Origin of the sequence: Streptomyces sp. R302, assembly GCF_012927245.1 — a bacterium.
Classification (GTDB): domain Bacteria; phylum Actinomycetota; class Actinomycetes; order Streptomycetales; family Streptomycetaceae; genus Streptomyces.
This window is the reverse complement of sequence record NZ_JABBGE010000002.1, coordinates 284,242-514,927: the sequence shown is the minus strand read 5'-3', so window position 1 is coordinate 514,927 and position 230,686 is coordinate 284,242. Positions and strand designations below refer to the sequence as shown.

The window sequence follows — 230,686 nt, the reverse complement described above, 5'->3', positions numbered from 1 at the left end:
GATGTTCTCCCGGATCACCGAGGCGCACACCAAGCGGATGGCCGCGCTCGGCCTCGCGGCCTGAGCCCCTATTCGTACGACGGCCGCGTGGCCCGGGACCTGGACGGGTCCCGGGCCACGCGGCCGTTCGTCGTTCGGTACGCGCGGTCCGTACGCGCTCGGTACGCGCGCTCGCTCGGTCCGCGCGGTCCGTACGTGCGCTCAGTACACGGCGGGGGATGATCGGCGCAGCCGGCGGGCGGCCGGGCGCACCAGGAGCGAGAGCAGCACCGCCGCCACGGCGACGGCCCCGACGAGGGTGGCGAGGAAGTGACCGGGGCCCAGCGCCCCGTGGGTGACGAGCGCCCCGAAGACGGCGCCGAGCGCACCGGTGAGGAGGACGGTCCTCCGGGCGGGGAGGCGGTCGGGCAGGCGGTGCGCGGCGGCCCAGGCCAGGGCGAGTCCGAGCAGCGCGGAACCGAGGGCTTCCAGGAACACGGTGGATCACCTCGCGGAGGGTGCGGGGCGGGCGGTGCGGTCAAGCCCCCTTTACCCCGGGCCACCGGAACGCAATCCTCCCTCCGCCCTGGTGGGACGGCCCGTACACGCGCCGGACAGGGCCGGAACCCGGAGCCGGACCGCCTCCGGGACGAGGCCTCGGGGTCATCCGGACGGGCGTACGCGGATACCGGCGCGGGCCGAACGCGAGGAGGCCCGGAAGGACGGATGTCCCTCCGGGCCTCCTCGCCGCCTTCAGCGGCGAGAGCCGGGGCTCAGAGCGTGCCGAAGCCCACGCGGCGCACCGCGGCCTCGCCCAGCTCGACGTACGCGATCTTGTCCGACGGGACGAGGACCCGGCGGCCCTTCTCGTCCTCGAGGCTGAGCAGCGGCACCTTGCCGGACAGCGCGTCGGCGACGGCGCGCTCCACGTCCTCGGCGGGCTGCCCGCTCTCCAGAACGATCTCCCGGGGTGCGTACTGCACGCCGATCTTGACCTCCACGGCTATGTCCCTCCGAACGGTCAGCCATGCGCGATGAACCCGCGCCGTACGCTGCACACATTAGCCCGGTGAGGGGACGAGCACGGCTCGGTGGCGGCACGCCAGGAGCGAACAGCCACCGGGAACAAAGAGACGGTCAGTGGCCCTCGGCGCTCAGCTGGCCCTCCACGGCGTGCAGCGGGAAGCCCGCGATGCCGCGCCAGGCGAGCGAGGTGAGCAGGGAGACCGCCGTGTCGCGGGGGATCGGGGACTCGCTGGACAGCCAGTAGCGGGCCACGACCTGCGAGACGCCGCCGAGGCCCACCGCGAGCAGCATCGACTCGTCCGTGGACAGGCCGGTGTCCTCGGCGATGACCTCGGAGATCGCCTCGGCGCACTGCAGGCTCACCCGGTCGACCCGCTCGCGCACGGCCGGCTCGTTGGTGAGGTCGGACTCGAAGACGAGCCGGAAGGCGCCGCCCTCGTCCTCGACGTAGGCGAAGTAGGCGTCCATGGTGGCCGCGACGCGGAGCTTGTTGTCCGAGGTGGAGGCGAGGGCCGTGCGGACGGACTGGAGCAGGGCCTCGCAGTGCTGGTCGAGCAGGGCCAGGTAGAGCTCCAGCTTCCCGGGGAAGTGCTGGTAGAGCACCGGCTTGCTGACCCCGGCCCGCTCGGCGATGTCGTCCATGGCCGCCGAGTGGTAGCCCTGGGCGACGAAGACCTCCTGGGCCGCACCGAGCAGTTGGTTCCGCCGGGCACGGCGCGGCAGCCGCGTACCGCGAGGGCGTGCTGCCTCTGTCTGCTCGATGGCGCTCACGCGGCCTCCCAAGAATTCGATCCAGTGCGCTGTCGCGCCGCGCGGCCATCGTACTTTTGGGTAACCCGGGTGTGCGCGGTGCGGACGCAGAATTTCACGGACCGGACGCCTGGGTCGACAGGCGATTCAAGATTAAACCGAACAAATCAGCGGTAGTCGTCGGCGGATTGTCGTGCGCGGATTGCCGGTCGCCGGTTTCGACGTCAGCGGTAGTCGTCCTCGTCCAGCGTGACGACGCGCGCCTGTTCCGAGGCGTCGCCCTCGTCGGCCGCCTCGTGGGTGATGTCGCCGAGCGGCTCGTCCTCGTCGGAGCGCAGGTCGGTGTGCTGTTCGGCGGCGTCGGCCTCCGGGACTTCCTCGTCGAGCACGGTGTCCTCCTCCTCGGGGAACGTGTCCGGCTCGGACGGATCGACAGTCATGGGCTTCCTTCCCGTCCTCCGCGGATGACCCTCACCTCCGAGCGTAGGAGCAGCGGCGGCCGCCCGCACCGTGGAGGCGGCCGCCGGGGGATCGGAGCGGGGCGCCACGCGGCCCTGTGACCGCACCCACACCCGGGTGCGCGTGATCGTCTCGTAATATTGCGGCCATGTCCTCGACCGAGCTGCCGGAAACCCGGACCGCCGACACCGCTCCGGCGTCGTCGCCTCCGCGCGCCGTCCGGGTCGCCGACGGCGAGGAGCTCCGCTCCGTCGCGCTCCCCGGACTCACCCTCACCGTGCGCTCCCGGCCCGGCGTCCGCGCCGGCCTGCCGCCCGCCCTGTACGTGCACGGCCTCGGCGGTTCCTCGCAGAACTGGTCCGCCCTGATGCCGCTGCTCGCCGACCTCGTCGACGGCGAGGCCGTCGACCTGCCCGGCTTCGGGGACTCCCCGCCGCCCGACGACGGCAACTACTCGGTCACCGGCCACGCGCGGGCCGTCATCCGGCTGCTCGACGCCTCCGGGCGCGGCCCGGTCCACCTCTTCGGCAACTCGATGGGCGGCGCCGTCGCCACCCGCGTCGCCGCCGTCCGGCCCGACCTGGTCAGGACCCTGACCCTCGTCTCGCCGGCCCTGCCCGAACTGCGCGCCCAGCGCACCGCCTGGCCGACGGTGATGCTCGCCGTCCCCGGCGTCGCCGGGCTCTTCGCCCGCCTCTCCCGCGACTGGACCGCCGAGCAGCGCGTCCGCGGCGTCCTCTCGCTCTGTTACGGGGACCCCGGCAAGGTCACGGAGGAGGGCTTCCGGCACGCCGTCGAGGAGATGGAGCGCCGGCTCGAACTCCCTTATTTCTGGGACGCGATGGCCAGATCCTCGCGTGGGATCGTCGACGCCTATACGCTCGGCGGCCAGCACGGCCTGTGGCGTCAGGCGGAGCGGGTCCTCGCGCCCACCCTCCTGATCTACGGCGGCCGTGACCGGCTCGTCTCGTACCGGATGGCCCGCAGGGCCGCCGCGGCCTTCCGTGGCTCGCGGCTGCTGAGCCTGCCCGACGCCGGACACGTGGCGATGATGGAGTCCCCCGAGACGGTCGCCGCGGCCGCGCGGGAACTGATCGCGGACCACGACGCGCGGCACGACGGGAGCTGAACCCGGGGTGGGACGACATAGTCGCAAGGGGCCCGCGCCCACGGCGGCCGACACGGGGCGCGCTCCGGTGGCGGACACGGGGCGTACCCCGGTGGCGGACACCGGGCCCGCGCCCGCGGCGGACACCGGCGCGGGCGCCGGTACGGGCCGCCGTCGCAGGGCCGCCGACGGCACGGACCAGTACGCCCCGTCCCACGGCACCACCCGCACCCACGGCCCCTTCCACGGCCAGGGCGCACCCGCCCAGGGAACTCCGGCCCACGGGACCCCCGGGCGGGGCGCGCCCGCGCAGGGCGCGCCGGGGTACGGCGCTCCCGCGCGCGGCGCCTCCGGTCAGGGCGCTCCGGGGTACGGCACCTCTGGGCGCGACGCTTCCACGCAGGGCACTCCCGCGCACGAGGCCCCCGGGCGCGGCGCCTCCGCGTACGGGACTCCGGCGCAGGGGACTCCGGCGTACGGCGCTCCGGGGCGGGGCGCTGCCGCACAGGGTTCTCAGGGGTACGGCGCTTCCGCGTACGGGACTCCGGCACACGGGACTCCGGCACACGGGACTCCGGCGTATGGCGCGCCCGCGCAGGGCGCGCCCGCGCGCGGCGCTGCCGCACAGGGTGCTCCCGCACAGGGCGCTTCCGCGCACGGGACTCCGGCACACGGGACTCCCGCGCACGGCACTCCCGCACAGGGCGCTTCCGCGCACGGGACTCCCGCACACGGGACTCCGGTGTACGGCGCGCCCGCGCAGGGTGTCGCCGCGCAGGGTGGGCTCGCGCACGGTGCCCCGGGGCGCGGGGCGTCGGCGCACGGAACCGCGATGCGGGGGGCTGCCGGGCAGGCGGCCCTGGCGTACGGGGACGCCGCGCCGGGTACGCCCGCGTACGGGGGCGGGCATGGGGCTTCGGAGACGCCCGCTCATGGGATTCCGGTTCGTGGCGGGCATCCCGCGGACGAGGAGGGTGGGCGGCCGGGGCCTGAGCGGTACGGGCCTGTCACCGGTGCCGTGCCGGTGGTTCCCGGGCCCCGGCGGGCGGCTGCGGTGCCGCCGGTCGAGAGCGACGCGGAGCCTGTGGCCGGGCGGGGCGGGAAGGGGTGGGCGTTCACCGGGATCGCCGCCGCGGCCGTCACCACCTGCCTCGCCATCGTCGTCGCCGGGCAGGTCGCCGACGGTGAGGACGACGCGCCGGCCGTGCGCGCCGCGGAGACGCCTGCCGAGCGGGCCTCGGACGGTTCCGCCTCGCGCTCCGACGAGCGCGTCGCGCCGTCGAGCCCGGCGCCCGCCAAGACGCAGCCGGCGCCCACGTACGAGCAGTTGATGGCGCGTCAGTTCACGATCGACCCCAAGCTCAGCGGCTCCGGCGAGTTCGAGGCCGTGGCCGGGCTCGACAAGGCGCCGGGCCCGGGGCGGAAGTACCGCTACCGGGTGGACGTCGAGAAGGGGCTCGGGCTCGACGGCAAGCTCTTCGCGCGGGCCGTCCAGCAGACGCTCAACGACAAGCGCAGCTGGGCCGGCCAGGGCGCCATGGCCTTCGAGCGGATCTCCAGCGGCGAACCCGACTTCGTCATCACCCTCGCCAGCCCCGGCACCACCGGCACGTGGTGCGCCAAGTCGGGACTCGACACCACCATCGACAACGTCTCCTGCGACTCCGCCTCCACCGAGCGCGTGATGATCAACGCCTTCCGCTGGGCGCAGGGTTCGGAGACCTTCGGCCCGAAGGCGATGTACGCGTACCGGCAGATGCTGATCAACCACGAGGTCGGACACCGGCTCGGACACAATCACTCGTCGTGCCGGACACCCGGCGCGCCGGCCCCCGTGATGCAGCAGCAGACGAAGTCCCTGGATCTCGACGGAATCAGCTGCAAGCCCAACCCCTGGGTGTACCCGGGGAGTTGATCCCGCCGTTCGATGATCGCGGCCGGGGGCGTATTCATCGCCTCCGGCCGTCGCCGTTCCGTCTTTCCGGCATTCTCGCGCGCGCCCCCGGAATTCGACTTTCCCGTCCGGTTTCCCGCCGGGAGGCGTACTCCGGACGAACGCCACCGGGCCGGGAAAGTCACGCGCATTCACCCCTTCCGGTGGTGCGGCGGACAACCGTCCGTCGCACCACCGGTCGCTGCGCTTACGTTCATCCCGCTGCGGGATTCCCGGCCCGGGAATCCCAGTCGACGACGACCGGGGGTGTGGACACGTGCGGATCGGACTGCTCACGGAGGGTGGCGTACCGTGCGCCACCGGTGACACCGGGGCCTGGTGGCAGCGGCTCGTCCGCGGCCTCGCCCCCCACGACTTCGACCTGTACGCCGTCGGCGGCCCCCTCCCCGCCACCCCGCTGCCCCCCAACACCCGGCCCGTCCCCGCCACCGGCGAAGGCGCCCCCGCCGCCGCCCCGCCCGAGCGCGCGGGCCGCCGCGCCTACGGCCGCCGGGACCGCCGCCGCTTCGCCGAGGGCTTCCACGCCCTCGCCACCGGCCTCACCGCCGAGTCCACCCCCGGCACCGGGGCGGACGAGCCCGCGCGGGCCTTCGCCGACGGCCTCGGCGCCCTCGCCGACCTCGCCCGCGACAGCGGCGGACTGCCCGGCGCGCTCCGCTCCGACGAGGCCGTCCGCCTCCTGGAGGCCGCCTGCCGCGCCCCCGGCGCCCGCCGCGCCGCCGCCGCGGCCGGACTCCGCGACCACCTCGCCTTCGCCGACCACCTGGAGCGGGCCCTGCGCCCCCTCTCCCTCGGCTGGTACGACGAGACCGCCCTCGGCGCCGCCGACCTCTGCCACGCCACCGCCGGCGGGTCCGTCGCCCTCCCCGGGCTCCTGGCCAAACGCTTCTTCGGCACCCCGCTCCTCGTCACCGAGTACGGCGTCGGCCTGCGCTCCCACTACCTCGACGCGGGCACCGCCGACCGCTCCACCGCCCTGCGCACCCTGCTCGCCGCCCTCCACGGCCGCCTCGCCGGGGAGACGTACCGCGAGGCCGCCCTCCTCACCCCCGGCAACGCCCACGCCCGCCGCTGGCAGGAGCGCCTCGGCGCCGACCGGGACCGGGTCCGCACCGTGCACCCCGGCATGCCCGCCGAGCGCTTCGCCGAGGTCGGCGAGGACGAGGGGAGCGGCGAGCCCGGCACCCTCGTCTGGATCGGGCGGGTCGAGCCCGCCAAGGACCTCGTCGCCCTCCTGCACGCCTTCGCCGACCTCCGCGCCCACCGGCCCGACACCCGGCTGCGGATCGTCTCCGTCCCCGCCGAGCAGGGCGAGGCCGACCATTGCGCCTACCTCGCGCAGTGCGCCGCGCTCGCCGCGCAGCTCTTCCCCGACGAGGCGGCCGGCGCCCACGCCGTCGGCGAGAACCCCGTCTCCTTCGAGGAGCTCGGCGGCCCCGAGGCGCCCACCCTGGAGGACGTCTACGCCTCCGCCGCCGTCGTCGTCCTCTCCAGCACCGTCGAGGGCTTCCCCGCGAGCCTCGTCGAGGCCATGTTCTGCGCCCGCGCCACCGTCTCCACCGACGTCGGCGCTGTCGTCGAGATCATCGGCGGCACCGGGCTCGTCGTGCCCCCGCGCAACCCCCGGGCGCTCGCCGACGCCTGCCTCGCGCTGCTGCGCGACCCCGACCGCCGGCACCGGCTCGGCGCCGCCGCCCGCGCCCGCGCGCTCGAACTCTTCACCGTCGACCAGAACCTCGCCGCGTTCCGCGGCATCTACCTGGAACTCCTCTCCCACGCGCCGGTACGCCACCGCGCCGGGTCCGACGTGCCCTTCGCCCACCCCGCCGAGGCCCACCTCCCCGGCAGTTGGGCGCCGAAGGCCGTCTCCGCGGGCACAGGAGCCCCCGATGCCTGAAGGAGGCACCCCCATGCGCGGCCCCGCCGCCCCGACGAGCCCCGGAGCCTGGGACGCCCGCTCCGAGGCCCTCCTCGGCGCCCCCGCGGTGGATGCGGAACCCACGCCCTCCGGCATAGCCCCGGGGCCCGCCGGCCCGCTCCCCACCCTCGACCTCCACGCGGACCCCACCCCCCTCCCCGGTGGGGAGACCGCGCTCGACGACCTCCTCTCCGCCTTCGGCCCGCCCCGCCCGACCCCGCACGCGCGCGTGCCCGAGGAAGAGGCGGAGGCCGAACCGGACGCCGCGCCCGAGGCCGAGGCCGCGCCCGAGGCCGCACCCGACGCCGACGCCGACGCCGACGCCGACGCCGACGCCGACGCCGACGCCGAGGCCGCACCCGACGCCGAGGCCGAAGACGCCGCCGCCGAGGTCGACGCGGCGGAGGACGCGCCCGCGCCCGTTCCCGACCCCGGGGCCACCCCCGTACCCGAGGCCGCTCCCGCCCCGGGAGGCGCCGTCGCGCCCGGGCCCGGAGCCGCCTGGGGGGAGCCGCCCGCACCCGCGCCCGCCGCCGCGCCCGCCCCCGCCGCCAAGGCGCGCCGCGGTGGCGATCCCGTCAAGGTGCTCGTGCACCGGCACCGGGAGCTGTGCGAGCGGGCCGTCGACCCGCTGGAGGTCGCCGCCGGACTCGAAGCGCAGGGGTTCACCGACCGGACCGCCGCCCGCTACCGGCACCGGGACGTCTTCTCGCTCGCCGAGGAGCTGTACGCGCGCGTGCCGCGCGCCCACCGCGAGGCCGCGCCCGACGAGGAGCCCGACGCGCCCCGCGCACCCTGGGCGCTCGCCGCGTGCGCGCCCGGCGCCGCCGCCGCGCTGCTCGTGCCCGCGCTGCTCCACCTCGACGGGGCCGCCCGGCTCGTCACCGGGACCGCCGCCGCGCTCGGGCTCGCCGCCGCGCTCGTCCTCGCCGTCCGGCGCGGACCCCTGCACGCGCCCGCCGCCGCGCCCGCCGCCCGGCTGTGGACGCTCTGGCTGCTCGCCTACGCCGTCGCCGGCGACGGGCTCCTGGAGGAGGTGCTCCGCGGCGGACCCGACGGCGCCTGGCGCATCGCCCCCGCGCCGCTCCTCGGGCTCGCGCTCGCCGTCGCCCCCGCCGCCTGGTGCGCCCACCTCTTCGCGGGCCGGGCCCGGCGGCACATCGCCGACAGCCGGGGCCTCGCCGACTTCGCCGCCGCCACGCGCGCGTGGCTGCTGGCCGCCGTGCTCCTGCACCTCGCCGCCCTCACCGCCCTGCTCGCGCTCACCGGCCTCACCGCCGGGGCGCTCGCCCTCGGCGCCCTGCTCCTGACCGCCCGGCTGCTCGCCGTCCACGGACACGCCGAGACCGCCGCCGCCGCACTCGCCGCCGCCTGCGCCGCCGAAGCCCTCGGCCTCGCGAGCGTGCTGGCCGCCCGGCTCCCGCTCCCCGGCTTCGACGCGCTCGCCGTCCCCGTACGGACCGCCGTCGACGCCTGGGGCGCCGGCGCCCTCCCCGCGCTCGTCTGCGGCGCCGCCGCGCTCGGCCTGCTGGCCCACGCGACCGGCGCCCTCACCCGGGCCTCCGCCCACACCGCCCCCTGACCCGTCGCACCCGCGGAGCCGACGCCGCGGGCGCCCGGCCCGACTCACCACCCGCAAGGAGAAACCAGACCATGACCCCTCACTCCCCAGCACCGGCCGGTCGGCACGAAGGGGCCGCACGATGAGGGTGCTACTGCTCGGAGCCAACGGCTTCATCGGCCGCTTCGTCGCCGACCGGCTGCTCGCCGACCCGGCGGTCCACCTCACCGCCCTCGGCCGCGGCGACGACGCCGACGTCCGCTTCGACCTCGCCACCGGCAGCCCCGGCGCCCTCACCCGCTTCCTGGACGCCGTCCACCCCGGCGTGGTCGTCAACTGCGCCGGCGCCACCCGAGGCGGCGCCCGCGACCTCACCCGGCACAACACCGTCGCCGTCGCCACCGTCTGCGAGGCCCTGCGCCGCAGCGGCTGCGGCGCCCGGCTCGTCCAGGTCGGCTGCGCCTCCGAGTACGGGCCCAGCCAGCCCGGCTCCTCCACCGCCGAGGACGCCGTGCCGCGCCCGGGAGGCCCGTACGGCGTCTCCAAGCTCGCCGCCACCGAACTCGTCCTCGGCTCCGGCCTCGACGCCGTCGTCCTGCGGGTCTTCTCGCCCGTCGGCCCCGGCACCCCGGCCGGCTCCCCGCTCGGCCGGCTCGCCGAGGCCATGCGCCGCGCCATGCAGGCCGGCGACGGCGAGCTCAAGCTCAGCGGACTCGGCGTGCAGCGGGACTTCGTGGACGTCCGGGACGTGGCCCGCGCCGTGCACGCCGCCTCCCTCTCCGCCGCCCAGGGCGTCGTCAACATCGGTACCGGCCGGGCCGTCCGGCTCCGGGACGCCGCCGCCGTCCTCGCCCGGGTCGCCGGCTACGCGGGCAACCTCCACGAGGTCGACGCCCCGCACGGCATCCCGCAGCGGCCCGTCATCGGCGCCCCGCGCACCGAGGCGACCATCGCCGAACAGCTGGCCGCCGCCCCCTTCCCGTACCCCGACGGCTGCGGCCCCTGGCAGCAGGCCGACGTCCGCACCGCCCGCGACCGGCTCGGCTGGCGCCCCCGCATCAACCTGGAGGAGTCGCTCGCCGACATCTGGATGGAGGCGGCGTGTCGCATCTGACGCGCACCGGCACCGCGGCCGGCACCGTCCGGACGCTCGGCATCGGCGCCCCCGGCTACGCCCACCCGCTGCTCGCCCCCGTCGAATGGGCCGAACTGACCCGCCCCGGCACGCCCGTGCACTGGGCGGTGCTCAACGTCGCCGACGGCCCCGGCACCCGCCCCGACCCGCACTGCCTGGAGACCGCCGGACGGCTGCGGCACGCGCGCGTGAGGGTGCTCGGGCACCTGGACCTGGCACACGGCTCGCGCCCCTTCGGGGAGCTGGTCTCGCAGGCCCAGCGCCACCTCGACTGGTACCGCGTCGGCGGCTTCTATCTGGACCGCTGTCCCACGGACCGGACGGACCTGCCCGGAGTGAGGAGGGTCACCTCGACCCTCTCGGCGCTCCTCGGCGGCGACGCCCACCTCGTCCTCGGCCAGGGCGGCCACCCGCACCCCGGCTACGCGGAGGCGGCGGACCAGCTGGTCACCTTCTCCGGGTCCTGGACGGACTACCGCTGGTCGCAGGTGGCCGAGTGGACCGCGGACCACCCGGAGGGGAAGTTCGCCCACTTCGTCCACGGGGTGCCGCGCACCCACCTCGACGAGGCGCTGCGGATCGCCCGCTGGCAGGGCGCCGGCACGATCTTCTTCACCGACCGCGTCGCCGTCCCGGGACAAAGCGCACCATTTCACTCGCTGCCCGGCTACTGGGACGAAATCGTCTCGCGTATCGGACCGGGTGTCTCGGAATGAGGAGGGGCGTGGCAGTGTTACGGGGAGAACAACCGTACTGACATACCGACCAACGGAGTCCCCGTGTCGCTGCCACCCCTGGTCGAGCCGGCTGCCGAGCTCACCGTAGACGAGGTCCGCAGGTACTCCCGCCACCTGATCATCCCCGACGTGGGGATGGACGGGCAGAAGCGGCTGAAGAACGCCAAGGTGCTGGCCGTCGGCGCCGGCGGCCTCGGCTCGCCGGCCCTCATGTACCTGGCCGCGGCCGGTGTCGGAACGCTCGGCATCGTGGAGTTCGACGAGGTCGACGAGTCGAACCTCCAGCGCCAGATCATCCACAGCCAGGCCGACATCGGCCGCTCCAAGGCGGAGTCGGCGCGCGACAGCGTGCTCGGCATCAACCCGTACGTGAATGTGGTCCTGCACGAGGAGCGGCTCGAAGCCGACAACGTGATGGACATCTTCAGCCAGTACGACCTGATCGTCGACGGCACCGACAACTTCGCCACCCGCTACCTGGTGAACGACGCCTGCGTGCTGCTGAACAAGCCGTACGTCTGGGGCTCGATCTACCGCTTCGACGGCCAGGCGTCCGTCTTCTGGTCCGAGCACGGTCCCTGCTACCGCTGCCTCTACCCGGAGCCCCCGCCGCCGGGCATGGTCCCCTCCTGCGCCGAGGGCGGCGTCCTGGGCGTGCTCTGCGCGTCCATCGGCTCCATCCAGGTCAACGAGGCCATCAAGCTCCTCGCCGGCATCGGCGAGCCGCTGGTCGGCCGCCTGATGATCTACGACGCCCTGGAGATGCAGTACCGCCAGGTGAAGGTCCGCAAGGACCCGAACTGCGCGGTCTGCGGCGAGAAGCCGACCGTCACCGAGCTCATCGACTACGAGGCCTTCTGCGGCGTCGTGTCCGAGGAGGCCCAGGAGGCGGCGCTCGGCTCGACGATCACTCCGAAGCAGCTCAAGGAGTGGATCGACGAGGGCGAGAACATCGACATCATCGACGTCCGCGAGCCGAACGAGTACGAGATCGTCTCGATCCCCGGCGCCCGCCTGATTCCGAAGAACGAGTTCCTGATGGGCAGCGCCCTCCAGGACCTCCCGCAGGACAGGAAGATCGTCCTGCACTGCAAGACGGGTGTCCGCAGTGCGGAGGTCCTCGCCGTGCTCAAGTCCGCGGGCTTCGCGGACGCCGTGCACGTCGGCGGCGGCGTGATCGGCTGGGTCCACCAGATCGAGCCCGAGAAGCCCGTCTACTGAGGACGGCGTAGAGGACGGCGTATCAGTCGGTACGACGAGAGGCCCCGGACCGCGTGTCGGTCCGGGGCCTCTCGCGCGCCCGCACTAGCCGCAGGTCGTGCCGAACGCGGGCACCTTCCCGTCCAGCAGGTACGCGTCGACCGTCCGCGTCACGCACGGCGAGGTGCCGTACGCGCCGTGCCCCTCGCCCTTGTTGGTGACCAGGATCCCGACGCCCTCGCCCAGTTCCTCCGCCATCCGCTCCGCGCCCTCGTACGGGGTCGCCGGGTCGCCCGTCGTGCCCACCACGAGCACCGGGTCCGCGCCCGGGGCGGACGCCGCCGGCGTCCTCGCCTCGCCCTTCACCGGCCAGCCGGCGCACCAGCCGGCCGTGTCCCAGGCGAGGAAGGCGCCGAAGACGGGGGAGAGCCGGCGGAACTCCGGCAGCAGCGCCTTCGCCCGGGCGGCCGTCGGACGCTCGCTGGAGTCGGCGCAGGAGATCGCCCGCTGGGAGTGCGACCCGGTGGCGTAACGTCCCTGCTCGTCCCGGTCGTTGTAGGCGTCCGCGAGCCGCAGCAGCCCGCCGCCGTCACCGGCCTCGGCCGCCCCCAGGGCTTCGGTGAGCAGCGGCCAGCTGGACTCCGCGTAGAGGGTGACCGCGATGCCGGTGGTCGCGAGGCCCTCGGTGAGCAGCCGGTCGCCGACCTTGAGGGGCCGCCGGTCGAGCGCGGCGAGCAGGGTGGTGATCCGCGCGGTGCCGGCCTCGGGGGTCTGTCCGGTGGACTTCAGGTAGTTGTCGAGGGCCCGCTGGAAGCCGACGGTCTGGTGCCGGGCGTGGCCCGCGGCGTCGGCGGTCGGGTCGACCACCGCGTCCAGGACCAGCCGGCCGACCTTGCGGGGGAAGAGGTGGGCGTAGGTGCCGCCGAGCTGGGTGCCGTACGAGATGCCGAAGTAGTGCAGCTTCTCGTCGCCGAGGGCCTGCCGGATCAGGTCCAGGTCGCGGGCGGTGGCCGAGGTGGTGGTGTACGGGATGACCGTGCCGGAGCGGCGGGCGCAGCCGGCGCCGAAGGCGGCGGCGTCCTTCAGGTAGGCGGCCTCCTCGGCGGGCGTGTCCGGGGTGGAGTCGACGGTGGCCTCGGCGGCGGCCTGCTCGGCGTCGTCGCGGCAGACGACCCCGGAGCTGCGGCCCACCCCGCGCGGGTCGAAGCCCACCAGGTCGTACCGCTCGCCCAGGGAGGCGTACTCCCCGGACAGCTGCGGCAGCATCTCGACCCCGGAGGCGCCGGGTCCGCCGAAGTTGAAGAGCAGCGACCCGATCCGCTTCTTCCGGTCGGTCGCCTCCTTGCGGATCAGCGCGACGCCGAGGGTGGCCCCGGCCGGCTTCGCGTGGTCCAGCGGGACCCGCGCGGTGGCGCAGCGCCACTCGGCGCCGGCGCCGTCGCAGGGCTTCCAGTCGAGGCCCCGGGAGGCGGGGGAGGAGGCGGGTCCGGCGTCGGAGGTGGGCGCGGGCGTGCTCGTACAGCCGGCGAGCAGGAGTCCGCCGACGGCGAGGGCCGTCAGACGCCTGCGCAGGGACCGCGTGGACAAGGAGGACCCCCCGGGGTTCGGGCCGAGACTGGCCGCAATCCTAGGGGCCCGGTCGTGGCTACTTGCAGACGGTGCCCGAGGCGGGGACCTTGCCGTCGAGGAGGTAGCCGTCGACCGCCTTCTTCACGCAGGCGCTGCCGCCGTTGTACGCGCCGTGCCCCTCGCCCTCGTACGTCAGCTCCACGCCGACGCCCTTGCCGAGGGCCTGGACCATGGCGCGGGCGCCCTCGTACGGGGTCGCGGGGTCGCCGGTGTTCCCGACCACCAGGATCGGCGCGGAGCCGGGCGCGGACACGTCCGGGTGCTCCCAGGTGCCCGGCACCGGCCACTGCGAGCAGCCGGAGAGGGCCCAGCCCATGAAATCGCCGAAGACGGGGGAGGCCTCGCGGAACTGCGGGAGGCGCTCCTTGGCCTGGCCGAGGGTGTAGCGCTCCTTGAAGTCGACGCAGTTGATGGCGGCGTTGGCGGCCTGGATGTTGCTGTAACTGCCGTTCTCGCCGCGGCCGTTCATCGAGTCGGAGAGGGCGAGGAGGAGGGCGCCGTCGCCGCCGTCCGCGGCCTCCAGGCCCTGCTCCAGATAGGGCCAGAACTCCTTCGAGTACAGCGACTGGGCGATGCCGTTGGTGGCCTGGGTCTGCGTCAGCTTCCGGCTGCCGATGCCGGCGATCGGCTTCTTGTCGAGCGCGGTGAGGAGATCGGTGACGCCCTCCTCGACCTCGGCGACCGTCGAGCCCGGCAGGGCGCAGTCGTCGCCCCGGTCGACGCAGTCCTGCGCGAAGTTGTCCAGCGCCAGCTGGAAGCCCTTCGCCTGGCCGAGGGCGCCCTCCTCGACGCCCGCGTCCGGGTCCACGACCGCGTCGAAGACGGCCCGGCCGACGCGCTCGGGGAAGAGGTGGGCGTAGACGCCGCCGAGCTCCGTGCCGTACGAGATGCCGAAGTAGTGCAGCTGGTCGTCGCCGAGGACCTGGCGCAGGAGGTCCATGTCGCGGGCCGCGCTCTCCGTGCCGACGTGCGGGAGGACCGGGCCGGCGTCGGCCTCGCAGCCGGCGGCGTACTTCTTCTGCGCGTCGGACAGGGTCCGCTCCTCGGCCTGGTCGTCCGGGGTGAAGTCGAGGGCGTAGTACGCGTCCAGTTCCTTGTCCGTGGCGCACTCCACGGGCTCGCTGCGGCCGACGCCGCGCGGGTCGAAGGAGACCAGGTCGTAGCGGGAGCGGAGGGACTCGTAGTCGTTCGCGAAGCCCGGCAGGCCGGTGACGCCGGAGCCGCCGGGTCCGCCGAAGTTGAAGACGAGGGAGCCGATGCGGCGGGCGTTGTCCCTGGCCCGCGCGCGGATCAGGGCCAGCTCGATCGTCTCGCCCTCCGGCTGGGACCAGTCCAGCGGGGTGCGCAGGAAGGCGCACTCCCAGGGGGTGCCGCCGGGCAGCGGGGACGGGGCCTGGCCGCCGCCCTCCGCCGGGGACGGCGGCGGGCAGGTGTCCCATTCGAGCTGCTGGCCCGTGAGGGAGGAGAGGCCGCCGGTGTCGGTGGGGCGGGCCGGGGTGGCCTCGTCGCCGTCGTCCGAGCAGCCGGTCAGGCAGAGGAGGGTGGTGGCGGTGAGGAGGGCGGCGGCGCGCCGGGCGGCGGAGATCGGCATGCTCCCATGCTCCGGTGCGGGGCCCGGCCGCGCCCGTGACGCACCCCCAAGCGGGTGTCACCGGGCGGGTTCCGCCGGATCGCGCCGCGAGCCCGGCACGATCCGGCGGAGGCGGCCCGGGGCCCGTCCGGCGGATCACGGCCGGGGCCGCGCCCCTGATCCGCCGGACAGGCCCCGGTTCACGGCGGCGCGGTGCCGAGGGCCTCGCCCCCGCGCTCGCCTGCCTGCTGTACTTCGCCGGCGCCGGCGCCGTCGAGGTCGGCTGCTCGCTGCTGCTCCTGGGCTTCCTCGTCGGCTTCCTCGCCGGTTTCCTCGTCGGCCTCCACGGCTGACGGTGTGCGGTCAGAGCGCTTCCCGCTTCGTCAGCCAGTTGAAGCAGAGCCAGCCCGGCAGGACCGGCAGCCACAGGGTCAGCAGACGGTAGAGGAGGACCGCCGGGGTGGCGACCTCGATGGTCAGGCCCACCGCGACCAGACCGCCGATGAGCGCGCCCTCGACCGCGCCGACACCGCCGGGCGTCGGGGCCGCCGAGCCGATCGCGTTGCCCGCGAGGAAGACCACGGCCACGCTCGCGTAGCTGATCGACGCGCTGCCGTGCCCGAAGGCGCGGATCGAGGCGTCCAGACAGAAGACGAAGGTGCCGGTGATCAGCAGCATCCCGCCGATGCCCGTCGCCAGCTTCAGCGGCCGCTGGAGCACGTCCAGCATGCGCGGCACCACGCCAGCGAAGAGCGAGCGCAGCCGGGTCGAGACGAACTTCCGCATGAACGGGATCGCCGTCACCACCAGGACGAGCACCGCGACCGTCAGCAGACCCGCGATGACCGTCCTCGACGGGCTGAACGACTGCGACTTCTCGGTGCCCGTCAGATAGCCGAAGGAGAGCAGCAGCAGGATGTGCGCCCCGAGCCCGAAGAGCTGCGAGGCGCCGACGCTCGCCACCGCGAGCCCCGGGCGCACGCCCGCGCGCTGCAGGAAGCGGGTGTTGAGGGCGACACCGCCGACCGCCGCCGGGGCGACGATCTTCACGAACGAGCCGGCGATCTGCGCCACCACCGTCCGCCAGAAGCCGACCCGCTCCGGCACGAAACCGAGCAGGCTCATCGCCGCCGCCACATAGCTGAGCGCGGAGAAGACCACGGCCGCCGCCACCCACCGCCAGTCCGCCTCGCTGATCGTGGACAGCGGCGTCCGGCTGATCTGCGACAGCAGGAAGTACGCGCCCACCGCGCCCGCGATCAGCGAGATCAGCGTCCGCGGCTTGATCCGCTCGAGGCGGACCGGCTCCACCGGCGCCTGCGGCCGGATCAGCAGCACCTGCCGGCGGATCTGGGCGAGCAGGTCCTCCTCGCGGGCCTCGTCCAGGGCGTCGTCGAGCGCCCGCTTCTCCGCCTTCTTGTCCGCCCGCTTCTCGGCCTTCTCGGCCTTGGGGTCGGCGCCCGGCGCCGGCAGCCCCGCGTGGGCGGTCGTCTTCGCCCGCTCCCGCTCCCTCTTCGCCTCCTCGGAGGCGGCCAGGACCGCGTCCCGCTCCCGCTGCGAGCGCTCCCGCGCCAGCTTCCGCAGGGTCGCGCGGGTCGAGCGGCTCAGCGCGATCGGCTGCAGCAGCGGCAGACAGTCCGCCACCGCGTCCGGACCGAGCACCTGCACGGCCGCCGCCACCGTCCGCTCCGCCCCGACCCGAAGCCCCAGGGTCGTCAGGAACTGGGCGATGTCCATCCGCAGCACCAGATCGCCGGCCGCGATCTCGCCGCCGCGCAGATCCGTCAGGAACACCCGGCCGGAACGATCCACCAGGATCGCGTCCCCCGACAGCCTGCGGTGCGCGATCCGGCGCGACTGCAGCGCCTTCACCTGCCGCCAGGCGCTGCGCACCAGCTCGTCGGTGATCTCGTCGTCGTCCAGCGAGTCCAGGCTCCGCCCGCCGATGTGCTCGTACACGAGCATCACCGCGTCCGGGCCCAGCTCGGAGGTGGCGATCAGCTTCGGCGCGTTCGCGCCCGCCGCGATCGCCGCGTACGCGAGGAGCGCCTCCTGCTCCAGGGCCTGCCGGAGGGAGACGATCGAACGGCGGGTGGTCATCGTCCGCAGGGTGATCCGCCGCCACAGCCGGTAGAAGAAGCCGTGCGCCTGCTGCTCCCGGTCGACGACCGTGACGTCCAGCGGCGGCCCGGCCTCCAGGGTCACCAGGTACCGGCGGCCCCGGTCCCCGCTCTCCGCGGTCTCCGGCACCTCCTCCGCGCGCAGCGCCGTCACCGGCCGGAAGCCGACCCGGCGCAGGCCCGCGAGGAGGGTCTGGCCGGTCGGCCTGACGTTCGGCGAGCCGACCGCGTACAGGGTGCCGTAGGCCACCGTCCAGCCGATGAGGACGGTGAGGATGATCGAGAAGGCGGTGGTGTAGCCGGCCACGAGCATGGTGAAGGCGTCGAGCAGCAGCACCGCCCAGAGCGAGAACCGCCAGCGCGGTCTTCGGGCCATCCCGACGGCCGTCATGTACGCGATGACCGGCGCGAGGTAGTTGTGCACCGGGTCGGTCAGCCCGCCGCCGCCCGCCGGCTGGGTCAGCGCGTCCTGGATGGTGTCCGGCGCGGCCTTCGCCACCCACAGGTCGATCGCCAGGGTGACGCCGTGCGCGAGCACCGCGGCGAGCACGCCGTCCGCGATCCGCAGCCCGTCCCGTTTCACCAGCCGTTCGATGGCGAACGCCACCGGCAGGACGAGGATCGCGATCGACGACACCAGACCGGCGATCCTGACGAAGACGTCGGAGGCGCCGACCGCCCCCTTGTTGATGTCCTGCTCCAGGCCGGACGTGGTGCCGTGGGCGAAGGCGGCGATGGCGAGGACGACGGCGATGGCGAGCGTCCCGGCGAGCAGGCGCATCAGGTCGGAGGGCCGGTGGACACGCGCGGCGAGCAGTGGCTCGTCGCCGGAGACCCGCTCGGGCATGTCGGGCCGAGCCTCACCTGGAGGCTGTGTGTCCTGACCCATCACCATGTCCGTCTCTGCGTGTACTGCTGCTTGCGTCTGTCGCTGTCGATCGCGAAGTCGATCTCTTGTCACCGGTCACCGCCCGGACGATGGTGGCACGAAGAGCAGCCCGGGGGAGGCATCAGGGCCATGTCGGTGGGGTGAGGCAGGATGGGGCGGTGAGGCTGGAGGGACCCGTGGGACGGACCGGAGCGAGCGGAGCGGAAGACTCCGGAGCGGCGGGCGAGCTGCCCCCGTACGCGGAGGCGGTGCTCGACGTCGCCGACCGCATCCCGCCGGGGCGGGTGATGACCTACGGCGACGTCGCCGAATGGCTCGGTGAGGGCGGCCCCCGCCAGGTGGGCCGCGTGATGGCCCTCTACGGCGGCTCCGCCCCTTGGTGGCGCGTCGTCCGCGCGGACGGCACCCTGCTCCCCGGGCACGAGCTGCGGGCCCTCGGCCACTACCGCGACGAGGGCACCCCGCTGCGCGAGCGCGGCCCGGCCGCCGGGGACCACGTACCGAGGATCGACATGCGCCGGGCCCGGTGGGACGGCACCGAAGCGGAATGACCCGCGCCGCGAGCGGCGCGGGGAACGGTGCCACGCGCGCGTGCGGGATCTCACACCCGCGAGTACCTCCCTGGTGGCGCCGGGAACCCGGGCCGTCCGGTCCTGGAGACCGGGGCCCGCGACCGCCCGGGATCGCGTAACGTCGACGGGCACGCCGCCCGCGGCGACCGGTTCGACCGATCCGACGGCTTCCACCGATCCGACGGATCCGGCGGACCGGGCCGGGGTGTGGACAGGTGTACGAGACCCGGCACGCGCGCGTACGCGAGCCCGGCTCCGGACCCCTCCCCGCACCTCCGCCGTCACCGGCACCGCCCGCACCACATCACCACCGACCAGGACCGGCCCACCACGTGAGTTCCTCCTCCACCACCCGGCCGACGCCGCCGCACCGGGGACAGCCGTACCCGGGCGCGGGCAGGCAGCGGACCCCCGGCGCGTACCGGCTGGTGCGCTCGGCGCCGGCCCCGGTGGATCCCCCTCAGCTGGACGCAGCCCAGCGGGCGGTGGTTGAGCACGACCGGGGACCGCTCCTCGTCCTCGCCGGACCCGGCACCGGGAAGACGACGACGCTGGTGGAGGCCGTCGCGACCCGCATGGAACGCGGCACCGACCCCGAGCGGATCCTCGTCCTCACCTTCAGCCGCAAGGCCGCCGTCGAACTCCGCGACCGCATGGCCACCCGGCTCGGCGGCCGCCGCCCGCCCCAGGCCACCACCTTCCACTCGTACTGCTACGCCCTCATCCGCGCCCACCAGGACGCCGAACTCTTCGCCGAACCCCTCCGGCTCCTCTCGGGACCCGAGCAGGACCTCGCCGTCCGCGAACTCCTCGCCGGCCAGATCGACCTCGAACGGACCGGGACCGGCGGCGTCCGCTGGCCCGACGAACTCCGCGCCTGCCTCACCACCCGAGGCTTCGCCGACGAGGTCCGCGCCGTCCTCGCCCGCTCCCGCGAACTCGGCCTCGGCCCCGACGCCCTGCGCCGCTTCGCCGAACGCGTCGGCCGCCCCGACTGGAAGGCCGCCGCCGGCTTCCTCGCCGAGTACCTCGACGTCCTCGACCTCCAGGGCGTCCTCGACTACACCGAGCTCGTCCACCGGGCCGTCCTCCTCGCCGAACGGATCACCCTCCCCGCGTACGACGCCGTCTACGTCGACGAGTACCAGGACACCGACCCCGCCCAGGTCCGGCTCCTCACCGCGCTCACCGGCGGCGGCCGCAACACCGTCGTCGCCTTCGGCGACCCCGACCAGTCCATCTACGCCTTCCGCGGCGCCGACGTGAACGGCATCCTCGACTTCCCCGCCGCCTTCGGCGGAGCCCCCGTCCGCGTCCTCGGCACCTCCCGCCGGGCCGGCGCCGGCCTCCTCGCCGCCACCCGCCAGCTCACCCGGCGCATGCCGCTGACCCGGCTGCCCGCGGCCGCCGTCCGCGCCCACCGCGAGCTGTCGCCGGTACGCGACGGAGGCCGGGCCGAGGCGTACACGTACCCCACCGCCTCCGCCGAGTCCGAGAACATCGCCGACCTGCTGCGCCGCGCCCACCTGGAGGACGGCGTCCCCTGGCACGACATGGCCGTCCTCACCCGCGCCGCCGCCCCCCTCACCTCTCTCCGCCGAGCCCTCACCTCAGCCGGAATCCCCGTGGAAACGGACACGGCCGATACCCCGCTGCGCCACGAACCGGCGGTGGCACCGCTGCTGCTGGCGCTGAGGGCGGTAGCGACCCAGGTTGTGGGCAGGCGTTCCGCTGGGGGTCCCCCCTGGACGAAGTCCTTGGGGGAGGAACGGGTGGGCACAACCGACCACGGCGCCGAACCGGCCCCCGAGCCCGAACCCGCACCGGCGTCCGAACCCGAGCCCTGGCTCCCGGTCGAGACGGCGCTCGAACTCCTGGCCTCACCACTGGGCGGCGTCGACCCCGCAGACCTGCGGAGACTGGGCCGCGCCCTCAGAGAAGAGCACCGCGCCGCAGGCGACCGCCTCCCGCCCCCCTCCGACGTCCTCCTCACCCGCGCCCTCGCCGAACCCGAGCGCCTCGCCGCCCACGATCCCGCCCACACCCGAGGCGCGCTCCGCCTCGGCCGCCTCCTCCAGGAGGCCCGTACCCTCCTCGCCGGCGGCGGCACCGCCGAGGAGGTCCTCTGGCTGCTCTGGAACGGCACCCCCTGGCCCGCCCGGCTGGAGCGCGCCGCCCTCCGCGGCGGCCCGGCCGGCCGCAACGCCGACCGCGACCTCGACGCCGTCTGCGCCCTCTTCGAGACCGCCGCCCGCGCCGAGGAACGGCTCGGCGGCCGCGGCGTCCTCAACTTCCTGGAGGAGCTCGACGCCCAGGACATCGCCGCCGACACCCTGACCCGCCGCCACACCCGCCCGGACGCCGTCCGGCTGATGACCGCCCACCGCTCCAAGGGCCTGGAGTGGGGCCTCGTCGTCGTCGCCGGCGTCCAGGAGGGCCTCTGGCCCGACCTGCGCCGCCGCGGCTCCCTCCTCGAAGCCGACCGCATCGGGCGGGACGGCCTCGCCGAACCCCTCACCGCGGGCGCCCTCCTCGCCGAGGAGCGCCGCCTCTTCTACGTGGCCGCCACCCGCGCCCGCGAACGGCTCGTCGTCACCGCCGTGAAGGCCCCGGCCGAGGACGGCGACCAGCCCTCCCGCTTCCTCGCCGAGCTGGGCACCGAGCCGAAGGAGGTGCCCGGCCGCCCGCGCCGCCCGCTCGCCGTCTCCGCGCTCGTCGCCGAGCTGCGCGCCACCACCGTCGACCCGGAGGCCTCGCCCGCGCTCCGCGACGCCGCCGCCCGCCGCCTCGCCACCCTCGCCGCCCTCAGCGACGAGGAGGGGCAGCCGATGGTCCCGGCCGCCCACCCGGACCGCTGGTGGGGGCTGTACGAGCCCACCCGCGGCGAGGTGCCGCTGCGCGACCGGGACCGGCCCGTCGCGCTCTCCCCGAGCGCCCTGGAGAACCTCGCCGCCACCTGCTCCCTCCAGTGGTTCCTGGGCCGCGAGGTGAAGGCTGCCGAACCCGCCTCCGCGGCGCAGGGCTTCGGCAACGTCGTCCACGTCCTCGCCGACGAGGTCGCCTCCGGCCGCACCCCCGCCGACCTCGACGTCCTCATGGCCCGCCTCGACACCGTGTGGGACGCCCTCGCCTTCGATGCCCCCTGGAAGTCCGCGCAGGAGAAGGAGCACGCGCGCGTGGCGCTCGAACGCTTCCTGCGCTGGCACGTGATGGACCGCGGCGGCCGCACCCCCGCCGCCTCCGAGCACGGCTTCGACGTCACCCTGGACGCGGGCGCGTACCAGGTCCGCATCCGCGGCTCCATGGACCGCGTCGAGACGGACGCGGAGGGCCGGGCGTACGTCGTCGACTTCAAGACCGGCAAGTCCGCGCCCACCCGGGACGAGGTCGCCCACCACCCGCAGCTCGCCGTCTACCAGCTCGCCGTCCGCGAGGGCGCCCTGGACGACGTCCTCGACGGCCGCCGCCCCGAACCCGGCGGCGCCGAACTCGTCCAGCTGCGCCAGGCCGCCCCCAAGAAGGAGGGGGGCGACGCCCTGCCCAAGGTGCAGGCCCAGCGGCCGCCGGACGGCGAGTGGGTCGGCGAACTGCTCGCCACCGCCGCGGGCAGGGTCCTCGACGAGCGCTTCACCCCGACCGCCGGACAGCACTGCGCGAACTGCTCCTTCCGCGCCGCCTGCAGCGCCCGACCGGAAGGCCGCCAGGTCGTCGACTGAGCGGCAGTGACCGGAGTCACATTTCCGTCCGTGCATCCTTTGGCGACCCCGGCTTGTCTCTGTGTGGGCGGCACCCCATAAGGTCGCCGTCAAGAAAAGCTGTGAATCTTCGCTTTCGAACACGCCGAAAGCACCACCAAGCACGCTGAGGAGTACGCGCATGAGGGCCAACCGGAAGCTCTGGGCCACCGCGGCGATCTGTCTTTCCGTCGTCGCCGGTGTCACCGGCTGCGGCAAGGGCGACGACAAGGCCGCCGACCCCTTCGCGGGCCTCTCCGCCGACGACATCGCCAAGAAGGCCGTCGAGACGACCAAGGCCGCCACCTCCGTCCACATGAAGGGCGAGGGCAAGGACGACGGCAAGGACATGAAGCTCGACTTCTCCGTCGACGACAAGGGCACCTGCCAGGGCTCCATGTCCATGGCCGAGGGCGGCAAGGCCGAGGTCATGCGCACCGGCGGCTTCACCTACATGAAGGGCGACGACGCCTTCTACAAGGGCACCGCCGGCGAGGACGGCTCCTCGGCCGAGGAGGCCGGCGCCATCGCCACCCTCCTCAACGGCCGCTGGATGAAGCTCCCCGCCAAGGACGCCGACTCCAACGACCTGGGCGAGTTCTGCGACCTGAAGACGATCTTCGCCGACATGGACAAGGAGACCGAGACCACCGGTCTCACCCGCGAGGCCGACGCCGACGTCGACGGCACCGCCACCGTCGTCCTCAAGAGCAAGGCCGACAAGAAGGGCGAGACCACCACGCTGTACGTGGCCAAGGACTCCGCCAAGCCGTACATCCTCCGCTCCGTCACCGCCGGCGGCGACGAGCCCGGCACGGTCACCCTCAGCGACTACGACAAGCCGCTGAACGTCACCGCCCCGCCGGCCGACCAGGTCATGGACATGGAGGCGCTGATGAAGGCCGGCGCCGGCAGCTGACCCTCCGGCACCGAGTAGCGGCCACGCGCGCGTGGGGCGACCCTGGTGACAGGGTCCGGGGGGACGAGGAGGCTCGTATGCGGTCCCAGTCCGGCCACCGGAAGCTCCGCGCCGCGGCCGTCGTGTGCGCCGTCGCCGCCGTCGCGGTCCCCGCGCCGGCGGCGGCCTTGGCGGCGACGGCCCCAGGGGCCCCCGCCCCGGCCGCCGCGGCCCCGACCCCCGATCCCTTCGACGGGCTCACGCCCGCCGAGATCGCCGACCGGGCCGTCGACGCCACCCGCTCCGCCGACTCCCTGCGCATGACCGGACAGGTCGTGTCCGAAGAACAGGACCTCGACGTCGACTTCTCCGTCGACGACCAGGGCTCCTGCCAGGGCCGCATCGGCGTCGACGAGGGCGACGCCGAACTCCGCCGGCTCGACGGCGTCACCTACATGAAGGGCGACGAGGCCTTCTGGCGGATCTCCATGACCGCCCAGGGAGTCCCCGAGAACCAGATCGCCCCGGTCATCGAACTCGTCAAGGGCCGCTGGCTCAAGATCGCCCCCGGCCAGGCCGGCAGCGCCGACCTCGGCGAGATCTGCGACCTCGACTCGCTCCTCGACGACCTCGGCAAGGACCGGGACGGCCGCTCCGGCCTCACCCGCGGCCCCGACCGCGAGATCGACGGCACCCCCGTCGCGACCCTCGTGGAGAAGGAGTCCGGCGAGACCACCACGGTCTCCGTCGCCCAGGAGGGCAAGCCGTACATCCGCCAGGTCGTCAGGACCGGCGGCGACGAACCCGGCTCGATGACCCTCTCCGAGTTCGACCGCCCGGTGAAGGTCACCGCCCCGCCCGCCGACGAGACCGTCGACCTCTCCCGCCTCGACCCCGGCACCGCCGCCTGACGCTGCGCAGAGAATCCGCAGGTGGGAGCCGTACCGGACGGGAATGTCCGAGCGCCCGGTTAGCCTCTTCAAGGTGACCGCACGCATCACCGACCCCGAGCAGCTCAACGAGCTCCTCGGCATTCCCTTCACCCCGGAGCAGACGGCCTGCATCACCGCGCCGCCCGCCCCGCAGGTCATCGTGGCCGGAGCCGGCTCCGGCAAGACCACGGTGATGGCGGCCCGGGTCGTGTGGCTGGTCGGCACCGGGCAGGTCGCCCCCGAGCAGGTCCTCGGCCTCACCTTCACCAACAAGGCCGCCGGCGAACTCGCCGAGCGCGTCCGCACCGCGCTCGTCCGCGCCGGCGTCACCGACCCCGACCCGGTCGACCCCGACAACCCTCCCGGCGAGCCCCGCATCTCCACGTACCACGCCTTCGCCGGGCAGCTCCTCACCGACCACGGCCTGCGCATCGGCCTCGAACCGACCTCCCGGCTCCTCGCCGACGCCACCCGCTACCAGCTCGCCGCGCGCGTGCTCCGCGAGGCCCCCGGCCCGTACCCCGCGCTCACCAAGTCCTTCCCGACCCTCGTCGAGAACCTCCTCGCGCTCGACGCCGAACTGGCCGAGCACCTCGTCGAGCCCGCCGAGCTCCTCGCGTACGACACCGAGCTCCTCACCGCCCTCGCCGAGGCCAGGCTCACCAACGACGACCTGCGCAAGCTCCCCGAGACGGCCACCGCCCGCCGCGAGCTCACCGGACTCGTCACCCGCTACCGGGCCGCCAAGCGCTCCCGCGACCTCCTCGACTTCGGCGACCAGATCGCCCTCTCCGCGCGCCTCGCCACCACCCGCCCCGAGGTCGGCGCGATCCTCCGCGACGAGTACCGGGTCGTCCTCCTCGACGAGTACCAGGACACCTCCGTCGCCCAGCGGCTCCTCCTCTCCGGCCTCTTCGGCCAGGGCACCGGCCACCCCGTCACCGCCGTCGGCGACCCCTGCCAGGCCATCTACGGCTGGCGCGGCGCCTCCGTCGCCAACCTCGACGACTTCCCCGACCACTTCCCGCACGCCGACGGCACCCCCGCGCACCGCCAGTCCCTCTCCGAGAACCGGCGCAGCGGCGGCCGCCTCCTCGACCTCGCCAACGGCCTCGCGACCCCGCTGCGCGCGATGCACGCGGGCGTGGAGGCGCTGCGCCCCGCGCCCGGCGCCGAGGCCGACGGCACCGTCCGCATCGCCCTCCTCCCCACCCACACGGAGGAGCTCGACTGGCTCGCCGACTCCCTCGCCCATCTCGTCCGCACCGGCCGCGAGCCCGGCTCCATGGCCGTCCTGTGCCGCACCGCCGGCGACTTCCCCGCCATCCAGGCGGCGCTCGTCGCCCGCGGCGTCCCCGTCGAGGTCGTCGGGCTCTCCGGCCTCCTCCACCTCCCCGAGGTCGCCGACCTCGTCGCCGTCTGCGAGGTCCTCCAGGACCCCGGGGCCAACGCCTCCCTGGTCCGTCTCCTCACCGGCCCCCGCTGGCGCATCGGCCCCCGCGACCTCGCCCTCCTCGGCCGCCGCGCCCGCCTCCTCGTCCACCACGGCGGCACGGACCCCGACCCGGGGCAGCGGCTCGCCGCCGCCGTCGAGGGCGTCGACCCCGCCGAGGTGACCTCCCTCGCCGACGCCCTCGACACCTTCCTCGACTCCGGCGGCCACCCCGGCGACGGCCTGCCGTTCTCCGCCGAGGCCCGGGTCCGCTTCGCGCACCTCGCCGCCGAGCTGCGCTCCCTGCGCGCCTCCCTCGCCGACCCCCTGATGGACGTCCTCCACCGGGTCCTGAACGTCACCGGCCTGGAGGTCGAACTCTCCGCCTCCCCGCACGCCCTCGCCGCCCGCCGCCGCGAGACCCTCGGCAACTTCCTGGACGTCGCCGCCGGCTTCGCCTCCCTCGACGGCGAGGCCAGCCTCCTCGCCTTCCTCGGCTTCCTGCGCACCGCCGTCCAGTTCGAGAAGGGCCTCGACAACGCCCTGCCGGGCGGCGAGAACACCGTGAAGGTCCTCACCGCCCACAAGTCGAAGGGCCTGGAGTGGGACGTCGTCGCCGTCCCCGGCCTGGTCGCCGGCCAGTTCCCGTCCGCACGCGCGCGTGAGTCCTGGACCTCCCAGCCCCAGGTCCTCCCGCACGCCCTGCGCGGCGACGCGGCGACCCTCCCGGACCTCGACACCTGGGACGCCGCCGCCATGAAGTCCTTCAAGGCCGCGATGACGGACCACCAGCACACCGAGGAACTCCGCCTCGGCTACGTCACCTTCACCCGCCCCCGCACCCTCCTCCTCGCCTCCGCCCACTGGTGGGGCCCCTCCCAGAAGAAGCCCCGGGGCCCCTCCGCCTTCATACAGGCCCTGTACGACCACTGCGAGCAGGGCCACGGCGACATCGAGGCATGGGCGGAAGCCCCGGAGAAGGACGAGGAGAACCCCCTCCTGGCGGAGGCCACCGGCGACCTCCCCTGGCCCCTCCCGCTCGACGAGGAGGCCCTGGCCCGGCGCAGGCGGGCGGCGGAGCACGTCAGGGCCGCCCTCCGGGCGCTTCCCTCGCAGGACGGCCGCGTCACCCGGCCGAGCCCCGCCCCGGCCCTCCCGGACCGGCCCGCCGAGGGCCTCTGGCTCCCCGGCGACCTCGCGGAGGAGCCCCCGTACGAGCCCGGGGGCGCCGCGTACGACGAGCCCCCGTCCGACGAGCCCTCGTACGACGAGCCTCCGTACGAGCCGGAGGAGGCTCCGTACGACGAGCCCCCGGGCACCCCGGCCCCGCACGGCGAGCCCGGGCACCGCGCCGTCCCGGCCGACGCGATCCCGCACCCCCGGGAGCACGGGCTCACTCCGGAGGAGGCCCGCACCATCGCCTCCTGGGACAAGGACCTCACCGCCCTCACCGCGGAGCTGCACCGCACGCGCGCCACCACCCGGGACGTCCTCCTCCCCGCCTACCTCTCCGCCTCCCAGGTGATCCGCCTCGCCGAGGATCCGGACGCCTTCGCCCGGGAGCTGGCCAGGCCCATGCCCCAGCGCCCGCAGCCCGCGGCCCGCCGCGGCACCCGCTTCCACGCGTGGGTGGAGTCCCGCTTCGAGGAGCTGCCGCTGCCCTTCCTCGCCCCGGACGAGCTCCCCGGCGGCGAGGACTTCGCGGGCGAGCCGGAGATCGCCGACGAGCGGGACCTGGAGGAGCTCAAGGAGGCCTTCGCGCGCACCCCGTACGCGCACCGCACCCCGTACCGCGTGGAGGTCCCCGTCCACCTCACGCTGGCGGGCCGGGTGGTCCGGGGCCGGATCGACGCCGTCTACCGGGACCCGGACTCGGGGGCGTACGAGATCGTCGACTGGAAGACCAGTCACCACCGCACCGCCGACCCCCTCCAGCTGGCGCTGTACCGGCTCGCCTGGGCCGAGCAGCACGGCCTGGACCCGGAGGAGGTGGCCGCCGCCTTCGTCTACGTACGGACGGGCGAGGTGGCCCGGCCGGCCCGGCTGCCCGGGCGGGCCGACCTGGAGGCGATCCTGCTGGGCGGGGCACCCTCCGGCGCCGGATAGGCTCGTGGCCATGAGCGAGACCCCGGACAGCGCCGTCCACCCCGTACGTGCCTACATCGAGCGGCACCGCGCCGCCTTCCTCGGCGACCTCGCCGAGTGGCTGCGGATCCCGTCCGTGTCGGCGCAGCCGGAGCACGCCGGGGACGTGCGGCACAGCGCAGACTGGCTGGCCCGCGCCCTGAAGGACACGGGGTTCGCCACGGTCGAGGTGTGGGAGACGGACGGGGCCCCGGCGGTGTTCGCCGAGTGGCCGTCCGCCGACCCGGACGCGCCGACGGTCCTGGTCTACGGCCACCACGACGTGCAGCCCGCGGCCCGCGAGGACGGCTGGGACACCGACCCCTTCGAGCCGACGGTCGTCGACGGGCGGATGTACGCGCGCGGGGCGTCCGACGACAAGGGCCAGGTGTTCTTCCACACGCTCGGCGTCCGCGCCCACCTCGCCGCCACCGGCCGCACGACGCCCGCCGTGAACCTGAAGCTGCTCGTCGAGGGCGAGGAGGAGTCCGGCTCGCCGCACTTCCGGGCGCTCGTCGAGGCGTACGCGGACCGGCTCGTCGCCGACGCCGTGATCGTCTCCGACACCGGCATGTGGTCCGAGACCACGCCCACCGTCTGCACGGGCATGCGCGGGGTCGCCGACTGCGAGATCGACCTGTACGGCCCCGGCCAGGACATCCACTCCGGTTCCTTCGGCGGCGCCGTACCCAATCCGGCGACCGTCGCCGGCCGGATCGTCGCCGCCCTCCACGACGCCGGCGAGCGGGTCGCGATCCCCGGCTTCTACGACGGGGTGGCCGAGCTCACCGAGGCCGAGCGGCGGCTCGTCGCCGAGCTGCCCTTCGACGAGGCCGCGTGGCTGCGCACCGCCAGGTCGGGCGCCACCCTCGGCGAGGCCGGGTACTCGACCCTGGAGCGCGTCTGGGCCCGCCCGACGGCGGAGGTCAACGGCATCGGCGGCGGCTACCAGGGTCCCGGCGGCAAGACGATCGTGCCCGCCTCCGCCCACCTCAAGCTGTCCTTCCGGCTGGTCGCCGGGCAGGACCCGGACCGCATCGAGACGCTGGTACGGGAGTGGCTGGCCGGACTCGTGCCCGCCGGGATCCGGTACGACATCGCCTTCGGCGCCCCGACCCGCCCCTGCCTCACCCCGCTCGGCCACCCGGCCCTGACGGCGGTGGTCGGGGCGATGAGCAGGGCCTTCGACGGGGCCACCGTCCGCTACACGCGCGAGGGCGGCTCGGGACCGGCCGCCGACCTCCAGGACGTCCTGGACGCGCCCGTGCTCTTCCTGGGCATCTCGGTCCCGTCCGACGGCTGGCACGCGCCGAACGAGAAGGTCGAGCTCGACCTCCTCATGAAGGGCGTCGAGGCGACCGCGTACCTGTGGGGCGACCTCCCGGCCGCGCTGCGGGCCGGCGGGCGCCGGGACGCGGAGGCCGGAGCCGTAATGACCGACACCGAACCGGGGGAGTAGGAAACACCTGTGGACACCCTGAGCAACGCGTTCGCGGACCACCCGATCTCGCTCACCGCCCCGAGCGGGATCGACCGCGCCGCCCACCACCGCCTCGACGAGGCGTGGCTGGCGGCCGCCTGGAGCCACCCGACCACCCGTGTCTTCGTGGTCTCCGGCGGGCAGGTGCTGATCGACGACCGGCCCGACGGCACCACCGAGCTGGTGATGACCCCGGCGTTCGAGGCGCCGATGACGGAGACGCACCGCTACTTCCTCGGCACCGACGCCGACGGGGTGTCCTACTTCGCGCTCCAGAAGGACTCGCTGCCCGGCCGCATGGACCAGTCGGCGCGCCCGGCGGGCCTGCGCGAGGCCGGTCTGCTGCTGTCGCCGCGCGACGCGGGCCTGATGACGCACGCGGTGGCCCTGGAGAACTGGCAGCGCCTGCACCGCTTCTGCTCCCGCTGCGGCGACCGCACGGTGATCGCGGCCGCGGGGCACATCCGCCGCTGTCCGACCTGCGGCGCCGAGCACTACCCGCGGACCGACCCGGCCGTGATCATGCTGGTCACCGACGACCAGGACCGGGCGCTCCTCGGCCGCCAGGTGCACTGGCCGGAGGGCCGCTTCTCCACGCTCGCCGGTTTCGTCGAGCCGGGCGAGGCGATCGAGGCGGCGGTGGTCCGGGAGGTCTTCGAGGAGGCCGGCGTCACCGTCGGCGAGGTCTCCTACGTGGCCAGCCAGCCGTGGCCGTTCCCGTCCAGCCTGATGCTCGGCTTCTTCGCCCGCGCCACCTCCCCGGAGATCGAGGTCGACGGCGAGGAGATCCACGAGGCCCGCTGGTTCTCCCGCGAGGACCTGGAGGCCGGCTTCGCCTCGGGCGAGGTCCTCCCGCCGTACGGCATCTCGATCGCCTCCCGCCTCATCGAGCTCTGGTACGGCAAGCCCCTGCCGAAGCCCGGCGACGTCGTCTAGGACGCGCGAAGGGCCCCCGTTCCCTCGGAACGGGGGCCCTTCGCGCGTCCGCGGAGGCGTGCCTCAGACGGCCAGCGCCTGCTTGACCTGGGCCAGGGACGGGTTCGTCATGACCGCCTCGGCGCCGGAGGGGGCGACGACCAGGACCGTCGGGACGGTCTGGTTGCCGCCGTTGGCCTGCTCGACGAAGGCGGCCGAGGCGGGGTCCTGCTCGATGTTGATCTCGTTGTACGCGATGCCCTCGCGGTCCAGCTGGCTCTTCAGCCGGCGGCAGTAGCCGCACCACTCGGTGCTGTACATCGTCACGGTGCCCTGCATGGCCAGGCGCTCCTCTGGGGTCGGGGATCGGGGGTCGGTGCCGAAGGAAGAACGTACGCCACCGGCCCGGCCATTCCCGCCCGCCGGGTGAGCTGTGCCGCTTCCCGCACACCCGGTCGGGACGATCATGCGACGGTACGACCGCACGGCCGGGCCTGTGGACGACGCGCCGCACCGGCCCGCCCGACCTGGCAGCATGGCGGAGTGACAGCAGCAACGCACTCCCCTCTCTTCCCGGCCGTCCCGGAGACCGCCGACGCGGTGCTCGACGGGCTCGACCCGGAGCAGCGCGAGGTCGCCCTGGCCCTGCACGGCCCGGTCTGTGTCCTCGCCGGCGCCGGCACGGGCAAGACGCGGGCGATCACCCACCGGATCGCCTACGGGGTGCGGGCGGGCGTGCTGCCGCCCGCGAGCGTGCTCGCCGTCACCTTCACCAACCGCGCCGCGGGCGAGATGCGCGGCCGGCTCCGCCAGCTCGGCGCGGGCGGGGTGCAGGCCCGCACCTTCCACTCGGCGGCCCTCCGGCAGCTCCAGTTCTTCTGGCCGAAAGCGATCGGTGGCCCGCTGCCCCGGCTCGTCGAGCGGAAGGTCCAGCTCGTCGCCGAGGCCGCGGCCCGCTGCCGGGTCCGGCTCGACCGCAGCGAGCTGCGGGACGTCACCGCGGAGATCGAGTGGGCCAAGGTCACCCAGACCGTGCCCGCCGACTACCCGGCGGCCGTCGCCCGCGCCCGCCGCGACGCCCCGCGCGACCCGGCCGAGATCGGCCAGCTCTACGCGATGTACGAGCAGCTCAAGGGCGAGCGCTCGGTGATCGACTTCGAGGACGTGCTGCTGCTCACCGTCGGCATCCTCCAGGACCGCCACGACATCGCCGAGCAGATCCGGAGCCAGTACCAGCACTTCGTCGTCGACGAGTACCAGGACGTCTCCCCGCTCCAGCAGCGCCTCCTGGAGCTGTGGCTGGGGGAGCGGGACAGCCTCTGCGTGGTCGGCGACGCCAGCCAGACCATCTACTCCTTCACCGGCGCCACCCCCGACCACCTGCTGGACTTCCGCGTCCGCCACCCGCGCGCGACCGTGGTCAAGCTGGTCCGCGACTACCGCTCCACCCCCCAGGTCGTCCACCTCGCCAACGGCCTGCTCAACCAGGCCCGCGGCCGGGCCGCCGACCACCGCCTGGAGCTGATCTCGCAGCGCGAGGCAGGCCCCGAGCCGGTCTACGCCGAGTACGGCGACGAGCCCGCCGAGGCCGAGGGCACCGCCCGCCGGGTCCGCGACCTGATCGCCGCCGGCGTCCCCGCCGGCGAGATCGCCGTCCTCTACCGGATCAACGCCCAGTCGGAGGTCTACGAGCAGGCCCTCGCCGACGCCGGCGTCCCCTACCAGCTGCGCGGTGCCGAGCGCTTCTTCGAGCGCCAGGAGGTACGGGAGGCGGGCGCGGCCCTGCGCGGCGCGGCCCGCTTCGGGGCGAACGACTCGCTCCTCGACGGCGCCGACGACCTCCCCGCCCAGGTGCGAGCGGTGCTTTCCGGCCAAGGCTGGTCCAGCGAACCGCCGGCCGGCTCCGGCGCCGTCCGCGACCGCTGGGAGTCGCTCGCCGCGCTCGCCCGCCTCGCCGACGACTTCGCCGCCGCCCGCCCCGGCGCCACCCTCTCCGACCTCGTCGCCGAGCTCGACGAGCGGGCCGCCGCCCAGCACGCCCCCACCGTCCAGGGCGTCACCCTCGCCTCGCTGCACGCCGCCAAGGGCCTGGAGTGGGACGCCGTCTTCCTCGTCGGCCTCACCGACGGCATGCTGCCGATCACCTACGCCAGGACGGACGAGCAGGTCGAGGAGGAGCGCCGGCTCTTGTACGTGGGCGTCACCCGCGCCCGCGTCCACCTGACGCTCTCCTGGGCGCTCTCCCGCTCCCCGGGCGGCCGTGCCTCCCGCGTCCCCAGCCGCTTCCTCAAGGGCCTGCGCCCCGGCTCCGGCAGCCGGGCCGCCGGGTACGGCGCGGCCGGCGGCGTCGAGCGGGGCGGCACCGGCGGCCCGGCCGGCGCGGGCGCCCGCCGCCGCCCGCGCGGCCCCGTCCGCTGCCGGGTCTGCGGCACCACCCTCACCGAGGCCGGCGCCATGAAACTCCTCCGCTGCGAGGACTGCCCCTCGGACATGGACGAGGGCCTGTACGAGCGGCTGCACGCCTGGCGCGGCGAGCGGGCCCGGGAGCTCGGCCAGCCCGCCTATTGCGTCTTCACCGACAAGACGCTCATGGCGATCGCCGAGCGCGTCCCCTCCTCCGGCGGCGAGCTCGCCATGATCGCCGGGGTCGGCACCCGCAAGCTGGACCGCTTCGGAGCCGATGTCCTCGCCATCTGCGCAGGTGAAGAGGGTGTGACGCAGCCGACGGACGACTGATCGAAACTCATGGGAAAAATAGTTTGCGCCCGCCCCGTCAAGCCCCATAGGTTCTTAACCACGCAACAGCGGCTTCATATGAGGCCCTGTCTCGTGCTGTACTTGTCCAAATGAACATCGAGAGCCCGGCTCACCCCCGAGCTCTCCGAGACGCCGAGAGGAGGCGATTCCAGTGATCAGCAACATCAAGAGCACCACCGTCATCAACGACACCGTCGTCAGCACCGCCAAAATGACCGATCGCTCGGTCGTCTCCGCCTGCTCGCTCGGCCTCTCCGCCTTCGCGTTCCTTGGCAGCGGTCTGCCCGTCACCGGTCTGTCCGGTCGCGGCATGGCCGCCATCGAGCGCGACGAGCGACCGACCAAGGCACGGGTGGCTGAAGAGACCAAGGCCGGATTCACGGCCTATGGCTTCGCGGCGGCCGGTGCCGGCAAGCAGCAGACGACGACGCAGCACCACACGATGTGGGCCTTCCGTGGGCTCGAACCCTGGAGTGATCCAGCCTGACCCGATCAGGCCGGCGCCTTCAGGGCCGCGGAACCCCACCCGGGATCCGCGGCCCTTCTGTTTGTCCCCGAACGGGGGCGACGGAGCGAAGGGGCCTCGGGACAACCAACCCGGTACCAGCCGAAGACCCGGCCGACCGGCCGGAAACGACCAGACGAGGAAAGACACCCGTGCAACTCGAAGCGCACGCCCCGTCCGTACCGCCTTCCGAAACGATCCCCCCGTCCGGCCTCACGGAGGACCACGCCTTGACCCCCCTGACATCGCTCACCGCGCTCGACGACGCCATCGAGAACCTCGGCGTCCCGGTTCCCTGCCGGGCCTACGACCCGGAGGTCTTCTTCGCCGAGTCCCCGGCCGACGTCGAGTACGCCAAGTCCCTCTGCAAGACCTGCCCGCTGGTCGCGGCCTGCCTCGCCGGCGCCAAGGAGCGCCGTGAGCCCTGGGGTGTCTGGGGCGGCGAGCTCTTCGTCCAGGGCGTGGTCGTCGCCCGCAAGCGGCCCCGTGGCCGTCCGCGCAAGAACCCGGTCGCGGCATGACCGCCCTGACCTGGGAGGCAGTACCCCACAAGGCCCCCAGGCGCACCGGAACGATCGACCACCCCCTCACGCACGATCCCCAGAAGCAGGCCCCGATGACCACGTCCGCCTTCGAGCCCAGCCGCTCCGCTACCCCCGACTTCTCCACCGCCGGCGCCCCCGCGTCGCGTCAGAACAGGACCCGTGACATGCAACTCATCCCAGAAGCCCTGGCCCGTGCCCATATGCGCGAGCGCCGGCGTGAGGCCGACGCGGAACGTCAGGCCATGCGCCTGATCGCCGCCCGGCGCATGCAGCGCCGCGCCGAGCGCGTCTCGCTGCGCGCCCGCCGCGCCCTCGCCATGGCCGTCATGAACTGAGCGCCCCACCAGGCGTCCCCGCGGGGGCCGGTCCGAACGGACCGGCCCCCGCGGTGCGTTGCACCGCCGCGGCCGCCCCGCCGGGCTATCGTCACGAGATGAACGAGCCCCGCGCCGCGGAGGAGCCCGTGGCCTGCGCACGCTGCGGCAGGACCGCCGACACCCTCCCGATCACCTGGACCTGCTCCGTCGAGAACGGCCGCCGCCAGTACTTCTGCGAGGAGTGCGCCCGCGCCAACATCCGTTCGATCGAGGGCCGCCTCGACTCCTCCTGGTGGTGAGCCGCCCGGCCCGCTAGGACGCCGGCTCGAAACCCGGCAGCCAGGCGGTCAGCTCGTCCCGCAGCCGCACCGTCGCGTTCAGCTGGCAGAGCACCCCGATCGTCGACAGCGTCACCCGGTGGATCAGCAGATACGAGGGCGGCAGGTTCAACTGCCGCCCCAGCTGGTGCGCGGGGGAGCGGGGGTCGGCGATCCGGGCCGCCTGCGTCCGCATCCAGCCCCGGGTGAAGACGAACGACTCCGCCTCCGCCGGTTCGATGATCGGCAGCAGGTACTCCAGTACCTCCTCCGGATCCAGCGCCACCGACTCCTTCACGAAGCCCTCCGACCGCAGCAGCGCGTACACCGGCTCGGCCTCGCCGGCCAGCGTCATCCGCAGACAGGTCCCGATCATCTCCGGCAGCCCGCCCGGCAGCCGGTCCACCGTGCCGAAGTCCAGCACCCCGAGCCGCCACCCGGCAGGATCGTCCGCCCCGTCCTCGCCGTCGGGTGGCAGCAGCCGGAAGTTCCCCGGATGCGGATCGGCGTGCAGCAGCCCGGTCCGCGCCGGACCCGAGAAGAGGAACCGGGCGAGCAGCTGCCCCGCCCGGTCCCGCTGCTCCTGACCACCCTCCGCGATCACCTCCGCGAGCGGGATCCCGTCCATCCACTCGGTCACAAGGACCTGCTCCGCCTGGTGCACCACCCCGGGCACCACCACGTCCGGATCGTCCGCGAAGACCTCGGCGTGCTCCCGCTGCGCCCGCGCCTCCAGGGCGTAGTCCAGCTCCTCCGACACCCGCTCGCGCAACTCCGCGATGAGCGGCTTCACCTCGGTCCCCGGCACCAGCGGCCCGAGCAGCCGGGCGAACCGCCCCAGCTGCGCCAGGTCCGAGAGCAGCGCCTCCCCGGCCCCCGGGTACTGCACCTTGACCGCGACCTCGCGGCCGTCGTGCCAGACCGCCCGGTGCACCTGCCCGATCGACGCGGCCGCCGCCGGCTTGTCCTCGAACTCCAGGAACAGCTCCCGCCATCCGTCCCCGAGCCGCTCCTCCAGCACCCCGTGCACGGTCTTCACCGGCATCGGCGGCGCCGCCTCCTGAAGCTTCGTCAGCGCCGCCCGGTAGGGCCCGGCGATCTCCTCCGGCAGCGCCGACTCGAAGACCGACAGCGCCTGGCCGAACTTCATGGCCCCGCCCTTGAGTTCGCCGAGCACCTTGAACAGCTGATCCGCCGTCCGCTCCTGCAGCTCCCGGGCCACGAACTCCGCCGACTTGCCCCCGATCCGCTTGCCCAGGCCCCACGTCGCCCGGCCCGCGAAGCCCAGTGGCAACGCGGCCAACTTGGCGGTCCGGGTGACCGCCTTCCGGGGAAGATCAGACATGCGCCCCTCCAATTCCCAGACTGCCGTGCCGCGCAGGGATGTGCTCCGCCATTGTGGACCCAGCCTCCCCGGCGCCCGAGGCGCCCACCCCCACCCTGCCCCGGGCGGCCCCACAGGGACAGGCCGGATGCGGCACCAGTCGCTCGGACCGCCACCCCAGCGACGGCATGGCCGCCTCCCACCGGGTCCCGGTGCTCGCCGGCAACTCCCCGTCCAGGAAGGCGAGGGCGTGCCCCGCGGCCAGCCCCGCCACCGCCGTCGCCAGCGCCACGTCACAGGCCGGCAGCGGATGCGGCGCCCCCGAACGCCACTGCGCGAGCAGCCGCGGCCACGCCGGGTCCCGGTCCGTCGCCTCCTCCTGGAGGCACCGGGCGCACGCCGTCCCGCCCGGCAGCACCAGTGGCCCCACCACCCCGGTCGCCTCCAGCACCCCCGCGTACAGATGGGGCACCCCGGCCGCCATCCACGGCTCCGCCGGCACCGGGTCCGGCACCCGCACCCCGAGCCCGTCCCGGTCCGTCACCACCACGAGTGACACCGCGGCCCGGCCGTCCCCGTCACCCGGCGCGGCCCGCCGGCCCGTCCGCCGCACCGCCACCGGACCGCGCGACCACCGCCCGACGAGCCGTCGCGCCGCCGCCACCCGCCGCTCGCCGACCGCCTCGGCGGGCAGCCCGCCCGGCGCCGTCTCCCACGGCTCGACCCGGCCGCCGTCCACCACCTCCACCCCGCCCACGCCGGCCGCCGCGAGCAGCGCCGCCACCATCGACCCCACCCGGCCGGCACCCCGCACCCGCACCCGCCGCTCCCGCCGGGCCGCGAGCGTCCCCAGCGCCCGCTCCGGCTCCGGGCACACCACCGACAGCGCGGCCAGATCCGCCCGCAGCGGATCGAGCGCCGTGTCCACCGCCCCGGCGGCCGGCCCCGCCCGCCCCGGCCGCCCGGCGGCGGCCTCCACCAGCAGCCCCACCGCCGAGAGCCGCCCGAGCAGCGCGTCGAGCCGCCCCTCCGGCAGCCCGAGCGCCGCCGCCTCCGCCCGCAGCAGCGCCGTCCCGCGCGTCCCGTCCATCAGCCCGAGCAGCCGGCCCGTCGCCGCGTCCACCGGATCCAGCACCACCGCGTGCGCCGGCGCCACCCCGTACTGCACACACGTCAGACTCCGCCACGCCCGGCGCAGTGCCGGCTTCACCATCGGATGCATCCCCGCCCCCGTCCTCCGCCGTTTCCCTTCGCGTTCCTCCGTGATCAGAGTGCCCGCCGGCGGCGGACCGCGCCGAAAGTTGTCCACAGGCCCACTTGAAAGTCATATGAGTCATACGGAGGGGTGTCCGTCGGGCCCGCCCGGTACCGTCGAGGGCGTGTCAGTCGAGATCCGCAGGAGCGCCCGCCGCACCCGTTCCGTCTCCGCCTACCGCGAGGGGGACCGCACGATCGTCCTCATCCCGGCCCGGATGTCGGAGGCCGAGGAGCGCCGCTGGGTCGGCGTGATGCTGGAGAAGCTCGACGCCAAGGACCGGGACAAGGAGCGCCGCGCCACCCGCGGCGACACCGAGCTCGCCGAGCGGGCGGCCCGGCTCTCCGAGCGCTACCTCGACGGCAGGGCCAGGCCCGGCTCGGTCCGCTGGGTCACCAACCAGAACAGCCGCTGGGGCTCCTGCACCCCCGCCGAGGGCACCATCCGGCTCTCCCACCGGCTCCAGCCGATGCCCGAGTACGTCGTCGACTACGTCCTCCTGCACGAGCTCGCCCACCTCCTCGTCCCCGGCCACGGCCCCGACTTCTGGCGGCTCCTGGAGGCCTACCCCCGCACCGAGCGGGCCCGCGGGTACCTCGAAGGAGTGGTCGCCGCGGACCGCCTCCCGAAGCTGCCGGACGCGGAGCCCGCGTCCTGAGGCCCTTTTTCCCGATTCGGTACCGGATCGGACCTGCCCTGTCTCAATGTCGTCCCCAGCGGTTAGCCTGGCGCGAGTCATTCGCCATCGGGATGGGGGACGGTCGTTACGCATGGCCAGGGAATTCCAACGCGGCCACAAGGCCAAGATCAGTGATCTGACCGCGGGCACCGATCTGTACGTGGGCGTGCAGATCTCCGCTCCCGGGCTCACCTTCGACATCAGCTGCTTCGGCCTCGACGCCGAGGAGCGGCTGTCGGACGACCGGTACTTCGTCTTCTTCAACCAGCCGAAGTCGCCCGAGGAGTCCATCCAGCAGCTCGGGGCGCAGGCCGGTGACACCGAGTCCTTCCGGGTCACCCTCGACCGGATCCCCCCGCAGATCCACAAGCTCGCCTTCACCGCCACCATCGACGGCGACGGCCAGATGTCGCAGGTCGGCCCCGGCTGGATCCGGATCGTGGCCGGCGGCGAGGAGGTCGCCCGGTACGCGTTCACCGGCGCGGAGTTCTCCACCGAGCGCGCGGTCATGCTCGGCGACTTCTACCTGAAGGACGTGTGGCGCTTCGCCGCCGTCGGCCAGGGCTTCGACGGCGGCCTGGAAGCGCTGCTGCGGAACTTCGGCGGAGAGGTCATGGAGGAGGAGTCGGCCGCCCAGCCGCAGGCCGCCCCCCAGCAGGCCGCCCCCGGCTTCGCCGCCCCCGCCCAGGCCGCGACCCCGCCCGCCTTCGGCGCCCCCGCGGCCCCGGCACCGGCTCCGGCCCCGGCACCGGCTCCGGCCCCCGCGCCCGCCCCGGCCCCCGCGCCCGCCCCGGCCTTCGGCGCCCCGCAGCCCGGCTACGGCGCGCAGCCGCCCACGCCGCCGCCGGCCCCGCAGCCGGTGCACACCCAGCCCACGATGGTCGCGCCGCTCGCTCCCGCGCCCGTGCCGCCGCCCCCGACCCCGGCCCCGGCCGCCGGCCCGTACGGCCAGCAGCCGCCGCAGGCCCCCTACGGGCAGGTCCCCGGCCAGACCCCGCCGCACGGCGCCCCCTACGGGCAGCCGCCCCAGGCGCCGTACGGCCAGCAGCCCGGCTACGGCCAGCCCGCCCCGTACGGCCAGCAGCCCGGCATGCCGCCGGGCATGCCGCCCCAGGGCATGCCGCCGGGCATGCCGCAGGGCGCGCCCGCGGCCGGCGCCGGGCTCGCCGCCGCGCTCGCCCCGTTCAAGGAGACCGCCACCGGCGCCCGCTGGACCCCGCAGAACCAGCAGCTCATGCGGGTCGACCTCGGCATGGGCGGCACCCCCGTCCTCGCCCGTCAGGGCTCCATGGTCATGTACCAGGGCAAGGTCGACTTCTCCTACAAGGGCGCCGGCTTCGCGGGCCGGATCGTGGGCAACGCCACCGGCCAGGAGATGCAGCTGATGCGCTGCACCGGCCGCGGCCAGGTCTTCCTCGCCGAGAACGGTTCGTACCTGCACCCGATCGAGCTCCAGGGCGACGCCATCTGCGTCTCCGCGGAGAACGTGCTCGCCTTCGACGAGTCGCTCCAGTACGAGGTCCGCCGCATCGAGGGCCACGGAATCCCCGGCGGCGCCCTGTTCACCATGCAGTTCCAGGGCACCGGCACCGTGATCGTCAAGACCCACGGCGTCCCCGTGGTGCTGCCCGTCACCCCGACGACCTTCGCGGACTGCAACGCGGTCGTCGCCTGGTCGGCCGCCTCGCAGGTCATCCTCTCCAGCCAGGTCCGGCTCCGGCGCAACGCCTACCCCGGCCACAGCGGGGAGACCGTGAACCTCCAGTTCCGGGGCGCCCCCGGCAACTTCATCGTCGTCCAGCCGTACGAGGTCTGAGGGAGCCCGACACCATGAACCAGCAGCTCGCGGGCTATGCCCCGACCCCCATCGCGGCGCGCATGGAGAACCACGGCAGCGCCATGCTCAAGGTCGCCATGACCACCGGCCAGGACCTCTACGCCCGGGCCGGCTCGATGGTCGCCTACGAGGGCTTCATCCAGTACGAGCCCAACCCGCCCGCCGTCCGCCAGATCGCCAGGGAGTGGGCCACCGGCGAGGGCACCCCGCTCATGAAGTGCACCGGCGACGGCCTGCTCTACCTCGCCGACTACGGCGCCGACGTCGTCGTGATCAACCTCCAGAACGACGCGCTCTCCGTCAACGGCTCCAACCTCCTCGCCTTCGACGCCCACCTCCAGTGGGGCGTCGAGCGGGTCAAGGGCCTCGCCAAGTTCGCCGGCCAGGGCCTGTTCAACGTGGGCATCTCCGGCACCGGCTGGGTCGCGCTCACCTCGCGCGGCACCCCGATCGTCGTCGACTGCGGCCGCGGCGAGGACGAGACGTACGTCGACCCCGACGCGCTCGTCGCCTGGTCGCCGACGCTCAAGGTCAAGGGCAAGCGCAGCTTCAAGGCGTCCTCCCTCATCGGGCGGGGCAGCGGCGAGGCATACCAGATGGCCTTCTCGGGCCAGGGCATCGTCGTCGTACAGCCCAGCGAGGACAGCAGCGACCGGCTTCGGGTCCGGGGCTGAGGGGGAGCGAGAACACATCATGCAGAGCCCGCTTTTCAACCACGCCGAGCAGCAGAGCCAGGAGCGGTACGTCATCCAGAACCCGCAGCTGCTGCGGGTCAGCCTCACCGGCCACGACGACGTCCTCGCGCGCAAGGGCGCCATGGTCGCCTACCAGGGGCTCGTCGACTTCGACGGCGAGTACCAGACCGGCAGCCAGCGCCAGGCCCGCGCCCGCACCGGCGAGGGCCTCGACCTGATGCGCTGCTCCGGGCAGGGCACGGTCTACTTCGCCAACCTGGCGCAGTACATCCACGTCGTCGAGGTCGAGCAGGAGGGCCTCACCGTCGACAGCGCCTACGTGCTGGCGCTCGACACCAGCCTGCACACCGAGGTCATCGCCGTCGACAGCCAGTACGGCGTCTCCGGCACCGGCAAGTACCAGCTCAACATCACCGGCCGCGGCAAGGTCGCCCTCATGACCTCCGGCCAGCCGCTGATGCTCCAGGTCACCCCGGACAAGTACGTGAGCGCCGACGCGGACGCGATCGTCGCCTGGTCCACCTCGCTGCGGGTCCAGATGCAGGCGCAGACGCACAACAGCAGCGTCCGCAGCCGCCGCGGCAACACCGGCGAGGGCTGGGAGCTCAGCTTCCTCGGCCAGGGCTTCGCCCTCGTCCAGCCCAGCGAGGTCATGCCCCCGCAGAACGCCGCCATCGGACAGGGCGTCGCCGCCCAGTTCGGCGTCGGCCAGCACGGCGCCCACGGCCAGAACCAGAACAACGCCTGGAACTGAGCCCACGGACGGCGGTACGGCGAAGGGCCCCCGGGAGACCGGGGGCCCTTCGCCGTGCCGCGCCGTGCCGCCGGCTCACCTCACAGGCGGGCCAGCGTCGCCTCCGTCAGCCGCACCACCGAGGTGTCCGCCACCGCGGCCACCTCGTCGTACGCGAACCACTTCAGGTCCAGCGACTCCTCGCTGATCTGCGCCACCGCCTCGGCCGGGGCCAGCGCCGCGTACTGCACGTCGAGGTGCCAGTTGCAGGGCGCCGGGATCGGATGCCGGTCGAGCCGCACCGGACCGCCCGGCACCAGCGTCAGACCCGAGATCCCCGACTCCTCGGAGGCCTCGCGCAGCGCCACCGCCTCGACCGTCGGATCGCCCTCCTCGCAGTGGCCGCCCATCTGGAGCCACATGCCCAGCTTCTTGTGCAGGGTCAGCAGCACCCGCCCGCGCGAGGGGTCGATCACCAGCGCGCTGCCGGTGAGGTGACCGGCCGAGCAGGGCTTGTACATGCCGTCCGGATGCGCCGCCAGGTGCTCCAGGTAGAGCTCGCGCAGCTCCGGCTGGCCCTCGTACCCCTTGAGGACGAGGACCGCGTCGTCGTGCAGCGTCACTTCGCGTCGTCCCCGTCCTCGGGCGCGTCGCCCTTGGCCGCCTCGCCGAGCAGCTTGTCCAGCTCGGAGAAGTCCAGGTGCTCGCGGTGGACGAAGCCGTCCGGGTCGTCGAGGTCGGTCGCCGTCGGCAGCATGTCGGGGTGCTCCCACAGCCCGTCGCGGCCGTCGACACCGCGCGCGTCGGTGAGCGAGGCCCACAGCCGGGAGGCGTCTCGCAGCCGGCGCGGCCGCAGCTCCAGACCGATCAGGGTGGCGAAGGTCTGCTCGGCGGGACCACCGGTGGCCCGGCGCCGGCGCAGCGTCTCGCGGAGCGCGTCCGCCGAGGTCAGCCGGGACTTGGCGGCCTCGTGGACCACCGCGTCCACCCAGCCCTCGACCAGCGCGAGCGCCGTCTCCAGACGGGCCAGGGCCGCCTTCTGCTCGGGCGTGTCCTGCGGCTGGAACATGCCGGACTGGAGCGCCTCCTGGAGCTGCTCCGGGTGGGTCGGGTCGAGCTGGGAGACGGCCTCCTCCAGCTTCGAGGTGTCGACCTTGATGCCGCGCGCGTACGACTCGACCGCGCCGAAGAGGTGCGCCCGCAGCCACGGCACGTGCGCGAAGAGCCGCTGGTGGGCGGCCTCGCGCAGGGCCAGGTAGAGCCGCACCTCGTCGGAGGGCACGCTCAGGTCCTTGCCGAAGGACGCCACGTTCAGCGGGAGCAGCGCGGCCCGGCCGGCCGGGCCGAGCGGCAGGCCGACGTCGGTCGAGCCGACGACCTCGCCCGCGAGCGCGCCGATGGCCTGCCCGATCTGCTGGCCGAACATGGCGCCGCCCATCGACCGCATCATGCCGATCAGCGGGCCCGCCATGGCCTGCATCTCCTGCGGCAGCACGTCGCCCATGGCGTTGCCGACGCGCTCGGCGACCGGGTCCACCAGCTCCTTCCACGCCGGGAGGGTCGCCTCGACCCACTCGGCGCGGCTCCACGCCACCGCCGTGTTCGCCCCGGAGGGCAGCGAGGTGACCTGGTCCAGCCACAGGTCGGCGAGGCGGACCGCCTCCTCGACCGCGGACTTCTCGGCCGGGCCCACGCTGGCGTCCTTGACGCCGTCGGCGGTGCCCTGGGCGACCACCTGGCGGGCGATCTGCTTGGCCATGTCCCAGTTCACGGGACCGCCCTCGTAGCTCAGCATCTGGCCGAGCTGCTGGAAGGCCGCGCCCAGGTCCGTCGGGTTCATCGACCCGAACATCGCGGCGAACGGATTGTCCGCGCCGCCCTGGCCGCCCATGCCGGGGAGGCCGCCGAATCCGAACGGGTTCGCCCCGAACGGATTGCCGCCGCCCTGGCCGCCGGACCCCTGGCCACCTCCGGCGGGGTCCTTCTTCTTGCCTTCGTCGCCGTCCTCCGGCTCCTCCGGCGGAAGGCCGAATCCGAATGGGGTGTCACTCACAGGTTTCCTCGGCTCCTAGGGCCACCGGCTCCGCGCCGGCGGCGACTGCCCGCTGCACAACACCAGCGTAGACATCCGGGTCGGATATGGGCTCAAGTCTCCGCCGGGCCGTGCCCTGCGGCAGGATGGACGCCACCTGGTACGTACGCGTCATCCCCGTACGTACTGAAGACAACCACTGGAGTCGGTCGGTGAGTTCCCCAGATCCGCAGGTTCGCGGAGCGCGAAACACCTCAACCAGGTCCGCCGCGCGCGGTCCCGTCGTCGCGGTCACCGGCGCCGCCACCGGCGTCGGCGCCCTCCTGACCAGGCGTCTCGCCGATTCGGAGGAGGTCCGTCGGGTCATCGCCGTCGACGAGCGGCGCGGCGAGGTGCCCGAGGCGACCTGGCACGTCCTCGACGTGCGGGATCCGGCCATCGCGGAGAAGCTGCGCGGCGCCGACGTCGTCGTGCACCTCGCCGTCGATCTCGACCTGGAGACCGACCCGGCCGCCCGGTCGGCGTACAACGTGCGCGGCACCCAGACGGTCCTCACGGCCGCGGCCGCGGCCGGCGTCCACCGGGTCGTCCTGTGCACCTCGACCATGGTCTACGGCGCGCTCCCCGACAACGACATCCCGCTCTCCGAGGACGCCGAGCTGCGGGCCACCGCCGAGGCCACCGGCGTCGGCGACCTCCTGGAGATCGAACGGCTCGGCCGCCGCGGCTCCCGCGCCCACCCCGGCCTCAACGTGACCGTGGTCCGCCCGGCCGTCCTCGTCGGCGGTACGGACACGGCGCTGACCCGCTACTTCGAGTCGCCCCGGCTGCTCGTCGTCGCCGGCTCCCGCCCCACCTGGCAGTTCTGCCACGTGGAGGACCTGGTCAGCGCCCTGGAGTACGCGGCCCTGGAGAAGGTCGACGGCGAGTTCGCGGTCGGCTGCGAGGGCTGGCTGGAGCAGGAGGAGGTCGAGGAGCTGTCGGGGATCCGCCGCATGGAGCTGCCCTCGGCGGTCGCCCTGGGCGCCGCGGCCCGGCTGCACCGGATCGGCCTCACCCCCTCCCCGGCCGGCGACCTCGCCTACACCATGCACCCCTGGGTGGTGAGCGTCGGCAGGCTCCACGACGCGGGCTGGCGCCCCAAGTGGACCAACGAGGAGGTCCTCGCGGCGCTCCTGGAGGAGGTCCAGGGCCGGCACACGGTCGCGGGCCGCCGGCTCGGCCGCAAGGACGCCACGGCGGCGGGCGCGGCGGGCGCCACGGTGGCCCTCCTGGGCACCGCGGCCCTGGTGCGGCAGATGAGGAAGCGGCGCGGCCTGTAGGACCCTCCTACGGAGGGTCCCGGTCCACCGGTCGAAAACGCTATTCCGGGATGTCGGAGGCGTGCGGCACCATGGACGGCATGACGACCACGCACGACCACCCCGGTGAGCAGGCCGCGGACGACCCGATCAAGCTGCTCGCGATCCGCGACACCCCGCTCTCGGTCGACGAGGTCTTCCGGGCCGTCGGGGACGACGCGGCGGGCGGCACGACCCTCTTCGTCGGCACCGTCCGCAACCACGACGGCGGCGCCGACGTGGACGCGCTGGGCTACTCCTGCCACCCGAGCGCCGAGGCCGAGCTGCGCCGGGTCGCCGAGAAGGTCGTGGCGAACCACCCGGTCCGCGCCCTGGCGGCGGTCCACCGTGTGGGTGACCTCAAGGTCGGCGACCTGGCGGTCGTCGTCGCCGTCTCCTGCCCCCACCGCGGCGATGCCTTCGAGGCCTGCCGCAAGCTGATCGACGACCTCAAGCACGAGGTCCCGATCTGGAAGCACCAGACGTTCTCCGACGGCACCGAAGAATGGGTCGGGGCCTGCTGAGCTCTCGCCCCGAGGGTGGGGGTCCCCCCGGACGAAGTCTGGGGGAGGGTGGGGGCCTGCTGAGCTCTCGCCCGGAATCGTGCAAGCAGGCGCGCCGACACGGTGTAGCCGAACGCCCGATTTGCGTAACCGACCCCCAGGCCCGAGCGTTGGTGGCACAGATGAATAATCTGCTGATCAACTCACTGGGGATGGGAGGTCGGGATGGCAGTGCTGGCCTGGTTGCTGATTCCGCTTTTCGCAGTCGTCGGCGCGGCGATATGGGGAAGCTGGGTCCAGAGGAACAAGACGATAGGTGACGTGGCCGAACTCGCCGGCTACGCCCGCTTCAGGGACGCCATGGAGCGTTCCCACCCCACCGCACCCGATTCCGCGCCGTTCCGGCCCGTGGCCGAGCCGGCCCCCGCGGAGTCCTGACCGGCCCCTGACGGAGGCCGGGCGGCGTCCCGTACGGACCGCCCCACGGGTGCGCGCACAGGCGAGTCCCGTACTGTCGTTCCATGCCACGCCGCACCGCGACGATGCTCGCCTCCACCCTGGTCCTGATCTGCCTGCTGATCGCCGGCGTCCTGATCCCGGTGCCGTACTCGGAGATGAGCCCCGGTCCCACGGTCAACACGCTCGGCGAGGCGCGCGGCGAGCCGGTCCTCCAGATCTCCGGTCGCAAGACGTACCCGACCGACGGCCACCTCAACATGACCACGGTCAGGGTCACCAGCGCGGACTACAAGATGAACGCCGTCGAGGCGGTCTACGGCTGGCTGACCCACGACAACGTGGTGGTGCCGCACGACACCCTCTACCCGGACGGGAAGACGGAGGAGGAGTCGAGCCAGGAGAACGCGGAGGAGTTCTCCCAGTCGCAGGAGAGCGCCAAGGTCGCGGCCCTCGACGAGCTCGGCATCCCCTTCACCACGAGCGTCGTCGTCGCCTCCGTGGTGAAGGACTCCCCGGCGGAGGGCACCCTCCACGCCGGTGACGTGATCAAGGCCGTCGACGGCGTGGAGGTCATGAGGCCGGCGGACGTCGCCGCGCAGGTGACCAAGCGGAAGCCTGGCCAGAAGGTCGAGTTCACGATCGTCCCGGCCAAGGAGGCGGCCGCCGCCGAGAAGGCGCACGAGGAGGCCACCGTCACCCGGAAGGTGTCCCTCACCACCGCGAAGTCCGAGGAGGGCGACCGGGCGATCGTCGGCATCCAGGCCGGCACCGACCACGTCTTCCCGTTCACCATCGACATCAAGCTGGCCGACGTCGGCGGCCCCAGCGCGGGCCTGATGTTCGCGCTCGGCATCGTCGACAAGCTGACCCCGGAGAGCCTCACCGGCGGGAAGTTCGTCGCGGGCACCGGCACCATCGACGACGACGGCAAGGTCGGCCCGATCGGCGGCATCCAGATGAAGCTGGTCGGCGCGCGGAACGCGGGCGCCGAGTACTTCCTCACCCCCGCCGCCAACTGCGCCACCGCGGCCGGCGACACGCCCGAGGGGCTCACCCTCATCAAGGTCGACACCATCGACGACGCCACGAAGTCGCTGGAGAAGCTCCGCAAGGGCGACACGGCGGGCCTCCCGAGCTGCGCGAAGAGCTGAACCGGTACGGGGCCCCGCGCGGGGCCCCCTACCCGTACCGCTCAGCTCTCGAAGGTCGCCGCGAGCGCGTCGGCGAGCCCCGGCACCAGGTCCGGGCCGGTCAGCACCTCGGTCGGCGAGTCCTTCTCGCGCAGCCGGATCGCCGCCTCCCGGGCGCCGGTCCGCAGCACGGCCACCGTCATCCGGACCTCCTGGCGGTCCGGGTGCCCGGCCACCCACTTGTTCAGCTTGGCGCCGCTCAGGTCCTTGGGGACCTGGGCCTCCGCCGACGGCGGCAGCATCAGCCGCTCCACGGTCAGGGCGCAGCCGGCGACCCCGTCCGGCCAGGCGATGGTGCCGAGGAACTCGTCGAGCGGCTTGCCCTTGGGGATCTCCTCCTGCTCGATGGGGGTGTAGGCGGTCGCGTCCTCGCCGAGCTTCAGCGAGGGCGCCTGGGCGCGCAGCCGGGCGGTGTCGACCAGGGCGAAGAGGCGGGCGGGCCGGTCCCAGCCGAGGCCGGAGGCGTACTCGTCGATCTCGAGCACCGCACGGGTGAGGGGACTGGAGGCCATCGGCGGGCCCGAGGGGGAAAGGTTGGACATGACCAATATCCTGCCTCCTCTTCCCCCGGAGACGGGAACTAGGTAAAGCGTCGGTAAGTTGCACCAGTGGGCCCTACGATCGCGGGGCCCGCTTTCCGACGCATCAACACCGAGGGGCGCACGTTGGCTTTCCAGATGCCGGACCGTGGCGGCAGCCCGTCCGGGCCAAGGATCAGAGTCGGCCGGCCGTCCCGGCGGGCCCGCACCCTGCTGATGACACTGGGCGTACTGGCCGTCCTTGCCATGGCGTTCGTGATGTTCGCCGGGTTCTGGACGGACTGGCTCTGGTACCGCTCGGTCCAGTACTCGTCCGTGTTCACCACCACCCTGTGGACCAAGATCGGCCTGTTCGCGGTCTTCGGCCTGCTGATGGGCCTCGCCGTCGGCTTCAACATCTGGCTGGCGTACCGGCTCCGTCCTCCGCTGAGCGCGATGTCGCTGGAGCAGCAGAGCCTCGACCGGTACCGGATGGGCGTCGCCCCCTTCAAGAAGTGGGTGCTGCTCGCGATCACCGCCCTGGTGGGGCTGATCGCCGGCGCCTCCGCCTCCGGCCAGTGGCGCACCTGGCTCATGTGGGTCAACGGCGTGGACTTCGGCGAGAAGGACGTCCAGTTCGGCAAGGACGTCTCCTTCTACGCCTTCGACCTGCCGTGGTTCCGCTTCCTGCTGGCCTTCGGCTTCGCCGCGGTGGTGCTCTCGCTGATCGCCTCGGCGATCACCCACTACCTGTACGGCGGGCTGCGGGTCACCAGCCCCGGTGCCCGCGCGACCGCCGCCGCCACCGGCCACCTCTCGGTGCTGCTCGGCGTCTTCGTGGCGCTGAAGGCTGTGGCGTACTGGCTCGACCGGTACGGCCTGGCGGTGAAGTCCAGCGACTTCAAGGCCACCGGCAACTGGACGGGCCTCCGGTACGTCGACGCCAACGCCTACCTGCCGGCGAAGACCATCCTGTTCTGCATCGCCGTCATCTGCGCCGTGCTCTTCTTCGCCACCCTGTGGCGCCGCACCTGGCAGCTGCCGGTCATCGGCTTCGGCCTGATGGTGCTCTCCGCCGTCCTCATCGGCGGCCTGTACCCGGCGATCGTGCAGAAGTTCCAGGTCCAGCCGAACGAGCAGGCCAAGGAAGCCCCGTACATCCAGAACAACATCGACGCGACCCGCAAGGCGTACGCGATCGACGACACCAAGCTGGAGAACTACTCGGGCAAGTCGACGGTGAAGGCCAAGGACAAGCTGCGCACGGACGCCGACACGGCGGCCGCCTACCGCCTCCTCGACCCGAACATCGTCTCGCCGACCTTCCAGCAGCTGGAGCAGAAGCGGAAGTACTACCAGTTCCCGACGACGCTCGACGTGGACCACTACCAGGGCCAGGACGTCGTCATCGGTCTGCGCGAGCTGAACATCCGCGGCATCCCGAAGCGGAACTGGATCAACGACCACTTCACCTACACCCACGGCTACGGCGCCATCATGGCCCGCGGCACCCAGACCGACGCCAACGGCTCCCCGGTCTTCACCGAGTCGGGCCTGCCGACCACCGGTGAGCTCGGGAAGTACCAGCAGAAGATCTACTACGGCGAGAAGACCGACCAGTACTCGATCGTGGGCGGCCCCCAGAAGGAGCTGGACTACGAGGAGAACGGCGAGAAGATCACCAGCTACGAGGGCGACAGCGGCGTCAGCCTGGAGAACGCCTTCAACCGCGCGGCCTACGCGGTGGCCTTCAGCGAGCCGCAGATCCTCTACTCCGGGGCCATCGGCGACGGCTCGCGGATCCTGTACAACCGCACGCCCAAGCAGCGCGTCGAGGCCGTCGCCCCCTGGCTGACCATCGACGGCGACGCCTACCCGGCGGTCGTCGACGGGAAGATCCAGTGGATCGTCGACGCGTACACGACCACCAACGGCTACCCGTACGCCTCGCGGACCACGCTCGGCGACACCACCGCCGACTCGCTGACCGTCGGCAACCAGCAGCGCGCGGTCGTCGCCCAGCAGAACCAGGTCAACTACATCCGCAACTCGGTGAAGGCCACCGTCGACGCCTACGACGGCTCGGTCACCCTCTACCAGTGGGACACCGAGGACCCGGTCCTGAAGACCTGGATGAAGGCCTTCCCCGGCACGGTGAAGCCCAAGTCCGAGGTCAAGGGCGACCTCCTGGAGCACCTGCGCTACCCGCAGGACATGTTCAAGGTCCAGCGCGAGCTGCTCACCCGGTACCACGTCACCGACCCGGCCCAGTTCTACAGCGGCTCGGACGCCTGGCAGGTGCCGAACGACCCGACCAACAAGGACAACGTGGCGGTGCCGCCGTACTACCTGAGCATGAAGATGCCCGGGGACGACGCCCAGCGCTTCTCGCTGACCACGACGTTCACCCCCAACGGGCGGCCCAACCTGGGCGGCTTCATGGCGGTCGACGCCGACGCCACCAGCAAGGAGTACGGCCGGCTGAGGCTGCTCCGGGTCACCGAGGACGTGCCGGGGCCGGCGCAGGTGCAGAGCAAGCTCAACGGTCTGCCCGACGTGGCCACCTTCGTCCGCGACATGAAGGGCGCCGACTCGGACATCCAGTACGGCAACCTGCTCACCGTGCCGCTCGACGGCGGGTTCCTGTACGTGGAGCCGGTCTACGCCCAGGGGCGGAACGCGCTCTACCCGCTCCTGAAGAAGGTCGCGGTGTCGTACGTGGACGCCGACCAGCCGGGCGGCGACACCACCAAGGACACCACGGTGTTCCAGAACAACCTCACGGACGCGCTCAACGCGGTCTTCGGGGTGGAGGGCACGACCCCGCCGACGACCCCGCCGACGACGCCGCCGGACACCGAGCAGCCGCCGGCCACCCCGCAGCCGCCGGCCTCGGCGGACGCGGCGCTGAAGCAGGCCATCGCCGACGCCCAGAAGGCGTACGACGAGGGCGAGGCGGCGCTGGCGAAGCAGGACTGGGCGGCCTACGGCAAGGCCCAGGAGGACCTCCAGACCGCGCTGCAGAAGGCCGCCGAGGCCGGCGCGAAGCTCCAGCCGTCCGGTACGGGCGGTGCCGAGAAGCCGGCCGAGGGCAGCTGACCTGCAAGGCTGCACCCCGCGTCGTGATAGTGTTACTTCACCGACGCGGGGTGGAGCAGCTCGGTAGCTCGCTGGGCTCATAACCCAGAGGTCGCAGGTTCAAATCCTGTCCCCGCTACTGACACGAGGGCTCGGATCCATAAGGATCCGGGCCCTCGTCGCGTGTCGGGGTGACGGAGGGCCCCGAAGAGCGGTACGGAAGGGGCGAGTTGAGGCGTGACGTGTTTGACTTGTCTCTCTGTGGGCATGTCGACAAAACGCTGAGGTGACCTCACGGGCTGCGGTATACCGGGTGTGCGCGGGTTGCGGGTGGTGCGACGATGGTATTTATGGGGGACAGGGCAACTCTGTTGGAGACAGGGCGGTTTGTGCAGCGGCACGCCAGAAATGCCGCGGACGAGATCATCGAGGCCGTGCCGGCCGTCGATGCGCTCGTCGACACCACCTCCCGAGCCGGGGCCGTCCCGGACGCCGGACCGGACACCGAGGCCGAGACCGAGGCCGAGACCGAGGGCCGGCACCGCAGGGCCGCCGAGCGCGGTGACACCGACGCCATGAGCGCCCTCGGCGCCCTCCTGCTCCGCCGCGGCGACCTCGACGGCGCCGAGCCCTTCCTGCGCGGCGCCACCGCCGACGGCGACCGGGCCGCCGCCAACAACCTCGGCGTCCTCCTCCACCAGCGCGGCTACCCCGACGAGGCCGCCGGCTGGTGGCGGGTCGCCGCCGTCGCCGGCTCCGCGCCGGCCGCGCACGCCCTGGGCCGCCACCACCGCGAGCGCGGCGACGAGCCCGCCGCCGAGTACTGGCTCCGCCAGGCCGCCGAACAGGGCCACGCCCTGGGCGCCTACGCCCTCGCCGAGCTCCTGGAGCACCGCAGCGACGTCGGCGCCGAGCGCTGGCTGCGCGCCGCCGCCGAGCAGGGCCACCGCGAGGCCGCGTACCGCCTCGCCCTCGCCCTGGAGCGGCGCGCCACCGAGACCCTCCGCGGCCCGCACACGTACGGCCCCACCGACGCGGGCCCCGCGCGCCGCCCGTACGACACGGCCGGCCGCCTGCGCGCGGCCGACCCCGCGCCCACCGGCGACGACCGGCCGTCCGCCCCCGTCCCCGTCCCGGCCCGGACCGGCGGGACCGGCGAGAACGGCGGCGCCGGGCCGCTCGGCGAGGCCGAGCAGTGGTTCCGGCAGGCGGCCGCCCGGGGACACCGGCGGGCCGCGCTGCACCTCGGAGCCATCCTGGAACAGCGCGGCGAGCTGAAGGAGGCCGGCCGCTGGTACCTCAGCTCCGCCAAGGAGGGCGAGGCCAAGGCCGCCTGCGCCCTCGGCTTCCTGCTGCGCGACGCCGGCGACGAGGAGTCCGCCGCCGTCTGGTGGCTGCGCGCCGCCCAGGACGGCGACGGCAACGCCGCCAACGCCCTCGGAGCCCTGCACGCCGCCCGCGGCGAGCAGCAGACCGCCGAGCGCTGGTACCGCGCCGCCATGGACGCCGGGGACGTCAACGGCGCCTACAACCTCGGCCTGCTCTGCGCCGCCCAGGACCGCCTCCCGCAGGCCGAGCAGTGGTACCGCCGCGCCGCCTACGCCGGCCACCGCGAGGCCGCCAACGCGCTCGCCGTGCTTCTCCTCCAGGCCGGGGACGCGGGCGGCGCCGAGCCGTGGTTCTCCAAGGCCGCCGAGGCCGGCTCCGTGGACGCCGCCTTCAACCTCGGCATCATCCACGCCGGCCGCGACGAGGACCGCTCCGCGCTCGCCTGGTACGAGCGGGCCGCCGCCGCCGGGCACACCGAGGCCGCCCTCCAGGTCGGCATCGCCGCCCTGCGCGACGGCGACGAGCGGACCGCCGAGCGCCATCTGCGCTGCGCGGCGGGCGGTGGCAGCGCCGAGGCCGCCTTCCGGCTCGCCACCCTCCTCGACGCCCGCCGCCCCGAGCCCGGTCCGGTGGTCCTCGGCGCGCCCGTGGACCAGAAGACCGAGTGCGAGGAGTGGTACGAGCGGGCCGCCCAGCAGGGCCACCGGCGCGCCCAGGTCCGGGTCGGCATGCTCGCCGCCGGCCGGGGCGACCTCACCGGGGCCGCCCGCTGGTACCGGGAGGCCGCCGAGGCCGGCAGCCGCAACGGCGCCTTCAACCTCGGACTGCTCCTCGCCCGCGAGGGCAGCGAGCGCGAGGCCGCCCTCTGGTGGACCCGGGCCGCCCGGGCCGGGCACGGCCGCGCCGCGCTCCGCCTCGCGCTGCTCGCCGCCCGCCGGGGCGAGCTGTCCGAGGGCCGCAAGTGGTGCGCCCGCGCCGTGGAGCTCGGTCCGGCCGAGGTCGCCGAGCGGGCGGCGCGGCTCAGCGAGGCGCTGCACCAGGAGCTCACGGCCTAGAAGCGATTTGCTCCTGTCACGGGAGTCCCGTAAGGTGGTGTTCACCGACGCGGGGTGGAGCAGCTCGGTAGCTCGCTGGGCTCATAACCCAGAGGTCGCAGGTTCAAATCCTGTCCCCGCTACTCAGTAGCCCGAAGGCCCGGATCGTATGCGTACGATCCGGGCCTTCGGCGTTTCCGCGGGCGGATGCGCGTACGCGAAGAAGGGGCGCCCCGAGTGGGGCGCCCCTTCTTCGGCGGACGGGCTAGGCCGCCGCGCAGTTCGGGCAGAGGCCGCGGTAGGTGACCTCGACGTTCGAGATCGTGAAGCCGAAGCGCTCCGCGTCCGGCAGGTCCTTCAGCGGGTCGCCCGCCGGGTGGACGTCCCGGATCGCGCCGCAGCCGGCGCAGACCAGGTGCTGGTGCGGCCGGTGGGCGTTGGGGTCGTACCGCTTGGCACGGCCGTCGGTGGCGACCTCGATGACCTCACCGAGCGTCACCATCTCGCCCAGCGTGTTGTAGACGGTGGCACGGGAGATCTCGGGCAGGCGCCCGACGGCGCGGGCGTGCACCTCGTCGGCGGTGAGATGCACGTGGTCGCCGTCGAGGACCTCGGCGACGACACGGCGCTGCGCGGTCATCCGCCAGCCGCGTCCGCGCAGTCGTTCCAACAGGTCGCTCATGAAGGTCAGGGTAACAGCGGGGGGAATTTCAGTCGGCCACGCTGTGGGCCGGCAGCCAGCAGCGGATGATGTCGCGGACCGAGACCATGCCCACCGGTCCCAGGTCGTCGAGGACCACGAGGTGGCGGAAGCCGCCTCGGGTCATCGCCTCGGCCGCCTCCTGGAGGGTCCAGCCGGGGGCGGCGAAGACCACCTCGTGGGTGGTGTGGGAGCCGGCCGGCTCCCGGTCGGGGTCCTCGCCCCGGCCGAGCGAGTTGAGGATGTCGCGCTCGGTCAGGATGCCGAGCCCGGCGTCGCCGTCGAGGACGACGGCCGCGCCGACCCGGCGGGCCGACATCAGCCGGGCGGCCTGCCGGAGTGTGTGGGCGGGTCCGATGGTGAGGACCACCGTGCTCATGGCGTCACGGACGAGCATGGATGGAGCCACCTCCTCGGCGAACCGCCCCTCAGGACGGTTCACAAATGCACAAGTGGGGGCTCCAGAGTTGCACCGGGAGAGGGGTCCGGCAAGGGGGCGCGCAAGGCGTCCCCCGGGGCGGACGGAGGCGCGTTCAGACGCCGGGCGTCCCCGCAGACCCCAGCCGGCCCAGCAGCTCCTCGTGCAGCAGACCGTTGGAGGCCGCCGCGTTCCCGCTGTGCGGGCCGGGCGTGCCGTCCAGGCCGGTGTACGAGCCGCCGGCCTCCTGCACCACGATCGCCACCGCCGCCATGTCCCACAGCGACAGCTCCGGCTCCGCGCACAGGTCCACCGTGCCCTCGGCCACCATCATGTACGGCCAGAAGTCGCCGTAGGCCCGGGTCCGCCAGCACGCGCGCGTGAGGTCCAGGAAGGCGTCCAGCCTCCCGCGCTCCTCCCAGCCGCTCAGCGAGGAGTACGCGAACGAGGCGTCGGCCAGCGAGGCCACCTGCGACACCCCGATCCGGGTCCCCGACTCCGGGCCGGTGCCCGTGAAGGCGCCCAGGCCCTTCGCCGCCCACCAGCGGCGGCCGAGCGCGGGCGCCGACACCACGCCGACCACCGGCTCGAAGCCGGACTCGCCCTCCTCCATCAGCGCGATCAGGGTCGCCCAGACCGGCACCCCGCGCACGTAGTTCTTGGTGCCGTCGATCGGGTCGATCACCCAGCGGCGCGGGCCGGTGCCCTCGACGCCGTACTCCTCGCCCAGGATCGCGTCCCCGGGCCGCTCCTTCTGCAGCCCGGCGCGGATCAGCTCCTCCGCGGCCCGGTCCGCCTCGCTCACCGGGGTCATGTCGGGCTTCGTCTCGACCTTGAGGTCGAGGGCCCGGAAGCGGGCCGTGGTGGCCGCGTCGGCGGCATCCGCGAGGGCATGGGCAAGACGCAGGTCATCGTGGTAATCGGCCATGTCCGGCACTCTAGCGCCGCCCGGACGCCGCCCGTCGGACCGTCTCGCACGGCCGTGCGGGCCCTCCGGTCCCTTGACAGCGCCGGTACCGCCTGCCGACGCTGAGGGGCCACCGTCCCGGCCCGGAGGCGCCCATGCCGACCGCCCGCGAGGCCCTCCTCGACGCCGCTCTCGCCGCCCTGGCCCGGCACCCCTGGTCCGCCGTCCGGATGGCCGACCTCGCCGTCGCCGCCCGGGTCTCCCGGCAGACCCTCTACAACGAGTTCGGCAGCAAGGAGGGGCTGGCCCGCGCCCTCGTCCGGCACGAGGCCGACGCCTACCTCGACGGCGTACGCCGCCTCCTCGCGGCCCCGGAGCCGCCCCCGCGGGCCCTCGCGGCCGTCGCCGAGTGGACCGTCGCCCGGGCAGGAGACCGGCCGATACTGCGCGCTCTGCTCACCGGCGCCTGGACCGAGGGCCTGCCCCGGCCCCGTCCGGCCCGCCCGGGAGCGCGCCCCGCCCCCGTACCGGCGCAGCGCAGGGCCGACGCCGGGCCGCCGGCGCCGGGGGAACTGCTCGCCACGACGGCGCTGTGCGCGGGGGAGCGGTGGGCGGCCGGCTGCGAGCTGGCCCTGCGGCTCGCCGTCAGCCATGTGGTGGCCCCGGCGCTGCCTCCGGAGGGTCAGTGCGCGGAGCCGGACAGCTGGAGGCCGATGACCCCGGCGATGACCAGCGTGATCGAGACGATCTTGAGCGTGGAGACCACGTCGCCGAGGAAGACCATGCCGTAGATCGCGGTGCCGGCCGCCCCGATCCCCGTCCACACCGCGTACGCGGGTCCCACGTCGAGCTTGCGCAGGGCGAGGGTCAGCAGTCCGAAGCTGCCGAGGGCGAAGCAGGCGAAGGCGATCGTCGGCCAGAGCCGGGTGAATCCGTGGGAGAGCTTCAGGCAGACCGCGAACCCCGTCTCCAGGATCCCTGCGACCACCACCAGCAGCCACGCCATCGTTCCCGCCTCCCGCCCGGTCGGATTCCTCGCACTTGTGCGGTTATGTCCATACCGGCATGGGGGCGGGCGTAAACACCGGCGGGGAGCGGTCAGTCGCCCTCGCGGCGCTCCCGGGTGGCGAGCAGCCGCCGCAGCGAGAAGAGCCGCGCCGGATCCGCGTGCCCCTCCGCCACCCAGGCGTCCAGGGCGCACTCCGGCTCGTCGTGGCTGCACGCGCGCGGGCACTCCTCCGTACCGGGCTCCAGGTCGGGGAAGGCGTGGATGACCCGGGCCGGATCGACGTGGTGCAGGCCGAAGGAGCGCACGCCCGGGGTGTCGATGACCCAGCCCTCGGCGGCGTCCAGGGGCAGCGCGAGCGCCGAGGTGGTGGTGTGCCGGCCGCGACCGGTCACCGCGTTCACGTGCCCGGTCATCCGGCGCTTGTCGAGCGGCACCAGCGCGTTCACCAGCGTCGTCTTGCCGACGCCGGAGTGGCCGACGAAGGCGGTGACCCGCCCGCCCAGGTGCTCGCGCACCCGGTCCGCGGCGCCGCCGTCGTACAGCTCCTCGCGGTTCACCACCACGTGCGGGATGTCCAGGTCGCCGTAGAGCTCAAGCAGCTTCTCCGGGGGCGCCAGGTCCGACTTCGTCATCACCAGGAAGGGTTCGAGACCGCCGTCGTACGCCGCCACCAGGCAGCGGTCGATCAGCCGGGGGCGCGGCTCGGGGTCGGCGAGCGCGGTGACGATGGCGAGCTGGTCGGCGTTGGCGACGACCACCCGCTCGTACGGGTCGTCGTCGTCGGCCGTGCGGCGCAGCACCGAGTCACGCGCCCCGATCCGCACGATCCGGGCCAGGGTGTCCTTCTCGCCGGTCAGGTCGCCCACCAGGGAGACCCGGTCGCCGACGACCGCCGCCTTGCGGCCCAGCTCGCGGGCCTTCATCGCCATCACGGTCCGGTCCTCGACCAGACAGGTCAGCCGGCCCCGGTCCACGGTGAGCACCATGCCCTCGACGGCGTCCTCGTGCTTGGGACGGATGGAGGTCCGCGGCCGGGTGCCCTTGCGGTTGGGCCGCTGGCGGATGTCGTCCTCGTCGGTGTGCTTGCCGTAGCGCCGCATCGTTCAGGCTCCGAGCATTTCGGTCCACATCCCCGGGAAGTCCGGCAAGGTCTTGGCCGTCGTCGCCACGTCCTCGATCTCCACGCCCTTCACGGCGAGGCCGATGATCGCGCCCGCGGTCGCCATCCGGTGGTCGTGGTACGTGTGGAAGACGCCGCCGTGGAGCGGGCGCGGGCGGATGTGGAGGCCGTCCTCGGTCTCCGTGACGTCGCCGCCGAGGCCGTTGATCTCCCGGGTGAGCGCCGCGAGCCGGTCGGTCTCGTGGAGCCGCAGGTGCGCCACCCCGCGCAGGGTCGAAGGGGAGTCCGCGAGGGCGGCGACGGCCGCGATGCCGGGGGTCAGCTCGCCGACCTCGCCCAGGTCCACGTCGATGCCGTGGAGCCGGCCCGTGCCGGTGAAGGAGAGCCCCGCACTTGTGAGCTCGCAGGCGCCGCCCATCTCGGTGAAGATCCGGCGCAGCTGGTCGCCGGGCTGGGTGGTGCGGGCCGGCCAGTCGGGGACGGTCACCCGGCCGCCGGTGATCAGCGCCGCCGCCAGGAACGGCTGCGCGTTCGACAGGTCCGGCTCGATGACCAGGTCACGGCCGCGCAGCGCCGACGGGGCCACCCGCCACACGTCCGGGGCGCCGCCGTGCTCCGGCTCGTCGACCTGCGCGCCCACCGCGCGGAGCATGTCGACCGTCATCCGGATGTGCGGCATCGACGGCAGCCGGCCGCCGACGTGCCGGACCTCGACGCCCTGGTTGAAGCGGGCGCCGGAGAGCAGCAGCGCGCTGACGAACTGGGACGACGAGGAGGCGTCGATCTCCACGACCCCGCCCTCCAGGCCACCGGTGCCGTGCACGGTCATCGGGAGGGCGCCGCGGCCCTCGTCGTCGAGCCGGGCGCCGAGCGCGCGCAGCGCGTCGATCACCCCGTGCAGCGGGCGCTCGTGGGAGCGGGGGTCGCCGTCGAAGCGGACCGGGCCGTCGGCGAGCGCGGCGACCGGCGGCAGGAAGCGCATGACCGTGCCCGCGTTGCCGACGTCGACCGTCGCGGGGCCGCGCAGCGGGGCGGGGATGATCCGCCAGGCCTCGCCGGAGCCGTCCGGGCCCACCCCTTCGTCGATCTTCACGCCCAGGGTGCGCAGCCCCTCGGCCATCAGGAGGGTGTCGCGGGAGCGCAGCGGGCGGCGCACCCAGCCGGGCTCGGCGGCGAGCGCGGCGAGCACCAGGGCGCGGTTGGTGACCGACTTCGAGCCGGGCACGGTCACGGTCGCGTCGACGGGGCCGCTCGCATAGGGGGCGGGCCACAGGTCCTGGGCTGCGGAGTGCGACGAATCGGGGTGTGCGGGGGAAGCTGCGGTCATGCCCTCACTGTACGGGGGTGTCAGAGACCGAGAAGCCAAGTGGCGCCGCCGATCAGGCAGCTGAGGGACACCACGTGGAAGAAGGCCAGCCACACCCCGGCGGGCACATGGGTGAGCCGCGAGAGCTGGTCCGGGTCCGAGGTGGCGGCCCCGCCGCGCCGGCGCGTGGAGTGGAGCTCGAAGGACGGCCGCACCCCGCCCAGGAGCAGGAACCACACCACCGCGTACGCGAAGGCGGCCTGCACCTCCGGCGCCGCCAGCCAGGACACCAGGACGAAGAGCCCGCCGGTGAGGACGACGGTGAGGATCCCGTACGCGTTGCGGACCATGACCAGCACCGCGAGGAGCAGGCCGGTCGCCGCCCACAGCAGCACGGCGACCAGGCCCGCGCCGAGCAGCGCCGCCCCGCCGAGGCCGAGCAGCGGGGCCGCCGGGTAGCCGGCCGCCAGGGTGAGGACGACGCCGAGGCCGGTCGGGCGGCCCCGGGTGACGGTGAGGCCGCTGGTGTCCGAGTGCAGCCGGATCGCCTGCAGCCGGCGGCGGCAGGCGAGCGCGACCAGGGCGTGGCCGCCCTCGTGGGCGATGGTGATCGCGTTCCGCGCGAGCAGCCAGACCCGGCGGGGCACGGTGACGGCGAGCGCGGCGACACCGGTGGCGATCACCAGCCACTCGGGCGGGGCGGCCTGCGGGCTGAAGAGGTCCATCCTTCGGTCCGCTCCTCTCGGGCTCGGGGATCGTGGCAGTGTGGCACGCATGTGCGGACGATTTGCGGCCGGCCGGCGCCCCGAGGATCTCGTCGAGACCTTCGGGATCGAGAAGTGGGAGCCGACGGAGACTCTGGAGCGGGACTGGAACGTGGCCCCCACCAAGGAGGTCCACGTCGTACTCGAACGCCCTCTGAAGGACGCGCAGAGCCGGCGCCCGGTTCGCCAGCTGCGCGCCCTGAAGTGGGGACTGGTCCCGTCCTGGTCGAAGTCGCCGGAGGGCGCGGCCCGGATGATCAACGCCAGGGCCGAGACCCTCCACGAGAAGCCCTCCTTCAAGAGCGCCTTCCGGTCCCGCCGCTGCATCCTGCCCGCCGACGGCTATTACGAGTGGGTGACCGGCGCCGCCGAGCGCGACCTTGAGGTTGAGGGGAAGAAGAAGCGGCCCCGCAAGCAGCCGTACTTCGTGACCCCCGCCGACGGCTCCGTCATGGCCATGGCGGGCCTGTACGAGTTCTGGCGCGACCCCGCGCTGCCGCCCGAGCACCCGGGCGCCTGGTGGGCCACCTGCTCGGTGGTCACCACCGAGGCGGAGACCGCACCGCTCGGCGTGGCCCCCGCAGAGGGCCCCGGCTCGCTCGCCGAGATCCACCCCCGGATGCCGCTGATGCTCACCGAGGACCGCTGGGACGCCTGGCTGGACCCGGCCACCACCGGCCTCGACGAGCTGCGCGCCCTGCTCGCACCGCCGCCGCGCGGCCTGATGCGGGCCTTCCCCGTCGCCACCGCCGTCAGCAACGTCCGCAACAACGGACCCGAACTCCTCGCCGAGCTGGCGGGCCCGGAACTCGGCACGCTCTTCTGAACGACCTCCGGAACCGGTCGGGACGGCAGGATGGTGACGTGACGAAGATCGAGACCGTGCCCACCGACGCCGGTGAGGCCCGCATCACCTGGCACCCCGCCCGCGAGGCCCGCCGCGTCCTCGCCCTCGGCCACGGCGCCGGCGGCGGCATCGAGGCCCGCGACCTCGCCGCCCTCGCCGCCGCCCTGCCCGCCCACGGCGTCACCGTCGCCCTCGTCGAGCAGCCCTGGCGGGTCGCCGGCAAGAAGGTCGCGCCCGCGCCGAAGACCCTCGACACCGGCTGGCGCGGACTCTGGCCCGCCCTCGCGAAGCCCGGCCTCCCGGTGGTCGCGGGCGGCCGCAGCGCCGGCGCCCGGGTCGCCTGCCGCACCGGCGCCGAACTCGGCGCCACCGCCGTCCTCGCCCTGAGCTTCCCGCTCCACCCGCCGGGCAGGCCGGAGAAGTCCCGCGCCGACGAACTCCTCTCCACCGGCCTCCCCACCCTCGTCGTCCAGGGCGGCAACGACCCCTTCGGCAAGCCCGCCGAGTTCCCGTCCGGAGGCGCGTACGAACTCGTCGGGATCCCCTACGGCGACCACGGCTTCGCCGTCCCCAAGCGCGCCCCCGTCGACCAGGAAGAGGCCGTCCGGGACATCGTCGGAGCCGTCGCCGACTGGCTCGCCGCCCTGCGCTGAACCCCACCGCGGCCCCGGGAATGCCGGGGCCCGGGCCGCTGTTGTGGAGAGCGTCGGTGTGAGAAGCGAGAGAGGGAGTCCGTCGCATGGGATCGACCGTCTGCCCGGAGCGGGCCAGGTCCGCGGAGCTCGACTGGACCGTGCTGCCCGCCCCCAAGGCCGCCCCTATTCGGGCGGCGGGCGGAGCCGTTCCTCGTCTATCCTCCGAAACGAGCGGGTCCGGCACCGGCCCCGTCACCGCGCTGGAGGAGGTGGGTCCGGTCACTGGGACCGACACAGGGACCGACGACGGCCCCGAGGAGACGACCGAGGAGCGCAACGCGCGCTTCGAGCGGGACGCCCTCGGCTACCTCGACCAGATGTACTCCGCCGCGCTGCGGATGACGCGCAACCCCGCGGACGCCGAGGACCTGGTGCAGGAGACCTACGCGAAGGCGTACGGCTCCTTCCACCAGTTCCGCGAGGGCACCAACCTCAAGGCGTGGCTGTACCGCATCCTCACCAACACCTTCATCAACTCGTACCGCAAGAAGCAGCGCGAGCCCCAGCGCAGCGCCGCCGAGGAGATCGAGGACTGGCAGCTCGCCCGCGCCGAGTCGCACATGTCGACCGGACTGCGCTCCGCCGAGTCGCAGGCCCTCGACCACCTCCCCGACTCGGACGTGAAGGCCGCGCTCCAGGCGATCCCCGAGGAGTTCCGCATCGCGGTCTACCTCGCCGATGTCGAGGGCTTTGCCTACAAGGAGATCGCCGACATCATGGGGACCCCCATCGGTACGGTGATGTCCCGCCTGCACCGGGGCCGACGCCAGCTCCGCGGCATGCTCGAGGACTACGCCCGCGAGCGCGGCCTCGTCCCCGCCGGCGCCGGAGAGTCGTCCAAGGATCTGAAAGGCGCGGACTCATGAGCTGCGGAGACCCGCACGAGACGGACTGCTCGGAAGTCCTGGACCATCTCTACGAGTTCCTCGACAGAGAGATGCCCGACGGTGAGTGCACCAAGTTCGAGGTCCACTTCGAGGAGTGCTCCCCGTGCCTGGAGAAGTACGGCCTGGAGCAGGCGGTGAAGAAGCTCGTCAAGCGCTGCTGCGGCAGCGACGAGGTCCCCACCGACCTCCGCGCCAAGGTCATGGGCCGGATCGACCTGATCCGCGCCGGGTACCTGGTGCCCGAGCAGGACGCGGTCGCCCCCGAGGCGCAGACGCCGCAGACCCCGGCCACCCAGGAGTGACCGGACGGGTGTGCGGGTCCTCCGCCGCGCATCCGTCAGCTTGTATCACCCGATGGTAGGAATCGACGGCGGCCCGCCTTGAGCGGCCGCCGTCCTCGCTAGCGTGCACCGCGTGACGGTCGTGAAGCCCCTCCCGCGAACGGCCCGCGCGTACATCGTCTGCGCCGCCCTCGGCGCCGGAGCGTGCGCCCTGCCCGCGCTCCTCCCCCCGTCGCCCACCCCCTGGGCGACCGCCGGCCTCCTCGCCGCCCTGTACGCGCTCGGCGAGCTGCCCGCCCGCTGCCGCCTCCTCGGCCGCTCTCCCGGCGGCTCCGTCCCCACGGGCACCGGCTCCTTCTACCCGGTGCTCCTCGCCGCCGCCCTGCTGCTGCCCCCGGCCGCCGCCGCGCTCACCGCCCTCCCCGGCGGCCTCCTCGCCCGCGTCGACGAACCCCCCGCCCGCTGGCGCCGCACCTGGCGCGCCGCCGCCACCACCCTCGCCGTCTGGGCCGCCGCCCACACCGCCGCCGCCCTCGGCACCCCCGCCGCCGCCTTACCCCACGCGCTGCTCCCCGCCCTCGCCGCCGCCCTCGGCTTCTGCCTCGTCCTCACCGCCCTCGACGGCTCCATCCGCGCCCTCGCCGACGGCCTCCCGCCCCGCGCCGCCTGGCGCGGACTCCTCGGCCGCGCCCTCGCCCCCCACCTCGTCCACGGCCTCGCCGGCCTCATGATGGCCGTCCTCTGGCGCAGCCCCCACGGCCCCGCCGCCGCCCTCCTCGTCCTGCTGCCCATGTACCTCTCCTCCTGGGTCTTCGCCCAGTACCACCACGAGCGCGCCGCCCACCAGGCCACCATCCGCGCCCTCGTCCAGGCCGTCGACATCAAGGACAGCTACACCCGCGGCCACAGCGAACGCGTCGGCCACGCCTCCGTCCTGATCGCCCGTGAGCTCGGCATGGACGGCGACCGGCTCGACACCGTCCGCTTCGCCGGCATCCTCCACGACGTCGGCAAACTCGGCGTCCCCACCCGCATCCTGCGCAAGGACGGCCCGCTCACCCCCGAGGAGCGCCGGACCATCGAACTCCACCCCGAATACGGCCACGAGATGGTCCGCGGCATCGGCTTCCTCGACGAGGCCCGCGCCGCCGTCCTCCACCACCACGAGAAGATCGACGGCACCGGCTACCCCTACGGACTGCGCGGCGAGGAGATCCCCGAATGCGCCCGCGTCGTCGCCGTCGCCGACGCCTTCGACGCCATGACCTCCACCCGCTCCTACAGCCGCGCCCGGCCCGTCGCCACCGCCCTCGCCGAACTGGAGCGGTGCGCCGGCAGCCACTTCGACCCCCGGATGGTCGCCGCCCTCGCCCGCGCCCTCGCCCGCTGGGGCTGGCGGATCGCCGTCACCGCCGACGAAGCCGGTACGCAGGTCCCCGCGCCCCGCACCCCCGGACCGCTCGCGCCCCAGCCGAAGGAGCCCGCATGAGACCGGGCGCGGCCACCGTCGGCGCCGTCCGCGCCGCCGCCCTCCTCCTCGGCGCGGCCGGCCTCGCCGCCACCCTCCGGCACGGCCTCGCCGAACCCGGCAACGCCCTCGCCTTCGGCACCCTCATCGCCCTCGGCGAACTGGCCCGCAGGGGCGCCCGCGCGGGAGCGGCGGCACCTCCCGTGCGCGAAGCGCCACGGGGGAGGGAACCCGCCCCGCTCGCCGCGGCCGCCGCCCTCGCCTACGCCCTCCTCGGCGCCGACGCCGGCACCGCCACCACCCACGGCGTCCTCCAGACCGCCGCCGTCGTCTCCGCCGCCGGCCTCGCCGGCACCGTCCCCCACATCGCCCGCGGCCGGGCCCCGGGCGACGACCGGCGCCCCGACCCCGACCACCTCGCCCGCCGGGTCCTCACCGTCGGCTTCGCCGCCCTCTGCTTCCAGCCGCTCTACAAGTGGGCTGCTCCCGGCGCCCCCTACGTCCTCTTCCTCCTCCTCGTCCTCGTCCTCACCGGCCTCTGCGACGCCGTCCTCGCCGCCCTGCTGCTCCGCGCCCGCACCGCCTACCCGTACGGCCCCCTCCTCCGCGACGAACTCCGCGCCCTCCTCGGCATCGGCTCCGCCGTCTGCGCCACCGGCGTCGTCATGGCCCTCGGCGTCGCCGCCACCGGACTCTGGGCGCTGCCCGTCCTCGCCGTGCCGCTGCTGCTCACCCAGGTCTCGTACCGCCGGTACGCGGCCGTCCGCACCGTCAACCGGCAGACCATCGCCTCCCTCGCCCGGGCGACCGAGATCGCCGGCTGCACCCCACCGGGGCACGCCCGCCGGGTCGCCGCCCTCGCCACCGCCGTCGGCCGCGAGCTGGGCCTCGGCGGCACCGAACTGACCGTCCTGGAGTACGCCGCCCTCATGCACGACATCGGCCAGCTCTCCCTCGTCGACCCCGTCCCCGGCGGCGCCACCGCGCCCCTGCCCGCCGAGGACCAGCGCCGGATCGCCCTGCTCGGCGGCGAGGTGGTCCGGATGACCGGCGTCCCCGACGCCGTCGCCCACGTCGTCGAGCGGCAGGCCGACCCGTACCGCGACCAGCCGCTGCCGGCCCGGATCGTCCGCACCGTCAACGCCTACGACGACCTCGCGGGAGCGGGCGCGGGCGCCGCCCTGGAAGCCCTGGAGACCCTCAGGCTCGGCACCGCCCGCGACCACCACCCCGAGGTCGTCGCCGGCCTGGCCCGGGTCCTCGCCCGCGAAGGGACCCCTGGGGTGACCTCGGTCCCCACGGGGTAACCCATGGGTAATGAGCGCGCCTCCGACCCGGCATGGTTGGATGCGAACAAGAGGGTGAAGCGACCGGCAGGCGGGAATCGTGAGGATCTTCGGGAAGGTACGGCATCGGCCCTCCGCCTCGTGGCGGCAGGCCACCGACCGCGCGTTCACGCTGATCGGCGACGGACGGTACGAGGACGCGGGCGCGCTGCTCACCCGGGCGGCCGATCTGGAGCCCTGGCTCTCCGAGTCCTGGTTCAACCTCGCGCTGCTGCACAAGTTCCGGCACGACTGGGAACAGGCGCGCGCCGCGGGACTGCGGGCCGTCGCCCTGCTCGACAAGGAGACCGGCGCCCCCGACTGGTGGAACGTCGGCATCGCCGCCACCGCCCTCCAGGACTGGCCGCTGGCCCGCCGCGCCTGGCAGGCGTACGGCCTGAAGGTCCCCGGTGCCTCCTCCGCCACCGGCGAGCCCGCCGGCATGGAGCTCGGCAGCGCCGCCGTGCGGCTCTCGCCCGAGGGCGAGGCCGAGGTCGTCTGGGGCCGCCGGCTCGACCCCGCCCGCATCGAGGTCCTCTCCATCCCGCTGCCGTCCTCCGGCCGCCGCTGGGGCGAGGTCGTCCTCCACGACGGCGTCCCGAACGGCGAGCGCACCACCACCGCCGGCCCCTCCTACCCCGTCTTCGACGAGATCGAGCTGTGGGCGCCCTCCCCGGTCCCCACCTGGGTCGTCCTCCTGGAGGCCGCCACCGAGGCCGACCGGGACGCCCTGGAGCAGCTCGCCGCCGAGGCGGGCTTCGCCGCCGAGGACTGGTCCTCGTCGGTACGGCTCCTGTGCCGCGCCTGCTCCGAGTCGACCATGCCCAGCGCCGAGGGCGAGGGCGACCACGTCGACCCGCACGACCACAGCGAGCCCGGCCACCCCGGCCCGCTCGGCCACCGCTCGCCCGGCGAGCTGTGGGTGCCCGAGCGCGAGTGCGGCATCGCCGCCCCGGCCGATCTGGTCCGCGGCCTCCTCGACGGCTGGGTCGCCGACAGCCCCGACAGCCGGGAATGGCGCGATCTCGAAGAGGTCTGCTGAGCCTTCCGTCCCGGCCCCGTAGGCTGTCCCCGACGGATTCGGGTTTTCAGGAAGGCGCGGCGGCACATGGCGCAGCAGGAGTCGGGCGAGCAGATCTTCACGGGCTACGCCCTGGACGACGACGGCTACATCGTGGACACGGAGGAGTGCGAGGCGCGTGAGCTCGCCCACCGCGAGCGGGGCACCTCCCGTCCCATCACGGTCGTCGGCAACCCGGTGCTGCACCACGAGTGCAAGGACGTCACCGAGTTCGGCCCCGAACTGGCCGCCCTGGTCGACGACATGTTCGCCAGCCAGAAGACGGCCGAGGGCGTCGGCCTCGCCGCCAACCAGATCGGCGTCGGCCTCAAGGTCTTCGTCTACGACTGCCCCGACGACGAGGGCGTCCGCCACACCGGCCACGTGATCAACCCGGTGCTCCAGGAGCTGCCGGCCGACCGCCGCCACCTGGACGACTCCAACGAGGGCTGCCTCTCGGTCCCCACCGCCTACGCGGAGCTGGCCCGCCCCGACTTCGCCGAGGTCCACGGCCAGGACCTGCACGGCAACCCCATCAAGGTCCGCGGCACCGGCTACTTCGCCCGCTGCCTCCAGCACGAGACGGACCACCTCTACGGCTTCCTCTACATCGACAAGCTCTCCAAGCGCGACCGCAAGGACGCCCTCCGCCAGATGGAGGAGGGCACCCCGCGCTACGAGGTCGTCCCGAACGACTGACCCCGCGCAGATACGCCGAAGGGCCCCGCACTCGTGGAGTGCGGGGCCCTTCGGCGTATTCGGACGGACTAGAAGTCCTCGTCCAGGTCGACCGTGCCCTCGACCGCCACCTGGTAGGCGGAGGGGCGGCGCTCGAAGAAGTTGGTGAGTTCCTGGACGCCCTGGAGCTCCATGAAGGAGAAGGGGTTCTCGGAGCCGTAGACCGGGGCGAAGCCGAGGCGGACCAGGCGCTGGTCGGCGACGCACTGGAGGTACTCGCGCATGGACTCGGTGTTCATGCCGGGCAGGCCGTCGCCGCACAGGTCGCGGCCGAACTGGAGCTCCGCCTCGACGGCCTCCTTCAGCATGTCCGTGACCTGCTGCCGCAGCTCGTCGTCGAAGAGCTCCGGCTCCTCCTTGCGGACCGTGTCCACGACCTCGAAGGCGAAGTTCATGTGCATGGTCTCGTCGCGGAAGACCCAGTTGGTGCCCGTCGCCAGGCCGTGCAGGAGGCCGCGGGAGCGGAACCAGTACACGTAGGCGAAGGCGCCGTAGAAGAAGAGGCCCTCGATGCAGGCGGCGAAGCAGATCAGGTTGAGGAGGAAGCGGCGGCGGTCCGCCCGGGTCTCCAGGCGGTCGATCTTCTCCACCGAGTCCATCCAGCGGAAGCAGAACTGCGCCTTCTCGCGGATGGAGGGGATGTTCTCGACGGCCGCGAAGGCCGCCGCGCGGTCGTCCGGGTCGGGGAGGTAGGTGTCCAGGAGGGTCAGGTAGAACTGGACGTGGACGGCCTCCTCGAAGAGCTGGCGGCTCAGGTAGAGGCGGGCCTCCGGGGAGTTGATGTGCTTGTAGAGCGTCAGCACCAGGTTGTTCGCGACGATCGAGTCGCCGGTCGCGAAGAACGCGACGAGGCGGCCGATCATGTGCTGCTCGCCCGGGGTGAGCTTGGCGAGGTCGGCGACGTCCGAGTGGAGGTCGACCTCCTCCACGGTCCAGGTGTTCTTGATGGCGTCCCGGTAGCGCTCGTAGAAGTCCGGGTAGCGCATGGGGCGGAGCGTCAGCTCGAAGCCGGGGTCCAGGAGGTTGTTCGTACGGGTGGTCATTACTGGCAGGCCTCGCAGGACTCGGGGTTCTCCAGGGAGCAGGCGACCGCGTCGGGGTCGGCGACCTGCTGGACGGGGATGGGGGCGGCGGCGGACGCGGAGGCGGCGCGGGCGATCCTCGTCGCCGGGCGCGAGCGCAGGTAGTACGTCGTCTTCAGGCCGCGCTTCCAGGCGTACGCGTACATCGACGACAGCTTGCCGATGGTCGGCGTCTCCATGAAGAGGTTCAGGGACTGCGACTGGTCGAGGAAGGGCGTGCGGTCGGCCGCCATGTCGATCAGGCCGCGCTGCGGGATCTCCCACGCCGTGCGGTACAGGTCGCGGACCTCGGCCGGCACCCAGGAGAAGCCCTGCACCGAGCCGTTGGACTCGCGCAGCGCCTCGCGGGTCTGCGCGTCCCACACGCCGAGCTCCTTGAGCTCGGCGACGAGGTACGAGTTGACCTGGAGGAACTCGCCGGAGAGCGTCTCGCGCTTGAAGAGGTTGGAGACCTGCGGCTCGATGCACTCGTAGACGCCGGCGATCGAGGCGATCGTCGCCGTCGGGGCGATGGCGAGGAGGAGGCTGTTGCGCATGCCGACGGCGGCGATGCGCTCGCGCAGGGCCGTCCAGCGCTCCGGCCAGTTCAGCTCGACGTCGTAGTGGTCGGGGTGCAGGACGCCCCGGGCGGCGCGGGTCTTCTCCCAGGCGGGGAGGGGGCCGCCGCGCTCGGCGAGGTCGGCGGAGGCCTCGTACGCGGCGAGCATGATCCGCTCGGCGATCCTCGTCGACAGGGCGCGCGCCTCCGCCGAGTCGAAGGGCAGCCGCAGCTTGAAGAAGACGTCCTGGAGGCCCATCGCGCCCAGGCCCACCGGGCGCCACCTGGCGTTGGAGTTCCCGGCCTGCTCGGTCGGGTAGAAGTTGATGTCGACGACCCGGTCGAGGAAGGTGACGGCGGTGCGGACGGTCTCGTCCAACCGCTCCCAGTCGATGTCGCCGTCGGCGACGAACGCGCCGAGGTTGACCGAGCCGAGGTTGCAGACGGCCGTCTCGCCGTCGTTCGTGACCTCGATGATCTCGGTGCAGAGGTTGGAGGAGTGGACGACGGTGCCGGGCTCGGCGGTCTGGTTGGCCGTACGGTTCGAGGCGTCCTTGAAGGTCATCCAGCCGTTGCCGGTCTGGGCCAGGGTCCGCATCATCCGGCCGTACAGGTCGCGGGCCGGGATCGTGCGGCGGGCCAGGCCCTTCGCCTCGGCGGCGCGGTAGGCGGCGTCGAACTCCTCGCCCCACAGGTCGACGAGCTCGGGCACGTCGGCGGGGGAGAAGAGCGACCACGCGGCGTCCGCGTTGACCCGGCGCATGAACTCGTCCGGGATCCAGTGGGCGAGGTTCAGGTTGTGGGTGCGGCGGGCGTCCTCGCCGGTGTTGTCGCGGAGCTCCAGGAACTCCTCGATGTCGGCGTGCCAGGTCTCCAGGTAGACGGCGGCGGCGCCCTTGCGGCGGCCGCCCTGGTTCACGGCGGCGACCGAGGCGTCCAGCGTCTTCAGGAAAGGCACGATGCCGTTGGAGTGGCCGTTGGTGCCGCGGATCAGCGAACCGCGCGAGCGGATCCGGGAGTACGACAGGCCGATGCCGCCGGCGTGCTTCGACAGGCGCGCGACCTGGTGGTAGCGGTCGTAGATGGAGTCCAGCTCGTCCTGCGGGGAGTCCAGGAGGTAGCAGGAGGACATCTGCGGGTGGCGGGTGCCGGAGTTGAAGAGCGTGGGGGAGGACGGCAGGTAGTCGAGGCGGCTCATCAGGCCGTACAGCGCCGCCACCTCGTCCAGGGCGCGGGCGCTGTCGTCCTCGGCGAGGCCCGCGGCGACCCGGAGCATGAAGTGCTGCGGGGTCTCGATGACCTTGCGGGTGATCGGGTGGCGCAGCAGGTAGCGCGAGTAGAGGGTCCGCAGGCCGAAGTAGCCGAAGCGGTCGTCGGCGGCCGGGTCGATCAGCCCGTCCAGGCGGTCGGCGTGGAGGGCGGTGAAGGCGGCGGTGCGGTCGGCGATCAGGCCCTCGCGGTGGCCGGTGGCGACCGAGGCGGAGAAGGAGACGGCGCCCTGGGAGACGGCCTCCTCGGCGATCGTGAGGGTGAGCAGGCGGGCGGCGAGCCGGGAGTAGGCGGGGTCCTCGGAGATGAGTCCGGCCGCGGCCTCGGTGGCCAGTTCGCGCAGCTCCGCCTCGTCCGACCCGGCGTGCCGGCCGCGCAGCGCGGCGGCGGCGACCCGGCCGGGGTCGGTGTCGGTGAGGTCGGCGGTGAGGTCGGTCAGGGTCCGCAGCAGTACGGTCCCGGGGCCGTCGCCGTCGGTCGCGGCGGCCTCGGCAACTGACGGACCCGCAGGCGCGATGGTCACGTGGGGGCTCTCCCTCGCTCGGCCCGGGGCCACGGCGGGGGAGCGGGGCGGGCAGGCCTCCGTACGCGCGGAGGCGCCCGCGTCCACCGGCCCATTCCGCGAGGCCCGGACGTCGTCGGCACCCGGAACGGACGGACCGGGCGCACCGTCGGCAGGTCTTCGGACTCCCTCCGTGCGAAAGCGCACGAAGTACACCGTTGCGGGACAGTTCCGGATTCGCACCGGATTCCCCTGCGGCGACAGCGAGGACGAGCATACATGTGGGGGGCGCCGATCTCGGCACCCCCCACATGTTGTGTCCCGTCGCTCAGGTGTCCAGGGAGAACGCCCAGAGGGGCGACAGGTCCGGCACCGGGCTCCAGTCCCGCTCGGGGACCCGGACGAAGCCCAGGCGGCGGTAGATGCGGTGGGCGGTCGTCATCCGGTCCTGGGTGGACAGGACGAGCCGGACGCAGCCGTCGAGGGCCCGCGCCCGGTCGACGCAGGCCCGTACGAGCGCCTCTCCGACGCCCCGGCCGCGCGCCGCGCGCGTCACGGCGAGGAGGCGGAACTCGGCCTCGTCGGGGCCGGCGATGTCGGCCCACTCGCCGCCGCCGACGGTGAAGGTGACCGCGCCCAGCAGGGTCCCCTCGGCGTCCACGGCGACCAGCACCTCGGCCTCGGCGGCCCGCCGGGCGACGTCCCGCATCACCGGGAGGTAGTCGTCGTCCTCGCCGAAGGTGAGGTGCCCGTCGTCGAGGTAGGCGCGGGCGGTGAGCTCGCCGACCTCCTCGTACTCCTCCGGCCGTACGGCCCTGATCGTGAAGTCCATGCCCGCAGTGTGCCGCGCTCAGCCGCCGACGCCCACCGAGTTGTCGGGCGCCCCGTCGCCGACGGGCGGCAGGTCGCCGCGTTCGACGGCTCCCCCCGGGCCGGTGGCCCGGGGCAGGACGGCGTCGAGTTCGGCGTCGTCGGCCCGGTGGGCCTTGGCGGCGGCCTGCTTGAGCAGGTCGCGGGGGACGGTGCGCGGGGCGGCGACCTCGACGCGCAGCCCGTTCTCGTTGCGCAGGTAGGCGTGCCGGTCGCCGTCGCGGCGGTACCAGCCGTCGCCCTCGGCCTCGCAGCCGTCGCCGTCCGGGGGACCGGCCGCGCACTCCTCGGCGCGGAACGGCCGCCGTTCGGCGCTGAGCGTGACGTTGCCGCCGTCCTTGTTCACGTACACGATCTGGAAGCCGTCGTCGCCGACGACCCCGGCGGACTGGAGCGCCGGAGCGTAGCCCTCGGCCTCGGTGACGTAGACGTGTTCGAGGCGGGTCTGGGCGTTCCGGGCGCGGGCTTCGAGGGCCGCGCGGTCGGGGGCCGGCGGGTCGGTGGCCGTCACGGTGCCGCAGCCGGCGAGCGCGGCGAGGCCGACGGCGAGCAGGAGCAGCTGCGGGGGAGTGGTCCGCGGTCGCATGGGGCCCTTTCGGTGGGTGGGGACGCGGCAGGCCGCCCGGCCTGGGAGGCGGGCGGCCTGCGGGGTGGTGCGGGGCGGCTCAGTGGCCGGCGCCGACCTTGGGGAGCTCGGTGCGGACGCCGGAGTCGCCGGCGTCGGCCGTGTAGTCCGACGGGGAGGTCTCGTCGACGCCCTCGGGGGCCTTGGCGGCCTTGAGGACGAAGGTGAGGACGACCGTGACGAGGACGTTGAGGACGAAGGCGGTGAGGCCGATGTAGCCGATCTCGCCGATGCCGGGGATCTCGGCGGAGGAGCCGCCGAAGTGCTTCTGCTTCGGCGTCGACACGTTGTACGCGGCGATGGTGCCGTACAGCATGCCGACGGCCCAGCCGGCGAGCAGCGCCCAGCGGTGGAACCAGCGGGTGAAGAGGCCGCCGACCAGGGCGGGGAAGGTCTGGAGGATCCAGATGCCGCCGAGGAGCTGGAAGTTGATGGCGACGGTCTTGTCCATGGTGAGGACGAAGACGAGGGCGCCGACCTTCACCAGGAGGGACACCAGCTTGGAGACCTTGGTCTCCTGCGCGGGGGTGGCCGAGGGCTTGATGAAGTCCTTGTAGATGTTCCGGGTGAAGAGGTTGGCCGCGGCGATCGACATGATCGCGGCGGGCACCAGCGCGCCGATGCCGATGGCGGCGAAGGCCACGCCCGCGAACCAGGAGGGGAACATGTCCTCGAAGAGCTGCGGGATGGCCAGCTGGCCGTTCTGGACCTTGACCCCGGCGGCGATCGCCATGAAGCCGAGCAGCGCGAGCAGGCCCAGCATCAGCGAGTACAGCGGCAGGATGGTGGTGTTGCGGCGGATGACCTCGCGGCTCCTGGACGAGAGCGTCGCCGTGATGGAGTGCGGGTACATGAAGAGCGCGAGCGCGGAGCCGAGGGCGAGCGTCGCGTACGTCCACTGTCCGGCCTCGCCGGGCACGAGGGCGCCGGCCTTGGCGGTGGTGAACTTCTCGTCGGCGGCGGCGAAGATCTCGCCGAAGCCGCCCAGCTTGATCGGGATGTAGATGATCGCCACCGCGATGACGATGTAGATCAGGGTGTCCTTGACGAAGGCGATGAGCGCCGGGGCGCGCAGACCCGAGGAGTAGGTGTACGCGGCGAGCACGCCGAAGGCGATGAGCAGCGGCAGGTCCTTGACGAACCAGTGGGTGTTCTCGCCGCCGCCGACGCCCATCACGTCCAGGACGGCCTGGATGCCGACGAGCTGGAGCGCGATGTACGGCATCGTGGCGAGGATGCCGGTGACCGCCACCGCGAGCGAGAGGCCCTTGGAGCCGAAGCGGCCGCGGACGAAGTCGGAGGTGGTGACGTAGCCGTGCTTGTGCGACACCGACCAGAGGCGCGGCAGGAAGGTGAAGATGAGCGGGTAGACCAGGATGGTGTAGGGGACGGCGAAGAAGCCGGCCGCGCCCGCCGCGTAGATGGCCGCCGGGACGGCGACGAAGGTGTACGCGGTGTAGAGGTCTCCGCCGAGCAGGAACCAGGTCACCCAGGTGCCGAACGAGCGGCCGCCCAGGCCCCATTCGTCGAGGCTGTTCTCGTTCTCCGCCTTCCGCCACTTCGCGGCGAGGAAGCCCATGACCGTGACGGCCAGGAAGAAGAACACGAACACGCTGAGCGCGACGACGTTGACGTCCTTCATCGCTCCTCACCACCCTCACGGACGCGGCGGGCGCGCTGGGCGCGCTGGTCGCGCTGCCAGAGCTTGTACGCGACGACGGTGAGCGCGGTCGCGATCAGCACCCACAGCATCTGGTACCAGTAGAAGAACGGGATGCCGGCGAGAAGGGGATCGACCTTCGCGTAGGAACCGACCCAGAGCATCGCCACGAACGGGGCGAGCAGGCAGAGCGCGATCACCGCCCTGATCGGGGTGATGACCGATTGTTTCCCTTGTGTCTCTTGTGACATGGCAATCCCGTCCGACGCGCCAATGACCTTGTGATGCCGAGGCAATCTAGGGGACTGTCCGCGTTCTCGGAACCCCCGCCCGTACCACGGGTGTGTTCTCGTGATGGTTCACGACCAGCCTTCCTTCGCCGCGCGGACGTCCGCCTCGAAGCGGCTGCGGGCCCCGAGCGGGGATACGAGCTCGAACTCATCCGGCGCGCGGTGCACAGCGAGACCCCAGCCGACGGGCGGCGGTGTCGTCGGTGCAGCTGATGCCGAGCAGCATCAGCAACTCCCGCTCCTGCGGCGGGAGGTCGTGCGCGTCAGCGCGCTGTTGCTGCCAGAGCACGACATACTGAGAGGATTCGATCCTGTTTTTCTCGTGTTTGCCGGATTGGTTAAGGAATGGGTCATTCTGGATTCGGCCTGAGCCTGGGTCCGCTGTATGAATCCTGATCGGGTTTGCTGATCGGTTTTCGGGTGGTTCTCCGGTTCCGGGCCGGGGTGGATGCCGGATGGCCGGTCCGGTGGCGGGTTCTCCGAAGTCCTTCGGGTCGTGGGCGGGCGGTGGTCGACGCCCGTCCGCAGGTTCTCTAGCGCCCGCAGCCAGGGCCATCGGACGGGGAAGTGCCAGGTCAGGGTGCGTGCACTCGTGGCGAGGTGGGCGGGGACGCCGATCAGGTGGCGGCGGACGGTGCCGGTGCGGGCCTTCGCGTGGAAGGTGGAGGCCAGGGCGCCGAGCGCGTGAGTGAGGTTGTGGGCCAGGACGGCGAGGGTGAGCCAGGCGGCGTTCGCGGTGAACTTCCCCGACGGCAGGTGATCGAGGGTGGAGTCCTCCAGGTCGGCGAGGCCTGCTCGACGATCGAGTGCCGGCGGTGGGTGGCCTCGGTCTCCACCAGGCCGAGCGTGGTGTCGGTGAACATCGCATGGAAGCGGTGAGTCGCGAACAACTCACCCTGCCCGTCGGGGGTATGAGCCTGGCCGAGGCGTTTGACGCGGCGGACCAGGAGTCGGGCCGCGACGTGGTGCTTCTTCGGCTAGTCGGCGAAGGCGGTGTATGCGGTCTCGGTGACCTCGGCGCCCGAGACACACCGCTGCTCGTCGGCGTCCAACACCGCGTCCGTGTGCTTGATCGCCGTCCACGCGGCCTCGTCGATGGCGGCGACGCGCTTGCGGACCTTCTCGCGCTGGGCGATCGCGAAGGAGAAACGCATGCCCAGATGGCGGCAGGTGGCACGGTCTTGTGCGAGCAGAAAGCGGAGCCGCCGGGCGCGATGATCTGGCCCCTCGTGCCCATGTGGCCCGGAGCGTGTTCACGGCCTCGGCGATCGGATGGGCGGAGCCCTTGCCGGAGTCGGCCGAGCCCTTGCGCAGCCGCGAGGCCACGATGACCGGCGTGGCGATGGGTGTGGAGGCGGTGACGATCTGGAAGTGCAGGCCGCGCTGCCGGGGCTGGCCGAAAGCGGCTCCCTCCCTGTCGCGGACCAGGCCGGGCAGACCGCGCCCTCTCGGCCGGCCGCACCCCGGCGATCGGCCCGCCGTGCAGGATCGGATTCGAGTCATCGGCCGCCGCGAACGTCACCGCGGCCGTGCGGGAGGATTTCACTTGCGAGGTGCCTTGCTGGCTGGTGCTGATGGAAGCCTGAAGAACTCCCATCGTCCCAGGTCAGCGGGCACCTCTTCTATGTCGGGGATCCCCGGGGACCAATCACCGCGAGGCGGATCCAGGTTGATTGCTCCATGTCGTCTTGTATTTATTCGAGATCTCGATTTTCGGTCAAATCTGGTCTAGTCCATTACTGTCGATGACCCTCTTCGGTACGTTCATGATGCTGCCGAGGGAGAGTCTCATCGGCTATGAGGGGGGGGATGAATGAATCTCCGCAGGGCTGCAAGTTCTGTTCTGGTGTCCGGAGTTTTGGCGGGTGGAGTGGTCATGGTGACCGCTCCGACGGCCTCTGCCGGTATTCGCTGCACCACGGATATTGTGAGTGGTGAGGCTGTGGCCCACTGCTACGCGAACGATGATCCGTCAGCGCTGTACTCCACATATCGAGTGGTGGCGACCTGTATCGCGGGAAACAACACCTACACGTTCAAGAAGTACGGCTCTTGGGAGGCGGTGGGGGCGCTGACTACGTCGCGAGTGAGTTGCGGTGCCAGGTACCTCTCTGTTGACTTCGAAGTTCGAAAGTAGGGGAACGGCTATGGTTCGCGGCAGGAATTGGGCAGCGGTCGGTGCGCTTTCTCTTGGCTTGGGGGTGTTGCCCGTTGGGGCAGGAACTGCCGTTGCTGATACGCCCGCTGCTTCGTGTTCGCAGGAGAAGGTGAGCGGATACACCGGTAGGGCCTCGTGTACCAGCCTCGGCGGGTACACGAAGTACCGAGTAGTTGTTCCGTGTATCAGTAACTCCGGGCGGACGTTCGAGGTCTTTGGCCCTTGGGTCAGTCGCGGCTGGTCGACGGCTGCCTGTTCCGGCAATGGGAGTGCAGGCATATACGGTTACATCGACGTGGAGCTGCAGCACTGACCTGATTCCGAGGAGTGGGCTTCTTCGAGTTGGCCACCGATCGGGTGATGGGCCGTGAAGTGCAGCGAGCGAGGCCCCCGGGCTGTTGATCGAGATGTCTGACGTCTCCATCACGTTGCTCGGGGGCCTCGTTGGTCATCCATCCTGCCGCACTCGACCTGCCGCACGCACTCGTGGAGTGGGTCACCATGCTGATCGTCACCCGTGAGGGCGACCGGCGCTGCAAGCTCCGCCCGTCCCGGCGCGCGATGGTGGCACTGGTGTGCCTGCGCGAGCACACCACTCTGGCGAAGATCGCCGCCGGGTTCGGGATCGGCGAGTCCACCGCCCACGCCTACACCAGCGCGGTCGTCGACCTTCTCGCCCAGCGTGCCCCCGGGCCTGCTGAAGACGCTGCGCGAGCACGAACCCGACTTCGTCCTTCTCGACGAGACCCTCGCCGAGTGCGACCGGGTCGGCGACGGCCGGGCCGACCACTCCCACGAACACCGGCGCCACGGCGTGAACGTCCAGGTCGTCACCGACCCCGGCGGCCGGCTGCACCCACCAGATCATCCGGATCTGCGAGCGTCAGGGGTTCCCATCCTGGCCGATCTCGCCTACCAGGGCGCCGGTCCGTGGCTGACCACCGGCATCAAATGCAGGCCCCTGTAGGAGCTCACCCCCACCGCAAGGTCCCGCAACCGGGCACTGGCCGCAGCACGGGCGCCCGTCGAACGCGGCGTCGTGAAGTTGAAGTCCTGGCGCATCTTCCGCAGGTCCCGGTGCAGCCCCCACCACATGACGTCAATCGCCAAGGCCATCCTCACACTGGAGCGGCAACACTGAATAAGCTCAGTGAAGGAGGCCGTTGATTCAGCGGCCTCCTTTCGCGGTGGGGGGACGTTGATCGGTAAGTCGATCTCGTGAGTGGGCAGGCGACGGTCGGTCAGCCGGTGGCAAGGGCAAGGGCGACCCGTGAAGTCATAGACGCCCGACCAGTCACGCGGCCGTATGCCGCTCGGTAGGCTGCCGTCCCGCAGATGGGTAGCCGAATCGGCGGCCGGGCGGGGAGCCGGACCTCAGAGCGATGCCATGCCCCATCCTCATCGTCACTCGTTGGGGCGCTGGAGGCGGGCGACGAACTTGTACCGGTCGCCGCGGTAGACCGAGCGCACCCACTCCACCGGCTCGCCCTGGGCGTCCAGCGAGTGACGGGAGAGCATCAGCATCGGCAGGCCGACGTCGGTGCCGAGCAGGCCGGCCTCGCGCGGGGTGGCGAGGGAGGTCTCGATGGTCTCCTCGGCCTCGGCGAGGTGTACGTCGTAGACCTCGGCGAGCGCGGTGTAGAGCGAGGTGTACTTGACCAGCGAACGGCGCAGCGCGGGGAAGCGCTTGGCCGAAAGATGGGTGGTCTCGATCGCCATCGGTTCGCCGTTGGCGAGGCGGAGGCGCTCGATCCGCAGGACCCGGCCGCCGGCCGAGATGTCGAGCAGCCCGGCGAGGGTGTCGTCGGCGGTGACGTATCCGATGTCGAGGAGCTGCGAGGTGGGTTCGAGGCCCTGCGCGCGCATGTCCTCGGTGTACGAGGTGAGCTGGAGGGACTGGGAGACCTTGGGCTTCGCCACGAAGGTGCCCTTGCCCTGGATGCGCTCCAGGCGGCCCTCGACGACCAGCTCCTGGAGGGCCTGGCGCACGGTGGTGCGCGAGGTGTCGAACTCGGCCGCGAGCGTCCGCTCGGGCGGGACCGGAGTGCCGGGCGGCAGGGTCTCCGTCATGTCGAGGAGGTGCCTTTTCAGCCGGTAGTACTTGGGCACGCGCGCGGTGCGGGTCGCCGCCCCGCCCTCTGTCTCCGTGCTGCCCGCCTCCGTGGCCATGGCCTGCCTTCCCGACTGTGCTGCTGCCGTCACCGGCTCCTCCGTCTGTCGCGGCTCACATGGTGGCACGGACCGGTCACGGGTCGTCGCCCTCCCTCAGGTGTCGGTCCGGTAACGGACGCGACTGCCCTTCTTATACACCCTTGACACCCCTAAAGGTCTAGGCCAAGCTCCGGGTACTGGTCTAAACCATTAAAGACCAGGTCCCAGCCCCACGAGCACTACCTGACGTATGTCTTCGCGCGGTGGGCAGGGGTTGCAGGCATCCCTGAGGAGGGTGGCGTGAAGCGCAAGCTCATCGCGGCGATCGGCGTCGCGGGCATGATGGTCTCGATGGCGGCATGTGGAGGCTCCGACGCGTCCGACAAGTCCGGAGGCAACGCCGGCGGCGACGCCAAGGAACTCACCGTATGGCTGACGGTCGACGCTCAGAACAACTGGCCCGAGCTGGTCAAGGCCGCCGACGACGCGGTGACCGCGAAGCACCCGGGCATCAAGATCACCCATGAGTACTACGGCTGGGGTGACAAGAACACCAAGCTGGACGCGGTGCTCGCCACGGACAAGGCTCCGGATGTTGTCGAGATGGGCAACAGCGAGATGATCAGCTACATGGCCAAGGGCGCCTTCGCCGAGGTCGACGCGTCGAAGTTCGACAACTCCGACAAGTGGCTCGACGCCCTCAAGGACTCGGTCACCTACAACGGCAAGACCTACGGCGTCCCCTACTACGCCGGTGGCCGCGTCGGCACCTGGCGCAAGGACGTGGCCGCCGAGGCGGGCGTCAAGGCCGCTCCGACGACCTGGGCCGAGCTGACTGCCGCCCTCGACGCCATCCAGCAGAAGAAGGGCGACAAGTTCAGCGCCTGGTACCAGCCGTCGCCCGACTGGTACGCCGCGATGTCCTTCGTCTTCGACGCGGGCGGCTCCATCGCCAAGCAGGACGGCGAGACCTGGAAGGCGAACCTGTCCTCGCCGGAGTCCGTCAAGGGCCTCACCGAGTACAAGAACGTCCTCGACAAGTACATGCACGGCGACAAGACGAAGGACGAGGCCGACCGCCCCGTTGTCTTCGGCCAGGGCAAGTCCGCGATGATCTTCGCCGCGGGCTGGGAGGGCGCCACCGCCGCCGACCCGAAGTCCGACAAGGTCGGCGGGCTGAAGGACAAGCTCGAGAACTTCGTGGTGCCCGGCCCGTCCGGCAAGCCCCTCCCCGTCTTCCTCGGGGGCTCGGACCTGGCCATCCCGGTCAAGTCCAAGGCGCAGGGCGTCGCCGGCGAGTGGATCGCCGCCTTCACCGGCACCGAAGGCCAGAAGGGCCTCATCGCCAAGGGCAACCTGCCCAACAACAAGGGTGACCTCGCCCCGCTGAAGACCGACCCGGCCACCGCCGTCCCGGCGACCGCCGCCGAGTCGAGCTACTTCGTCCCGACCGCTCCGGGCTGGGGCCAGGTCGAGAAGGCCCAGATCCTCAAGACGATGCTCGTCGACATCGCCAAGGGCAAGTCCGTCGAAGAGGCCGCCAAGGCCGCCGACACCGCGATCGACAAGGTCATCAACACCAAGTGACCTACAGGCAGGGCCCCGCCCCTCGGGCGGGGCCCTGCCTCCCGCATCACGAGAGGGACCGCTGAGGAGCACGGGATGAGTGCCGCAGACACAACCACCGCGAAGGTGCCGCCGGTGCGGCAATCACCACCCTCCGGCTCCGCAGCCGGCGGCCCGGGGAAGCCCGGCAAGAAGTCGAACGGCGGGGCGGGCGTCCCATGGCTGCTTCTCGCGCCATGTCTCCTCGTTCTGCTCCTGGTGCTCGGCTACCCACTGGTCCGACTGGTCGCCCTCTCGTTCCAGAGGTTCGGCCAGCCCCAGCTGTGGGGCTTCCAGGAAGCGGAGTCGGCCGGCTTCGACAACTTCACCAGGATCCTCGGTGACGGCGAGTTCTGGGCCGTCGTCCTGCGTACGGTGATCTTTGCGGCCGGTGCCGTGATCCTCACCATGGTCCTCGGCATGATGCTCGCCCTGCTGCTGCAGCGCGTCTCGGGCTGGGTCAAGGTGCTCATCAACATCGTGCTCGTGGCGAGCTGGGGCATGCCCATCATCGTCGCCACCGCCATCTTCAAGTGGCTCTTCGACGCCGACTACGGGGTGCTGAACTGGCTGCTGAGCCGCATCCCGGGTGTCGACATGATCGGCCACAACTGGTTCGCCAGCGGCCCGCAAGGCCTCGCCGTGATCATGCTGCTCGTCGTCTGGGGCGCCGTGCCCTTCGTGGTGATCACCCTGAGCGCCGGCCTCACGCAGGTGCCCAAGGAACTCGAAGAGGCCGCCCGTCTCGACGGAGCCGGCGCCTGGGGCGTCTTCCGCTTCGTCACCCTGCCCATCCTCAAGCCCATCATCGTCATGCTGACCACACTGTCGGTGATCTGGGACATGGGCGTCTTCCCGCAGGTCTACGTGATGCGCAACGGCCACCCCGAGCCCGAGTTCCAGCTGCTCACCACGTACTCCTTCGACCGGGCGTTCGTCGTCAACGACTACGGCACCGGCTCCGCGATCGCGCTCGTCACGGTTCTGCTGCTGCTGGGTGTCGTCGCCGTCTACATGCGTCAGATGCTCAAGATCGGAGACGTGGAGTGAGCGCCGCCAACGCCACGGCAGCCCCGGCCGAGTCGCCGGCCCCGGCCGTCACCCACCGCCGCACGTCCAAGTTCGGCTGGAACGTCCTCGGCCTGCTCGTCGTCCTCACGGCCGGGTTTCCGGTCTACTGGATGATCAACACGGCTTTCAAGCCGGCCAAGGACGCGATCGACCCGACCCCGCACTTCTTCCCGTCGGTCTTCACGACCGAGAACTTCAAGCGCGCCCTGGACATCGCGGACTTCTGGGGACCGGTCCTCCGCAGCCTCGTCGTCTCGCTCGTCGTTGTCGTCATCGGCATCGCGGTCGGCCTGCTCGCCGCCCTCGCGATCTCCCGCTTCGCCTTCCGCGGCCGCAAGATCGTGATCGTCGGCATCCTCGCGGTCCAGATGATCCCGCTGGTCGCCATGATCATCCCGGTCTTCCTGCTCCTCAACGACCTGGGCCAGTACGACAGGCTCAGCGGCCTGATCATCACCTACCTGACCTTCATCCTCCCCTTCACGGTGTGGACGCTGCGAGGCTTCATCGTCAACATCCCGAAAGAGCTGGAAGAAGCGGCCATGGTCGACGGCTGCACCCGTTCCGGCGCCTTCCTCCGGGTCGTCTTCCCGCTGCTCGCGCCGGGCATGGTGGCCACCTCCGTCTACGGCTTCATCCAGGCGTGGAACGAGTACCTCTACGCCCTGATGCTGATGAGCCAGCAGAACCAGACGGCCACCGTCTGGCTCAGCAATTTCATCACCAAGAACGGCACCGAGTACGCCCCGATGATGGCCGGCTCCACCATGATGGCCGTCCCCATCGTGATCCTCTTCCTGCTCGTCCAGCGCAAGATGGCCGCCGGCCTGACCGCCGGCGCGGTGAAGGGATAACGGCGCCCCATGACCACACTGGTACACGGCTCGGACACGCTGACCCGCGACGCGCTCACGGTCCTCCAGCCCGGCTTCGTCGGCACCACCGCCCCCGACTGGCTGCTCCGCCGGATCGGCGAGGGCCTGTCGTCCGTCGGCCTCTTCGGCCGCAACGTCGCGGACCCCGGGCAGCTCGCCCGGCTCACCGCCCAGCTCCGCGCGGAGCGGGAGGACGTCCTCGTCGCCATCGACGAGGAGGGCGGCGACGTCACCCGCCTGGAGGTCAACGAGGGCTCGTCCTTCCCGGGCAACTACGCCCTGGGCCGGGTCGACGACGTCGAGCTGACCCGGGCCGTCGCCCGCGAGCTCGGCCGCCGGCTGATCGCCTGCGGGATCGACCTCAACTGGGCCCCCTCGGCCGATGTGAACTCCAACGCGGAGAACCCGGTCATCGGCGTCCGCTCCTTCGGACCCGACCCGGACCTGGTCGCCCGGCACACCGTGGCGTACGTCGACGGCCTCCAGGCCGTCGGGGTCGCCGCCTGCACCAAGCACTTCCCCGGACACGGCGACACCAACGTCGACTCGCACGACGCGCTGCCCCGGATCGATGTGGACCTCGCCACACTGCACGCCCGTGAGCTGGTGCCTTTCCGCGCGGCCATCGCCGCGGGTACCAAAGCGGTCATGAGCGCGCATATCCTGCTCTCCGCGCTCGACACCGAACGTCCGGCCACCCTGAGCCCGCAGATCCTCACCGGTCTGCTCCGCCAGGAGCTGGGCTTCGACGGCCTGATCGTCACCGACGGCATGGAGATGCAGGCCGTCGCGGCGACGTACGGCATCGAGCGCGGATCCGTCCTCGCCATCGCCGCGGGCGCCGACGCCATCTGCGTCGGCGGCGGGCTGTGCGACGAGGACACCGTGCTGCGGCTGCGCGACGCGCTGGTCTCCGCGGTACGGACCGGTGAACTGCCCGAGGAGCGGCTGGCCGACGCCGCGGCGCGCGTGCGCGCCCTGGCGGCCTGGACCCAGGCGCACCGGGCGAGGGGGGCTGGATCGGTGCCGGGCGCGGCAGTGCAGGAGGGGACCGCGCCCGGCGCCGACATCGGACTCGTGGCGGCCCGCAGGGCCCTGCGGATCACCAAGGGGGACGGGCTCTACACCCCGGTGTCGAGCGCCCCCTTCGTCGCCTCCTTCACCCCGGTCGCCAACTTCGCGGTCGGCGACGAGACCCCGTGGGGTGTCGCCGCCGAGCTGGACCGGCTGCTGCCCGGCACGGAGTCCGGCTCCTTCGACGCGGAGAGCACGGTCGCGTCCGTCCTCGCGGCGGCGGGGGAGCGGCGGATCGTCGCGGTCGTCCGCGACCTCCACCGCCATCCGTGGATGACCGCGGCCCTGGACGGCCTGGTCGCCGCCCGCCCGGACACCGTCGTCGTCGAGATGGGCCTGAACGAGGCGGAGCCGCGCGGCGCCCTGCACATCGCCACGCACGGCGCCGCCCGGGTCTGCGGCCGCGCCGCGGCCGAGGCCGTGGTCGGCACCGGCGCCTGACGGCCAGGGAGTACGCGCAGGGCCCGGCACCTGATCCAGGTGCCGGGCCCCTTTCGCGTGGGTCCCGAGGGGGCGGGATCAGATGCCCTGCCAGGAGGGCTTGCTCGCGTACGTCTGGCGGAAGTAGTCGGCGAGCTTCAGCTTGGAGGCGGCGGCCTCGTCCACGACCACGGTGGCGTGCGGGTGGAGCTGGAGCGCGGAGGCCGGCACGAGCGCCGCGACGGGGCCCTCGACGGTCTGCGCGACGGCCTCGGCCTTGCCCTCGCCGGTGGCGAGCAGCACCAGGTGGCGGGCCTCCAGGATGGTGCCGATGCCCTGGGTGATGACGTGGTGCGGGACCTGCTCGATGTCGTCGTCGAAGAAGCGGGCGTTGTCCACCCGGGTCTGCTCGGTGAGCGTCTTGATCCGGGTGCGGGAGGCGAGCGAGGAGCAGGGCTCGTTGAAGCCGATGTGCCCGTCGGTGCCGATGCCGAGGATCTGGAGGTCCACGCCGCCGGCGTCGACGAGCGCCTTGTCGTACGCCTCGCAGGCCGCCTGGACGTCCTCGGCGGAGCCGTCGGGGCCCATGAAGTGGTCCTGGGGCAGCCCGAGCGGCTCGACGACCTGGCGCAGGACGGTCGAGCGGTACGACTCCGGGTGCCCGGCCGGGAGTCCGACGTACTCGTCCAGCTGGGCGATGCGGGCCCGGGAGGCGTCCACGGAGCCGGCCCGGACCTGGGCGATCAGGGCGTCGTAGATCGGGATCGGGGTCGAGCCCGTGGCCACGCCGAGCAGCGCGTCGGGCTTGCGGCGCAGGAGGCCGGCGATGCCGTCCGCGATGAGCTCTCCGCCCGCCTTGGCGTCCTTGACGATGACAACTTCCACGCTGTGCCTGCCGATCTGGTGAGGGGCTAGGGAGGGGCCGTGTGGTATAGACCAATCAAAGTCCCAATCTAGCAGAGGGAGGCCCGCCTCCTCATGCCGTTCCGCACCCCGGACGGCCCGCGCCTCCCGGCCCCTCCATCGTCATCCGCCCGCTACTCCCCAGCCACTCGGACCCCTCTCGCCCCCTCGCCCCCTGCTCCTCCACCGCGCTCCCCGCCCGGACGGCCCGACCCCCGTCCGGGCCGTCCGGCTCGCCCGCCTCAGGTCAGCGAACCGCCCGTCGCGTCGATCCAGGACCCCGTCACCCAGCGCGCGTCGTCCGAGGCGAGGAAGGCCACCACGTCGGCTATGTCGGCCGTGCTCCCGATCCGGCCCAGCGCCGAGTACGCCGCCACCCGCGCCCGGGCCTCCTCGTCGCCCTCCAGCCATGCAGTGTTGTCGGTGGCCACGACCCCCGGCGCCACCGAGTTGACCGTGATCCCGCGTGGGCCCAGCAGCTTCGACAGGTCGCGGGTGAAGACGTCCAGCGCCGCCTTCGACATCGAGTAGGCGATCAGGTCCGGCATCAGCGCCGTCCTGCTCAGCCCCGTCGACACGTTCACGATCCGGCCGCCGTCCCGCAGCCGCTCCACGCCCGACCGCACCAGGAAGAACGGCGCCTTCGCGTTCACCGCGAAGATCCGGTCGTACTCGGCCTCCTCGATGGAGGCGAAGGGGCTAGACGCTCCGATCCCCGCGTTGTTCACCAGGATGTCCAGCCCCTCCGCGTGCGCGTCGAAGGCCGCCCACAGCGCCTCCGCGTCCCCCGGCACTCCCAGCTCCTGCCCGATCGCGAAGGCCTCGCCGCCCGCCGCCTCGATCGCGGCGACCGTCTCCTTCGCCGCCGCCTCGTTCGTCCCGTAGTGGACCGCGACCCGCGCCCCGTCCCGTCCCAGCCGCTCGGCGATCCCCCGTCCGATGCCCCGGCTCGCGCCCGTGACCAGTGCCGTCCTGCCCGTGAGCACGCCCATGACGACGCCCCCCTCATTCCATAGTGGTCGCTACAGAAAAACCGTACCCCACGATCCGTAACGCGCGCTATAGAATTCACCCCATGGCGACGAAACAGCGCGGCCGCCCCCGCTCCTTCGACCGGCCCACGGCCCTGGAGCAGGCGACGATGGCCTTCTGGGAGCACGGCTACGAGACGACCTCGGTCTCCGACCTCACCCGCGCCATGGGCATCAGCGCCCCGAGCCTCTACGCGGCCTTCGGTGACAAGCGGACGCTCTTCGAGGAGGTCGTGGCGGCGTACACGCTCTCGCACGGCGCCTTCGGCACCCGCGCCTTCGAGGAGGAGCCGACCGCCCGCGCGGGCGTCGCGCGCATGCTCCGCGAGGCCGCCGTCGCGTACACGGAGGCGGGTCACCCGCCGGGCTGTCTGGTGATCTCCGCCGCCGTCAACTGCTCCACCCCGGAGGTGGAGGAGGCCCTGCGGGACCGGCGGAACGCGAATCTGGCCGCCATCGAGGAGCGCATCCGCCGGGACGTCGAGGCCGGCGCGCTGCCCGCCGCCACCGACCCCCGCACCCTGGCGCGCCTGAGCGGGGCCGTGCTCCAGGGCATGTCCCAGCAGGCCCGCGACGGGGCGACGGAGGAGGAGCTGAGAGCGGTGGCCGAAGCGGCGATGCGGGCCTGGCCCATGGCCTGAGCCGGAAAAACCACGGGCCGCGGCGCCCGGCGGGACCCTCAACCCGCCCGGCACCGCAGCCCGGGTGTACGCGGCCGGGGGTGTGCGGTCCCACGGCCGTGAAGGGAGGTCTCGACGCAGTCAGGGCAGAGAGCGCCGGGAACCTCGTCCATCCTCCTGTGCGGGGAGGATGGAGGCTGTATGAAGTTCGATGCGTTCATTGTGGACTAGACCATTCCTGTCTGTCCATCCGCCTGAACGCGGTGTTTCCGGGGCCATCCTCCAACACGAAGCCCGGAAGAGCCAGGTTCACCGGCCGTTAATTCCGCGGGTACGCTCGCACCGTGCCCTCCATGAACGACCTCGTCCGCCAGCACACCGCCCTGAGCGACTCCGACCTGGAGTGGCTCCACCTGCTGGTGTCGGAGTGGCAGCTGCTCTCCGACCTCTCCTTCGCCGACCTCGTCCTGTGGGTCCCCACCCTCGACGGCACCCGGTACGTCTCCGTCGCCCAGATGCGGCCCAACACCGGCCCCACCTCCTACCAGGACGACATGGTCGGCCACCTGGTCCCGCGCGGCCGCCGCCCGCTCCTGGACGCCGCCCTCGACGAGGGCCGGATCGTCCGCGAGGGCGACCCCGAGTGGCGCGAGGAGGTCCCGGTCCGGGTCGAGTCGATCCCCGTACGCCGCGACGGCCGGGTCCTCGGCGTGATCGCCCGGAACACCAACCTGCTGACCGTCCGCACCCCCTCCCGGCTGGAGCTCACCTACCTCCAGTCGGCCTCCGACCTGGCCCAGATGATCGCGGCCGGCTCCTTCCCCTACCCCGGCGAGCAGTCCGACATGGACTCGCTGCCGCGGGCCGGCGACGGCCTGGTCCGCCTGGACGCCGACGGCATGGTCCAGTACGCCTCGCCCAACGCCCTCTCCGCCTACCACCGGCTCGGCCTCGCCGCCGACCTGGTCGGCCAGCACCTCGGCCAGACCACCGCCGAACTGGCCCCCTCCCGCGGCCCCGTCGACGAGGCCCTGGTCAAACTCGCCTCCGGCTACGCCCCCAGGAACTTCGAGGTGGAGGGCAGCGGCGGGGTCATCCAGCTGCGCGCCATCCCGCTCAAGCCCAAGGGCACCCGGATCGGCTCGCTCGTCCTGCTCCGGGACGTCACCGAACTGCGCCGACGCGAGCGCGAGTTGATCACCAAGGACGCCACCATCCGGGAGATCCACCACCGGGTGAAGAACAACCTCCAGACGGTGGCCGCCCTGTTGCGGCTCCAGGCCCGCCGGATGGACTCCGACCGGGGCCGGGAGGCGCTCAACGAGGCGGTCCGGCGTGTCGGTTCGATCGCCATCGTCCACGAGACGCTGTCCCAGAACCTGGACGAGCGGGTGGAGTTCGACGAGATCGCCGACCGGGTCATCGCGATGGTCGCCGAGATCTCCCCGGGCAAGGTCACCTGCCGGCGCAACGGCCGCTTCGGCATCCTGGACGCGGAGGTCGCCACCCCGCTCTCCATGGTCCTCACCGAGATCCTGCAGAACGCCCTGGAGCACGCCTTCGCCCCCGGCGAGCACGGCACCGTCGAGGTCAGCGCGGTCCGGGGCGAGCCCCGCCCCGACTCCCGCCTCCTCATCACCGTCCGCGACGACGGCCGGGGCCTGCCCGAGGGCTTCGACCCGCAGAAGGCCGGCAACCTCGGGCTGCAGATCGTACGGACCCTGGTGGAGGGGGAGTTGGGCGGCACCTTCGACATGAGGCCCGGCAGCGAGGGCGGCACCAAGGTGGTCCTGGACATCCCGGTGCGCCCGCAGAAGTGATCCGCGAGGCGGGGTCCGTCCCCATGGTCACGCACAGCAGCGAGCCCCGGACCGAAGTGAATCGGTCCGGGGCTCGAATGCTGTGGGGTACTGCTTTACTGCTGCGCGCTGCGGCTCGGGGGCGGTGAATGCGTACACGGTGTACGCGCCGCGTGCCTCAGGCTGTGCAGGTGGCTCAGGCGCTGGCGTTGCGCGCCCGGTTGCGGGCGGCGCGGCGCTTCATCGCGCGGCGCTCGTCCTCGCTGAGGCCACCCCAGACGCCGGAGTCCTGGCCGGACTCGAGCGCCCACTGCAGGCACTGCTCCATGACGGGGCAGCGGCGGCAGACGGCCTTGGCTTCCTCGATCTGCAGCAGCGCAGGACCGGTGTTGCCGATGGGGAAGAACAGCTCGGGGTCTTCCTCACGACAAACGGCGTTGTGACGCCAGTCCATGGCTGCTACCTCTCTTGGTTATTACGTGCAAGTTGCTTGTGAATGTGAACGCTTTCACGAAACCCTCAACAAGTGAAGGGCCGACTGCCGGATGAACCGGTGTGGTCCGTGGTTTGAGGAGGGGTTCTGGCTCTCAGTGGAGGCCGGTCTTGCGGGCCGTCCCGATCGCCAAGAAGAGATTCGCAAACCTCGGCAGCGGATACAACCCCTTCTGGAAAGTTTTTTTTGATTCCTCGGTGTCGGCTAGGTCACAGCCGTACTTCTAAGGGGTGGATGCGCGCCTAAACGTTCGAGTGCAAGGACTTTCGGCCCTTCCACTCACACAATCACACGCAGTGCACGGCGTACGCCTGTGAACGTCACGCTCGTACGCAGTCCGAGGTGGTCTCCGTCCATCTGGAGCGGGAGGGGCACCTTCGAATGCAAGGTGAAGTCGGTCAGGTCATGCAGAGTCGTGGCGTGCTTGCCGCGAGGGCCCCGTTCGGGGCTGGAAGTGAGCAGCTGGGTGGCGTAGCGGGCCACCGCCGGGGTCGACAGACGGCTCAGTCCGAGCACGTCGAGCGCGGTCTCGAAGGACGCCTCCGGGGACGCGTACACCGGGCGATTGCCCAGGTAGGTCCAGGGGGAGGTGTTGCAGATTATGGAGAGGACCAGGTCCTCCACCGGCTCGGCGCCGGGCCGCTCCAGGGTGATCGTCCCGTGCCGCCGGTTCGGCTCCTCCAGGAACTGGCGGAACACCTGGCGCAGATAGAGCGCGTGCGTGGACCGCTTCCCGCGCTCGCGCTGCTGTTCGACCCGGCCGATCACGCTCGCGTCGAAGCCGAGTCCGGCGCAGAAGGTGAACCAGCGGGCCGGCACCTCCTCGTCCGGGGTGCCCGGAGTCCCCGAGGCGAGCCCCAGGCTCACCGTCCGGGCGCTCCGCTCGCGCAGCGCGTCGAGCAGCGCGCCGGTCGCCTCCACGGCGTCGTTCGGCAGTCCGAGCGCGCGGGCGAAGACGTTGGTCGAGCCGCCCGGCACCACCGCCAGGCCCGGCAGCCGGTCCGGATCGGGCCCGCCGTGCAGCAGGCCGTTCACGACCTCGTTGACCGTGCCGTCGCCGCCGAGCGCCACGACCAGGTCGATCTCGCCCGACTCGGCCGCCCGCCGCCCGAGGTCCCGGGCGTGCCCGCGGTACTCGGTGCTGACGGCCTCCAGCTTCATCTCGCTCGCCAGCGCGTGGATCAGCACGTCACGGGTGCGGGCACTGGTGGTGGTGGCTGCCGGGTTGACCACGAGAAGTGCGCGCATGACCGCCAGCGTACCTACCCGGCGGTACCGATCCCAGTCCCGCCCGGTCCCCGGACACCCCCACCGGCCCCGGGCACCCCCACCGGCCCCGTACGCTGCCTTGCATGAGCAGTACGGAGCAGACACCCCGCCCCGCCCGCCTGGCCGCCGCCGCGGGCGTGGCCCTCGTCGAGGCCCTCGGGCTCCTCGCCGGCGGCGTCTACATGCTGGTGCGGACGCTGACCGACGGCGGGGACCTCACCGGCGGGGTGACCGGCGCGGTGACGATGCTCGCGCTCGGGCTCATCCCGCTCGCCGCCGCCCGCGGCCTGTGGCGGATGCGCTCCTGGAGCCGCGGCCCCGCCGTCATCACCCAGATCCTCGCCCTGCCCGTCGCCTGGCAGATGCTCCAGTCCGAGGGCGTGATCCCGTACGGGATCGTGCTCGCCGCGCTCGCCGTGACCGGGCTCGTCCTCCTGGTGAACCCGGCCACGACCGCGGCGCTCGGCATCCGGCGCCCCGGCCAGGACGCCTCCTGAGCCTCAGTCCTCCTGAGTCTCACTCCTCCACGAGGAGCTTCTCCCGGAGCTGCGCCAGGGTCCTGGCGAGCAGCCGGGAGACGTGCATCTGCGAGATGCCGACCTCCTGCGCGATCTGCGACTGGGTCATGTTCCCGAAGAACCGCAGCAGCAGGATCCGCTTCTCCCGGGGCGGCAGGTCCTCCAGGAGCGGCTTGAGCGACTCCCGGTACTCGACCCCCTCCAGGGCCTCGTCCTCCGCGCCCAGCGTGTCCGCGACCGCCGGCGACTCGTCGTCGGTGTCCGGCACGTCCAGGGAGAGGGTCGAGTAGGCGTTGGCAGACTCCAGCCCCTCCAGGACCTCCTCCTCGGAGATCCCGAGCCGCTCGGCCAGCTCGTGCACCGTCGGCGAGCGCCCGTGCTGCTGGGACAGCTCGGCCGTCGCCGTCGTCAGGGAGAGCCGCAGCTCCTGGAGGCGGCGGGGGACCCGTACCGCCCACCCCTTGTCGCGGAAGTGGCGCTTGATCTCGCCGACCACCGTCGGCGTCGCGTACGTGGAGAACTCCACGCCCCGCTCCGGGTCGAAGCGGTCGACCGACTTGATCAGGCCGATCGTCGCCACCTGCGTCAGGTCGTCCAGCGGCTCTCCGCGGTTGCGGAAGCGCCGCGCCAGGTGCTCGACCAGCGGCAGGTGCATCCGCACCAGCCGGTTGCGGAGCTCGGCCTTCTCCGGGGAGCCCTCCGGCAGCGACCGCAGCTCCACGAAGAGCGCGCGGGCACCGCTGCGGTCCTGCGCGTGGTGACCGCGAGGAGCGTCGTCACCCTCGGTGACGGGCTCCTCCGGGAGTGCCTCGTCGGGGAGTGTGCCGTCCGAAGGCGTCGAGTCGGAGTCCGTCGGGTCGGAGTGCGTCCCGTCCGGGGGCGAGGCCGGTGCCGGTGTCGGGAGAGCCTCGTCGTGCTGCTGCTCGTGCTCGCTCATCTGGTCCGCCTGCTGCTCCGTAGCGACCTCATGCGGCCGTGCTGCCTGCTGACCGGGGATGCCGGCCGTCGCGTCCCCGCTCCTCACGCCGGGCCTGGCCCCGCGCCGCGCTGTTTGTACAGGCTGATCGAGACCGTGTTGTCCTCCGCGACCGAGGACTCGACCTTGCCGGCCAGCGCCGACAGCACCGTCCAGGCGAAGGTGTCCCGCTCGGGGGCCCGGCCGTCCGTCGTCGGCGCGGACACGGTCACGTCGAGGGAGTCGTCCACCAGCCGGAAGACGCAGCTCAGGACCGAGCCGGGCACCGCCTGCTGGAGCAGGATCGCGCACGCCTCGTCCACGGCGATCCGCAAGTCCTCGATCTCGTCGAGGGTGAAGTCCAAGCGCGCCGCGAGGCCGGCCGTGGCCGTACGCAGCACGGACAGATAGGCACCCGCAGCGGGCAGCCGGACTTCCACGAAGTCCTGGGTCCCGGGCTCGCCTGCGATCTGGGACACCCTCACCTCCAAGGTGGCACAAGCTCAATCGGGGTCCGAGGGGAGAGACCCCCGGACCTGCGGTCACGCAGGGGCTGCGCGGTCCGCGGTGACGCTATCGCGATCCATCCTGCCGTGTCGCCGCAAGCCCCAGGGCCCCCGATCCCGGCCCGTCACTCATGGTAGGCCCATGGGTGCGGAACGTGGCCAGGGGTGTGCGGGACCGAAATGCAGCGGTGACCGGCGGAGGGGTGACGTACCCAACGGCCCGCCCGTCGAACCGCCCCGCCCGCAAGTGACCGTCCCACGTTCCCGGGTGGGGGTGCGGATGAGGGTCAGGTCGGCCCGGCCCGGCCCCTCTCAGACCAGCGCCTCGTCGACGAAGCACCAGCGCCAGGCCTCGCCCGGCTCGAAGGTCCGCATCACCGCGTGCCCGGTCGCGTCGAAGTGACCGGTAGCGTGCCGCCCCTGCGAGGAGTCGCAGCAGCCCACGTGCCCGCAGGTCAGGCAGAGCCGCAGCTGCACCGGGCTCGTCCCGCCGGCCAGGCACTCGGGGCAGGTCTCGTGGAGCGGGGCCGGCTCGGGGCGCGGCATGTCTGCTACGTGCGGGCACTCGATCATGATGGCCAGGGTACGTGGCGGACGCCCCGGACCGGAGGGCTCGGGACCGGGCATCCGGGCCGGGGGCCCGGCCCGGGCGACTCGGGCCGGGCGGTCCGGATCGGGCGGTCCGGACCGAGGCGACCCGGCTCGGGAATCCGGGCTCGGGAGTCCGGGCTCGGGAATCCTGCCCGGGCGGTCCGGACCGGGCGGTCCGGACCGAGGCGATCCGGCTCGGGAATCCGGAGCCGGGTAACTCGGGTCGGGTGACTCGGGCAGGGCGACTCGGCCCGGGCGGTCCGGACCGAGGCGGCCCGGCTCGGGAGGCCGGGGCGGGAGGCCTGGCTCGGGAGACCGGGCTCGGGAATCCGGCTTCGGGCGTACCGGACGAGCGGCGAGAGAGGGCGGTGGAGGGGCGGCATGGACGCACTGCGGCTGGTGGCACTGGTGGCGGCGAGCGCGGCGGTGGCGGGGCTTGCCCGCCGCACCCCCGTGCCCGCCCCGCTCCTCCTCGTGGCGGTCGGCCTGGTCGCCTCGTACGTCCCCGGCGTCCCCGACTACACCCTCGATCCGCACGTCGTGCTGCCGCTGATCCTGCCGCCGCTGCTCTACACGGCCGCCGTCGAGTCCTCCTACCTGGACCTGCGGGCCAACATCCGGCCGGTCGCGCTGCTCTCCGTCGGGTACGTCCTCTTCGCCACCGTGGCCGTCGGCTGGCTCGCGTACGTCCTCGTCCCCGACCTGCCGCTCACCGCCGCGCTCGTCCTCGGCGCGGTGATCGCCCCGCCGGACGCGGTGGCCGCCACCGCCATCGCCCGCCGGCTCGGCCTGCCCCACCGGATCACCACGATCCTCCAGGGCGAGTCCCTGGTGAACGACGCCACCGCGATCACCGCCTACAAGGTCGCCCTCGCCGCCGCCGTCGGCGAGGGCGTCAGCTGGGCCGGCGGCCTCGGCGAATTCGCCGTCGCCGCGGTCGGCGGCGTCGGCGTCGGCCTGGTCCTCATGGTGCCCATCCACTGGCTGCGGACCCGGCTCACCGAACCGCTGCTCCAGAACACCCTCTCCCTCCTCATCCCCTTCATCGCCTACGCGGCGGCCGAGGAGGTGCACGCCTCCGGGGTGCTCGCGGTCGTCGTGGTCGGCCTCTTCCTCGGGCACAAGGCGTGGAAGGTCGACTTCGCGACCCGCCTCCAGGAGGAGGCCGTGTGGAAGATGGTCGCCTTCGTCCTGGAGTCCGCCGTCTTCGCCCTCATCGGCCTCCAGCTGCCCTACGTCGTCCAGGGCCTCGGCCAGTACGGCATCGGGGAGGCGCTCTGGTACGCCTTCGGGGTCTTCGTCTTCGTGGTCGTCGTCCGCTTCGTCTGGGTCTTCCCGGCCACCTTCCTGCCCCGCCGGTTCTCCGCCAAGGTCCGGGAGCGCGAGCCAGGCGTCGACTGGAGAGCGCCGGTGGTGGTCGGCTGGGCGGGCATGCGCGGAGTGGTCTCGCTCGCCATCGCCTTCTCCATCCCGGTCGTCACCGACGGCGTCGAGTTCCCCGCCCGCAACCTCGTCCTCTTCCTCACCTTCACCACCGTCATCTCCACCCTCGTCGTCCAGGGCCTCACCCTGCCCCCGCTGATCCGGGCCCTGAAGCTCCCCGGCCGCGACCGCTACCGGGAGACGCTGGCCGAGGCGCAGGCCCAGAGCGAGGCCTCACGGGCCGCCGAGGCCCGCCTCGACGCGCTCCTCGCCGACGAGGCCAACACCCTTCCGGGCCCGCTCGCCGACCGCCTCCGCACGGTCCTGGAGCGCCGCCGCAACAGCGTCTGGGAGCGGCTCGGAGCGGTCAACGAACGCACCGGCGAGACCGCCGACGACACCTACCGCCGTCTCTCGCGCGAGATGATCGAGGCCGAACGGGAGGTCTTCGTCCGGCTCCGCGACGAGCGCCGGATCGACGACGAGATGATGCGCACCCTGCTGCGCCGCCTCGACCTGGAGGAGGCCGCCGCCTACCGCGAGGAGCTCGGCTGACCCGCGGGCTCTGCGGCCCCCGTCCCCGTTTCGGTCCCCGTCTCCGTCCCCGTCCCCGTCTCCGTTTCGGTCTCGGTCCCCGTCCCCGTTCCCGCCCCCGTGATCACCGCCGCGATCCTGCTCCCGGGCGGGAAGGCGCCCTCCTCGGCGAGGGACACCAGTGCGAGGAGCATTTTGGCGACATACAGCCGCTCGATGGCGAGTCCATGCCGCGCCTCGAAGTCCTGTGCGAACGCGTGGAGTTCCGGGGTCGTCCGGCCGTAGCCGCCGCAGTGGAAGCGCTCGTCGAGCCACCAGTCGCCGCGCGGGCCGCCGAAGGCCGCCTCCTGGAGGCTCCGGACCTCGCCGCCGAGGAAACCGCCCTTCAGCACCGGCACGCCCAGCGTCCGGCCGTCGAACCCGGCCGCCAGGCCCGCCAGGGTGCCGCCCGTGCCGCAGGCCACCGCCGCCACGCCCGCGTGCCCGGCCAGCTCCCGGCCGAGCGCCACGCACCCCTCCACCGCGAGCGCGTTGCTGCCGCCCTCGGGGACCACGTAGGCACCCTCGGGGGCCCGCTCCAGGAGCCCGGCGAGCACGTCCGGTTCGTGCTTCGCCCGGTACGTGGCGCGGTCCACGAACTCCAGGCACATCCCGTCCGCCGCGCACCGCGCCAGCGAGGGGTTCAGCGGTCGCCCGGCCAGTTCGTCGCCGCGTACGACCCCGATCGTGGGGAAGCCGAGGAGACGGCCGGCGGCGGCGGTCGCCCGCAGGTGGTTGGAGTACGCGCCCCCGAAGGTCAGTACCGGCCGCCCGTCAGCCGCCCGCAGGTTGAGCGCGAGCTTGCGCCACTTGTTGCCGGGCAGGTCGGGGTGGATGAGGTCGTCGCGCTTCAGCAGCAGCGTCAGCCCGCGCCGGGCGAACCGCTCGTCCGCCACCGGCTCCAGGGGCGAGGGGAGCCGGGGCCGCAGGGCGGAGAGGTCGTACGTGTCCACCCGGCCATTCTCCCGGGCCACGCGCGCGTGGGGGAGCCGGGCGCCGGCTCCGCCCGTACGCGCGCGTGGCCCGGGAGCCGCGCCGGCTGCCGGGCTCAGCGCAGCAGGTCGGCGATGCGCTCGCGCATCGACGCCATGCCGAAGCCGCGCGGGTCCACCTTCCCCGGCTGCCACTCGCGGTGGCCGATCACCGAACGGTGGGTCCAGCCGTGCGCCCGGCAGAGTGCGGCCGACGCCTTGGCGATCGCGACCAGCTGCACCTTGGGCCAGGGGTCCTCGCCGTCGCCGAGGTTCTCGCACTCGAAGCCGTAGAAGTGGCGGTTGCCGTCGGTGGTGGCCTCGTCGTCCACCGGCAGGGCGTGCTCGGCGATCACGGCGCGCAGCACCTCGTCGTCGCCGAGTCCGGCGTGGTTGGCGCGCCCGTGGCCGACCAGGTGGACCGTGCCGTCCTTGGCGATGACGCCGTGGCACAGCGGGCCCGGCAGCCCCGCGTAGCCGTCCCGGCAGATGCGGACGGTGTTCGCGGTGCCCCGGGTGACGGTGTGGTGGATCATCACCCCGTGCACCGGCCCCCAGGGGCCCTTGTGGTTCCTGTTGTGGGTGGACCAGTCGCCGACCTCGACGACCGAGAGGCCCTCGCCGCGCAGTGCGGAGAGGACCCTGCTCGCGGACAGCGGAACGGCCATGGCGTGCTCCTTCCAGAGGGAGTACGGGACTTCCGGAGTACCGGAGTACCGGAGTTCCGGACTTCCGAACTTCCGGAGTACTGGACTCCGCTCCTCCGATGCCATGCGTTCGAGCCGTGTGCGATCCGAACCGGACAGCCCGGCCGAGTTCCGCGCTTCGCCGTCCGGCCGGAAAACGGGTGACATGCCCCGAAGATCGCCGAACAGTCCCACCCGATTGTGTAATGGCGTCGGCACGCTCCGTGCTGAAAGGCTTCCTTCGCAAGCCAGACGTACGAGAGGGAGTTCCATGTCCGTTGGTTCGGTTGGCGACGAGGTCCTCGCGGAGCAGGCCCCGCAGCAGAGTCTCGGCACCTCCGCCGCGCGGAACCTCGCCTCGACCACCAAGTCGGCCCCGCAGATGCAGGAGATCACCTCCCGCTGGCTGCTGCGGACGCTGCCCTGGGTCGAGACCAAGGGCGGTGCCTACCGGGTCAACCGGCGGCTCAGCTACTCGGTGGGCGACGGCCGCGTCACCTTCGTCCAGACCGGCGACCGGGTCGCGGTGATCCCCGCCGAACTGGGCGAGCTGCCGGCCCTGCGCGGATACGAGGACGAGGCGGCCCTCGCCGAGCTCGCGGCCCGCTGCGTCCAGCGCGACGTCGCCGCCGGCGAGGTCATCGCGGTCGCCGGCTCCCCGGCCGACCGCGTCTACCTCCTCGCGCACGGCCGGGTCGAGCAGCTCGGCGAAGGCCCTTACGGCGACGAGGCGGTGCTCGGCGTCCTCGCCGACGGCTCCTACTTCGGCGACGCCGCCCTCCTCGACGAGGCCGCCACCTGGGACTGGACCGCCCGCGCCGCCACCGCCTGCACGGTCCTGGAGCTCACCCGCGCCGACCTGACCGCGCTCGCCGCCCGCGCCGGCTCCCTCGCCTCGCACCTCGCGGGCGTCGCCGGCCGTCCGGAGCGGGCTGTCAACGGCTACGGCGAGGCCGCCATCGACCTCTCCGCCGGGCACGTCGGCGAGGCCGTCGTCCCGCACACCTTCGTGGACTACGAGCCCGCCCCGCGCGAGTACGAGCTGAGCCTCGCCCAGACCGTGCTCAAGGTGCACACGCGCGTGGCGGACCTCTACAACCACCCGATGAACCAGACCGAGCACCAGCTGCGGCTCACCGTCGAGGCCCTGCGCGAGCGCCAGGAGCACGAGCTGGTCAACAACCGGGAGTTCGGCCTCCTCGCCAACTGCGACTACGGGCAGCGGATCCAGCCGCACGACGGCGTCCCCGGCCCCGACGACCTCGACGAGCTGCTCTCCCGCCGCCGCGGCTCCAAGCTCTTCCTGGCCCACCCGAAGGCCATCGCCGCGATCGGCCGCGAGCTCAACCGCCGGGGTCTGGTGCCCGAGACGATCGACGTGGTCGGCACCCGGATCCCGACCTGGCGCGGGGTTCCGATCTACCCCTGCGACAAGATCCCGGTGACCTCCGCCGGCACCAGCTCGATCATCTGCATGCGTACCGGCGAGTCCGACCAGGGCGTCATCGGCCTGCACCAGACCGGCCTCCCCGACGAGGTGGAGCCCGGTCTGTCCGTCCGCTTCATGGGCATCGACGAGCAGGCGATCATCTCCTACCTGGTCACGACCTACTACTCCGCCGCGGTCCTCGTGCCCGACGCGCTCGGCGTCCTGGAGAACGTCGAGATCAGCCGCCGCCGCTGAACCCCGGGCAGGACGCCTGAGCCCCGGGTGGGCCGGGGCCCCACCCCCGGCCCACCCGGCCCACCCGACCCAGCAGGCCCAGCAGGCCCATCCGACCCATCAGGTCCCCGCCCCCGCCCCCGCCGTGAACGCGCGACACCAGCCTGATGCTCGGCCGCGGTGGACGCGGTCGGCTGTGAAGAAGGACGACCAGACGTGACCCTGACGAGCGCGGCCCCCGTCACCGACGGGCCGGGCGCCGTGGCGCTCCTCGACCGTACGAGGACCGCCGTCGACCCCCAGATCCGCTCCACCGTCGAGACCCTGCCGGGCTCGATACGCCGTGTGGCGATGTACCACTTCGGCTGGGAGGACGCCGACGGCGCCCCCGCCGCCGGCCAGGCGGGCAAGGCGATCCGCCCCGCCCTGGTCCTCGCCGCCGCCCGTGCCCTGGGCGCCGAGGAGGGCGGGGCGGTGAAGGCCGCCGCCGCCGTCGAGCTGGCGCACAACTTCACCCTGCTCCACGACGACATCGTCGACGAGGATCCGACCCGCCGTCACCGGCCCACCGCCTGGACCGTCTTCGGCATTCCCGACGCCCTGATGGCCGGCGACGCCATGAACGCGCTGGCGCTCCGGCTCCTCGTCGAGGACCCGCACCCCGCCTCCTCCGCGGCCGCCGCCCGCCTCGCCGCCTGCGTCATCGAACTCTGCGCCGGCCAGCAGGCCGACTGCGCCTTCGAGACGCGCGGCCCCCGCGAGGTCTCCCTCGACGAGTGCCTCGCCATGGCCACGGCCAAGACCGGCGCCCTGCTCGGCTGTTCCTGCGCCCTCGGCGCGCTCTACGCGGGTGCGGGGGAGGAGGAGGTCGCGGCGCTCGACGCCTTCGGCCGCGAGGCCGGGCTCGCCTTCCAGCTGATCGACGACCTCATCGGCATCTGGGGCGACCCCGAGCGGACCGGCAAGCCGGCCGGCGCCGACCTGGTCGCGCGCAAGAAGTCGCTGCCGGTCGTCGCCGCGCTCGCCTCCGGCACCGCCGCCGGCGAGGAGCTGGCCGAGCTGTACTCCCGTACGACCCTGGACGAGCGGGCCGTGCGGGCCGCGGCCGCCGCCGTCGAGCGGGCCGGCGGCCGGGACTGGGCGCAGGCCCAGGCGGCCGAGCGGATGGGCCGCGCCGTCGAGCACCTGGCGCGGGCGGTGCCGGACCTCTCGGCGGCCGGAGACCTGCTGTCCCTCGCGGAGTTCGTGACGCGAAGGAGCCGCTGAGGAAGCCGCCGAGGAAGTCGCCGAGGAAGCCGCTGGGGAAGCCGCCGAGGAATCCTTCCCTGAAGGGGTTGCGTGACCACTACAGATGAAGCACTATGTCTGTCGTGGTCGCGCTCGCGGTCACGCCCCCGAAAGAAACAGGACCCGGCTTGCGCAAGCTCACCTACTTCGTCGCCTGCACCATCGACGGCTTCATCGGCGATCCGAAGGGCGACGCCACCTCCGCGTACTCCTACGTCACAGGGGAGTTCCTGGAGTACCTCACCACCGAGTACCCCGAGACCGTGGCCGCCCCCGCCTGGCCCGTCGTCGGCATCGAGCCCGGCACGCCGGGCCGCCGCTTCGACACCGTGATCCAGGGCCTCGGCTCGTACCGGGTCGGCCTCGACGTCGGCGTCGCCAGCCCGTACGCCCACCTCCGCGAGTACGTCGCCACCCGCTCGCTCACCGAGTCGCCCGACCCGAACGTCGAGCTGATCGCCGACGACCTCGTCGGCCGGATCCGTGAGCTCAAGGCCGAGGGCGGCGGGCTCGACATCTGGCTCTGCGGCGGCTCCACCATCGCCGGCGAGCTCATCGAGGAGATCGACGAGCTGATCATCAAGACCTACCCGCAGGTGTACGGCTCCGGCATGCCGATGTTCGGCGCCGGCTTCGCGCCCCGGGACTTCGCGCTCGGGGCCGTCCGCGCCTTCGACAACGGCGTGCTGGTCCGCACGTACACCAGGAAGCGGTAGCGGGCGGACCGCCCCGGGGCGGCCTACCCTGGACGTATGGGTGACGAGACGCCCCGTACGACCCGGGACCCGCTGGCCGCGCCGAAGTGCCCGGCCTGCGGACGCCCGCTGGCCACCGTCGCCACTCGGCACAAGGTCCTCGGGGCCTGGGTGCCCGAGTGGGAGGTGCAGCCCTGCCGCAACCCCGCCTGCCGGCTCTACCGGCCGGTGGATTCCGACGGCACGGAAGCCACTACCACGCAGGTCACCGGCAAGAACGGCGAGAACGGGAGAAGTCCGGCCACGGGGTGACCGGCCGCGCGCCGGAGCCGGTCATACCGCTACAGTCCGCGCATGTCATCGGAGTCGACAGAAGTCTGGACCGGCTGGTACCGGGACCGCCGTGGTGCGGAAGCGATCGTCATCACGGCCGACGGTGGACACGTCACCGTCCGCGTCAGGGGAATCGAGTACACGGGTACGGGATTCGCCGCGCTCACCGCCGCGGGCGAGGGCGGGGAGGGCGGGGAGGTCCTCACCGGCTGCGTCCTGGAATGGGACCTGCCCCTCCCCGTCGTCGCCGGCGGCACCACCCAGGAGGCCACGCTCGCCTGCCTGCTCACCCTCGGCGAGCGCGCCGACCTCAGCCTGACCCTGCACTACGGCGGCACCGCCATCGAGGCGGTCGTCGCCGGGGGCGACTTCGAAGGGGCGCTCGCCCGGCTGCGCGGCCAGCTCCCCGAGGGCGCCGCCTTCGGCCGACGAGTCCTGTCGGCCGTGTGACGACGACGCCCCGGGTCGGGCCTGAAGCCGGTCAGTCCTGAAGGCGGTCGGACCTGAAGGCGGTCGGACCTTGGAGCCGGTCAGCCCTTGAACGCGGAAGCGAGCCCGTAGCGCCACAACTGGTCGACGCGGGCCCGCTCCTGGGAGTTCGGGGTGGCGTTCTGGCAGGAGGTGCCGGGGCCGCCGCCCGACATCAGCTCGCTGCACGGCCCGCTGTAGTGGTCCGGCAGGCCGAGCACGTGCCCGGTCTCATGGGCCGTCACACGGGTGGAGTTGTACTGCTGGTTCTGCCGGTAGTCGAGGAAGATGTAGCCGCGGCCGTGCCCGTCGGTGCTCGCGTACGAGCCCCGGGAGTCGTTCCCCTCGTAGTAGCGGAAGTCCGGGTTGGAGCCCTCGACGAGGCGTACGTTCGCCACCGAGCTGTTCCATATCTGCGTGGAACGGGCGATCTGGGTACGGAAACTCGGCGCGTTGGAAGCGCTGTAGACGACGGTGACGGCCGCGGCGGCGCTCGGGTTCGCGGCCCGCTTCTTCGCCACCGACGCCATGACGGCGTCGAAGAACGCCCGGTTGGCCTTGGCGTCCTCGGCCGAACCGGCGTAAGCGGCATAGGCGGCGGGGGAGTTCGCGGTCGCGGCGGTGTCGGTCGCGGCGGTGTCGGTCGCGGCGCCGGCCGGCGCGGCGGCGCCGAGCGAGACCGCGAGACCGAGCCCGAGGGCGGCGGTCAGGGTGCGGGTGAGGACCTTGGGGTGTCGCATGGGGGGCTCCTCCTGATCGGGGTCGGGAGAGAGTCTCGGTGCGCGCGGGTCCGCCGGGAAGAATGCCACTCCCCGATAACACGACCACATCACCGACCATGGCGACTCCCCAATAGGCGTCATTTTCATGGGAGTTGAGCGGATCCGGCCGTCTGGTGCGGGACCGGAACCGCACCCTACGCTCGGTCCATGGAGCTGGAGGTGAGACACCTGCGGGCGCTCTGCGCCATCGCGGACACCGGCAGCCTGCACAAGGCCGCACGCCGACTCGGCGTGAGCCAGCCCTCCTTGACCACCCAGCTGCGCCGCATCGAGAACGCGCTCGGCGCCGAGCTCTTCGCCCGCGGCCGCACCGGCTGCCACCCCACCCCGCTCGGCCGCTCCGTCCTCAGCCGGGCCCGCCCCCTGGTCGACGGCATGGCCGCGCTCGTCACCGAGACCCGCGCCGAGGCCGCCCGCGCCGACGGCCCCCGGCTCCGGGTCGGCTCCACCGCGAGCCGGGCACTACCGGGCTGGCTGCGGCGGCTGCGCGCCCGCTTCCCCGGCACGGACGTCGGCCTGCGCGTCGACGTCTCCGCGCGGACGCTGCTGCGCGAGGTGGCGGCCGGCCGCCTGGACGTGGCCTTCGTCCACGAGGTGGAGGGCAGCCCCCTCGCCGTGCCCGAGGGCCTGGACCACCGCGTCCTCGTCGCCCGCGAGCCGCAGTTCGTCTCCCTCTCCCCGGCCCACCCGGCCGCCGCCCACCCCGTCGTGGACCTCGCGGACCTGGCCCGCGACCACTGGATGGTCGACCCGGCGGTGGACGGCGAATGGGACGGGTTACGCCGCGTCCTGACGGCCGCCGGGATCGACCCGCCGCTCCTCCACGGCGACTACCACACCGCCGCGTCGCTCATCGCGCTCGGCGAGGCGGTGGCCCCCTGCCAGCCGACCTCGGTCCCCCGCGAGGACCTGGCGGTCCGCCCCCTCCGCGGCGACCCGCTCGCCGTCCGCCTCCTCCTCTACGCCCGCCCCTCCACCCCGCTGGCGCCCCTCCACGCCGCCCTCGCCGACGCCTACCGCGAGGCGGCCCGCCTGGCGCCCCCGTACCGCGCCTGGCTGGCCGCCGGCGGCACGGCACCTCCCTGCCTCACCCTCCTGCCTCACACTGGCCTGACGGCGGGAGCGGGCCAGGGCACGTCGGTCTCGACGGCGGCGGAGTAGTCGACGCCGGGGACGGAGAAGCCGTAGAGGCGGCGGACCTCGTCCCCGAACCAGTCGAGTGCGGCGAGCCCGGCGACGGAGTCGCTGGTGGCGGCGGCCCAGCGCGCGGCGACGGCCTCCTGCACGGCGGGATCGAGCTCCCAGGTGTCGAGGCGGACCCGGCCCTCGTCGTCGAGGTCGAGGGGGCGGGCGCCGGTCAGCCGGTCCCACAGCTCCACCAGCTGGCCGATCGGGGCCACCATGGCCTCGCCGAGGACACCGCGCAGCAGCCCGACGTACAGGGCGATGCCGGGGATCGCGGTGGAGGACTGGGTGACGGCGGCGGCGTTGACCGAGGTCACGGCCCGCCCGCCCAGGGTCTTGGCGAGGCGCTCGTCCAAGGCGCGTGCGGTGGCCTCCAGATGGGCCTTCGCCGCGCCGATGGTGCCCTGCCGGTAGATCGCCGCGGTGAGCGGCGAGCCGATGTAGGACAGGGCGGCGGTGGTGAAGCCCTCGGCGAGCAGGGACCGGTCGGCCAGGAAGGCGACCCACCGCTCCCAGTCGGCGCCGCCCATCACCGCCACGGTCTGCTCGACGTCGTCGCCCTCGGCCGGCGCGGTGGTGACCTCCTTCACCTCAGGCCCGCCGTGCTCGTCGAAGACGAGCGTCTTGGTGGTGTACGACGCCCCGACCGGCTTGAGCACCGAGGCGTACGCCTCGCCGGTCTCCGGATCGGTACGGCGGGGCGCGGCCACGGAGTACACCAGGTAGTCGAGCCGTCCCCCGAACCGCTCGACGAGCAGTTCGGCGACCTGCTCCTTCACCGCGTCGCCGAACGCGTCGCCGTTGAGGAACACCATGTCCCGCCCGTACCGGCGGGCGAGCCGGGCGGTGGCGTCGGTGCGGTACCAGCCGGCCGTACCGGTACGCCGCCCGGGCGCCTTCTCGAAGCACACGCCGATCCCGCGGATGCCGACCCGGGCCAGCCCCGCGACCGTCGCCGCCAGCCCGTACCCGGCGGACGATCCGACGACCAGCGCGACCGGGCCCTCACCCGGGTCCCCGACCGGCTCGGGAACGGCCCGCCACATCTCCTCCACCAGCCGGCGGCAGCCCTCGGGGTGCGAATCGAGGAACAGAAAGCCCCGACTCCTGGCTTCGATGACACGCTCGCTCACGCTGTGATTCCCCCAGATGTCGTCACGGACAAGACCGCGGCGGCGACCCCGGGACCGCCCCGCCCCGCCAGTCTCCGCCCGCCCGGCCCCCCGTATTGATCTTGCCCACGACAACGATCCCCACCAGGACTTGGAGGTTTCCCACCAGGACTTGGGGGATCTCCGCCAGGCCCAGGCCCAGGCCCAGGCCCAGGCCCAGGCCCAGGGCGTCGGGCGTCAGAGCCGGGCCGAGGGCGTGTTCCGTTCCAGGCGGGCGCGCAGGGTGCCTTCGAAGTCCTCGGCGCGGGAGAGCTGGACGCGGAGCTTCTCGACCTGTTCGGCGGCGGCCTGCTGGTAGGAGCGGACGCGTTCCAGGAGGGCGTCGCGCTCGTCCGGGGCGAGGACGGCGTCCGCGTCGGTGGCGGCGTTGGCGTCCGCGTCGAGGCGATCGGTGGCGTCGAGAAGGTCGCGCATCTGGTCCAGGGTGAAGCCGAGCGGCTTCATGCGGCGGACGACCATGAGGCGGGCGACGTCGTTCTCGGTGTAGAGGCGGAAGCCGCCCTGAGACCGCGCGGAGGGAGTGACGAGGCCGGTCTCCTCGTAGTGGCGGATCGTCCGCAGGGACAGCTCGGTCCGTGCGGCGACCTCGCCGATCTGCATGTGCTTGCCGTCCACGCCGTGGCTCCCCTGGTCCTTCTCCTCGTCGGCGGTCTCGGCCTCGCGCCCGCCGCCGATCCCTACCCTAACGTTAGGGTAGAGTTGCTGATGGTGAGAGCGCCGTGCCGCTGCTCCACCGTTGCCCTGCCGGGGCCGATGGCGCCCCCGGCGAAGTTCCGATTCTCGCAGGAGAGAAGCGTGTGCGAGCCCATGCCGCCCGCCGCCTGCCCGCCGTGAGGCTTCGCCCCCGGACGTGAGTCCGGCCGCGCGGACAGCCCTTCCCGGCCCAGGCCCCGGCCCGACCCCGCCCCCTTCCTCCTCCCTCCTCCGACTTCCGGTTCCGCATGTCGCGGTGCCGCCCGCAGAGCGCCGGCCCGGCTGCTCCGCGCCCTCCCGCACGTCCCGGCCTGCCGAACGGGGTGTGCCCGAGCACGACAGGTTCCGTCTCCCTTGTCTTCCGCTGCCACTGCCGTGTCCCCGGCCTCGCGCCTGCGCGGCCTGAAGCCCGACTGGATCTCCGACCCGAAGGTCTGGCGGACCGAGGTCCTGGCCGGCCTGGTCGTCGCCCTCGCGCTGATCCCCGAGGCCATCTCGTTCTCGATCATCGCGGGCGTGGACCCGGCGATCGGTCTGTTCGCCTCCTTCACGATGGCCGTCGTCATCTCGATCGTCGGCGGCCGACGGGCGATGATCTCCGCCGCGACCGGCGCCATCGCCCTGGTGATCGCACCGCTGAACCGTGAGCACGGCCTCGGCTACCTCGTGGCCGCGGTCATCCTCGCGGGCGTCTTCCAGGTCGTCCTGGGCGCACTCGGGGTGGCGAAGTTGATGCGGTTCATCCCGCGCTCGGTGATGGTCGGCTTCGTCAACGCGCTCGCCATCCTGATCTTCATGGCGCAGGTCCCCGAGATGCGGAACGTCCCCTGGGCCGTCTACCCGCTGATCGTCGGCGGTCTGGCGCTCATGGTCCTCTTCCCGAGGATCACCACCGTGATCCCGGCACCACTGGTGTCCATCGTCATCCTGACCGTGATCACGGTCGGCGCGGCGATCGCGGTGCCGACCGTGGGCGACAAGGGCGAGCTGCCGTCCTCCCTGCCCGTGCCGGGCCTGCCGGACGTGCCGTTCACGCTCGACACGCTGACGACGATCGCCCCGTACGCCTTCGCGATGGCGCTGGTCGGCCTCATGGAGTCCCTGATGACCGCGAAGCTGGTCGACGACATCACGGACACCCACTCCAACAAGACCCGCGAGTCCATCGGCCAGGGCGTCGCCAACATCGTCACCGGCTTCTTCGGCGGCATGGGCGGCTGCGCGATGATCGGCCAGACGATGATCAACGTGAAGGTCTCCGGCGCCCGCACCCGCGTCTCGACCTTCCTCGCGGGCGCGTTCCTGATGGTGCTGTGCATCGTCTTCGGCCCGGTCGTCTCCGACATCCCCATGGCCGCCCTGGTCGCCGTCATGGTCATGGTGTCGTTCGCGACCTTCGACTGGCACTCCATCGCCCCGAAGACCCTCAAGCGGATGCCGGCCGGCGAGATCGCCGTCATGGTGATCACCGTCGCCGCGGTCGTCGCCACCCACAACCTCGCCATCGGCGTCGTCCTGGGCTCCGTCACCGCCATGGTCATCTTCGCCAAGCGGGTCGCCCACCTCGCCGAGGTCACCGCCGTGGTCGACCCCGACGGCAGGACGGTGGTCTACCGGGTCACCGGCGAGCTGTTCTTCGCCTCCTCCAACGACCTGGTGGGTCAGTTCGACTACGCCACCGACCCGGACAAGGTGATCATCGACCTGAGCTCGGCGCACATCTGGGACGCCTCCTCCGTCGCCGCCCTCGACGCGATCGAGACCAAGTACGCCCAGCGCGGCAAGACCGTCGAGATCACCGGACTCAACCCCCCGAGCGCTCACCTGCACCGCAAGCTCACCGGCGAACTCACAGCCGACCACTGACCGCCCCCGCCTCCCCGCCTCCCCAGGACCCCGCCCCACCCACGGGCGCCGTCCTCGTCCGCCACCGGTAAGGGCCTTGCCCCCCGAACGCACCGAAGGGGCCCCGCCGCTCGTGACGGCGGGGCCCCTTCGGCAGGAGGGAGAGAAAGCCTGGGTCAGGCCTTCTTGGTCTCCTAGTAATGGGCCGGGTCGGTGACCTGCGGCGATGACGGCCGCAGGTCGCTGACCTGGCCTTTTGCTGTTGGGTGGCGATGGGGTGCGACGGTCTTGATCGGGTGTCCTGCGGACTGTGTGCGGACTGGTACGCCGCCCGTGTGTGCCCCAGTCATGCAGGGTGTGACGTGAAGTGCAAGCAGTGCAGGCACGGCGCTACTGCCGCAGGATGCTCATGATCTCGTCCGCCTTTGCGACCGCAGCGCGTGGTCCGTACACCGCCATCGCAGCGAGTACAGCAGCGGCACCCGCGAGAACGGCATCAACACCTGCCGGAAGGCCCATCAGTACGCCAAGACATAGGGCACCGGCTGCGGCGACGACCACAACCATCAAGCGGAGCCCTTCTCTGTTTGCCACCGGGATGGTGTCGCGCAAGCTCTGCTCGGGCAGCAGCGTGCTCACGTTGCCAGCCGCAAAGCTGTTCCCGATCTTCGCTAGAAGCGCCGCCAGGCTACGGAGGGCCGCATCCCCCTTTGCGTCGACCTGGGCCTCGGCCAGTTGGATCTTGGCCACCACGAGAGCAGCGTGCTGTCTTGCGTTGCGTTGCCGTGGAGAGCCGCGACCGACACTGTTCGAGATGCGATGGACGCGTAGCAGCGACCGGCGAACGGTTGAGCAAGTGTCGTCCAGGTGGCGGAGCGCTCGGTGCCTGTCGCTCGTACCGGATTTGGACACCGCGTCGCATGCCTCGATAGCCGCCATGATGGAGAGCAATAGCCTGTAACCGGCTATGGCTTTGCTGCGCCGGGCCGCCCACATCAGCAGGGGTAGCGCCACCGCAGCGAGTATGAGGGCGGAGGGGCGCAGGCTCGGCTGCACCTCTTGCGTCTCGATCGTCTTGATGACCGCCATCAAGAGGTCACCCAACCCGAGGCCGGCTGCGAAGGTGAGCAGCCAGTAACGCAGTTTCACGGACCCAGCGGTCTTCTGGCCAGCCTCGCGGAACGACTGAATCGGAAGGTCTCCCAGGCCAAGATGGCGGAGTGCCTCAGCTGTTGGAGTCATGTCCCGCTCCGCGACTGCGGCGTTCCACGCTGACCACCGCGCCTGTATGGGCTTGATCCGGTGCGCGATCCAAGCGGCGGAGCGGTAGGACGCCACCACGATTGAGGCGAGGAGCATGCCCCCGATCAGTGATCGCTGAACGGCGGCTGCACGCTCCCAGTCAATATTCATGGGGGCGATCCTGGCGTAGAACGCTGACAGCCGTGGTCCATCCGACCTAACCGATGATAGGGCGGTGACGTCTACGGAGAAGAGGTAGCGACGCCACGGGGCAGACGCCCTGCGGTGTCCGACTCAGATGCGCTCGATCTGGATGGCGAGCGCTCCAAGGGCCTCCTTCTCGGGGCCGTAGATCGTGCGGATGATGGCGAGCTGCTGGTCGCGGGTGGCGGTCGGGTTGACGTTGGAGGGGCCTTCGCCGTCGAGGAGGGCCTCGAAGTTGGGGTACTCGGTGACCCGGAGGACTTCGACGTCGCAGGTCTCGTTCATGCCCTTGATGCGGAAGCGGATGGTGTCGCCGGCGGCGAGGTCCGCGAGGTGCGGGTACTTGACCCGCACCTCGATGGTCTTGGTGCCTGCGGCGACGAGTTCGAAGTACTGGCGGTAGAGGTTGAGCTCGCGGACGCGGGCGGTGCGGTCGGTCATCGGGAGGAACGCTCCTGGAGGACGGTGCGGCCATCAGGCGGCCGTGTACGAACTCGATGAGGTGGTTGATCCTAAGTGGGCCTTCTTGGGGGGGCGATCCGCTTGCTCAGTCGTGCCTCTGAGGCACTGGCACGAGTGAGCGTGGAACATCGGCTGAAGTGCCGGAACCGGATGTGTGGACTTCGCTCTCCGCTGAGGGCTCGGACATGGGAGCTGCGAGGCGGGGAAGGTGCCGCAAGGCGGTGGGGATTCTGCCTGTTGCCAAGTAGGGAATCTGCACTACGAGGTAGATCAGCGGAGCGAGGAGAAGCAAGTATTCGGCGCTGAGCCCAAGGGCCTTGAATCCCGCGATCAGCCCGACTCCGGTTAGGAAGGCCAGGAGGTGGCCCAGAACCATACGCCACGGGAGTGACCCGCCTACTGCCACAGATTCTGCAGGCACGGATTCTGTCGCGGGGACCATATTCAGGGGCTCCTGGCGCCCAAGGGCGTCGATCAGGTGCACGATGTGCTCCGCGAGCACCTTTACCTGGGAACGATCACGAAGGCTGGTCTCGAATGCGCTCTCCAGCTGCTGGGACATGGCGGCGCACTGCGTCAGCAACGCTGCGCGCGTTCCTGGCTTGCGGGAGACACCGAACTGGGCGTACGTCATGAGTGCGTCGCTAAGTCTGTCTACGTTCCTACTGAGCTGTGCCGTGGTCACGGAGGTTGCTTGGTTCTCGTCTGCCTGGGTCTGGCAGGCAACGAGAGTGCTCACGGCAGCCCACTGGACGTAGGCAGGGGATCGCCCTCGTTTGACGGCTATCAGGTCTAGTTGGACGTAAAACGCCGTGAGCAAGAGGAACGCATACGACGGCAGCCACATCTCCATGGCCATGGCCCACTGGTGCTCCACGAGCATGGTGAGCAAAGCGCCCGTGCTGATGGTGACGAGGCACAGGAGAAGGAGAGAGACGGAAACCATTCGACGCCCTCGCCCAGCCAGGTCCCAGACCTTCAGCTCGGCCTCGCCCCATTGCTTCGGATGTTGGATCCCCAGCCCGTTCAGCGCTTCTTCGGCTTCGCGAATCAGAGTCCGCACCCGTGTGTGCGTCCGGCCCCGCAGGGAGGAAGCTCGGTTGAGTACGCGTCCTGGCTTTCTGACGGGGCGGGCGACAAATACGAAACCGGACAGAACTGCGGTGGGGGTCACAAGAGTGGTTAGAGCCGACATGGCTGCATAGAAGTGAATGAGGAGATTCAACACCGGTCCCTTCAGTCCCTACGGGGGTACGGGTCCTCCTCTACCTCCAGCCGTTGAGGGAAACCTCCGGGCCTCCCGCGAGGTACCGATGGAGGGCGCTTGAAGTGGTGTCCACGAAGTTCTCGGGGATGGCGTCGGCGTCGACCCAGCGGACCTGGGAGTGCTTGCGGGGTTCGCGGTTTTCGGGTTCGCCGGTCCATTCGTGGGCGGCGAAGACGACGGTGAGGAAGCCGTTGGGGGCTTCGACGCCCCAGGCGCCGTGGATGATGTGGGCGACCTTGAGGGACTCGGGCTTCACCGTGAGGCCGGTCTCCTCGTACAGCTCTCGGACGGCCGTCTCGGTGATCGGTTCGCCCGGCTCGCTCTTGCCGACGGGGAGGTCCCACAGGCCCTGGGCGAACTTGGCGTTTTCGCTGCGCTGGAGGAGGACGACGCGGTTGGTGGTCTTGTCGTGGACGATGACGGCGGCGACCAGCAGGGTCATGGATTCGAGCGCCGGCTTGAGGGCCTTCGGCTGGTCGTCGGTCTGCTGGATCACGGTGTTCCCTTCGTCGGGCGGGCTGTTGGGCATGTTAGGCGAGGGCTTCGCGGGCGCGGCGGGCGAGATCGGCGGCGCCGGGCACTTTGCGGCGCTGGTAGACCGCGAGGGTGGAGCGGATCGAGGTGATCGCCTTGCGGGTGCGGTCGGAGGTCATGCCCTCCATGAGGACCAGGGCCTGGGTCCAGGCGGCGACGGCCTCGTCGGCGCGGGCCTGGGCGGCGAGGCTGTCGCCGAGGTCGGCGTGGGTGAGGGCGTGGACGCGCTTGTACTTCTCGGGGTCCCAGCGGGTGAGGGCGTCGCGGTGCTGTTGTTCGGTGCCGATGTGGTCGGCGAGGTCGGTCAGGGTGCGGGCGGTGTGGCTGGCCACGGTGCCGGCGGTGGGGCCGCTCACGTGGGAGTAGCTGGGCTGGGGGCCGTCGTCCCGGAGGAGGGCGTCCTCGGCGGCGAGCAGGGCGCGTGCGGCCGATGGGTTCTCGTCGGTGGCGGCGTAGGCGCGGGCGTGGGTGATGTGGAGGAGAGCCTCGGTCTGGCCGTCGACGTGGCCGAGGCCGCGCTTCAGGGCGCCTTCGACGAGGTCGACGCAGTGGTGGGGCTGCTTGAGGCTCAGGGCCTGGTGGGCGAGGGCGCGCATCATCCAGGCGGCGTGGCCGTGGGGGTCGGCTTCGCAGGCGAGCTTGTAGCCGACCTGGTAGTAGCGCTGGGCGGCGCCTTCTTGGCCCAGGTCGTGGTGCTTCCATCCTGCGAGGTAGGCGAGTTCTGCGACGGCGCCGAAGGCGGCCCGGCGTAAGGCTTCGCTGGGGAAGCGTCCTCGCAGCATGGGGGCGGCGGTGTCGGCGAGGTACGCGGTGACGGTGGTCAGGCCGTGCCCGCCGCCGAGGCGCTCGTCGGCGGCGCTGAAGGCCGCGGTGATCTGGCGCACGACGTCCACGTCCTCCGCGCCGACCAGGGACGTGCCAGTGCGGGCGCGAAGCATGCGGGCTGTAGCTTCGTGGTCGTAGCCGAGCGGCATGGCGACGCCAGCCGTGGTGAAGGCCGCGATGGCGAGGAAGCGGCGGCGCTCGACGTCGGCGCGGCCCAGGTCGGTGGCGGCGAGGACGGGGTCGGATTCCGTCGGCGCTTCGGCGGCGTCGGCTTGGAGGCCAATCTCGGTCTGGGTGACCGTGCGCCCCGCTCGGCGGGACAGCGCCTCGGCCAGGTACTGGCCTACCCGGCCCGACGGGGTGCGGGTGCCGTTCACCCAGTGCGAGATGGCCGACTTGTTGGTCTGGAGGATCTCGCCGTTCTCTGCGGCGATGCGCCGTACGTCTCTGGCGAGGGCCTCGTAGGTGCAGTCGACCGCTGCGATGACGTCCCGCAGACGGGAATTGCGGTCTCTCTGCGCCGCCACGATCGCCTCCGCTCTGGAGCTGTAAACCGCGTATACCGCTTCAACTGCCTTCCACCGTACCCACTGAGCGTGACCACCGGTTCACTTATCAGCAGCCGCCCGGAACGGCGCGACCGTGATCCAGGCTCCCCCTTGGTCCGGGCGGCACCCCGAAGTCCCGTACGCCCACACCAGGCTCGGGCATTCCTGTGCCCGAACCCGGCCAATCAGAGACGGAGACACGGTGACCACCATCGACACCACGGCCATCACGGTCGAGCTGTCCGAGGCGTTCGACCCGCGCTGGGGCCGCCTGCCCGGCATCCAGGTCGACGGCCGGCGCATCACGATCGACCCGGCCGAGTACTTCTTCCGCTTCGAGTCGAACACCTGGCTCGTCGCCGACTGGGAGCTGGTCAAGTTCCAGCTCCTGGACGTGGACGAGACGACCGAGAGTGCGGTCGAGCAGCTCGCGCTCGACTTCATCAAGCAGCACAGTGAGTCCACGTCCGACGCCGCCCGTGTCCTGGCCACCGCGTACGAGGTGTACGCGTACCTCTTCCGCGAGGAGCACCTGGCCGGCCTCGGCTTGCCGCAGATCACCGCCGAGCACCTGCGGATGCTGCGCGAGGCGGCCACGCTCATGGCGCTCAACAAGGTCGAGCTGGACGGGCACATCTCCAACGTCGGCCCGTGTTGGTTCTTCCCCGCTGCCACCTCCGTCGTCTTCGACCTGGACGACGAGATGGGCGGGATGCTCGACGAGGCCTACCACGGCGGCTGGTTCAACGAGCACCGCCGCATCGAGTCCATCAAGGCCCACGCCGCCCTCGGTGGCCGGCTTGTGCACGGCTGCCAGTCCGTGCCGGACCAGTCCGGCGGCGTGGTCGCGCCCTACGGTGCCTCGATGGCGAACTTCCGTGACGACCTCGCGGCCTTCAAGGCGGGCTGGATCGAGCAGGTCTACGCCCACCGCGTGAGCCCCGCCGCGTAACCCACCACCCGATCAGGCTCCGGGGCGGGCCGGCATCTCTCGCCCGCCCCGGACGCCACCACCCCTCTCCGGAGCCCTCACGTGACCACGAACCCCAGCGCGGAACTCCTCGACAACCTGCTCACCGCGACCGGACAGACCACCGCCGTACGGGAGGAGGTACGCGTGTGGTCCATGTCCGGCGTCGAGCGCGTCACCTTCCCCGATGGCTCCACGGCCATCTTCAAGTACGCCAAGAAGCCCTTCGACAGTGAGGACCAGGCCCTCCGTCTGGCCCATGCCCTTGGCGTTCCCGTTCCCCAGGTCCACGCCTCCGCCGTCCTGGACGGATGGCTCGGCATGCTCATGGAGGACCTCGGACCGTCCGTCCGCGAGGCCGACGACCTCGACGGCGTCGCTGCGGCCGTGATTCTGCACGGAACCCGTACGGCTCCGCCCTTGCCCGCCCTCGACCAGGACCGGCTGCGGATGCTCCCGGCCAGGGCGCTGGAGCACCTCGAACGGCTGCGCAAGGCCGACCGGTGGCAGGACGCCGACGATGTCGAGGATGCGCTCGACCGTATCGCCAAGGCCGCCGAGGCTCGCTCGGCCGGAGCGACGCTGGAGCCGTTCGGCTGGGTGCACTCCGAGTTTCATCCCACCAGCCTCCACATCGGCGAGCGGGGCTGGCGGCTGCTCGACTTCGCCCGCGCCTTCACCGGCCCCGGCCTGCTCGACCTCGCCAGCTGGCACGGCACCATCGAGCCCCCGCACCCCTTCCGCCTGCGCGTCTTCCTGGAGCAGTACGTCACCGCTGGCGGCACCCCCGACGCCCTCGCCCCGCGCGGCGGGCTCACCGCCGAGAACTGGGCCCTGGGATGGCACCGCATGTGGGCCGTCGAGTGGTTCATGGAGCAGTCCATCCGCTGGATCAACGACCCGGCCACCGACCCCGCCTACATCAAGGCCGTCCGCCGCCACCTCACCGACGTCCTCCACCTCCTGGAAATCTGACGTGCTCGCCCAGGCAACCCCCTGGCACGCCCACGCCCTCCAGCGCACCGCCGCCGGACTCGCCGAACCCCTCTCCGTGCCTGCCCGGATGGAATGGACCACGAGACCCGGCCAAGGGCCCGGCGCCGAAATCCTCGGCCCCGACCTGCGCGGCAAGCGACTCCTGGAAATCGGCTGCGGCCCCGGCCACAACGCCGCCCACCTCGCCACCCGCCACGGCGCCCACGTCACCGGCGTCGACCTGGTCGGCCTCCAAGTTCGCCGCGCCCGCTCTCACTACGGACGGCTGAACAACCTCACCTTCGTCGCCGGCCACGCCCTGCACTACCTGCACGCCTCCGACGAGCAGTTCGATGCGGTCTACTCGGTTTTCGGCGCCGTCGGGCTCGTCGCGCCCGAGCTCCTGCTCCCGGCCATCGCCCAGCGCCTCACGCCCGGCCGGGTGCTCGCCTTCTCCGTCCCGCACCCGCAGCGTGGCGGCCGAAGCCCCTCGGGCGACGACCGGCCTCGTCGCGACCACGTCACTCTTCCCGATCGCACCCGCCTGCCCATCGCCCGCTGGGAGTTCTCCACGGACCGGTGGGAGAAGCACCTCAGCCAGGCGGGCTTCTGGCTCACCTCGGCCCAGGAGTTCCACGACCCCCGCATGGGCCACTGGCCCACCACCCTGCTGATCCGCGCCCGCAAGCTCTGACATCCGCGTTCATCCAGACTATGGAGGACCGATGCGCCCGCCCTACCTGCTCCTCGACATCGACGGCGTCCTCATACCCTTCCCCGACGAGCACGGCTCGACCCCGGCCACCCACGCCCGCCATGACGTCGTCCCTGCCGGCCGCAGCGCCGACAACCCGGTCACCGTCTGGCTCGACCCCGACCACGGCCGCCTGCTCATGGACGTCATCCGCACCGACTTGGTCACTCCGGTCTGGTGCACCAGCTGGCGGCAGGACGCCACCACCCTCATCGGGCCCCTTCTCGACCTCCCGGCCCTGCCGTGCGTCGATCTCCCACGTCCGCAGATCACCACCAGCCACCCCAACGGCTACCTGTGGAAGCGCGACCACGTCGACGCCTGGCTGGGTGACGCCCCCGCCGTCTGGATCGACGACGACTTCACTGGCCTCGACCACGCCTGGGCGGAGGAGCGTACCGCCCGCGGAACGGCGACCCTCCTCGTGCAGCCCAACCCACACCTCGGGCTGCAGCCCGACCACCTGACCGAGGTGACGAAGTGGGTCGCGCAGTTACCCACAGTCCGAGCCGCCTGACGACTGATGCCCTCGCTGTCACGAGCAGCGAGGGCACCAGGGTGGGCTGTGGCACCCGACTACCTGGGTGCGGGCAGAAGTCGAGACTCAACTCAGGCGGGGCCCACTGTCGTGCCGACCTGAGGATCGGAGACAGCCGCCCATCCCGCGCCGAGTGGTCAGGCGGATCGTCGAGTTCCAGCGACCGGAGTAAGGCCACGACGGTTAGACAGAAGAGCTACGTCCTTCGGGTTGGAGCTCCGGTGGAGCCCCTTGAGAACGGCCTGTTGGGTCTCTGGCGTCCAGAAGATTCGCAGACGCTCACGCGCCCGAGTGACGGCCGTGTAGAAGATGCTGTGTGTGATGTCATCTTCGTTGGCGTCGGTGATGACGATCTTGACGGAGTCGTACTCGAGGCCCTGCGCCTTGTGGATCGAAACTGCATAGGCCACCTGAAACGGCACGGTGGTGTTCAGCGAGTCATCGTCCTCGTCGCTGATGTCGTAGTCGTAGACGGAGAATCGCACAGTCGCGTCCCCCATCCATTCGAGTTCCTCACCGTCAACGTCGAACTCGCTGACCGTTCGATCGAGTTCGACGTCGAACTGGATCCGGCCAGGGAAGCGTTCGATATCGACAATTCGGCCCTTCAGATTGTTGTAGATCAGCGGCCGGAATCGCTCAGTCTCGTTAAAGAGAACCGGATCGCCGACCTTGTACGTTGAGACGCGCCAAGTGGTCGCTGCGCCAGGGTTGCTGCTCTGGAGAAAGCGGTTGATGTTATTGATTCCGTAGAGGCCATCGTAGTTCAGACACAAGATGATCTCGTCGTCGCGCTGGGCTTCGAAGAGTGTCTTGTCGAGCACGGTCGAGTATCCGTTGCGAGCCATCACCTCGGCGATGTCATCGTCAGTGTCTCGGACCTTACCCCAGAAGCCTAGGAGCGATTCGTTCTTGGTTCTGAAGGGTGTTGCCAGTTCGAACACCGACGCGATCGGGATGAAGGATCGGATGATGCCGAACCAGTTTCCGAACTGGATCGACTCAATCTGGTAGACGTCGCCTACGAGTACGAGTAACTTGAAGGACGTTTTCTCCAGCACCTTGAGAAGGTCAGTGTTGCTGACCGTGCTGCACTCATCGATAACCAGGAGGTCGTACTCCGGATCCAAGGCGCTTCTGTAGATCTGGCTACTGATCGTCCGGAAAGTCGAGTTCTGCGCATTCACCTTGCGCTTGAGGTTGTCGATCGCCGGGTTGGTGTGCGCGAGAAAGAGTTTCTCCTTGTCGTTGAAGTAGTTCGCGATGTGGTCCACCATCGTCGACTTTCCAGTGCCGGCTGCGCCGTAGATCAACGCCACATGCGACTGGCTGAACAACCTCTTGAGCGCATCCTTCTTGCCCTCGTCGTCGATGCCGCGAGGTGTCTCATCGAGCCAACGCTCGACGGCCTGGCCGTAGCCGTCGATTCCGGACGATGCACGCTCCTGGAGCTTCTCGACGATGGCGACGGTGTCGTCCTCGTACCCACAGATAAAGACGTGCCCCTTGTCCAGTACGAGCCGGCGATCCTTGTGCTTGTAGTAGAGCTTGTTGTTGTAGGCGGAGATCAACTCGTTGACATCTCCGAGCTCCATGAGATCGGCCTGGGGTGTGTAGAGGATTCCGTGACGCTCCACGTTGTTCTTCACACGCCGAGCGAGTAGTTCGTGGCTTCGCCCGGTCACACCGAGGCTCTCAACGAGATCCCAATACCGCGGATTGTGCCCCGGCAGTGAGGTGCAGAGCGGCATGGTGTCGAACGGGATGCAGCCATACTGTAGTTTCATCCCGGAGAGGCGGCCGCAGCCTTCCCAGGAATACTGCGGCTTCAGAACCTGGTTGTACATCCGCAGCATTAGATAACGGATGACGTTGTGACCCGGAGTAGCTGACCTCACGATGCGGCGTGCTTCATCCAACACGGGGAAGATCTGCGGCTTGCTGGCGCCGGCCGTGCCTGTCGCCTTCGCCCTCGCGTACTCGTCGTCAGGCATGTCAATCAAGTCGAGCAGGTTGCCCGAAGTCGCGGTCAGCCCACGCATCAGGTAGCGGTACTCCGGAGAGTTAGTTCGAATGGTGGTGTCGACATCCAGAAGACGAGCGAAGTTCTTGAACTCGCACGGACGGATGGAAACTTCCCATTCACGGATGATTGTGATCGGCATCGACTGGCCGAGTACCTCGATCGAGTCGCTTTGGAGCGAAAGCATCGCCGCGTACTCGTCGGTCATATCGATGTCGGTGAAGGCGATGATGCGGTCAAACTTGCTCACCTTATTGACAGCTCGATAGAAGGTGACCTCATAGTAGATGCGACCTCCGACGAAGAATGGGCGCGTCTTGTGGATGTAGTACCGGCCTCGTGCCCCGGTGTCCGGCGTCGGACGAACCAACTCGATCCTCGCGGCGATCTTCTCGTGGTACTCCCGCAGCGATGGATCGAGGTCGACTGGGAATGCCTCGAGATTCGCCAACGCTGCGATCCCGCAGCTGTCCTTGAGTAGGCTGCGGATGCGATGGAGGTACTCGTAGTACTTGAGCATCAGTCGCTCGGAGGAATCCCCGTCCAGGGTGTAGTGGGAGGCACTCATCTGGATGAGCTTGTGGAACTTGCCGAGGAAGTTGAGCTTTGCCTTGCCCTTGACGAAGGCGAGTCCGGGCTCTACAGCCGCATAATTGAACTCGGCGTCAGGCCGGCCAGTGTGAAGACGTACCGAAACCCCCTCGACCAGATTGCGGAGCTGGGCGAGGATATTCTGTGAGAGCAGTGCCCGCTGGTCGGTGAGCGACGCGATATTCCGGCAGATTGCCTCATCCGCACTCTTGATCTGTTCGTCAACGGTAGTCACGAGCGATTATCCTGCCCTTTCGGTGCCCCAAACTGCCGAGGCACCGCCTTCTCCAGGAATTCCATCAGTCAGTGCCTGTCTGTCGATCCGTTGCGTGCTGACTTTGGCGTTTGACGTCACGCAGTTGGGTACGAGGGCGGCCATCATAGCCTCGAACTGCATGGCGCTGCAGCGGAATTGGGAATGCAGCAGTTCGTGGACGACGACCTAGTCCTGAAGTCCTCCGCCTCCGCGGTGAGATCCTCCGCGGGACCACCCCCTCGGGCGCGGAGGGGCCCCTTGCCCCATTCCCTCGGGGAACAAGACGCACTGGGGTGGTTGCATCGGCCTCCGCCCAACCGGTCCTTTCGTCGGCATTCTGGCTGTCAGAGACCGGTGCAGCTGCTCACCATGCGGCCTGATGCACCCGCTGCTTCGAGCTAGGTCGAAGCAGCCTGGCGCGAGTCTGGGACAGAAGGACAGATGCCCCCGCCACGACGCGTGGCGAGGGCATCTGACCGGGCGTCAGCGGTGCCGACTGCGCTCTTCGGGCCTCGTGGCCACTGGGGTGGCCGGAAGGTGTGGCGTGGCGGAGACGGACGATGTTCCGCTGATGGTGCTTCGGCTGCGAGCCGCTTGCGTCCGCCGGTTCGGCTGAGCCGTGATGCGCCAGTTGAGGACCTCGGCGGGGTGCTCGGCGCTGTCGAGTTCCCGCTGGGTGCCCACTTCGGCCAGGAGGCGGCGGGGGTTGTGGCCGGCGGCTTCGGCTTGGGCGAGGGTTGTGGTCAGGGCGGTCCAAGTGGGGTCGGCGAGGATCCGGTCAGCGTGGCCGGGGAGGGCCGCGCGAATGTCCTGCTCGTAGCGGAGGGCGGTTGCGGCTCGCGGTGCCCGGCGGGTTAGGTCAGCCAGGACGGGTGGGGCGGCTTGCTGATAGCCCGCGTTTAGGTGGCGGAAGGCTTCTTCGGCTGCTGCCGCCTGCTGTTCGTGGCCGCGTTGCTCGTGCCACTTGGCGGCGGCGCGGGCCAGGTGGACGGTGGCGAAGAGCAGGGCGATGGCGAGTCCGCCCGGCTCGTTGGAGGCGTAGGCGAGTTCCTTGGCGGCCTTGCGTAGGGCGGTGGCGGCCTGGTGGTCGGCGCGGGTGGCGGAGCGGCGGGCGCGGTTGAACGCCATCGCCGCCGCTCGTAGTTCCGCCCTGTGTGGGCCGCTCGTGGCACTGGCGATGTTGTATAGGGCGTCGCCGAAGGCGGCGAGGTGGCCCTGGGCGGCGGCATCGTCATCGGAGTCGAGGACGGTGCGTGCTGCGTGCATGGCGGTGGTGGTGTGGCGCCATGGGTCGGCGGGGTCCGCCATATACCGGGGGCGGTCGGCCATGTCCTGGTCGGGGAGACGTTCGCGTAGGCGGTTGATGGAGAGGTCGGGGGCGAGTTTGGAGCCGCCGTACCAGACGGGTTCGCCGGCCGCGTTGGTGTCCCCGGGTGCAGAGAGGCTGTAGCCGATCACGTCACCGGTCTCAGGACCGAGTCGTGTCTTGACCTTGATGCCGAGGGACTGGAGCACGGTGAAGTAGTCGGCTTCGCTGTGTACGGAGGCGGCGACCGCGTACGCCTGCTCGCGCAACCACTGCCGTGCCGTGACCGTCTGGCCCTGGCGCTCGGCCTTGGCGCGTTCGGCGCCGGTGGGAGTGCGGGGCGCGGTGAGGTCTCCGGACTTCAGGCGGCGCAGGCCGAACTCGGCCTCGATCTTGCGGCACTCAGCTTGGGCCCGCCGTCCGTCGTGGTGGGTGCGCGGGCGGCGCCCGTCGGCGCGGACGGTGGTGGCCATGACGTGGATGTGGTCGTCGGCATGGCGCACCGCGATCCACCGGCACGCCTTCTCGTCGCCTTCAGGGGCGATGCCTGTGGCGTGAACAATGCGGCGGGCGACCTCTGCCCACTCGGCGTCGGTGAGGTAGCGGTCGCCGGGCGCGGTGCGGACCGGGCAGTGCCAGACGTGCTGGGGTGGCTTCTTGCCGCCCAGTTCGCGGGTGCGCAGGTCGACGTGGTGGTCAAGGCGCTTGGCGAGCTGGGTGTAGGTGGCTGCCGGGTCGCGGCCCGGGTCCGGGGCGCCGGCCATGTCCCAGGCGGCGACGATGTGCGGGTCGGTGTGCTCGTCTCGGCGGCCGGGGCCGAAGAGGTAGACGATCAGTCCGCGGGTGTCGGAGCCGGTGGAGACGTCAGGAACCATGCGCGGTGCCTTCCGTCAGGAGCTGGTCGATCAGTCGGTAGCTGTTCTCGGCTGCTTGCTCGACGCGGTCCAGCACGGCCTCGGCGCGCTCGGGCACTCTTCCTCGGTGGATGGCTGCGGTGATCTGGTTGAGGTTGCCGCCGATGCGGTTGAGCGCGACCGTGTGTGCCTCGACGGCCTCGATCAGCGGGCGGACTGGGTCGTCCTCCGGGCTGCCGATCATGCCGGCCTTGCCGAGGGCGACGGCGAGGGCGGCGTCGCCGACGAATCCGGCGAACTTCTGACCGCGCTGGTGAGCTGCGGCGCTGATCACGCTCACAGCGGTCCGGGTGAAGCGGATGGTCTTCTCCTGGTCGCGCTTCTCCACGGTGCGCTTGCGGTTCATCAGCGCGGGCAGGACGGGGGCATCAAGGTCCCGCCAGGAGGGCTGCTCGACGGGCGGTTGGACATCGGCCGGCGGCTGAGTGCTCGGGGCGACGGAGTCGGCTGCGGGCGGGCAGCCGGTCTCGGCTACACCCTTTTCCGGCTCGGGCGCCCCCTGGCGCTCGGCTTCCTCCTCCGCCACCCCTGGGGCGGGGGCAAGCGCGGACGAAGCCTCGTTAGAGGCTCGTTCGCTCCAGCTTGCTGCTGATCGGCGGGTCAGGCCGAAGAATCCCTTGCGGCGGCGGGTGGGGGCGTTGTCGGTGCTCGTTTCGGGCATGGTGGTGCTCCGGTGGTGGTGTGGGGTGGGGCTTCGTCACGTCCGTCGCATCCGTCCCGTAGCTGGTCAGGATAGGTACGGAGACGGTCGCAGGTACGGATGCGACGGATTGATACGGAGCTGGTGTCAGCGCGTGGGCCTGGGGCCGGCAGGCCCGCCGGGCGGCCCGATGGGCAGCGCCCCGGATGGCGGGGCGGGCGGCTTGCCCGGGACTCGACGTGCGGGCACGGTCTCCGCTGCTGCGGGTGCCGGTGGGGCGGAGTCGGGGCAGTAGCGCGCCCAGGCGTCGAGGAACTGGTTGCGGGCGTACGCCTTCGCCTGCCTGCCGTTCTCGAAGCGGTGGTTGGCCGGGCTGATGCCGAAGTCGCGCAGCAGGTTGGCCAGGTGGTAGGCGTTCAGGCCCTTCGTCCCGTACTCGGCCCACGGCGCCTCCGCGTCCTGGAGGAGGGCGGCGAGCAGGTCCTGGCTGCGCAGGGCCTCCTTGTGGCCCTCCTGCTCGAAAACGCGGCGGACGTCCCGCAGCAGCCGCGTCTTCAGTGTCGTCTGCTCGTCCTGGACCACTTCGTTCCTGGTCATCGCCAGGCAGGCCGCACGGGCCTGGGCGGGCCAGTGGCCGCTGGCCAGGTCGGCGACGATGGCCAGGGGCTCCCACGTGTCGGCGGCCCGGTCCTCGACCGGCATCTGCGGAACCGAGCCCTCGGCAGTGCTCCGCAGCGGGGCCAGCCAGGCGGTCAGCCGGTCGCGCAGCGCGTTCAGTTCCGGAACGGAGTACCGCGACCGGAATGGGGCGATGCGCTCGCCCGGTTTGCGCTTCTGCATACGGAGCACGACCGCGCGGTCCATGATCGTGTCCGGCAGGTCGCCGATCCCGGCGAGCGCGGCCATGGCAAAGGTGGGAAACGCCGTCGGCTTGTGCTCCGGGCCGGAGATTCGCCAGGCGGGCCGGTTGCGCTGGTGCCCTGCGTTCAGCAGGCCGCGTAGGTCCTCCTTGTCGCCGGCCTTCGGGCCGAAGATGGTGTCGGCCTCGTCCACCAGCAGCGTCGGCGGGTTCTTGCCGATGACGCGGAACACCACCGCGGGCGACGTGTTCACCGTCATCATCGGCTGGTGCACGGTCTCGTGGAGCACGTCCAGGACGCGGGACTTGCCGCATCCCTTGGTCGGCCCCACCACCGCCAGCCGTGGCGCGTGCTGGAGGGCGGGTTGGATGTGGGAGGCCGCCACCCACAACGTGACCGCCGTCAGGGCCTCGTCGCTCGGCAGCACCACGTACCGGCCGATCGCCGCGCGCAGGTCGTCCAGCAGCACGGCTCCTTCGTCGGCCGTCTCGCCGCCCGCACCGGCGCGGTCCCCGGTCCCCGATCCGCCGTCGGGGACCACGGTCCCCGTAGATGCGTGGGGACCGTGGCCCTCACCACCAGTTCGGTCTACGGCGTGCTCGTCCGGGATTCGGGGACCGGGTACGGGGATCGGCGGACTGAAAGTCTCCGCCCGGTCCCCGGCTTCCGCTCCGGCGGGACCGGTCCCCAGGGCGCTGACCTGCACAGGTATCGCGCTGGGGGTGTTTCGGTCCCCGACCGGAAAACCCGACCGTGACTCCGTTCGGTCCCCGTTGCGCCAGGGGATGCCCTGGCCGGGGACCGCGGGGGTGGGCCAGACAACCTCGGATGCGTTCGAGGTGGCGGGGGACGTAGGGTCCTCCATAGACGTTCCTCTCAGGTGAGGGACGGGACGGGCAAGGTCCCGCCTCTCACCAATTCGTTCGTTCAGGGATGGGCGACGTGCAGGGGAATCTCCGGCCCTCGGCGTTGGCGCGCCGGGGGCCGTTGCTGCGTCCGGGGCTGCCAGCGGCTCATGAGGCCAGGCCCCACTCGTCTCGGCCGTCGATCAGCGTCCGCTCGTAGCGCAGCAGCTCGGCCTCGGGGTAGAGCACCCGCTTGCCGACCTTGATGCCGCGCGGCCCCTTCTTGATCTGGCGCCAGTAGCGGACGGTGCTTTCGGCTGTGCGGTAGCGCTCGGCGACCTCGGTGGTGGTCAGGTATCGCATGCATTCCCATTCGGCTAGGTGGCGATTCGATCTGCATAGAGTTGTACCCCGGGATCGCCGGTTAACCAAATCGGGAAGCTCATGTTTCAATTGGGATAGCGATGTGATGATGGAGGTTCGATGGCAGGCGACAGGCCCGAGGGCGACGAGGTGCCGCTGCTCTACAGCGAGGGGAACGTGGCCGCGCGTGTGGCGCTGGAGCGCGAGGTCAGAGGGTGGAGCACGACCGAGCTGGCGGAGCGGGTGACCAGAGCCGGCGTCAAGATGAACCAGACGGCGGTCTGGCGTATCGAGAACGGCACCCCGCGCCGGCGCATCAATCTCGACGAGGCCCTCGCCTTCTCCCGCGTCTTCGAGCTTCCTCTTGAAGAGCTGATGTCCCCGCCCCTGGAGGGGCTCGACATCGACAGTCGGCGGCTGGTCCAAGAGGCCGTCGAGGCGTTCTACGAGGCCCGCGACGCGCGCGACCGCCTCCATCACGCCGTGGTCGCCATCGCCGACCACATCAAGGCCCATCCCGACAGCTCGCGGGCGATCCACGAGCAGTGCCTCCGCCTCATGGGCGACGAGCGCGACGCTCGCACGCTCAGCAACGACATCGCGGACGGCGGCCACTACTGACAACCGACACGAAGGAGTGGCCACTTGGCCAACATCCAGAAGCGCCCCAACGGCAAGTGGCGGGCCCGCTACCGCGATCTCGACGGCAAGGAGCACGCGCGCCACTTCGAGCGGAAGCTCGACGCCCAGCGGTGGATCGACGAGGTCACGGCCAGCATGGTCACCGGCCAGTACGTCGACCCGCGCGCCGGCCGAGTCACCTTCGAGAAGTACGCCGAGAAGTGGGAAGGCTCGCTCATCGCCAGTGAGGCGGGCGAGCGCATCACCGACAACGCGCTCCGGCTGCACCTCGTACCGGCGCTGGGTGCCCGCTCAATGGCCGCGATACGCCGCAACGACATACAGGTGCTCTTCAAGCACCTCTCCGACCAACTTGGCCCCGGCAGCGTGCGGAACGTCTACGACGTCCTCGTACGCGTCATGACGGCGGCCGTGGACGACAAGATCATCGCCTCCAGCCCGTGCCGCCGGATTACCCTCCCCGCCATGCCGGACGAGGAGGTCACCCCGCCCACGGTCGAGCAGGTCGAGGCGATGGCACGGGTGATGCCGCCGTACATCCGAGCGGCGATCGTCACCCTCGCCGGATCAGGGCTCCGCATAGGCGAACTGCTCGGCCTGAAGGTGGCGGACGTCGACTTCAAGGCCGGCGCCATCCGCGTCGAGCGGCAGCGGCTCCAGTCCGGGAAGATCGGCCCGCCGAAGACCGCCAAGTCCCGGCGTACGGTCCCGGTCGGCGAGGTCGTCACCGACGCGCTCCTCGCGCATCTCGCCGCACGTCCGTCCAGGGAGTGGCTGTTCACCATGGAGGAGGGCGAGCCACTCAACTACCGGCGGTGGAAGACCGAGTGGAACGGGGCCCGCAAGGCGCTCCAGGCGGCTGAGAACGGAGCCGCCGAGCGCGAGGGCCGTAAGGCTGTCGAGCTGCCGCACATGGTCACCCACGACCTGCGGCACTTCTACGCCTCCGCGCTCATCGCCGGCGGGGCGAGCGTCAAGCAGGTGCAGTTGGTCCTCGGGCACGCGTCCGCCGTCATCACGCTGCGGATCTACGCGCACCTGTGGCCGGGGGAAGAAGACCGCACCCGGGCCGTCATGGACGCCGTGCTCGGCGGCCTGCGGACCGGGTGCGGACATCTAAGCGGCGCGGCCCGCGAAAGTGCAGGTCAGGCCGCCTAGAGGGAGATCAGGCCTTCTTGGTCTCCCAGAAGATGCGGTCGATCTCGGCGATGAGCTCGAGGGCCTTCTCGCCGGTCTTCGGGTCGGTGGACGCCTTGGCGGCCGAGAGGGCCTTCAGGGTGTCGTTGACCAGCTGGTTGAGCTCGGGGTACTTCTCGAAGTGCGGGGCCTTGAAGTAGTCGCTCCACAGCACCGAGACGTGGTGCTTGGCGAGCTCCGCGCGCTGCTCCTTGATGACCGTGGCGCGGGCCCGGAAGTGCGGGTCCTCGTTCGCCTGGTACTTCTCCTGGACAGCCTTGACGGACTCGGCCTCGATGCGGGCCTGGGCCGGGTCGTACACGCCGCAGGGGAGGTCGCAGTGGGCGCTGACCTTGACCTTGGGGGCAAACAGGCGGGAGAGCATTGAGCCGTCCTTCCTCGTGATCGTCTTCTCAGGTGGGAGATTACTCGGTGAGAAGGGCGTTTTCGCGAGCGCCCCTGGGGCTTAGGGCAAAAGTCCGGGGTCAGGATGGGACTCGTGTACGAGTGGACGAGTCGGTGAGGGGAGCGGGAGTGGAGCGGGAAGCCACCGCGGCGGCCGAGGCGCCGTTCGGGTTTGCCGAGGTGACAGGGGTGTCGATGGTGCCCACGTTGCTGCACGGGGATCAGGTGCTGGTGCGGTACGGGGGGCGGGTGGGCCTCGGTGACGTCGTGGTGCTGCGGCATCCGCTCCAGCAGGATCTGCTCGTCGTGAAGCGGCTGGTCGAGCGGCGGGACGCCGGGTGGTGGGTGCTCGGGGACAACGCGGACGCCGAGGGGGACAGCCGGGTCTTCGGGGCCGTACCGCCCGAGCTGGTGCTCGGGCGGGTGCTGGGCCGGTACCGGCCGGTGACGCCGGGGCGTCAGCGTTCGGCCGGGGTGGTGCTCTCCTGGCTGTTCTCGGCGGTGCGGCCGGTGAGGTCGGCCCGCTCGGCCTCCAGGCGCTTGCGGGCCCGGTAGGCGGCCACGTTGGCCCGGGTGGCGCAGCGGTCGGAGCAGTAGCGCCGGGAGCGGTTGGTGGAGGTGTCGAGGTAGGCGTTGCGGCAGGGCGGGGCCTGGCAGAGGCCCAGCCGGTCGGCGCCGAACTCCGTCAGGTGGAAGGCGAGTCCCATCGCGGAGATCGCCGCGTACCCGGCCGTGGCGTTGGACGAGTGGTCGGCGAGGTGCATGTGCCAGCGGGGCCGCCCCTCGTCGTCGAGGTGGTCGTGGCCGGAGATCTGCGGGCTGACCGGGAACTCCAGGAGGAGGGAGTTTAGGAGGTCGACCGCGCCGGTGTGGTCGCCCTCGTCCGCCGCCGCGAAGACGGCCCGGAGCCGGGTCCTGATCGCGCGGAAGCGGGGCAGGTCGGCCTCGGTGATCCGGCGGGCCATCTGGGTGGCCGGGCCGAACAGTTCCTTGAGCACCTCGACCGTGGTGAGGCCGTCCCTGCCGCGGGCCGGCTCCTCGGTGTTGACGAGGCGCACGGCGTAATCCGAGTAATAGGCCAGTTCCACTTGTAGTCCTTACGGTGGCGGGCTAGGGTCGGCGTCGAGGGGGTAACTGGTGTTTCCCCTTCGAGGGTATTACGTTCTCGGGTTTTCTGTGGCGTCGACGACGACGGAGGGTACGGGCATGAGCGACACCGACTGGGCGGGCTGGCAGCGGAGCTGGGACCGTCAGCAGGAGTGGTACATGCCGGACCGCGAGGAGCGGTTCCGCGTCATGCTCGACATGGTCGAGGCGCTGGTGGGGCCCGAGCCCCGCGTCCTCGACCTCGCCTGCGGTACGGGAAGTATCACGGACAGGCTCCTCCGGAGGTTCCCGGGCGCGGTCTCCACGGGTGTCGACCTCGACCCCGCGCTGCTCGCCATCGCCCGCGGCACCTTCGAGGGCGACGGGCGCGTCACCTTCGTGACGGCCGACCTCAAGGACCCCGAGTGGACGAAGGCGCTGCCGTACGACTCGTACGACGCCGTCCTCACCGGGAGCGCCCGCAAAACGCACATGCGTGCGGGAGCGGAGTTCGCGCAAGATGGATCGCATGATTACGACGGAGTACGACGGGTGCGGTAAGTGCCTGGTAGGGGTACGTCGCCTCTCTCGCAAGTCTGACTCCACCAACAGCCCGGAAAAGCAGCTCGGCCAGGTGCTCAGCGCGGTGGAAGCTGTCGGCGGGCACGTCATCGCGTGGGCGGACGACTGGGAGGTGTCGGGTGCGACCGACCCCGTGACGCGTCCGAAGCTCGGCCCGTGGCTCCGCGACGAGATGGGCCCGTACGACGGGATCGCCGGCTCGGCGGTCGACCGGATCGGGCGCAACCAGCGGGACGTACTGAACACGGCGTACATGGTCCACGAATCGGGCCGCCTGTTGATCACCTACGGCCACGACGGGCCGTGGAACCTGGACGACCCCGCCGATGAGATGCGGCTCTCCATGGAGTCCTTCGGCGCGCAAATGGAGCTTCGCGCGATCCAGAAGCGCAATCGGGACGAGACGAAGCGGGCGCGCAGCGCCGGACAGCCGAAGCAGAAGAACCGGTATGGGTACCAGTTCGTACGGCTCATCCCCACCGGCAACGTCGACCGGGTGGAACTGGACCCCGTGGCCTCCCTCATCCTCCGAGACGTCGCGGAACGCATCCTCGCCGACGAGACCGGAACGGTGACCGTCCACACCGAAGCCGCGCGTCTGAACCGCGCGGGTGTGCTGTCGCCTGCCGACCACCGCGCCGTGATGTACGGACGCAAGCCCAAGGGGACCTTGTGGAACGCCAAGGCTCTCAAGCGGATGCTCACCAGCGAAGCATCCTTGGGTTACCTCATGCACGACGAGCGCCCCGTGATCGGCCCGGACGGGCACGCCGTGCGCATCGCCGATCCGCTGTGGGACCACGCCACCCGTGACGCGCTGATCAAGAAGACGGCTCCGAAATGGACCGGGACCCGCGCGCCGAAGGGAGTACGTCTGCTCTCGGGGATCGCGTTCTGCGGCGGGTGCGGCCAACGGCTCTACATGGTGGCCCGGACGGGACAGAACCCGTCGTACGGCTGCACGGCGCGCACACGTGGCATTCCGTCGTCCGTCGGGTGCAAGCCCGCCCCCACCATGTCCGTCCCCATGCTGGACGAGCACGTGTCGACGTGGTTCCTGGCCGAGTACGGCGACCACCAGGTGATGCGTAAGGAGTTCGACCCCGGCACTGGCTACGCCGCTCGTATCGCCGAGATCGAAGCGGACCGTACGCGGCTCCGTGGCGACCGCCAGGCAGGCTTGTACGAGTCCGAGACTGACACGGAGTGGTACCGCACCGAGTACGCGCGGATGACTCGGGAGATCGAAGAGTTGAAGCGGCTCCCCGAGCGCCCGGCGGGGATGCGGTGGGTTCCCCTCGGCCGGACGATTGAGGATGATTGGAAGACGGCCCCGGATGATGTCGCCCGCAGGGGGATCCTGAATGAGTTCGACGTGCGCGTAATACTGCATCCGCGAGGAGCCAAGCACCGCGTACGCGTGGCCGGGCTTGATCCGGAACAGCGGGCAGCCGTGCAGAGGGCGGCGCGAGATGATGCGGAGGCGGCCACGTTGGCCGAGCTGGAATACGTCCACGCTGACGACTGACACCCGATTCTGATGCAGACCGGCCCCGGTAGCTCCCTCGCGGACCGCCGGGGCTTTCTGCTGCCCGCAGCAAGCCGTACGAGTGCCCCTCGCCAGCTCCCACGGCGGGGCCGCCCCACAGCGGGGCGAGGAGGTGTTGAGAGTGACGACTTTCGACACTTTTTGAGATAGCCAAGAAAAACCTAAGAGAAAGAGAAACCGGGGTCTCTGTCGTCACCCCGACACCGCTCGGCATCCTCGGGAAACCTTCGGTCCCTACTACTGGGGCACCAGGAAGGAATCGAGCGGGCCCGACCGTCCACCGCACGAAGCGGCGAGGACGCGGGCCACCTTCGGTTCCTACTACTGGGGCAAGAGAGAGCGGGACTACCGCGCACCCACCCCGAGGGGGATACCGGCGGACCGAGTGCCCGACTCTCTTCCAGCGTTGCCCGTGCAGCACGCACCCTCTCGGGGGTGGCCGCAGTGGTCGCGAGGCAACGCAAGCGGGGACCGCACCGCCCATGAGTAACCGCCCCTTGACCGGGGCGCCGAAAGGGGCCGTAAGCGCGTGCGGTCCCCACCGTGTCCAGACCGGTCCCGCCGGCGAGCCATGCTCATAGAGGCGGGGGTGCGGCTCGACGTGCGGCGCGGCGTCCGGGGCGGGTGGCGCAAGCTCGACACGCGGCGCGTGGACTTCACCACGCGTGGTGAGCTGGACCCCGTAGTGGAAGAACTCGGCGGAGTCGCGACGGCGCTGGAATCCGCAGTGCGCGGAGACGAGCCCACGCCGGGCGCGAGCTTGCGCCTGGTCGAACCTGCCCGCGAACCGGTCGCCGCGCAGCAGCCCCGAGACTGGCCCCGGCTGGGTTCACCCGCCGGGGTTCTCTGCTGCCCGCACACGGGCCTACAAGGAGCCTCGCCGGCTCGCCCTCGGGCGGGGCCGCCGGACAGCGAGAGGCGAAAAGGTGTTGGGAGTGTCGAACTTCGACTGTTTTTGGGGAAGCCAAGAAAAACCTAGAGAGAAGAGAGATTGGGGTCTCTGTCGTCACCCTCAACACCCCGTTGCCGTATCCGGTCCGCTGCTCGGTCCTCGCCGACGGCTCCGGAACTTTGAAATGTTACCCGCGTCACACTTGGTGTCCGTTTGGTCCGCCTTGAATAGTTTTGCGGGAAACCCTCGGTCCCTACTGTCCGCAAGCCAGGAAGCGGCCCAAGCTCGTGGGTCGCCGATACGGGGAGCGCGGGCAAGCCCCGCTCTCCCCTAACCACTGAGAGGGCTTGTACGGCCCTCCCCTGTAACCGGCGAGGAACGATGGACACAGCACGACACATAGAGGTCTGCGCGCTCCTGCGACGCGCTGAGAACGCCGCGCGGGACGCACTGAACGGCGACCAGGCCGCCGCGCATACAACGCTCGCGCTCGTGGCCGACGCACGGCAGCGCGCCGAGGACACGGGCTCCGGAACCTGTGCACACCCGAACTGCTCGAACGAACTGCACTACGCCGGGCGGGGGCGTCGCCCCCTCTACTGCTCGGCGGACTGCCGCACGGGCGTATACCAGGCCAAGCAGATGGCTGCGCGTGCGCTGATCGGCACCCCGAAAAGGGGTTCAGCATAGAGACACCCGAAAAACAGTTTCAGATCCGCCATCACAAACCCCCTGACGTGCCGTACGCAGGGGATTTTTCATGCCGAGACGCAATGGAGAAAGATCATGAGTGAATATCTCAACGGTGCCGCATTCCTGGACGGGAAGCGCGATAAGGGGCAGAGGCGCGCCGCCGCATTCAAGCGGGATGAGCGCATGGAAGCAATCGCCGAACTGTGCGACTCGCGCCCCGAAGTATTCGAAACGCTCGGCACGTCCATTCGGATGAGCCTTGGTTACTACGAGAACGACAAGAAGATTGCAGCCGAGCACGGCCGCGACGTGACGAAGGGTGCCAACTGATATGACCATCAACGAAATCGAGAAGGCCGCCGAACGCCTCGCAAAGCTCCAGGCGCAGGCTGAAAAGCTGTCTGCCCCGCTCGCGGACGCACAGGCTCAGTTGGAAGCGGCACAGGAAGCCGAAGCGACCCGCAGGGCCGAGCGCGGGGCGGTCTATGACCGACAGTTCGCCGATACCTGGCAGACGCGAGCCGAGGAAGCAGCACACTCCGGCGACGACGCCCACGAGCGGTTCATAAAGGCCCTCTCGGCCGAACCGTGGTTCGCCGCATACGTCGAATACCGCGCGGCACGCTACCGACGCGGACACGTCCTCACCGAGGCGCAGCGGGCACAGCGGTCCATCGGCAAACCGAACACGGTTCCCGAACAGCGCTGGTACGACGCGGAGATCCTGGACGCGATTCAGCGGGCAGTCGAGAAGCAGGCGGCCGAACTCGGCGCACAGTTCGCCAAGGAACTGACCCAGGCACGCGAGGACCACGTTTCCCGGAAGGACTAGAAATGGCTACAGACGCACTCGACCCCGGACCGGACGGCGATTACCCGTACTTCCCCCGCGACGACCAGGGACGGCCCGCATGGGCCGACACCGCAACGAACACAGAGACCGTGATGCCGAGAGGAGTTCAGCGAAAGCGGCACTCTGGCCGGCTCATGGTTATCGACCTCACACCCCGCCACCCGGACGGAACTCCAATCGATCCCCCGGCGATCCCTCCGAATGGCCCCCATGCCGCGTAAGCCCCGAACCCCCTGCCCGATACCCGGATGCCCCGAGTTGACGGCAGGGGGCCGCTGCAAGGAACACCAGCGACAGGCGAACAAAGAGCGTGCCTCGCGTGGCGGCGCTGTCTACACCACACAGTGGCAGCGCATTCGACGGGCCTACCTGTATGCAAACCCGTGGTGCGTGCTGTGTGGTCAGTCCGCGAATGTGGCCGACCATTTCCCACTCAGCCGACGCGAGTTGACCGCACGCGGCGAAGCGAACCCGGACGCGTGGAAGCATCTTCGGCCACTCTGCTCGACGTGCCATAACCGAGAGACCGCACGCAATCAACCGGGTGGATTCGCTGCGGAAGCTCGTTCACGGCGCGAGTCAGCCGAGCGTCCATCGCACTGACCAGGGGGGCACTCCCGTCGCCCCTGCTGAATGAGCGTGGGGGAGATGAAAAACTCTCGCCGGAGCAGCAGACGTTTTTGGGTAACCCAAAGGGACTCATCACCAGGAAGTGAGAATGCGTGGCAGACAGATATAGGCCAAAATCGGCAGTTCAGCGGGCCCGCGAGGGCAATCCATCAAAGTCCGCGATCAAAGAGGGTGTGATCGTGCCCCGCGCGATCCTCGCCGAGCCGGATTGGTCCGGTGTATTTCCGCCCTCATCCGATCCCGCCGTTGAACCGGCGAACGTACGTTGCCGGGAAGTCGCTTCCGAGGAGTGGCGGCGCATCGTTCCCGTTCTGGAAGTGGCCGCCGGTATCGGCGAAGTGGACCACCCCACAGTCAAGGACCTGTGCGTGTGTGTCGCCCGGATCGACCAGGCAGAGCGGGACCTTTCCGAGCGCGGACTGATCGTGACCGCCGAGCGGGGCACCGTGAAGAACGGCGCTGCGACGATCGCGGGGCAGTACCGTACCCAACTCGCACGCTACATCCGGGAGTTGGGACTCTCACCAAGCGCCCGCACCGCCATCACGGCACCGGATACAGAGGATGAAGGGTCGGAAATCTGGGACTAACGGAGTGGGCGTTTTCGGCGGCAAGGCTGCCGCCTACATGACCGGAGTCAAGAACGGCTGACACACACGCAGGCTGAGGCCCCGCACTCGTATCCCTCGGGGTAGCGGGTGCGGGGCTTTCGTGCGTTCGGCGGCGCCGGGCTGCGTCCTGAACTCCGCTCCCGCACTTGTCTCGACGTGCCCTTGACGCCGATCACGCGTCAGGGTGAGGCTCGTGCACGTCTGTGCAACCGACTCGCTAGGAGAGTGCCCAATGGCCCTAAAGTTCCTGGGGATTTGGCCCAACACCCCCGATGACGGCTCGCCCACGATCTGGCTGGACGACACCACCGGTGACCTCATCATCCAGTCATGGAAGGCTGATGAGGAGACGATCCGGCAGGCGCAGGAAGTCGGCTCGGTTCCGGGTCACTCGACGGACGTTCCGGACCACGAGACCGTGATCCGGCTCCCTGCGAACATGCTCCAGTTCATTCCCCGTCCGGACAGTGAGGACAACGGTGGCAACAGCGGTACGTGAATGCCTCGCCAAGGCGCAGCGCTCGGCGATGCACCTTGAGATGCGGGACAGCTACATGCGGGATGACCCGGAGTTCATCCGTTGGCAGGAAGGGCACCGGTACAACCCGGCGGACCGCGAGTCGTGGTGGCGGTCGTGGCTGGACGTGGTGGCCGAGACGACCGGGCGGGGTGTCGTCATGCGTCGTCTGCGTGTGGTCTCGGAGCCGCTGAGCGACTACGTCCGGTACGAGTACGACGGCACCTTTACGAACGTGGCGGCCGGCGAGGACGTCCGTTGGCTGCCTCGCTCGCGGGCGCGTGATCTGCTGCTCCCCGCGCTGGACGGGTGGGTCATGGATGAGGAAACCGTGATCCTCCACCACTTCAGTGGCGAGGGTCAGTGGACGGGTGCGCGCATGGAAGTCGTGCACGATCCGGCGTTGGCCGCGCAGTACGTCAGCGCGTATGAGGCAGCGTGGGAGCGCGCGATTCCTCACGCGGGGTACCGGCCCGCCTGATCACGAACCCATGGCTGTCTCTGCATCTTCCAGTGCCCAGCAGGCCCGGCAGGCTCTCGCGAAACGTCTCGCGGATCTCTGCCGGGATGCCGGGCTGACCGGTCTTGACCTGGCCGAGCGCTGCGGGTGGAGCCGGTCCAAGTCGTCGCGGATCATGAACGCCAAGACCCCCCCGTCCGCTGACGACATTCGGGCCTGGTGTCAGGCGTGCGGTGCCGAGGACCAGACCGAAGACCTGATTGCCACGCTGCGGACCGCTGAGGGCATGTGGGTCAACTGGCGCCGCATGGAGCGGGCCGGGCTCAGGCAGGCACAGGAAGCGCGCTTGCCGCTGTACCAGCGGACCCGTCGTTTCCGGTCCTACTCGTCGTGGCTCGTGCCCGGCATGATCCAGACGCAGCCGTACACCACGGCAGCGCTCCAAGCGATCCAGCGGCGGCGCGGCCTGGTGGACGATGTGGCCGACGCCGTGGCCGCCCGCATGGAACGTCAGCGCGTGCTGTACGAGGGGGACCGGCGGTTTGCGTTCCTCGTTGAAGAGTCGGTGTTGCGGGCCGGAATCGGCGGCGCCGAGGTCATGTCCGGGCAGCTCGGTCACCTGATCTCCATTGCCTCACTTCCCAATGTCAGCTTGGGAGTTGTGCCCATGCGACCCGATCGGGAGCGTTGGCCGGCTGAAGGATTCTGGATCTACGACACGGCCCAGGTCAACGTCGAATTGATCTCCGGCTACCTCACGATCACGCAGCCGAGCGAGGTGACCATGTACGCCGAGACGTTCGCCGAACTGGCGGCGCTGGCTGTCTACGGGGCCGCCGCTCGTGCGCTGATCACATCGGCGCTGGATGCTCTCGGGTAACTCGCGTGCAACCTCATGCAATCGCATGGGAGTTGGGGTTCTTCTCTCCCTAACTTGGTCGTCGTCGGACCACGTGAGGGGACACCAGCGATGGCGAGTACGACCAGAGACACGGACGCCCGCAGGGACGAGTACGCGACGTACGCGCCCGAGGGAGTGACCTGCCCCGAGTGCAACCAGCCGATCGGGGTGCTGGAGCCCTGCCGCCGGGGATCGGTGGAACGGCAGTCGGGACCGCCCGCCGTGGTCTACCGGCACAGCAAGTGCGCCAAGCCGTACCGGACCGCCTGATGACCCCTGCGCGGTTCCAGAGGCGTCCTGTGCGGCCGTTACCGGCCCCGGAGCTGGTGAGCCTCCTCGACAGCCCTGACAGCCCGTACAGGGACTCTCCCGAGGGCTGGTGGACGGAGTACGGCGGGGCCCAAGATCCCCGATCCGGGGTCGTGTACTTCCCGCCGGGCACCCCGCCGCCGAAGTTCGCCGACGGGGGCGAGTAGACCCGAAGACTCCCCGAGCACACTTCCGCGATTCAGGCCGGTGCGCTCGGGTGCACCACGCCCGTCCGGCGCAGCCCCTGTGGGGCGTGATTCCCTCCGGGCGGGTTCCCAAGATCCGTACGTAACCAAGAGAGGGAATGCCATGGGATGGGGAACGGGTAAGGGCGGCGGCGGAGGGAACGGGCAGCACTCCGGGGGGAAGGACCCGGGCACGTCCAAGCCGTCGTCCGACACCGCCAAGCCGAAGGACCCGCCGAAGCACAAGAAGGAAGACTGACGCAGGTGACAACACCGAAATTCGCCGCGTCCGAGCGAATCGCCCTGCGCGGTCTGCTCGGCGCGGTGAACGACGACATGGACGCGCCGGTGACGCCCGAGTGGGAGCGTGCGGCATGGAATGTTCCCCGGTCCGCCTTCGTCCCCGAGCGCGTCTTTCTGGGTGAGGGCCTGGTGCCGTGCAACCGGGCGGACGCTCCGGAAACGTGGCTTCGCGCGGTCTACGCCAACGATTCCGTCGTGACGCAGATCAACGACGGCGAGGACCCCGGCGACGGCGAGCGGTGGGCGTCATCGTCCGCCAGCGCCCCGAGCATCGTGTTTCGGATGCTGCACATGCTCGACGTCCACGAGGGACACCGGGTCCTGGAGATCGGCACCGGCACCGGGTGGAACGCGGGTCTCCTGGCCCATGTCGCCGGCCCGGGGAACGTGACGACCATGGAAGTCGACCCCGTGTTGGCCGGGGAAGCCGGGGAGCGTCTGCGGAAGGAGGGGGTGACCGCTGCCGTCGTGACCGGGGACGGGGCCGAGGGGTACCCGGACAACGCGCCGTATGACCGGCTCGTGGCGACGTGCTCCGTACGGTCCGTCCCGCGTCCGTGGGTCGACCAGGTGAAGCCCGGGGGCGTCATCCTCACCCCGTGGGAAAGTCCATGGGTCTGCTACGGACTGCTGCGCATGACCGTGGACGAGGCCGGAACCGCGTCGGGCCCGTTCTTGCCGCACTCCGCGTTCATGCTCATGAGGAACCAGCGCACCAATCTCCGGATCTACCGGGACGTGGTGCGCGACGGTCACCAGCCCGACGAGTCGACCACCAACCTTCCGCCGTGGCGGGTGGCCGGTGACGACCTGGCCGCGCAGTTCGCCATGGGGCTACAACTCCGGGACGTGTGGTGGACGTGGCATGACAACCCCGACGTGGAAGGGGTGGCGTCCCGACTATGGGTCGCCACTACCGACGCCACGTCGTGGGCAGCCGTGGACTGGGACGGGAAGTCGGACGACCGGTTCACCGTGTGGCAGCACGGCCCGCGCCGACTGTGGAACGAAGTGGAAGCTGCACACGCCTGGTGGCTGCTGCACAACCACCCCGGCCCGGAACGGTTCGGCCTGACAGTGACCGCAACGGGCGAGTCCGCGTGGCTGGACGACCCCGATCAGCCTGTTCCCCTGACCGGCTGACCCGCGAGACCGCCCCGCCTGTGCGCCGTACCCCGTGGCGCATGGGCGGGGTTCCTCTGTGCCGGGACGTGCCCTCTGGCTAGAATGTGCGTTTAGAGGGTGTTCCTGACCGCCACCGCCCTGCACTGGCTCCACAGCGAGCCCCTGGCCACCCTGTACGGGCAGGTCGCCGGGCTCGTCCGGGACGGCGGGGTCTTCATGAACGCCGACCACATGATCGACCCGGCCACCCCGCGGATCAACGCCGCCGAGCGCGCCCAGCGGCACGCCCGGATGGACGAGGAGAAGGCCGCCGGGGTCCTCGACTGGGCCGAATGGTGGGCGCTCGCCGCGAAGGACCCGGTCCTCGCCGAGCCCACCGCCCGCCGCTTCGAGATCTACGGCGAGCACGCCGACGGCGACATGCCGCCGGTGGGCTGGCACGCCGACACCCTGCGCGCGGCCGGCTTCGGCGAGGCCCGGCCGGTGTGGTGCTCGCCCTCCGACACGCTGCTCCTCGCGGTGAAGTAGGCGGGGAGGGGAGGGGCGGGGGAGGGCGTACGGCCTCCCCTACGTGCGAAGGGGCGTACGGCCTCCGGGCGCGTACGGTCTCCGGACGCAGGGCCGTCGGGCGCGCGTAGCCGGGCGCGTACGGCCTCCGGGCGCGTAGCCGGGCGCGTACGGCCTCCTGACGTGCGAAGGGGCGGTACGGGCTTCGCGCCCGTACCGCCCCTTTCGTCGTGCCGCTTACAGCACCTTCGACAGGAACGCCTTCGTCCGGTCGTGCTGCGGGTTCGTCAGGACTTCCCTCGGGTGGCCGGACTCGACCACCACGCCGCCGTCCATGAAGACCAGCGAGTCGCCGACCTCCCGGGCGAAGCCCATCTCGTGCGTGACGACGATCATCGTCATGCCCGACTCGGCGAGGTCACGCATGACGTCGAGGACGTCACCGACGAGCTCCGGGTCGAGCGCCGAGGTGGGCTCGTCGAAGAGCATCAGCTTCGGCTCCATCGCCAGCGCGCGGGCGATGGCGACGCGCTGCTGCTGGCCGCCGGAGAGCTGCGAGGGGTAGTTCCCCATCCGGTCGCGCAGGCCGACCCGGTCGAGCAGGCGCTCGGCCCGCTCGCGGGCGACCGCCTTGGTCTCGCCCTTCACCTGGATGGGTGCCTCCATCACGTTGGCCAGGGCCGTCATGTGGGGGAACAGGTTGAAGCGCTGGAAGACCATGCCGATGTCCCGGCGCTGGGCCGCGACCTCGCGGTCCCTCAGCTCGTAGAGCTTGTCGCCGTGCTGGCGGTAGCCGACCAGCTGGCCGTCGACGGAGAGCCGGCCGCCGTCGATCCGCTCCAGGTGGTTGATGCAGCGCAGGAAGGTCGACTTGCCGGAGCCGGACGGGCCGACCAGGCAGAACACCTCGCCGCTGCGGACCTCCAGGTCGATGCCGCGGAGGATGTGGGCGGCGCCGTAGGACTTGTGGACGCCCTCCGCCTTGACCATGAGCTCGCCGGTCATGCCGATGCCTCCGGGGAACGCTTGAACGTGGTGATGTTCGTCTTGACCCGCTGCCAGGGGGTGGGCGGCAGGTTACGCGTCGAACCGCGGGCGAAGCGACGCTCCAGGTAGTACTGGCCGACGCTGAAGACGCTGGTCAGCGCCAGGTACCAGATGGAGGCCACGAAGAGCATCTCCATCACGGCGCCGGCCGTGCTGCCGATGTTCGACGAGGCGCGGAGCAGCTCCGTGTACTGCACGGCCGAGACCAGCGACGAGGTCTTCAGCATGTTGATGAACTCGTTGCCCGTCGGCGGCACGATCACGCGCATCGCCTGCGGCAGCACGATCCGGCGCATGGTCTTCGTCTGGGACATGCCGAGCGCGTGCGCCGCCTCGGTCTGGCCCTCGTCGACCGACTGGATGCCGGCGCGGACGATCTCCGCCATGTACGCGCCCTCGTTCAGGCCGAGGCCCAGCAGGGCCACCATGAACGGGGTCAGGACCTGCGAGGTCTCGTCCTTGTAGATCGGTCCGAGGTTGATGTACTCGAAGATCAGGGCCAGGTTGAACCAGACGAGGAGCTGGACGTAGACCGGGGTGCCGCGGAAGAACCAGATGTAGAGCCAGGCGACGGCTCCGGTGACCGGGTTGTTCGACAGCCGCATCACGGCGAAGAGGATGCCGAGCACGAGGCCCAGCGCCATCGCGGTGACGCTGATGAGGATCGTCTTCCACAGACCGGTGAGGACGGACGGGTCGAACAGCTTGTCTCCGACCGTCGCCCAGATGATGTTGCCCTGGGAGAAGGCGTAGACGAGCCAGCCGAGGAGGGCCACGACCACGACGCCGCTGACCCAGCGGCCGTAGTGCCGGACCGGGATGGCCTTGATCGCCTCGTAGGGGGTGCCCGAGGGGCCGGACCCGGCCGGCGTGGCGGCCGGGTCCTTGCTGATCTTGTCAGTCATGACGACTGCCCTTCAGTGGTGCGAGGGGGGAGCGGGCAGGTCACTGGCCGGCGTTGATGGTGGCCTGCTTGACCGCGCTGCCCTCGACGTCCCACTTCTTCAGGGCCTCGGCGTAGGTGCCGTCCTTGATGATCGCGTCGAGCGCCTCCTTGACGGCGTCGCGCAGCTGGGTCTTGTCCTTGGAGACGGCGATGCCGAAGAGGCCGACGTCGCTCTGGCTGCCGACGACCTCGAAGTCCTTGCCGCCACCCGAGGTCTTCGCGATGTGCGCGGCGACCGGGTAGTCGTTCAGGTCGGCGACCGCGCCGCCGGCCTTCACGCGGGTCTGCGCCTCGGCGTCGGTGTCGAAGGCCTGGATCGTGAGCTTGTTCGAGCCGCACTTCTCGGCCTGGGCCTTGAAGGTGTCCTCGTAGATCGTGCCGCGCTGGACGGCGACGGTCTTGCCGCAGAGGTCGTCGAGGGAGTTGACGCCCTGCGGGTTGCCCTTCTTGACCAGCAGGGAGACGCCGGAGGAGAAGTAGTCGACGAAGTCGACGCCCTTGCCGATCTTCTTCCCGTTGTCGTCCAGGCCCTCCTGGCGCTTCTTGTTGTCCGTCATGGAGGACATGACGATGTCCTGGCGGCCGGTCTCCAGGGAGGTGATCAGGCCGTCGAAGGTGCCCGAGGTGAACTCGAACTTCACGCCGAGCTGCTTGGACAGCGCGGCGGCGATGTCGGGGTCGACGCCGACGATCTTGCCGTCCTGGGTGAACTCCATCGGCGCGTACGTGGCGTCCGTGCCGACCTTGATGACGCCGGCCTTCTGGATGTCGGCGGGCAGCTTCGAGAAGAGCGGGGCGGAGCTGACGGCGGCGCCGCCTTCCTTCGTGGAGCCGCTGTCGGTCTGGTCGCCGCAGGCGGTGAGCAGCATCGAGCCGGCGACCGCGATGGCGGCGACCGCGGCAAGACGGGAGGTGCGGGTCTTGGCGGCGGTCGTACAGCGCGTGGAGCGTGCGGTCATGGTCGGGATCCTCCGGCGTTGAGGGAGTTGCCATAGGCGTTGCCAAAAGGTCGCGTACGCGTCTTCGAGTGTCGCGACCTCGTGTGATTACGGCATCTTGCCATTCGGACCGCCTCAAACCGACGGCCACGGATGTCAAAATCGGGTAACGGGTCGCACCCGAATCCCGACAGGCCGGTACATCAAGGCCGGATCATCTTTCGTAGCCCTACCCGTTCGCCGAAGAATCTGCGGTTGATCTCGCCATTCGGACGGCACGAACAGAGCCAAACGGACGCCTCCGGCATCTTTCCTGATATCGAGTGACGAGTCGTTCTCCGTCCGCGTCCGGACGCACTCGGTATGAGTCGCGTCACCGACCGGATACAGACTCGTCTGCGGTGCCGTCTGTCCGGTAAGAAGGATCCTTACACCCCTCATCCGGGGCTCAGGGCGCGTTGTGCGGCGCGCCCGCGCGGCTGCCCGACACGGCGGCCGCGGGACCCGCCCACCGCTCCACACCAGGAGCGGAAACCCTCGAACAACAGACATAAGGGGTCTCACCCACATGGCAGCGGAGATCGTCAATCCTCTCAGCGAGAGTGCTACGGAAGGAGCTCCGGAGGAGCCCTTCGACCCGGCTTTCGCTCTTCACCGCGGTGGCAAGATGGCCATTCAGGCCACCGTTCCCGTCCGCGACAAGGACGACCTGTCCCTCGCGTACACGCCCGGCGTCGCCAAGGTGTGCACCGCCATCGCCGAGCAGCCCGAGCTGGTCCACGACTACACGTGGAAGTCCCAGGTCGTCGCCGTCGTCACCGACGGCACCGCCGTGCTCGGCCTCGGCGACATCGGCCCGGAGGCCTCCCTCCCGGTCATGGAGGGCAAGGCGATCCTCTTCAAGCAGTTCGGCGGCGTCGACGCCGTCCCGATCGCCCTCGCGACCACCGACACCGACGAGATCGTCGACACCGTCGTCCGGCTCGCCCCGTCCTTCGGTGGAGTGAACCTGGAGGACATCTCGGCGCCGCGGTGCTTCGAGATCGAGCGCAAGCTCCAGGAGCGCCTCGACATCCCGGTCTTCCACGACGACCAGCACGGCACCGCCATCGTCACCCTCGCCGCCCTGCGGAACGCGGCGAAGCTGACCGGCCGGACCCTCGGCGACCTGCGCGCCGTGATCTCCGGCGCGGGCGCGGCCGGTGTGGCCATCGCCAAGTTCCTCCTGTCGGCCGGCATCGGCGACGTCTGCGTCGCCGACCGCAAGGGCGTCGTCAGCAGCGACCGCGAGGACCTCACCGACGTCAAGCGCGAGATCGCCGGCCTCACCAACAAGGCGGGCCTCTCCGGCTCCCTGGAGACCGCCCTCGCCGGCGCCGACGTCTTCATCGGCGTCTCCGGCGGTACGGTCCCCGAGGCGGCCGTCGCCGCCATGGCCAAGGACGCCTTCGTCTTCGCCATGGCCAACCCGAACCCCGAGGTCCACCCCGACGTCGCGCACAAGTACGCGGCGGTCGTGGCCACCGGCCGTTCGGACTACCCCAACCAGATCAACAACGTCCTCGCGTTCCCCGGCATCTTCGCCGGCGCGCTCCAGGTCCGGGCCTCCCAGATCACCGAGGGCATGAAGATCGCCGCCGCCGACGCCATCGCCGGTGTCGTCGGTGACGAGCTCAGCGCCGACTGCGTCATCCCGTCGCCGTTCGACGACCGGGTCGCCCCGGCCGTCGCGGCCGCGGTCGCCGCCGCCGCGCGCGCCGAGGGCGTCGCCCGCCGCTGACCCCCGTCAGCGGAAGGCCCCGAGAGGGCCCCGCCCCGGTCCGCCGCATCGGACCCGGGGCGGGGCCCTCTCCCGTGCCGGGGGACCGGCACGTGTCGAAGGCGGGGGGGGTACGTGCTTCCGGGTCCCGGGGCGGGCGGGCCCGGGGGACGCGCGTCACACCGGAGTGAGGTTCCGTGTGCTCTCCGTCGCCCCTAGGGTCGGGGCCATGTTCGCTGCCTACGCCGCCCGAATCGACCGCGACCAGCCCCTGAACGGCCTCGAACTGGGCGAACGCCCCGAGCCCGAGGTGCGCCCCGGCTGGACCACCGTCACCGTCGAAGCCGCCTCCCTCAACCACCACGACCTCTGGTCGCTGCGCGGGGTCGGCCTGCCCGAGGAGAAGCTGCCGATGATCCTCGGCTGCGACGCCGCCGGGATCGACGAGGACGGCAACGAGGTCGTCCTGCACTCCGTGATCGGCCAGACCGGCCACGGCGTCGGACCCGACGAGCCCCGCTCCATCCTCACCGAGCGCTACCAGGGCACCTTCGCCGAGCGCGTCACCGTCCCCCGCTGGAACGTGCTGCCCAAGCCGAAGGAGCTCTCCTTCGCCGAGGCGGCCTGCCTCCCCACCGCCTGGCTGACCGCCTACCGGATGCTCTTCACCAACGCCGGGGTCCGCCCCGGCGACTCGATCCTCGTCCAGGGCGCCGGCGGCGGCGTCGCCACCGCCGCGATCGTCCTCGGCAAGGCCGCCGGCCTGCGGGTCTTCGCCACCAGCCGGGACGAGGCCAAGCGCAAGCGGGCCGTGGAGCTCGGCGCCGTCGAGGCGTACGAGCCCGGGGCCCGGCTGCCGTACCGGGTGGACGCCGTCATCGAGACGGTCGGCGCCGCGACCTGGTCGCACTCGGTGAAGTCGCTGCGCCCCGGCGGCACGCTGGTGATCTCCGGCGCCACCAGCGGCGACCGCCCCTCGCACGCCGAACTGACCCGGATCTTCTTCCTGGAGCTGAAGGTCGTGGGCTCCACCATGGGTTCCAAGGACGAGCTGGAGGACCTCCTCTCCTTCTGCGCCGTCACCGGGGTCCGTCCGGTGATCGACGAGGTGCTGCCGCTGGACCGGGCCCGCGAGGGCTTCGTGAAGATGGCCTCGGGCGAACTCTTCGGAAAGATCGTGCTGACGACCTCTTGATACGGGTCGGTCGACCTGATGGGATCTCCGGCACATGAAAGGTGAACAACGCTCACTTCCTCGTGTCGGAGGTCTCCTTGCTGCGCACCACCCTTCTGACGGGCGCCCTCGCCGCCTCGCTGCTCGCCCCGACCGCCGCGCACGCGGAGACCGGGACCACCGGGATCACCGGGACCACCGGGAGAGCTGGGGCCACCGGGGCTGACGGGATCCCCGCCCTCACCGACTCCCGCGGCCGCGTCCTCACCCTGCGCGGCTGGAACGTGGAGGACAAGGCCAACCGCGGTGACGCCGCCCTCTCCGCCGTGACGGAGAAGCACTTCCGCGACATGCGCGCCAAGGGCTTCAACTTCGCCCGCCTCCTCGTCTTCTGGGACGACCTGGAGCCGCGGCCGGGCCGGTACAGCCAGGCCTATCTGCGGAAGATCGAGCGGGTCCTGGACTGGGCCGAGAAGTACGACGTCAAGGTCCTGCTCGACGCCCACCAGGACGTCTTCGGCCCCGCCTTCGGTCACCGGGGCATCCCCGCCTGGGCCACCCGCACCGACGGACTGCCCTTCACTCCCCGCCCCGACGACTGGTTCTCCGAGTACTTCGAGCCCGCCGTCCAGCGCGCCTTCACCCACCTCTACGAGGACGAGGACCTCCGCCGCGCCCAGGCCCGCATGTGGCAGGTGCTCGCCGAGCGCTTCGACGACCACCCGGCCGTCCTCGGCTACGACCCCATCAACGAGCCGATGGGCGAACTCCGCGAGGGCGAGGACCTGCCCACCGCCGCCCGCCGCATCGAGCGCGAACAGCTCACCCCCATGTACGACCGGATCGCCGACGCCATCCGCACGGCCGACCGGGACGCCTGGATCTTCGTCGAACCCACCCCGATCGTCGGCGAAGGGGTCCCCACTGGCCTCGGCCGGATCGACGACCCGAAGATCGTCTACGCCCCGCACTTCTACAACACCGGCATGGAGGCCGGCGCCGACTACGACCCCGCCGCCGGCTGGGTCGAGAGCTACGAGCAGGCCGTCACCCTCTACCCCAAGGAGTACAAGGTCCCCGTGGTGGTGGGGGAGTGGGGCCCGCTCAACAACTCCCTGCCGCACATGAACCGCTTCTACCGCGACGCCATGGCCTCCCTCGGCCGCTACACCTCGGGCTGGGCCGGCTACGTCTGGTGCTACGGCGGCGGCTACTGCGCGGTCGACTCCGCCGGCGCCTTCCGCACCAACAAGGAGCTGACCGCGGAGCCGTACGCGGAGGCCGTCGCCGGCCGGGTCCGCACCTCCGCCTACGACCCGGCGGCCGGCGTCTACCGCCTGGAGTACGACGCCGCCGGCCGCCGCGGCTCCCGCGTCACCGAACTGGCCCTGCCGCCCGGCGACTGGAAGGTCACGGCCCGCGGCGCCCTCGTCCTCCACGACAAGGGCCGTCGCGCGGGGCACGGCCGGGGGTACGAACGCGTCCGCGTCCTCGCCGCCCCCGACGCCCGAGTCACCGTCACCGTGACCCGGACCGGCCCGGCGGCCCACTGACCCTGCCCCGGGGGCCCCGCTGCCCATGCCCGAGCCTTGGCCGGGGCCCATGCCCGAGCCTTGGCCGGGGCCCAAGCCCGAGCCCTGGCCCGGGCCCAAGCCCGAGCCCTGGCCCAAACCCCGGTCAGGGACCTGGGTCCAGGCCCCCGGCCCCCGGGCCACCGGTCACCCGGCCACCGGCTCCGGCCCCGGCCTGGGCTCCGGCCCCGGCCCCGGCATGGGCTCCGGGTTCCGGCCTGGCTCCGGCCACCGGCTCGGCCCCGGTCCAGCCCGCCAGCTCCGGCTCCGGTCAGGGCTCCGTGCGGGGGCGGAGTATCCCGGTGATCCGGGTCGCCGCCGTGGACAGGTGGTGGCGGGCCTCGGCGAGCTGGGTGTCCGTCACGCCGTGGTCCCGGGCCGCGTCCCGCACCTCGTCCCGGAAGCGGTCGAGCAGCCGGTCCAGGTCCCGCGCCGGGTCACCGGAGCCGGCCCCTTCCCGCGCCCACTCCGGCACCACGGCCTCCTCGTCCGCACCCGGCACCGACACGTCCATCGGGGAACTCCCGGCCCCCGTACGGCCCTTGGGGTGGCCCGAGACCAGGTCGCCCAGCTGGGCGGTGATCCCCGACAGGCCCTCGCGGACGGTCTGCGGCCACTCGCCCTTCGCGAAGCGGTTCTGGACCTCGTCCTGGACCTGCTGGGCGATCCGCTGGAACTCCTTCGCCTGCCGGGCCTGCTCCTTCCACTCCCGCTTGGCCCTGCGCAGCTCCTCCTTGACGTCGGCGAAGGAGCCCTCCTCCGCCGTCCGGGCCCGGCTCGCCGCCGCGCGCATCTCGCTGCGCACCCGGCCGGCCGCGCCGCGCACGTCCTCCCGGATCTCGGAGGCCAGGGCCGCGACGGAGTCCCGGATCTCCCGCTCCAGGGCGTCGAGCTCGTCCTCCCGGCCGGCCAGTTCGGCGCGGCCCGCGTCGGTCAGCGCGTAGACCTTCCGGCCGCCCTCGCTGGTGTGGGTGACGAGCCCCTCGGCCTCCAGCTTGGCCAGCCGCGGGTAGACCGTGCCGGCCGAGGGGGCGTACAGGCCCTGGAAACGCTCCTCCAGGAGCCTGATGACCTCGTAGCCGTGCCGGGGGGCCTCGTCGAGCAGCTTGAGGAGGTAGAGACGGAGACGGCCGTGTGCGAAGACGGGGGCCATGTCAGAGCACCTTTCCTGACGCGGGGGCGGAGGAGGCGGAGGGGGCGGCGGAAGCGGTGTCCGGGTCCTCGGCGGGCTCCGGGCGGCGGAGCAGGGCGATCGATCCGGAGACCGTGGTCGCCTTGAGCGTGCCGCTGCCCGCGCCGAGCGTCCCGGTGATGGACTTGGTGCCCCACTCGCCGCCCACCCGCAGGTCCTCGAAGGCGTTCGACACCGCGCCGCTCGTCGTGCTCGCCTCGACCCGGGCGTCCGCCGGGTGCGGCAGCCGGACGGCGACCTCGCCGGAGACGCTGGTGAGCCGGATGTCGGCCGGCGGGGCCCCGGCCGGAGCCGGGTCCAGGTCCAGGACCAGGTCCCCGCTGACGGTCTCCGCCCGTACCGCCGAGCCCGAGCCCTCGATCACCGTCACGTCACCGGTCACCGAGACGACCCGCAGCGCACCGGTCACCGACTGGGCCTCCAGGGCGCCCGAGACGGTCTCGGCGCGGACCGGGCCGGAGAGCCCCACGAGCGTCGTCCCCCCGGTCACCCCGCGGACCTCGGTGCGGCCCCGCAGGCCCGAGACCACCGTGTCCGCGGAGACCGCGCCCACCTCGACCTCGGCCCCGGCCGGGACGGCGACCGAGACCACCGCGCGCCGCCGGTGGGCCTTGCTGTCGAGCCACTTGAGGATGCCCTTCCAGTGCAGGTCCTCGTAGGTGACGGTCAGCGTGGAGCCCTCCTGGGTGACGACCAGGGGCGGGCCCTCGATCTCCGATACCTCCACCCGCGCCGTGCTCTCCTCCGTGCCCACCACGTTCACCGCGCCGCCCACGACACGGACGCGCAGCCGTGTCACGGGGTCGGCGGGCGCGAGTTTCACCGGTTCGGTGACGGACCACTCGGTCATGGTGATGTCCTCCCGCTTCCTCGGCGCGCCGTTCCCCGCCGCGCCACGACTCGACATATCGCGACTTCCGGGATTCACGATATATCGCGGTGCCTTCGAGTCAACCCTGATTCATCCCTGACAGGGTCGAGGCAAACGCCTCCGTACACGGACAAACTGGCCTAGGTTGGAGGCCATGAACGCGACTTCCGGACCGAGCCCAGCCGGGGCGCTGCTGCTGTGCCGAGCCGATCCCCCGACGGTCCGGCCGCCCGCCCAGCTCCTGCGCGAGCCGCTGCTCCTCGCCCCCGCCGGAGCCGGCTGGAGCGTCCTCGTACCGGAGGGAAAGCCGTGGCAGGACGGCGGTGAGCCGGTCGAGCGGGTCGTCACCGGCTGGGCCACCGCCCTCGCCGTCTCCGCCGCCGGCTGGCCCGTCCTCGCCCTCTGGTGGGACGCGGACCGCGCCGGCATCACCCTCGCCGCCGGATTCCGCCGCACCGTCGGCTACACCTGGCTCGCCGCCGGCACCCCGGTCGGCGAGGACGAGGCCATGCGGACCCTCGCCGACCGGCTCGCCCTCGACCCCGTCCTCGACGTCCAGGCCCTTGAGCCGCTGACCCTCCCCGACCCCGAGGCCGACTCCCGTACCCGCCTCCTCGGCCTCGTCGCCGTCCTCGCCCGCACCGGCCTCGCCCTGCCCGCCGGCGTCGACCCCGGCGAGACCCCCGACCGGCTCCGCGCGGCCGCCCTCGCCGCCGGCGCCGAGCAGCTCGAATGGCCCGGCTGGCGCGGTGCGGTCCTCGACGAGCTCGACGCCGTGGAGGAGGGCCCCCTCGGCCCGTACGTACGCGGCCCCCGGGCGCGCCTCCTGGGCGGCGTCCAGCTCGCCGCGGGCGTGCCGCTGCTCCTGTGGGGGCTCCGCCGCCGCTCCGGCGGCTGGACCGCCGCCGGAGCCCTCCTCGTCGCCCACGGCGCCTTCGGCCTCGCCTACGACCGGCTGCGCGAGCACTGACGCACGGGAACGCCGAAGGCCCCCTCCCACCCGGGAGGGGGCCTTCGGTCCGCGTCGCTACTCGTCGTCGTCCTCGTCGTCCAGACGGGCCAGCCAGGTCGCGAGGCGCTCGACCGGCACCTCGAAGTCGGGGTTGAGATCGACGAAGGTCCGCAGCTGCTCGGCGAGCCACTCGAAGGTGACCTCCTCCTCGCCGCGCCGCTTCTCCAGTTCCTCGATGCCACGGTCGGTGAAGTACATGCCGTCCAGGATAGGCCCGCCCGGACACGCCGGAGGCCCGGCACCCCCCGATCCCGGGGGGTGCCGGGCCTCCGCGCGAGGCGTCGACGTTAGGCGTCGAAGACCTCGTCGACCAGCTGCTGCTGCTCCGCCTGGTGACGCTTGGCCGAGCCGACCGCCGGGGACGAGGAGTGCGGGCGGGAGATCCGGCGCAGGCGCTCGCCCGCCGGGATGTCCGCGCCGACCGCCAGGTCGAGGTGGTCGATCAGGTTCAGCGCGATGAACGGCCACGCACCCTGGTTCGCCGGCTCCTCCTGCGCCCAGATGTACTTCGCCGCGTTCGGGTACTTGGCGATCTCGGCCTGGAGCTCGGCACCCGGCAGCGGGTACAGGCGCTCCAGACGGATGATCGCGGTCTCCGTGTCGCCGCGCTTCTGCCGCTCGGCCTCCAGGTCGTAGTAGACCTTGCCGGCGCAGAAGACGACCTTGCGGACGTCGGCCGGGTTGACCGAGTCGTCGCCGATGACCGGGCGGAAGCCGCCGGAGGTGAACTCCTCCACCTTGGACGCCGCGGCCTTCAGACGCAGCATCGACTTCGGGGTGAAGACGATGAGCGGCTTGTGGTGCGGGTTGTGCACCTGCCAGCGCAGGAGGTGGAAGTAGTTCGACGGCAGCGTCGGCATGGCGACCGTCATGTTGTCCTGGGCGCACATCTGGAGGAAGCGCTCCGGGCGGGCGGACGAGTGGTCCGGGCCCTGGCCCTCGTAGCCGTGCGGCAGGAGCAGGGTGACGCCGGAGGTCTGGCCCCACTTCTGCTCGGCCGAGGAGATGAACTCGTCGACGACGGTCTGCGCGCCGTTGACGAAGTCGCCGAACTGCGCCTCCCAGACCACCAGGGAGCTCGGGCGGGCCAGCGAGTAGCCGTACTCGAAGCCCATCGCCGCGTACTCGCTGAGCAGCGAGTCGTAGACGTTGTAGTGCGCCTGGTCCTCGGCCAGGTAGAGCAGCGGGGTGTAGTCCTCGCCGGTCTCCTGGTCGACCAGGACCGCGTGGCGCTGGCCGAAGGTGCCGCGGCGGGAGTCCTGGCCCGACAGGCGGACCGGGGTGCCCTCCATCAGCAGGGAGCCGATGGCGAGGGTCTCGCCGAAGCCCCAGTCGATGGTGCCGTCGTCGATCGAGGCCGCGCGACGCTGCATCTGCGGCATCAGGCGCGGGTGGACCGTGATCCGCTCCGGGATGTTGACCTGCGACTCGGCGATCCGCTTCACGACCTCCTGGGAGACCGCGGTGGTGACGGAGACCGGGAACTCCGGCCGGGCGTCCGGGACGTGCGTCGGAGCCGGCGTCGAGGTGGCCTCGCGGACCTCCGCGAAGACCTTCTCCAGCTGGCCCTGGAAGTCCTGGAGCGCCTGCTCCGCCTCTTCCAGGGTGATGTCGCCGCGACCGATGAGCGACTCGGTGTACAGCTTGCGCACCGAGCGCTTCTTGTCGATCAGGTTGTACATCTGCGGGTTGGTGAACTGCGGATTGTCGCCCTCGTTGTGACCGCGGCGGCGGTAGCAGATGAGGTCGATCACGACGTCCTTGTTGAACGTCTGGCGGAACTCGAAGGCGAGCCGCGCGACGCGGACCACGGCCTCCGGGTCGTCGCCGTTCACGTGGAAGATCGGCGCCTCGATCATGCGGGCCACGTCGGTGGCGTACATGGAGGAGCGGGACGACTCGGGAGCCGCCGTGAAGCCGACCTGGTTGTTGATGACGATGTGGACCGTGCCGCCGGTGCGGTAGCCGCGCAGCTGCGACATGTTCAGGGTCTCGGCCACCACGCCCTGGCCCGCGAAGGCCGCGTCGCCGTGCAGGGCGACGGGCAGGACGGTGAAGTCCGTGCCGCCCTTGTTGATGACGTCCTGCTTGGCGCGGACGACACCTTCCAGGACCGGGTCGACCGCCTCCAGGTGGGAGGGGTTGGCGACCAGGGAGACCTTGATCTGCTCGCCGTCGAGACCGGTGAAGGTGCCCTCGGCGCCCAGGTGGTACTTGACGTCGCCGGAGCCGTGCATCGACTTCGGGTCGAGGTTGCCCTCGAACTCGCGGAAGATCTGCGCGTACGACTTGCCCACGATGTTCGCGAGGACGTTGAGGCGGCCGCGGTGGGCCATGCCGATGACGACCTCGTCCAGGCGGGACTCGGCGGCGGAGTCGATGACCGCGTCGAGCAGCGGGATGACGGACTCGCCGCCCTCCAGGGAGAAGCGCTTCTGGCCGACGTACTTCGTCTGCAGGAAGGTCTCGAAGGCCTCGGCGGAGTTCAGGCGGCGGAGGATGCGGAGCTGCTCCTCGCGCTCCACGCGCGCGTGGGGACGCTCGACGCGGTCCTGGATCCACTTGCGCTGCTTCGGGTCCTGGATGTGCATGAACTCGATGCCGGTGGTGCGGCAGTACGAGTCGCGGAGCACGCCGAGGATGTCGCGGAGCCTCATCATCGACTTGCCGGCGAAGCCGCCGACCGCGAACTCCCGCTCCAGGTCCCACAGGGTGAGGCCGTGCTCGGTGATGTCCAGGTCGGGGTGCTTGCGCTGCTTGTACTCCAGCGGGTCGGTGTCGGCCATGACGTGGCCGCGGACCCGGTAGGAGTGGATCAGCTCGAAGACGCGGGCGGCCTTGGTGACGTCGTCGTCGTGCGAGGCGTCGATGTCCTTGAGCCAGCGGACCGGCTCGTAGGGGATGCGCAGCGACTTGAAGATGTCGTCGTAGAAGCCCTGCTCGCCGAGGAGGAAGTTGGCGACGATGCGCAGGAACTCGCCGGAGGCGGCGCCCTGGATGACCCGGTGGTCGTAGGTCGACGTCAGGGTCATGACCTTGGAGATGCCGAGCTTGTTCAGGGTGTCCTGGGAGGTGCCCTGGAACTCCGCCGGGTAGTCCATCGAGCCGACGCCCATGATGACCGACTGTCCGGGCATCAGACGCGGGACGGAGTGGACGGTGCCGAGGCCGCCGGGGTTGGTCAGGGAGACCGTGACGCCGGTGAAGTCCTCCATCGTCAGCTTGCCCACGCGGGCGCGCTTGACGATGTCCTCGTACGCCTGCCAGAACTCGAAGAAGTTGAGCGTCTCGGCCTTCTTGATGCCCGCGACGACGAGCTGGCGGTCGCCGTTCGGCTTCACCAGGTCGATGGCGAGACCGAAGTTCACGTGCTCCGGCTTGACCAGGGTCGGCTTGCCGTCCTTCTCCGCGAAGGAGTAGTTCATCGACGGCATGGCCTTGATGGCCTGCACCATGGCGTAGCCGATGAGGTGGGTGAAGGAGATCTTCCCGCCCCGGGCGCGCTTCAGGTGGTTGTTGATGACGATCCGGTTGTCGAAGAGCAGCTTCACCGGGACGGCGCGGACGGACGTGGCCGTCGGCATCTCCAGCGAGGCGTTCATGTTCTTCGCGACGGCGGCGGCCGGGCCGCGGAGCGTGATCAGCTCGGGGCCGGCGGGCGCCTCGGCGGCCTTCGCGGCCGGGGCGGCGGCGGCCGGGGCCGCCTTCACGGCGGCCGGAGCGGCCGCGGCGGGCTTCGCCGGAGCCGGAGCCGGAGCGGCTGCCGGGGCCGGAGCCGGGGCGGCGGCCGGAGCCGGCGTGGCCGGGGCGGCGGGCGCGGGTACGGCGGCCGGGGCGGCGGGCGCGGCCTGTGCGGGGCCCGCCTGCGACGCCGCGGGCGCGGCCGCGGTGGTGGCGGCCGGGGCGGACGGGGTCTCCGCCGCACCCGGCTTGTAGTCGGCGAAGAAGTCCCACCAGGCACGATCGACCGAATTCGGGTCCTGGAGGTACTGCTGGTAGATCTCGTCGACGAGCCACTCATTGGCACCGAAGGCGGCTGCGGGGCTCACGCCACGCCCGTCTTGGTCGGCCGGGGAGCTCGGGGTACTGGGGGACTGAGACGACACGGCGGCAACCGCCCTCTTCCGCTTCGCAAGGTGATGGACAGCGGAAATAAAGGCTACGCCTGTCCGGCCGGGACGTGCAGGCCGGGCAGTCCAACGTCGTGCAAGTCACACTTGACGGCGTGTTTCGATGCCGTGAATGGCGGGAAACAAACCCGGTTCCGCTTCTGTGAGGGTACGGAAAAGCCCGGGCCACGGCCTCCTTCGGCCGCTCCCTGACCACGTCTGCACATGAACACGCAGAACGTTCGCTTCCGGTTCGAACCCTACGTCAATCGAGAAGGGGAAGGCTGCCTGGAAGAGTGACCCGGATCCTGCATCCACGTGAAGATTCGGCCACGCCGATCCCGCCACCGTGAAGATCCACCGCCCAGCGCGCGATCGCCAGGCCGAGCCCCGTGCCGCCGTCGCTCCCGGGCCCCTGCCGGTCCGGAGCCGTACCCCGGTTGAACCGCTCGAACACCTTGTGCCGCTCCGACTCCGGGATGCCGGGACCCTCGTCCTCGACCACCAGCTCCAGCGACTCCGGGTACGGGCCGCGCCGGGCCCGCACCGTCACGCGCCCGTGCGGCGGCGAATGCTTCACCGCGTTGTCGATCAGGTTCGCCATCACCTGGTGCAGCCGCTCCACGTCCGCGTAGGCCGTCAGGTCGGACGGCGACACGTCCAGATGCAGATGCACGTCCGTACGCCGGTGCAGACCGGACGTCGACGGCAGCCCGCGCTGCGCGGCGGCCAGATTCGCCTCCCGCAGCACCCCGGACAGATAGGGCCACACCTCGAAACGGCGCGCCCGCAGCTGTACGACACCGTTGTCGAGCCGCGACAGGTCGAGCAGCGTCTCCACGAGCCGGCCCAGCCGCTCCGTCTGCTTCAGCGCCGAGCGCATCGTCTCCGGATCGGCCTCCGAGACCCCGTCGACCACGTTCTCCAGGACGGCCCGCAGCGCCGCGATCGGTGTCCGCAGCTCGTGCGAGACATTGGCGACCAGCTCCTTGCGGTGCCGGTCCACCGCCTCCAGGTCGTCCGCCATGCGATTGATCGTCGAGGCCAGGTCGCCCAGTTCGTCGCGTCGGTCCGCGCCCCGCACCCGCCGCGAGAAGTCGCCGCGCGAGATCGACCCCGCCACCGTGTTCATCTCGTCGAGCGGCGCCGTCAGCGACTGCGCCACGAACTGCGTGATCAGCAGCGTCGCGATCATCGCGAAGATCGTGATGTACCGGAACTCGGTGGACGTACGGATCGCCACCAGGGCCAGTCCCGAGGTCAGCAGCACCGCGCCGACGACCAGCGCCCCCAGTTTCGTCTTGATCGAGATCACGATCCGGCGCCTGGACCCCCCCGGGCGCCGCGCCGGCCGGTTCACGACGCCGGGGTCTCCAGCGCGTACCCGACGCCGTGCACCGTGCGGATCCGCTCGGCGCCGATCTTCCGGCGCAGCGCCTTGATGTGGCTGTCCACGGTCCGGGTGCCGGAGGCGTCCGCCCAGTCCCACACCTCGGCGAGCAGCTGCTCCCGGGAGAGCACCGCGCGCGGGGTGCCGGCCAGACAGACCAGCAGGTCGAACTCGGTCGGGGTCAGGTGCACGTCCTCGGTGCGCACCCGGACCCGGCGCTGCGCGTGGTCGATCTCCAGCTCGCCCAGGCGCAGGATCCCGCTGCGCGGGGTCACGGCGGCGAGCGCGGCCCGCTCCACCCGGCGCAGCAGCACGTGGACCCGGGCGGCCAGTTCGCGCATGGAGAAAGGCTTCGTCATGTAGTCGTCGGCGCCGACGCCGAGTCCGACCAGCATGTCGGTCTCGTCGTCCCGGGCGGTGAGCATCAGCACCGGCACCGGACGCTGGGCCTGCACGCGCCGGCAGACCTCCAGGCCGTCGAAGCCGGGCAGCATCACGTCGAGGACCATCAGGTCCGGCTGCCAGGCCTCGGCGGCCTCCACGGCCGCGGGGCCGTCGGTGGCCGTCTGCACGAGGAAGCCCTCCGCGCGCAGCCGGGCGGAGACCGCCTCCACGATCGTCGGGTCGTCCTCGACGACCAGGACGCGCCGCTGGGCCCCCGGAGTCGCCGCACCCTGGTGAGTGGTGTGTGTCTGCTCCATTGCCCCGCCTCGCGTCGCCGATGTCGGTGCAGCAGCCTAGAGGTAGCCGCGGCGTCCCGGCTACGCAGGCCGGATGCCGAGGTGGACCACGTCGGGGACGCCCCGGGCAACGGCGACCTCTTCGGTCCGTACCCCGCTGAATCCGGCATTCCGCAAGGACTCCTCGAAATCGGCGGACGGCCGGGCCGACCAGACGGCGAGGACGCCGCCGGGGTTCAGACGGGCCGCGCAGGAGGCCAAACCCCTTGTGCCGTAAAGGGATTCGTTGTCCTCGGTGACGGTCCAGTCCGGACCGTTGTCGATGTCCAGACAGAGCGCGTCGTACGTGTCGGAGGAGGTCTCCAGATACGCCACGAGATCCGTGTGAAGGATCACGGTCCGCTCGTCGGCGAGGGCGCGGCCGGACAGCGAGGCGAGCGGGCCGCCCCGGTGCCAGTCGATGATCGCCCCTTCCCGCTCGGCCACCGCGATCCGCCTCCAGCGCGGGTCGGCGGCGGCGTGCGCGAGCGAGAAGCCGACGCCGAGCCCGCCGATCAGGACGGACGCGCCCACGCGCGCGTGCTCGGGCAGCGCCTCCATGGCCGCGTCGACGAGCAGCCGCTCGGAGCGTCCGTCGGAGGTGTCCATCAGGAAGGTGCCGTTGGCGATGATCTCGAAGTCGGTACGGTCCCCGGTGTCGCGGCGCCGCAGGACGACTTCGCCGTACGGGCCCTCGCGGCGGTCGAGGGTGACGGGGCTGTTCATGGGCGGTCACTCCGTGTCTCGTCGTGTCGGATACGGGTCGTCCCGGCCATCCTGGCGGAGCGCGGGAGACCGGGACAAACACATACCGGAGTCGCGGAGTGGCGCCGAGATGGGCATCAGGGAGCGGTCGGCGGCCCGCCCTCGGGAAGGGCGTCGAAGACGCGCTGGAGGGCGGTGGGGCGCTCGCCCTCTCCGGCCACGACCGTCCGGTCGTGATACGTCACGGTGTACTGGAACCCGTCGGCGACCGGCCGCCCGCTCGGCCGCTCGGGCACGCGCGCGTAGGCGGGGTCTTCGAGCGCGGCCCGCAGCTCGGCGAGCCCGTCGGCGTCCATCCGTCCGGTCCGCGGCTCCTTGTCCCGGGACCGCAGCGTCCAGGACCCGTCCTCCCGCACCACGAGCCGGTTGTCCACGCCGGCGAAGCCGCCGCTCACCGCGACCTCCACCAGCACGGCCCCGGAGCGCGGCTCCGAGGTCCCGGTCGATTCGCCCGCGCTGGTGGCAGTCGTCCCGCCGCCCGGAGCCGGCGGCGCATCGGCATCCGCGCACCCGCCCACCCCGAGCACCAGCACCGCCACGACCCCCGGCACCGCACCCCACACCCGCCGCCCCACCGCATGCTCCATGCACCCGAGCATGCCCGCCTCGGGGCCCCCGTGCAGCCGGAACACGCCATGCGCCGACACCACGTCAGGTCCCGCAGCCGCGACGGCCGGTCGCGCTCGAAGCAGATCGTCCCCGCGCCCGGTCCCTCCAGCGCGCCGGCGAACCGCGCCGGCCGCGCCTCCTCGGGCCCCGGAGAGCGGACGAAACAGGTCGGCGGGCCCGCGGCCGTCGCCGCTCGCCGCTCGCCGCTCCGGAGGCGGGGCGATGCGGTGATCGCTCACAGCGAACAGGCCCCGGGGAACATTCGTGAGCTCACATGCATTGAGTCGGCATAACTCAACTTGACTGCCGAAGGGGAGATCATGGCTTCTGAGTCCAAGCCGTCCGTGCCGCTGACGCTGCCTGTGCTGCCGCTCGACGACGAGGTCGTGCTGCCCGGGATGGTGGTTCCGCTCGACCTTTCCGACAACGACGTGCGGGCCGCGGTCGAGGCCGCGCAGGCCGCCGTGCGGGGTGGTGGCGGCAAGCCGCGGGTGCTGCTTGTGCCGCGGGTGGACGGGACGTACGCCGGGACCGGTGTGCTCGGGATCGTCGAGCAGGTCGGGCGGCTGTCCGACGGGGATCCGGGGGCGCTCATCCGGGGGATCGGCCGGGTGCGGATCGGGGCCGGGACGACCGGGCCCGGCGGGGCGCTGTGGGTCGAGGGGACCGTCGTCGAGGAGGTCGTGCCGGAACCGCTGCCGGGGGCCGTGACCGAGCTGGTCACCGAGTACAAGGCGCTCGCCACCAGCTGGCTCAAGAAGCGCGGCGCCTGGCAGGTCGTGGACCGGGTGCAGCAGATCGACGGCGTCGGCGCGCTCGCCGACAACTCCGGGTACTCGCCCTTCCTCACCGTCGAGCAGAAGGTGGCGCTCCTGGAGACCACCGACCCCGTCGCCCGCCTCAAGCTGGCCACCGCCCAGCTCCGCGAGCACCTCGCCGAGCAGGACGTCGCCGAGACCATCGCCAAGGACGTCCAGGAGGGCGTCGACAAGCAGCAGCGCGAGTTCCTGCTCCGCCGCCAGCTCGAAGCCGTCCGCAAGGAGCTGCGCGAGCTCAACGGCGAGAAGGACGGCGAGGAGTCCGACGACTACCGCGCCCGCGTGGAGGCCGCCGACCTGCCCGAGTCCGTCCGCGAGGCCGCCCTCAAGGAGGTCGACAAGCTGGAGCGGTCCAGCGACCAGTCGCCCGAGGGATCCTGGATCCGGACCTGGCTCGACACCGTCCTCGAACTGCCGTGGAACGAACGGACCGAGGACCGGTACGACATCCAGGGCGCCAAGGCCGTCCTGGACGCCGAGCACGCCGGCCTGGACGACGTGAAGGAGCGCATCACCGAGTACCTGGCCGTGCGCAAGCGGCGCTCCGAGCGCGGGCTCGGCGTCGTCGGCGGGCGGCGGGGCGGTGCCGTGCTCGCGCTCGTCGGGCCGCCCGGTGTCGGCAAGACCAGCCTCGGTGAGTCCGTCGCCCACGCCATGGGGCGGAAGTTCGTGCGCGTCGCCCTCGGCGGCGTACGGGACGAGGCCGAGGTCCGCGGCCACCGGCGGACGTACGTCGGCGCCCTGCCCGGCCGGATCGTCCGCGCGATCAAGGAGGCCGGGTCCATGAACCCCGTCGTCCTCCTCGACGAGATCGACAAGGTCGGCTCCGACTTCCGCGGCGACCCCGCCGCGGCCCTCCTCGAAGTCCTCGACCCGGCGCAGAACCACACCTTCCGCGACCACTACCTGGAGGTCGAGCTCGACCTCAGCGACGTCGTCTTCCTCGCCACCGCCAACGTCCTCGAAGCCATCCCCGAGGCCCTGCTCGACCGCATGGAGCTGGTCCGCCTCGACGGCTACACCGAGGACGAGAAGGTCGTCATCGCCCGCGACCACCTGCTGCCCCGGCAGCTGGAGCGGGCCGGTCTGGAGACCGGCGAGGTCACCATCGACGAGGCCGCGCTGCGCAAGCTGGCCGGCGAGTACACCCGCGAGGCCGGCGTCCGCACCCTGGAGCGGGCCGTCGCCCGGCTGCTCCGCAAGGTGACGGCCCAGCACGAACTCGGCGACCGCGAGCTGCCGTTCACGGTCACGCCCGAGGACCTGCGGGACCTCATCGGGCGCCCGCACCACGTGCCCGAGTCCGCCCAGGACCCGGCCGAGCGGCGTACCGCCGTCCCCGGCGTGGCCACCGGACTCGCGGTGACCGGCGCGGGCGGCGACGTCCTCTTCGTGGAGGCGTCCCTCGCCGACCCGGAGACCGGCGGCGCCGGCCTCACCCTCACCGGCCAGCTGGGCGACGTGATGAAGGAGTCCGCGCAGATCGCGCTCTCCTTCCTCCGCTCGCACGGCGCGGAGCTGGAGCTGCCCGTCACCGGCCTCAAGGACCGGGGCGTGCACATCCACTTCCCGGCGGGCGCGGTCCCGAAGGACGGCCCGAGCGCGGGCATCACGATGACGACCGCGCTGGCCTCGCTGCTCAGCGGCCGGCTCGTCCGCACCGACGTGGCCATGACCGGCGAGGTCTCCCTCACCGGCCGGGTGCTGCCCATCGGCGGCCTGAAGCAGAAGCTGCTCGCCGCGCACCGGGCCGGCATCACCACCGTGGTCATCCCCAAGCGGAACGAGGCCGACCTGGACGACGTCCCGGCCGAGGTCCTGGAGAAGCTGGAGGTCCACCCGGTGACCGATGTCCGTCAGGTCCTGGAGATCGCCCTGGCCCCGGCGGAGGTCCCGGTGACCGTCGCCGCCTGAGCCACACCGGCAGTGGCGAGGCCCTGGGTACGCGCGCGCACCCAGGGCCTCGCGCGTTCAGGCCGGGGTCGTACGGCGAACGGCCTCGACGATCACCGAGGCCAGCGTCGGGTCCCCGGCGTGGGCGGCTCGCTGGAGGTCCGCGCCGGTGCCCCGGGCGAGCAGCCGCGCCACCCCCGCCTCGGCACGCTCCCGGTCGCCCGCGTCCTCCAGGGCGGGGCGCACGTGGTCGAGCAGGGTGTGCAGGACCTCGCCGGCCGGGCGCGGCCGCCAGCTGAGCGGGTCGAGCAGCTCGCCGCCGAGGCCGTACCGGCTGGCCCGCCAGGCGGCGAGCCGCAGCACGACCGTCGACACCGGGTCGGGGAGCCCGCCCCGCCGCCACTCCCGGGCCGCGGTTTCCACCAGGGCGCGGCTCAGCACCGCGAGGAGGACCGTGTCCTCCAGGTCCAGGCAGACGTCGCCGACGCGGATCTCCACGGTCGGGTAGCGACGGGAGAGCCGGGCGTCGAAGTACACCATGTGGTCGTCGATCAGCACGTCGCTGGCGAGCATCTCGCGGGTGGTCCGCTCGTACGTCGCCACGTCCCCGTACAGCTCGCTCGGACCGGACATCGGCCAGCGCTGCCACAGCTGGTGGCGCCAGCTGGCGTAGCCGGTGTCGACGCCCTGGAAGTAGGGGGAGTTGGCGCTGAGCGCGAGGAGCGGGGCGAGCCAGGGGCGGATCCGGTCCAGGACGCCCACGCCCTCCTCGGCCGAGGAGAGGTGGACGTGGACGTGGCAGGCGCAGGCGAACTCCTCGTCGACGAGGTGGGCGTACCGGTCGTGGATCCGCCGGTACCGGTCGTCGGGGGTGAGCAGCGGACCGAAGTCCATGGGCGCGGTCGCGAGGGCCGCGACGGCCACCCCGGCCTCCTTGGCGGCGGCGGCCGCCGCGAGCCTGGCCCGGCGCAGCTGGTCGGCGAGCTGGGGCGTGGTGGTGCAGGGGGTGGTGCCGATCTCCAGCTGTTCGGCGTACAACTCGGGCTTCGCCGGTTCCGGTGCCTCGGCGTGACGCGGCCCGGTGTCGGCGTGCCAGGCGGCGATCTCGGTGACGGTGCCGGAGAGGGGCTGGGGGAGTCCGCTGTCGGGATCGACCAGGAGGAGCTCCTCCTCCACCCCGAACGTGCGCAGCCCTTCCCCGCGGTGGTAGACCCACCGCTGCTGGTTCCGCATGGAGCGCTCTCCTTCACGGGCGGACGGTGGTGCGCTGACGGCCGTTCGAACAGAGCTTTCACCAAGGCTGTCCACGAACGTCCCGTCTTCCACCCGTCCCGGCGCAGATGGCGCGAAGTCGCCCCCCGGAGCGGACTCCGGGGGGCGACGGGCCGGGAGAGGAGGGCGGGCTTCCCATCGGGGGCCGCCGGAGGGGCGGAGCGGACCCTCGCCCCGCCCTCGCCTCCCGCCGGGTCCTCCGGCCCCGGGAGACCCGGGAGCCCTGGGAGCCGGAGGAGACCTAGGAGACCTAGGAGCCGGAAGGAGCGGAGGGGGCGGAGGAGCCGCGGCGGCGGCCCAGGAGCAGGCTGCCCGCGCCGAAGGCGGCGAGCGCGCCCGCCCCTGCCAGGGCCATCGGCAGCGGGGAGGCGGGGGCGGCGGAGGCCTCGGCGGAGAGCGCCGGCGGCAGCTCGTCGCCGCCGTGGCCCGCGTGGCTGACCGTGGACAGCTCCGCGCCGGCGGCCAGTTCGGCCTCGGTGGGCGCCTCGGCCTTGGCGGCGGTGGCGGCGGTGGGCGCGGCGGCGGCGGTGCCGAAGGTGACGTCCGAGCAGCTGTAGAACGCCTCGGGGCTGTCGTTGCGCTGCCACACCATGTAGACGACGTGGCGGCCGGTGCGCTCGGGCAGGTTGCCGGTGAAGGCGTAGTAGCCGTCGGTGGCGGTGCGGGTGGTGTGGTGCACGGCCGCCGGGGTGGCGTCGAGGTCCGACCACTTCAGCGGCTGCGTCGGGTCGAAGCCGTCCTTGGTGACGTACATCGTCATCGTGCCGGAGTGGGCGGCCGTGGCACGGATCCGGAAGTCGTAGGGGCCGGGCTTCACGGGGGTGGCGGCCCAGTCGGTGCGCGCCCAGTCCAGGGCCCGGTACTTCTCGCGGTTCGCCGAGCAGAGCTTGCCGTCGGGGATGACGGCCTTGTGGTTGCCGTCCGCGTTGGCGATGTTGACCTCGTTCCAGTCGTAGAGCGGCTGGGTGCCGGAGTCGGAGACGAGGTCCTTGCAGACCTGCGAGTCGGGGCTCTCGGGGCCCTCGGCGAAACAGGCGGCGATCCGACTCACGGGGTTGAAGACGGCTCCGTGGGCGGCGGCGCCGGTGGGGGTGAGGGCGACGAGGGCGGCAGCGGCGGACAGGGCGGCGACGCCGGCGGCGGTACGGCGGGAGGACGGCATGCGGGGGCTCTCTCTCGTGCGTGGGGGAGTACGGAACGAGCAACGCGCGCGGGGCGCACGGAAGTTGAAATCCGCGCGGCCGGGTAGAGACTCGCATTGGTCCATACCAATCGGCAAGGGGGTGTGCCGAAAAAGGGGGTGTGCCGAAAAAGCCCCGACTACGGGAGACGGCGGCCCCGGGGGTGCCGCCGCACCCTTGGGACCGCCGTCTCCGCGCGGACGTCAGCCGTTGGCGAGCGCCCGGACGCGGGAGAGGTCGCCGTTGAAGTGGTTGTGGTCGCCGACCGTCGGGCCGGACGAGGTGTACTGCCACATCGTGTAGTACGGCCAGCCGGCCGGGAGTTCGCCGACCGTGGAGGAGTACCGCGCGATCCACAGCGGGTTGGTCGAGGCGAAGCCGGAGTAGTTGCCGGTGCACTGCTTCCACCAGCTGGTCGCCGTGTAGATGACGGCGTCGCGGCCGGTGCGGGCCTTGTACCGGTTGAGGAAGTCGCGGATCCAGGCGACCATCCCGGACTGGCTCTTGCCGTAGCAGGTGGCGCCGTACGGGTTCCACTCGATGTCGAGGACGCCGGGCAGGGTCTTGCCGTCCTTGGACCAGCCGCCGCCGTTGTTGACGAAGTAGTCGGCCTGGGCGGTGCCGGTCGTCGTGTCCGGGGTGGCGAAGTGGTACGTGCCCCGGATCATGCCGACGTTGTACGAGCCGTTGTACTGCTGGGTGAAGTACGTGTTCTTGTAGTAGGTGCCCTCCGTCGCCTTGACGTAGGCCCACTTGACGCCGCTGTTCCAGAGGGTCGTCCAGGCGACGTTGCCCTGGTGGCTGGAGACGTCGACGCCCTCCGTCCAGGTGGCGAGGGCGGAGACGCCGCCGGAGGGGGCCGCGCCGCGGCCGTCGTGCTTGAGGACGCCCATGCCCATGTGGGCGGTGCCGCGCGCGGGGGTGGCGGCCCGGGCGCCGGGGTCGGCGGCGCCCGCCGGGCCGGCGAGGGGCAGGACGAGGGCGGTGGCCGCGAGGCCGGCGAGCAGGGAGAGGGGGACGGATCTGCGCACACGCATGGCGTGACTCCCAGGGGGTGGAAGTGGTGTGGACATGTCAGTCACGTGCTCGTCGGCGACTCTACGCACGTAGACCGGGGCGGTGGAAGAGGGCCCGGGTTCCGCCGTTGGTCTACTCCTGCGAAATACTGAAGGAGCTGCGGCGATGCCCGCGGCGGCGGGAAACTTTCAGCCGACGAAACACGCGTGGGAGGTGCGGGGTGCGCGCAGGCGGCACGACCGGCGAAGACGACATCCCGCTGGGTCCGGGCGCCGGCGGGACCCGGCCCGGAGGGGGCCCCGAGGCGGGGGAGGCGCCTGGGGAAGGGGCGGCTCCCGAGGCCGGGGCGGCGCCTGAGGCCGGGGCGGCTCCCGAGGCCGGGGCAGCACCTGAGGGAGAGGCGGCGCCTGAGGAAGGGGCGACCCCCGAGGCCGGGGCGGCGCCTGAGGCCGGGGCAGCACCTGAGGGAGAGGCGGCGCCTGAGGCCGGGGCAGCACCCGAGGAAGAGGCGGCTCCTGAGGAAGAGTTGGCTTCTGGCTCGGGCCTCACCGAGGGCCCTGCGCCCGTGTCAGGCTCGGCGCCCGTGGCCGCCGAGCGGGAGTTCCTCGCGCTCGAGCGGGAGCTCGCGGTGTTCCTGCGGCGGGCGCGGGCGCAGTCGGGGGAGATGGCGCGGGAGGTGCACCCGGAGCTGGAGTCGTCCGCGTACGGGCTGTTCGTACGGCTCGACGACGCCGGGCCGCAGCGGGCCACCGAGCTCTCCGCCTACTTCGGCGTCGGCAAGGCCACCCTGAGCCGCCAGCTGCGCGCCCTCGAACAGCTCGGCCTGGTCGCCCGCGACCCCGACCCCGCCGACGGGCGCGCCTCCCTGGTGCGGCTCACCGACGAGGGCCGCGACCGCTTCCGGCACGTCAGGGACGCCCGCCGCGAGCGGTACGTCCGCAAGCTCGCCGACTGGGACCGCGCCGAGGTCGCCGAACTGGCCCGGCTGCTCCACCACTTCAACCAGCGCTCCGAGGGCTGAGCCCGCCGGGCCTCAGAACTCCACGTACACCGCCGTCGCGTCGTCGTGGAGCTTCCCGGGGCGCCGGCCGGCGTCCGCCGACTCCAGCGCCCGGACCCGCTGGAGCAGCCCCGCCGGGCCCTCCTTCGCGAGGACGCCCGCGCACTCCGCCCAGTCGCCCGCGCCGAACCGCTCCACCCAGCGGCTCGCCCCGTCCGTGAGCGCCGCGAGCGCCCGCACCTCCGCGAGCGGGGTCGTACCGGTCACCGCCCGATCCGCCACCGAAGGGTCCGCCGCCGCCGTGAAGAAGCCGCCCTCGCGGTTGCGCAGCCGGTCCGCCGCCTCGTGCGAGCGCAGCGCCTCCCGCGGGATCCGGTCCAGCCGGTCGTCCCGCACCGCCCGGACCGCACCGTCCGGCGCCCGGAGCAGCAGCACCGAGTCGGAGAGCACCAGGTGTTCGACCGCGGTCGCGTCCCACCGCGCGAGCACCACGGTCGCCTGAGGCGTACGCACGTGAGAAAGGTCACAGGTGTCCGCGTGGAGCTCCGCGGTGCGCCGGATTGCCAGCGCCAGGATCTCGGACAGCGTCAGATCGGCGCGGGAAGCGGACAGTTCGGTCAAAGTCCCACCGAGGCGCGCGGTGAACCACGGCACCGTGTGCACACAGCCCACCTCGCCCGCGGGGGGTGTCACGCCGTCCAGGAGGACGAGCGTCCCGCCGCCGCCCGAGGCGGGCAGAGCTGCGGCGGCCCAGTCCTCGTTGGGCCGTTCGGGACTGCCGGGAAGGGTGGCGACCTCGCTGCGCATGATGTCCAGTGTGCCCGGCTCGCGCGACGTCTTCACAACACCTGCAAAGGGCCGAAAATGGCCTGTACCAACCGGCCATGAGTGCCGGAGGAGGCGGAATCGCGAGCTCCGGCGAGCTGCGGGCGGGCATCCTGCCAAAGCCCGCCCCGAAGATCCAGCCGGGGGCCGCCGGCGCCCGCCGGCGGCGCCCGCCGGAAGTTGTTCGCCAACTCCGGAGTGTTGTTCACTCGTTCGGGTGGCGGAGCGGCCGATGCCCGTCCCCTGCCGAGAAGCGCTGGAATGGTCGGAAGCCGTACCAGGGGTGGGGGGCGGAACCTCGTGACCGGCCGTCACCTCTGCTGTGTGGGCGGACGAGTCAAGAATGCGAGCACCGGTGCAGAAGAAGCGGCCTCGGAGCATGAACGGCGCGCGGAGCCAGACCCCCGGTGAGCCGCCGAACCCCGGCACCCCGCCGACCACCCCCGGCACCCCGCCGAACTCGGGAAGCACCCTCACCACAGGAGCGCCCGCCCCCGCGCAGACCCCCGGCGGCCGCGACAAGCGCGTCCGCAACCGCCTCGTCGCCGGTGTCGCCCTCGTCGGCGTCATCGTCCTCGGCGCCGGCGCCCCCGCCGTCCTCACCGCCTACGACGGGCTCGACGAGTCCCGGCGCCTGGTCACCCTCGCCGAGCTCGACCGGCAGGCCGTCACCCTCGCGCACTCCCTCGCCGACGAGCGCGACGAGGTCGTCGCCTTCGTCGCCGCGGGCCGCGAGGAGCAGACCGGACCCAAGAAGAACCGGCGGGCCCTCACCGCGGCCAAGTCGGCCCGCGTCGACCGGCAGATCGACGAGATCCGCCCCGCCGCCTCCGACGCGCTGCGCCGCGAGCTCGCCGACGTCGCCTCCGTCCGCCGCGCCGCCGTCACCGGCAAGGGCACGCCCCTGGAGGCCCACAAGGCGTACAGCGACGTCATCGCCTCCCTCCAGGCGCTCGCCGACCAGCTCGCCGAGCGCACCCCGCCGCGCGCCGCCGACCCCGGCGTCACCGGCACCACCCGGGCCCCCGCAGACCTCGGCCGCGCCGTCGAACAGGCCTCCTCCACCCGGGGCCTGCTGCTCGCCGCGCTCGTCACCCCGCAGCCCGAGGCAACCGGCGAGCTCCGCTACGACGCCACCACCGGCACCTACGTCGCCGAGGAGCCCGAGGGCAAGGAGGAGGCCGAGCACGCCCGCGACCTGCTCAGCGCCGCCGCCCAGCAGGCCCGGGTCCGCGAACTCGCCGCCCTGGGCGACTTCGACCGCTCCGCCGGGCCCGCCGCCCGCGACTCCCTCGCCGCGACCGTCACGGGGCCCGAGGTCAAGACCGCCGAGCTGGCCCTCGGCCGGCTCACCGACCAGCCCGCCCTCACCGAGGCCGAGACCCGCACCTCGCCGTCCGCCCTGGACGCCGCGCTCTCCGCCCGCATCGAGCAGATGCGCGGCGTCGAGTCCTCCCTCGCCGCCAAGCGGGTCGAGCGGCTCACCGCCCTGCGCGACGACGACGTCACCGCGCTCGAACTGCGCCTCGCCCTCCTCGGCGGCTGCCTGCTGCTCGCCGTCGGCGTCTCCACCTACGTCGCCCGCAGCCTCACCCGGCCGCTCTCCGTGCTCCGCCGCGGCGCCGCCCGGCTCGCCGCCGCGTCCGATCCGGCCACCGAGGAAGCCGTCCGCTTCACCGGCCGCAACGACGAGTTCGCGCAGGCCGTCCGCTCCCTCAACACCCTCCACGGCCGGCTCGCCGCCCTCTCCGCGCACACCGGCCGGCTCACCGGCGAGCGGGCCGGCCTGGTCGCCGCGCAGGAGGCCGCCGAGGCCGGACTCGCCGCCCAGCGCGCCGAGCTCCAGGGCCGGATCGCCGTCCTCACCGCCGACCTCGAACGGCTCCGGGACACCGTCCACCACACCTTCGTCAACCTCTCGCTGCGCAGCCTCGGCCTCGTCGACCGCCAGCTCGCCGTCATCGAGAAGCTGGAGGAGCGCGAGCAGGACCCGGACCGCCTCGCCACCCTCTTCAAGCTCGACCACATGGCGACCGTCATGCGCCGCCACAGCGAGAACCTGCTGGTCCTCGCCGGCCACGAGCACGTCCACGGCCACGCGGGGCCGGTCCCGCTCGTCGACGTGCTGCGCGCCGCCGTCAGCGAGATCGAGCGGTACGAGCGGGTCACCATCCAGTCGCTGCCGCCGCACGCCCAGCTCGCCGGCTTCGCCGCCGACGACCTCAGCCACCTCGTCGCCGAACTCCTGGAGAACGCCACCTCGTTCTCCCCGCCGGACGCCGAGGTCCAGCTCTCCGGCTGGCTCCTGGAGACCGGCGAGGTCATGCTCTCCGTCCAGGACTCCGGCATAGGGATCCCCGAGCACCGGCGCGCCGACCTCAACGCCCGGCTCGCCGCCGCCGACCCGGAGGCCTTCGAGGGCGAGGGCCTCGGCATGCGGGTCGTCTCCCTGCTCGCCGCCCGCCACGGCGTCGGCGTCGAGCTGCGCGAGCAGAAGCCGGGCGGCACGGCCGCCGTCGTGGTGCTGCCGCTGCCGCTGCTGCCGACCGCGCCGCCGGCCGCCGTCGCCGAGCCGGTGCGGATCGCCGCCACCGGCCCCGTACCGGTCCTCCACCTCCCCGGCTCCGAGGCCGAGGCCAACTCCAACGCCCTCCCGTCCCGCACCCGCGACCCGCTCGTGGAAGCGGCGGAACGCGCCTTCCGCGAGGCGCAGACCGAACCGGTGGCGACGGAGCCCGAACCCGAGCCGGTGTACGAGGCCGCAGCGCCCGCCCCGGAGCCGTTCGAGTCCTTCGAGCCCATCCAGCCCGCCGCGCCCGCCGCGCCCGCCGCGCCCGCCGAGTCCGTCGAGCCCGTCGAGTCCTTCGAGTCCGTCTCCGAGACGACCCTCCAGGTGCGGCTCCCCGACCCGCCGCCCGAGCCGGACCGTCACGAGCGGGCCGCCGAGGCGTCGGTCGCGGCCGTGCCGGAGCAGGCGGGACCGGTCGACGAGGCACAGGTGCCGGGGCCGCGCCCCGCGCAGTGGGAGCGGGTGACCGACAAGGGCCTGCCCAAGCGGACCCCCCAGGTGGTCAGGGCGCCCGCCGCGCCCTCCGCGCCCCGACAGGGCTCGGTCGACGCCGAGGCGCTCCGCCGCCGGCTCGGCGGCTTCCACCGGGGCGCCGTGGCCGGACGCCGGGACGTCGAGGCGGAGATAGCCGCCGGGAGCACCACGCGTACAGAGGAGATGACGGGGGACACAGTCGAGGAGGCACGCAGTTGACCGCCACGGGAACGAGCACCACGAGCACGACCGCGCCGGCCGGCGCCTACGGATTGAGCACGGAGGCCCGCAACCTGCAATGGCTGCTGGGCAACCTCGTGGAGGAGGTGCCGGGCGTCCGCTCGGTCGCCGTCGTCTCCTCCGACGGGCTCCTGCTGCTCTCCTCCGACCCCGAGGAGCGGCCCGGCGCCGCCGGTGACGGGCACGCCCGCGCCCGGGGCCCGCGCGGCTCCAGCGCCGACCTGGCCACCATCGTCTCCGGCATCGGCAGCCTCACCGTCGGCGCCGCGCGCCTGATGGACGGCGGCGGGGTGAAGCAGACCATGGTCGCCATGGAGGAGGGCAGCGTCTTCGTCATGTCGATCAGCGACGGCTCGCTGCTCGGCGTGCACGCCGAACCCGACTGCGACATGAGCGTCGTCGCGTACCACATGGCGCTCTTCGTGGGCCGGGCCGGACACGTCCTCACCCCCGAGGTCCGCAGCGAGCTGCGCAAGTCGATGGAGAGCCCCCGGTGACCTCGCTGACCGCCGCGGGCCACCGGCTGCCGGTACGCGGCGAAGGACGGCGCCCCGCGCGCGTGCGCCCGTACTCGCTGACCGGCGGCCGCACCCGCTTCGGACACGTGCTGCTCGTCGAGACCTTCGTGGCCGCCCTGGAGGCGCCGCTCGCCCGCAAGGTCCTCACCGACGGCGGCCCCGGCGCGCGCGGGCTCATGCCCGAGATGCGCGCCATCGTCGAGATATGCCGCCGGATGCGGACGGTGGCGGAGATCTCGGCCCTCCTCAAGATGCCGTTGGGTGTCGTCCGGGTGCTCCTCAGCGACCTGGCCGACCAGGGAAAGATCCGCGTGTACGGGACCGGTCACGACACCGGCCAGCCCGACCGCGCGCTCCTCGAAAGGGTGCTGAGTGGACTCCGCCGTCTCTGACGCCACCGCCGTCGACACCGCCGTCGACACCCCCGCCGCCGCGATCCCCGTCCAGCCCGGGCCCGCCGGGGAACCGGATCCCGCCGGAGAACCGGATCCCGCCGGGGGACCCGATCCCGAGGACGGCGCGCAGGACTGGCAGCTCGACCACTCCCGCGCCCCGATCGCCACGAAGATCGTCGTCGCGGGCGGCTTCGGCGTCGGCAAGACCACCTTCGTCCGCGCGGTCTCGGAGATCACCCCGCTCCAGACCGAGGCGCTGATGACCCGGGCCAGTGAGGAGACCGACGACCTCACCGCCACCCCGGACAAGCTCACCACCACCGTGGCGATGGACTTCGGCCGGATCACCCTCGACAACGACCTGGTCCTGTACGTCTTCGGCACGCCGGGGCAGCAGCGCTTCTGGTTCATGTGGGACGACCTGGTGCGCGGCGCGATCGGCGCGATCGTGCTCGCCGACACCCGCCGGCTCACCGACTGCTTCCCCGCGCTCGACTACTTCGAGAGCTGCGGCCTGCCGTACGTCGTCGCCGTCAACCACTTCGAGGGCACCGAGCGGTTCGAGCCGGAGGACGTCAGGGAGGCCCTGACGATCACCGCCGAGGTCCCCGTGGTGATCATGGACGCGCGCAAGCGCTACAGCGTCGTCGAGACGCTCCTCGCCATGGTCGAGCACGCGCTCTCCACGACGCCCGAGTAGCCGTCCCCCTCCCTCCCCGTTCTCGCCAGGAGCACCACCCATGCGGAAGATACTCATAGTCGGCGCCGGACAGTCCGGTCTCCAGCTCGCCCTCGGCCTCCAGTCCCAGGGATACGAGGTCACCCTGATGTCGAACCGGACGGCGGACGAGATCCGCTCCGGCCGCGTCATGTCCACGCAGTGCATGTTCGACACCGCGCTCCAGCACGAGCGCGACCTCGGCCTGAACTTCTGGGAGTCCCAGGCCCCGCGGATCCAGGGCCTCGGCGTCTCCGTCTCGGGGCCGGAGTCGGCCCGCGTCATCGACTGGGTCGGGAAGCTCGACGGCTTCGCCCAGTCCGTCGACCAGCGCGTGAAGATGGCCGGCTGGATGGAGACCTTCGCCCAGCGCGGCGGACAGCTCGTCATCCACGGTGTGGCCGTCGGCGACCTCGACTTCTTCGCCCGCCGCTACGACCTGGTGCTCGTCGCCGCCGGCAAGGGCGAGCTGGTCTCCATGTTCGGCCGGGACGCCGAGCGCTCCCCGCACACCGAGCCGCAGCGCGCCCTCGCCGTCGCGTACGTCAACGGCCTCGGCCCGCGCCCCGAGCACCCTGACTTCGACGCGGTCCGCTGCAACCTCGTGCCCGGGGTCGGCGAGCTGTTCGTGATGCCGACGCTCACCACCGGCGGCCGCGCCGACATCCTCTTCTGGGAGGGGATCCCCGGCGGTCCCGTCGACGCCTTCCGGGGCGTCAAGGACCCCTCCGAGCACCTGGCGCTCACGCTGGAGCTGATGGAGAAGTACACCCCCTGGGAGTACGCGCGCGCCACCAGGGTCGAACTCACCGACGCCTGCGGCACGCTGGCGGGCCGTTACGCCCCCACCGTCCGCAACCCCGTCGGCCACCTGCCGGGCGGCGGCCTGGTCCTCGGCGTCGCGGACGTCGTCGTCGCCAACGACCCGATCACCGGGCAGGGCTCCAACTCCGCCGCCAAGTGCGCCGCGGCGTACCTCGCCGCCATCGTCGAGCACGGCGACCGGCCCTTCGACGAGGCGTGGATGCGTTCCGCCTTCGACCGCTACTGGCGGACCGCCGAGCCCGTCACCAAGTGGACCAACGCGATGCTGGCGCCGCCGCCGGAGCACGTCCTGAACCTGATCGGCGCGGCCGGCGAGCTCCAGCCGATCGCCGACCGCTTCGCCAACGGATTCAACGACCCGGCCGACTTCGAGAACTTCTTCTTCGACCCGGAGAAGGCCTCCGCCTACCTGGCCTCGGTGGCCTCCGGCGCCTGATCCGGGGGCACCCCCCGGCCGTCGTACCCCTCGTCCGAACCCTCCCGAGCACCGTCCGGGAGGACGGGCGGGGTGTACGACTCCAGGGGCGTGCCGCCCGGGTCCGGCCGTACGGCCCCGAGCAGCGGGTTCGCGGCGACGAGGGAGACCTTCACACGGGCGCCGGGGCGCGGGGCCTGCACGACCAGGCCCTCGCCCAGGTAGAGGGCCACATGGGTGGCGCCGGGGAAGTACACCACCAGGTCCCCGGGCCGCAGCTCGCCGAGGCCGACCCGGGGCAGCTCCGCCCACTGCTCCTGGCTGGTGCGCGGGATCTCCCGGCCGGCCGCCGCCCACGCCCGCTGGGTGAGCCCCGAGCAGTCGTACGACTCCGGCCCCTCGGCCCCCCACTCGTACGGCTTCCCGAGCTGCCCGACCGCGAAGCGCAGCGCCTCCGCGCCCGCCGGGGACGGGGTGCGGGTGGGGCCGAGGACCCCGGAGTCGAGGAGTTCGCGCTGGGCGCCGGCCGTCTGCTCCCGCTCCAGCTCGGTGAGGCGCGCCAGCTGCTCGGGGGTGAGCGCGGCGAGCAGCGCCTCGACCTCGGCGAGCTTCTTCCGTACCTCGTCCCGGCGGGTCCGCTGCCGTGCGGCGAGGCTCCGCTGCCGGTCGAGCGCGGTCCGCGAGGCGCCGGCGAGCCCGGCGGCCCGGCGCTCGGCGGCGCGCAGCCGGGGGAGGGCGGAGGCCCGGTCGCGGGCGGTCCGGTCGAGGAGGTGGCGCGCGTCGAGCGCGGACCGGGGGTCGGGGGCGAAGAGCAGCCGCAGCGGTGAGGCGTACGAGCTCCGGCCCTGGTACTGCTCCCGGGCGAGCCGCCCCGCCTCGGCCCGCCCGCGCGCGAGGGCGGTGCGGGCGGTCTCCAGGTCGGCGGCGAGCCGCCGGGTGTCGGCCTGCTGGACCTTCAGCGCCTCCTCGGCCGCGTTGAACCGCTCCGTGGCCTCCTCGGCCTCCTGGTAGAGGGTGCGGAGCCGGGTGAGCAGCGTGGCGACGGAGCCCCCGCCGGCGGGCGGCAGCGCGGCGGCGTCGTCGGCCGCCGGCACCTCGGGCTCCGCCGCCTGGGCCTCGGCATCCGCCACGCTGTCGGGGTCCACCGGTCCGACGGGTTCCGCGGCGGGGTCCGCGAGGGCGAGGGGCGCGAGGGGAGCGGGAGGCCCTGGTGGCTCAGGTGCGGCCGCGGCCGGCCCGGTCAAGGTGGCCAGGGCGGCCAGGGCTCCCGTACAGACCGTGCGCAGCAGCCTTCGCGACACGTCACCACCACCTCCAGAGCGGGCTCCGGAGGCATCATGGCGTGTCGGTTCATCCGATTACCGTACGGATCGGGGCGCGGCGCCCGGCATCACCCGTTCGGCTTCGACCACGGCCACTTCAGCTCGCGCCGCTCACGGCCCTCGGGGGCGTACTCGTAGACCCAGCCGCGCTGGAGCCCGAGCCGCCGGGTGTGGCCGGCGGGTTCGCGGCGGTACGTGTAGAGCACGGGCGGGCGGCCGTCGTGGGCCGGGACCGGCACCTCGTACCACTTCGGCGGGTGTCCGGTCGCGCCCAGCAGGATGGGCAGCACCCGCCCGTCGAGGGGGCCGCCGCGGAAGGGGATGTTCTCGCTTCTCACCCCACCAGTCTCCCCCGGCCGCGCCCGGCACGGGAGGTCACAGCAGGTGCGCGGCCTCGCCGACGAGCGGCACGAGCCGCCGGGCCAGGTCGGCGACGGGCCCGTCGGCCCGCTCCTGGGCGAGCAGCCGCCGGACGACCCCGGCGGTCTCCGGGTCGCGCGCGGAACCGGTCACGAGCAGGGCGACCAGCTGGTCGACCAGCCAGTCGCGCAGCTCGTCGGCGGCCGGCGTCTTGCCGTCGTCGAGCCAGATGAGCGAGGCCGCCTCGACCGCCGCGATCCAGGTGCGGACCAGCATCGCGAGCCGCGCGCCCGGCCGCTCCGCGCCCAGGTGCAGGAAGATCTGCCCGGCGGCGGCCCGCCGCACCTCGTCCACGATCGACGTGGTGTTGGAGGTCTCGACGACGCTGCCGCCGCGCAGCAGCGCGCTGAAACCGGCGTCGTGACCGTCCACGAAGGCGAGGTACCGGTCGAGGACCCGGCCGAGCCGCTCGGTGGGCGCCCCGTCCTCGGGCTCGGCGAAGCACCGGTCGAGCGCGTCGGCGGAAGAACGGAGCGCGGCCTCGTACAGCTGCTGCTTGCCGCCCGGGAAGTAGCGGTAGACCAGCGGCCGCGACACCCCCGCCGCCTCGGCGACGTCGTCGAGCGACACGTCCTCGGGCGCCCGGTGCGCGAACAGCCCCAGCGCGGCCTCCAGCAACTGGCCACGCCGCTCCTCGACACTGAGCCGGCGATACGCGGGAGAGGCAGCGCTCGTCATGCGGGCAGCGTAACCCCGCCGCCTCCACCTCCGGATCCCCTTCTCGCGCAGCCCCTGGCCTTCCGTCCGGGGCTCCGCCCCTCCCCTGCGTCGTGCGTGTTCAGGCCAGAAGCCCCGACGAGCGCCAGAGGCGGCGGCCGGGGCCGCGCAGGGCGCCGATGTCGTCGAGGAAGTCCGTGAGGCGTTTGGCGCCGGACTGCATGACCTCGCGGCGGTGGCCGCTCGCCCGGACCTCGGCGACCGCCTGCCGGCGGTCGAGGCCCACCGCTTCGTACACGGCGGGGTTGACGAAGCAGGTGGAGAAGACGCGCGCGGCCTCGCCGCAGCTCAGCCGGGTGAACTCCCGCTCCCAGCGCGGTGCCGTCACCATCTGGCGGCGCAGCTCCTCGCGGGCGTACCGGACGTGCCGGGCCTCCTCCACCACGTGGATCCGGGTCACCCCGCGCACCAGCGGCTGGACCCGCTCGTCCGGGAAGGTCAGCCGCTGCATCCAGTCCAGGATCTCCTCGCCGAGGAGGGTCGCGGCGAAGGAGCCGGGGGTGGTGGAGACGGTCTTCAGGACGCGGGCGAGGTTGTGGTAGACCCGCGGCACCGGGTACTCGCCGGTCCCGCTCTTCCTGATCAGCCGGGCGAACATCATCGAGTGCCGGCACTCGTCCGCGATCTCGGTGAGCGCGTACCCCACGTGATGGCTGGTCAGCGGCTTGTCGTAGACGTGCCGGACGAGCAGCTGCATCAGGATGACCTCGAACCAGATCCCGAGCGAGGCGAGCGACGCGGCCTCGTGCCGGGAGAGGTCGATCCGCTGCTCCTCGGACATCCGGCGCCACAGCGGGGTGCCGTAGAGGGAGACCAGCTCCGGCGGCCAGTGCCAGTGGCCGGGTTCGAAGGGCGCGTCCCAGTCGAGCTCCGTGTCGGGGTCGTACGAGTGCTTGCGGGAGGCCTCCAGGAGCCTTTCGGCGAGCCGCTCGCGGTCGCGGAGCGGCCCGAGCGCGTCCCGCAGCCGGCTGAAGTCGGGCTCGGTGAAGGGGCTCATGGCGGGTACACCTCGCTGGCCTCGAACTCGGGGTTACCGTCGGTCACTTGTCATCAGACCGCCCGCCGGCAAGCCCGTCAATCCCCTGCGCGCGACTTGTTGACGCTTCGTACAGCAACGTGTGAGCCTGCTGGAGGCGGCAGGACGCCGGTGGCCGAAGGAGAGTGGTCGATGTCGACGCACGAGCTCTACGTGAACCCCCCGTCCGGACCCGGCCGGCAGATCCCGGCGACCGGCGAGGCCCGCTTCTCCTGGGAGTACGACATGGCCGACGCCGGCCGCGAACGGCTCCTCGCCCTCTACCAGAAGGGCAAGGACAAGCAGTGGGACGGCGCCCGCCGCATCGACTGGGACCTGGAGGTCGACCCGTACGACCCGCTCGGCACGCCCGACGAGACCCTCGCCCTGCACGGCACCCGGTACTGGGCGAAGCTCACCGAGAAGGACAAGGGCGAGCTGCGCCGCCACTACGCGGCGTGGAACTTCAGCCAGTTCCTCCACGGCGAGCAGGGCGCCATGGTCTGCGCCGCGCGGATCGTCGAGTCCGCGCCCGACCTCGACGCGAAGTTCTACTCCGCGACCCAGACCATGGACGAGGCCCGGCACGCCGAGATCTACGGCCGCTTCCTCCACGACAAGATCGGGATGTTGTATCCGATCAACGACGACCTCCAGACGCTCCTCGACGACACCCTCCGCGACTCCCGCTGGGACATGCCCTACCTCGGGATGCAGGTGCTCATCGAGGGCCTCGCCCTCGCCGCCTTCGGCATGATCCGCGACACCACCGACAAGCCGCTGCCCAAGCAGATCCTCGCGTACGTCATGCAGGACGAGGCCCGGCACGTCGCCTTCGGACGGATGGCCCTGCGCGACCACTACAAGCAGCTCACCGACGCGGAGCTGCGCGAGCGCGAGGAGTTCGTCATCGAGGGCTGCCACCTGATGCGCGACCGGCTGCGCGGGGTCGAGGTCCTGGAGAACTTCGGCGTCCCGAGGAAGGAGGCGGAGGAGTTCAGCGAGGGGAGCGACTTCCTGCACCTCTTCCGGAAGCTCCTCTTCAGCCGGATCGTCCCCTGCGTCAAGGACATCGGCCTGTGGGGCGAGCGCCTCCAGAAGGCCTACCTCGACATGGGCGTCTTCGACCTGGGCGACTCCAACCTCGACCTCCTCATGACCCAGGACGAGGAGATCGCCGACCGCCTCGACGCGGAACGCTTCGCGGAGGAGGAACACGCCCGGGTCGCCGAGGTGGCGGAGGCGATCGCGGAGGGCGCGCAGGAGTAGCAGCCGTCACCGCGCGCAGGGGCGGGGGGACGCAGGGGCGGAGGGCGGTCGTGGGGTGTGCGGGCTCAGCCCGTGCCCCGGGTTCGGGCAACAGACCCCGGGGCGCCGCGCGGGCCGGTGGGCGGCGTCGGCTCCGCCGTCCTCGCGTCCCGCGACCCCGGCGCGCCGCGCGGGCGGGGCGGGGCTGTCGTGCCGGAGGTGCGGGGGGTGTCGGGCGCGCCCGGCGTGCCCCGTGCCTCCGCTTCGAGGCGCAGCGCCTCGCGCATCACGTCGCGGGCGATCGGGGCCGCACTGCCGCCGCCGCTGATGTCGGTGCGGGCGGCCTCCGCGTCCTCGACGACGACGGCCACCGCGACCGCGGGGCGGCCGGAGTCCTCGGCCTGGGCCCAGGCGATGAACCAGGCGTACGGGGTCCCCGTGTTGCCGAAGCCGTGCTGCGCCGTGCCGGTCTTGCCGCCGACCCGCGCCCCGGGGATCGCCGCGTTCGTGCCCGTGCCCTCCTCCACCGCCTTCACCATCAGCCGCTGGAGCTGGAGCGCGGTCGAGGGGCTCATCGCCTGCCGGTAGGGGCGGCGCGGGGTGCGGTCCACGGTCGTCCCGCCGGAGGTGGTCGTCCGGTCGACCAGGTACGGCCGCGCGATCTCCCCGGTGTTGGCGACGGCCGCCGCCACCATCGCCATCTGGAGCGGCGTCGCCGTCGTGTCGAACTGTCCGATCGACGACAGCGCCAGCTGGTCCGGGCTCATCTCCCGGTCGAAGTTGGACTTCGCCACCCACGACGGCACCCGCAGCGTGGTGTCGTCGAAGCCGAACCGTTCCGCCGTGTCGACCATGCCCTCCAGGCCGACGTCCACGCCGAGTCCGGCCATCACCGTGTTGCAGGACCACTGGAGGGCGTACGCGAGCGAGGCGTCCTCGCAGCCCCGGGCCTCGTTCGGCAGCACCTGCCGGGTGCCGGGCAGCACGAAGGGGTCGGGGGTGTCCGTCGGCGCGTCCACGTCCCGTACGACCCCGGCGTCGAGCGCCGCCGCCGCCGTCACGATCTTGAAGGTGGAGCCGGGCGGATAGGTCTGCCGCAGCGCCCGGTTGAGCATCGGCTGGTTGGGCGAGGTGGTCAGCCGGGCCCAGGCGTCCTTCACGTCCGCCCCGGTGCCGGAGAGCACCCCGGGCTCGTACGAGGGGGAGGAGACGAGCGCCAGGATCCGGCCGCTCGACGGTTCGAGCGCGACGACGGCGCCGCGTTTCCCGTCGAGCCCCCGGTAGGCCGCCTCCTGCAGGGACGCCCGGACGGTGGTGACGACGTCGCCGCCGGGGGAGCGGCCCCGGGTGAGGTCGTTCCACAGCGGCAGCGGCTGCAGCATCGGGTCGGTGCCGGCGAGCAGCGCGTCCTCGGCGTGTTCGAGCATCGTGGTGCCGTACGTCTGGGAGGCGTAGCCGGTCACCGGCGCGTACAACGGGCCCCGCCGGTAGGTCCGTTCCCAGCGCAGCTGCTGTCCGCTGTCCCGGGAGCCGGTCACCGGCCGCCCGTCGACGACGATCGCGCCGCGCGGTTCGGCCCAGCGGGCGATCGCGCTCCGCCGGTTGGCCGGATTCGCGTCCAGCTCCTCGGCCTCGACGAGCATCACCCGCACCGCGTTGACCAGGAGCGCGACGAGCAGCAGGAGGCAGAGCGCGGCGGCCCGCCGGATGTACCGGATCACCGGCCCGCCTCCACCCGTGCCAGCTCCCCGGTGTCCGCGCCGTCCGGCTGCGGCGCCCGCGCCGAGTCGCTGACGCGCACGAGGAGCGCGACGATCACCCAGTTGGTCACCACCGACGAACCGCCCTGCGCGAGGAACGGCATCGCCATGCCCGTCAGCGGGATCAGCCCCATCACCCCGCCCGCGATCACGAAGACCTGGAGCGCCACGATCGACGCGAGCCCGACCGCGAGCAGCCGCCCGAAGGGGTCCCGCAGCGAGAACCCGGCACGGTAGCCGCGCGCCACGAAGAGCGCGTACAGCAGGAAGAGCGCGGTGAGTCCGACGAAGCCGAGCTCCTCGCCGGCCGTCGCCAGGATGAAGTCCGACTTGGTGGCGAAGCCGATGAGCACCGAGTGCCCGAGCCCGAGCCCGGTGCCGAGCATCCCGCCGGCGGCGAAGGCGAAGAGCGACTGGGCGAGCTGCCCGGGCCCGTCGCCCGCCCGGATGGAGGCGTACGGATCCAGCCAGTCCTGCACCCGGCTGTGCACGTGCGGTTCGACGGAGCCGATGAGGAAGGCCCCGGCGGCGGCGAGCAGCAGCCCGATGGCGATCCAGCCGGTGCGGCCGGTCGCCACGTACAGCATGATCACGAAGAGGCCGAAGAAGAGCAGCGAAGTGCCGAGGTCCCGCTCCAGGACGAGGACGCCGACGCTCAGCAGCCAGATCGCCACGATCGGCCCGAGCACCCGCCAGGTCGGGAACTGGAACCTCCAGATCCGGCGCCCGGCGTAGGCGAGCGCGCTGAGGTTGGCGGAGAGGTACGCGGCGAAGAAGACCGCGAGCAGGATCTTCGCGAACTCGCCCGGCTGGAAGGAGAGTCCGCCGAGCCGGATCCAGATCCGGGCCCCGTTCACCGCCGGGAAGAAGATCGGCAGGATCATCAGCGCGAGCGCGGCGGCCACGCAGACGTACGCGTACCCCCGGAGCGCGCGGTGGTCGCGCAGCAGCAGGACGACCACGATGAAGAGCGCCACCCCGAGCGTCGACCACACCAGCTGCGTGGTCGCCGCCTGGTCGCGGGGGGTCTCCAGGTCGAGCCGGTAGATCAGCACCAGGCCGAGCCCGTTGAGCAGCACGGCGATCGGCAGCAGGAGGGGGTCCGCGTACGGGGCCCGGAACCGTACGGCGAGGTGCGCGAGGAGCGCGAGGAGGCCGAGCCCCGCGCCGTACCGCGCGGCGTCCGGGGGCACGGCCCCGTCATGGGCGAGGCCCACCTCGGCGTAGCCGCAGACGGAGATCAGGACGGCGCCCAGGAGCAGGACCAGCTCCACCCCGCGCCGCTTCGGGCCCCGGACACCGGGCGGCGACACGGCCGGGGACGCGTCCGGGATCCGAGGTGCGGTCATGCTCGGCAACGTAGCAAGCCGTATGCCGTATGTCCCTTTTGTGTGACGGTGTGCCGTGCCGGCCGTTCACCGCTCGGGGCTGTCCTCGGTGAACCGCACGTACTCCGGCAGCCGGATCCGCGCCTCGGCCCCGCCCTCCGCCGCCCGGCCGAACTCCAGCTCCGCGCCGATGACCTCCGCCTGCCCCGCCGCGATCGTCAGGCCCAGACCGTGCCCCTTGCCGCCGCTCTCGGTGCGGAAGCGCTGCGGGCCGGAGCCGAGGAGGTACTCCGGATAGCCGGGCCCGTGGTCCCGCACCGTCACCGTCGCCCCGTCCACGGTCACCACCACCGGCGGCCGGCCGTGCCGGTGGGCGTTGGCGACCAGATTGCCCAGGACCCGTTCGAGGCGCCGCCGGTCCGTCTCCACCGCCGCGTCCCGCACGATCCGCACCTCCGTCTCCGTGCCCGAGGCGCGCACCACCCGCTCGACCAGCGGTCCGAGTTCGTGCACGGCCAGGTCGACCGTCTCGTTGCGGGCGTCGAGCCGGGAGATCTCCAGGAGGTCCTCGGTCAGCCCGCGCATCGCCCGCACCCGGTCCCGTACGAGCTCCGCCGGCCGGCCCTCCGGCAGCAGTTCGGCGGCGGCCGACAGGCCCGTCAGCGGGGTGCGCAGCTCATGCGCCACGTCCGCGGTGAACCGCTGCTCGCTCTGGAGCTTGCTCTGCAGCGAGGAGGCCATCGTGTCGAGGGCGCCGGAGACCGTCGCCACCTCGTCCTGCGGGCGCCGGGGGTCCTGCGTCCGCGGGTCGTCCACGCGCGCGTCCAGGTCGCCCGCGGTGATCCGGCGCGCCACCTGCGCGGTGGCGTGGAGCCGCCGGGTGACCCGGGTGACGGCGGTGACGCCGACGGCCAGGGTCGCCGCGATGGCCAGGACGGAGGAGCCGACGATCGACCGGTCGAGCGCGTCGATCGTCCCCGCGCCCACGCTGTGGTCGACGCGGACGGCGAGGGCGTGCCCGTCCGCCGGGCCCGCCGCCCACATCGTCGGCCGGCCCTCGTGGTCGGCGATCATCGTGCCGCGCTCGCCCCGCGCGGTCAGCCGCCGCAACGGCTCCGGCAGCCCGGCCGGGTCGAGCCCGGCGAACGGCGGCAGCGGCTCGCCCGCCTCGTACGACCGGGTGACCTCCACAAGGCGCGACAGCGCCTTCTCCCGCGCGTCCCGCACGGTCTGCCCGGTCACCGAGACGTGCACCAGCGTGCCGAGCAGGGCGGCGAGCGCGCAGCACATCACGGCGATGAAGACCGCGGCCTTCCAGGTGAGCGTCGCGGTCCAGGCGGGCGCGCGCGGACGGCGCGGACGGCGCGGCGGCGTCACGACGGCGGCTCGGACGGGGTCGGAGCGGGCACGGCGGTACGGGGCGGGCGGGGCGGGCGGGGCGGGCCCGAAGGCTCCCCTCGTACGGGCACGATCTCGTCCCGGGCCGGCAGCATGCTGTGCTGCCGCTCGTCCCACGACCAGGCGGTGCGGTACTCGTACCCGGGGATCCCCGCGGACGCGGCCCGCACGACCAGGTCCCGCCCGGCCAGCTCCACGCTGACCACCTGGTCGACGGTGGACATGACCCGGGTGAGCCCGCCGTCCTCGGCGAGGTACACCCGCAGGGCGACCTGCTGCTCCGGCATCCGGATCCCGACGATCAGCTCGTCCCGGCCGTTCCCCGTGAGGTCCCGGTAGTACGGCGAGAGCACCGGGCACTTCGCCGGCGCGGTGTCGCAGGCGAGCACCGCCCGCGAGGTCTCCTCGTACAGCCCGTCCGCCCCGGTGTACGTGTCGGGATTCGCCGCCACCTCCGCCCGCACCACCGCGACCGGGTCCACGGTCCGCACGTCGGCGCCCCGCACGGTGATCCCGGGCACCCGCTCGGTGTCGGTCTCGCCGTAGTCGACCGGCGGGTCCGAGGCGGGCGGCAGCGCCGGCCAGAGCCGTACGGGCCCCACCGCCGCCTCCGCCGGCCCGTCGCTCACCAGGCCGCCCTGCCCGGCGCACCCGGCGAGCACCGGAAGGGCGCCCAGCGCGAGGACGGCGGCGAGCCGGACGGGACGGGGTCTCACGCTGCTCCTCGAAAATGACCGATCGCGACCGTTCTTGGTCAGAACGATAGGCGGTGTCCCCTCCGCCCGCCGCGCAGGTGCCACGGGCCCGCGGCCCGGCGGACACCGGTCGCTAGCTCCCCCGGAGGCCCCGCAGCTCCATCCGGGTCAGCGCCGCCCGGCACAGGGTCAGGAGCTTCTCGTCCTGGTGGACGTCGTGGCTGCCGGAGGCACCCTCGCGGGCGTTGTGCCGCCGCCGGCGGGTCAGCTCGGTGAGGATCGGCAACTGCGCCGCCGACGCCGCCGGGCCCATCTCGGCGAGGCACTCGACGATCTCCACGCGCGCGTGCCGGTTCTCCTCCCACGCCGCAAGGAGCACCGGAAGCGTCCGCTCCGTCTCCCCGGACACCCGCCACAGCGCCGCCGCGCACCGCACCCGCTCCCACAGGTCCCGGGACGTCAGCCCCGGCCGCAGCGCCCGCGCCGCCCCGGCCGCCGCCGGGCCGATCGCGCCCAGCGCCTGGGCCGCCGCGCACCGGTCCGCCCCCGACGAACCGGGCCGCAGCCACCGCACGAGCACCGGCACCACCGCCTCCGCGTCGCCCTCGACCGCCCACAGGGCACGCGCCGCCGCCGTCGAGACCGCCGCCGTGCAGGAGCCGAGCAGCTCCCGCAGCTCCGGCACGGCCTCCCGGGCCGCGGGCCCGAACGCGCCGAGGGCCCGCGCCACCGCCTCCCGCACACACTCCCGCCGGTACTCCGGCGCCCCGCGCAGCACCCGCAGCACCTCCGGCAGCGCCTGGGCGCCGCGCACCGCCGCCAGCGCGTACAGCAGCGGGCCCGCCCGGTCGTACAGGTCCTCGTCCAGCTCCACCGCCGCGAGCCGCCGCCGCAGCAGCGGCGCGAGGACCACCGCGGCCGGGCCGAGCCCGTCGACCGCGTACAGCAGCTCGCGCCGCACCTCGCCCGGCCCTTCGAGCGCCCGCGCGAGCAGCGGCACCGCCCGGCTGTCGCCGGACCGCGCGAGCGCGAGCAGCGCGCCGTCCCGCCCGGTCCGGCCCGTCAGCCGCCCGAGCCCGCCGGCGGCGGCCGGCGCCCCGGCGGCCCGTGCCGTGAGGACGGCCGCGAGCCCGTCGGCGGCCGGCGCACCCAGCTCGAAGAGACGCTCCAGGAAGGACGTGGCGGCGTCCCGGAGCCGGGCGTCCGGATCGGCGAGCTGTGCGCCGACGAGCTCCACGACCTCCTCGTACCGCCCCCGCCAGAGCCGTATCAGCCCCCCGCACAGCCAGATCGCGTCCGACCGCTGCCCCGGGTCGGGGCTGCGCAGCTGCGCCAGGATCAGCGCGATCCGGTCGTCCACCCGGTCGTCGAGCGCCCCGTGCAGGGTGCGCAGCAGCTCCTCCGTCCACGGCGTCCGCCGCCCCGCCACCTGGTCTTCGAGCAGCTCGCGCACCTGCCCGACCAGCGTCACCGGCATCCGCGCGGGCCCCTGCTCGCAGCCCCCGTCCTCCGGCTCCGGGCGCGGCGCCGTCCGGATCTCCTCCAGGAGCTCGGTCACCCACCGCACGATGTCCTGCGGGATCCGCCCCGGCGCGCAGCGCGCGAGCTGCGCGAGGGCCGCGAGGCGCAGCCCCGGGTCCTGCGCCGCCCGCGCCAGCCACGCCAGCCAGTCGACGGTCTCCGCGCGCAGCGAGGCGTGCCGCAGCGCGATCCGCCCCACCGCCGCGACCAGCGCGAGCCGCACCTCCGTGTCCGGCTCCACGGTGAGCCGCTCCCGCAGCAGGGCCAGGACGAGCGCCGGATCCGGGTGCAGCGACGCCAGCGCCACCGGCGCGGCAAGGCGTGCCTCGGGGTCGGGGCCGCCGAGCAGCCCGAGGAAGACGTCGGCGCCGGCCGCCACCGCGGCGGCCGCCATCGCGAAGTTCGCCGCCGGGACGAACTCGGCGTCGTCCGGCCCCGGTCCGGCCGGTTCGTCCAGGTCGCCGTCCTCGTCGTCCAGCTCGATCCCGCCGATGCTGGTGAGCAGTTCGACGATGGCGCCGCGGTCCTGCACGGCGGGGTCGGCGACGAGTTCCAGGAGGAAGGGGATGCAGGCGAGGGTGGAGTCGTAGACGTCGCCCTGGTGGTGGACCGCGCCGTACATGCCGTCGAGGGCCGCCTCGCGCTCCGCGGGGTCGGGCGAGGCGAGACCGCGCAACAGCTCCGGCACGTCGTCCGCCGGGCCGTAGGCGTGTCCCAACGACGCCCAGTCGACCTCCTCGATCCCCGTCAGCATGGCCAGGCCGCCTTCCCCGTGAGCGCTTACCAGGCAGCAAGTGTGCACCAACGGAAGGACATCGACGCCGAACAGGCGTCACGCACCGTGCCGAGGGCTGACGTTGCGCTCGGTTTGCGCCATGTACGGGCCGTGGTCCGGCCGTTGCGGACGGTACGCATGCGGGGTCGAGGTGACGGACGGTACGCGCGCGTGGGAGGTGACGACGGACGGTACGCGCGCGTGGCGCGGGGGCGGGAGGAGGCACGCGCGCGTGGGCCGAAGGACACCACCGGGCTCCCGGCCCCACAGGCCACATCCCTCGCATCCGTCACACAGGCCACACCCCTCGCATCCATCACATCTGTCGTATCCGTCGGACCCTTCACCCCTCGTACCCCCTCGTACCCCCTCGCACCTCCTCGCCCCCTCACAGACCTTCACACCCCCTCCCGCCGGAACCGTACGAACGCCGGCGCCCCGTGCCGCCCCGCGACCTGCCGCAGCTCCACCGCCGCAGGCCGCGCGATCCGCAGCACGGGCCCGTGTTCGGGATCGGTGCCCGCGGTCACGTCGCCCCCGCTCGCGGCGACCGCGGCGGCGACCTTCCGGGCCTGCGTCGGGGTGAGCCGGGGCGTGGTCGTCAGGGTCCGCCCGTCCGCGAGCCGCACGAGCAGCGCCCGGGGCCGGTCGGCCGGCCCCACGAGCCCGATCAGCTCCGCGTCCACCGTCTCCGCGTGCCGGACCTTCCGCCAGGACCAGGTGGAGCCGGGGCGGTACGCCGAGTCCAGGCGCTTGGCGACGATCCCCTCCACGCCCGCGTGCCGCAGGTCGCGGAACCAGCCGCGCGCGGTCTCCTCGTCCTCGGTGGCCAGCACCCGCTGGAGCGGCGGGCCCGCCTCGCTCAGCGCCGCACCGAGCAGCTCCCAGCGGTCGCGCAGCGGCAGCGCCCGTACGTCCCGGCCGGGCACGGCGAGCAGGTCGAAGGCGATGTACGAGACGGGGACCCCGCCCCGTACCCGGTCGGCGTGCGAGCGCAGTAGGTCGGGGAAGCTGATCCGCCCCTCTCGGTACGCGCACAGCTCGCCGTCGAGCACGATCCCGGGCGGCAGCCGCCCGGCCAGGGCGGCCGCGATGTCCGGGAACTCGGGGGAGAGGTCGCGCCGGGACCGCGACTGGAGCACCACCCGCCCGCCCTCCAGGACGAACGCGAGCGCCCGGAACCCGTCGAGCTTGAGGGAGTACTGGAGCTCCCGCGGCGCCGGCGCCTGCGGGGGGATCTCGTCGGCGGCCCGCGGCCGCATGACGTCCACGGGCGGCACGAGCACGACTCCGCGACCGCCCCCACTCCCGCTGCTCCCGTTGCTCCCGCTGCTGCTCCCGCCGCTTCCGCCGCTCACGGCACACCTCCGGCCCGCCCGGCGTCGAACAGGGGCCCGAGGAGTTCCCCGTACCGCTCCAGACGTGGCGCGATGTCGCCCATCATGAAGACCAGGTCGTCGGCGGCGGCGCAGGCCTCGACCTCCTCCCAGGTGACCGGCGCGGAGACGGTGGGCCGCGCGCGGGCGCGGAGGGTGTAGGGGGTGGCGGTGGTCTTGGCGGCGGCGTTCTGGCTGTGGTCGACGAAGACCTTCCCGGCGCGCAGGGCCTTCGCCATCCGGTGCGTCACGAGCCGCGGCAGCTCCGCCTCCGCGTCGAGGGCGAGCCGTTTCGCGTAGGCGGAGACGGACTCGGACGGCGTCGGCACCACCGGGACGAGCAGATGGAGCCCCTTCGCCCCTGAGGTCTTGGCGAAGGCCTCCAGACCGTCCGCGGCGAGCCGTTCCCGCAGGTGGAGCGCGACCCGGCAGCAGTCGACGACGGTCGCGGGCGCCCCCGGGTCGAGATCGAGCACGAGCCGGTCGGCGACGGCCGGGGCGGAGGCCGTCCACTGCGGGGTGTGGAACTCCGGGACCAGGTTGGACGCCCACACCAGCGACGGCAGGTCCTGGATCATCACCTGCCGGGCCCGCGGATCCTCGGTGCGCGGCACGGGGGTGGTGGCCACCCAGGCGGGCGTACCGGGCGGCGGATTCTTGGTGAAGAAGAGCTGGCCCCCCGGCCCGTCCGGATAGCGCAGGAAGGAGACGGGCCGGTCGCGCAGATGCGGCAGTATCGCGGCCTCCACGGTGGCGTAGTAGTGCAGCAGCTCGCCCTTGGTGGTGCCGGTGGCCGGGTGGATGACCTTGCCGAGGTTACTGAGCGTGATGCGCCGCCCCGCCACCTCTGTGATGGGCGTCATACGATGAGACTCCCACGTTTCCCGCTATACCGGCATGAAGGGGATGAACCGTGCGATCGATCTGGAACGGCGCCATATCCTTCGGCCTGGTCAGCATCCCGATCAAGCTCGTGAACGCCACCGAGAGCCGTTCCGTCTCCTTCCGCCAGATCCACGTCGAGGACGGCGGCCGGATCCGCTACCGGAAGGTCTGCGAGCTGGACGGCGAGGAGGTCGCGCAGTCCGAGATCGGGAAGGCGTACGAGGACGCCGACGGGACCATGATCCCGATCACCGACGAGGACCTGGCCGCGCTGCCGCTGCCCACGGCCAAGACGATCGAGATCGTCGCCTTCGTCCCGGCGGGCGACATCGACCCGCTCCAGATGGACGCCGCGTACTACCTCTCCGCCAACGGCGTGCCGGCCGCCAAGCCGTACACCCTCCTCCGCGAGGCGCTGAAGCGCAGCGAGAAGGTGGCGGTGGCGAAGTACGCCCTCCGGGGCCGCGAACGCCTGGGCATGCTCCGGGTGGTGGACGACGTGATCGCCATGCACGGCCTGCTCTGGCCCGACGAGATCAGGGCCCCCGAAGGCGTCGCCCCCGAGACGCCGGTGACGGTCCGTGACGCCGAACTCGACCTGGCGGACGCCCTGATGGCCACGCTCGGCGAGGTCGACATCAGCACCCTCCACGACGACTACCGCGAGGCGGTCGAGGAGATGATCGCCGCGAAGGCGGCCGGCGGCGAGGGCGTGGCACCCCCGGAGCCGGGCGAGGAGGGCGGCGGCGGCCAGGTGATCGACCTGATGGCGGCGCTGGAGAAGAGCGTCCGCGAGGCGAAGGAGGCCCGGGGCGAGCCGGCGGAGGTCACGGACATCGAGAGCGGCCGGGCGAAGAAGACGGCGAAGAAGGCCCCGGCGAAGAAGACGGCGGCCGCGAAGAAGACGCCCGCGAAGACGCCCGCGAAGACGACGGCGAAGAAGGCGACGGCGAAGACGAAGTCGGCGACGAAGAAGGCGACGCCCAAGAAGGCGGCACCGAAGAAGGCGGCACCGAAGAAGCGCACAGCCTGACGAACCCGCCCCGCCACCACCCGGACCCGCCCCCACCCCGCCACCACCCCACCCCGCCACCACCCCACCCCGCCACCACCCCGACCCGAGACGCCCCCCACCCCCCCCCACGGGCCCCCTGCCTCCCTCCCGGAGGCAGGGGGCCCGAGTCATGCCCGAACCACCCCCACTCCAAGCCGGGTTGGGATGCCGCATAGCGGACACCCCGCGCCGTCCTTCGGACAACAGATGGTCAAATTCTTGTTGCATACCTGTCAAATAGCTGGTTCTCCTGGCACGCTCCCCACCGCGTCACCCCCCACATGAACCCCCACGCGTTTCAGCGAAGGAGCCCGCGTGATCCGCCAGCAGTCCTCGCACCGCCGGACCGCCGTCCGCACCGCCGCCCTCGTCGCCACGGCCGCCATGGCCGTCGTCGGAGTCCAGACCGGAACCGCCGGAGCCGCGGCGGTCAACGAGACCGGCATCGAGGCCGGGGCCACCGCCCTCGTCCTCAGCGCCCCCCAGCGGGCCGCCGCGATCCAGCAGGCCCAGGCGTCCGCCGCCGCCACCGCCCGTGCGATCGGCCTCACCGACCGGGAGAAGCTGGTCGTCCGCGACGTCGTCAAGGACGCGGACGGCACCGTCCACACCCGCTACGAGCGGACCTACGACGGCCTCCCGGTCCTCGGCGGCGACCTCGTCGTCCACCACAAGAAGAACGGCACCCGCACCACCACCAAGGCGACGAAGGCCCGCATAGCCCTCCCGGCCACGGCCACGGCGGAGAAGGCCCGCGAAGGCGCCCGCAAGGTGATCTGGGCGGCGACCGGCAAGCCGGTCCTCGCCTGGGAGACCGTGGAGAAGGGGCTCCAGCACGACGGCACGCCGAGCGAGCGCCACATCGTCACGGACGCCGCCACCGGCAAGGAGCTGTACTCCTACGAGGCGATCGAGACGGGCGTCGGCAACACCCAGTACAGCGGCCAGGTCACCCTCGGCACGGCCCCCGGCTACAGCCTCACGGACGCGGCTCGCGGCGGTCACAAGACGTACGACCTGAAGGGCGCCACCAGCGGCACCGGCACCCTCTTCACCAACTCCACCGACACGTGGGGCAACGGCCTCGCGAGCAACCGCGAGACCGCGGCCGCCGACGCCCACTACGGCGCGGCCGTCACCTGGGACTTCTACAAGAACGAGCTCGGCCGCAACGGCATCCGCGGCGACGGCGTCGCCGCCTACTCCCGCGTCCACTACGGCAACGCGTACGTCAACGCCTTCTGGTCCGACTCCTGCTTCTGCATGACGTACGGCGACGGCGCCGGCAACGCCAAGCCGCTGACCTCCCTCGACGTCGCCGGCCACGAGATGACCCACGGCCTCACCGCCTCCACGGCGAACCTCCGCTACAACAAGGAGTCCGGCGGCCTCAACGAGGCCACCTCCGACATCCTCGGCACCTCCGTCGAGTTCTACGCCGACAACGCCTCCGACGCGGGCGACTACCTCATCGGCGAGAAGATCGACATCCGCGGCAACGGCACCCCGCTCCGCTACATGGACAAGCCCAGCAGGGACGGCAACTCCGCCGACTACTGGTCCAACAGCCTCGGCCGCCTGGACGTCCACTACTCCTCGGGCCCGGCCAACCACTTCTTCTACCTCCTGGCCGAAGGCAGCGGCACCAAGACCATCAACGGAGTCACCTACAACTCCCCGACCTACGACAACTCCACCCTCACCGGCATAGGCCGCCAGAAGGCCTACCAGATCTGGTACAAGGCCCTCACCACCTACATGACCTCCAGCACCACCTACGCCGGCGCCCGCACCGCCACCCTCTCGGCGGCCACCGACCTCTACGGCGCAACCTCCCCCGAATACAACGCGGTCAACGCCGCCTGGAAGGCCGTCAACGTCAAGTAGCGCACGAAGGACCCTGTCCCCAGAGTCTCCACCGGGGACAGGGTCTCGCATGTCATGCCAGGCTCCACGTGAACCTGGTCGGCTCCCGTAGAACCGCAGAGGCGCCCTCGAGATCGGCCAGCCGGGCGGCGAGCGTGGCCTCAGCCAGCCGTGGAGGCAGAGCGGCACTGAACTTGAGGCCGGTCACCGCACGAGGATCAACGGCAGGCAAACAAAGCTGACGGGCGGCCTCCGCGACGGCCTTGCGCCACTCCTCCGCGGTCAGGTCCTCGCGCAGCCGGAGGTAGGCGGAGGTGGGGCGTTGCAGGGGGTCCGTCACCGTCCCGAGGCTGGCGGCCAGGGTCGCGTTGGCGCGATAGCCGGCCCACGTCCACCAACGGACGTTGGTGTCCCTTCGCCCGCGGATGATCAGCGAACCGCCGGGATGCACCAGTTCGGCGTTCGACTCGCGCGCTTGCGCGAGGGCGTTCTCGGCGCGCCGGGTGAGGGCCACAGGGGGATCCGAGCCGAGCAGCACGTCGCGAACGGCCCGGGTGAGATCGTACGAAGACCCTTGAGGGAAGCCGACGCCACCCCAGCGGGCCCGCCCGCCTCCGTCCGCCGGCTCGACGAAACAGCGGCGCCGGGACCAGTCGATGGAGGTGACCTGCCAGCTGCGCCCGGCGAGCAGCAGCCGCCGGGGTCCGACGATCTCGTCCGTCAGCAGGGCGGGGTCCGTCGAACCGATCTCCGTACGGCCGGCCAGAACGGTGAACTCCGGAGCCGCGGTGAACACCGCCGTGAGATCCATGAAATGCCGGTACCCGAAGCGCTTCTCGGCCTCCGGGCCGATGAACAGCAGGCCGCCGTCCTGGTCCAGGAAGCCCTCCGCGACCAGATGACGTACGACCGGGGCGGCGGGCGGACCGAACGGGCCGAGTCCTCCCCACCACTCCTGCCACAGCCGGTCCCCGACCCGATGTTCCTGAAGGCACAGCGCGAGCACCTGCTGAGCCGCGATGTGCCGGGGCTCGGGGGGCGGGGTCACGGGTTCGACCCAGCCACGGCCCCAGAGCAGTAGCAGAGACGCGGCCGACAGCAGTCCGGCCTCGTCGGTGGCGAGGAACAGGCAGTTCCGTACGGATCCCGGCCGACGGCCCGTGCGTCCGAGGCGCTGGAGGAACGAGGCGACGGTGCCGGGCGCGTCGATCTGGACGACCCGGTCCAGGTCTCCCACGTCGATGCCCAGCTCCAGGGTGCTGGTGGAGACGATGACGCAGTCACGGGCCTCGGCGAAGGCGTCCTCCGCTCGTCGGCGCTCGTCTGCGGAGAGGGAGGCGTGGGAGAGGAAGGTGGTCACGCCCTTGGCGCGGAGACTCGCGCCGAGCTCCTCCACCTGCTTGCGCGACTCGCAGAACACCAGACGCTTCTCACCCTGGTGCAGAGCCGCGATGACCGTCGCCGCGTTGGCCAGGGAGCCGACGTAGTCGAGTTGTACCTCGCCCGGCGGTGGGAGCGCCGGAGAGGTCTCACGCAGGTGCGGGGCCACGACCCGGGCGGGCCGCTTGCCGGCGCCCGCTCCCTGGAGCCACTCGAGGAGCTGGTCGGGATTGCCGACGGTGGCGGAGAGTCCGACACGTTGGACGGGTCGTCCGGCGACACGTTCCAGACGTTCCAGCACGGCTAGCAGGTGCCACCCCCGGTCGTCTCCGGCGAACGCATGCACCTCGTCGACGACGATCGCTCGCAGTCCCGAGAAGAAGGCATGGTGGTCGACTTTCGCACTGACCAGCATCGCCTCGAGGGATTCCGGGGTGGTCAGCAGGATGTCCGGCCGCTCGCGCAGAACGCGTCCGCGCCGGGACTGCGCCACGTCACCGTGCCACAGTGCCGCCGTCCGGCCCAGCCAGGAGGCGTACGTCTCCAGCCGGGGAAGCAGGTTGTTCAGGAGCGCCTTCAGCGGGCAGACGTACAGGAGGGACGTGCCGCTCCACCGTTCCCGCTCCATCCTCGACAGCAGCGGGAAGGACGCGGCCTCGGTCTTCCCGCCTGCCGTCGGCGCGAGCAGCACGGCATCGGAGCCGTTCATCAGCGGGGTGATCGACTCCTCCTGGAGCGGGCGGAGCCCGGGCCACCCCAGGGTGTTGACGATGTGGTGGACCAGGCCGGGGTGGAGGAGGTCGAGAGGATCGGCGCCTGCGGTCACGGGAGCTCCAGCTCGACCTCGTCGGCGCTGCCCGCGGCCGCGTTGCGCTCGACCTCGCTCAGCTCCGACGTGCTCACGGTCAGCGCGTAGTGCCGGCGCGGGTCGAAGTCCTCGAACTGATCGATCCGGTCGAGGACGTCACCCACCAGCTTCTTCAGGAACAGCCGTGGTGCCACGCCGACCTTGCCCCCCAGCGCCCCGCCGACGGCCCGGGCCAGATCGGAGATGTACGCGTCGTCGGCGGCCGCGGTCACCCGCTCCGGGGTAGCGGATCCGCCCGCGTAGAGGTCGCGGATGGTGAGACCGAGGGCCACCAGGGAATCCAGGGTGAAGCCCGGCAGACGAAGCTGTACCGCGCGCGGATTGTCGAAGCGAGGATCGGTGGTGAAGTCGGTTGCCAGACGCTGCGCGAGCGGCGCGAGCCGCTGGACGCCCTGCTGCCCGTCGAAGAACGCGGGCGTGCCCGTGATGACCAGATAGAGGCCGGGGAACCGCCCCGAGTGCACCTCGTCGATGAGCTGCCGCAGCGCGTTGAGCGCTTTGTCACGGGCGTCGGAGCGGACCCGCTGCAGGGTCTCCACTTCGTCCAGGACGACGAAGAGGCCGGCGTGCCCGGAGTCGCGCAGCACGGTCAGCAGCCCCTGGAGGAATCCGAACGCGCCGAAATGGTCCAGGTCGCCGCGCACCCCCGCGGCCCTGCGCGCCGAGGCCGCGACATGCGGCTGCCCGCCCAGCCAGGCCATGACGGCCGACGCGGTGGCCTCGTCGCCCTCCTCCTGCGCCTTGCGGTATCCACGCAGCGCGGCGGCGAACGAGGGGGCGTGCCGCGACACCTCGGTCAGCCGGTCCTCGGTCAGCCGGTCGACCTCGTCGGGCAACTTCTCCTCCGGCACACCGGCGGCCAGGGCGTCTTCCTCCAGCGCGTAGAACCACGCGTCCACGACCGGACGGAGAGCACTCGGCGGGAAACCGGGGGTCGCCAGTCGTTCGGTGAGGCGGCGGTAGACGGTCTCCAGCTTGTGCAGGGGCGTCTCGGTCTCGGAGATCTGGATCTCGGCGACGGCGAAGTTCCGGCGCTTGGCGCGCTCGCCCAGCCAGCGGGTGAAGAAGGTCTTGCCGGACCCGTACTCGCCTCGCACAGCCTTGAAGACGGAGGATCCCGACGCGACGGCGTCCAGTTCGGCGTCGAGGGCGGTCTCGAACCTGTCGAGGCCTGTCGCCAGCAGATCGAGCCCGCTCTCGGGTACGGCTCCGCGGCGCAGGGCGTCGATGACATCGCGCCGCCGGGCGGCGCTCACGGAGGCGGGGGGCTGGGGCTGGTCGGTGCTCACACCCCTCAGTGTTCCATTCGCGCGCTGCCTGCCGGGCCGGTCCCCGCTGGGGAGAACCGGCGCTCGGCTGCCGTGGCTGAATACCATTGGAGGCCGTTGTGACAGAGTCCTGAATGTCGGTTGACGTGGCGTGATCGCATGGGTGAGATTGCCCGTTACACCATTCATGCGCCAGGTGAGGGAATAGTCAGAGTGTCCCTTGACAATCCGAAGCTCAGGGACCTTCTCAAGAAGGTCGCCACCGGAGCGTTGCAGCTCCCCGACTTCCAGCGCGAGTGGAAGTGGGACGACGAGCGCATCAGGGCACTGATCGCAACCGTGACCCTCAACTACCCGCTGGGCGTGGCCATGACACTCCAGACGGGCGGTGAGCCCAAGTTCAAGGCCCGGACGCTCAGCGGCGCCGAAGAGGCGTCCGCCGAGACACCGGAGCTGCTGCTCCTGGACGGCCAGCAGCGACTGACCTCGCTCTTCCAGGCGCTCCACAGGGATCAGCCGGTGGAAACGGTCGACGGCCGGGGCAAGGAACTGAAGCGCTGGTACTACATCGACATCGCGAAGGCGATCGGCTCGCCTTCCGAGCGCGATGAAGCCATCGTGTCCGTACCCGAGGACCGTGTCCTTAAGACGAATTTCGCGCGCAGCGTCGTCCTCGACCTGAGCACGATGGGGAAGGAATGCGCGGCGGGGTACTTCCCACTGAACATCGTCTTCGACACGAAGCGCGTGAACGACTGGCAGCGCTCCTACGTGCAGCTCGACGGCGCCAACTGGGACCACTGGTCACTGTTCGCGGAACACGTGCTCCTCCATGTCCAGGCATTCAACGTGCCCATGATCAACCTTCCGGCCCAGACCAGCATGGACGCCGTCTGCGCGGTCTTCGAGCGCGTCAACACCGGTGGCGTGCCCCTGAACGTGTTCGAGCTGCTCACCGCGACGTACGCGGGGAACCAGAAGCACGTGGCGGAGTTCGGCACCTACTACCAGCTTCCGACGGAGTGGGAGCGCCTCAAGACGCGGCTCGCGTCCCGATACCAGGTGCTCGGAAACCTCGAGGCCGGCCTGGACGACGGCCTCAGCAGCAGCGACTTCCTCCAGGCCGTGGCCCTGCTGCGCACCTGGGAGCTGAAGCAGTCCAACCCGCGCACCGCCGTCTCCTGCAAGCGCCGGGACCTGCTGGAGCTGCCCCTCGCGGACTTCCGCCGCCTGGCCCCGCGCATCGCCGACGCCTTCGAGTGGGTCGGCTCCTTCCTGCACAGCCAGTGCATCGTGCGCGGCGCCGACCTGCCGTACCGGACGCAGCTTGTGCCGCTGGCCGCGGTCCGGGCCATCGTCGGAGAGGCGACGGACACCGCGGACGGCGAGGAGAAGATCGCCCAGTGGTACTGGAACGGTGTTCTCGGCGAGATGTACAGCGGTTCGCTCGAAAGCCGCTTCACCCGTGACGTGGAACAGCTTGTCGCCTGGATTCGCCGGGAGCCGGGAGTCGTCCCCGACACGGTCTCGGACGCCGTGTTCCTCACCGATCGACTCGACTCGCTCACCACGCGCAACAGCGCCGCCTACAAGGGGATCTACGCGCTGCTGATCAAGCAAGGGGCGGTGGACTGGTACTTCACCGAGGCGCCGCTCAACGCCGACAAGATCGTGTCCAACAACGTCGACATCCGTCAGATCTTCCCCAAGAACTGGGCGGAGAAGAACTCCAGCCTGCACTTCAAGAAGGTCAACTCCATCGTCAACAAGACGCCGTTGTCCTTCCGCGCCAGCCGCAGCATCGCGGGTCCGCCGGCCTCCTACCTCAAGGCGCTCCAGCTCGAGTCCGGCGTGCGCGAGGAGTGGTTCGACGACATCATCGCTACCCACCTCGTCGACCCGGTCGCGCTCCACGAGTCGGACTTCGACAAGTTCTACGAGGACCGCGCGAGCCAGCTCCTCGAGCTCGTCCAGGCGACGATGGGCAAGCGGACCGTCTTCCGCGGCGAGCCGGCGGGTGAGAGCTGACATGGCGAAGACCCCCTCGGCGCAGCAGCTCCTGGACCTCAAGGGCCAGGACGTCCCGGTTCTGGAACTCCTGGACCTTTTCGACGAACGGGTACGTGACAACCCCACCTGCCTACGCATCCAGCAGACCCTGAATGCCGCCGGACTGTCGACGGTCCCATACTTCGGCACCTGCGCCCGCCGGGCCTCAGTGCACATGGTGGCGCTGGACAGCGCCACCATCGAGCCTGATCCTCAAGCCGATGAGGACGAGGAAGACGCGGAGGAGCCGGAGGACCCCGCCGGTTCCTTGCCCGAGCGACCCCTGAGCATCGGCGATGTCCTCAACGGCGACGGGGTCGATTCTCTGCCGCCGAACTCCCCGCTCAACACGGTCACGCACGTCATGCGTCACAACAACTACTCCCAGCTGCCCATCATCGAGGGGAAGTCCACCCTGCGGGGAGTCGTCACCTGGCGCTCCGTGGCAAGGATGTACGAACAGGGCAGCGTGCCGACACTGGCCAACGCCTCGGAAGCCCCGAGCGACTGGGCGGTGGCCCAGGAGTCCCAGGACTTCTTCGCGCTGCTCCCGATGATCAGTGAGTACGGCTACGCGCTCATCCGGCGCAACGACGGCACGATCGGCGGAATCGTCACGGCCGCGGACATCACGGAGAGGTTCGCGGGTACCGCCCGACCGTTCTTCCTCGTCGGAGAGATCGAGCTGCGGCTCCGCAAATGCCTGGGCACGGCCATCGGTCCCGACGCGATCAGGGCCGTTCAGCGCAAGTACCAGCAGACCGGGCAGATCTCGGACCTCACGTTCGGCGAATACGTGATGCTGATCGACGGTGAGCAGCGGAAGGAGTCGTTGCGGCCCCTGGCGGACCAGAACTGGCTGGCCCTGAAGTGGAGCGGCGCGGATCGGGTGCAGTTCGTGCGTCGGCTGAAGCGAGTGAAGGACATCCGCAACAAGATCGCGCACTTCGATCCCCAGCCGCTTCCGGACCACATGCACGAGGAACTGCACAGGTTCTGCCTGCTGCTGCGTCAGTACGTCACAGACGTGTGAGGTCCCTGGTGGGTTCGGGGCCGGCCCCGAACCCACCAGGTCACCGCAGTCCGAACTGCTCTCTCAGAAGCCCCAGGTTCAACCGCAGGGTGCGCCCGTCCGGCAGGGTCTCCAGGACCTGCACCCCGTCGTAGTTGAGCAACTGGCGCAGCACCGCGGCGAAACCCTCCACCCTCCGCGAGGCCGGAAGGCTGACCCGCTGTGCCAACGCGGTCATCGGCAGCGTGCCGCCCGCGTCGATCAACGCGCGTACGGCCTGCTCCACCCGCCCGAGGTCCGGCTTCCGCGCCAGCATGTCCACCTGGGACGTGAAGACCTCGGACGCGAGCAGAGCGGTGACGAGGGCATCGTCCGGTGACACCGGCTGTACGGCCAGCAGCGTCTCGTCGTCCGGCGACGGGACCAGCGCCACATCGAACAGCGAGTCGTGGCTCTTGGCCAGCGCCGCCTCGTCCTTCGCGCGCCTGGTCGACGGCTTGGGGGCCGGGACCTGCTTGGCCACCGGCCGCTGCTGCGACCGTACGGGGGCGTCGCCGCCCAGGTGCCACCACGACGGCTGCGGGTGTCCGAGCTCCCGCCAGCCCTTCGGCGGCGTGGCGCCGAAGGGCAGGAACGCCATCACCGGAATCGTGACCTCGGCCAGCGCGGCCCCACCGTGATACCCGGCCCGCTGAGCGCTGTAGCGTGCGTCCGCGTTCCAGAGCGCCACGATCTCGCCGCCCGGCTCCGGGTCGACGACACGAGGCCCGGACAGCGCGATCTCCGCCTCGGACAGCGGCTGCCCGGGCAGGCGATGCCGCGCCGACTCCACCCCCGTGGCATGCACACGTACGCCATAGCGGTCGACGACATGACCGTGGTCGCTGGTCATCAGCACGGCCCGGCCCTCGGCCGCGGCATGCCGCAGCAGCGACCGCAGTGCTCCTATCTGGTCGAGACGCCACGCGCCGTCACCGAGCTTCTGCTCGCTCGCCAGCCGGTCGTCGACGGTGTTGAGCACGACGGCGACATGGGTCTGCTCGCCGGCGAGCGCCTCGAGGAGTTCGGGGCCGAGCCAGTCGCCCCCGCTGTCGGCACGCAGATCGTCCTTGTGGAAGACCGCCGCCCGCGTGCCGCCCCAGAACCTGTGCGCCGGGAACAGTCGCTTCTCGTCAGCCTGGTCGCCTCGCATGAGCCGGGCGGCGAACAGCGACGTACGCGACACCGCGGTCACGGTCGGCAGCGCGGCTGCCATCGCTCGCCGTCGAGGCGCCTCCTTCGCCCCGGGCAGCGGGTCGTATTCCGCCCAGTGCTCGCGCAGCTCCTCGCCGAGTTCCGCGGCGATGGCAGCGCTCATTCCGTCGAGGACCAGCAGAAGGATCCGCCGCTCCCCGGACTTCACCAAGGGAGCGACGACCCTCGGCAGGAAGCTCTCCACCGTCAGCATCTCGCCCGCGTCCCGGCCACCCTCGGTCCAGACCGCCAGCATGCCGGCGAACTCCCGGTCGATCTCCCGTCGCTTCTCCCGGACAGCGGCACACAGCGAGTCGTACGCGGACTTCAGCATGGGATCGGGATCGCCACCGGCCTGTACGTGCTCGAGCGCCATGTCGACCCAGCCGGTCTCGTCGACGTGCCGCTCGAGCGCGCCCGACAGATTCGGCGCCCGGGTCTCGGGCTCGGATGCCAGCCACTGGGCCAGCCGCTGCGCCATGCGGGCCCGCCCGATGCGGACCTGCTCGTCCGTGTCGGCAGCCAGCCGATGCCCGCCCAGAAGGTCGAGGGCCTGCAGGGTCCGCTCGGTCGCTCCCGACCGCAGGGCCTCGCCGACCTCCGAGAACCGGGCCTCCAGACCTGCCCGCAGCACCGGGCTCCTGCGCTCGGCCGCCTCCGCGCCGAACTGCCGTACCAGTGTCGCGGCCCGGTCCAGGACCGTGCCGGTGATCCTCCGCGCGTCCGCCGCCGACTCGCCGAACTCGGCATGCCTCGAGCGCCCGGCGAGCAGCAGCCCGGACACGAACTCCTCGCAGGCCCGCCCGAAGGCGGCGGCCAGCCGGTCGAAGGCATCACCCTGCGCGGGCGGCCTCTCCCCGAACCAGCGCTCGGCCCGCCCGCGTGCCCGGTAGATCTCGGGATCCGCCTCCGCGTCGACGTGTTCCCACAGCGCCGCGCACAGCAGCCCGAAGGCCACGGCGTCCGGCCCGTGCTCGGCCTCCACCAGGGAGAGCAGCGCCTTGCCTGCCTCTCCCGCCTGCTCCTCCCCGGCGAGGAAGCGAGCCAGCCCCCGGCGTTCCGCCGCCCGCAGGGCCAGAAAACGGTCCGGTCCACCCGGCCGCAGCGACCAGCGCAGAAGCGCGGGCACATCGAGGACGTCGTCGGCGTCCGTCAGCGCCACGGCGGGATCCCGGTCGGGGTCGTATCGGCCGATGCCGAGCCGCCGCAGTGTGAGCGCAGCCAGCGCCTCGTTCCGGGACAGCACACCGCCGCCGCGGGTCGGCCAGCCACCAGGCGGGGCGGCGTCGAGCAGTGCCTCGGCGGCCCAGTTGTCGTCGAGCAGCCGACCGTCGGTGTCGATCGCCCCGAAGGACTGGCGTACGACGTCCCAGGTGTCGACGGCGTTGACGCGCTGCTTGTGCACCTTGGCCAGCAGATCCGGCCCGAGCTCCGCCTCCTCGCGGTCGGTCAGGACGACCAGCACATCGGGCCCGGCGGCCTTCGGCGCCAGATGGTCCAGGACGAATTCGTACACGGCCAGCGGCGACGGCGCCGCCACGACCCGCGCACGCCGGCTCTCGCCCCAGGTGAGCTCGGCAGGGCCGTCCCACTGCGGGGCGCCTCGCAGCAACACGGCCCGCCGCTTGCCCGGCCGGAGACTCGACGCGGACGCCAGATACTGCGTGACGGTGGCCGGGTACAGCCGTACCGCGCTGGTCGAGGCAGCCGCAGAGGTCACTCCACCACCCGCCAGGAGATCTCGACGGTCGCGTCCGGCTCGGACTCCATCAGCTCGGCCAGCTCCGCACGAAGCTCGGCGAGCGCCTGCGACGCCTTGGTCCGGCCGCCACCCGAGCGGCGCGTGGCACGGCCGGGCGCCGGGTGGCTGGTGGGCACCGGCGGGTGGCTGGTCTCGGTGCTGAGGTCCACCTCGTTGGGCGTGCGGGGACCGACGGGCTCCGGTGCGACCGGGACCGGCGGCTGCGGCGCGGGAGCGGCGGCGGCCTGGCTGCGCCGGATCACCTCGATGATCGACTTTCCGGCCCGCTCCAGCTCGTCCTTCAGGTTCTCGGTGCGCTGGTCGGCCTGGGCCGCGCGGCGCAGCCGCTCGAGGACTGCCTCGCCCTCGGGGCCGTAGCTGGGCGCGAGCTTGAGCATGTCCCACACCGTGGTGGCCAGAGCGGAGGCGACGGTCTGCGCCTGCTTGATCGAGGCCCCGTAGCGGCCTGCGGACACCTCGCCCAGGTCGAAGCCGGCGAAGGCCGTGATGACCTGCTTGGCCGCCGCCGCGCCACCGGCCGCCCCCCGGTCCATGCCCTTCAACTCGTCGAGCAGGTCGCGCGAGCGCCGGGCCAGCGCGAGCCGGCCGGCCTCGTCGGAGCCGTCCAGGCCGAGAAGTATGGCGTGCTTCTCCAGCTCCGTGACCAGTGTGTCCGCGGGCTGCTGGTACTCCCGGGCCTTGCCCAGGATCTGGCGTGCGAACTGGCCGACGATCCGGCCGCGGCGCAGCGTGGGCGGCTTCTCCCCGAACATGTCCCAGTACCGGCGCCCCGCCTCCTCCCAGACCGACTCGTCCGGCAGCGGCTGCGAGCGCAGGGCGTCGATCGGCTTGATGGACGACAGTTCCGGCGCAGGGTCGAGCAGGGCCCCGGACCGCACCCAGACCCGGTCGTCCATCTCGGCGTACGAGGCGATCACCAGGTTGGCGAGGAAGGTTTCGAGGCCCATCGGCTCGGGCCGGTCGATCCAGTCGGTGAGCTGTACGACGCTGAGGTCGCCGGGCCCGCCGTCGGTACGGGCCTGCAGCGCGAAGTGCTCGACCCAGCGGTTGGACAGCCGGAAGTACGCCTCCTTCTGCTGGCCGAGGCCGAGGGGCGCGGCGATCCGCCGCATGGCGTCGCGGTCCTTGTTCGGGATCTCGGCCTGCCGGTCGCCGGCTTCGACGGCGGCCCGGATGTAACCGAAGACGGTTCGCGCGTCGGCGGGCCGGACCGCGGTCTTCCTGCCTTCCGGGTCAAGATCGGGGTGGGCGGGGAACTGCTGAGCGAGCAGCTTCGACGCGATGTGACGGGCGGCGTCACTGAGAGACTGCCCGATGGAGACCCGCAGGTCGGGCACCTCACGCAGCGACTCGAAGTGATCGTTGAACGACACGTTGACATCCGCCGGCGCCTTGGCCGCCAGCCCGTACGCCTGCTTGAAGGCCGCCTTCACCGACTTGACGAGCGAATTCCGCTGCCCCTCGAGCAGGCCCTTGGCGCGCGCCCGGTTGTCGGCGTTGAGGTGCTGCGCGTACATCGTGTCGAAGCGGCGCGGATCGGCGAGCGCGTAGTCGATGGTGACCAGGCGCTCGAAGTCCTTGTAGCGGGCCGCCGAGAGGTGCGTGGGGATCCAGGCCACGGTCCGGGGCGGCATGCCGGGCCGCTCGCGGAGCTTCTGCATCCGGTTGACGTCGTCGCGGGGGCCGAACTCGCCCTCGTCGTAAGGCAGATCGACCACCAGTCGCCACAGCCCCTCCTGGCTGGGGGCGAGATCGTGGTCCGGCAGCTGGTCGGTGTCGGCGATGTAGCCGAAGACGACCTCGACGGTCCGGTTCGAGCCTCGCCAGACGAGCCGGAGATCGTCCGCGTCGCTGAGCTGTTCCTGCCGCTCGACTCCCAGCTCCTCCTCGAGGAGCCGCCGGGCGAGCGCGAGTCGGTTGTTCCGGTTGTTGTTGGCCTTGGCGTTGGCAATGACGGAGTCCACGTCCACGCCGGCCAGCTCGAGGCGCACGCCCGGATTGGCGGTGGTGCCCGTCGGCTTGATCTCGGCGAAGTTGGCGGCCCACTCGTCGACCTTCGCCTTGATGACGCCGACCTCGGCGCCGGGGATGGGCGAGACCACCGAACCGTGGTTGAGCGCGCCGAGCCGCCGGATCGTGAGGTCGCGCAGCGCCGGAACGCTCGGCGCGAGAGCGGACAGCAGCAGGGTGCACATCAGCCGGTTGTCGCCGATGAAGCCCTTGCAGCGGTTGAGCAGCTGCGGATCGGTGATACTGCCGGGCCGGTGCCGGTAGCGCTCGATGTCCTCCTCGGTGACCTCGTACGTGGCGAGGAGGTGCGGGCGCAGCTTGGACCGGTACAGCTTGTCGGCAGCCTTGAACTCCACCTTCAGCGCGTCCACGAACGGCTTGTCGCCGCCGTCCGCGATCACCGGATAGAGATCGCCGAGAGGGATCAGCTGTTCGAGCGTGGCGTCGTCGCGGTGGTTGGCGAGCAGCTGGCCCATGAGCTTCAGACCGGTGCGGGAACGCTGCAGGGCCGAGGAGATGTGGACGAGGGTGTCCATGAAAGCGGGGGAGAAGGGGTACGTCAGCCGGAACGAGTCCTCGTCCGCACCGGTCGTGCCCTCCTCGGACCCGAGCAGCACGTCCCACACCTGCGGCCCGACCCGCTTGATCTTCGCGAAGGCCGCGTCGAGCTTGGCGGCGGCCTCGGCGTTCTTCGGCCTGAGGAGCCGGGCGTGGGCGATCTGCGGGAGGTTGCGGTCCTCGAGGGTGATCTTGTCGAAGCGACCGGAGGCAAGGTTGAGGCTGTCCTGGATCGCGGTCTCGGCCGCGCCGGAGGTCTCCTCGCCGACGAGCTCACGCAGGTCGCGCTGGCGGGCGATGAAGGAGACGATCGGGATCGCCCGGCGCGAGTCGGCGCCCTCGACGAAGTTCGTGATCTTGTCCGCTTCGCGGGAGACGAACTTCTGGTCGTGGATGCGGTTGGCGAGCCAGAGGATCAGCTCGTCCATGAAGAGGATCAGCCCGTCGTACCCGAGCGACTTCGCGTGCTCGGCGATCACGGCGAGGCCGGCGTCGAGCGAGATGAACCCGTGCTCGTCCTCGGCGGCGTTCTTGGCGAAGCCGGGGAACCAGGTGGCGCTGGCGTCGTGGACGAGCTTGGCGCGCAACTCGGCAGGGGTGGTCGGGTTGACCAGGTTGAGGTTGACCTCGCCGCCGTCCAGCTCCTCGGCGGAGAGGGCGGTGTCGAGGTGGGCGGGCGTCCAGGCGAAGGAGTCGCCCCACTCGTCCTCGTCGTCGGCTGCGGCGGAATCGACTTCCGTCTCGGCGCCGCTGAGACCGTTGATGAAGGCGTCGTCGCCCATGCGGAGACGGTGCGACCGGATGTCCTCGAAGAGGGCGTCGGTCCGGTAGACCTGGGGGATGGGCGCGTCCGGGTGCAGCGCCCGCACGTGGCTGACGTACCCGCCGAGGACGCGCTGCTCGAGGGACTTGGCGCCGAGCATGTGGTACGGGACGAGCAGGAACCGCTTCCGCTCGGTGCCCAGCCACTCGTGCTTCGCGAGGACGGGATCGAAGTCGGCTCGGGCGCGGGCCGCCGGGGCGCCTCGGAGGAGGGCGTGCAAGACGGCCATGAAGTGCGACTTACCGGAACCAAAGGATCCGTGGAGGTAGGCGGCCTTCGAGGTGTGTCCGTCGAGGGCGGCCTTGATCAGCCCGAGGGCCTCGTCGAAGTTCTCCAGGAGCCGCTCGGTGACGACGTAGTCGCGCAGCGCACGCTCGGTGCCCTCCTCGGTGACCGCCTCGGCGAGCTTCAGGACGAAGTCGGAGGTGGAGATCGACGTCTTGATGTCGATGACATCGCGGAGCATGGGGGCCGTGGCGGCGGTCGGGGCCATGTCTGTCTCGCGTCTCCTGTTGTCTCCGGCGTGTACGTACGGGCGACAGGGTGACGGATGGCGCGGGCGGCACCCCGAGCTTCACGCGCGGTGCGCGTACGGTCTCGGGGAGTGCCTGTCGACCGGCGTTCCTGCTGTCACGGCCTGTGGCCCGCCTCGATCGTAACCGGTGGGGGTGACACGGCGGGGGTGTAAGGGGCGGCGGGTCAGCCCAGGTGAGAGAGGAAGACGCGCCATGCCTGGGGGGTGAAGGCGAGGGCGGGGCCGGCGGGACGCTTGCTGTCGCGGACGGGGACTAGGTGGGGGAGGTTGGGGGCGACCTCTACGCACTCGTTGTTCCCACCGCTGTACGTGCTGGTGCGCCACTTCGCGCCCGTCAGGTCCGGCGTTCCGTGGCGTCCGCTGATCATGGTCTGTGCTCCTTGGCCCTGCGCTGGATGACAGCACGGGATTCCACAGGAGAAAGAGCGGATGTGCGCGCGGCATCGAACAGGTCCTGGTAGCGAGAGACCTCGGCCTCCCTCTCCAACCAGATGGAGCCGGTCGGGTTGTCCGCCAGCACCACGTCGAGCGCCCCCTCCTCACGGAACCCCAGCACTACGTACGGCCCGAACATACTCGCATGCGCTCCGCGGGAGAACGGCAGCACCTGGATGGTCACGTTGGGGAACTCGGCGGCGGCCAGCAGGTGCTCCAGCTGTTCCCGCATAACCTGCCCTCCACCGACTTGCTGCAGCAGCACACCCTCGGAGAGGACGGCCCAGAGCTCCAGCGGAGAGTCACCCGTGAGCCGCTCCTGGCGAGCGAGGCGCACTTGGACGAACTTCTCGATCTCGTCGCCTGTCTGCCATTGCTGGGAGGCCACGGTCACGGCCCGGATGTAGTCCGGAATCTGGAGGAGCCCAGGGATCAGCTGCGCCTGGAAGGTGCGGATGGAGCCCGCCATGGCTTCCAAGGCGATGTAGTCGCGATAGGTGTCCGCCAGTACGGACCCGTACTGGTTCCACCATCCCTCCCTGCGGCGCCGGTTGGCCTTCCTGGCCAGGGCGCTCAGTCGAGTCCGTACGTCTTCGTCGGACACCCGATAGGCGTGCAACATCGCAGTGAGGTCCGGCAGTCGGACAGCCACCCGGCCGTTCTCGATACGGCTGATCTTGCCCTTGGTGCAATCGAGCGCCTCCGCCGCTTGGGCGGTTGTGAGTCCGGAAGCCTCCCGCAAACGGCGCAGCTCATCGCCGAGTTGGCGGCCAAGGACCGTTGACGCGTTCGTGGTGGCGCTCTTCGCAAGCATGGCAACACGTCTAGCAGAGCGAGAGCCTCTAGGGGGTTGGATTAACTCGAAAAGGCGAACTTTGATTCCAACTCAATCTGCAACGTTGCAGATTCGTGTGATGTCGGGCCATCCTCCTGGTCATGGCACCGGCTACTCGATGTCGGTGGACCGTTGACCCTCAGGGGGTTGCACCATGACCACACTCAACGAAGTCGCCTTCCGCCTTTCCCGCCGCCCCCGCAGCGCGCCCAGAGCGAGGGCGGTGCTGCACGCGGTGCTGGGGGACTGGGGCGCGGGCCAGGACATCGCGGAAACCGCGGTGCTCGTCCTCTCCGAGCTCGTCACGAACGCGCTGTGCGTGCGCGTGCCCAGCGACCGGCAGGTGGGCATCCGGATCGCGCACACCACGACGGACGGGCTCCTCCGCCTGGAGGTGAGCGACGCGGGGGAGGGGTGCCCGGAGATCCAAGAGCCCGGGGAGTACGACACCCAGGGGCGAGGTCTCCAGATCGTGGACGCACTCACGTACAGGTGGGGCGTCAGCCCCCGCGCCGGCGGAATCGGGAAGACGGTCTGGGCGGAGCTGAAGGCTCCGGAGCTGACACCTCCGCCGAGGACGACAGAGGTCGCGGCCGTCACCGTGCGGGCGGGGCAGTCCGTACGGGTGTGGGGCCAGTGGCGCACGGTTCAGAGCGTGGAAACGGAGCGGTACGCGACGGGCGGGCTGGCGGTCGTGCTGCGACTGGACGACGGGCCACTGCTGAGGGTGCCTGCGGCGGAGCCGCTGGCGGTACGGATGCTGCCGTAGCGTGAAACGCGCAGTCGTCTCGATCACATCCTGCCCCGTACTCGCTCCACGCAGGCGATGGAGAAGCCATCTTGGCCGGACCGACCTCCCACCCCATCCCTGTCCGTCGCGGACACCTGCGCGTAGTCGCAGAGAAGATCGAGCAGGCGACGGGCGTGCGCGTGGAGATCATCGGGGGACAGCTCGTGGTGTCCCCGAGCCCCAGCGGCAAGCACGCTGGGATCGTCATCGACCTGCGCGACGCCATCCGTCCCGGCCTCGCCGCCACGTACGAGGCGTACGAGAACGTCTCCGTCCCCATGCCCGGGGATCCGGACGACTACTCGATCCCGGACCTGTCCATCGGGCCGCGCTCGTTCAAGGACGAGGACGGCTGGTTGCTGGACGCGGACGCTGTCGAGCTGGCGGTGGAGGTGATTTCGCGGGGCGAGCGGCTGAAGGGCATCAACGAGATGACCGCCTGGTACGCGGTCGCGCGTGTTGCCCGGCTGCTGCGGATCGATCCGCGTACGGGCACGCGGTCGTTGTCCACCCGTCCGGGAGAGGGCGAGTACAGGGCGGTTGCCCACGGGAAGTACGGCGAGGAGGTGCCGCTCCCGGAGGAGCTGGGAGGCGACCTCACCACGATGGGCCTACCGCTCTACGGCGCGCAGCCGGGGCGCTGACGACGGTGGTTCCTCCTCCCGCTCGGGGGAGGAGGAACCACCGTCAGGGCTCAGCCCTTGGCGGGCCGTCGGCCTCGGCGGGCCGCAGCCGGGGGTCGCCACGCCCGCAGGTCGTCGTCGGTCAGGCCGAGTTCGCCCTGCTTGGCGGCTCGGTAACCCTCGAAGAAGGCCGCGGGGGAGCCGCCATACAGGCCGTCGAACTCGTTGTGCCACTGGGTGAGCCAGGGCTGCAGTTCGAGGAGGCCGGCGAGGAGCGGGGTCAGTTCCTCGGCGGACAGCTCGTCGTGGACGGTGAAGTACGTGGACAGTGCCTGTGCCTGCTCACGGTGATCCCAGCCGGCCCAGCCGAAGAGCTGAGGTGTACCGGAGGTCGCCCCGGTCGCGTACGAGATGAACCGCTCCTTGGGCACGTCGAGCTTGCCGCGCGCACGCCAGTAGGAGGGCTTGAGGAAGTCCGCCGAGGTGTACTTGGGCGGTACGGGAATCGAGTCGCGGATCTTCCGCTTCTCGAACTCGTCGGTCTCCGCGTCCTCCTTCCGCTGCAGGTCCCAGACGTGCTCCCAGTCCGCGCGCTTCTTGAGGGCGGCGGGCTTGTAGCGCAGGACGGCGAGGAAGGGGACGTGCTCGTCGGAGAGGAGGTCGGATACGACGGTCGCGAGTTCCTGGCGGGGGGCGTAGATCTCGGCAACGGACACGAAGTCCTCGTCGCGCGAGAGCACGTCGGTGACCTGGTTGAGGGTGAGGATGGTCGGCTGACCGTTCTCGTCGAACCAGTACTCGCGCGTCTCGATCCGGTCGAGCAGCCATGCCTTGAGCGCCCGCTCCTGGAGCACGTCCCAGCCCTCGGTTGCCCAGCGGCGCTTGTACTCGGGCCGCTCGATCATGCCGATGGCACGGCTGTTCTCGATGGCGTCGATGCGCTTCTGCACGACGGCCTTGTACGCGTCGGACCAGTGGTCGGGCATCTCGGTGATGGGGGTCGACCCATGCCGCTTGAACCACTCACCCGAAGCCTCGCCGGCCTCGACCCGCCGCGCCAGCACGATCTCAAAGGCCCGCTCACCAAGCGAAAGCTCAGGCACCTCAGCTTCGGGTGCCCGCAGGTCCTCGGGATGCAGGTTGTAGAGCGAGTACACCTGCCAATCCAGCTCCTCCTGGAGCGCGATCATCCGGGCTCGACAAGCCGCCCACTTAGCGCAGGCGTTGTGGAAGTCGCTATTCGTAGGAGTGGGGACAGAGAGGGCGGTCAGCGCTGAAGGGCTGACCGCCGCATGCTCTTGTGCCAGGGATTCAAGAGAGCTAGCAAGGCGGGTGGGATAGTTCCGCGGAAGTGGGAATTGTTGGAGCTTTGTACCGGTGAACTCGTAGAAGTCTTCAAACGGGATTGTAGACTGTCGCGCACCCTGAGAATCCACGGTGCTTCCCTTGTTGTGGCTTACCTGCTTAAGCCAGAAGCAAGCGGTGGAGCTGTTAAGTAGTCCAAGCAGTCGCAGATGCTCGTCTTTGCTTGCCTCCTTCCGCAGCTTGATAAGTGGCGCCGACCTGTTAAATGCCTTCCCGTCTCGATCCAACGTAAAGTGGTTGTGTGTAGATACGAATGAGAACGCGATCGACCAATTATGTGCTGCCTCATCCTTGGGAAGCTGATGCCACTCCCACCAAGGGCGTCCATCTCCGAAGTAGGTTCCTCTAGAGAAGGTGGCGCGATTTCCTAGCTCTGTGCGGTTGGGCCAAAGCCATCGAGCCAGTCGGGGGAAGGATGCTAGTTGTGAGAGGTTACGGTTCATGTCGTAGGGATGGAACGCGAGATCGCCGGCAGCGAAGTCAAAGTCCCGTACTTCATCCCCGACTACGAGTTGTCTCACCGCAGCGCTCTCCGCGTTGATCCGCTGAAAGGCTCGCGGCGGTGCAGCCATGGCGTCGTCTGCCCCCATGATGCCGTAGAACCCTATCCGGGCGATATCTCGATTCAGCCTCCCCTGCTTCGCCTGGTCGATTCTATGAATCATCTCCAAGCCGCCGTCGGTGAGAATCCATGGCTGCTTGCCAAAGCTGGTCTCGCGGTTTAGGTCGCTCACGGAAACCCAGCGATTGGATGGATGGTCAGGGGTGTCGATGTGACTCTTGATCGCCTTCCAGACCAACCCTTCCTGCCCCCTCTCTGGTGTGGACGGCTCGCCCTGCACGCTACGTACAGTGCGGATCGTCTCGCCTCGCCTACTGCCAGCACGCCGTCGGCCAACCAAGATCACGGTTGGTGTTCCGTGGCCTGGAATGTAGGCGCCAGAGGTGTCGATAACCTCCATAAGTTCAACTTTGTGCGCGAAGTATTCTTCGATCAGCTTGGTGCCGAACTCTCTCTTCATGAACGAGTTGGCGGTGATCTGTCCGACCATCCCGTACCCGCGCCCGTTAGGCTCTCCCGCCTTCGCCAACTGGAAGAACCGCTCGGCAAAGGGTACCGACAATGCGTACTTGCCCGCGCAGGACTTGTACAAGTCCCGGTACAGTGCGTTCAGCTTCTTATCCTTGACGGTGATGTAGGGCGGGTTCCCCACCACCACGTCATACCGCCCCTGCTCCAAGATCCCCTTGAATTCCTCCTCGTGGATGTCCTCTGTCGCATACGAGAACTCCGCCAGCTTGTCCGTCTCATCCGTAACGAACTCGAGTTCACCCTGCAGCCCCGTTGTCCCTAGGATGCCGAGCTCCGTCTGACGCACCTTGATCAGCGAGTCGCCCACTGCCAGGTGCACCGGCCAGTCGTACTGCGACGCTTCCCCCAGCGTCCGCACATTCGCCGCCGCCATCGCCGCCATCAGCAACCGGAATCGCGCGATGGCCACCGCGAACGGGTTGATATCGACACCGTGCACCGCGTCCAGCGCCATCCGCACCCGCGCGTGCAGCTCCATGCCCGGCTGCCGCTCGGCCAGCAGCCGCACCATCCTCCGGAATGCGCCGAGCACGAAGTGACCCGACCCGCACGTGGGGTCGATCATCTTCAGCTCGCCGACGCGCCCGCCCATCTCCCGCACCACCGGCCCCATCGTCCGGTCGAGGATGAACTCCTCCACGAACTCCGGCGTCTGCAGCAGCGCGTACGTCTTCCGCGCGGCCTCTGACAGGTCCTGGTACAGGTCCCCCAGGAACCGGGTGTCCCACCCCTCCGTGCCGTCCTCGTTCAGAGGGTCGGTGAAGTCGTGGACCAGCCGGCCCGCCTCGTCCCGCTCCCGCCAGAACTCCACCAGCGCCCGCGCGCCGTCGTGCGAGATCGGGATCTGGTACAGCGGGTTGCGCTGCCGGTTGAACAGCAGCTTGCCGGCCTCGCCCTCACCGATCTCCTTGAAGGCCCGCTCCAGCCAGCCACGGAACGTCGGGTCCTGCTCCTCCTCCACGTACTGCGCGTACCGCGCCTCCGCCAGGTCGCGGCGCTCCTCGTCCGGGCCCGCCAGGTACGGCTCGGGGATCAGCAGGTTGTCCTCGCAGAAGCGGACGAACACCGTGCCGAGGACCCACGCCACCGCCACCTGCGTGATGCGGCCGGAGATCTGCGGGGTGCCGTACAGCCACGAGTTCCACGACTCCGCCGTACGCCCCAGCGAGAACGCCCGGTCGTGCTCGTTCAGCAGCCGTCCGGCCACGCGAATGCGCTCGGCGCGGTCGTCCGCGTACTCGGCGAGGCGGGGCTCCAGCCAGGCGTCCCACTCGACCGTCCCCCGGGGGTCGGCCTTCAGCGCCTTCTTGTACTCGGCCAGCAGCGGCTTGGCGACGCCCTCGCCGTCCTTCACCTGCCTGCCGAGATCCGCCTCGACCGCCTTGACCTGCTTGATCAGGTCGGCCTTCAACGCATCGCGGTCGATCACTTCGCCTCGTCTCCCCAGTTCCCCGTCGTACCCATAGGACTCGTCGTATCCGTCGTACTCGTCGTTCCGAAACCGTCGCGGCGCTGCCCACCCGACCGGTGGGCGTTCTCCACCCACGCGTCCGGGAGCACCACCCATTCGCCGAGCCCCGCCTGATACGGCACGGCCACCGTTCCCAGCCTAGGCGGCCGCGCCGGGTCGTCCTGCGGGCACAGCAGCCACAGGCCGCGTCCGCCGCCGCGTGACCGCTCCGCGAGCCGGTTCAGGACGCCCATCGCGTCGTACCGCGCCAGCGCACCCGCGTCCGTCAGGAACAGCGGGACCCGCGCCCCGCCCGTGAGCAGCTCGCCCAGCCGGGGCTCCACGGCGCCCCACGCCGTCCCCGCGTACTCGGCGAACTTCATCGCTGCCTTCGAACCCGGCTCGGCCACATCCGCGCGAAGGATCGTCTCCCACGTCGGCTTGGGCCGCCGGTCCACCAGCTCGTGCAGGGCGTCGAGGAACAGCTCGGTCACCGAGACGGGCTCCGCCCCGAAGCGCGAACCCGTGACCTCCTCCACCGCCTCCGTCGCGAGACCGGTCCGGACGGTCAGGACCCGGAAGCCGTCCCGGGGCGCCGAGGCGAGCAGCCGCTCCTCCGCCGTCACCGCGCCCGCGAGCTGTACGTCGTCGGCGTAACGGTGCTCGGACAGGAAGGCGGTCGGCTTCCGCAGGTTCCCGAGGGACAGGAAGCTCGAGTCGTCCTTGGTCTGCCGCGGCAGATAGCGGGAGATACGGGGGGTGCCCGCCCGGGTCGACAGCTCCAGGTCGAAACCGGCGGCCTTCAGGGCCTTCGTCAGCCGGCCGTCCTTCGGCAGCGAGTGGCCGCCCCGCTCGTCGAGGAGTTCCGGGAAGCGGGCGCGGACTCGCTCGTGGATGTCCTCGGCGGTCAGGCCGGGCTGGAGGTCGCGTGCCAGGCCCGGGATCAGCCGCACCAGGCCCGCCTGGGTCAGGCGCAGCGCCCGTACGAGTGGCAGGTCACGCGGGTAGATCTCCAGGCGGGGGGTCGCGGCCGCGTTGCGGGAGGCCGCCGCGGCCAGCTCGACCGTACGGCGCTCGTCCCACTCCACCACCGTGCTCGGCGGAGTGACCGCGCTCAGCTCCCCGAGCACGGTCGTCGAGGTCGGCAGCGTGTCGAGCTTCGCCAGCCGGTCCGCGACGCGGCCCAGACGCTGGGCGTAGTCGAGGAGACCCGGAGCGGAGGGGGTCTCGGGGGCGTCGTCGTCGCTGACCTCCAGGGCCAGCAGGCCGGCGCCCATCGCCTCGTCGGAGGCGTCCCGGTTGGGGGCGTGCTGGAACGTGGCCTCGTCCGGGACCAGCTGCTCGACCTCCACCACGGCCCGCACCGCCGCGAGGGCGAGCGCCCGGCGCTGCTCCCGCTCCTGCAGTTCCGTGCCGCGGCGTACGGCCAGCGCGTCCGCGATCTCCGCGGCCGAGGCGACCCGGCCGAGGTCGCGCAGCAGCTCCAGGATCTCGGCACGCAGGGTCCGCACGGCGGCGTGCCGCTTCCAGCGGCCGCGCTGGGTCTTGAGCATCAGCGAAACCTGGGCGGCCGAGAGACGGAGCGCCTCAGCGACGTCCTTCTGCATCGGCCAGACCCCGATCTCGGGCAGGACGCCCTGCTCGTCAGGGAGGCGAAGCAGCAGCCGGACCATCTCGCACTCGTTGCGGTTCGAGCCGTCCTTCTTCAGCTCTGGCACGAAGACCGTCGCGAGAGCGTCCAGGCTGACCGTCCGCAGCGCCCGCTCGCTGTCCCCGCCGGCACCGGTCTGCGCCACGGCGAGGGCGACGGCGGCCTCCGCCGCCGACAGCTCCTCCTTCGCGGCTTTGCGGCCTTCGGGAGTGAGCGGTGCGGCGGGCTGCTCGGCGAGCAGCCGGCGCCACTGCTTGATCCGGCCGAGGACCTCCTTGCGGGTCTTTGCACCGAGGCCCGGAGCGTTGACGAGGGTCCGCTGGCTGTGGTCGAGGAGCTGGCCGACGGTGTCGACGCGCAAACCGTAGACGAACGACTCGGCGGCCGGACTCAGACCCGAGGCGGAGATCGGGGTGGCGCGGTCGACACTGGCGGCGAGCCGGTCGCGCTGCTCCTCCGCGGTCTCCTCCTCCGCCACCGCGATCGCGGCATCGGCGGACCCGACGGACGTGCGCTCGTCCTGCCGGCGCGATCGCTTCGACGACGGCTTCGCCTCGTCCATCGCGAGGAAGATCTTCTTCCACGCGTCCCGCATCGGCTTCAGGTCCTTGAACCGCTGCGCGGCGTCCCGGTGCAGGGCCTTGCGGAAGAATTCGACGAGGCCGTCTTTGACCGCCGGGTCGAACGCGTCGGCCGCGATGGCGGGGTACGGCTCCTTCTCGGGCTTCGTCTGCCGGGGGGAGACCTTGCCGCCGCCCCACACCGGCAGCTCGCGCGAGGCCATCTCGTGGAGCGTCACGGCGAGCGCGTACCGCTCGGCGTGCGCGTCGTACACCGATCGGTCCGTGAGCGTGCCGATGAAGGGGTCCAGATAGCCGTCCGTGCCCGCCTCCGTCTCCTTCACCGGATAGCCGGCGAGCGAGAAGTCGATCAGGACGAGTTCGCGGGTACGGTTCGGGCGGATCCGGATCGCGATGTTGTCGGGCTTGATGTCGCGGTGCCAGACGCCCTCGCCCTCGAGGAAGTCCACCGCGCCGAAGAGGTAGTCGCCGTACGCCTCCAGCTGGTCGACCGAGAGCCGCCCGGAGTCCCGGAGCTGGCGGGCGACGGTCTCCTCACGGCGGCGGGTCCGCGTCGCGCCCGGCTCGGCCGGCGTGCCGTCGGCCTCGCGCTCGTCACCGACGTACTCCATGACGAGGACCGTGCGGCCGCCGATGCTCTGCGGCTCCGGCTCGATCAGCCGGATGATCCGCGAGTCGGCCCGCAGTCGCCCCATCACCTCGGCCTCGCGCCTGAGGATCTCGCCGCTCCGCTCGGAGACGGCGACCTTGAGGACGGCCAGGGACTTCGCGAAGCGGACCTCGGGGCCGGCGGTCAGATCCCGTACGAGGAACGCCCGGCTCGTCGAACCGGTGCCGAGCCGCCGCCGGACCTCCCACCGGCCGGCCAGGACATCGCCCGCGACCGCCTCCAGGGGGTCCTTCTCGGGCGCGGGCCCGGCAGGACGCAGGGGCTGTGAGGTGGGGGAGGGCGCCGTGAGGGTCTCCTCCACCACCTCCAGCATCTCCAGGAAGTCGTCCACGGAGGAGAGCCGGGCAGGGACGTCGTACGCCGTCGCTGCCTGCACCAGCTCGTCGATGTACTCCGAGAGTCCGTCCACGACCGCGCTCGGGCGCAGGCCCTCGCCCGCCTCGTAGCGGGCCATGAGCTCGGCCTGGCTGGCTGCCGGCGCCTTGCCGGTGGCCAGCAGATACGTGAGGACGCCGAGGCCGTAGACGTCCAGGGCCACGGGGTCGGCCCTGGGCGCGGTCAGCTCGGGGGCGAGATAAGGATCTGCGGACTCGGCGAGGTGCGCGCCCGCCCGCGAGAAGGTCGTCGGCGCGAACCGCTCGCCGCCGCTCGCTCCGCCCTGCTCCGGGCCGCGCTGCACGGCGACCTGCCAGTCCGAGATCTGGAGGTGCGGAGTGAGCCAGCCCGCCTCGTCGCCGTCCTTGCCGGAGCCCCGGCCGCGCGGCATGACGTGGATCGCGTGGGCGGACAGCGTGCGGTGGTAGAGCCGTCGACCGTGCGCCGAGCGCACGGTCTCGGCGAGCTGGCGCACGAGCGCGATCCGGCTCAGCACGTCCAGTTTCTCGCCGTATTGGATCAGGTAGTCGTCGAGGCGGAGTGTGCGCGGGTCGTAGTCGAAGATCAGCGCGGGGCCCGCCGAGTGCCCGGTCGGGTCGTACTGCTTGAGCTGGACGACCCCGGGGTGCCGGAACCGGCGCAGCACCGCCGCCTCGCGCCGCGCCGCACGCTCGACGGACGCCCGCATCTCGGTGTCCGAACCGCGCTCCCGCAGATAGACACGGATACGCGCGGCCTCCGGCAGCTCGCTGTGCTGGGCCAGGTAGTCCGCCCAGGTCGGGCCCGAGTCGAAGGACTTGCGGTGGAGGAGGTACGGGCCGACCTTGTACGCGGCGTCGCTGCGTGCGATCCCGATTCGCTCCAGAGCCGCCGCGATCCGCCGCGATCGTGGCCCGTCGATACGTCGCCGCTCGTCACGAGGAGGCTCCTCCAGCATCTGGATCAGCTGGTGGACGGTGTGGACGCCGTGCTGGTCGTGCGCGGGCAGGCGGTTCCTCAGCGAGGAGTCGGTGAAGCAGACCGCCTCGGAGACCCACACCGGCTCGCCGTGCTGCTTGAGCAGCCAGGCGAGTTCCTTCGCCTTCTTGTTGGCCAGGTGGAGGGGGTTGCCGTGGGAGATCTGGCGTCCACCGGGCTGGGTCTGCAGCCAGGTGCCGTTACGGGACTCGACCGATCCGTGCCAGTCCTTCAGCTCGATGAGGTGCACCCCGCCCGGGGCGATCACCAGGAGATCCACCTCGCGGACGTGCCCGGTTGCGGCGGTGAAGGTGAAGTTCGACCAGGCACGCCACGGGTCGTTGTCCCTCAGTCTGTCCTGGATGGCCTCCAGACCCCGCCGCTCATGCTGGAACTCGGAGTCGGTGACCGTAACCCACCGGCCGTCCCGCATGTTTTCCCTCTTTATGCCGGTTCTGGTGATTTTCCCCGCGTCTGTCAGGCGCTGAGGCGTGCCTCAAATCGTAGACGGTGGCGTCGGGCAGGAGAGTCCTGTTCGACCGGGACCGATCATGTGCGGCCATGGACTGTCAGCGGACGTGACTACTCTGACCGCCATGACGACCGACAGGGAAGAAGGCAGTGCGGACGGTGTTCAGTGGCTTCTGCAGCCGCGGGGCACCGCCCGGACGGGGGGTCCGAAGCACTTCAAGCGTTCGGTCCGTGAGGGAATCGACCTGTCGCAGCCGCGTTACGCGGACGTCCTCGGTGAAGACGCGGCCCTCCTGCGGGAGGTCTTCGGGGACGGAGTGGCTCGATTCTGGGGTGCGATCGAGCCGAGGAAGGAGCGTGACGCCAAGGCCATCGCCGTGTGGAACTGCAGGGTCGGCGACGAGGTGCTGTTCTACGGGGAGAAGAAGTTCATCGCGCGAGCCACCATCCTCGCGAAGTTCCGCAACCCCGACCTGGCCAGAGTGGTGTGGGGCGCGAGGGACGATGGCGCGGTCTGGGAGCACATGATCGCTCTCGGAGACCTGACGGAGTTCGAGGCGGACGCCCTCCCCCTGCTGGCCGCTATCCCCGGCCCGAACGACAAGCTCTGGAGCATGCAGCTCGTCTCCGCGAGCGATCGCGCACGCCTGCTCGACAAAGTGGATCTTCCGTCCGCTCCCGGAAGGGTCGGGCTGCCGGCGCCCCGAAGGCAGAAAGCCGCGGCCCCGACGATGGCCGAGAAGGCGTTGCTTCACGCCATCGCCAAAATCCGGACCCACACGGGTTCGGGCGGCCCGTCCCCGCACAAGCCGCTGGCGCTGCTGTGGTCGATAGGGCGTGTGGCAGCCAAGGAGAAGCGGCTCGCGCCTTGGAGCGTGTTCGAGCGCGAGGTCGGCAAACTCCTGGCAGATTTCGGCGGCACCTCGCACGTGACTCCGCACTACCCGTTCACGCGCCTGCGCGGCAGCGGCGTGTGGGAGGTGCAGGGCATCCACGCCGACGCCCAGGACCCGAGTCCGGCGGCGCTCCTCGAGGCCGATGCGAAGGCGGGCTTCACGGACGACGCCGATCAGCTGCTCCGCACGTCGCGTCGCGCCCGCGCCAAGGCGGTCGGCCTGCTGCGCGCGAAGTACTTCGCGGACGGGGATCAGCGGCTGCTCTTCGAGCGAGTCGGTCTCGACGGCTATCTGACCGCGAGCGGCAGAACCGAGGACAACGCTGATGCGAGAGCCACGAAGGTCATCGGCGCCGCCGGCCCGGTGCCGCGCCAGGCGACGAGCGGAACACGCCCCGTGCGCGACCCCGGCAATGTTCGGGACGTGAAGCGCTGGCACGGGGATCTCTGTCAGGTGTGCGGCGAGCCGCTCGAGGTTCTGCTCGGCCGTTACAGCGAAGCCGCGCACATCCAAGGTATCGGCAGTCCGCACGACGGGCCGGACACAACGGCCAACATGCTCTGCCTGTGCCCCAACCATCACCGGCAGTTCGACGGCCTCGGCATCTATGTCGACGCGCAGTGGGAAGTGCGCCGGACCAAGGACGACTCGAGCGTCTCGCAACTGCGTAGGGACCACCGGCACCGGATCGACGCGGGGTACGTGGAGTATCACCGCATGCTGTGCGGGAAGAACGGCTGATGGACTGACCGGCTCACTGCGGCGAGTGACCAGGTGACGGGCTGGCGTCCCGCAGCGCACGAGGCTCCTGCGCTGATGAGAGAGGTGCTTGACGTTTCAATTCGTCAGCATAGTAGCCTCGTTGGGCCTCTGTCCTGCCGCACTCGGCCTGCCGCATGTCCTGGGCGCGTGGGTATCCGTGCTCATCGCCATTCGTACGCGTGACCGCCGCTAGAAGCTCCCGCCCCACCAGCGGGCGCTCGTGACCTGGTCTACCTTCGCCGCCACGACACGCTCGCGCAGATCGCCGCCGGTTTCGATATATCCGTCGGCACCACCAACTCCCCTGTCGCAGCCGGCGTCGCGTGCCTGTCCCGCAGGGCGCCCGGCCTGCTGCGTGTCCTGTGGGAGGCCGATCCGGATCATGTCCTGCTCGACGCGACCCTTGCCGCGCGACCCGCGTCAGCGACAGCGGGGCTCGCCCGCGCTGTCCGGCCGCAGTCGTGACCTGCCCGCGGCCCGCACCCACCGCATCATCCGAATCTGCGAACGTCAGGGCGTTCCTGCTCTCGCCGACCGTGCCTACGTCGGAACCAACCCCTGGGTGACCACCGGTTTAGCGCCAGCCTGGCCATGCAGCCAGGGCGAGGTTGTGCACGTGGGCGGCGGCGTGATGGAGGCCGATACCGCGCTGACGGCAGTCGCGCAGGATCTTGCAGTGCTTCATGCGGGCGCAGGCGTGCTCGCCCCGGGCGGAGTCCCGCCACGCTTTCGCGTCCGCGGTGTTGCTGGGCACTGACCATGCCGCCGCGACCACGAGTTTCGTGTCGGCGTCGATGATGACCTGCACGTCCGCCGGGAACCGGCAGTGGCGCGAGGACGCGCCGGTTGTCCGGTTGTGGACCCTGGAATCCGCCCGTGTCCAGGGGGCTTTGGCATTCAGCTGCTGAGATGTCGTACGGACGGCGTTCAGAACGGGGTGTCCACCCCAGCGGCCAGTTCGTCGTGTATCGGGGTGAAGGCCATACGTTCGAGTCGTTGTACACGCACCACTGGCGGCCCAGCCACTCACACTCCGGAATGGAGCCTTCCCGTTCGTCGGTGCAGCGGTCGGCCCACTCCCGGCCCACCAGTACCGGACCGGTCAGCACTCCGTATCCGGTGTCCTGGACACGCAGGACCATGCCGATGCCGTCGATTCCCGAGTTGCCTCGTGGCCCGTAGGGCGCTCTGTGAGCGTCTGAGGAATGAAGGTCCAGGATCACTCTCCTGGGGCTCGTCCGGGATACAGCCGGTCCGTTCCATCCGTCCAGGGTCACGCGCGGACCGTGGGTGGCGTCAGCAGCCACGCAGAAGAGCCGGCCAGTGGCCTCGAAGTACGCGTAGACGGCGGGCCTCCCCGTGTGGGAGCCGACCTGGAGACCGTAGATGTCCGGGTGGAAGGGCTCGGCTGAGAAACGACTCAGCTCGGCTGCTTTCGGTGGAGCGGCCTGACCGCGTCGGCGGACATGCCGAAACGCAAGGGGTCGACGCTCCCCAGCGGGGTGGGCGTCCAGATCTGTCGAACCGGCTCCGTCCTGGACTACCCGGTTCCGGAAGCCATCCGCTGTTTCCCCTCGTTCGTCAGCCCTGACCTGCGCCGACGCCCCACGATCCAGGCCGCGTACAGGCCCCGCCCGCTGTCATTCGGGCCGCTCACGCCAGCACCTGCTTGTACATACAACAAGACCCCGCTCTCAGCTTTTCCACTGATCACGGGGTCTGTGTGGCACTTCTGCGAAGTGCCCCCGGCAGGATTCGAACCTGCGCACACGGCTCCGGAGGCCGTCGCTCATTTGTTCGTTTCCCGCAGGTCAGTGGCATCTCTGACGCTACGTTGGCCACGCGATCCCACGTATGTCCCATGAAATATGGATGCCCTTTTTGGTGCCATATGGGAATCAATATGCTGTAGCGGCCGGATGGTGTGACGTGATACATGCCACGCTGCTTCGGTGGGTGGGGTGGGTGGAGGGGGTGGATGTACGGCTTCAATCGAACGACCGGACGGCTGGTAGTGCACGGGAGGCGGGAACTGGCGCGGCGGCCGAGGTGGTCACGCGGGCCGCCGGTGCCGGCTGTCGCTCCTTCCGCGCGGGGGGGGGGGGCGTGACAGCTGTCGCCAAGGTGACGATTGGGCTGAGTGAGGTCGCGGCCGGTGGGGCTGGTCGGCATGCGGTTGAATCCGTGAGGGTTTGCTCTTGATGGATGGCTTGATTACGGCCAATTTTTGCTTAATGCGGCTTGTTTTTATCCTTGCTCGCCGTTCCTTGTTGAAGTGATCGCCTCTCTCGTGAATCCTGAAAGGCTTTGTCGAGCCAAGGTCAGGGGGATAGGTGTCCTTCAACTCTCCACTCCGTGCGAACAACCCGGAGGCGGTGCATCGCACACGCCAGCTAATCGAATATATGCGCGAAATCGTCCGGGGGTCGCACAAGCCGGTGCGTGACTGGCAGAAGTACCCGGAGGTCCTCTGGCTCTCTGGGCTGCCGGACGACAGGCTCCGGCGGCACCCGGACGGCGACCGGATGTTGCTCAAGGTGACACACCGCCCGGCACGCCCGGCTCCTGTTTTGCCCGAGGTGCTAGTGGGGTGGGTCGATTCCGAGGCCGCCGTCGCCGCGACGCCCGATTCGCCGCCGCTGGCCGACTCGGGACCGGGGCAGGGCTGGCAGGAAGACGAGAATGGAGACCTGGTCGAGGTCTCCGAGATCCGCCGGGACGAAGCACACGACGTGTTGCGCGCCTACACGCGATGGCTTGAGGCGTGGCGGAAGTGGTCGGAGAAAGAGCGTGCTGACCGGCCATACCGGGAACTCCACCAGCAGCTGTACCGAATGGCGACCAGGATTCAGCAGGACGGCGAGGAATACGAGGCGGTGCTAGGCGTCGGCTTCCTGACCGTTGGGGCCGCACGCCCTTCTGCCCGTGTCGCCCGGCACATCCTGACGGCGCCGCTGACGCTCGCCGTAAATTCCACGGATATGTCCATCACCGTCGCCCTCGCACCTGGCGATCCCGCACGGCTGGAGGACGGAGAGTTCCTTGACGCGGACACGGGCTACAGCGCCCGTCTGTTGAGCCCGCTGCGAGACCGTGTCGACGCGGAGGGTTTTCATCCGCTGTCCCGTGACTGCCAGGACGTGCTAGGTGACTGGTCGGAGCGGGCGTTCGGGACTGATCGAGCGGTCGCATTCCACCATGGTTGGAGCCGACCGCCCGCCGACCCGATGCTGCCGGTGCCCACGCTCGGGTTCGCGCCGGCGATCATTCTCCGTCAGCGGGGCCAGGGCGCCCTGGTGAACTTCTACGACGGCATCGCGAGCCGCCTCGCCCAGCCCGGCGCTGTCGCTCCGCTGGGCCTCGCTCAGTTGCTGTACCAGTTGGAAGCGGAGGACCGCAGGGCGTGGGGCACAACGGGGGGCCGCGACGTACCGCCTGCCCTCGGCCCCGACCCGCTGTTCCCACTGCTGTCGAACGAAGCCCAGCTGGAAGTTCTGAGGCGCCTCCAGACCGACACTGGCGTCGTCGTTCAGGGACCGCCGGGTACGGGAAAGACGCACACCATCGCCAACCTTGTGTGCGCACTGCTAGCCGACGGCAAGCGAGTGCTCGTGACAAGCGAGAAGGGCCAGGCGCTTAAGGTCCTGCGGCAGCAACTGCCCGCCGAGCTTCGCAGCCTGTGTGTCCTCCAGGGCGACCGGCGTCAGGACGGCAGCGGCGATCTGGAGCAGTCCGTGCGCGCGCTCTCCCAGCTCAGTGCCACCCAGTCGACGGAACGTCTCGAAAAGAGGATCAAGGACTATGAGGCGTTGCGCTCGGAACTGTCCGACACCCGAGCACGGCTCCGTGACGAACTCCGCGTCGTTCGCGAGGCGGAGTGGTACGAACACCTCGACGTCGCACCCGGGTATCAGGGACGGCTTGCGGAGATAGTGGAGGCCGTCGCGGCCGGGGCACCGCAGTACGACTGGATGCCGGCCCTGCCCACCTCGGCGCCACGAGAACCTTCGCTGGGCCAGGACGAGGCCCAGCGCCTGCTGGGCCTGGTGTCCCGTCACGGTGCCGGCGTGCTAGCCGAGCATGCCGCCCGTTGCCCGGACCCCGCGGACTTCGTCGCACCTGTGCTGTTCGAAGAGGCAGTCCATGCCTTGGACATCGCCATGCGTTCTTGCGCCGAGGCCCAGTCGGATCCGCTCGCTCTCGAACTCGCCGACCAGGGGCGAGGTCTGATCACGACGCTGGTGGAACTCCTGGACTCGGCGGAACACGCGCTCCAAAGTGAGGGGCTGCCGGGTGAGCCGACCGCTTGGGCGCCCGAAGCGTGGACCACTCATGCCCTGCGGGACGGAATGGCCGGTCAACGCCAGCAGCTCTGGGACAACGTGCGCCGGTCAGCCGCGCGTGCCGAGGAGGTGCAGAGCGTGCTTCGACACGCGCCCTTCTCCGAGCTCGATGTGCCGGCCGTATCGCTTGCCGAGGAATCGCGTCTCATAGCCGCCGGGAGGGATCTCGAACAGTTCCTGCGCGACGGCGGAAAGCTGCGCAGGCTGGCTCCGAAGGCGGTGCAGAAGGAAGCTCAGGTTCTTCTACGGGATTGCCGAGTGGACGGCCGGCCGCCCACGACCCCGGACGAGATCTCCGCGCTGGTGGCTCACCTGGCCGCACGCCAGTGCGTCCGGCAGCTGAATGAGCGCTGGCAGAGCGTCGGTGTGCCCGCAGCCAAGGGCTCCACGGAGGTGGCTCTGTCGGAGCTGCTGGACCGGACGCCGACGCTCCGTGCGGTGGACGGGTTCGCCCACTCCGTGCGTACGCTGCACGATGTGCTGCTAAAGGCCCGGATCAAGGCCACGGTGCGGACGGCACAGCAGTGGGACGACGTCCGCATGTCGGCGATCCGTGCGGAACGGCTGCTCCGTGCCCGCGAAGCGGAGGAGAGGCTGCGGTCCATCGCGGAGCAGCTGCCGCGGCCCGACACCCACGGAGTGACCGAACTGGCGGAGGTGCACAGGGCCGTCACCGCCCGTGATCCGCAGGCGTATACGTCAGCGATCGACTCCCTGGCCCAGGCGTTCCACCGTGAAGCCGATCGCCGGGAGGCCCGCAAACTCCTGGATCGGCTGTCCGAGGACCATCCCGAACTGGCCCGGCGTTTCGCCGAGTCCCCGACCGCGGCGGCTTGGGAGACCCGCCTCGTGGACCTGAACGGAGCCTGGGCATGGCGGCGTGCACGTACTTTCCAGGACACGAAGTTGGCGCCTGGCAGGGAAGCCAAACTGGAAGGGGAACTGGAAGCCGTCGAGGCACAGCTGAGAGACGCGGTGACGCAACTGGCGTCTGCCCGGGCGCTCTACCACTGCCTTGACCGGATGACGGCCGGACAGAAGCAGGCGCTGAGCGCCTACGCGTCAGCCACGGCGAACGCCGGAAGGGGGATGACGGCGCTCGGTAAGCGGCACCTGAAGGCCGCTCGTTCCGCGATGCGTGACGCGCGTGCCGCGGTCCCGGCATGGGTCATGCCGATCAAGCAGGTGGCCGAAATGATCGCCCCCGAGCCGGACGCCTTCGACGTTGTCATCGTGGACGAGGCGAGTCAGGTCGGTCTGGACGGCTTGATGCTGCTGTGGCTTGCTCCGAGGATTATCGTCGTGGGCGACGACAAGCAGTGTGTCCCCTTCTACACAGGCGGCAAGCACGAGCGGTTCAACGAACTCCTCGACTCGCTCCTGCCCCATCTCACTGACTGGCAGCGAGACGGGCTCAGCCCCAAGTCCAACCTCTACGACCTGCTGTCCGCGCGCTTCAGCGAGACGATCCGGCTCACCGAGCACTTCCGGTGCATGCCGGAGATCATCAAGTGGTCCTCCGCCCAGTTCTATCCCGACAACGAACTCGTGCCGCTGCGGCAGTACGGAGCGGACCGGCTGCGGCCCCTCGAAGTCGTCCACGTCCATGAAGGTCACTGCGAGGGACGGCGGGAGACTCTGGTGAACCGGCCCGAGGCTGAACGCATCGTTGCCAAACTGGCGGAACTCGCGCAGGACGAGGCGTACGCGAAACGGAGTTTCGGCGTCATCGTGCTCCGTTCCGGTCACCAGACAAGGCTGTTGGAGAACCTCATCGACATGCGGATCGACTCCGCGATCCGGGAACGGCACAACATACGCGTTGGCACGGCCGAACAGTTCCAGGGAGACGAACGGGACGTCATCCTGCTCTCGCTGGTCATCGACGCCGACAACGCCCGGGCCCTGACCGGCCAGGGCGACGGCCGGCGGTTTAATGTGGCCGCCAGCAGGGCCCGTGACCAGATGTGGCTGTTCACCTCCGTCACACCCGACCAGTTGCGCAGCCGGGACCTGCGTCACTCCCTGCTCACCTACATGCAGGCGCCGCCGGAGCTCCAGGGCACCTCTCCCAGCCTCTCCGCCGTCTCGCCAGATGAGCGATGCGAACCGTTCGACTCTCTGTTTGAGCAGCGAGTCTTCCGAAGGATCAAGGAACGCGGTTACCACGTCGTCCCCCAATGGAAGGTCAGTGGCAAGCGCATCGACCTCGTCGTCGTCGGAGAGACGGGCCGCCTCGCCGTGGAGTGTGACGGCAGCCCGTACCACTCCACCCTTGACCAGATCCGCGACGACGCCGAGCGGGCCCGGGAACTGCGCCGGGCTGGCTGGCAGTTCTGGCGTGTCCGCAGCAGCGAGTTCGCCCTGTCTCCGGAGGACTCGCTGGCTCCATTGTGGAAGCGCCTCGACGCTCTGGGCATCCGGCCCGGAGTCACAGAGGAGGGCCAGGGTGACTCACGGAGTACCTGGGCCCCGGTCGACATGGACGACATCGATTTCACCGCCGACGAACTCGACGCCTTGCAGGACGAGGACGAGGACGTGTCGGTCTCTCTTGAAGGAGTCTGACGTGAGTGAGACCTTCGACGACAGCACGCTGACCGAGGTCGCCCATCTCATCTGTGGGGACGAGACGCCACTCCTCTATCGGAAGGGATACGAGATCGCCGCGTTCTTCGAGCGGGCGGGCTGGGATGACGTCCCGGAGTACGACGGCACACCGAGGCATAAGTGGGCCCTGGATCTCCTCAAGGAGCGGCAGGAGGACGGCACCAACGATGCCGAGCGAGCCGTCCTTCGCCTGGCGAATCGTCTTGAGTACTACAACCAGCAGCGGGAGTATCACGCCACTCTGGAGAGGCTGAGCGAGGTTCTCGTACTCGACGGACGCCGGATCGATCACGTGGAGGGCCGGCCGCTCCTCGTCCCGTGCGAAGCCGGTTTCGGGACCGACACTCGGCAGCTGCCACGTGTCGAGCTGAAGGTCTCCGTGACAGAAGTGGTGAGCGACCCGGAGCTCGCCTCGACCGTGCAACTCCGGCTTGACGAGGCGCGCACCTGTTATGAGCACGGCGCCTACACGTCAGCGGTGATCATGCTAGGCAGCCTGCTGGAAGGTGTCCTGGTGCACGCCGCCGAGGCCCGCGCCAGCGGTACGCGCTTGCCGAAGCCGCTGCGGGACATGGGCCTGAAAGATCTCGTGGACTTCGCACACCGAAACAAGTGGATCGAGCACGATGCCAAGCTGGCCTCGGAACTCGTCCGGTACTACAGGAACCTCGTCCATCCCCTCGCAGAGAAACGGACGGGGCACAGCCCGAACCGAGACACGGTCGACATGTGCTGGCCGGTGGTGAACGCCACCCTGAACGATCTCGCGGCCACGGCTGGAGCGCACCCTGCTCCGTCTTCTCCCCGTGCGTCAACAGATCGAGGTCGTGCACCCACAGACCCCGTGCGACGTCCCACTCCAGCTACCGTGGCCCGTCGCCAGCCGGGCGTGAGGACGCCAACGAGAGATTCGGCCAGGGGTAAACCTCGATGACGGTGAATCGTTCGTTGCACAGAGTGGCGAGGGCCTCGGGGGCGGAGGTGACGAAGGGCGGCCGACCCCGGGGCGGCCAAGGCGGTGGCTGCGAGCATGGCGCCGACGGGTATTCGTGGTTGCAGGGAGTGACAGTGTAGGGAGCAGTATCCGGAGAATCCCCGGTTGGGGAAACCGGGGGTCTGCGGCTATATTTCGGCCTCGCTCAGGCGCTCGCCTCAGGCGAGTTTGAAGTGCCGCCGCTCAGGGATCAGAGAGGGTTTCTTCGGCGGACAGGCAGAATACTCAGGGTCATGACGGTGCCATCCTCGTGGAACGAGATCGGCCCGTTCCATTTCCTGGCCTCTTCGGTGCTGGGCAGGGCGGAGCGGAGCTCGTAGGCCGCGCGCCGGTATTCCTCCACGTGCCCTTCGCTGATCAGCCCGTACAGGTCCGCGTCCATTCCGGAGAATGCCTCGATGCGGACGGTCTCCATGCGGAAGACGTGGTCGGTGCCGACGAATTTCCTGCCGCCGACCGTGATCTCGGCGTCGTGTGAGCTGGAGGTGGCGGCGAAGGTGGGCACGTCGTAGTGCTCGCGGCCTTGGTGTTTGGTGAGGTACTGGGCTGTCTTCTTGCCTCCGCCGGCGAAGGCGGTCAGCCCGGCGGCGCCGGTGCGGGCCAGGAGCTGACCGAACCAGGGGAGGTCGTTCTCGCCGACCTGGAATCCGTCGACGTTCCGAGCCCGTCGGCCCTCGCGGGCCGGGATGCGGATGGCATTGGGGTAGGGGATACCCGACTTGCCGTCGATCCCCACATCGGCGTTCCCAGGTGCTCCCGGTATACGGAGAGGAAGCCGGGCTTCGCCGGGGGACTGCAGGGTGTTGACGACGACCCCGCCCTGACCCATGAGCTCGGTGGACAGCATCAGGCACGGTGTCGAGTTCCACTCGCCGATCTGCATGCCCTCGGCCAGCTCTGTTCCCTTGACCAGTTGCTGGATCGTGGTGCTGCGGGTGCGGCCGGACCGTTTGGACGGCTTCTGGTGGTTGCCCCGGCAGACCACGAACGTGACCTTCGACGGCTCACCGGGCTTCCACGCCTCGATGATGAAGTCGGGCCGGGGACGTGACCCCTTGTCCCGCTGCGCGCCGCCGAGGGCCCAGCCGGCCCGCAGGATCGTGCTCGTGTCAACGACCGAGACGATGTGATCCGGATACCGCTCCCGCACGATGCGCTCGGCGGCGGCGAGCCCGAAGCCGACCGCCAGCTCCCGGGCCTGCATGGACTTGTACCAGCGCTCGGCGGTGCGGCCCTTGTCGGTGAGGTCCATGGCGCCGGCTCGGTTGCCGTGCAGCGCCTCGCAGTACTTCAGGCTCAGCCAGTGCTCCGCGAGTCCTCGCCCCATGCCCTGGCCTGCCAGTACATACCCGCGGGCGACAGTGTGCAGCACCTGCCAGGGGGTCAGGCCGAGAGAGCCGCCGACGTCGGCCTTGGCGACGGGACGCACGTCGGGCTTCCTCCGGACCGCCTCCTGGCCCTTCTCCCTGCGCTTTTTGTCGAGGGCCGCTGCCGCGGAGTCGACATGGGCGACGAGGTCTGCAGTCGACGTGAGGTGAACGTTCTGCGTGCGGCTGAGTGAGTTCAGGATCTGTCGAGCGGTTCTTGCCATGCATCCCCCACAGTGTCCGCGTGCCCTGGCCGACCGGGACGGTAGTCGGGTGTGTGAGGGCGCACGCAAGTGCGCATGGTGTGTCACCGTGCGGATCTGGCCATGGCGACTGTCGGGCATCGGCGGCGCCGGACACCTCCGTCAGGTGCCGGCCTTTCTGTTCGTCAACTCTGCGTGACCCGGGTGGCCTCGTTCAGGTGGATGTCCGAATGCTCGTGCCGGGAAGTCATGCCTGTGCCGATCAGGAGGAGGGGACATGGACTCGAACGTGCGCAGCCTCGGGGCCGCGCCGGATTACGCGGTACCGCTCCACGGTGAAGGGCGGTGGGACGGGAGCAGCGCAGTCGCGGAGATGGCGGGTGAGTTCGGTGCGCAGCTGGTGCGGGCCATCCGGGCGGGCCTGGCGCAGGGCCCAAGCACCGCCCGGGAACCGCAGAGACTGTCCCAGCTGACCTGGTACGCCTTCGCGACCGAGTACGCCCGGGCCCACTGGCCCGGCCGGGCGGCCAAGACCCGCGACGAAGTCAGCGACGCGCTGACCGCCGTCACGCTGGCGATGTGCTGGGACCGGCGCGGCAGACCCACCGAGCAGGTGCTGCGCCGGGCCCTGCGCCACTGGGCCTTCGTCATGCCCAGGCAGGGCGACCCTATGCCGCCACCGCAGGACCGGCTCGCCCTGCAATGGGTGGCCAAAGCGTCCCGGCCCTTGATCGACCTGTACGACCCGGTCCTGGCTCGCGACGTGCTGGAGTCGCTGCGCCGCAAACAGGACGGCGGCGAGGCGGCCGTGGAGACGATGCGCCGCAAACGCAAAGTCCTCGTACACGCCCTGGGGTACGCCATGGAGCGGGGCGAGCTGGGCAGCAACCCGCTGGAGCAAGTCCGCTGGAGTGTGCCCAAACCGGCTGTTTCCGTAGACCCGCGAGTCGTAGCCAACCCGAGCCAGGCCCGGGATCTGCTGACGGCCATCTCCTACGTCGGCGGATACCGGCGGGCCCGCGGACGCCGGCTGGTGGGGCTGTTCGCGGGCATGTACTACGCCGGTCTGCGCCCCGAAGAAGCTGTTGCGGTGACGCTGCCGGACTGCCGCCTGCCGAGCAGTGGCTGGGGCCGGCTGGTCCTGCACCGCACCCTGCCGCAGGCCGGCAAGCGGTGGACCGACACCGGCCTGAATCATGACGAGCGCGGATTGAAGAACCGCCGGCCGGGCGACACACGGGTGGTGCCGCTCCCGCCTCATCTCGTGGCGATGTGGCGCGAGAGCGTTACCACCTTCGGCACGGCCGACGACGGCCGGTTGTTCTTCAGCGAACGCGGCAACATCCTCAGCTACACCGCCTACCACCACGTCTGGCGCGAAGCCCGCGCCCTGGCCCTGCCACCCGCCCTCGCGGCCACCCCACTCGCCAAACGCCCCTACGACCTGCGCCACTCCGCCCTGTCGACCTGGCTGTGCGCCGGGGCGGATCCGGCCGAGGTCGCCCAACGCGCCGGCAACAGCGTCGAAGTCCTCCTCACCCGCTACGCGAAGTGCCTCTACGACCGCCAGTCCATCAACAACCAGCGCATCGAGGAGCTGCTGTACTCCTACGATCCGCCGGTCGATCCGGAAGAGTAGGACGTTGCCGGCCCGGGCAAGGTCACCAGCCGAGCTCCATCTGGACGGGGATGCCGTCGGTGATCTCGGACCGCGCCTCCGGCACGATCTCCACCGGGACGCCGAGCTGAGTGGCAATGGGGGTGTACAGGTCGGTGGAAACCTCCGGGGTCCGCAGGGAGACCAGCAGGGCGTAGCTGACGGGCAGGCCGATCCGGTCCTTACGCTTGTTGGCCTTCCACCAGCCGCCGACGGGGTAGACGGCGAGCATGCCGCAGTCGGCGAGTTCGGCGGCGGAGCCGCGCCAGATGTCGGCGTGCAGGGAGCCGAGGTTGCGGAACCGCGGGCCCACCAGCCAGTGGCCGTCGGACTCGAACGCCTTGGGGTTGCCAGTTCCGTCGGTTTCGTGTTCGGCCTGTTCGGCCAGGCGGCTCTGGAAGGCGTCGACGGACTCGGTGGAGCCTTTGACGGCGAAGCGCAGGCCGTGCGAGGCGTAGCTGTAGCGGCCGAGCATGCCGCGCCGGCCAGGGTTCGGCTCGATCATGTAGGCGAGGGTCACGCGCAGGTCGACGGTGGTCTCGGCCAAGTCGCGCAGCTGTTCCAGTGGCCAGGGCAGTTGGTGCAGTTTCAGTTCGGCCAAGCGGAGCTGGCCGTTCTTGCCCTGCTTCAGCGGCATCAGGGTGTTCTGGATGATCATCGTGACGGCGTTGGACGCGCTGCTGCGGATGCGGTCGGCGGTGGGAACTCCCCAGCCGTAGCGGCGGATCACCTGCCGCATGAGATCGCCCTTGGCGAGCTTGGGGGTACCGGTCTTCTTGAACAGGCCGGGCTCGACCATCGCCGGGGTCCACTGGGCCTCGTGGACGAGCAGGGCGCGGACGGTCTCCGCGCGCAGTCCCGGATAGGTGCTCATGGCGGTGGCGGCCAGGGCCGCTGCCTGAGCGGTCGCGGCGCTGGTGGCGTTGGCCCAGGCGAGCTGACGCGCGGCGTCGTGGTGGGTCGTCGGCACGCTCACCAGCTCGTGCTCGTCCAGCATGCTGTCGTCGGGGGCGACGAGGAGGTTGCCACCTTCCAGGACGATGTCGGGCTTGGTGATGGCCGGGTTGGTCAGGGCCACCGAGGTCCGGCTGAACGGGGACAGGCCGCCCGGAGCGACCAGGGGCCTGAAGCCCCGGAATGGAGGGAGGTCGGGGACTGTGTCCAGGTGGGTGCAGGCGCCGACGGTCAGCACGTTGTGTGCCTGGGCGGGCTCCTCGATCCGGGAGAGGTCGCAGAGCAGCAAGGGGTCGAGCCGACCGGTGTCGTCGCGCATCTGGTGCGGGACGTGTCCGCGGATGTTGCCGGCGCTGACGATGATCAGCCGCGACGCCTGCGGGTCCGGTGCGCCGATCAGATCGATACTGTCCTCGCGTACGGCCACGGTCGTTCCGGCTGCCAGGGCGTCCAGGGTGGCCGACCACAGGGTCGCTGTGCCGTCGACACCGTTCTCGCCTTCGCCCGAGTGCCGGGTGACGGCCATGGAGAAGACCCGCCTCGAGGGTGCGGGGCCGCCATTGCCGATCTCGGCGGTCGCCACGGCGTTCGCGGTCGTCTCGGCCAAGGTCCGCGGAGTCTTGACCGGTGCAAGACCGTCGTCGAGGATTTTCACGGACTCGAGGCCGTGGCTGAGGACCAAAGGACCTTGTACTTCCAGGGCGGCGGCGAGATCGCCGAACAGGGCGAGTCCGGCCATCTGCGTCCCGTGCCCGTTGCGGTCGGCCGGGGTGCTGCCGGGCAGCACGCTGTAGGCGCGCTCGTGCAGCGCCGGCTTCAGCAGCGGGTGCTCCTGCGCTATCCCCGTGTCCAGGACGCATACGGCGGGTGCGTGCGGGGCGGCGGGCTTGACGCGCTGGGCGAGGTCTTCGGCGAGGCTCACCCGGAAAGAGCGGTCGACGGCGTAGAGGCCCTCGGCGAACGTCGGCGTGCGGATCTCGACAGGGCAGGTATTCGTGCCCAGCAGGGCCGTCAAGTCGTTGCCGGTCGCCGAGACGTGCGCGACGATGCGTTCGCCCACGTGGATGGCACGGTCGCTCATCCGCCACTGCCATGCCTCCGCCAGGGCGCGCAGAGCGGCCACCGGATCTGTCGGCGAGATCCGGGGATCGAACCACAGCTCCCACCACCGCTCGTCGGCCAGCGGCGGCAGCGCGTGCCGCTCCTGCCAGAGGTGCTGCAGCAGTGCCCGCCGGATGTGCTCCATATTGGCCACGAGCGCGGCCTGCTGGGGGTTGCCGTCTTCGGTATCCAGGGTGAAGGCGGAGATCCGCTGTGTGAAAGAGGCGACCTTGTCGAACGGGACCCACACCAGCGCATCCTGAGACCTGTCGTTGGTCTGCGGATGGCTGCTCATCAAGGTCAGGCCGGAGCCGTCCAGACGGTCCAGCTGCAGGGGATGGTCACGCGCTGCCTCGATCCGCACCGCGAAACCGTCGGGCTGGAAGCCGTCGGGCGCCTCTTGGGCGAGCCGGGCCGACTCCCGTTCGGCCGTTTCCAGACCGTCCACCAGAGCAGCGGCGTGCCCGCTGCGGTCCTCACGGCGGACCAGCTTCGTACCGCCTCCGCCGGAGGGCTCGGAACGCGGTGTCAGGGTGGCGGCGCGCCAGGGCACCATCAGGTGCGGCGTGGACCGTGCGGGGGCGGAGGGCTCAGGCATGACGGGAGGCGTGCCGTTCGGTCAGCGCCTCCAGCAGCAGCGGTTCGTCCACCACGTCCTGGTCGGCGAGGATGGCCCGCTTGGCCGCGGCTTCCGCCGCCTTGACCAGCTCGGCATGGCTCAAACCGGATGCACTGTCTGTCACAGCGTCCCACCGTACTGTGCTCGTATCCATTCCGGCTAGGCGCCGGCGCATGACCTGAACCGCCTGTTCGGGAGTAGGGGGGCCGTAGGTGGCGACCATGTCGAAACGGCGGAACAGCGCCCGGTCCAGCAGTTGGTGGTGATTGGTGCCGGCCACCACGAGGCTCTCGGAGGGCGCCTCGTCCAGGAACAGCAGGAACGAGTTGAGGATCCTGCGGGCCTCTCCGACGTCATTACCTGCCGCGCGTTCAGCCCCGAGCGCGTCGAACTCGTCGAACAGATACACCGCCCGCGTCTGAGCCACCGCGTCGAAGACCAGACGCAGCTTCGCCGCCGTCTCGCCCATGAACCGGCTGATCAGACCGTCCAGGCGGATGGTGAACAACGGCAGCTTCAGCTCGCCGGCCAGGGCCGCGGCGGTCATGCTCTTGCCCGTACCAGGGGGTCCTGACAGCAGGATCCGGTGTACCGGAGTGAAACCGAAACGCTCCAGCCGGGCACGCTGACGCTGCTCGTGCAGCACCCGGTCCAGGGAGGCACGCAACCCGGCGTCCAGCGTCATGTCGTCCAGCTGAATATCGGGATATCCGGCCGTCAACAGGCTGGAGAGCTCACCGCGGGGCTGCACCACCGGTGTCGCGGCATGCCGTTTGCTCGCCTGTCCCTGTTTTTGCCGTGCTGCCTCCACGAGCTCCCGCAGGTCCACAGCGAACTTCCCCTGCCCTTGCCGGGCGGACTTCGCCGCCACCTGCAGAGCCACGCTGTAGAAGAGATCGTCATCGGCCTCGGCATGTGCACGCACCAGCGCCTTCAGGTGCTCGGCGTTCGCTGCCATCGCCTGTCACCTTCCCGATGCCGACCGCTGGTGTACGAGTGTGCTCGCTGGTCTGATACCCGGGGGCCGTGGAGGCACCCGCGCCTGCATCGTACGGCCCGCCAGGACCGGCCGCCGCCCGGATGGGCAGGGCCAGCGAGGCCGGCAGGAACGCTCCCCGAAGATGGTGTGCAGCAGATGTGGCGGCGCCTTGCTGTGCGACCGCCCTCGGGACCTGGCCCGGTTGCGAAGCAAGGGCCGATCGTCGTGGACGTGCTGTCCTGCCGCATGGCAGCGCAGGCATGCGGGCCGCCGCAGGGACAGGGCAGGGCAGGGTGCGGTCGAGAGCCGATAGGCGCCGGGCGGACCGCTGCGTGGGCCGGTGGCCCGCATGGATTCCAGGTGGGGTGGTTCCTCTGCCGCTGCCAGGCTGTCACGGGGTGACGATGGCGACGTTCTTGTCGCCCGGGTCCAGCGCATCGGTGAGCCGGGCGAGTACGGAGACGTCGCCGCTCATCTGGATGCCGGTGGCGGCGAGCTGTTCGGGGGCCAGGCCGAGGGCGAGGGCCGGCAGCGCGCGCCGCGTCATCGTGATCGTGGCATCGGCGTCACCGGACGAAGCCGCCGCACTGTAGGTCAGTACTCCGTTAGCCAGGCGCAGCCGGAAACGGGCGTCGGTGTCGGTGAGGACGATGTCGATGGACAGGTTCTCGTCCCACGCCTTGAGGCGGTCGATCTGGGTGGCGAGGGCGTCGGAGAGCATCTGCGGGGTGAGCTGGCTCATGACGTCGGGGGCGGTCGTCTCGGTCAGTGTTCCGAACCGGCCCTCGCGCAGTTCGGTGGCCCCAGAGAGGAAGGAGGAGCGCCAGGTGCCGTTCTCCGCCCCGTAGTCGACGCGCTCGCCAGCCTTGCCCGTCATGTCCGCCCCGGCGGTGACCACGGGGCGCGGTGGGAGCCGTCCGACTCGCGCCGCACGGGCCGTGTCTGGGCGGCAACCAGGCACCGGGCGCCTGGCACTCGGCCGCCCCTTCGCGTCGCATCGCCCTGCAGTCTTCCGGGGACCAGGGAGCCAGGATCCCGAGGCGGGCGCCAGGACAGGCGGCAGGTGAAGACCGGCGTGGGTGACGCGGCCTGCCGGTCCGCAGACAGGTACCGCGAAGAGCGGAGGCGCCATGGGAAGCGGAGCCCTCCATGAATGGCGTAAATGATCCGATATCGGGCTAGGGCAACGACCCACTGGACCACTTGCGTTTTGACGCGCGGTCGACCGCGTTCGCGCAGGTCGCAGCCGGTGCGTGAGGGAAACGACACTACTCAGCCGTACGTTCCGTCACATCATCAGGTTTTTGATGGCGGGTGGATCCGCCGGCCCCCTGACGGGGTGCCTGACCTGCGGGAACGAGTCGCGAGAGGAGTGGTGCTCGAATCGCAGACCCCGAGGGTAGGGAAACAGCAATGGCCGAAGGGCCGTTTGCGTTTTGACATGTACGAGAAAGGGCCTGGCCAGCGTTTCCGCTGGTCAGACCCTCTTTCCGGAAGTGCCCCCGGCAGGATTCGAACCTGCGCACACGGCTCCGGAGGCCGTTGCTCTATCCCCTGAGCTACGGGGGCGTTGTCGCTGCTTGGCGGCGACGGGTGAAACCTTACCAGCTGTCGTGGGGTGCCTGTGAACAGGTATTTCCGGGGCGTCACCTCGGGGGTGTTCGCTCGCGTGGGTCGGAAGTGGGCAAAACCCGGACGCAGCCCCTCGGGGCGGCCTACTCTCGTTCACGTGTCAGGCGTGTCCGGGCGGGTGCTCGTTGTCGACGACAACAAGGTCATCCGGCAGTTGATCAGGGTCAATCTCGAACTCGAGGGGTTCGAGGTCGTGACCGCGGCCGATGGTGCCGAGTGTCTGGACGTCGTGCATCGCGTGCGGCCCGACGTCGTGACGCTCGACGTCGTCATGCCGCGGCTCGACGGGATCAAGACCGCCCAGCGGCTGCGGGAGGATCCGCGGACGCGGCATCTGCCCGTGGCGATCATCAGTGCCGGCGGGGAGGGCGAGGGGGCTCCGGCGGCGGACGCGTTCCTCGCGAAGCCCTTCGAGCCGGCGGAGCTCGTACGGGTCGTCCGGCAGCTTCTGCACCGCGAGCCCCGGCAGCGGCGCCAGGCCGGTGGGGCCGACGCGGGAGAGGAGCCGTCCGCAGGGGACGGCCACCCCGAGAGACCGGGGGCGGCGGGGAGTTTCTGCCCCGGTCGGTGAGTGGGGGCGCCTGATTCCACCTGGACCTGGGGATTCGTTGTCCGGGGGATACCAGGTGCCCGTATGGCGAAACCGGTTCGCGTTCCGACCCCCCTCCTCCCCTAGGCTGGGACCGTGACCCCCGCGGACCTCTCCCTCACCGTGCAGCACGCCGTGCGCCGTGCGGTCGACGACGGTGCGCTGCGGGTCGATGTTCCTCCGCGCGTGAAGGTCGAGAAGGCGCGGCCCGGAGGGGTGGGGGAGTACGCCAGCAGCGTCGCCCTGTCCCTCGCCCGGCCGGCCGGGCGGGCCGCGCTCGACGTCGCCTCCGTACTGAAGGAGCGGCTGGAGGGGGCCGACGGGATCCTCGCCGTGGACATCACCGGGCCCGGGTTCCTCAATTTCACCCTGCGCCCCGGTGGCGGGGCCGAGGTCGTGGCGGCCGTGCGCGCCGCCGGGCTCTCGTACGGGCGTGGTGACGCCCTCGCCGGGGAGAGCTTCCGGTTCGAGCCCGTCGCCGAGGCGCGTGCCCAGGTCGTCGTCGCCTGTCTGATCGGGCTGCTGACCGGGCAGGGCGGCCTGGCCCGCGTCGAGACCGGCGGCGAGCGGCTGTACGTGCACCCGGGTACGTACGACAGTGAGGCCCTCGGCAGCGACGCCGGTCGGTGGCGGCTGCTGCGGGCCGCGCTCCACGACCGGCCCCTCGACGGGGCTCCGCTCCTCGTACGGCACGAGCGCAACGCGCTGTTCCGTGTGCAGTACGCCCACTCCCGTGTACGGCGGCTCCTCGTCAATGGGGCGCAGCTCGGTGTCCTCCCCGCGTACGAGGCCGAGGCCGACGTCGACGGGGAGCTGCTCGGGCTGCTCCGCGACCACCCCGCCGTGCTTCTCGCCGCCGCCCGCCACCGCGCCCCCGACCGGGTCGCCCGGCACCTCGAAGCCGTCGCCGACGCGCTGCTCGGCTTCCAGCACACCGTTCTGCCGCTCGGCGACGAGAAACCCTCGGCCGCCCACCGTTCCCGGCTCGCGCTCGCCGAAGCCGCCGGGACGGTGCTCGCCGGCGGCCTCTCCGTGCTCGGCATCAGCGCACCCGACCGGATCTGAAAGAGCTGACCAGACATGAGCCGTTCCGCCCACCCCGCAGGCCCCCGCCACGCCGACGTCCTCCCCGAGGGCCACTACACCGCCCCGCCCGCCGACCTGAACACGCTCGACACCAAGGTGTGGGCGCGGACCGTCGAGCGGGACGGGCAGGGCGTCGCGACCATCGGCGGGCTGCGCGTCACCGATCTCGCCGAGGAGTTCGGGACCCCCGCGTACTTCCTCGACGAGACCGACTTCCGCGCCCGCTGCCGCGCCTGGGCCGAGGCCTTCGGCACCGAGGCCGACGTCTTCTACGCCGGCAAGGCCTTCCTCTCCCGCGCGATCGTCCGCTGGCTGCACGAGGAGGGGCTCAACCTCGACGTCTGCTCCGGCGGCGAGCTCGCCACCGCGCTCTCCGCCGGCATGCCCGCCGAGCGGATCGCCTTCCACGGCAACAACAAGAGCGAGGAGGAGATCCGGCGGGCCGTCGAGGTCGGCGTCGGGCGGATCGTCCTCGACTCCTTCCAGGAGATCGTCCGGGTCGCGCACATCGCCCAGTCCCTCGGCAAGCGGCAGCGGGTGCAGATCCGGGTGACCGTGGGTGTGGAGGCGCACACGCACGAGTTCATCGCCACCGCCCACGAGGACCAGAAGTTCGGCATCGCGCTCGCCGGCGGGCAGGCCGCCGAGGCCGTGCGCCGGGCGCTGAAGCTCGACGGCCTGGAGCTCATCGGCATCCACTCGCACATCGGCTCGCAGATCTTCGACATGGCCGGCTTCGAGGTCTCGGCCCGCCGCGTCGTCCAGCTCCTCGCCGAGGTGCGCGACGAGCACGGCGTCGAGCTGCCCGAGATCGACCTCGGCGGCGGCCTCGGCATCGCGTACACCTCCGAGGACGACCCGCGCGAGCCGCACGAGATCGCCAAGGCGCTCGGCGAGATCGTGACGCGGGAGTGCGAGGCCGCCGGGCTGCGGACCCCGCGGATCTCGGTCGAACCCGGGCGCGCCATCGTCGGGCCGACCGCGTTCACGCTGTACCGGGTCGGCACGATCAAGCCGCTCGACGGGCTGCGCACGTACGTGAGCGTCGACGGCGGCATGTCGGACAACATCCGTACCGCCCTGTACGACGCCGAGTACAGCGTCAGCCTGGTCTCCCGCGTCAGCGACGCCGAGCCGATGCTCTCCCGCGTCGTCGGCAAGCACTGCGAGAGCGGCGACATCGTCGTCCGCGACGCCTTCCTCCCCGCCGACCTGGCGCCCGGAGACCTGATCGCCGTGCCGGCCACCGGCGCCTACTGCCGCTCCATGGCGAGCAACTACAACCACGCCCTCCGGCCGCCCGTGGTGGCGGTCCGGGACGGCGAAGCGAGGGTCATCGTCCGCCGCGAGACGGAGGAAGATCTCCTGCGTCTCGACGTCGGCTGATGAAATAGTCGGGTGGTGGAATCGATGTCTCAGGATCCGGACGGGCGGCGGAATCCTCCGTCCGGTGAGTGAGACTTGTTCTCATCCCCGCGAGAACCGCAAGAACCGTAGAGATACGAATCAGAAGTACGAGAAACGAGGTCGGATGATGCGTACGCGTCCGCTGAAGGTGGCGCTGCTGGGCTGTGGAGTTGTCGGCTCCGAGGTGGCGCGCATCATGACGACGCACGCCGACGACCTCGCCGCGCGCATCGGCGCGCCGGTCGAGCTCGCCGGTGTCGCCGTCCGCCGGCCCGACAAGGTCCGCGGCGGCGTCGACCCGGCGCTGATCACCACCGACGCCACCGCCCTGGTCAAACGCGGGGACATCGACGTCGTCGTCGAGGTCATCGGCGGGATCGAGCCGGCCCGCACCCTCATCACCACCGCCTTCGAGCACGGCGCCTCCGTGGTCTCCGCCAACAAGGCGCTGCTCGCCCAGGACGGCGCGACCCTGTACGCCTCCGCCCAGCGGCACGGGCAGGACCTGTACTACGAGGCCGCCGTCGCCGGCGCGATCCCGCTGATCCGCCCGCTGCGCGAGTCCCTCGCCGGCGACAAGATCAACCGCGTCATGGGCATCGTCAACGGCACCACGAACTTCATCCTCGACAAGATGGACTCGACCGGCGCCGGCTACCAGGAGGCCCTGGACGAGGCCACCGCGCTCGGATACGCCGAGGCCGACCCGACCGCCGACGTCGAGGGCTTCGACGCCGCCGCCAAGGCCGCCATCCTCGCCGGAA

188 protein-coding genes, 3 tRNA genes, 5 pseudogenes and 1 riboswitch (2 of these 197 running past the window's edge) are annotated in these 230,686 nt (G+C 71.5%); of the genes and pseudogenes, 104 read left to right on the top strand and 92 right to left on the bottom strand.

Annotated elements, in window-relative coordinates; all coding sequences use genetic code 11:
- Window positions 1-64, top strand: the end of a protein-coding gene (locus HHL19_RS08160) for a ferritin-like fold-containing protein (protein WP_169087119.1). The gene continues 689 nt to the left of window position 1, outside the view; 64 of the gene's 753 nt are visible here — the last part of the coding sequence; its start codon lies off the left edge, out of view; it ends in the stop codon at window positions 62-64.
- A 137-nt stretch (window positions 65-201) separates the two neighbouring features.
- Here the strand turns inward: HHL19_RS08160 and HHL19_RS08155 are convergent, their stop codons facing one another.
- From HHL19_RS08155 to HHL19_RS08140, 4 genes are all read right to left on the bottom strand, one after another.
- Complete coding sequence (locus HHL19_RS08155) at window positions 202-477, bottom strand: hypothetical protein (protein WP_169087117.1); 276 nt, start codon at window positions 475-477, stop codon at window positions 202-204.
- Window positions 478-752: 275 nt separating this feature from the next.
- Entirely contained in the window at window positions 753-980 is a 228-nt protein-coding gene (locus HHL19_RS08150) for a DUF3107 domain-containing protein (RefSeq protein ID WP_169087115.1), read from the bottom strand.
- A gap of 136 nt (window positions 981-1,116) precedes the next feature.
- Window positions 1,117-1,776, bottom strand: a complete 660-nt coding sequence (locus HHL19_RS08145; RefSeq protein ID WP_169087113.1) for a TetR/AcrR family transcriptional regulator — start codon at window positions 1,774-1,776, stop codon at window positions 1,117-1,119.
- A 203-nt stretch (window positions 1,777-1,979) separates the two neighbouring features.
- Complete coding sequence (locus tag HHL19_RS08140; RefSeq protein WP_169087111.1) at window positions 1,980-2,195, bottom strand: hypothetical protein; 216 nt, start codon at window positions 2,193-2,195, stop codon at window positions 1,980-1,982.
- 167 nt (window positions 2,196-2,362) lie between these two features.
- Between HHL19_RS08140 and HHL19_RS08135 the strand changes: the two genes are divergently transcribed.
- The 7 genes and pseudogenes from HHL19_RS08135 to moeZ all read left to right on the top strand — a co-directional run bounded on the left by HHL19_RS08135 (window position 2,363) and on the right by moeZ (window position 11,848).
- Entirely contained in the window at window positions 2,363-3,343 is a 981-nt protein-coding gene (locus HHL19_RS08135; protein WP_169087109.1) for an alpha/beta hydrolase, read from the top strand.
- A 1,072-nt stretch (window positions 3,344-4,415) separates the two neighbouring features.
- Window positions 4,416-5,237, top strand: a pseudogene (locus tag HHL19_RS36750) (DUF3152 domain-containing protein); the annotation flags it as partial.
- Window positions 5,238-5,532: 295 nt separating this feature from the next.
- A complete protein-coding gene (locus tag HHL19_RS08125) occupies window positions 5,533-7,173 on the top strand; it encodes a glycosyltransferase (protein ID WP_169087107.1) in 1,641 nt (546 codons plus the stop codon).
- A 13-nt stretch (window positions 7,174-7,186) separates the two neighbouring features.
- Complete coding sequence (locus HHL19_RS37090; protein ID WP_240981475.1) at window positions 7,187-8,776, top strand: hypothetical protein; 1,590 nt, start codon at window positions 7,187-7,189, stop codon at window positions 8,774-8,776.
- A gap of 121 nt (window positions 8,777-8,897) precedes the next feature.
- On the top strand, window positions 8,898-9,869 hold the full coding sequence (locus HHL19_RS08115) for an NAD-dependent epimerase/dehydratase family protein (protein WP_169087105.1): 972 nt from the start codon (window positions 8,898-8,900) through the stop codon (window positions 9,867-9,869).
- Window positions 9,857-10,606 carry a spherulation-specific family 4 protein gene (locus HHL19_RS08110; protein WP_169087103.1) on the top strand — a complete coding sequence of 250 codons (750 nt, stop codon included), beginning with the start codon at window positions 9,857-9,859 and terminating at the stop codon, window positions 10,604-10,606. Before HHL19_RS08115 ends, HHL19_RS08110 begins: the two co-directional genes overlap by 13 nt.
- Window positions 10,607-10,669: 63 nt before the next feature.
- A complete protein-coding gene (gene moeZ / locus HHL19_RS08105) occupies window positions 10,670-11,848 on the top strand; it encodes an adenylyltransferase/sulfurtransferase MoeZ (protein ID WP_169087101.1) in 1,179 nt (392 codons plus the stop codon).
- Between the two features lie 84 nt (window positions 11,849-11,932).
- On the opposite strand, the gene HHL19_RS08100 is transcribed toward moeZ, so the two are convergent.
- Both HHL19_RS08100 and HHL19_RS08095 read right to left on the bottom strand, forming a co-directional pair.
- The gene (locus HHL19_RS08100; RefSeq protein WP_169087099.1) at window positions 11,933-13,414 is read right to left on the bottom strand and encodes an alpha/beta hydrolase; all 1,482 of its coding nucleotides are present in this window, start codon (window positions 13,412-13,414) and stop codon (window positions 11,933-11,935) included.
- A 58-nt stretch (window positions 13,415-13,472) separates the two neighbouring features.
- Window positions 13,473-15,047, bottom strand: coding sequence for an alpha/beta hydrolase (locus HHL19_RS08095; protein ID WP_169087097.1), 1,575 nt, complete (start codon window positions 15,045-15,047; stop codon window positions 13,473-13,475).
- Between the two features lie 35 nt (window positions 15,048-15,082).
- On the opposite strand from HHL19_RS08095, the gene HHL19_RS08090 reads away from it, so the two are divergent.
- Complete coding sequence (locus HHL19_RS08090) at window positions 15,083-15,379, top strand: hypothetical protein (RefSeq protein ID WP_169087096.1); 297 nt, start codon at window positions 15,083-15,085, stop codon at window positions 15,377-15,379.
- Window positions 15,380-15,389: 10 nt separating this feature from the next.
- On the opposite strand, the gene HHL19_RS08085 is transcribed toward HHL19_RS08090, so the two are convergent.
- Window positions 15,390-18,035 carry a lysylphosphatidylglycerol synthase domain-containing protein gene (locus HHL19_RS08085; RefSeq protein WP_240981474.1) on the bottom strand — a complete coding sequence of 882 codons (2,646 nt, stop codon included), beginning with the start codon at window positions 18,033-18,035 and terminating at the stop codon, window positions 15,390-15,392.
- A 176-nt stretch (window positions 18,036-18,211) separates the two neighbouring features.
- Here HHL19_RS08085 and HHL19_RS08080 point away from each other — a divergent pair, with 176 nt between their 5' ends.
- The 7 genes from HHL19_RS08080 (at window position 18,212) to nudC (ending at window position 30,143) form a co-directional block, all read left to right on the top strand.
- Entirely contained in the window at window positions 18,212-18,586 is a 375-nt protein-coding gene (locus tag HHL19_RS08080; RefSeq protein ID WP_169087092.1) for an MGMT family protein, read from the top strand.
- Between the two features lie 353 nt (window positions 18,587-18,939).
- The gene (locus HHL19_RS08075) at window positions 18,940-22,323 is read left to right on the top strand and encodes an ATP-dependent DNA helicase (RefSeq protein ID WP_169087090.1); all 3,384 of its coding nucleotides are present in this window, start codon (window positions 18,940-18,942) and stop codon (window positions 22,321-22,323) included.
- 160 nt (window positions 22,324-22,483) lie between these two features.
- On the top strand, window positions 22,484-23,260 hold the full coding sequence (locus HHL19_RS08070) for a hypothetical protein (protein ID WP_169087089.1): 777 nt from the start codon (window positions 22,484-22,486) through the stop codon (window positions 23,258-23,260).
- A gap of 77 nt (window positions 23,261-23,337) precedes the next feature.
- Window positions 23,338-24,150, top strand: a complete 813-nt coding sequence (locus tag HHL19_RS08065; protein ID WP_169087087.1) for a hypothetical protein — start codon at window positions 23,338-23,340, stop codon at window positions 24,148-24,150.
- A gap of 73 nt (window positions 24,151-24,223) precedes the next feature.
- Window positions 24,224-27,709 (top strand): ATP-dependent DNA helicase, encoded by a 3,486-nt coding sequence (locus tag HHL19_RS08060; RefSeq protein ID WP_169087085.1) that lies wholly within the window; start codon window positions 24,224-24,226, stop codon window positions 27,707-27,709.
- 10 nt (window positions 27,710-27,719) lie between these two features.
- On the top strand, window positions 27,720-29,186 hold the full coding sequence (locus HHL19_RS08055; RefSeq protein ID WP_169087083.1) for a dipeptidase: 1,467 nt from the start codon (window positions 27,720-27,722) through the stop codon (window positions 29,184-29,186).
- A gap of 9 nt (window positions 29,187-29,195) precedes the next feature.
- Window positions 29,196-30,143: an NAD(+) diphosphatase gene (gene nudC, locus HHL19_RS08050; protein ID WP_169087081.1), complete on the top strand. Its 948-nt coding sequence runs from the start codon at window positions 29,196-29,198 to the stop codon at window positions 30,141-30,143.
- Window positions 30,144-30,206: 63 nt separating this feature from the next.
- Here nudC and HHL19_RS08045 read toward each other — a convergent pair whose 3' ends face one another.
- The gene (locus HHL19_RS08045) at window positions 30,207-30,461 is read right to left on the bottom strand and encodes a mycoredoxin (protein ID WP_169087079.1); all 255 of its coding nucleotides are present in this window, start codon (window positions 30,459-30,461) and stop codon (window positions 30,207-30,209) included.
- Between the two features lie 204 nt (window positions 30,462-30,665).
- Between HHL19_RS08045 and HHL19_RS08040 the strand changes: the two genes are divergently transcribed.
- From HHL19_RS08040 to HHL19_RS08020, 5 genes are all read left to right on the top strand, one after another.
- Window positions 30,666-32,858, top strand: coding sequence for an ATP-dependent DNA helicase UvrD2 (locus HHL19_RS08040; protein WP_346768604.1), 2,193 nt, complete (start codon window positions 30,666-30,668; stop codon window positions 32,856-32,858).
- 232 nt (window positions 32,859-33,090) lie between these two features.
- On the top strand, window positions 33,091-33,366 hold the full coding sequence (locus tag HHL19_RS08035) for a hypothetical protein (RefSeq protein WP_169087599.1): 276 nt from the start codon (window positions 33,091-33,093) through the stop codon (window positions 33,364-33,366).
- Between the two features lie 170 nt (window positions 33,367-33,536).
- Window positions 33,537-33,905, top strand: coding sequence for a WhiB family transcriptional regulator (locus HHL19_RS08030; protein WP_031013886.1), 369 nt, complete (start codon window positions 33,537-33,539; stop codon window positions 33,903-33,905).
- Window positions 33,902-34,264 (top strand): hypothetical protein, encoded by a 363-nt coding sequence (locus tag HHL19_RS08025; RefSeq protein WP_169087075.1) that lies wholly within the window; start codon window positions 33,902-33,904, stop codon window positions 34,262-34,264. Before HHL19_RS08030 ends, HHL19_RS08025 begins: the two co-directional genes overlap by 4 nt.
- Window positions 34,265-34,362: 98 nt before the next feature.
- Complete coding sequence (locus tag HHL19_RS08020) at window positions 34,363-34,545, top strand: hypothetical protein (protein ID WP_169087073.1); 183 nt, start codon at window positions 34,363-34,365, stop codon at window positions 34,543-34,545.
- A gap of 13 nt (window positions 34,546-34,558) precedes the next feature.
- On the opposite strand, the gene HHL19_RS08015 is transcribed toward HHL19_RS08020, so the two are convergent.
- Window positions 34,559-35,908 (bottom strand): AarF/ABC1/UbiB kinase family protein, encoded by a 1,350-nt coding sequence (locus tag HHL19_RS08015; protein ID WP_169087071.1) that lies wholly within the window; start codon window positions 35,906-35,908, stop codon window positions 34,559-34,561.
- The gene (locus HHL19_RS08010) at window positions 35,901-37,109 is read right to left on the bottom strand and encodes a TOMM precursor leader peptide-binding protein (RefSeq protein WP_169087069.1); all 1,209 of its coding nucleotides are present in this window, start codon (window positions 37,107-37,109) and stop codon (window positions 35,901-35,903) included. Before HHL19_RS08010 ends, HHL19_RS08015 begins: the two co-directional genes overlap by 8 nt.
- Window positions 37,110-37,266: 157 nt before the next feature.
- Here HHL19_RS08010 and HHL19_RS08005 point away from each other — a divergent pair, with 157 nt between their 5' ends.
- The 4 genes from HHL19_RS08005 to HHL19_RS07990 all read left to right on the top strand — a co-directional run bounded on the left by HHL19_RS08005 (window position 37,267) and on the right by HHL19_RS07990 (window position 41,107).
- Window positions 37,267-37,800, top strand: a complete 534-nt coding sequence (locus HHL19_RS08005) for a M48 family metallopeptidase (protein WP_346768603.1) — start codon at window positions 37,267-37,269, stop codon at window positions 37,798-37,800.
- A 112-nt stretch (window positions 37,801-37,912) separates the two neighbouring features.
- On the top strand, window positions 37,913-39,637 hold the full coding sequence (locus HHL19_RS08000) for a TerD family protein (protein WP_169087065.1): 1,725 nt from the start codon (window positions 37,913-37,915) through the stop codon (window positions 39,635-39,637).
- Between the two features lie 14 nt (window positions 39,638-39,651).
- Window positions 39,652-40,332: an AIM24 family protein gene (locus HHL19_RS07995; RefSeq protein ID WP_169087063.1), complete on the top strand. Its 681-nt coding sequence runs from the start codon at window positions 39,652-39,654 to the stop codon at window positions 40,330-40,332.
- A 19-nt stretch (window positions 40,333-40,351) separates the two neighbouring features.
- Window positions 40,352-41,107 (top strand): AIM24 family protein, encoded by a 756-nt coding sequence (locus HHL19_RS07990; protein ID WP_169087061.1) that lies wholly within the window; start codon window positions 40,352-40,354, stop codon window positions 41,105-41,107.
- Window positions 41,108-41,187: 80 nt separating this feature from the next.
- Here the strand turns inward: HHL19_RS07990 and HHL19_RS07985 are convergent, their stop codons facing one another.
- Together HHL19_RS07985 and HHL19_RS07980 are read right to left on the bottom strand one after the other, a co-directional pair.
- Window positions 41,188-41,709 carry an NUDIX hydrolase gene (locus HHL19_RS07985; RefSeq protein WP_169087059.1) on the bottom strand — a complete coding sequence of 174 codons (522 nt, stop codon included), beginning with the start codon at window positions 41,707-41,709 and terminating at the stop codon, window positions 41,188-41,190.
- A complete protein-coding gene (locus tag HHL19_RS07980; RefSeq protein ID WP_169087057.1) occupies window positions 41,706-43,139 on the bottom strand; it encodes a zinc-dependent metalloprotease in 1,434 nt (477 codons plus the stop codon). The genes HHL19_RS07985 and HHL19_RS07980 overlap by 4 nt, the downstream gene beginning before the upstream one ends.
- A gap of 191 nt (window positions 43,140-43,330) precedes the next feature.
- On the opposite strand from HHL19_RS07980, the gene HHL19_RS07975 reads away from it, so the two are divergent.
- The 4 genes from HHL19_RS07975 (at window position 43,331) to HHL19_RS07965 (ending at window position 46,571) form a co-directional block, all read left to right on the top strand.
- Window positions 43,331-44,440: an SDR family oxidoreductase gene (locus tag HHL19_RS07975; RefSeq protein WP_169087055.1), complete on the top strand. Its 1,110-nt coding sequence runs from the start codon at window positions 43,331-43,333 to the stop codon at window positions 44,438-44,440.
- Between the two features lie 80 nt (window positions 44,441-44,520).
- Window positions 44,521-44,982, top strand: coding sequence for a molybdenum cofactor biosynthesis protein MoaE (locus tag HHL19_RS07970; RefSeq protein ID WP_169087053.1), 462 nt, complete (start codon window positions 44,521-44,523; stop codon window positions 44,980-44,982).
- A gap of 204 nt (window positions 44,983-45,186) precedes the next feature.
- On the top strand, window positions 45,187-45,399 hold the full coding sequence (locus HHL19_RS37085; protein ID WP_240981472.1) for a hypothetical protein: 213 nt from the start codon (window positions 45,187-45,189) through the stop codon (window positions 45,397-45,399).
- 83 nt (window positions 45,400-45,482) lie between these two features.
- Window positions 45,483-46,571 carry a PDZ domain-containing protein gene (locus HHL19_RS07965; RefSeq protein WP_169087051.1) on the top strand — a complete coding sequence of 363 codons (1,089 nt, stop codon included), beginning with the start codon at window positions 45,483-45,485 and terminating at the stop codon, window positions 46,569-46,571.
- Window positions 46,572-46,612: 41 nt separating this feature from the next.
- On the opposite strand, the gene HHL19_RS07960 is transcribed toward HHL19_RS07965, so the two are convergent.
- Window positions 46,613-47,152: a PPA1309 family protein gene (locus HHL19_RS07960; RefSeq protein ID WP_169087049.1), complete on the bottom strand. Its 540-nt coding sequence runs from the start codon at window positions 47,150-47,152 to the stop codon at window positions 46,613-46,615.
- A 135-nt stretch (window positions 47,153-47,287) separates the two neighbouring features.
- Here HHL19_RS07960 and HHL19_RS07955 point away from each other — a divergent pair, with 135 nt between their 5' ends.
- The 4 genes from HHL19_RS07955 (at window position 47,288) to HHL19_RS07940 (ending at window position 52,712) form a co-directional block, all read left to right on the top strand.
- Entirely contained in the window at window positions 47,288-50,227 is a 2,940-nt protein-coding gene (locus tag HHL19_RS07955; protein WP_169087047.1) for a UPF0182 family protein, read from the top strand.
- A gap of 44 nt (window positions 50,228-50,271) precedes the next feature.
- Window positions 50,272-50,345 (top strand) — tRNA-Met (locus HHL19_RS07950).
- A 202-nt stretch (window positions 50,346-50,547) separates the two neighbouring features.
- Window positions 50,548-52,590, top strand: coding sequence for an SEL1-like repeat protein (locus HHL19_RS07945; RefSeq protein WP_169087045.1), 2,043 nt, complete (start codon window positions 50,548-50,550; stop codon window positions 52,588-52,590).
- A 48-nt stretch (window positions 52,591-52,638) separates the two neighbouring features.
- Window positions 52,639-52,712 (top strand) — tRNA-Met (locus HHL19_RS07940).
- A 122-nt stretch (window positions 52,713-52,834) separates the two neighbouring features.
- Here HHL19_RS07940 and HHL19_RS07935 read toward each other — a convergent pair.
- The 3 genes from HHL19_RS07935 to hisN form a co-directional block, all read right to left on the bottom strand.
- Window positions 52,835-53,251: a Fur family transcriptional regulator gene (locus HHL19_RS07935; protein ID WP_169087043.1), complete on the bottom strand. Its 417-nt coding sequence runs from the start codon at window positions 53,249-53,251 to the stop codon at window positions 52,835-52,837.
- A gap of 28 nt (window positions 53,252-53,279) precedes the next feature.
- Entirely contained in the window at window positions 53,280-53,666 is a 387-nt protein-coding gene (locus HHL19_RS07930; RefSeq protein ID WP_169087041.1) for a CBS domain-containing protein, read from the bottom strand.
- Between the two features lie 136 nt (window positions 53,667-53,802).
- Window positions 53,803-54,615, bottom strand: a complete 813-nt coding sequence (gene hisN / locus HHL19_RS07925; RefSeq protein ID WP_169087032.1) for a histidinol-phosphatase — start codon at window positions 54,613-54,615, stop codon at window positions 53,803-53,805.
- Between the two features lie 134 nt (window positions 54,616-54,749).
- Here hisN and HHL19_RS07920 point away from each other — a divergent pair, with 134 nt between their 5' ends.
- The gene (locus HHL19_RS07920; protein WP_169087030.1) at window positions 54,750-55,385 is read left to right on the top strand and encodes a TetR/AcrR family transcriptional regulator; all 636 of its coding nucleotides are present in this window, start codon (window positions 54,750-54,752) and stop codon (window positions 55,383-55,385) included.
- On the opposite strand, the gene HHL19_RS07915 is transcribed toward HHL19_RS07920, so the two are convergent.
- The 4 genes from HHL19_RS07915 to HHL19_RS07900 all read right to left on the bottom strand — a co-directional run bounded on the left by HHL19_RS07915 (window position 55,277) and on the right by HHL19_RS07900 (window position 58,754).
- Window positions 55,277-55,600: a multidrug efflux SMR transporter gene (locus tag HHL19_RS07915; RefSeq protein WP_169087028.1), complete on the bottom strand. Its 324-nt coding sequence runs from the start codon at window positions 55,598-55,600 to the stop codon at window positions 55,277-55,279. The two genes, HHL19_RS07920 and HHL19_RS07915, sit on opposite strands and share 109 nt — an antisense overlap.
- A 92-nt stretch (window positions 55,601-55,692) precedes the next feature.
- Window positions 55,693-56,703, bottom strand: coding sequence for a ribosome small subunit-dependent GTPase A (rsgA, locus tag HHL19_RS07910; protein ID WP_169087026.1), 1,011 nt, complete (start codon window positions 56,701-56,703; stop codon window positions 55,693-55,695).
- 3 nt (window positions 56,704-56,706) lie between these two features.
- Window positions 56,707-58,050, bottom strand: a complete 1,344-nt coding sequence (aroA, locus tag HHL19_RS07905; RefSeq protein ID WP_169087017.1) for a 3-phosphoshikimate 1-carboxyvinyltransferase — start codon at window positions 58,048-58,050, stop codon at window positions 56,707-56,709.
- Window positions 58,051-58,070: 20 nt separating this feature from the next.
- Window positions 58,071-58,754 (bottom strand): M50 family metallopeptidase, encoded by a 684-nt coding sequence (locus tag HHL19_RS07900; RefSeq protein ID WP_169087015.1) that lies wholly within the window; start codon window positions 58,752-58,754, stop codon window positions 58,071-58,073.
- A 49-nt stretch (window positions 58,755-58,803) separates the two neighbouring features.
- Here HHL19_RS07900 and HHL19_RS07895 point away from each other — a divergent pair, with 49 nt between their 5' ends.
- The 8 genes from HHL19_RS07895 to def all read left to right on the top strand — a co-directional run bounded on the left by HHL19_RS07895 (window position 58,804) and on the right by def (window position 66,055).
- Entirely contained in the window at window positions 58,804-59,619 is an 816-nt protein-coding gene (locus tag HHL19_RS07895; protein WP_169087013.1) for an SOS response-associated peptidase, read from the top strand.
- Window positions 59,620-59,657: 38 nt separating this feature from the next.
- Entirely contained in the window at window positions 59,658-60,293 is a 636-nt protein-coding gene (locus HHL19_RS07890; RefSeq protein WP_169087011.1) for an alpha/beta family hydrolase, read from the top strand.
- A gap of 251 nt (window positions 60,294-60,544) precedes the next feature.
- Window positions 60,545-61,201: a sigma-70 family RNA polymerase sigma factor gene (locus tag HHL19_RS07885; protein ID WP_189946678.1), complete on the top strand. Its 657-nt coding sequence runs from the start codon at window positions 60,545-60,547 to the stop codon at window positions 61,199-61,201.
- A complete protein-coding gene (gene rsrA / locus HHL19_RS07880) occupies window positions 61,198-61,524 on the top strand; it encodes a mycothiol system anti-sigma-R factor (RefSeq protein WP_169087009.1) in 327 nt (108 codons plus the stop codon). Before HHL19_RS07885 ends, rsrA begins: the two co-directional genes overlap by 4 nt.
- Window positions 61,525-61,645: 121 nt before the next feature.
- A complete protein-coding gene (locus HHL19_RS07875) occupies window positions 61,646-62,992 on the top strand; it encodes an HD-GYP domain-containing protein (RefSeq protein ID WP_169087595.1) in 1,347 nt (448 codons plus the stop codon).
- Entirely contained in the window at window positions 62,989-64,278 is a 1,290-nt protein-coding gene (locus tag HHL19_RS07870; protein WP_169087007.1) for an HD domain-containing protein, read from the top strand. The genes HHL19_RS07875 and HHL19_RS07870 overlap by 4 nt, the downstream gene beginning before the upstream one ends.
- A gap of 79 nt (window positions 64,279-64,357) precedes the next feature.
- Window positions 64,358-65,338, top strand: coding sequence for a hypothetical protein (locus HHL19_RS07865; RefSeq protein WP_031013187.1), 981 nt, complete (start codon window positions 64,358-64,360; stop codon window positions 65,336-65,338).
- 66 nt (window positions 65,339-65,404) lie between these two features.
- Window positions 65,405-66,055 carry a peptide deformylase gene (gene def / locus HHL19_RS07860; protein WP_169087005.1) on the top strand — a complete coding sequence of 217 codons (651 nt, stop codon included), beginning with the start codon at window positions 65,405-65,407 and terminating at the stop codon, window positions 66,053-66,055.
- Window positions 66,056-66,123: 68 nt separating this feature from the next.
- Here def and HHL19_RS07855 read toward each other — a convergent pair whose 3' ends face one another.
- From HHL19_RS07855 to HHL19_RS07820, 7 genes are all read right to left on the bottom strand, one after another.
- Window positions 66,124-67,137: a ribonucleotide-diphosphate reductase subunit beta gene (locus tag HHL19_RS07855; RefSeq protein ID WP_169087003.1), complete on the bottom strand. Its 1,014-nt coding sequence runs from the start codon at window positions 67,135-67,137 to the stop codon at window positions 66,124-66,126.
- Window positions 67,137-69,506, bottom strand: coding sequence for a ribonucleoside-diphosphate reductase subunit alpha (locus tag HHL19_RS07850; RefSeq protein WP_169087001.1), 2,370 nt, complete (start codon window positions 69,504-69,506; stop codon window positions 67,137-67,139). Before HHL19_RS07850 ends, HHL19_RS07855 begins: the two co-directional genes overlap by 1 nt.
- A gap of 154 nt (window positions 69,507-69,660) precedes the next feature.
- Window positions 69,661-69,737: riboswitch (cobalamin riboswitch) on the bottom strand.
- A gap of 76 nt (window positions 69,738-69,813) precedes the next feature.
- The gene (locus tag HHL19_RS07845; RefSeq protein ID WP_169086999.1) at window positions 69,814-70,317 is read right to left on the bottom strand and encodes a GNAT family N-acetyltransferase; all 504 of its coding nucleotides are present in this window, start codon (window positions 70,315-70,317) and stop codon (window positions 69,814-69,816) included.
- Window positions 70,318-70,335: 18 nt separating this feature from the next.
- Window positions 70,336-70,941, bottom strand: a complete 606-nt coding sequence (locus HHL19_RS07840; RefSeq protein ID WP_169086997.1) for a hypothetical protein — start codon at window positions 70,939-70,941, stop codon at window positions 70,336-70,338.
- Window positions 70,942-71,020: 79 nt separating this feature from the next.
- Complete coding sequence (locus HHL19_RS07835; protein ID WP_169086995.1) at window positions 71,021-72,622, bottom strand: sodium:solute symporter family protein; 1,602 nt, start codon at window positions 72,620-72,622, stop codon at window positions 71,021-71,023.
- Window positions 72,619-72,891 (bottom strand): DUF3311 domain-containing protein, encoded by a 273-nt coding sequence (locus HHL19_RS07830; RefSeq protein WP_169086993.1) that lies wholly within the window; start codon window positions 72,889-72,891, stop codon window positions 72,619-72,621. Before HHL19_RS07830 ends, HHL19_RS07835 begins: the two co-directional genes overlap by 4 nt.
- 1,016 nt (window positions 72,892-73,907) lie before the next feature.
- A complete protein-coding gene (locus HHL19_RS07820) occupies window positions 73,908-74,084 on the bottom strand; it encodes a hypothetical protein (RefSeq protein ID WP_169086991.1) in 177 nt (58 codons plus the stop codon).
- 1,448 nt (window positions 74,085-75,532) lie between these two features.
- On the opposite strand from HHL19_RS07820, the pseudogene HHL19_RS07815 reads away from it, so the two are divergent.
- Window positions 75,533-76,229: pseudogene (locus HHL19_RS07815) on the top strand (transposase family protein).
- A gap of 263 nt (window positions 76,230-76,492) precedes the next feature.
- Here HHL19_RS07815 and HHL19_RS07810 read toward each other — a convergent pair.
- On the bottom strand, window positions 76,493-77,257 hold the full coding sequence (locus tag HHL19_RS07810; RefSeq protein WP_169087591.1) for a GntR family transcriptional regulator: 765 nt from the start codon (window positions 77,255-77,257) through the stop codon (window positions 76,493-76,495).
- Between the two features lie 282 nt (window positions 77,258-77,539).
- Here HHL19_RS07810 and HHL19_RS07805 point away from each other — a divergent pair, with 282 nt between their 5' ends.
- The 4 genes from HHL19_RS07805 (at window position 77,540) to HHL19_RS07790 (ending at window position 82,305) form a co-directional block, all read left to right on the top strand.
- Window positions 77,540-78,826: an extracellular solute-binding protein gene (locus HHL19_RS07805; protein WP_169086989.1), complete on the top strand. Its 1,287-nt coding sequence runs from the start codon at window positions 77,540-77,542 to the stop codon at window positions 78,824-78,826.
- 75 nt (window positions 78,827-78,901) lie between these two features.
- Window positions 78,902-79,894: a sugar ABC transporter permease gene (locus tag HHL19_RS07800; protein WP_169086987.1), complete on the top strand. Its 993-nt coding sequence runs from the start codon at window positions 78,902-78,904 to the stop codon at window positions 79,892-79,894.
- Window positions 79,891-80,769 carry a carbohydrate ABC transporter permease gene (locus HHL19_RS07795; RefSeq protein WP_169086985.1) on the top strand — a complete coding sequence of 293 codons (879 nt, stop codon included), beginning with the start codon at window positions 79,891-79,893 and terminating at the stop codon, window positions 80,767-80,769. The genes HHL19_RS07800 and HHL19_RS07795 overlap by 4 nt, the downstream gene beginning before the upstream one ends.
- 9 nt (window positions 80,770-80,778) lie before the next feature.
- Window positions 80,779-82,305: a glycoside hydrolase family 3 protein gene (locus HHL19_RS07790; protein WP_169086983.1), complete on the top strand. Its 1,527-nt coding sequence runs from the start codon at window positions 80,779-80,781 to the stop codon at window positions 82,303-82,305.
- A gap of 78 nt (window positions 82,306-82,383) precedes the next feature.
- On the opposite strand, the gene nagB is transcribed toward HHL19_RS07790, so the two are convergent.
- Window positions 82,384-83,169 carry a glucosamine-6-phosphate deaminase gene (gene nagB / locus HHL19_RS07785; RefSeq protein WP_169086981.1) on the bottom strand — a complete coding sequence of 262 codons (786 nt, stop codon included), beginning with the start codon at window positions 83,167-83,169 and terminating at the stop codon, window positions 82,384-82,386.
- Window positions 83,170-83,429: 260 nt separating this feature from the next.
- On the bottom strand, window positions 83,430-84,179 hold the full coding sequence (locus HHL19_RS07780; RefSeq protein ID WP_169086979.1) for an SDR family oxidoreductase: 750 nt from the start codon (window positions 84,177-84,179) through the stop codon (window positions 83,430-83,432).
- Between the two features lie 83 nt (window positions 84,180-84,262).
- Between HHL19_RS07780 and HHL19_RS07775 the strand changes: the two genes are divergently transcribed.
- Window positions 84,263-84,859 carry a TetR/AcrR family transcriptional regulator gene (locus HHL19_RS07775; protein WP_169086977.1) on the top strand — a complete coding sequence of 199 codons (597 nt, stop codon included), beginning with the start codon at window positions 84,263-84,265 and terminating at the stop codon, window positions 84,857-84,859.
- A gap of 332 nt (window positions 84,860-85,191) precedes the next feature.
- On the top strand, window positions 85,192-86,658 hold the full coding sequence (locus HHL19_RS07770; RefSeq protein ID WP_169087589.1) for a PAS domain-containing sensor histidine kinase: 1,467 nt from the start codon (window positions 85,192-85,194) through the stop codon (window positions 86,656-86,658).
- 175 nt (window positions 86,659-86,833) lie between these two features.
- Here HHL19_RS07770 and HHL19_RS07765 read toward each other — a convergent pair whose 3' ends face one another.
- Together HHL19_RS07765 and HHL19_RS07760 are read right to left on the bottom strand one after the other, a co-directional pair.
- Complete coding sequence (locus tag HHL19_RS07765) at window positions 86,834-87,091, bottom strand: WhiB family transcriptional regulator (RefSeq protein WP_003953983.1); 258 nt, start codon at window positions 87,089-87,091, stop codon at window positions 86,834-86,836.
- A 318-nt stretch (window positions 87,092-87,409) separates the two neighbouring features.
- Window positions 87,410-88,378, bottom strand: coding sequence for a diacylglycerol kinase family protein (locus HHL19_RS07760; RefSeq protein WP_169086975.1), 969 nt, complete (start codon window positions 88,376-88,378; stop codon window positions 87,410-87,412).
- A 104-nt stretch (window positions 88,379-88,482) separates the two neighbouring features.
- On the opposite strand from HHL19_RS07760, the gene HHL19_RS07755 reads away from it, so the two are divergent.
- On the top strand, window positions 88,483-88,896 hold the full coding sequence (locus HHL19_RS07755) for a hypothetical protein (protein WP_169086973.1): 414 nt from the start codon (window positions 88,483-88,485) through the stop codon (window positions 88,894-88,896).
- Window positions 88,897-88,915: 19 nt separating this feature from the next.
- Here HHL19_RS07755 and HHL19_RS07750 read toward each other — a convergent pair whose 3' ends face one another.
- The 3 genes from HHL19_RS07750 to HHL19_RS07740 all read right to left on the bottom strand — a co-directional run bounded on the left by HHL19_RS07750 (window position 88,916) and on the right by HHL19_RS07740 (window position 90,951).
- A complete protein-coding gene (locus HHL19_RS07750; protein WP_169087587.1) occupies window positions 88,916-90,049 on the bottom strand; it encodes an RNA polymerase sigma factor SigF in 1,134 nt (377 codons plus the stop codon).
- Window positions 89,938-90,351: an anti-sigma regulatory factor gene (locus HHL19_RS07745; RefSeq protein WP_030492700.1), complete on the bottom strand. Its 414-nt coding sequence runs from the start codon at window positions 90,349-90,351 to the stop codon at window positions 89,938-89,940. The genes HHL19_RS07750 and HHL19_RS07745 overlap by 112 nt, the downstream gene beginning before the upstream one ends.
- Before the next feature lie 339 nt (window positions 90,352-90,690).
- A complete protein-coding gene (locus HHL19_RS07740) occupies window positions 90,691-90,951 on the bottom strand; it encodes a UBP-type zinc finger domain-containing protein (RefSeq protein ID WP_169086971.1) in 261 nt (86 codons plus the stop codon).
- 399 nt (window positions 90,952-91,350) lie between these two features.
- On the opposite strand from HHL19_RS07740, the gene HHL19_RS07735 reads away from it, so the two are divergent.
- Entirely contained in the window at window positions 91,351-92,946 is a 1,596-nt protein-coding gene (locus HHL19_RS07735) for a Na+/H+ antiporter (RefSeq protein ID WP_169086969.1), read from the top strand.
- Here HHL19_RS07735 and HHL19_RS07730 read toward each other — a convergent pair.
- Both HHL19_RS07730 and HHL19_RS07725 read right to left on the bottom strand, forming a co-directional pair.
- Window positions 92,925-93,917 (bottom strand): pyridoxal-phosphate dependent enzyme, encoded by a 993-nt coding sequence (locus HHL19_RS07730; RefSeq protein WP_346768532.1) that lies wholly within the window; start codon window positions 93,915-93,917, stop codon window positions 92,925-92,927. The two genes, HHL19_RS07735 and HHL19_RS07730, sit on opposite strands and share 22 nt — an antisense overlap.
- Before the next feature lie 95 nt (window positions 93,918-94,012).
- Window positions 94,013-94,603, bottom strand: a complete 591-nt coding sequence (locus HHL19_RS07725) for a peptidoglycan recognition family protein (RefSeq protein WP_169086967.1) — start codon at window positions 94,601-94,603, stop codon at window positions 94,013-94,015.
- A 289-nt stretch (window positions 94,604-94,892) separates the two neighbouring features.
- Between HHL19_RS07725 and HHL19_RS07720 the strand changes: the two genes are divergently transcribed.
- The 5 genes from HHL19_RS07720 (at window position 94,893) to HHL19_RS07700 (ending at window position 99,049) form a co-directional block, all read left to right on the top strand.
- Complete coding sequence (locus HHL19_RS07720) at window positions 94,893-96,305, top strand: family 2B encapsulin nanocompartment shell protein (protein ID WP_169086965.1); 1,413 nt, start codon at window positions 94,893-94,895, stop codon at window positions 96,303-96,305.
- Between the two features lie 195 nt (window positions 96,306-96,500).
- Window positions 96,501-97,550: a family 2 encapsulin nanocompartment cargo protein polyprenyl transferase gene (locus HHL19_RS07715; RefSeq protein ID WP_169086964.1), complete on the top strand. Its 1,050-nt coding sequence runs from the start codon at window positions 96,501-96,503 to the stop codon at window positions 97,548-97,550.
- 149 nt (window positions 97,551-97,699) lie between these two features.
- Window positions 97,700-98,287 carry a dihydrofolate reductase family protein gene (locus tag HHL19_RS07710; RefSeq protein WP_169086962.1) on the top strand — a complete coding sequence of 196 codons (588 nt, stop codon included), beginning with the start codon at window positions 97,700-97,702 and terminating at the stop codon, window positions 98,285-98,287.
- A gap of 36 nt (window positions 98,288-98,323) precedes the next feature.
- A complete protein-coding gene (locus tag HHL19_RS07705; protein WP_169086960.1) occupies window positions 98,324-98,578 on the top strand; it encodes a hypothetical protein in 255 nt (84 codons plus the stop codon).
- A 42-nt stretch (window positions 98,579-98,620) separates the two neighbouring features.
- Window positions 98,621-99,049, top strand: coding sequence for a DUF6304 family protein (locus HHL19_RS07700; RefSeq protein ID WP_169086958.1), 429 nt, complete (start codon window positions 98,621-98,623; stop codon window positions 99,047-99,049).
- Between the two features lie 80 nt (window positions 99,050-99,129).
- Here HHL19_RS07700 and snpA read toward each other — a convergent pair whose 3' ends face one another.
- Window positions 99,130-99,807 carry a snapalysin gene (snpA, locus tag HHL19_RS07695; RefSeq protein WP_169086956.1) on the bottom strand — a complete coding sequence of 226 codons (678 nt, stop codon included), beginning with the start codon at window positions 99,805-99,807 and terminating at the stop codon, window positions 99,130-99,132.
- A gap of 189 nt (window positions 99,808-99,996) precedes the next feature.
- Between snpA and HHL19_RS07690 the strand changes: the two genes are divergently transcribed.
- The gene (locus HHL19_RS07690) at window positions 99,997-101,010 is read left to right on the top strand and encodes a LysR family transcriptional regulator (RefSeq protein WP_169086954.1); all 1,014 of its coding nucleotides are present in this window, start codon (window positions 99,997-99,999) and stop codon (window positions 101,008-101,010) included.
- On the opposite strand, the gene fabV is transcribed toward HHL19_RS07690, so the two are convergent.
- Complete coding sequence (gene fabV, locus HHL19_RS07685) at window positions 100,950-102,167, bottom strand: enoyl-[acyl-carrier-protein] reductase FabV (RefSeq protein ID WP_169086952.1); 1,218 nt, start codon at window positions 102,165-102,167, stop codon at window positions 100,950-100,952. The two genes, HHL19_RS07690 and fabV, sit on opposite strands and share 61 nt — an antisense overlap.
- Before the next feature lie 216 nt (window positions 102,168-102,383).
- Window positions 102,384-102,821, bottom strand: coding sequence for a MerR family transcriptional regulator (locus tag HHL19_RS07680; RefSeq protein ID WP_346768531.1), 438 nt, complete (start codon window positions 102,819-102,821; stop codon window positions 102,384-102,386).
- Between the two features lie 453 nt (window positions 102,822-103,274).
- On the opposite strand from HHL19_RS07680, the gene HHL19_RS07675 reads away from it, so the two are divergent.
- Window positions 103,275-104,765, top strand: a complete 1,491-nt coding sequence (locus tag HHL19_RS07675; protein ID WP_169086933.1) for a SulP family inorganic anion transporter — start codon at window positions 103,275-103,277, stop codon at window positions 104,763-104,765.
- A gap of 369 nt (window positions 104,766-105,134) precedes the next feature.
- On the opposite strand, the gene HHL19_RS07670 is transcribed toward HHL19_RS07675, so the two are convergent.
- The 5 genes from HHL19_RS07670 to HHL19_RS07650 all read right to left on the bottom strand — a co-directional run bounded on the left by HHL19_RS07670 (window position 105,135) and on the right by HHL19_RS07650 (window position 109,805).
- Entirely contained in the window at window positions 105,135-106,157 is a 1,023-nt protein-coding gene (locus HHL19_RS07670; RefSeq protein ID WP_169086931.1) for a hypothetical protein, read from the bottom strand.
- Between the two features lie 123 nt (window positions 106,158-106,280).
- Window positions 106,281-106,631 carry an ASCH domain-containing protein gene (locus tag HHL19_RS07665; protein WP_169086929.1) on the bottom strand — a complete coding sequence of 117 codons (351 nt, stop codon included), beginning with the start codon at window positions 106,629-106,631 and terminating at the stop codon, window positions 106,281-106,283.
- Between the two features lie 106 nt (window positions 106,632-106,737).
- Window positions 106,738-107,544, bottom strand: a complete 807-nt coding sequence (locus HHL19_RS07660) for a hypothetical protein (protein ID WP_240981471.1) — start codon at window positions 107,542-107,544, stop codon at window positions 106,738-106,740.
- A 373-nt stretch (window positions 107,545-107,917) separates the two neighbouring features.
- On the bottom strand, window positions 107,918-108,448 hold the full coding sequence (locus tag HHL19_RS07655) for an NUDIX domain-containing protein (RefSeq protein ID WP_169086927.1): 531 nt from the start codon (window positions 108,446-108,448) through the stop codon (window positions 107,918-107,920).
- Window position 108,449: 1 nt separating this feature from the next.
- Window positions 108,450-109,805 carry a tetratricopeptide repeat protein gene (locus HHL19_RS07650; protein WP_169086925.1) on the bottom strand — a complete coding sequence of 452 codons (1,356 nt, stop codon included), beginning with the start codon at window positions 109,803-109,805 and terminating at the stop codon, window positions 108,450-108,452.
- A 223-nt stretch (window positions 109,806-110,028) separates the two neighbouring features.
- Here HHL19_RS07650 and HHL19_RS07645 point away from each other — a divergent pair, with 223 nt between their 5' ends.
- The 4 genes from HHL19_RS07645 (at window position 110,029) to HHL19_RS07630 (ending at window position 113,042) form a co-directional block, all read left to right on the top strand.
- Window positions 110,029-110,778 (top strand): hypothetical protein, encoded by a 750-nt coding sequence (locus tag HHL19_RS07645; RefSeq protein ID WP_169086924.1) that lies wholly within the window; start codon window positions 110,029-110,031, stop codon window positions 110,776-110,778.
- 81 nt (window positions 110,779-110,859) lie between these two features.
- The gene (locus tag HHL19_RS07640) at window positions 110,860-111,771 is read left to right on the top strand and encodes a phosphotransferase (RefSeq protein ID WP_169086922.1); all 912 of its coding nucleotides are present in this window, start codon (window positions 110,860-110,862) and stop codon (window positions 111,769-111,771) included.
- Between the two features lies 1 nt (window position 111,772).
- Entirely contained in the window at window positions 111,773-112,465 is a 693-nt protein-coding gene (locus HHL19_RS07635) for a class I SAM-dependent methyltransferase (protein ID WP_169086920.1), read from the top strand.
- A 31-nt stretch (window positions 112,466-112,496) separates the two neighbouring features.
- Window positions 112,497-113,042 (top strand): HAD domain-containing protein, encoded by a 546-nt coding sequence (locus HHL19_RS07630; protein WP_169086918.1) that lies wholly within the window; start codon window positions 112,497-112,499, stop codon window positions 113,040-113,042.
- Window positions 113,043-113,200: 158 nt separating this feature from the next.
- On the opposite strand, the gene HHL19_RS38430 is transcribed toward HHL19_RS07630, so the two are convergent.
- From HHL19_RS38430 to HHL19_RS07605, 5 genes are all read right to left on the bottom strand, one after another.
- The gene (locus HHL19_RS38430; RefSeq protein WP_169086916.1) at window positions 113,201-115,912 is read right to left on the bottom strand and encodes an ATP-dependent RecD-like DNA helicase; all 2,712 of its coding nucleotides are present in this window, start codon (window positions 115,910-115,912) and stop codon (window positions 113,201-113,203) included.
- Between the two features lie 504 nt (window positions 115,913-116,416).
- Window positions 116,417-118,114, bottom strand: coding sequence for a mobilization protein (locus HHL19_RS07620; protein ID WP_169086914.1), 1,698 nt, complete (start codon window positions 118,112-118,114; stop codon window positions 116,417-116,419).
- The gene (locus HHL19_RS07615) at window positions 118,104-118,679 is read right to left on the bottom strand and encodes a hypothetical protein (protein ID WP_169087583.1); all 576 of its coding nucleotides are present in this window, start codon (window positions 118,677-118,679) and stop codon (window positions 118,104-118,106) included. Before HHL19_RS07615 ends, HHL19_RS07620 begins: the two co-directional genes overlap by 11 nt.
- 261 nt (window positions 118,680-118,940) lie before the next feature.
- Window positions 118,941-120,194: a DUF3631 domain-containing protein gene (locus tag HHL19_RS07610; protein ID WP_169086912.1), complete on the bottom strand. Its 1,254-nt coding sequence runs from the start codon at window positions 120,192-120,194 to the stop codon at window positions 118,941-118,943.
- 472 nt (window positions 120,195-120,666) lie between these two features.
- Complete coding sequence (locus HHL19_RS07605; protein ID WP_169086910.1) at window positions 120,667-120,861, bottom strand: helix-turn-helix domain-containing protein; 195 nt, start codon at window positions 120,859-120,861, stop codon at window positions 120,667-120,669.
- A gap of 120 nt (window positions 120,862-120,981) precedes the next feature.
- Between HHL19_RS07605 and HHL19_RS07600 the strand changes: the two genes are divergently transcribed.
- Both HHL19_RS07600 and HHL19_RS07595 read left to right on the top strand, forming a co-directional pair.
- Window positions 120,982-121,482, top strand: coding sequence for a helix-turn-helix transcriptional regulator (locus HHL19_RS07600; RefSeq protein ID WP_169086908.1), 501 nt, complete (start codon window positions 120,982-120,984; stop codon window positions 121,480-121,482).
- A 24-nt stretch (window positions 121,483-121,506) separates the two neighbouring features.
- Window positions 121,507-122,661: a site-specific integrase gene (locus tag HHL19_RS07595; RefSeq protein WP_169086906.1), complete on the top strand. Its 1,155-nt coding sequence runs from the start codon at window positions 121,507-121,509 to the stop codon at window positions 122,659-122,661.
- Between the two features lie 7 nt (window positions 122,662-122,668).
- Here the strand turns inward: HHL19_RS07595 and sodN are convergent, their stop codons facing one another.
- Entirely contained in the window at window positions 122,669-123,064 is a 396-nt protein-coding gene (sodN, locus tag HHL19_RS07590; RefSeq protein WP_030207400.1) for a superoxide dismutase, Ni, read from the bottom strand.
- A gap of 149 nt (window positions 123,065-123,213) precedes the next feature.
- Here sodN and sodX point away from each other — a divergent pair, with 149 nt between their 5' ends.
- A complete protein-coding gene (gene sodX / locus HHL19_RS07585; RefSeq protein ID WP_346768530.1) occupies window positions 123,214-123,639 on the top strand; it encodes a nickel-type superoxide dismutase maturation protease in 426 nt (141 codons plus the stop codon).
- Here sodX and HHL19_RS07580 read toward each other — a convergent pair.
- Window positions 123,543-124,172, bottom strand: a complete 630-nt coding sequence (locus HHL19_RS07580; protein ID WP_169086902.1) for a CGNR zinc finger domain-containing protein — start codon at window positions 124,170-124,172, stop codon at window positions 123,543-123,545. The genes sodX and HHL19_RS07580 overlap by 97 nt on opposite strands.
- A 118-nt stretch (window positions 124,173-124,290) precedes the next feature.
- Between HHL19_RS07580 and HHL19_RS07575 the strand changes: the two are divergent.
- The 12 genes and pseudogenes from HHL19_RS07575 to HHL19_RS07525 form a co-directional block, all read left to right on the top strand.
- Window positions 124,291-124,650 (top strand): annotated as a pseudogene (locus HHL19_RS07575) (class I SAM-dependent methyltransferase); the annotation flags it as partial.
- Between the two features lie 49 nt (window positions 124,651-124,699).
- Entirely contained in the window at window positions 124,700-126,280 is a 1,581-nt protein-coding gene (locus HHL19_RS07570; protein WP_169086900.1) for a recombinase family protein, read from the top strand.
- A gap of 1,699 nt (window positions 126,281-127,979) precedes the next feature.
- The gene (locus HHL19_RS07565) at window positions 127,980-128,216 is read left to right on the top strand and encodes a hypothetical protein (protein WP_169086899.1); all 237 of its coding nucleotides are present in this window, start codon (window positions 127,980-127,982) and stop codon (window positions 128,214-128,216) included.
- Between the two features lies 1 nt (window position 128,217).
- Window positions 128,218-128,718, top strand: coding sequence for a hypothetical protein (locus tag HHL19_RS07560; protein WP_169086897.1), 501 nt, complete (start codon window positions 128,218-128,220; stop codon window positions 128,716-128,718).
- An 824-nt stretch (window positions 128,719-129,542) separates the two neighbouring features.
- A complete protein-coding gene (locus HHL19_RS36745) occupies window positions 129,543-129,959 on the top strand; it encodes a phage terminase small subunit P27 family (RefSeq protein ID WP_346770277.1) in 417 nt (138 codons plus the stop codon).
- A 253-nt stretch (window positions 129,960-130,212) separates the two neighbouring features.
- Entirely contained in the window at window positions 130,213-130,479 is a 267-nt protein-coding gene (locus HHL19_RS07550; RefSeq protein ID WP_069743205.1) for a hypothetical protein, read from the top strand.
- Window positions 130,460-130,978: a DUF6879 family protein gene (locus tag HHL19_RS07545; protein WP_346768529.1), complete on the top strand. Its 519-nt coding sequence runs from the start codon at window positions 130,460-130,462 to the stop codon at window positions 130,976-130,978. The genes HHL19_RS07550 and HHL19_RS07545 overlap by 20 nt, the downstream gene beginning before the upstream one ends.
- 10 nt (window positions 130,979-130,988) lie before the next feature.
- Window positions 130,989-131,837, top strand: a complete 849-nt coding sequence (locus tag HHL19_RS07540; RefSeq protein WP_169086893.1) for a helix-turn-helix transcriptional regulator — start codon at window positions 130,989-130,991, stop codon at window positions 131,835-131,837.
- Between the two features lie 90 nt (window positions 131,838-131,927).
- Window positions 131,928-132,128, top strand: a complete 201-nt coding sequence (locus HHL19_RS07535) for a hypothetical protein (protein ID WP_240981469.1) — start codon at window positions 131,928-131,930, stop codon at window positions 132,126-132,128.
- A 348-nt stretch (window positions 132,129-132,476) separates the two neighbouring features.
- Window positions 132,477-132,611 (top strand): hypothetical protein, encoded by a 135-nt coding sequence (locus tag HHL19_RS38060; protein WP_277349235.1) that lies wholly within the window; start codon window positions 132,477-132,479, stop codon window positions 132,609-132,611.
- A 77-nt stretch (window positions 132,612-132,688) separates the two neighbouring features.
- Complete coding sequence (locus tag HHL19_RS07530; RefSeq protein WP_169086889.1) at window positions 132,689-133,798, top strand: methyltransferase domain-containing protein; 1,110 nt, start codon at window positions 132,689-132,691, stop codon at window positions 133,796-133,798.
- A 105-nt stretch (window positions 133,799-133,903) separates the two neighbouring features.
- Window positions 133,904-134,308, top strand: a pseudogene (locus HHL19_RS07525) (SAM-dependent methyltransferase); the annotation flags it as partial.
- A 216-nt stretch (window positions 134,309-134,524) separates the two neighbouring features.
- Here HHL19_RS07525 and HHL19_RS07520 read toward each other — a convergent pair.
- Genes HHL19_RS07520 through HHL19_RS07510 form a run of 3 tightly spaced genes read right to left on the bottom strand, consistent with a single transcriptional unit; the run spans window position 134,525 to window position 137,239 of the window.
- Window positions 134,525-135,292: an amino acid ABC transporter ATP-binding protein gene (locus tag HHL19_RS07520; RefSeq protein WP_169086887.1), complete on the bottom strand. Its 768-nt coding sequence runs from the start codon at window positions 135,290-135,292 to the stop codon at window positions 134,525-134,527.
- A complete protein-coding gene (locus HHL19_RS07515) occupies window positions 135,289-136,239 on the bottom strand; it encodes an amino acid ABC transporter permease (protein WP_169086885.1) in 951 nt (316 codons plus the stop codon). Before HHL19_RS07515 ends, HHL19_RS07520 begins: the two co-directional genes overlap by 4 nt.
- Window positions 136,240-136,279: 40 nt before the next feature.
- A complete protein-coding gene (locus tag HHL19_RS07510; protein WP_169086883.1) occupies window positions 136,280-137,239 on the bottom strand; it encodes an ABC transporter substrate-binding protein in 960 nt (319 codons plus the stop codon).
- 547 nt (window positions 137,240-137,786) lie between these two features.
- Here HHL19_RS07510 and HHL19_RS07505 point away from each other — a divergent pair.
- The 3 genes from HHL19_RS07505 to HHL19_RS07495 all read left to right on the top strand — a co-directional run bounded on the left by HHL19_RS07505 (window position 137,787) and on the right by HHL19_RS07495 (window position 141,704).
- Window positions 137,787-138,998 carry an NADP-dependent malic enzyme gene (locus HHL19_RS07505; protein ID WP_169086881.1) on the top strand — a complete coding sequence of 404 codons (1,212 nt, stop codon included), beginning with the start codon at window positions 137,787-137,789 and terminating at the stop codon, window positions 138,996-138,998.
- A gap of 208 nt (window positions 138,999-139,206) precedes the next feature.
- On the top strand, window positions 139,207-140,172 hold the full coding sequence (locus HHL19_RS07500) for a zinc-binding dehydrogenase (RefSeq protein ID WP_169086879.1): 966 nt from the start codon (window positions 139,207-139,209) through the stop codon (window positions 140,170-140,172).
- Window positions 140,173-140,213: 41 nt separating this feature from the next.
- The gene (locus HHL19_RS07495; RefSeq protein WP_346768528.1) at window positions 140,214-141,704 is read left to right on the top strand and encodes a cellulase family glycosylhydrolase; all 1,491 of its coding nucleotides are present in this window, start codon (window positions 140,214-140,216) and stop codon (window positions 141,702-141,704) included.
- A 289-nt stretch (window positions 141,705-141,993) separates the two neighbouring features.
- Here the strand turns inward: HHL19_RS07495 and HHL19_RS07490 are convergent, their stop codons facing one another.
- Together HHL19_RS07490 and HHL19_RS07485 are read right to left on the bottom strand one after the other, a co-directional pair.
- Window positions 141,994-142,875 (bottom strand): PadR family transcriptional regulator, encoded by an 882-nt coding sequence (locus HHL19_RS07490; protein ID WP_169086877.1) that lies wholly within the window; start codon window positions 142,873-142,875, stop codon window positions 141,994-141,996.
- Window position 142,876: 1 nt separating this feature from the next.
- Window positions 142,877-143,764 (bottom strand): DUF4097 family beta strand repeat-containing protein, encoded by an 888-nt coding sequence (locus tag HHL19_RS07485; protein ID WP_169086875.1) that lies wholly within the window; start codon window positions 143,762-143,764, stop codon window positions 142,877-142,879.
- 175 nt (window positions 143,765-143,939) lie between these two features.
- Here HHL19_RS07485 and HHL19_RS07480 point away from each other — a divergent pair, with 175 nt between their 5' ends.
- A complete protein-coding gene (locus tag HHL19_RS07480; protein WP_169086873.1) occupies window positions 143,940-144,755 on the top strand; it encodes a hypothetical protein in 816 nt (271 codons plus the stop codon).
- 57 nt (window positions 144,756-144,812) lie between these two features.
- On the opposite strand, the gene HHL19_RS07475 is transcribed toward HHL19_RS07480, so the two are convergent.
- The 6 genes from HHL19_RS07475 to HHL19_RS07450 all read right to left on the bottom strand — a co-directional run bounded on the left by HHL19_RS07475 (window position 144,813) and on the right by HHL19_RS07450 (window position 152,367).
- Window positions 144,813-144,995 (bottom strand): DUF6104 family protein, encoded by a 183-nt coding sequence (locus tag HHL19_RS07475; protein ID WP_019075209.1) that lies wholly within the window; start codon window positions 144,993-144,995, stop codon window positions 144,813-144,815.
- Window positions 144,996-145,084: 89 nt separating this feature from the next.
- The gene (locus HHL19_RS07470; RefSeq protein ID WP_169086871.1) at window positions 145,085-148,903 is read right to left on the bottom strand and encodes a multifunctional oxoglutarate decarboxylase/oxoglutarate dehydrogenase thiamine pyrophosphate-binding subunit/dihydrolipoyllysine-residue succinyltransferase subunit; all 3,819 of its coding nucleotides are present in this window, start codon (window positions 148,901-148,903) and stop codon (window positions 145,085-145,087) included.
- Between the two features lie 268 nt (window positions 148,904-149,171).
- Window positions 149,172-150,266, bottom strand: coding sequence for an ATP-binding protein (locus HHL19_RS07465; RefSeq protein WP_346768527.1), 1,095 nt, complete (start codon window positions 150,264-150,266; stop codon window positions 149,172-149,174).
- Entirely contained in the window at window positions 150,263-150,997 is a 735-nt protein-coding gene (locus HHL19_RS07460) for a response regulator transcription factor (RefSeq protein WP_169086869.1), read from the bottom strand. The genes HHL19_RS07465 and HHL19_RS07460 overlap by 4 nt, the downstream gene beginning before the upstream one ends.
- Before the next feature lie 60 nt (window positions 150,998-151,057).
- On the bottom strand, window positions 151,058-151,741 hold the full coding sequence (locus HHL19_RS07455) for a spermidine synthase (RefSeq protein ID WP_169086867.1): 684 nt from the start codon (window positions 151,739-151,741) through the stop codon (window positions 151,058-151,060).
- 116 nt (window positions 151,742-151,857) lie between these two features.
- A complete protein-coding gene (locus HHL19_RS07450; RefSeq protein ID WP_169086865.1) occupies window positions 151,858-152,367 on the bottom strand; it encodes a hypothetical protein in 510 nt (169 codons plus the stop codon).
- Window positions 152,368-152,709: 342 nt separating this feature from the next.
- Here HHL19_RS07450 and lon point away from each other — a divergent pair, with 342 nt between their 5' ends.
- Window positions 152,710-155,121: an endopeptidase La gene (gene lon / locus HHL19_RS07445; protein WP_169086863.1), complete on the top strand. Its 2,412-nt coding sequence runs from the start codon at window positions 152,710-152,712 to the stop codon at window positions 155,119-155,121.
- 57 nt (window positions 155,122-155,178) lie between these two features.
- On the opposite strand, the gene HHL19_RS07440 is transcribed toward lon, so the two are convergent.
- The 3 genes from HHL19_RS07440 to HHL19_RS07430 all read right to left on the bottom strand — a co-directional run bounded on the left by HHL19_RS07440 (window position 155,179) and on the right by HHL19_RS07430 (window position 158,590).
- Window positions 155,179-156,333: a glutamate--cysteine ligase gene (locus HHL19_RS07440; protein WP_169086861.1), complete on the bottom strand. Its 1,155-nt coding sequence runs from the start codon at window positions 156,331-156,333 to the stop codon at window positions 155,179-155,181.
- A 289-nt stretch (window positions 156,334-156,622) separates the two neighbouring features.
- Entirely contained in the window at window positions 156,623-157,534 is a 912-nt protein-coding gene (locus HHL19_RS07435; protein WP_169086859.1) for a lytic polysaccharide monooxygenase, read from the bottom strand.
- A gap of 222 nt (window positions 157,535-157,756) precedes the next feature.
- Window positions 157,757-158,590, bottom strand: a complete 834-nt coding sequence (locus tag HHL19_RS07430) for a lysozyme (protein ID WP_169086857.1) — start codon at window positions 158,588-158,590, stop codon at window positions 157,757-157,759.
- A gap of 563 nt (window positions 158,591-159,153) precedes the next feature.
- Here HHL19_RS07430 and HHL19_RS07425 point away from each other — a divergent pair.
- Window positions 159,154-159,591 carry a MarR family transcriptional regulator gene (locus tag HHL19_RS07425; RefSeq protein ID WP_346768526.1) on the top strand — a complete coding sequence of 146 codons (438 nt, stop codon included), beginning with the start codon at window positions 159,154-159,156 and terminating at the stop codon, window positions 159,589-159,591.
- Between the two features lie 12 nt (window positions 159,592-159,603).
- Here the strand turns inward: HHL19_RS07425 and HHL19_RS07420 are convergent, their stop codons facing one another.
- A complete protein-coding gene (locus tag HHL19_RS07420; protein WP_169086853.1) occupies window positions 159,604-160,377 on the bottom strand; it encodes a protein phosphatase 2C domain-containing protein in 774 nt (257 codons plus the stop codon).
- 397 nt (window positions 160,378-160,774) lie between these two features.
- Here HHL19_RS07420 and HHL19_RS07415 point away from each other — a divergent pair, with 397 nt between their 5' ends.
- From HHL19_RS07415 to HHL19_RS07395, 5 genes are read left to right on the top strand one after another with little or no spacing between them, the layout of a single operon-like run.
- The gene (locus HHL19_RS07415; protein ID WP_240981468.1) at window positions 160,775-163,657 is read left to right on the top strand and encodes a nitrate- and nitrite sensing domain-containing protein; all 2,883 of its coding nucleotides are present in this window, start codon (window positions 160,775-160,777) and stop codon (window positions 163,655-163,657) included.
- Window positions 163,654-164,175 (top strand): roadblock/LC7 domain-containing protein, encoded by a 522-nt coding sequence (locus tag HHL19_RS07410; RefSeq protein WP_169086849.1) that lies wholly within the window; start codon window positions 163,654-163,656, stop codon window positions 164,173-164,175. Before HHL19_RS07415 ends, HHL19_RS07410 begins: the two co-directional genes overlap by 4 nt.
- Entirely contained in the window at window positions 164,172-164,588 is a 417-nt protein-coding gene (locus HHL19_RS07405; RefSeq protein ID WP_169086847.1) for a DUF742 domain-containing protein, read from the top strand. The genes HHL19_RS07410 and HHL19_RS07405 overlap by 4 nt, the downstream gene beginning before the upstream one ends.
- The gene (locus HHL19_RS07400) at window positions 164,569-165,291 is read left to right on the top strand and encodes an ATP/GTP-binding protein (RefSeq protein WP_169086845.1); all 723 of its coding nucleotides are present in this window, start codon (window positions 164,569-164,571) and stop codon (window positions 165,289-165,291) included. Before HHL19_RS07405 ends, HHL19_RS07400 begins: the two co-directional genes overlap by 20 nt.
- Window positions 165,292-165,331: 40 nt before the next feature.
- Entirely contained in the window at window positions 165,332-166,570 is a 1,239-nt protein-coding gene (locus HHL19_RS07395; protein ID WP_169086843.1) for a styrene monooxygenase/indole monooxygenase family protein, read from the top strand.
- Here the strand turns inward: HHL19_RS07395 and HHL19_RS07390 are convergent.
- From HHL19_RS07390 to HHL19_RS07375, 4 genes are all read right to left on the bottom strand, one after another.
- Window positions 166,540-167,850, bottom strand: a complete 1,311-nt coding sequence (locus HHL19_RS07390) for a C40 family peptidase (protein ID WP_169086841.1) — start codon at window positions 167,848-167,850, stop codon at window positions 166,540-166,542. The genes HHL19_RS07395 and HHL19_RS07390 overlap by 31 nt on opposite strands.
- Before the next feature lie 89 nt (window positions 167,851-167,939).
- Entirely contained in the window at window positions 167,940-168,209 is a 270-nt protein-coding gene (locus tag HHL19_RS07385; protein ID WP_169086839.1) for a hypothetical protein, read from the bottom strand.
- 37 nt (window positions 168,210-168,246) lie between these two features.
- Window positions 168,247-168,969, bottom strand: coding sequence for a TetR/AcrR family transcriptional regulator (locus HHL19_RS07380; protein WP_169086837.1), 723 nt, complete (start codon window positions 168,967-168,969; stop codon window positions 168,247-168,249).
- A gap of 100 nt (window positions 168,970-169,069) precedes the next feature.
- On the bottom strand, window positions 169,070-170,005 hold the full coding sequence (locus tag HHL19_RS07375) for a diiron oxygenase (protein WP_169086835.1): 936 nt from the start codon (window positions 170,003-170,005) through the stop codon (window positions 169,070-169,072).
- Between the two features lie 171 nt (window positions 170,006-170,176).
- Here HHL19_RS07375 and HHL19_RS07370 point away from each other — a divergent pair, with 171 nt between their 5' ends.
- Window positions 170,177-171,292 (top strand): ferritin-like domain-containing protein, encoded by a 1,116-nt coding sequence (locus tag HHL19_RS07370; protein WP_169086833.1) that lies wholly within the window; start codon window positions 170,177-170,179, stop codon window positions 171,290-171,292.
- Between the two features lie 65 nt (window positions 171,293-171,357).
- Here HHL19_RS07370 and HHL19_RS07365 read toward each other — a convergent pair whose 3' ends face one another.
- The 7 genes from HHL19_RS07365 to ligD form a co-directional block, all read right to left on the bottom strand.
- Entirely contained in the window at window positions 171,358-172,992 is a 1,635-nt protein-coding gene (locus HHL19_RS07365) for a penicillin-binding transpeptidase domain-containing protein (RefSeq protein WP_169086832.1), read from the bottom strand.
- Entirely contained in the window at window positions 172,989-174,380 is a 1,392-nt protein-coding gene (locus HHL19_RS07360) for an FtsW/RodA/SpoVE family cell cycle protein (protein WP_169086830.1), read from the bottom strand. Before HHL19_RS07360 ends, HHL19_RS07365 begins: the two co-directional genes overlap by 4 nt.
- A gap of 66 nt (window positions 174,381-174,446) precedes the next feature.
- The gene (locus HHL19_RS07355; protein ID WP_169086828.1) at window positions 174,447-175,736 is read right to left on the bottom strand and encodes a HAMP domain-containing sensor histidine kinase; all 1,290 of its coding nucleotides are present in this window, start codon (window positions 175,734-175,736) and stop codon (window positions 174,447-174,449) included.
- The gene (locus HHL19_RS07350; RefSeq protein ID WP_169086826.1) at window positions 175,733-176,473 is read right to left on the bottom strand and encodes a hypothetical protein; all 741 of its coding nucleotides are present in this window, start codon (window positions 176,471-176,473) and stop codon (window positions 175,733-175,735) included. The genes HHL19_RS07355 and HHL19_RS07350 overlap by 4 nt, the downstream gene beginning before the upstream one ends.
- A 112-nt stretch (window positions 176,474-176,585) precedes the next feature.
- The gene (locus HHL19_RS07345) at window positions 176,586-178,727 is read right to left on the bottom strand and encodes a HEAT repeat domain-containing protein (protein ID WP_169086824.1); all 2,142 of its coding nucleotides are present in this window, start codon (window positions 178,725-178,727) and stop codon (window positions 176,586-176,588) included.
- A gap of 419 nt (window positions 178,728-179,146) precedes the next feature.
- Window positions 179,147-180,034, bottom strand: a complete 888-nt coding sequence (locus tag HHL19_RS07340) for a DNA ligase (protein WP_346768525.1) — start codon at window positions 180,032-180,034, stop codon at window positions 179,147-179,149.
- Between the two features lie 68 nt (window positions 180,035-180,102).
- Window positions 180,103-180,987, bottom strand: a complete 885-nt coding sequence (ligD, locus tag HHL19_RS07335) for a non-homologous end-joining DNA ligase (RefSeq protein WP_169086822.1) — start codon at window positions 180,985-180,987, stop codon at window positions 180,103-180,105.
- Window positions 180,988-181,037: 50 nt separating this feature from the next.
- Between ligD and HHL19_RS07330 the strand changes: the two genes are divergently transcribed.
- Both HHL19_RS07330 and HHL19_RS07325 read left to right on the top strand, forming a co-directional pair.
- On the top strand, window positions 181,038-182,042 hold the full coding sequence (locus tag HHL19_RS07330; RefSeq protein ID WP_169086820.1) for a Ku protein: 1,005 nt from the start codon (window positions 181,038-181,040) through the stop codon (window positions 182,040-182,042).
- A 405-nt stretch (window positions 182,043-182,447) separates the two neighbouring features.
- Window positions 182,448-183,950 carry a M4 family metallopeptidase gene (locus HHL19_RS07325; RefSeq protein WP_169087573.1) on the top strand — a complete coding sequence of 501 codons (1,503 nt, stop codon included), beginning with the start codon at window positions 182,448-182,450 and terminating at the stop codon, window positions 183,948-183,950.
- Window positions 183,951-184,002: 52 nt separating this feature from the next.
- Here the strand turns inward: HHL19_RS07325 and HHL19_RS07320 are convergent, their stop codons facing one another.
- Window positions 184,003-186,135 carry a DEAD/DEAH box helicase gene (locus HHL19_RS07320; RefSeq protein WP_169086818.1) on the bottom strand — a complete coding sequence of 711 codons (2,133 nt, stop codon included), beginning with the start codon at window positions 186,133-186,135 and terminating at the stop codon, window positions 184,003-184,005.
- On the bottom strand, window positions 186,132-187,466 hold the full coding sequence (gene brxD / locus HHL19_RS07315; protein WP_169086816.1) for a BREX system ATP-binding protein BrxD: 1,335 nt from the start codon (window positions 187,464-187,466) through the stop codon (window positions 186,132-186,134). Before brxD ends, HHL19_RS07320 begins: the two co-directional genes overlap by 4 nt.
- 192 nt (window positions 187,467-187,658) lie before the next feature.
- Between brxD and HHL19_RS07310 the strand changes: the two genes are divergently transcribed.
- Both HHL19_RS07310 and HHL19_RS07305 read left to right on the top strand, forming a co-directional pair.
- The gene (locus HHL19_RS07310; RefSeq protein WP_346768524.1) at window positions 187,659-189,473 is read left to right on the top strand and encodes a DUF262 domain-containing protein; all 1,815 of its coding nucleotides are present in this window, start codon (window positions 187,659-187,661) and stop codon (window positions 189,471-189,473) included.
- Between the two features lies 1 nt (window position 189,474).
- Window positions 189,475-190,527: a CBS domain-containing protein gene (locus HHL19_RS07305; protein WP_169086812.1), complete on the top strand. Its 1,053-nt coding sequence runs from the start codon at window positions 189,475-189,477 to the stop codon at window positions 190,525-190,527.
- A gap of 40 nt (window positions 190,528-190,567) precedes the next feature.
- Here the strand turns inward: HHL19_RS07305 and pglZ are convergent, their stop codons facing one another.
- From pglZ to HHL19_RS07285, 4 genes are all read right to left on the bottom strand, one after another.
- Window positions 190,568-193,459, bottom strand: coding sequence for a BREX-2 system phosphatase PglZ (gene pglZ / locus HHL19_RS07300; protein ID WP_169086810.1), 2,892 nt, complete (start codon window positions 193,457-193,459; stop codon window positions 190,568-190,570).
- Entirely contained in the window at window positions 193,456-197,385 is a 3,930-nt protein-coding gene (locus HHL19_RS07295; protein WP_169086808.1) for a phage resistance protein, read from the bottom strand. Before HHL19_RS07295 ends, pglZ begins: the two co-directional genes overlap by 4 nt.
- A 206-nt stretch (window positions 197,386-197,591) precedes the next feature.
- Window positions 197,592-197,795, bottom strand: coding sequence for a DUF397 domain-containing protein (locus tag HHL19_RS07290; protein WP_169086806.1), 204 nt, complete (start codon window positions 197,793-197,795; stop codon window positions 197,592-197,594).
- Window positions 197,792-198,676: a helix-turn-helix transcriptional regulator gene (locus tag HHL19_RS07285; protein WP_169086804.1), complete on the bottom strand. Its 885-nt coding sequence runs from the start codon at window positions 198,674-198,676 to the stop codon at window positions 197,792-197,794. The genes HHL19_RS07290 and HHL19_RS07285 overlap by 4 nt, the downstream gene beginning before the upstream one ends.
- Window positions 198,677-198,851: 175 nt before the next feature.
- Here HHL19_RS07285 and HHL19_RS07280 point away from each other — a divergent pair, with 175 nt between their 5' ends.
- Window positions 198,852-199,466: an ATP-binding protein gene (locus tag HHL19_RS07280; protein ID WP_169086802.1), complete on the top strand. Its 615-nt coding sequence runs from the start codon at window positions 198,852-198,854 to the stop codon at window positions 199,464-199,466.
- Window positions 199,467-199,537: 71 nt separating this feature from the next.
- Window positions 199,538-200,131 carry a Uma2 family endonuclease gene (locus tag HHL19_RS07275; protein WP_169086800.1) on the top strand — a complete coding sequence of 198 codons (594 nt, stop codon included), beginning with the start codon at window positions 199,538-199,540 and terminating at the stop codon, window positions 200,129-200,131.
- A 50-nt stretch (window positions 200,132-200,181) separates the two neighbouring features.
- Here HHL19_RS07275 and pglX read toward each other — a convergent pair whose 3' ends face one another.
- Together pglX and pglW are read right to left on the bottom strand one after the other, a co-directional pair.
- Window positions 200,182-203,826 carry a BREX-2 system adenine-specific DNA-methyltransferase PglX gene (gene pglX, locus HHL19_RS07270; protein WP_240981499.1) on the bottom strand — a complete coding sequence of 1,215 codons (3,645 nt, stop codon included), beginning with the start codon at window positions 203,824-203,826 and terminating at the stop codon, window positions 200,182-200,184.
- A 167-nt stretch (window positions 203,827-203,993) separates the two neighbouring features.
- Window positions 203,994-208,685: a BREX system serine/threonine kinase PglW gene (pglW, locus tag HHL19_RS07265; RefSeq protein ID WP_169086798.1), complete on the bottom strand. Its 4,692-nt coding sequence runs from the start codon at window positions 208,683-208,685 to the stop codon at window positions 203,994-203,996.
- Window positions 208,686-208,848: 163 nt separating this feature from the next.
- Between pglW and HHL19_RS37075 the strand changes: the two genes are divergently transcribed.
- On the top strand, window positions 208,849-210,360 hold the full coding sequence (locus HHL19_RS37075; RefSeq protein WP_240981467.1) for an HNH endonuclease: 1,512 nt from the start codon (window positions 208,849-208,851) through the stop codon (window positions 210,358-210,360).
- A gap of 121 nt (window positions 210,361-210,481) precedes the next feature.
- Window positions 210,482-210,958, top strand: a pseudogene (locus HHL19_RS37070) (transposase family protein); the annotation flags it as partial.
- On the opposite strand, the gene HHL19_RS07255 reads toward HHL19_RS37070, so the two are convergent.
- Window positions 210,956-211,189 (bottom strand): hypothetical protein, encoded by a 234-nt coding sequence (locus HHL19_RS07255; protein WP_346768533.1) that lies wholly within the window; start codon window positions 211,187-211,189, stop codon window positions 210,956-210,958. The pseudogene HHL19_RS37070 and the gene HHL19_RS07255 overlap by 3 nt on opposite strands.
- A 1,597-nt stretch (window positions 211,190-212,786) precedes the next feature.
- Here HHL19_RS07255 and HHL19_RS07250 point away from each other — a divergent pair.
- Together HHL19_RS07250 and HHL19_RS07245 are read left to right on the top strand one after the other, a co-directional pair.
- On the top strand, window positions 212,787-217,292 hold the full coding sequence (locus tag HHL19_RS07250; RefSeq protein WP_206325697.1) for an AAA domain-containing protein: 4,506 nt from the start codon (window positions 212,787-212,789) through the stop codon (window positions 217,290-217,292).
- 1 nt (window position 217,293) lies between these two features.
- Window positions 217,294-218,268 carry a hypothetical protein gene (locus tag HHL19_RS07245; protein WP_169086796.1) on the top strand — a complete coding sequence of 325 codons (975 nt, stop codon included), beginning with the start codon at window positions 217,294-217,296 and terminating at the stop codon, window positions 218,266-218,268.
- A 250-nt stretch (window positions 218,269-218,518) separates the two neighbouring features.
- On the opposite strand, the gene HHL19_RS07240 is transcribed toward HHL19_RS07245, so the two are convergent.
- Window positions 218,519-219,757 (bottom strand): hypothetical protein, encoded by a 1,239-nt coding sequence (locus tag HHL19_RS07240; RefSeq protein ID WP_346768523.1) that lies wholly within the window; start codon window positions 219,755-219,757, stop codon window positions 218,519-218,521.
- A gap of 418 nt (window positions 219,758-220,175) precedes the next feature.
- Here HHL19_RS07240 and HHL19_RS07235 point away from each other — a divergent pair, with 418 nt between their 5' ends.
- On the top strand, window positions 220,176-221,537 hold the full coding sequence (locus HHL19_RS07235; RefSeq protein WP_169086795.1) for a tyrosine-type recombinase/integrase: 1,362 nt from the start codon (window positions 220,176-220,178) through the stop codon (window positions 221,535-221,537).
- A gap of 22 nt (window positions 221,538-221,559) precedes the next feature.
- On the opposite strand, the gene HHL19_RS07230 is transcribed toward HHL19_RS07235, so the two are convergent.
- From HHL19_RS07230 to HHL19_RS07215, 4 genes are all read right to left on the bottom strand, one after another.
- Window positions 221,560-224,208, bottom strand: coding sequence for a S8 family peptidase (locus tag HHL19_RS07230; RefSeq protein WP_169086794.1), 2,649 nt, complete (start codon window positions 224,206-224,208; stop codon window positions 221,560-221,562).
- Window positions 224,201-225,187 (bottom strand): ATP-binding protein, encoded by a 987-nt coding sequence (locus tag HHL19_RS07225; RefSeq protein ID WP_169086792.1) that lies wholly within the window; start codon window positions 225,185-225,187, stop codon window positions 224,201-224,203. Before HHL19_RS07225 ends, HHL19_RS07230 begins: the two co-directional genes overlap by 8 nt.
- Before the next feature lie 412 nt (window positions 225,188-225,599).
- Window positions 225,600-226,085 (bottom strand): alkyl sulfatase C-terminal domain-containing protein, encoded by a 486-nt coding sequence (locus tag HHL19_RS07220; protein ID WP_206325695.1) that lies wholly within the window; start codon window positions 226,083-226,085, stop codon window positions 225,600-225,602.
- A 620-nt stretch (window positions 226,086-226,705) separates the two neighbouring features.
- A tRNA-Arg gene (locus HHL19_RS07215) sits at window positions 226,706-226,777 on the bottom strand.
- 160 nt (window positions 226,778-226,937) lie between these two features.
- On the opposite strand from HHL19_RS07215, the gene HHL19_RS07210 reads away from it, so the two are divergent.
- The 4 genes from HHL19_RS07210 to HHL19_RS07195 all read left to right on the top strand — a co-directional run.
- Window positions 226,938-227,411, top strand: coding sequence for a response regulator (locus HHL19_RS07210; protein WP_169086788.1), 474 nt, complete (start codon window positions 226,938-226,940; stop codon window positions 227,409-227,411).
- 114 nt (window positions 227,412-227,525) lie between these two features.
- Entirely contained in the window at window positions 227,526-228,494 is a 969-nt protein-coding gene (nrtL, locus tag HHL19_RS07205) for an ArgS-related anticodon-binding protein NrtL (protein WP_169086786.1), read from the top strand.
- A 15-nt stretch (window positions 228,495-228,509) separates the two neighbouring features.
- Complete coding sequence (lysA, locus tag HHL19_RS07200) at window positions 228,510-229,901, top strand: diaminopimelate decarboxylase (RefSeq protein ID WP_169086784.1); 1,392 nt, start codon at window positions 228,510-228,512, stop codon at window positions 229,899-229,901.
- A 148-nt stretch (window positions 229,902-230,049) separates the two neighbouring features.
- On the top strand, window positions 230,050-230,686 hold the 5' portion of the coding sequence (locus HHL19_RS07195) for a homoserine dehydrogenase (protein ID WP_169087565.1). Its footprint extends 653 nt past the window's final position; the window shows 637 of its 1,290 coding nt (coding positions 1-637); its start codon is at window positions 230,050-230,052; its stop codon lies off the right edge, out of view.

Bases quoted from the DNA above. Each gene is read 5' to 3' on its own strand.
- HHL19_RS07325 (WP_169087573.1), top strand. From the start codon at position 182,448: ATGGCCGTCGTCGGAGTCCAGACCGGAACCGCCGGAGCCGCGGCGGTC.
- HHL19_RS08020 (WP_169087073.1), top strand. From the start codon at position 34,363: ATGAACGAGCCCCGCGCCGCGGAGGAGCCCGTGGCCTGCGCACGCTGC.
- HHL19_RS07235 (WP_169086795.1), top strand. From the start codon at position 220,176: ATGGACTCGAACGTGCGCAGCCTCGGGGCCGCGCCGGATTACGCGGTA.
- HHL19_RS38060 (WP_277349235.1), top strand. From the start codon at position 132,477: ATGGGATGGGGAACGGGTAAGGGCGGCGGCGGAGGGAACGGGCAGCAC.
- HHL19_RS07700 (WP_169086958.1), top strand. From the start codon at position 98,621: ATGTCATCGGAGTCGACAGAAGTCTGGACCGGCTGGTACCGGGACCGC.
- HHL19_RS07420 (WP_169086853.1), bottom strand. From the start codon at position 160,377: ATGCGCAGCGAGGTCGCCACCCTTCCCGGCAGTCCCGAACGGCCCAAC.
- HHL19_RS07720 (WP_169086965.1), top strand. From the start codon at position 94,893: ATGTCCGTTGGTTCGGTTGGCGACGAGGTCCTCGCGGAGCAGGCCCCG.
- HHL19_RS07510 (WP_169086883.1), bottom strand. From the start codon at position 137,239: ATGACCGCACGCTCCACGCGCTGTACGACCGCCGCCAAGACCCGCACC.
- HHL19_RS07305 (WP_169086812.1), top strand. From the start codon at position 189,475: ATGGCGAAGACCCCCTCGGCGCAGCAGCTCCTGGACCTCAAGGGCCAG.
- HHL19_RS07765 (WP_003953983.1), bottom strand. From the start codon at position 87,091: ATGGACTGGCGTCACAACGCCGTTTGTCGTGAGGAAGACCCCGAGCTG.
- HHL19_RS37085 (WP_240981472.1), top strand. From the start codon at position 45,187: ATGGCAGTGCTGGCCTGGTTGCTGATTCCGCTTTTCGCAGTCGTCGGC.
- HHL19_RS07220 (WP_206325695.1), bottom strand. From the start codon at position 226,085: ATGACGGGCAAGGCTGGCGAGCGCGTCGACTACGGGGCGGAGAACGGC.
- rsrA (WP_169087009.1), top strand. From the start codon at position 61,198: ATGAGCTGCGGAGACCCGCACGAGACGGACTGCTCGGAAGTCCTGGAC.
- HHL19_RS07380 (WP_169086837.1), bottom strand. From the start codon at position 168,969: ATGACGAGCGCTGCCTCTCCCGCGTATCGCCGGCTCAGTGTCGAGGAG.
- HHL19_RS07835 (WP_169086995.1), bottom strand. From the start codon at position 72,622: ATGAAGGACGTCAACGTCGTCGCGCTCAGCGTGTTCGTGTTCTTCTTC.
- HHL19_RS07945 (WP_169087045.1), top strand. From the start codon at position 50,548: ATGGTATTTATGGGGGACAGGGCAACTCTGTTGGAGACAGGGCGGTTT.
- HHL19_RS07280 (WP_169086802.1), top strand. From the start codon at position 198,852: ATGACCACACTCAACGAAGTCGCCTTCCGCCTTTCCCGCCGCCCCCGC.
- HHL19_RS07970 (WP_169087053.1), top strand. From the start codon at position 44,521: ATGACGACCACGCACGACCACCCCGGTGAGCAGGCCGCGGACGACCCG.
- HHL19_RS07560 (WP_169086897.1), top strand. From the start codon at position 128,218: ATGACCATCAACGAAATCGAGAAGGCCGCCGAACGCCTCGCAAAGCTC.
- HHL19_RS07550 (WP_069743205.1), top strand. From the start codon at position 130,213: ATGGCCCTAAAGTTCCTGGGGATTTGGCCCAACACCCCCGATGACGGC.
- HHL19_RS07935 (WP_169087043.1), bottom strand. From the start codon at position 53,251: ATGAGCGACCTGTTGGAACGACTGCGCGGACGCGGCTGGCGGATGACC.
- HHL19_RS37075 (WP_240981467.1), top strand. From the start codon at position 208,849: ATGACGACCGACAGGGAAGAAGGCAGTGCGGACGGTGTTCAGTGGCTT.
- HHL19_RS07435 (WP_169086859.1), bottom strand. From the start codon at position 157,534: ATGCCGTCCTCCCGCCGTACCGCCGCCGGCGTCGCCGCCCTGTCCGCC.
- rsgA (WP_169087026.1), bottom strand. From the start codon at position 56,703: ATGCGGCGCTACGGCAAGCACACCGACGAGGACGACATCCGCCAGCGG.
- HHL19_RS08000 (WP_169087065.1), top strand. From the start codon at position 37,913: ATGGCCAGGGAATTCCAACGCGGCCACAAGGCCAAGATCAGTGATCTG.
- HHL19_RS07455 (WP_169086867.1), bottom strand. From the start codon at position 151,741: ATGAACAGCCCCGTCACCCTCGACCGCCGCGAGGGCCCGTACGGCGAA.
- HHL19_RS07430 (WP_169086857.1), bottom strand. From the start codon at position 158,590: ATGCGTGTGCGCAGATCCGTCCCCCTCTCCCTGCTCGCCGGCCTCGCG.
- HHL19_RS07915 (WP_169087028.1), bottom strand. From the start codon at position 55,600: ATGGCGTGGCTGCTGGTGGTGGTCGCAGGGATCCTGGAGACGGGGTTC.
- HHL19_RS07780 (WP_169086979.1), bottom strand. From the start codon at position 84,179: ATGGGCGTGCTCACGGGCAGGACGGCACTGGTCACGGGCGCGAGCCGG.
- HHL19_RS07665 (WP_169086929.1), bottom strand. From the start codon at position 106,631: ATGACCGACCGCACCGCCCGCGTCCGCGAGCTCAACCTCTACCGCCAG.
- HHL19_RS08010 (WP_169087069.1), bottom strand. From the start codon at position 37,109: ATGCATCCGATGGTGAAGCCGGCACTGCGCCGGGCGTGGCGGAGTCTG.
- ligD (WP_169086822.1), bottom strand. From the start codon at position 180,987: ATGACGCCCATCACAGAGGTGGCGGGGCGGCGCATCACGCTCAGTAAC.
- HHL19_RS07500 (WP_169086879.1), top strand. From the start codon at position 139,207: ATGTTCGCTGCCTACGCCGCCCGAATCGACCGCGACCAGCCCCTGAAC.
- HHL19_RS07965 (WP_169087051.1), top strand. From the start codon at position 45,483: ATGCCACGCCGCACCGCGACGATGCTCGCCTCCACCCTGGTCCTGATC.
- HHL19_RS07740 (WP_169086971.1), bottom strand. From the start codon at position 90,951: ATGATCGAGTGCCCGCACGTAGCAGACATGCCGCGCCCCGAGCCGGCC.
- aroA (WP_169087017.1), bottom strand. From the start codon at position 58,050: ATGACCGCAGCTTCCCCCGCACACCCCGATTCGTCGCACTCCGCAGCC.
- HHL19_RS08115 (WP_169087105.1), top strand. From the start codon at position 8,898: ATGAGGGTGCTACTGCTCGGAGCCAACGGCTTCATCGGCCGCTTCGTC.
- HHL19_RS07440 (WP_169086861.1), bottom strand. From the start codon at position 156,333: ATGCGGAACCAGCAGCGGTGGGTCTACCACCGCGGGGAAGGGCTGCGC.
- HHL19_RS07395 (WP_169086843.1), top strand. From the start codon at position 165,332: ATGCGGAAGATACTCATAGTCGGCGCCGGACAGTCCGGTCTCCAGCTC.
- lon (WP_169086863.1), top strand. From the start codon at position 152,710: ATGGCTTCTGAGTCCAAGCCGTCCGTGCCGCTGACGCTGCCTGTGCTG.
- HHL19_RS07620 (WP_169086914.1), bottom strand. From the start codon at position 118,114: ATGGTTCCTGACGTCTCCACCGGCTCCGACACCCGCGGACTGATCGTC.
- HHL19_RS08085 (WP_240981474.1), bottom strand. From the start codon at position 18,035: ATGGGTCAGGACACACAGCCTCCAGGTGAGGCTCGGCCCGACATGCCC.
- HHL19_RS07290 (WP_169086806.1), bottom strand. From the start codon at position 197,795: ATGATCAGCGGACGCCACGGAACGCCGGACCTGACGGGCGCGAAGTGG.
- HHL19_RS07760 (WP_169086975.1), bottom strand. From the start codon at position 88,378: ATGCGCGCACTTCTCGTGGTCAACCCGGCAGCCACCACCACCAGTGCC.
- HHL19_RS08035 (WP_169087599.1), top strand. From the start codon at position 33,091: ATGACCGATCGCTCGGTCGTCTCCGCCTGCTCGCTCGGCCTCTCCGCC.
- lysA (WP_169086784.1), top strand. From the start codon at position 228,510: ATGAGCCGTTCCGCCCACCCCGCAGGCCCCCGCCACGCCGACGTCCTC.
- HHL19_RS07490 (WP_169086877.1), bottom strand. From the start codon at position 142,875: ATGGCCCCCGTCTTCGCACACGGCCGTCTCCGTCTCTACCTCCTCAAG.
- HHL19_RS07895 (WP_169087013.1), top strand. From the start codon at position 58,804: ATGTGCGGACGATTTGCGGCCGGCCGGCGCCCCGAGGATCTCGTCGAG.
- HHL19_RS07505 (WP_169086881.1), top strand. From the start codon at position 137,787: ATGGCAGCGGAGATCGTCAATCCTCTCAGCGAGAGTGCTACGGAAGGA.
- HHL19_RS07790 (WP_169086983.1), top strand. From the start codon at position 80,779: ATGACCACACTGGTACACGGCTCGGACACGCTGACCCGCGACGCGCTC.
- HHL19_RS07995 (WP_169087063.1), top strand. From the start codon at position 39,652: ATGAACCAGCAGCTCGCGGGCTATGCCCCGACCCCCATCGCGGCGCGC.
- HHL19_RS07460 (WP_169086869.1), bottom strand. From the start codon at position 150,997: ATGGAGCAGACACACACCACTCACCAGGGTGCGGCGACTCCGGGGGCC.
- pglW (WP_169086798.1), bottom strand. From the start codon at position 208,685: ATGCGGGACGGCCGGTGGGTTACGGTCACCGACTCCGAGTTCCAGCAT.
- HHL19_RS07485 (WP_169086875.1), bottom strand. From the start codon at position 143,764: ATGACCGAGTGGTCCGTCACCGAACCGGTGAAACTCGCGCCCGCCGAC.
- HHL19_RS07475 (WP_019075209.1), bottom strand. From the start codon at position 144,995: ATGTACTTCACCGACCGTGGCATCGAGGAACTGGAGAAGCGGCGCGGC.
- HHL19_RS07830 (WP_169086993.1), bottom strand. From the start codon at position 72,891: ATGTCACAAGAGACACAAGGGAAACAATCGGTCATCACCCCGATCAGG.
- HHL19_RS07415 (WP_240981468.1), top strand. From the start codon at position 160,775: ATGAACGGCGCGCGGAGCCAGACCCCCGGTGAGCCGCCGAACCCCGGC.
- HHL19_RS08055 (WP_169087083.1), top strand. From the start codon at position 27,720: ATGAGCGAGACCCCGGACAGCGCCGTCCACCCCGTACGTGCCTACATC.
- HHL19_RS07855 (WP_169087003.1), bottom strand. From the start codon at position 67,137: ATGACCACCCGTACGAACAACCTCCTGGACCCCGGCTTCGAGCTGACG.
- HHL19_RS07520 (WP_169086887.1), bottom strand. From the start codon at position 135,292: ATGACCGGCGAGCTCATGGTCAAGGCGGAGGGCGTCCACAAGTCCTAC.
- HHL19_RS07960 (WP_169087049.1), bottom strand. From the start codon at position 47,152: ATGTCCAACCTTTCCCCCTCGGGCCCGCCGATGGCCTCCAGTCCCCTC.
- def (WP_169087005.1), top strand. From the start codon at position 65,405: ATGGCGCAGCAGGAGTCGGGCGAGCAGATCTTCACGGGCTACGCCCTG.
- HHL19_RS07735 (WP_169086969.1), top strand. From the start codon at position 91,351: ATGGACGCACTGCGGCTGGTGGCACTGGTGGCGGCGAGCGCGGCGGTG.
- HHL19_RS07670 (WP_169086931.1), bottom strand. From the start codon at position 106,157: ATGAATATTGACTGGGAGCGTGCAGCCGCCGTTCAGCGATCACTGATC.
- HHL19_RS07295 (WP_169086808.1), bottom strand. From the start codon at position 197,385: ATGGCCCCGACCGCCGCCACGGCCCCCATGCTCCGCGATGTCATCGAC.
- HHL19_RS07655 (WP_169086927.1), bottom strand. From the start codon at position 108,448: ATGCCCAACAGCCCGCCCGACGAAGGGAACACCGTGATCCAGCAGACC.
- HHL19_RS07900 (WP_169087015.1), bottom strand. From the start codon at position 58,754: ATGGACCTCTTCAGCCCGCAGGCCGCCCCGCCCGAGTGGCTGGTGATC.
- HHL19_RS07990 (WP_169087061.1), top strand. From the start codon at position 40,352: ATGCAGAGCCCGCTTTTCAACCACGCCGAGCAGCAGAGCCAGGAGCGG.
- HHL19_RS07770 (WP_169087589.1), top strand. From the start codon at position 85,192: ATGAACGACCTCGTCCGCCAGCACACCGCCCTGAGCGACTCCGACCTG.
- HHL19_RS07540 (WP_169086893.1), top strand. From the start codon at position 130,989: ATGGCTGTCTCTGCATCTTCCAGTGCCCAGCAGGCCCGGCAGGCTCTC.
- HHL19_RS07705 (WP_169086960.1), top strand. From the start codon at position 98,324: ATGGGTGACGAGACGCCCCGTACGACCCGGGACCCGCTGGCCGCGCCG.
- HHL19_RS07570 (WP_169086900.1), top strand. From the start codon at position 124,700: ATGATTACGACGGAGTACGACGGGTGCGGTAAGTGCCTGGTAGGGGTA.
- HHL19_RS07755 (WP_169086973.1), top strand. From the start codon at position 88,483: ATGAGCAGTACGGAGCAGACACCCCGCCCCGCCCGCCTGGCCGCCGCC.
- HHL19_RS07630 (WP_169086918.1), top strand. From the start codon at position 112,497: ATGCGCCCGCCCTACCTGCTCCTCGACATCGACGGCGTCCTCATACCC.
- HHL19_RS07955 (WP_169087047.1), top strand. From the start codon at position 47,288: ATGCCGGACCGTGGCGGCAGCCCGTCCGGGCCAAGGATCAGAGTCGGC.
- HHL19_RS07930 (WP_169087041.1), bottom strand. From the start codon at position 53,666: ATGCTCGTCCGTGACGCCATGAGCACGGTGGTCCTCACCATCGGACCC.
- HHL19_RS07845 (WP_169086999.1), bottom strand. From the start codon at position 70,317: ATGGACTTCACGATCAGGGCCGTACGGCCGGAGGAGTACGAGGAGGTC.
- HHL19_RS07775 (WP_169086977.1), top strand. From the start codon at position 84,263: ATGGCGACGAAACAGCGCGGCCGCCCCCGCTCCTTCGACCGGCCCACG.
- HHL19_RS07800 (WP_169086987.1), top strand. From the start codon at position 78,902: ATGAGTGCCGCAGACACAACCACCGCGAAGGTGCCGCCGGTGCGGCAA.
- HHL19_RS08045 (WP_169087079.1), bottom strand. From the start codon at position 30,461: ATGCAGGGCACCGTGACGATGTACAGCACCGAGTGGTGCGGCTACTGC.
- HHL19_RS08135 (WP_169087109.1), top strand. From the start codon at position 2,363: ATGTCCTCGACCGAGCTGCCGGAAACCCGGACCGCCGACACCGCTCCG.
- HHL19_RS08095 (WP_169087097.1), bottom strand. From the start codon at position 15,047: ATGCCGATCTCCGCCGCCCGGCGCGCCGCCGCCCTCCTCACCGCCACC.
- HHL19_RS07345 (WP_169086824.1), bottom strand. From the start codon at position 178,727: ATGCTGACGGGGATCGAGGAGGTCGACTGGGCGTCGTTGGGACACGCC.
- HHL19_RS07820 (WP_169086991.1), bottom strand. From the start codon at position 74,084: ATGCGTTTCTCCTTCGCGATCGCCCAGCGCGAGAAGGTCCGCAAGCGC.
- HHL19_RS08140 (WP_169087111.1), bottom strand. From the start codon at position 2,195: ATGACTGTCGATCCGTCCGAGCCGGACACGTTCCCCGAGGAGGAGGAC.
- HHL19_RS07690 (WP_169086954.1), top strand. From the start codon at position 99,997: ATGGAGCTGGAGGTGAGACACCTGCGGGCGCTCTGCGCCATCGCGGAC.
- HHL19_RS07285 (WP_169086804.1), bottom strand. From the start codon at position 198,676: ATGCTTGCGAAGAGCGCCACCACGAACGCGTCAACGGTCCTTGGCCGC.
- HHL19_RS07370 (WP_169086833.1), top strand. From the start codon at position 170,177: ATGTCGACGCACGAGCTCTACGTGAACCCCCCGTCCGGACCCGGCCGG.
- HHL19_RS08065 (WP_169087087.1), top strand. From the start codon at position 23,338: ATGCGGTCCCAGTCCGGCCACCGGAAGCTCCGCGCCGCGGCCGTCGTG.
- HHL19_RS07250 (WP_206325697.1), top strand. From the start codon at position 212,787: ATGCGCGAAATCGTCCGGGGGTCGCACAAGCCGGTGCGTGACTGGCAG.
- HHL19_RS07535 (WP_240981469.1), top strand. From the start codon at position 131,928: ATGGCGAGTACGACCAGAGACACGGACGCCCGCAGGGACGAGTACGCG.
- HHL19_RS07725 (WP_169086967.1), bottom strand. From the start codon at position 94,603: ATGGCCGTTCCGCTGTCCGCGAGCAGGGTCCTCTCCGCACTGCGCGGC.
- HHL19_RS07920 (WP_169087030.1), top strand. From the start codon at position 54,750: ATGCCGACCGCCCGCGAGGCCCTCCTCGACGCCGCTCTCGCCGCCCTG.
- HHL19_RS07810 (WP_169087591.1), bottom strand. From the start codon at position 77,257: ATGGCCACGGAGGCGGGCAGCACGGAGACAGAGGGCGGGGCGGCGACC.
- HHL19_RS08015 (WP_169087071.1), bottom strand. From the start codon at position 35,908: ATGTCTGATCTTCCCCGGAAGGCGGTCACCCGGACCGCCAAGTTGGCC.
- HHL19_RS07480 (WP_169086873.1), top strand. From the start codon at position 143,940: ATGAACGCGACTTCCGGACCGAGCCCAGCCGGGGCGCTGCTGCTGTGC.
- HHL19_RS07605 (WP_169086910.1), bottom strand. From the start codon at position 120,861: ATGCGATACCTGACCACCACCGAGGTCGCCGAGCGCTACCGCACAGCC.
- HHL19_RS08070 (WP_169087089.1), top strand. From the start codon at position 22,484: ATGAGGGCCAACCGGAAGCTCTGGGCCACCGCGGCGATCTGTCTTTCC.
- sodN (WP_030207400.1), bottom strand. From the start codon at position 123,064: ATGCTCTCCCGCCTGTTTGCCCCCAAGGTCAAGGTCAGCGCCCACTGC.
- snpA (WP_169086956.1), bottom strand. From the start codon at position 99,807: ATGCGACACCCCAAGGTCCTCACCCGCACCCTGACCGCCGCCCTCGGG.
- HHL19_RS07565 (WP_169086899.1), top strand. From the start codon at position 127,980: ATGAGTGAATATCTCAACGGTGCCGCATTCCTGGACGGGAAGCGCGAT.
- HHL19_RS08025 (WP_169087075.1), top strand. From the start codon at position 33,902: ATGACCGCCCTGACCTGGGAGGCAGTACCCCACAAGGCCCCCAGGCGC.
- HHL19_RS07870 (WP_169087007.1), top strand. From the start codon at position 62,989: ATGAGACCGGGCGCGGCCACCGTCGGCGCCGTCCGCGCCGCCGCCCTC.
- HHL19_RS07600 (WP_169086908.1), top strand. From the start codon at position 120,982: ATGGCAGGCGACAGGCCCGAGGGCGACGAGGTGCCGCTGCTCTACAGC.
- hisN (WP_169087032.1), bottom strand. From the start codon at position 54,615: ATGGCCGATTACCACGATGACCTGCGTCTTGCCCATGCCCTCGCGGAT.
- HHL19_RS07230 (WP_169086794.1), bottom strand. From the start codon at position 224,208: ATGCCTGAGCCCTCCGCCCCCGCACGGTCCACGCCGCACCTGATGGTG.
- HHL19_RS07530 (WP_169086889.1), top strand. From the start codon at position 132,689: ATGGACGCGCCGGTGACGCCCGAGTGGGAGCGTGCGGCATGGAATGTT.
- HHL19_RS07515 (WP_169086885.1), bottom strand. From the start codon at position 136,239: ATGACTGACAAGATCAGCAAGGACCCGGCCGCCACGCCGGCCGGGTCC.
- HHL19_RS07375 (WP_169086835.1), bottom strand. From the start codon at position 170,005: ATGAGCCCCTTCACCGAGCCCGACTTCAGCCGGCTGCGGGACGCGCTC.
- HHL19_RS37090 (WP_240981475.1), top strand. From the start codon at position 7,187: ATGCGCGGCCCCGCCGCCCCGACGAGCCCCGGAGCCTGGGACGCCCGC.
- HHL19_RS07450 (WP_169086865.1), bottom strand. From the start codon at position 152,367: ATGGAGCATGCGGTGGGGCGGCGGGTGTGGGGTGCGGTGCCGGGGGTC.
- HHL19_RS07225 (WP_169086792.1), bottom strand. From the start codon at position 225,187: ATGGCAGCGAACGCCGAGCACCTGAAGGCGCTGGTGCGTGCACATGCC.
- HHL19_RS07840 (WP_169086997.1), bottom strand. From the start codon at position 70,941: ATGCGACCGCGGACCACTCCCCCGCAGCTGCTCCTGCTCGCCGTCGGC.
- HHL19_RS07360 (WP_169086830.1), bottom strand. From the start codon at position 174,380: ATGACCGCACCTCGGATCCCGGACGCGTCCCCGGCCGTGTCGCCGCCC.